This window comes from Flavobacterium hungaricum (genome assembly GCF_015182285.1).
Lineage (GTDB): Bacteria > Bacteroidota > Bacteroidia > Flavobacteriales > Flavobacteriaceae > Flavobacterium > Flavobacterium hungaricum.
On sequence record NZ_PRDM01000002.1, the window covers coordinates 634,385 to 865,070 of the forward strand.

General features: G+C 34.5%; 198 protein-coding genes, 2 tRNA genes and 1 riboswitch (2 of these 201 cut by a window edge). Of the genes, 113 read left to right on the plus strand and 87 right to left on the minus strand.

The window, feature by feature from the left end; all coding sequences use genetic code 11:
• On the plus strand, positions 1-592 hold the final stretch of the coding sequence (pbpC, locus tag C4F50_RS10485) for a penicillin-binding protein 1C (protein ID WP_193846667.1). Its footprint begins 1,784 nt before the window's first position; only the last 592 of its 2,376 coding nucleotides appear in the window; its start codon lies off the left edge, out of view; its stop codon occupies positions 590-592.
• Positions 593-961: 369 nt separating this feature from the next.
• Here pbpC and C4F50_RS10490 read toward each other — a convergent pair whose 3' ends face one another.
• Together C4F50_RS10490 and C4F50_RS10495 are read right to left on the minus strand one after the other, a co-directional pair.
• Positions 962-2,506: an Rne/Rng family ribonuclease gene (locus C4F50_RS10490; RefSeq protein ID WP_193846669.1), complete on the minus strand. Its 1,545-nt coding sequence runs from the start codon at positions 2,504-2,506 to the stop codon at positions 962-964.
• A 383-nt stretch (positions 2,507-2,889) separates the two neighbouring features.
• Positions 2,890-3,180 (minus strand): HU family DNA-binding protein, encoded by a 291-nt coding sequence (locus tag C4F50_RS10495; RefSeq protein ID WP_193846671.1) that lies wholly within the window; start codon positions 3,178-3,180, stop codon positions 2,890-2,892.
• 139 nt (positions 3,181-3,319) lie between these two features.
• Here C4F50_RS10495 and mutY point away from each other — a divergent pair, with 139 nt between their 5' ends.
• From mutY to gldD, 4 genes are all read left to right on the plus strand, one after another.
• Positions 3,320-4,366 carry an A/G-specific adenine glycosylase gene (mutY, locus tag C4F50_RS10500; RefSeq protein ID WP_193846673.1) on the plus strand — a complete coding sequence of 349 codons (1,047 nt, stop codon included), beginning with the start codon at positions 3,320-3,322 and terminating at the stop codon, positions 4,364-4,366.
• 282 nt (positions 4,367-4,648) lie between these two features.
• Positions 4,649-5,089 (plus strand): single-stranded DNA-binding protein, encoded by a 441-nt coding sequence (locus C4F50_RS10505; RefSeq protein WP_193846675.1) that lies wholly within the window; start codon positions 4,649-4,651, stop codon positions 5,087-5,089.
• A 25-nt stretch (positions 5,090-5,114) separates the two neighbouring features.
• Positions 5,115-6,410 (plus strand): gliding motility-associated protein GldE, encoded by a 1,296-nt coding sequence (locus tag C4F50_RS10510; protein WP_193846677.1) that lies wholly within the window; start codon positions 5,115-5,117, stop codon positions 6,408-6,410.
• 2 nt (positions 6,411-6,412) lie between these two features.
• Positions 6,413-6,973 carry a gliding motility lipoprotein GldD gene (gene gldD, locus C4F50_RS10515; protein WP_193846679.1) on the plus strand — a complete coding sequence of 187 codons (561 nt, stop codon included), beginning with the start codon at positions 6,413-6,415 and terminating at the stop codon, positions 6,971-6,973.
• Positions 6,974-7,127: 154 nt separating this feature from the next.
• Here the strand turns inward: gldD and C4F50_RS10520 are convergent, their stop codons facing one another.
• The 3 genes from C4F50_RS10520 to C4F50_RS10535 all read right to left on the minus strand — a co-directional run bounded on the left by C4F50_RS10520 (position 7,128) and on the right by C4F50_RS10535 (position 8,845).
• Positions 7,128-7,706, minus strand: a complete 579-nt coding sequence (locus C4F50_RS10520) for a hypothetical protein (protein WP_193846681.1) — start codon at positions 7,704-7,706, stop codon at positions 7,128-7,130.
• A 369-nt stretch (positions 7,707-8,075) separates the two neighbouring features.
• Positions 8,076-8,336, minus strand: coding sequence for a hypothetical protein (locus tag C4F50_RS10530; RefSeq protein WP_193846683.1), 261 nt, complete (start codon positions 8,334-8,336; stop codon positions 8,076-8,078).
• 131 nt (positions 8,337-8,467) lie between these two features.
• Positions 8,468-8,845 (minus strand): heavy-metal-associated domain-containing protein, encoded by a 378-nt coding sequence (locus tag C4F50_RS10535; RefSeq protein WP_193846685.1) that lies wholly within the window; start codon positions 8,843-8,845, stop codon positions 8,468-8,470.
• Positions 8,846-8,946: 101 nt separating this feature from the next.
• On the opposite strand from C4F50_RS10535, the gene C4F50_RS10540 reads away from it, so the two are divergent.
• Positions 8,947-9,813, plus strand: a complete 867-nt coding sequence (locus C4F50_RS10540) for a DMT family transporter (RefSeq protein ID WP_193846687.1) — start codon at positions 8,947-8,949, stop codon at positions 9,811-9,813.
• 332 nt (positions 9,814-10,145) lie between these two features.
• Here the strand turns inward: C4F50_RS10540 and C4F50_RS10545 are convergent, their stop codons facing one another.
• Positions 10,146-12,194: a M16 family metallopeptidase gene (locus tag C4F50_RS10545; RefSeq protein ID WP_193846695.1), complete on the minus strand. Its 2,049-nt coding sequence runs from the start codon at positions 12,192-12,194 to the stop codon at positions 10,146-10,148.
• Between the two features lie 13 nt (positions 12,195-12,207).
• On the minus strand, positions 12,208-13,530 hold the full coding sequence (locus tag C4F50_RS10550; RefSeq protein WP_193846697.1) for a M16 family metallopeptidase: 1,323 nt from the start codon (positions 13,528-13,530) through the stop codon (positions 12,208-12,210).
• A 276-nt stretch (positions 13,531-13,806) separates the two neighbouring features.
• On the opposite strand from C4F50_RS10550, the gene rplU reads away from it, so the two are divergent.
• The 3 genes from rplU (at position 13,807) to C4F50_RS10565 (ending at position 16,091) form a co-directional block, all read left to right on the plus strand.
• Positions 13,807-14,244, plus strand: coding sequence for a 50S ribosomal protein L21 (gene rplU, locus C4F50_RS10555; protein WP_193846699.1), 438 nt, complete (start codon positions 13,807-13,809; stop codon positions 14,242-14,244).
• A 24-nt stretch (positions 14,245-14,268) separates the two neighbouring features.
• Complete coding sequence (rpmA, locus tag C4F50_RS10560) at positions 14,269-14,529, plus strand: 50S ribosomal protein L27 (protein WP_095952625.1); 261 nt, start codon at positions 14,269-14,271, stop codon at positions 14,527-14,529.
• A 272-nt stretch (positions 14,530-14,801) separates the two neighbouring features.
• Positions 14,802-16,091 (plus strand): hypothetical protein, encoded by a 1,290-nt coding sequence (locus C4F50_RS10565; protein WP_228012000.1) that lies wholly within the window; start codon positions 14,802-14,804, stop codon positions 16,089-16,091.
• Between the two features lie 76 nt (positions 16,092-16,167).
• Here the strand turns inward: C4F50_RS10565 and C4F50_RS10570 are convergent, their stop codons facing one another.
• Both C4F50_RS10570 and C4F50_RS10575 read right to left on the minus strand, forming a co-directional pair.
• Positions 16,168-18,876, minus strand: coding sequence for an AsmA family protein (locus C4F50_RS10570; RefSeq protein WP_193846705.1), 2,709 nt, complete (start codon positions 18,874-18,876; stop codon positions 16,168-16,170).
• 75 nt (positions 18,877-18,951) lie between these two features.
• Positions 18,952-19,533, minus strand: coding sequence for a MiaE family protein (locus C4F50_RS10575; RefSeq protein ID WP_194138629.1), 582 nt, complete (start codon positions 19,531-19,533; stop codon positions 18,952-18,954).
• A gap of 114 nt (positions 19,534-19,647) precedes the next feature.
• Between C4F50_RS10575 and C4F50_RS10580 the strand changes: the two genes are divergently transcribed.
• Complete coding sequence (locus tag C4F50_RS10580; protein WP_194139143.1) at positions 19,648-20,892, plus strand: glycosyltransferase; 1,245 nt, start codon at positions 19,648-19,650, stop codon at positions 20,890-20,892.
• Here C4F50_RS10580 and C4F50_RS10585 read toward each other — a convergent pair.
• The 9 genes from C4F50_RS10585 to porU all read right to left on the minus strand — a co-directional run bounded on the left by C4F50_RS10585 (position 20,889) and on the right by porU (position 33,553).
• Positions 20,889-21,767 carry a helix-turn-helix domain-containing protein gene (locus C4F50_RS10585; RefSeq protein WP_194138630.1) on the minus strand — a complete coding sequence of 293 codons (879 nt, stop codon included), beginning with the start codon at positions 21,765-21,767 and terminating at the stop codon, positions 20,889-20,891. The two genes, C4F50_RS10580 and C4F50_RS10585, sit on opposite strands and share 4 nt — an antisense overlap.
• Positions 21,768-21,864: 97 nt before the next feature.
• Positions 21,865-22,395, minus strand: a complete 531-nt coding sequence (locus C4F50_RS10590; RefSeq protein WP_194138631.1) for a carboxymuconolactone decarboxylase family protein — start codon at positions 22,393-22,395, stop codon at positions 21,865-21,867.
• A gap of 21 nt (positions 22,396-22,416) precedes the next feature.
• Positions 22,417-22,680, minus strand: a complete 264-nt coding sequence (locus tag C4F50_RS10595; protein ID WP_194138632.1) for a hypothetical protein — start codon at positions 22,678-22,680, stop codon at positions 22,417-22,419.
• A gap of 429 nt (positions 22,681-23,109) precedes the next feature.
• Complete coding sequence (locus tag C4F50_RS10600; RefSeq protein ID WP_194138633.1) at positions 23,110-24,957, minus strand: hydrolase/aminopeptidase; 1,848 nt, start codon at positions 24,955-24,957, stop codon at positions 23,110-23,112.
• A gap of 126 nt (positions 24,958-25,083) precedes the next feature.
• Positions 25,084-26,751 carry a dihydrolipoamide acetyltransferase family protein gene (locus tag C4F50_RS10605; protein WP_194138634.1) on the minus strand — a complete coding sequence of 556 codons (1,668 nt, stop codon included), beginning with the start codon at positions 26,749-26,751 and terminating at the stop codon, positions 25,084-25,086.
• Positions 26,752-26,755: 4 nt separating this feature from the next.
• Complete coding sequence (gene pdhA, locus C4F50_RS10610) at positions 26,756-27,754, minus strand: pyruvate dehydrogenase (acetyl-transferring) E1 component subunit alpha (RefSeq protein ID WP_194138635.1); 999 nt, start codon at positions 27,752-27,754, stop codon at positions 26,756-26,758.
• A 156-nt stretch (positions 27,755-27,910) separates the two neighbouring features.
• On the minus strand, positions 27,911-28,393 hold the full coding sequence (cdd, locus tag C4F50_RS10615) for a cytidine deaminase (protein WP_194138636.1): 483 nt from the start codon (positions 28,391-28,393) through the stop codon (positions 27,911-27,913).
• A 78-nt stretch (positions 28,394-28,471) separates the two neighbouring features.
• Positions 28,472-29,677 carry a type IX secretion system outer membrane channel protein PorV gene (gene porV / locus C4F50_RS10620; protein ID WP_194138637.1) on the minus strand — a complete coding sequence of 402 codons (1,206 nt, stop codon included), beginning with the start codon at positions 29,675-29,677 and terminating at the stop codon, positions 28,472-28,474.
• 39 nt (positions 29,678-29,716) lie between these two features.
• Complete coding sequence (gene porU, locus C4F50_RS10625; RefSeq protein WP_194138638.1) at positions 29,717-33,553, minus strand: type IX secretion system sortase PorU; 3,837 nt, start codon at positions 33,551-33,553, stop codon at positions 29,717-29,719.
• Between the two features lie 213 nt (positions 33,554-33,766).
• Between porU and gldJ the strand changes: the two genes are divergently transcribed.
• Together gldJ and C4F50_RS10635 are read left to right on the plus strand one after the other, a co-directional pair.
• Complete coding sequence (gene gldJ / locus C4F50_RS10630; protein WP_194138639.1) at positions 33,767-35,452, plus strand: gliding motility lipoprotein GldJ; 1,686 nt, start codon at positions 33,767-33,769, stop codon at positions 35,450-35,452.
• 117 nt (positions 35,453-35,569) lie between these two features.
• Complete coding sequence (locus tag C4F50_RS10635) at positions 35,570-36,853, plus strand: UDP-N-acetylmuramoyl-tripeptide--D-alanyl-D-alanine ligase (protein WP_194138640.1); 1,284 nt, start codon at positions 35,570-35,572, stop codon at positions 36,851-36,853.
• A 39-nt stretch (positions 36,854-36,892) separates the two neighbouring features.
• On the opposite strand, the gene C4F50_RS10640 is transcribed toward C4F50_RS10635, so the two are convergent.
• Positions 36,893-39,763 carry a triple tyrosine motif-containing protein gene (locus C4F50_RS10640; RefSeq protein ID WP_194138641.1) on the minus strand — a complete coding sequence of 957 codons (2,871 nt, stop codon included), beginning with the start codon at positions 39,761-39,763 and terminating at the stop codon, positions 36,893-36,895.
• 345 nt (positions 39,764-40,108) lie between these two features.
• Here C4F50_RS10640 and C4F50_RS10645 point away from each other — a divergent pair, with 345 nt between their 5' ends.
• The 8 genes from C4F50_RS10645 to bglX all read left to right on the plus strand — a co-directional run bounded on the left by C4F50_RS10645 (position 40,109) and on the right by bglX (position 54,143).
• On the plus strand, positions 40,109-43,225 hold the full coding sequence (locus C4F50_RS10645; RefSeq protein ID WP_194138642.1) for a SusC/RagA family TonB-linked outer membrane protein: 3,117 nt from the start codon (positions 40,109-40,111) through the stop codon (positions 43,223-43,225).
• A 14-nt stretch (positions 43,226-43,239) separates the two neighbouring features.
• A complete protein-coding gene (locus C4F50_RS10650) occupies positions 43,240-44,748 on the plus strand; it encodes a RagB/SusD family nutrient uptake outer membrane protein (RefSeq protein WP_194138643.1) in 1,509 nt (502 codons plus the stop codon).
• Between the two features lie 186 nt (positions 44,749-44,934).
• Complete coding sequence (locus tag C4F50_RS10655; RefSeq protein ID WP_194138644.1) at positions 44,935-46,386, plus strand: glycoside hydrolase family 30 protein; 1,452 nt, start codon at positions 44,935-44,937, stop codon at positions 46,384-46,386.
• A gap of 93 nt (positions 46,387-46,479) precedes the next feature.
• Positions 46,480-47,946 (plus strand): glycoside hydrolase family 30 protein, encoded by a 1,467-nt coding sequence (locus C4F50_RS10660; RefSeq protein WP_194138645.1) that lies wholly within the window; start codon positions 46,480-46,482, stop codon positions 47,944-47,946.
• 16 nt (positions 47,947-47,962) lie between these two features.
• The gene (locus C4F50_RS10665) at positions 47,963-49,420 is read left to right on the plus strand and encodes a glycoside hydrolase family 30 protein (RefSeq protein WP_194138646.1); all 1,458 of its coding nucleotides are present in this window, start codon (positions 47,963-47,965) and stop codon (positions 49,418-49,420) included.
• A 213-nt stretch (positions 49,421-49,633) separates the two neighbouring features.
• A complete protein-coding gene (locus tag C4F50_RS10670) occupies positions 49,634-50,473 on the plus strand; it encodes an endonuclease/exonuclease/phosphatase family protein (protein ID WP_194138647.1) in 840 nt (279 codons plus the stop codon).
• A gap of 2 nt (positions 50,474-50,475) precedes the next feature.
• Complete coding sequence (locus C4F50_RS10675; protein WP_194138648.1) at positions 50,476-51,900, plus strand: glycoside hydrolase family 30 protein; 1,425 nt, start codon at positions 50,476-50,478, stop codon at positions 51,898-51,900.
• A gap of 14 nt (positions 51,901-51,914) precedes the next feature.
• Complete coding sequence (gene bglX, locus C4F50_RS10680) at positions 51,915-54,143, plus strand: beta-glucosidase BglX (protein ID WP_194138649.1); 2,229 nt, start codon at positions 51,915-51,917, stop codon at positions 54,141-54,143.
• Between the two features lie 42 nt (positions 54,144-54,185).
• Here the strand turns inward: bglX and C4F50_RS10685 are convergent, their stop codons facing one another.
• The gene (locus C4F50_RS10685) at positions 54,186-56,207 is read right to left on the minus strand and encodes a DUF3857 domain-containing protein (protein WP_194138650.1); all 2,022 of its coding nucleotides are present in this window, start codon (positions 56,205-56,207) and stop codon (positions 54,186-54,188) included.
• A gap of 150 nt (positions 56,208-56,357) precedes the next feature.
• Entirely contained in the window at positions 56,358-56,615 is a 258-nt protein-coding gene (locus C4F50_RS10690) for a hypothetical protein (RefSeq protein ID WP_194138651.1), read from the minus strand.
• Between the two features lie 248 nt (positions 56,616-56,863).
• On the opposite strand from C4F50_RS10690, the gene C4F50_RS10695 reads away from it, so the two are divergent.
• Positions 56,864-57,619, plus strand: a complete 756-nt coding sequence (locus C4F50_RS10695; RefSeq protein ID WP_194138652.1) for an NUDIX hydrolase — start codon at positions 56,864-56,866, stop codon at positions 57,617-57,619.
• Positions 57,620-57,646: 27 nt separating this feature from the next.
• Positions 57,647-57,967 carry an MmcQ/YjbR family DNA-binding protein gene (locus C4F50_RS10700; RefSeq protein WP_194138653.1) on the plus strand — a complete coding sequence of 107 codons (321 nt, stop codon included), beginning with the start codon at positions 57,647-57,649 and terminating at the stop codon, positions 57,965-57,967.
• A gap of 74 nt (positions 57,968-58,041) precedes the next feature.
• Here the strand turns inward: C4F50_RS10700 and C4F50_RS10705 are convergent, their stop codons facing one another.
• The 11 genes from C4F50_RS10705 to ahcY all read right to left on the minus strand — a co-directional run bounded on the left by C4F50_RS10705 (position 58,042) and on the right by ahcY (position 65,918).
• A complete protein-coding gene (locus C4F50_RS10705) occupies positions 58,042-58,650 on the minus strand; it encodes an alpha-ketoglutarate-dependent dioxygenase AlkB family protein (protein WP_194138654.1) in 609 nt (202 codons plus the stop codon).
• Positions 58,637-58,882 (minus strand): Ada metal-binding domain-containing protein, encoded by a 246-nt coding sequence (locus C4F50_RS10710; protein WP_194138655.1) that lies wholly within the window; start codon positions 58,880-58,882, stop codon positions 58,637-58,639. Before C4F50_RS10710 ends, C4F50_RS10705 begins: the two co-directional genes overlap by 14 nt.
• 176 nt (positions 58,883-59,058) lie before the next feature.
• Positions 59,059-59,772: a 2OG-Fe(II) oxygenase gene (locus tag C4F50_RS10715; protein WP_194138656.1), complete on the minus strand. Its 714-nt coding sequence runs from the start codon at positions 59,770-59,772 to the stop codon at positions 59,059-59,061.
• Between the two features lie 203 nt (positions 59,773-59,975).
• The gene (locus C4F50_RS10720; protein WP_194138657.1) at positions 59,976-60,818 is read right to left on the minus strand and encodes a bifunctional helix-turn-helix domain-containing protein/methylated-DNA--[protein]-cysteine S-methyltransferase; all 843 of its coding nucleotides are present in this window, start codon (positions 60,816-60,818) and stop codon (positions 59,976-59,978) included.
• 194 nt (positions 60,819-61,012) lie between these two features.
• Positions 61,013-61,345, minus strand: a complete 333-nt coding sequence (locus tag C4F50_RS10725) for a DMT family transporter (protein ID WP_194138658.1) — start codon at positions 61,343-61,345, stop codon at positions 61,013-61,015.
• A 19-nt stretch (positions 61,346-61,364) separates the two neighbouring features.
• Entirely contained in the window at positions 61,365-61,823 is a 459-nt protein-coding gene (locus tag C4F50_RS10730; protein WP_194138659.1) for a hypothetical protein, read from the minus strand.
• Between the two features lie 29 nt (positions 61,824-61,852).
• Positions 61,853-62,935: a WG repeat-containing protein gene (locus C4F50_RS10735; protein WP_194138660.1), complete on the minus strand. Its 1,083-nt coding sequence runs from the start codon at positions 62,933-62,935 to the stop codon at positions 61,853-61,855.
• 11 nt (positions 62,936-62,946) lie between these two features.
• The gene (locus C4F50_RS10740) at positions 62,947-63,231 is read right to left on the minus strand and encodes a hypothetical protein (protein WP_194138661.1); all 285 of its coding nucleotides are present in this window, start codon (positions 63,229-63,231) and stop codon (positions 62,947-62,949) included.
• 24 nt (positions 63,232-63,255) lie between these two features.
• A complete protein-coding gene (locus C4F50_RS10745) occupies positions 63,256-63,807 on the minus strand; it encodes a hypothetical protein (RefSeq protein ID WP_194138662.1) in 552 nt (183 codons plus the stop codon).
• Between the two features lie 45 nt (positions 63,808-63,852).
• Positions 63,853-64,419 carry a hypothetical protein gene (locus C4F50_RS10750; RefSeq protein WP_194138663.1) on the minus strand — a complete coding sequence of 189 codons (567 nt, stop codon included), beginning with the start codon at positions 64,417-64,419 and terminating at the stop codon, positions 63,853-63,855.
• Positions 64,420-64,601: 182 nt separating this feature from the next.
• Positions 64,602-65,918: an adenosylhomocysteinase gene (ahcY, locus tag C4F50_RS10755; RefSeq protein WP_194138664.1), complete on the minus strand. Its 1,317-nt coding sequence runs from the start codon at positions 65,916-65,918 to the stop codon at positions 64,602-64,604.
• 307 nt (positions 65,919-66,225) lie between these two features.
• On the opposite strand from ahcY, the gene C4F50_RS10760 reads away from it, so the two are divergent.
• A complete protein-coding gene (locus C4F50_RS10760) occupies positions 66,226-66,858 on the plus strand; it encodes a 4'-phosphopantetheinyl transferase family protein (RefSeq protein ID WP_194138665.1) in 633 nt (210 codons plus the stop codon).
• Positions 66,859-66,983: 125 nt separating this feature from the next.
• On the opposite strand, the gene C4F50_RS10765 is transcribed toward C4F50_RS10760, so the two are convergent.
• From C4F50_RS10765 to C4F50_RS10775, 3 genes are all read right to left on the minus strand, one after another.
• Positions 66,984-67,382, minus strand: a complete 399-nt coding sequence (locus C4F50_RS10765; protein ID WP_194138666.1) for a globin domain-containing protein — start codon at positions 67,380-67,382, stop codon at positions 66,984-66,986.
• Positions 67,379-67,666 carry a hypothetical protein gene (locus C4F50_RS10770; protein ID WP_194138667.1) on the minus strand — a complete coding sequence of 96 codons (288 nt, stop codon included), beginning with the start codon at positions 67,664-67,666 and terminating at the stop codon, positions 67,379-67,381. The genes C4F50_RS10765 and C4F50_RS10770 overlap by 4 nt, the downstream gene beginning before the upstream one ends.
• Before the next feature lie 81 nt (positions 67,667-67,747).
• Complete coding sequence (locus tag C4F50_RS10775; protein WP_194138668.1) at positions 67,748-68,344, minus strand: Crp/Fnr family transcriptional regulator; 597 nt, start codon at positions 68,342-68,344, stop codon at positions 67,748-67,750.
• A 93-nt stretch (positions 68,345-68,437) separates the two neighbouring features.
• Here C4F50_RS10775 and C4F50_RS10780 point away from each other — a divergent pair, with 93 nt between their 5' ends.
• The 5 genes from C4F50_RS10780 (at position 68,438) to C4F50_RS10800 (ending at position 74,765) form a co-directional block, all read left to right on the plus strand.
• Positions 68,438-69,166, plus strand: a complete 729-nt coding sequence (locus C4F50_RS10780; protein WP_194138669.1) for a phosphoglycerol geranylgeranyltransferase — start codon at positions 68,438-68,440, stop codon at positions 69,164-69,166.
• Positions 69,167-69,187: 21 nt separating this feature from the next.
• Positions 69,188-69,811 carry a nicotinamide riboside transporter PnuC gene (gene pnuC, locus C4F50_RS10785; RefSeq protein ID WP_194138670.1) on the plus strand — a complete coding sequence of 208 codons (624 nt, stop codon included), beginning with the start codon at positions 69,188-69,190 and terminating at the stop codon, positions 69,809-69,811.
• Positions 69,772-71,886 (plus strand): DUF4301 family protein, encoded by a 2,115-nt coding sequence (locus tag C4F50_RS10790; RefSeq protein WP_194138671.1) that lies wholly within the window; start codon positions 69,772-69,774, stop codon positions 71,884-71,886. The genes pnuC and C4F50_RS10790 overlap by 40 nt, the downstream gene beginning before the upstream one ends.
• A gap of 2 nt (positions 71,887-71,888) precedes the next feature.
• Positions 71,889-72,293 carry an alternative ribosome rescue aminoacyl-tRNA hydrolase ArfB gene (gene arfB / locus C4F50_RS10795; RefSeq protein ID WP_194138672.1) on the plus strand — a complete coding sequence of 135 codons (405 nt, stop codon included), beginning with the start codon at positions 71,889-71,891 and terminating at the stop codon, positions 72,291-72,293.
• Between the two features lie 312 nt (positions 72,294-72,605).
• Complete coding sequence (locus C4F50_RS10800) at positions 72,606-74,765, plus strand: TonB-dependent receptor (RefSeq protein WP_194138673.1); 2,160 nt, start codon at positions 72,606-72,608, stop codon at positions 74,763-74,765.
• Between the two features lie 43 nt (positions 74,766-74,808).
• On the opposite strand, the gene C4F50_RS10805 is transcribed toward C4F50_RS10800, so the two are convergent.
• Positions 74,809-75,225, minus strand: a complete 417-nt coding sequence (locus tag C4F50_RS10805; RefSeq protein ID WP_194138674.1) for a Rieske (2Fe-2S) protein — start codon at positions 75,223-75,225, stop codon at positions 74,809-74,811.
• A gap of 158 nt (positions 75,226-75,383) precedes the next feature.
• Here C4F50_RS10805 and greA point away from each other — a divergent pair, with 158 nt between their 5' ends.
• Positions 75,384-75,860, plus strand: a complete 477-nt coding sequence (greA, locus tag C4F50_RS10810) for a transcription elongation factor GreA (RefSeq protein WP_194138675.1) — start codon at positions 75,384-75,386, stop codon at positions 75,858-75,860.
• Between the two features lie 66 nt (positions 75,861-75,926).
• The gene (locus tag C4F50_RS10815) at positions 75,927-76,316 is read left to right on the plus strand and encodes an HIT family protein (protein WP_194138676.1); all 390 of its coding nucleotides are present in this window, start codon (positions 75,927-75,929) and stop codon (positions 76,314-76,316) included.
• A gap of 164 nt (positions 76,317-76,480) precedes the next feature.
• Here the strand turns inward: C4F50_RS10815 and C4F50_RS10820 are convergent, their stop codons facing one another.
• Complete coding sequence (locus C4F50_RS10820; protein WP_194138677.1) at positions 76,481-77,632, minus strand: sensor histidine kinase; 1,152 nt, start codon at positions 77,630-77,632, stop codon at positions 76,481-76,483.
• A gap of 159 nt (positions 77,633-77,791) precedes the next feature.
• Between C4F50_RS10820 and C4F50_RS10825 the strand changes: the two genes are divergently transcribed.
• The 4 genes from C4F50_RS10825 (at position 77,792) to C4F50_RS10840 (ending at position 80,762) form a co-directional block, all read left to right on the plus strand.
• Positions 77,792-78,667, plus strand: a complete 876-nt coding sequence (locus tag C4F50_RS10825) for a flavin reductase family protein (RefSeq protein WP_194138678.1) — start codon at positions 77,792-77,794, stop codon at positions 78,665-78,667.
• Positions 78,668-78,699: 32 nt separating this feature from the next.
• Positions 78,700-79,071 carry a DUF3127 domain-containing protein gene (locus C4F50_RS10830; protein WP_194138679.1) on the plus strand — a complete coding sequence of 124 codons (372 nt, stop codon included), beginning with the start codon at positions 78,700-78,702 and terminating at the stop codon, positions 79,069-79,071.
• Between the two features lie 261 nt (positions 79,072-79,332).
• Entirely contained in the window at positions 79,333-79,971 is a 639-nt protein-coding gene (gene aat, locus C4F50_RS10835) for a leucyl/phenylalanyl-tRNA--protein transferase (RefSeq protein ID WP_194138680.1), read from the plus strand.
• A gap of 2 nt (positions 79,972-79,973) precedes the next feature.
• Complete coding sequence (locus C4F50_RS10840) at positions 79,974-80,762, plus strand: MOSC domain-containing protein (protein WP_194138681.1); 789 nt, start codon at positions 79,974-79,976, stop codon at positions 80,760-80,762.
• On the opposite strand, the gene C4F50_RS10845 is transcribed toward C4F50_RS10840, so the two are convergent.
• The 11 genes from C4F50_RS10845 to C4F50_RS10895 all read right to left on the minus strand — a co-directional run bounded on the left by C4F50_RS10845 (position 80,759) and on the right by C4F50_RS10895 (position 90,001).
• Positions 80,759-81,469, minus strand: a complete 711-nt coding sequence (locus C4F50_RS10845) for a HesA/MoeB/ThiF family protein (RefSeq protein ID WP_194138682.1) — start codon at positions 81,467-81,469, stop codon at positions 80,759-80,761. The genes C4F50_RS10840 and C4F50_RS10845 overlap by 4 nt on opposite strands.
• Positions 81,470-81,537: 68 nt before the next feature.
• Complete coding sequence (gene thiH / locus C4F50_RS10850) at positions 81,538-82,665, minus strand: 2-iminoacetate synthase ThiH (protein WP_194138683.1); 1,128 nt, start codon at positions 82,663-82,665, stop codon at positions 81,538-81,540.
• A gap of 186 nt (positions 82,666-82,851) precedes the next feature.
• Positions 82,852-83,229 carry a GxxExxY protein gene (locus C4F50_RS10855; protein ID WP_194138684.1) on the minus strand — a complete coding sequence of 126 codons (378 nt, stop codon included), beginning with the start codon at positions 83,227-83,229 and terminating at the stop codon, positions 82,852-82,854.
• A 148-nt stretch (positions 83,230-83,377) separates the two neighbouring features.
• Positions 83,378-84,154 carry a thiazole synthase gene (locus C4F50_RS10860; protein WP_284438369.1) on the minus strand — a complete coding sequence of 259 codons (777 nt, stop codon included), beginning with the start codon at positions 84,152-84,154 and terminating at the stop codon, positions 83,378-83,380.
• The gene (locus C4F50_RS10865) at positions 84,135-84,773 is read right to left on the minus strand and encodes a thiamine phosphate synthase (RefSeq protein ID WP_194138685.1); all 639 of its coding nucleotides are present in this window, start codon (positions 84,771-84,773) and stop codon (positions 84,135-84,137) included. The genes C4F50_RS10860 and C4F50_RS10865 overlap by 20 nt, the downstream gene beginning before the upstream one ends.
• Entirely contained in the window at positions 84,766-85,518 is a 753-nt protein-coding gene (locus tag C4F50_RS10870; protein WP_194138686.1) for a hydroxymethylpyrimidine/phosphomethylpyrimidine kinase, read from the minus strand. Before C4F50_RS10870 ends, C4F50_RS10865 begins: the two co-directional genes overlap by 8 nt.
• Positions 85,476-86,087, minus strand: a complete 612-nt coding sequence (locus C4F50_RS10875; protein ID WP_194138687.1) for a thiamine phosphate synthase — start codon at positions 86,085-86,087, stop codon at positions 85,476-85,478. The genes C4F50_RS10870 and C4F50_RS10875 overlap by 43 nt, the downstream gene beginning before the upstream one ends.
• Before the next feature lie 128 nt (positions 86,088-86,215).
• Complete coding sequence (thiC, locus tag C4F50_RS10880) at positions 86,216-88,039, minus strand: phosphomethylpyrimidine synthase ThiC (protein WP_194138688.1); 1,824 nt, start codon at positions 88,037-88,039, stop codon at positions 86,216-86,218.
• A gap of 136 nt (positions 88,040-88,175) precedes the next feature.
• Positions 88,176-88,382, minus strand: coding sequence for a sulfur carrier protein ThiS (thiS, locus tag C4F50_RS10885; RefSeq protein WP_194138689.1), 207 nt, complete (start codon positions 88,380-88,382; stop codon positions 88,176-88,178).
• A gap of 65 nt (positions 88,383-88,447) precedes the next feature.
• Positions 88,448-88,544: riboswitch (TPP riboswitch) on the minus strand.
• A 208-nt stretch (positions 88,545-88,752) separates the two neighbouring features.
• Entirely contained in the window at positions 88,753-89,319 is a 567-nt protein-coding gene (locus C4F50_RS10890; protein WP_194138690.1) for a DNA-3-methyladenine glycosylase I, read from the minus strand.
• Entirely contained in the window at positions 89,309-90,001 is a 693-nt protein-coding gene (locus tag C4F50_RS10895; protein WP_194138691.1) for a queuosine precursor transporter, read from the minus strand. Before C4F50_RS10895 ends, C4F50_RS10890 begins: the two co-directional genes overlap by 11 nt.
• A gap of 169 nt (positions 90,002-90,170) precedes the next feature.
• Between C4F50_RS10895 and C4F50_RS10900 the strand changes: the two genes are divergently transcribed.
• The gene (locus C4F50_RS10900; protein WP_194138692.1) at positions 90,171-92,288 is read left to right on the plus strand and encodes a M3 family metallopeptidase; all 2,118 of its coding nucleotides are present in this window, start codon (positions 90,171-90,173) and stop codon (positions 92,286-92,288) included.
• A 154-nt stretch (positions 92,289-92,442) separates the two neighbouring features.
• Here the strand turns inward: C4F50_RS10900 and tsf are convergent, their stop codons facing one another.
• The 6 genes from tsf to C4F50_RS10930 form a co-directional block, all read right to left on the minus strand.
• A complete protein-coding gene (tsf, locus tag C4F50_RS10905; RefSeq protein WP_194138693.1) occupies positions 92,443-93,405 on the minus strand; it encodes a translation elongation factor Ts in 963 nt (320 codons plus the stop codon).
• 137 nt (positions 93,406-93,542) lie between these two features.
• Positions 93,543-94,307: a 30S ribosomal protein S2 gene (gene rpsB / locus C4F50_RS10910; RefSeq protein ID WP_194138694.1), complete on the minus strand. Its 765-nt coding sequence runs from the start codon at positions 94,305-94,307 to the stop codon at positions 93,543-93,545.
• Between the two features lie 176 nt (positions 94,308-94,483).
• A complete protein-coding gene (gene rpsI / locus C4F50_RS10915) occupies positions 94,484-94,870 on the minus strand; it encodes a 30S ribosomal protein S9 (RefSeq protein WP_008466792.1) in 387 nt (128 codons plus the stop codon).
• Positions 94,870-95,325 (minus strand): 50S ribosomal protein L13, encoded by a 456-nt coding sequence (gene rplM / locus C4F50_RS10920; protein ID WP_194138695.1) that lies wholly within the window; start codon positions 95,323-95,325, stop codon positions 94,870-94,872. The genes rpsI and rplM overlap by 1 nt, the downstream gene beginning before the upstream one ends.
• Positions 95,326-95,517: 192 nt before the next feature.
• Positions 95,518-96,330, minus strand: coding sequence for a ferritin-like domain-containing protein (locus tag C4F50_RS10925; RefSeq protein WP_194138696.1), 813 nt, complete (start codon positions 96,328-96,330; stop codon positions 95,518-95,520).
• A gap of 25 nt (positions 96,331-96,355) precedes the next feature.
• Positions 96,356-97,102, minus strand: coding sequence for a ferritin-like domain-containing protein (locus C4F50_RS10930; protein WP_194138697.1), 747 nt, complete (start codon positions 97,100-97,102; stop codon positions 96,356-96,358).
• Positions 97,103-97,302: 200 nt separating this feature from the next.
• Between C4F50_RS10930 and C4F50_RS10935 the strand changes: the two genes are divergently transcribed.
• The gene (locus C4F50_RS10935) at positions 97,303-98,328 is read left to right on the plus strand and encodes a LacI family DNA-binding transcriptional regulator (protein ID WP_194138698.1); all 1,026 of its coding nucleotides are present in this window, start codon (positions 97,303-97,305) and stop codon (positions 98,326-98,328) included.
• Between the two features lie 50 nt (positions 98,329-98,378).
• Here C4F50_RS10935 and C4F50_RS10940 read toward each other — a convergent pair whose 3' ends face one another.
• The 3 genes from C4F50_RS10940 to polA form a co-directional block, all read right to left on the minus strand.
• Positions 98,379-98,753, minus strand: coding sequence for a hypothetical protein (locus tag C4F50_RS10940; RefSeq protein WP_194138699.1), 375 nt, complete (start codon positions 98,751-98,753; stop codon positions 98,379-98,381).
• A gap of 241 nt (positions 98,754-98,994) precedes the next feature.
• Positions 98,995-99,510 carry a hypothetical protein gene (locus tag C4F50_RS10945; protein WP_194138700.1) on the minus strand — a complete coding sequence of 172 codons (516 nt, stop codon included), beginning with the start codon at positions 99,508-99,510 and terminating at the stop codon, positions 98,995-98,997.
• A gap of 66 nt (positions 99,511-99,576) precedes the next feature.
• Positions 99,577-102,417, minus strand: coding sequence for a DNA polymerase I (gene polA, locus C4F50_RS10950; protein ID WP_194138701.1), 2,841 nt, complete (start codon positions 102,415-102,417; stop codon positions 99,577-99,579).
• Positions 102,418-102,779: 362 nt separating this feature from the next.
• On the opposite strand from polA, the gene C4F50_RS10955 reads away from it, so the two are divergent.
• The 6 genes from C4F50_RS10955 to C4F50_RS10980 all read left to right on the plus strand — a co-directional run bounded on the left by C4F50_RS10955 (position 102,780) and on the right by C4F50_RS10980 (position 107,265).
• Positions 102,780-103,004 carry a hypothetical protein gene (locus C4F50_RS10955; RefSeq protein WP_194138702.1) on the plus strand — a complete coding sequence of 75 codons (225 nt, stop codon included), beginning with the start codon at positions 102,780-102,782 and terminating at the stop codon, positions 103,002-103,004.
• A 179-nt stretch (positions 103,005-103,183) separates the two neighbouring features.
• Positions 103,184-103,858, plus strand: coding sequence for a response regulator transcription factor (locus C4F50_RS10960; RefSeq protein WP_194138703.1), 675 nt, complete (start codon positions 103,184-103,186; stop codon positions 103,856-103,858).
• 8 nt (positions 103,859-103,866) lie between these two features.
• A complete protein-coding gene (locus tag C4F50_RS10965; protein ID WP_348536999.1) occupies positions 103,867-105,195 on the plus strand; it encodes a sensor histidine kinase in 1,329 nt (442 codons plus the stop codon).
• Between the two features lie 106 nt (positions 105,196-105,301).
• Entirely contained in the window at positions 105,302-105,490 is a 189-nt protein-coding gene (locus C4F50_RS10970) for a hypothetical protein (protein WP_194138704.1), read from the plus strand.
• Positions 105,491-105,652: 162 nt separating this feature from the next.
• A complete protein-coding gene (locus tag C4F50_RS10975; RefSeq protein WP_194138705.1) occupies positions 105,653-106,888 on the plus strand; it encodes a metallophosphoesterase in 1,236 nt (411 codons plus the stop codon).
• Positions 106,889-106,920: 32 nt separating this feature from the next.
• Positions 106,921-107,265, plus strand: coding sequence for a thioredoxin family protein (locus C4F50_RS10980; protein ID WP_348537005.1), 345 nt, complete (start codon positions 106,921-106,923; stop codon positions 107,263-107,265).
• A gap of 24 nt (positions 107,266-107,289) precedes the next feature.
• Here C4F50_RS10980 and C4F50_RS10985 read toward each other — a convergent pair whose 3' ends face one another.
• Both C4F50_RS10985 and C4F50_RS10990 read right to left on the minus strand, forming a co-directional pair.
• Entirely contained in the window at positions 107,290-107,931 is a 642-nt protein-coding gene (locus C4F50_RS10985; protein WP_194138706.1) for a polysaccharide deacetylase family protein, read from the minus strand.
• 94 nt (positions 107,932-108,025) lie between these two features.
• On the minus strand, positions 108,026-111,307 hold the full coding sequence (locus C4F50_RS10990; RefSeq protein WP_194138707.1) for a glycosyltransferase family 117 protein: 3,282 nt from the start codon (positions 111,305-111,307) through the stop codon (positions 108,026-108,028).
• A 245-nt stretch (positions 111,308-111,552) separates the two neighbouring features.
• Here C4F50_RS10990 and C4F50_RS10995 point away from each other — a divergent pair.
• The 3 genes from C4F50_RS10995 to C4F50_RS11005 all read left to right on the plus strand — a co-directional run bounded on the left by C4F50_RS10995 (position 111,553) and on the right by C4F50_RS11005 (position 115,644).
• Positions 111,553-111,623, plus strand: a tRNA-Gln gene (locus C4F50_RS10995).
• Between the two features lie 107 nt (positions 111,624-111,730).
• Positions 111,731-111,801: transfer RNA gene (locus C4F50_RS11000), tRNA-Gln, on the plus strand.
• Positions 111,802-111,996: 195 nt separating this feature from the next.
• A complete protein-coding gene (locus tag C4F50_RS11005; protein WP_194138708.1) occupies positions 111,997-115,644 on the plus strand; it encodes a DUF2339 domain-containing protein in 3,648 nt (1,215 codons plus the stop codon).
• 71 nt (positions 115,645-115,715) lie between these two features.
• Here C4F50_RS11005 and C4F50_RS11010 read toward each other — a convergent pair whose 3' ends face one another.
• From C4F50_RS11010 to C4F50_RS11020, 3 genes are all read right to left on the minus strand, one after another.
• Positions 115,716-116,519 (minus strand): helix-turn-helix domain-containing protein, encoded by an 804-nt coding sequence (locus C4F50_RS11010; protein ID WP_194138709.1) that lies wholly within the window; start codon positions 116,517-116,519, stop codon positions 115,716-115,718.
• A gap of 65 nt (positions 116,520-116,584) precedes the next feature.
• On the minus strand, positions 116,585-118,000 hold the full coding sequence (locus C4F50_RS11015; protein ID WP_194138710.1) for an aldehyde dehydrogenase family protein: 1,416 nt from the start codon (positions 117,998-118,000) through the stop codon (positions 116,585-116,587).
• Between the two features lie 172 nt (positions 118,001-118,172).
• Positions 118,173-118,997, minus strand: coding sequence for a universal stress protein (locus tag C4F50_RS11020; protein ID WP_194138711.1), 825 nt, complete (start codon positions 118,995-118,997; stop codon positions 118,173-118,175).
• Positions 118,998-119,170: 173 nt separating this feature from the next.
• Between C4F50_RS11020 and rimP the strand changes: the two genes are divergently transcribed.
• From rimP to C4F50_RS11045, 5 genes are all read left to right on the plus strand, one after another.
• Positions 119,171-119,635 carry a ribosome assembly cofactor RimP gene (rimP, locus tag C4F50_RS11025; protein ID WP_194138712.1) on the plus strand — a complete coding sequence of 155 codons (465 nt, stop codon included), beginning with the start codon at positions 119,171-119,173 and terminating at the stop codon, positions 119,633-119,635.
• A 14-nt stretch (positions 119,636-119,649) separates the two neighbouring features.
• Positions 119,650-120,903 (plus strand): transcription termination factor NusA, encoded by a 1,254-nt coding sequence (nusA, locus tag C4F50_RS11030; RefSeq protein ID WP_194138713.1) that lies wholly within the window; start codon positions 119,650-119,652, stop codon positions 120,901-120,903.
• A 48-nt stretch (positions 120,904-120,951) separates the two neighbouring features.
• Positions 120,952-123,825, plus strand: a complete 2,874-nt coding sequence (gene infB / locus C4F50_RS11035) for a translation initiation factor IF-2 (protein ID WP_194138714.1) — start codon at positions 120,952-120,954, stop codon at positions 123,823-123,825.
• Between the two features lie 274 nt (positions 123,826-124,099).
• Positions 124,100-124,876: an acid phosphatase gene (locus tag C4F50_RS11040; RefSeq protein WP_194138715.1), complete on the plus strand. Its 777-nt coding sequence runs from the start codon at positions 124,100-124,102 to the stop codon at positions 124,874-124,876.
• A 79-nt stretch (positions 124,877-124,955) separates the two neighbouring features.
• Positions 124,956-125,465: a DUF4920 domain-containing protein gene (locus C4F50_RS11045; protein ID WP_194138716.1), complete on the plus strand. Its 510-nt coding sequence runs from the start codon at positions 124,956-124,958 to the stop codon at positions 125,463-125,465.
• 101 nt (positions 125,466-125,566) lie between these two features.
• On the opposite strand, the gene C4F50_RS11050 is transcribed toward C4F50_RS11045, so the two are convergent.
• Complete coding sequence (locus C4F50_RS11050) at positions 125,567-125,956, minus strand: SPOR domain-containing protein (protein WP_194138717.1); 390 nt, start codon at positions 125,954-125,956, stop codon at positions 125,567-125,569.
• 219 nt (positions 125,957-126,175) lie between these two features.
• On the opposite strand from C4F50_RS11050, the gene C4F50_RS11055 reads away from it, so the two are divergent.
• From C4F50_RS11055 to C4F50_RS11200, 30 genes are all read left to right on the plus strand, one after another.
• A complete protein-coding gene (locus tag C4F50_RS11055) occupies positions 126,176-127,507 on the plus strand; it encodes a c-type cytochrome (protein WP_194138718.1) in 1,332 nt (443 codons plus the stop codon).
• A 32-nt stretch (positions 127,508-127,539) separates the two neighbouring features.
• A complete protein-coding gene (locus tag C4F50_RS11060; protein ID WP_194138719.1) occupies positions 127,540-130,611 on the plus strand; it encodes a TAT-variant-translocated molybdopterin oxidoreductase in 3,072 nt (1,023 codons plus the stop codon).
• Between the two features lie 34 nt (positions 130,612-130,645).
• The gene (nrfD, locus tag C4F50_RS11065) at positions 130,646-132,046 is read left to right on the plus strand and encodes an NrfD/PsrC family molybdoenzyme membrane anchor subunit (protein WP_194138720.1); all 1,401 of its coding nucleotides are present in this window, start codon (positions 130,646-130,648) and stop codon (positions 132,044-132,046) included.
• On the plus strand, positions 132,039-132,563 hold the full coding sequence (locus C4F50_RS11070) for a DUF3341 domain-containing protein (protein ID WP_127337706.1): 525 nt from the start codon (positions 132,039-132,041) through the stop codon (positions 132,561-132,563). The genes nrfD and C4F50_RS11070 overlap by 8 nt, the downstream gene beginning before the upstream one ends.
• Positions 132,564-132,571: 8 nt before the next feature.
• Entirely contained in the window at positions 132,572-133,117 is a 546-nt protein-coding gene (locus C4F50_RS11075; protein ID WP_057117453.1) for a c-type cytochrome, read from the plus strand.
• Positions 133,118-133,144: 27 nt separating this feature from the next.
• On the plus strand, positions 133,145-134,542 hold the full coding sequence (locus C4F50_RS11080) for a cation-translocating P-type ATPase (RefSeq protein WP_194138721.1): 1,398 nt from the start codon (positions 133,145-133,147) through the stop codon (positions 134,540-134,542).
• Positions 134,543-134,561: 19 nt separating this feature from the next.
• Entirely contained in the window at positions 134,562-135,752 is a 1,191-nt protein-coding gene (locus C4F50_RS11085) for a cytochrome c oxidase subunit II (protein ID WP_194138722.1), read from the plus strand.
• A gap of 29 nt (positions 135,753-135,781) precedes the next feature.
• Positions 135,782-137,584, plus strand: a complete 1,803-nt coding sequence (locus C4F50_RS11090; RefSeq protein ID WP_194138723.1) for a cytochrome c oxidase subunit I — start codon at positions 135,782-135,784, stop codon at positions 137,582-137,584.
• Between the two features lie 167 nt (positions 137,585-137,751).
• Positions 137,752-138,774, plus strand: a complete 1,023-nt coding sequence (ruvB, locus tag C4F50_RS11095; protein WP_194138724.1) for a Holliday junction branch migration DNA helicase RuvB — start codon at positions 137,752-137,754, stop codon at positions 138,772-138,774.
• A gap of 5 nt (positions 138,775-138,779) precedes the next feature.
• Complete coding sequence (locus C4F50_RS11100) at positions 138,780-140,126, plus strand: cytochrome P450 (RefSeq protein WP_194138725.1); 1,347 nt, start codon at positions 138,780-138,782, stop codon at positions 140,124-140,126.
• Positions 140,123-141,049, plus strand: a complete 927-nt coding sequence (queG, locus tag C4F50_RS11105; RefSeq protein ID WP_194138726.1) for a tRNA epoxyqueuosine(34) reductase QueG — start codon at positions 140,123-140,125, stop codon at positions 141,047-141,049. The genes C4F50_RS11100 and queG overlap by 4 nt, the downstream gene beginning before the upstream one ends.
• A gap of 496 nt (positions 141,050-141,545) precedes the next feature.
• Positions 141,546-148,988, plus strand: coding sequence for an HYR domain-containing protein (locus C4F50_RS11110; protein WP_194138727.1), 7,443 nt, complete (start codon positions 141,546-141,548; stop codon positions 148,986-148,988).
• Between the two features lie 50 nt (positions 148,989-149,038).
• The gene (locus C4F50_RS11115; RefSeq protein WP_194138728.1) at positions 149,039-149,950 is read left to right on the plus strand and encodes a PorP/SprF family type IX secretion system membrane protein; all 912 of its coding nucleotides are present in this window, start codon (positions 149,039-149,041) and stop codon (positions 149,948-149,950) included.
• 8 nt (positions 149,951-149,958) lie between these two features.
• Positions 149,959-151,971: an OmpA family protein gene (locus tag C4F50_RS11120; RefSeq protein ID WP_194138729.1), complete on the plus strand. Its 2,013-nt coding sequence runs from the start codon at positions 149,959-149,961 to the stop codon at positions 151,969-151,971.
• Positions 151,972-152,761: 790 nt separating this feature from the next.
• A complete protein-coding gene (locus C4F50_RS11125; RefSeq protein ID WP_194138730.1) occupies positions 152,762-153,187 on the plus strand; it encodes a CBS domain-containing protein in 426 nt (141 codons plus the stop codon).
• Positions 153,188-153,344: 157 nt separating this feature from the next.
• Complete coding sequence (locus tag C4F50_RS11130; protein WP_194138731.1) at positions 153,345-155,636, plus strand: NADP-dependent malic enzyme; 2,292 nt, start codon at positions 153,345-153,347, stop codon at positions 155,634-155,636.
• A 79-nt stretch (positions 155,637-155,715) separates the two neighbouring features.
• The gene (gene ruvA, locus C4F50_RS11135; RefSeq protein ID WP_194138732.1) at positions 155,716-156,297 is read left to right on the plus strand and encodes a Holliday junction branch migration protein RuvA; all 582 of its coding nucleotides are present in this window, start codon (positions 155,716-155,718) and stop codon (positions 156,295-156,297) included.
• Positions 156,298-156,321: 24 nt separating this feature from the next.
• Entirely contained in the window at positions 156,322-163,572 is a 7,251-nt protein-coding gene (gene sov / locus C4F50_RS11140; protein WP_194138733.1) for a T9SS outer membrane translocon Sov/SprA, read from the plus strand.
• Between the two features lie 85 nt (positions 163,573-163,657).
• Positions 163,658-164,038 carry a glycine cleavage system protein GcvH gene (gene gcvH / locus C4F50_RS11145; RefSeq protein ID WP_091492358.1) on the plus strand — a complete coding sequence of 127 codons (381 nt, stop codon included), beginning with the start codon at positions 163,658-163,660 and terminating at the stop codon, positions 164,036-164,038.
• Positions 164,031-164,414 (plus strand): VanZ family protein, encoded by a 384-nt coding sequence (locus C4F50_RS11150; RefSeq protein WP_194138734.1) that lies wholly within the window; start codon positions 164,031-164,033, stop codon positions 164,412-164,414. The genes gcvH and C4F50_RS11150 overlap by 8 nt, the downstream gene beginning before the upstream one ends.
• Positions 164,415-164,526: 112 nt before the next feature.
• Positions 164,527-165,270 (plus strand): deoxyribose-phosphate aldolase, encoded by a 744-nt coding sequence (deoC, locus tag C4F50_RS11155; protein WP_194138735.1) that lies wholly within the window; start codon positions 164,527-164,529, stop codon positions 165,268-165,270.
• 18 nt (positions 165,271-165,288) lie between these two features.
• Entirely contained in the window at positions 165,289-167,412 is a 2,124-nt protein-coding gene (locus C4F50_RS11160) for an energy transducer TonB (protein ID WP_194138736.1), read from the plus strand.
• Positions 167,413-167,568: 156 nt separating this feature from the next.
• Positions 167,569-168,471, plus strand: coding sequence for a heme o synthase (cyoE, locus tag C4F50_RS11165; RefSeq protein ID WP_194139146.1), 903 nt, complete (start codon positions 167,569-167,571; stop codon positions 168,469-168,471).
• 2 nt (positions 168,472-168,473) lie between these two features.
• On the plus strand, positions 168,474-169,061 hold the full coding sequence (locus tag C4F50_RS11170) for a cytochrome c oxidase subunit 3 (RefSeq protein WP_194138737.1): 588 nt from the start codon (positions 168,474-168,476) through the stop codon (positions 169,059-169,061).
• A 42-nt stretch (positions 169,062-169,103) separates the two neighbouring features.
• Positions 169,104-170,090, plus strand: coding sequence for a cytochrome c oxidase subunit 3 (locus C4F50_RS11175; protein ID WP_194138738.1), 987 nt, complete (start codon positions 169,104-169,106; stop codon positions 170,088-170,090).
• A 19-nt stretch (positions 170,091-170,109) separates the two neighbouring features.
• The gene (locus C4F50_RS11180) at positions 170,110-170,460 is read left to right on the plus strand and encodes a cytochrome C oxidase subunit IV family protein (protein ID WP_194138739.1); all 351 of its coding nucleotides are present in this window, start codon (positions 170,110-170,112) and stop codon (positions 170,458-170,460) included.
• Positions 170,461-170,538: 78 nt separating this feature from the next.
• A complete protein-coding gene (locus tag C4F50_RS11185; RefSeq protein ID WP_194138740.1) occupies positions 170,539-171,180 on the plus strand; it encodes a hypothetical protein in 642 nt (213 codons plus the stop codon).
• 11 nt (positions 171,181-171,191) lie between these two features.
• On the plus strand, positions 171,192-171,878 hold the full coding sequence (locus tag C4F50_RS11190) for an SCO family protein (protein WP_194138741.1): 687 nt from the start codon (positions 171,192-171,194) through the stop codon (positions 171,876-171,878).
• 2 nt (positions 171,879-171,880) lie between these two features.
• Positions 171,881-172,465, plus strand: a complete 585-nt coding sequence (locus C4F50_RS11195; RefSeq protein ID WP_194138742.1) for a DUF420 domain-containing protein — start codon at positions 171,881-171,883, stop codon at positions 172,463-172,465.
• Positions 172,455-172,721, plus strand: a complete 267-nt coding sequence (locus C4F50_RS11200; RefSeq protein ID WP_194138743.1) for a hypothetical protein — start codon at positions 172,455-172,457, stop codon at positions 172,719-172,721. The genes C4F50_RS11195 and C4F50_RS11200 overlap by 11 nt, the downstream gene beginning before the upstream one ends.
• A gap of 20 nt (positions 172,722-172,741) precedes the next feature.
• On the opposite strand, the gene C4F50_RS11205 is transcribed toward C4F50_RS11200, so the two are convergent.
• Positions 172,742-174,148 (minus strand): DUF4403 family protein, encoded by a 1,407-nt coding sequence (locus C4F50_RS11205; RefSeq protein WP_194138744.1) that lies wholly within the window; start codon positions 174,146-174,148, stop codon positions 172,742-172,744.
• 177 nt (positions 174,149-174,325) lie between these two features.
• On the opposite strand from C4F50_RS11205, the gene C4F50_RS11210 reads away from it, so the two are divergent.
• The 8 genes from C4F50_RS11210 to tsaB all read left to right on the plus strand — a co-directional run bounded on the left by C4F50_RS11210 (position 174,326) and on the right by tsaB (position 182,409).
• Complete coding sequence (locus C4F50_RS11210; protein ID WP_194138745.1) at positions 174,326-175,027, plus strand: ABC transporter ATP-binding protein; 702 nt, start codon at positions 174,326-174,328, stop codon at positions 175,025-175,027.
• A complete protein-coding gene (locus tag C4F50_RS11215; protein ID WP_194138746.1) occupies positions 175,020-176,264 on the plus strand; it encodes an ABC transporter permease in 1,245 nt (414 codons plus the stop codon). The genes C4F50_RS11210 and C4F50_RS11215 overlap by 8 nt, the downstream gene beginning before the upstream one ends.
• Positions 176,265-176,267: 3 nt before the next feature.
• Positions 176,268-177,533 (plus strand): ABC transporter permease, encoded by a 1,266-nt coding sequence (locus tag C4F50_RS11220; RefSeq protein ID WP_194138747.1) that lies wholly within the window; start codon positions 176,268-176,270, stop codon positions 177,531-177,533.
• Positions 177,534-177,571: 38 nt separating this feature from the next.
• Positions 177,572-178,687, plus strand: a complete 1,116-nt coding sequence (locus tag C4F50_RS11225; protein WP_194138748.1) for an efflux RND transporter periplasmic adaptor subunit — start codon at positions 177,572-177,574, stop codon at positions 178,685-178,687.
• An 81-nt stretch (positions 178,688-178,768) separates the two neighbouring features.
• Positions 178,769-180,151 carry a TolC family protein gene (locus C4F50_RS11230; RefSeq protein WP_194138749.1) on the plus strand — a complete coding sequence of 461 codons (1,383 nt, stop codon included), beginning with the start codon at positions 178,769-178,771 and terminating at the stop codon, positions 180,149-180,151.
• A gap of 6 nt (positions 180,152-180,157) precedes the next feature.
• Positions 180,158-181,447: an efflux RND transporter periplasmic adaptor subunit gene (locus tag C4F50_RS11235; RefSeq protein ID WP_194138750.1), complete on the plus strand. Its 1,290-nt coding sequence runs from the start codon at positions 180,158-180,160 to the stop codon at positions 181,445-181,447.
• Between the two features lie 9 nt (positions 181,448-181,456).
• Positions 181,457-181,714, plus strand: coding sequence for a hypothetical protein (locus C4F50_RS11240; RefSeq protein WP_194138751.1), 258 nt, complete (start codon positions 181,457-181,459; stop codon positions 181,712-181,714).
• Between the two features lie 23 nt (positions 181,715-181,737).
• Complete coding sequence (gene tsaB / locus C4F50_RS11245; RefSeq protein ID WP_194138752.1) at positions 181,738-182,409, plus strand: tRNA (adenosine(37)-N6)-threonylcarbamoyltransferase complex dimerization subunit type 1 TsaB; 672 nt, start codon at positions 181,738-181,740, stop codon at positions 182,407-182,409.
• 7 nt (positions 182,410-182,416) lie between these two features.
• Here tsaB and C4F50_RS11250 read toward each other — a convergent pair whose 3' ends face one another.
• The 3 genes from C4F50_RS11250 to C4F50_RS11260 form a co-directional block, all read right to left on the minus strand.
• Complete coding sequence (locus tag C4F50_RS11250) at positions 182,417-183,229, minus strand: mechanosensitive ion channel family protein (RefSeq protein WP_194138753.1); 813 nt, start codon at positions 183,227-183,229, stop codon at positions 182,417-182,419.
• A 95-nt stretch (positions 183,230-183,324) separates the two neighbouring features.
• Complete coding sequence (locus C4F50_RS11255) at positions 183,325-183,672, minus strand: YtxH domain-containing protein (protein ID WP_194138754.1); 348 nt, start codon at positions 183,670-183,672, stop codon at positions 183,325-183,327.
• Positions 183,673-183,818: 146 nt separating this feature from the next.
• On the minus strand, positions 183,819-184,718 hold the full coding sequence (locus C4F50_RS11260) for a NifU family protein (RefSeq protein WP_194138755.1): 900 nt from the start codon (positions 184,716-184,718) through the stop codon (positions 183,819-183,821).
• 143 nt (positions 184,719-184,861) lie between these two features.
• Here C4F50_RS11260 and C4F50_RS11265 point away from each other — a divergent pair, with 143 nt between their 5' ends.
• A complete protein-coding gene (locus C4F50_RS11265) occupies positions 184,862-185,851 on the plus strand; it encodes a PorP/SprF family type IX secretion system membrane protein (protein ID WP_194138756.1) in 990 nt (329 codons plus the stop codon).
• A 15-nt stretch (positions 185,852-185,866) separates the two neighbouring features.
• Positions 185,867-186,385: a gamma carbonic anhydrase family protein gene (locus C4F50_RS11270; RefSeq protein WP_194138757.1), complete on the plus strand. Its 519-nt coding sequence runs from the start codon at positions 185,867-185,869 to the stop codon at positions 186,383-186,385.
• An 84-nt stretch (positions 186,386-186,469) separates the two neighbouring features.
• On the opposite strand, the gene C4F50_RS11275 is transcribed toward C4F50_RS11270, so the two are convergent.
• The 6 genes from C4F50_RS11275 to C4F50_RS11300 form a co-directional block, all read right to left on the minus strand.
• Positions 186,470-187,189 (minus strand): LytR/AlgR family response regulator transcription factor, encoded by a 720-nt coding sequence (locus C4F50_RS11275; protein WP_194138758.1) that lies wholly within the window; start codon positions 187,187-187,189, stop codon positions 186,470-186,472.
• 104 nt (positions 187,190-187,293) lie between these two features.
• A complete protein-coding gene (locus C4F50_RS11280) occupies positions 187,294-188,004 on the minus strand; it encodes a dioxygenase family protein (RefSeq protein ID WP_194138759.1) in 711 nt (236 codons plus the stop codon).
• A 12-nt stretch (positions 188,005-188,016) separates the two neighbouring features.
• Positions 188,017-189,129, minus strand: coding sequence for a sensor histidine kinase (locus C4F50_RS11285; protein ID WP_194138760.1), 1,113 nt, complete (start codon positions 189,127-189,129; stop codon positions 188,017-188,019).
• A gap of 1 nt (position 189,130) precedes the next feature.
• Complete coding sequence (locus C4F50_RS11290) at positions 189,131-189,466, minus strand: DUF4907 domain-containing protein (RefSeq protein ID WP_348537000.1); 336 nt, start codon at positions 189,464-189,466, stop codon at positions 189,131-189,133.
• Positions 189,450-190,457 (minus strand): Kelch repeat-containing protein, encoded by a 1,008-nt coding sequence (locus C4F50_RS11295; protein WP_194138762.1) that lies wholly within the window; start codon positions 190,455-190,457, stop codon positions 189,450-189,452. Before C4F50_RS11295 ends, C4F50_RS11290 begins: the two co-directional genes overlap by 17 nt.
• Positions 190,458-190,473: 16 nt before the next feature.
• Positions 190,474-191,316 carry a DUF6268 family outer membrane beta-barrel protein gene (locus C4F50_RS11300; protein ID WP_194138763.1) on the minus strand — a complete coding sequence of 281 codons (843 nt, stop codon included), beginning with the start codon at positions 191,314-191,316 and terminating at the stop codon, positions 190,474-190,476.
• Between the two features lie 231 nt (positions 191,317-191,547).
• On the opposite strand from C4F50_RS11300, the gene C4F50_RS11305 reads away from it, so the two are divergent.
• Positions 191,548-192,876 carry a DUF4270 family protein gene (locus tag C4F50_RS11305; RefSeq protein WP_194138764.1) on the plus strand — a complete coding sequence of 443 codons (1,329 nt, stop codon included), beginning with the start codon at positions 191,548-191,550 and terminating at the stop codon, positions 192,874-192,876.
• The gene (gene bamG, locus C4F50_RS11310; protein ID WP_194138765.1) at positions 192,877-194,112 is read left to right on the plus strand and encodes a BamG family beta-barrel-assembly machinery protein; all 1,236 of its coding nucleotides are present in this window, start codon (positions 192,877-192,879) and stop codon (positions 194,110-194,112) included. It abuts the gene before it with no gap.
• 1 nt (position 194,113) lies between these two features.
• Here bamG and murI read toward each other — a convergent pair whose 3' ends face one another.
• The 8 genes from murI to C4F50_RS11350 form a co-directional block, all read right to left on the minus strand.
• Positions 194,114-194,890: a glutamate racemase gene (gene murI / locus C4F50_RS11315; protein WP_194138766.1), complete on the minus strand. Its 777-nt coding sequence runs from the start codon at positions 194,888-194,890 to the stop codon at positions 194,114-194,116.
• Between the two features lie 149 nt (positions 194,891-195,039).
• Positions 195,040-195,543, minus strand: coding sequence for an OmpH/Skp family outer membrane protein (locus tag C4F50_RS11320; RefSeq protein ID WP_172426837.1), 504 nt, complete (start codon positions 195,541-195,543; stop codon positions 195,040-195,042).
• A gap of 14 nt (positions 195,544-195,557) precedes the next feature.
• A complete protein-coding gene (locus C4F50_RS11325; RefSeq protein WP_194138767.1) occupies positions 195,558-196,613 on the minus strand; it encodes an OmpH/Skp family outer membrane protein in 1,056 nt (351 codons plus the stop codon).
• A 42-nt stretch (positions 196,614-196,655) separates the two neighbouring features.
• Complete coding sequence (gene bamA / locus C4F50_RS11330; RefSeq protein ID WP_194138768.1) at positions 196,656-199,376, minus strand: outer membrane protein assembly factor BamA; 2,721 nt, start codon at positions 199,374-199,376, stop codon at positions 196,656-196,658.
• On the minus strand, positions 199,309-200,049 hold the full coding sequence (uppS, locus tag C4F50_RS11335; protein ID WP_194138769.1) for an undecaprenyl pyrophosphate synthase: 741 nt from the start codon (positions 200,047-200,049) through the stop codon (positions 199,309-199,311). The genes bamA and uppS overlap by 68 nt, the downstream gene beginning before the upstream one ends.
• Before the next feature lies 1 nt (position 200,050).
• Positions 200,051-200,740, minus strand: a complete 690-nt coding sequence (gene porG, locus C4F50_RS11340) for a type IX secretion system protein PorG (RefSeq protein ID WP_194138770.1) — start codon at positions 200,738-200,740, stop codon at positions 200,051-200,053.
• A 173-nt stretch (positions 200,741-200,913) separates the two neighbouring features.
• On the minus strand, positions 200,914-201,798 hold the full coding sequence (locus C4F50_RS11345) for an NAD kinase (protein WP_194138771.1): 885 nt from the start codon (positions 201,796-201,798) through the stop codon (positions 200,914-200,916).
• A 98-nt stretch (positions 201,799-201,896) separates the two neighbouring features.
• Entirely contained in the window at positions 201,897-202,556 is a 660-nt protein-coding gene (locus tag C4F50_RS11350; protein ID WP_194138772.1) for a CBS domain-containing protein, read from the minus strand.
• Positions 202,557-202,672: 116 nt separating this feature from the next.
• On the opposite strand from C4F50_RS11350, the gene C4F50_RS11355 reads away from it, so the two are divergent.
• From C4F50_RS11355 to C4F50_RS11370, 4 genes are all read left to right on the plus strand, one after another.
• Complete coding sequence (locus C4F50_RS11355) at positions 202,673-203,386, plus strand: pyridoxine 5'-phosphate synthase (protein ID WP_194138773.1); 714 nt, start codon at positions 202,673-202,675, stop codon at positions 203,384-203,386.
• Positions 203,387-203,395: 9 nt separating this feature from the next.
• Positions 203,396-204,379 (plus strand): PDDEXK nuclease domain-containing protein, encoded by a 984-nt coding sequence (locus C4F50_RS11360; protein WP_194138774.1) that lies wholly within the window; start codon positions 203,396-203,398, stop codon positions 204,377-204,379.
• Between the two features lie 155 nt (positions 204,380-204,534).
• Positions 204,535-206,736: a TonB-dependent receptor gene (locus C4F50_RS11365; RefSeq protein ID WP_348537002.1), complete on the plus strand. Its 2,202-nt coding sequence runs from the start codon at positions 204,535-204,537 to the stop codon at positions 206,734-206,736.
• Positions 206,737-206,741: 5 nt separating this feature from the next.
• A complete protein-coding gene (locus C4F50_RS11370; RefSeq protein WP_194138776.1) occupies positions 206,742-207,596 on the plus strand; it encodes a DUF4249 domain-containing protein in 855 nt (284 codons plus the stop codon).
• A 50-nt stretch (positions 207,597-207,646) separates the two neighbouring features.
• On the opposite strand, the gene C4F50_RS11375 is transcribed toward C4F50_RS11370, so the two are convergent.
• Positions 207,647-208,981 carry a hypothetical protein gene (locus tag C4F50_RS11375; protein ID WP_194138777.1) on the minus strand — a complete coding sequence of 445 codons (1,335 nt, stop codon included), beginning with the start codon at positions 208,979-208,981 and terminating at the stop codon, positions 207,647-207,649.
• Positions 208,982-209,191: 210 nt separating this feature from the next.
• Between C4F50_RS11375 and C4F50_RS11380 the strand changes: the two genes are divergently transcribed.
• The 8 genes from C4F50_RS11380 to C4F50_RS11415 all read left to right on the plus strand — a co-directional run bounded on the left by C4F50_RS11380 (position 209,192) and on the right by C4F50_RS11415 (position 217,172).
• Positions 209,192-209,956 carry an alpha/beta fold hydrolase gene (locus tag C4F50_RS11380; protein WP_194138778.1) on the plus strand — a complete coding sequence of 255 codons (765 nt, stop codon included), beginning with the start codon at positions 209,192-209,194 and terminating at the stop codon, positions 209,954-209,956.
• Between the two features lie 52 nt (positions 209,957-210,008).
• Positions 210,009-210,353 (plus strand): phage holin family protein, encoded by a 345-nt coding sequence (locus C4F50_RS11385; RefSeq protein ID WP_194138779.1) that lies wholly within the window; start codon positions 210,009-210,011, stop codon positions 210,351-210,353.
• A 114-nt stretch (positions 210,354-210,467) separates the two neighbouring features.
• The gene (locus C4F50_RS11390; protein WP_194138780.1) at positions 210,468-211,790 is read left to right on the plus strand and encodes a trigger factor; all 1,323 of its coding nucleotides are present in this window, start codon (positions 210,468-210,470) and stop codon (positions 211,788-211,790) included.
• Between the two features lie 316 nt (positions 211,791-212,106).
• Positions 212,107-212,781: an ATP-dependent Clp endopeptidase proteolytic subunit ClpP gene (clpP, locus tag C4F50_RS11395; protein ID WP_194138781.1), complete on the plus strand. Its 675-nt coding sequence runs from the start codon at positions 212,107-212,109 to the stop codon at positions 212,779-212,781.
• Positions 212,782-212,955: 174 nt separating this feature from the next.
• Entirely contained in the window at positions 212,956-214,188 is a 1,233-nt protein-coding gene (clpX, locus tag C4F50_RS11400) for an ATP-dependent Clp protease ATP-binding subunit ClpX (RefSeq protein WP_194138782.1), read from the plus strand.
• A 186-nt stretch (positions 214,189-214,374) separates the two neighbouring features.
• On the plus strand, positions 214,375-215,538 hold the full coding sequence (locus C4F50_RS11405) for a hypothetical protein (protein ID WP_194138783.1): 1,164 nt from the start codon (positions 214,375-214,377) through the stop codon (positions 215,536-215,538).
• A gap of 75 nt (positions 215,539-215,613) precedes the next feature.
• A complete protein-coding gene (locus C4F50_RS11410; RefSeq protein WP_194138784.1) occupies positions 215,614-216,192 on the plus strand; it encodes a hypothetical protein in 579 nt (192 codons plus the stop codon).
• A gap of 326 nt (positions 216,193-216,518) precedes the next feature.
• On the plus strand, positions 216,519-217,172 hold the full coding sequence (locus C4F50_RS11415) for a murein L,D-transpeptidase catalytic domain-containing protein (RefSeq protein WP_194138785.1): 654 nt from the start codon (positions 216,519-216,521) through the stop codon (positions 217,170-217,172).
• A gap of 14 nt (positions 217,173-217,186) precedes the next feature.
• On the opposite strand, the gene C4F50_RS11420 is transcribed toward C4F50_RS11415, so the two are convergent.
• The gene (locus tag C4F50_RS11420) at positions 217,187-218,152 is read right to left on the minus strand and encodes a GlxA family transcriptional regulator (RefSeq protein WP_194138786.1); all 966 of its coding nucleotides are present in this window, start codon (positions 218,150-218,152) and stop codon (positions 217,187-217,189) included.
• A gap of 141 nt (positions 218,153-218,293) precedes the next feature.
• Between C4F50_RS11420 and C4F50_RS11425 the strand changes: the two genes are divergently transcribed.
• From C4F50_RS11425 to serB, 7 genes are all read left to right on the plus strand, one after another.
• A complete protein-coding gene (locus C4F50_RS11425; RefSeq protein WP_194138787.1) occupies positions 218,294-218,707 on the plus strand; it encodes a VOC family protein in 414 nt (137 codons plus the stop codon).
• Complete coding sequence (locus C4F50_RS11430) at positions 218,704-219,126, plus strand: SRPBCC domain-containing protein (protein WP_194138788.1); 423 nt, start codon at positions 218,704-218,706, stop codon at positions 219,124-219,126. Before C4F50_RS11425 ends, C4F50_RS11430 begins: the two co-directional genes overlap by 4 nt.
• Positions 219,127-219,137: 11 nt before the next feature.
• The gene (locus tag C4F50_RS11435; protein ID WP_194138789.1) at positions 219,138-219,542 is read left to right on the plus strand and encodes an SRPBCC family protein; all 405 of its coding nucleotides are present in this window, start codon (positions 219,138-219,140) and stop codon (positions 219,540-219,542) included.
• Between the two features lie 327 nt (positions 219,543-219,869).
• Complete coding sequence (locus C4F50_RS11440; RefSeq protein ID WP_194138790.1) at positions 219,870-220,280, plus strand: VOC family protein; 411 nt, start codon at positions 219,870-219,872, stop codon at positions 220,278-220,280.
• Position 220,281: 1 nt separating this feature from the next.
• A complete protein-coding gene (locus C4F50_RS11445; protein WP_194138791.1) occupies positions 220,282-220,719 on the plus strand; it encodes an SRPBCC domain-containing protein in 438 nt (145 codons plus the stop codon).
• A gap of 30 nt (positions 220,720-220,749) precedes the next feature.
• Positions 220,750-221,184, plus strand: coding sequence for a VOC family protein (locus tag C4F50_RS11450; protein WP_194138792.1), 435 nt, complete (start codon positions 220,750-220,752; stop codon positions 221,182-221,184).
• A gap of 156 nt (positions 221,185-221,340) precedes the next feature.
• Positions 221,341-222,570 (plus strand): phosphoserine phosphatase SerB, encoded by a 1,230-nt coding sequence (gene serB / locus C4F50_RS11455; protein WP_194138793.1) that lies wholly within the window; start codon positions 221,341-221,343, stop codon positions 222,568-222,570.
• Positions 222,571-223,068: 498 nt separating this feature from the next.
• On the opposite strand, the gene C4F50_RS11460 is transcribed toward serB, so the two are convergent.
• Together C4F50_RS11460 and C4F50_RS11465 are read right to left on the minus strand one after the other, a co-directional pair.
• Positions 223,069-223,320, minus strand: coding sequence for a redox-active disulfide protein 2 (locus C4F50_RS11460; protein ID WP_194138794.1), 252 nt, complete (start codon positions 223,318-223,320; stop codon positions 223,069-223,071).
• Positions 223,321-223,323: 3 nt separating this feature from the next.
• Entirely contained in the window at positions 223,324-224,850 is a 1,527-nt protein-coding gene (locus tag C4F50_RS11465) for a GH3 auxin-responsive promoter family protein (protein WP_194138795.1), read from the minus strand.
• A 252-nt stretch (positions 224,851-225,102) separates the two neighbouring features.
• Here C4F50_RS11465 and C4F50_RS11470 point away from each other — a divergent pair, with 252 nt between their 5' ends.
• Together C4F50_RS11470 and C4F50_RS11475 are read left to right on the plus strand one after the other, a co-directional pair.
• Positions 225,103-225,897, plus strand: coding sequence for a DUF2797 domain-containing protein (locus C4F50_RS11470; protein WP_194138796.1), 795 nt, complete (start codon positions 225,103-225,105; stop codon positions 225,895-225,897).
• A 246-nt stretch (positions 225,898-226,143) separates the two neighbouring features.
• Positions 226,144-227,187 (plus strand): glycosyltransferase family 9 protein, encoded by a 1,044-nt coding sequence (locus C4F50_RS11475; protein WP_194138797.1) that lies wholly within the window; start codon positions 226,144-226,146, stop codon positions 227,185-227,187.
• 292 nt (positions 227,188-227,479) lie between these two features.
• On the opposite strand, the gene C4F50_RS11480 is transcribed toward C4F50_RS11475, so the two are convergent.
• A complete protein-coding gene (locus tag C4F50_RS11480) occupies positions 227,480-230,104 on the minus strand; it encodes an AsmA-like C-terminal region-containing protein (protein WP_194138798.1) in 2,625 nt (874 codons plus the stop codon).
• A gap of 174 nt (positions 230,105-230,278) precedes the next feature.
• Positions 230,279-230,686 carry the 3' end of an alpha/beta hydrolase family protein gene (locus tag C4F50_RS11485; RefSeq protein WP_194138799.1) on the minus strand. The gene runs 540 nt beyond the window's last position, so only the last 408 of its 948 coding nucleotides appear in the window; the start codon falls outside the window, past its right edge; the stop codon is at positions 230,279-230,281.

Below are 230,686 nucleotides of genomic sequence, written 5' to 3' on the forward strand. Positions count from 1 at the left end.
AAGATGGTTTGATACGCCTTATAAAGATCTGGCAGAAGTTGAAGTTTGCCGTTTAAGCGGTTACTTAGCAAAAGACAATTGTCCGAAAATTAAACAATGGGTTTCTAAAAAAGGGAAATCGACAAAAGTTTGTCCGTATCACAAAACGATTCATTTAGATCAAACACAACAATTTCAGGTAAACAGCAGCTGTGAAAATGTCGAAAATATAGTGGCTAAAAATTGGTTTATTCTGCCTCCGGTAATGGCTTGGTATTACAAAAGCCAGCATATTGAATATCTGCCTTTACCTCCGTTTAAAGAGGGGTGCGAAGGAACGCAAGCCACCACAATGGATTTTATTTACCCAAAAGCAAACAGCAAAATTTATTTGACTAAAAACTTCAACAGTGAAGTACAGCCGGTAATATTGAAAGTTGCTTATGCAGAACGTGATAAAGAACTATTTTGGTATGTTGATGATGTGTATAAAGCCACCACCAAAACGTTTCATGAACTGCCCATTACGCCAACAGCAGGAATACATTATATTACAGTTGTAGATGCTTCTGGGAATGAAATTAGAAGAAGAATTGAGATTGTGAGGGAATAAATTTTTTTGAAATTCCAAATTGCAATTCCAAATTCCAAATTCCAAATTCCAAAAATTGGTTAGTTTCTTATTTTTTGTCTGGCTGATCGGAGTCGAAGCCCTTTGACAAAGATGTCGCATGGTCTTGTGATTTCTCCTTTCGGTCGAAATGGTAAAATAAAAAAAAACTTATTGTGAAAACGAGTGCCTAGCCCAGATAGGAGCGGTATCCTTTTTCTGGCTTCTTTAGCCAGGAAAAGATACAAGCGGATAGCTGGAAATTGCTTCTAAATAAAATAAATTACAAGTTTAAAATTCCAAACGAGATTGCTGCGTTCCTCACAATAATGCATAAAAAAACCGCCCCGATGCATCGGGGCGGTTTTTAATTTATTCTGAAATAACATTTCCTTTTTTGTCATAGAAATGGTATTCTAAGTACGTGTAAGCGTCACGAGGTATGATTTTCACCCATTTCTTATGTTCAAAAAACCATTTTGAACGTAATGATGGAAAACCTTTGCTGAGGTATGCAGCCACAAACGGATGTGTGTTTAGGACAACCTTATTGTGGGTTTTTAAAATTCTTTCTAAATCAGAGGTGATTTTGTCGATAATTAAAATTGGCGCTTCAATTTCGCCATTAACTTTATTAGGATCTTCCTCTCTGGTTTTGATATTAACTTCTGGTCTTACGCGCTGTCTGGTAATCTGGACTAAACCAAATTTACTTGGCGGTAATATTTTATGCTTTGCTTTATCGTCGCTCATTTCTTCTCGCAAGAAGTCGAACAAAACTTTCCTGTTTTCAGGATTAGACATATCGATAAAATCAACTACGATTATTCCGCCCATATCTCGCAGACGAAGTTGTCTTGCGATTTCTGCAGCGGCAATCATATTTACTTCCATGGCGGTGTCTTCTTGATTGGTTGCCTTATTCGAACGGTTGCCGCTGTTTACGTCTATAACGTGCAGGGCTTCTGTATGTTCGATGATAAGGTAAGCACCTTTGCTCATAGAAACAGTTCTTCCAAAAGAAGTTTTGATTTGTCTCTCTATATTGTATTTCTCAAAAATGGGAGTGTCATTTGATTGATAAAACTTTACAATCGATTGTTTTGAAGGTGCAATTTCTTGCAGATATTCCTTCGTTTGGTGGAACAACTCTTCATCATCTATTTGTATACCGCTAAAGGTATCATTAAAAACATCTCTTAATATCGAAGAAGCTCTGTTGAGCTCTCCTAATACTTTCGACGGATGATGAGCAGTTGGTAATTTTTTACACATTGCAGTCCATCTGCCTAGCAGGTTCTGCAAATCTTTTTCTAATTCGGCTACGTTTTTGCCTTCGGCTACTGTACGAACAATAACACCAAATCCTTTAGGTTTGATCGATAGAACAAGTTTTTTTAGACGATCCTTTTCTTTTTTGTCTTCTATTTTCTGAGAAATAGAAACACGATCAGAAAAAGGAACTAGAACGATAAATCTTCCGGCAAGAGAAAGCTCAGCACTTATTCTTGGGCCTTTGGTAGATATAGGTTCTTTAACTACTTGAACTAAAACAGATTGATTGGCACTTAAAATATCAGTAATGATGCCATCTTTGTCAATCTCTTTTTCAAACTGAAAGGTTTTTAGGGAGAAATCTTTTATTTTACCTGCGCTTACAAGTTTTATGAATTTCAGTTGAGAAGCTAAGTTTGGTCCTAAATCGTGATAATGTAAAAAAGCATCTTTTTCGAAGCCTACATTTACAAAAGCGGCATTTAGTCCGGCAACTGGTTTTCTGATTTTGGCAATAAAAATATCACCAACCTGAAAGTTGCTTTTCTCTTCTTCTTTGTGTAATTCAATTAGTTTTCCATCTTTTAATAAGGCAAAATCTACGGCTTCAGAACTAGATCTAATGATTAATTCTTTATTCACACTGTAAATTTTTATCTGTTTTTTTCAGAAAATAGAGGGAAGAGAGAAGAGTATAGATAATGAAATCTAAAATCTTAAGTCTAAAATCTAAAATCTTATTCTACAGATGGATTAAACAATATTTTAAACAGGTATTATACCCGGGGAAAACTAGCTGGCAGTTTGCAGCTCTAAGTAATCAGCAGACTGAATGCTAAAAACTGATGACTGAATACTAATTTTCAATTTCAATGAACTTTTAAAAAGAAAAAAGTAGTTTAAAACTACTTTTTCTTTTTGTGGCGGTTAGCTCTCGCTCTTTTTTTACGTTTGTGAGTAGCTACCTTATGTCTCTTTCTTTTTTTACCACTTGGCATATTGTGTCAGATTTATGTTAATTAATATTATTTTGCTTCGTTGTTTGTTTTAACGCCTTCTACAAATACTTTTGCAGGTTTAAATGCAGGAATGTTGTGTGCAGGAATTTTAATAGTTGTGTTTTTTGAAATGTTTCTTCCTGTTTTTTCAGCTCTAGTTTTTACGATGAAACTTCCGAAACCTCTTAGGTAAACATTGTCCCCAGTTTCTAATGAAATTTTAACTTCTTCCATAAAAGACTCTACTGTTGCTTGAACATCTCCTTTTTCAAGACCTAATTTCTCTGAAATTTTCGCTACGATATCTGCTTTCGTCATTTTCTTTCCAATTTTATTTATAAATGGTGTACTATTTTTTTGAGTTTGCAAATATAGGAATTAAAAAAATAATTAATCAAGCTAATTCGTTAAATTTTAATTACATAAACATTTACTTTTGTAATCTAAGTATTTTACGATGGAATTTTCTAACATATTGATAAAATGGTATTTACAGAATAAGCGCGACTTACCTTGGCGAAAAACCACTAATCCGTACCAAATTTGGCTCTCAGAAATTATGCTGCAGCAGACTCGAGTAGCGCAGGGAATGCCTTACTTTTTCGAATTTACAAAGGAATTTCCTACAGTGAAACATTTGGCTGATGCATCTGAAGAAAAGGTTTTAAAGCTGTGGCAGGGATTAGGATACTACTCCCGGGCGCGAAATCTTCATAAAACGGCTCAGTTTATTGCTTACGAATTAAATGGTTTGTTTCCAGATTCTTATAAAGAGCTTTTAAAACTCAAAGGTGTTGGGGAATATACTGCGGCTGCAATTGCTTCTTTTTCTTATAATGAAGCGGTGCCGGTTGTAGACGGAAATGTGTTTAGGGTTTTGTCCCGATATTTTGATGTTGAAACCGATATTGCGCTTCCTGCTGCTAAAAAAGAATTTTCTTCTTTGGCACAAGAGTTAATGCCGTCTGATAATCCAGCTGTTTTTAATCAGGCAATAATGGAGTTTGGTGCTTTGCAGTGTGTTCCTAAAAATCCAGATTGTACAATTTGTGTTTTTAATGACAGCTGTGCGGCTCTTCAAAAGAAAAAAGTGAACCAGCTGCCTTTTAAATCCAAAAAAGTAAAAGTGACCAATCGGTTTTTTAATTATTTAATATTAGAAGATGTTTTAGGGAACACTTTAATTGAGAAAAGAACAACGAAAGGGATTTGGTATAATTTGTATGAATTCCCATTGCTGGAAACCGATCATATTTCCGATTTCGATTTTGTTGCCAGTAAGATAAAAGAAGATTTTTTTCCGCAATATACTATAATAGGTATAGAAGAATGTTCAGGAACTGCTGTCAAGCATAAATTATCGCACCAGCATCTTCATATTCAGTTTTGGAAAATCAAGATAAAAGAAATAATTAAAGACGGGATAGATGCTGAAAAATTAAAGACCTTTCCTTTTCCAATAGTGATTTATAATTTTATAGAAAATATGGAAGTTAAATTATAAGGATGCTAATTTGAGCGATTGGAGTACACTGAGCTATAATCATGCATTTTTCGAATATGTTTACCGCTTTTTTAAACGTTATGATTGAGGGTTTAAAAATAATCTTTGTATTTATAATTAGGATTAGAATTGGAGTAAAAGATCTGTTAATCAATTATTAAGAATGGAAATTTAAGATTATATAAAAGCATCAGATTATAATAAATGGTTAATAATTTTATAGAAAAGCAAGAATTAAATTGCTAAAAAAATGTATCTTTGGTAGAAATACCACCAAAAACTATGAACGGAACATTAAATAAAGTGATGCTAATCGGCCATTTAGGCGATGATGTCAAGATGCACTATTTTGATGGAGGCAATTGTATTGGACGTTTTCAGCTGGCTACAAATGAGGTTTATATAAACAAAACGACCAACGAAAAAATAACTTCAACAGAATGGCATAATTTGGTCGTGCGTAATAAAGCGGCTGAGATCTGCGAAAAATACCTTTCAAAAGGAGATAAAATTTATGTTGAAGGACGTATAAAATCGCGTCAATGGCAGGCAGAAGACGGGACGACAAAATATACTACAGAAATTCAGGTGACAGAGTTTACTTTTCTGACAACTAAAAAAGAAACTGCAAATCATAAGCAGAATCAAGAGACTGAACCAGCAAAAAATACTAACTTTGATGCTGCAAACGAAGGGCTTCCAATAAATGATCTGCCTTTCTAAATATGTTTAATTAATCTTTTTTGATTTGGACTCGGAGCCCAGTTTATTTTTAACTTCAGATTTTGACAGCAATTTAATAATTGGAACTGTCGCAATATTTATTCTGCTGTTTTTATCAGCTATAGTTTCAGGTGCCGAAGTGGCACTTTTTTCTTTGTCTCAAAAAGAAATTGATGAAACAATTCAGGGCAATCTGGCAAAAGGTAAAATCATTTCAAATCTTCTTGACAGGCCCAAAAAACTGCTGGCTACATTATTGGTCGCGAATAATTTTTTTAATATTGGCGTGATCATCTTATTTGATTTTATAGGACAGAATATTTTTTCTAGTGTTAATTCGCTGCTCTTTAAGTTTGTCTTAGAGGTTGTTTTGGTAACTTTTTTGATTCTTTTGTTTGGAGAAGTGCTTCCCAAAGTTTATGCCAGCAGAAACAGCATTTTATTTGCCCAGCGTGTTGCTTATCCAATTGCTTTTTTAGATAAATTGCTTTCGCCTATAAGCTTGCCAATGCGCAGCGTTACCTTATATTTGCAGCGTAAACTTGGAAGACAGAAAAATAATTTCTCTATAAATCAACTTTCGCAAGCTTTAGAATTAACAGATTCTGAGGGGACTTCGACAGAAGAACAAAAGATTTTAGAAGGAATTGTTTCCTTTGGTAATACCGATACGAAGCAGGTGATGAGTCCGAGAATTGATATTTTTGCTTTAGAAATATCCGAACCTTTTTCGGTTATCTATCCTAAAATAATTGATAAAGGATTTTCTAGAATTCCCGTTTATAGAGATAATATCGATCAAATTGAAGGCGTCTTGTTTGTAAAAGACCTGCTTCCTCATATTGACAAAGAAGATTTTGACTGGTCGTCTATTATAAGAGAGGCGTTTTTTGTTCCAGAGAACAAAAAGCTGGATAACTTACTGAAGGACTTTCAGAGTTTAAAAAGCCACTTAGCGATAGTGGTTGACGAGTATGGAGGCACTTCTGGACTGGTTTCTTTAGAAGATGTCATAGAAGAAATTGTCGGTGATATTAGTGATGAATTTGATGATGAGAACGTAAATTATTCTCAGATAGACGATAAAAATTTCCTTTTTGAAGGGAAAATTAATTTAAAAGACTTTTATCGAATTGTAGATGTTGACGAAGAAGTTTTTGAATCGCATAAAGGAGAAGCCGAAACGCTTGCAGGATTTATTCTGGAGATTTTAGGAAACTTTCCGAAAAAAGATCAAAAAGTTTCTTTTGAAAATTGTGTATTCACAATAGAAACAGTTGATAAAAAAAGGGTTAAACAAATAAAAGTTACATTAGAATAAAAATGCTGAAAAAAATAATTTTTGCGTCAACGATGATTTTGGCGATCATGATGGTAAGCTGTAAAAATGATGTGGTGCCAAAACCAGTTAGCTTTTTGCGTCTGGACTATCCAGAAGCTGCGTATATGAATTTTGAAAACAGCTGTCCGTTTGCTTTCGAAATGAATGAAGATGCGATTATTAAGGGTGAAAAAGAATGCGGTTTTACGATTACGTATCCTAAAATGAAAGCAACGATTTATTTGACCTATAAACCTGTAAATGGCAATATTGATAAACTTTTAAGAGACGCTCAAAAACTGACTTACGAACACGTAATTAAAGCAGATGATATTTTGGAGCAACCTTACATTAATCCTTCAAAAAAAGTATACGGAATGTTTTATCAAGTTGATGGAAATGCAGCGACAAACTCTCAATTTTACGTTACAGACAGTACTAGGCATTTTTTAACAGGTTCTGTTTATTTTTATGCAAAACCTAACTTCGATTCGATTATGCCTGCAGCAAGTTATATTAAAAACGATATGCAGCGTTTGATGGAAACGTTGAAGTGGAAATAGAGAAATAAATCCATATTTTGTTCTGTAGTGTGCTAAAAAGATAAAGGGCTTTTTTGAAAATACTTGATAAGCAGAATTTAGATGCCTGTTATGTGTCCAAAAGCTTTATCAACGATTAGTTTAAGATTTGTATTATATAAAAAACTGCGCAAAGTCAGAGATGTTTACGCAGCTTTTCATTGGAACTCTTCGGAGAGCTGGGCTCAATTATTAAGATTTTTTGTTCTAAAAAACTTAAAATTTTTTCAACTTCTATTAGAAATTTTTTATCAATTGTAAAATCTGTTTTAGAATGATTATTCCATATGAAATTATTATTATAAATTTCTAAAAAAATCTCTAACGATGCATTCTCTAAGTACTCATTATTAATATATAATAAGTCACTATAAAATTCAATAAGAATTGATAAATTATGCCATATTTGAATATTTTTTTCGTTAAGTTCTTTTTCATTTTTTAATTTACTTAAGATATCGAAATCAATTATTTTAACATTACTTATGTCTTTAAAAGAATTAACCCAATCATTCAATTCACTCATATTTATCTCATTATTGACATAATTTTTTAAAGTGATAAAATCAGGAAATATAAGAATTCTATCATTTTTATCTCTAAGAATAAATTCTTCATCTGTTTCTAAATAGGCACCCCAAACTAAAAAGTAACTTTCCTTTTTATAAAGTACTTTAAATAAATATTTGCGAAATTTTTCTGAAATATCTTCCATGATTATCTTCCTTCTTACATCTCTGAACCATTTTTTAACTTTACCCAAACTAGCGCAAGCATCTCGCTTGTGCATTCAGGCAGTTTCTTAACAAATATAAATTAAAAAGGCGTTCAAATTTGAACGCCTTTTTAATATCTAAATTTGAAAACTTAAGACTTAAAATTTGAAACTTTATAAGTTTTTCCGTCTCCAGTTTCCTGAACGACTTTAGTCAAAGATTCTGGATTTTTAAATTTGTTAAACCATTTTAAATTATTCATTTGGATAGAATTTTACTATGATATTGTTCCAAGTGCAAAATTATGAGGCGTTTATATGGCTGGTGCTATTAGGTTTTATTTTTTTTAAAGACTCGTAACTTCACTTTTATTTTTCATTAAAGTTTAAATAATCTTCCTCATTTTTTAATGCTCGAGGTAAAAATTCATTTGCTGCAGAAAGAATATGTTTCCACTCATCAACATTCATTAAAACATCAGTTTTAGACGTATAAAATTTGAAAACTAATTCTTTCTCTTCCGAAATTCCAATTTCTAAAAAGGGTTTTTGACCATCTTTTAAGAAAACTTCCAAATAGGGATAATCAAAATTTATATCCCCTACTTCGTCAATTCTTATGTTTATCATAAATATATTATTATGAAAAGCCCCAAGCCAGCGAGAGCGTCTCGCTCGTGCATTAAAGCAGTTTCTTAACAAATATAAATTAAAAAGGCGTTCAAATTTGAACGCCTTTTTAATATCTTAATTTGAAAAACTTAAGACTTAAAATTTGAAACTTTATAAGTTTTTCCGTCTCCAGTTTCCTGAACGACTTTAGTTAAAGATTCTGGATTTTGAACCGTTTTATCAAAGCTTACAGTGGCAGTTTTTTTGTCAAAATCTACGGTTGCTTTTTCAACTCCATCAAGATTTGCTAATTCTTCTTCTATAGTTTTTGCACATCCAACAGCACAAGTCATTCCGTCTATTGTGAAACTTGCAGTTTGTAGATTTTCTGCAGCAATTGCTTTGTGTTCTTTAGCGGTATTTTTTTCTGCATTTACAACTTGCAGGCTTTTATCTTCTTCTTTTTTACAGCTGGTAAGGGTTAGACCAACGATTGTTGCGGCAATTAAAATTTTTGAAATCTTCATTATATATAGATTTAAATGACTAAATAACTTTTGTGCAAAATTAATAAAAACCGAGAGGTCAGTCCATAAAATTATTACAAATTTGCAGTAAAAGACGATTTATGGAAACAAAACAGTTAAAGTGGATTTATTTAACTATTCTTTCTCTTATTTGGGGGAGTTCTTTTATTTTAATAAAAAAAGGATTGATCGGCTTAACGGCGATTCAGGTTGGGTCGTTTAGAATCATTTTTGCAGCCTTGTTTCTGTTACTTATAGGTTTTAAAAGTCTTAAAAAAATCTCCCGCCGACAGTGGAAGTTTGTTGCTGTAACTTCTCTATTTGGAACTTTTATGCCGGCTTATCTTTTTGCCATTGCCGAAACGCAGGTTGACAGCTCTATTGTGGCTATTTTAAATTCACTGACACCTTTAAATACTTTAGTTTTGGGAACTGTAGCTTTTGGGATTCAGTTTCAAAAACGACAGATTTTGGGTGTTTTTGTTGGACTTGTGGGGTGTTTGCTTTTGGTTTTAAGCGGTGATGCTGCGGGGGGAGGTCAAAATTACCTTTATGTTTCGCTGGTTGTTATCGCTACGCTTAGTTATGCTATAAATGTGAATTTAATTAAGAAATATTTACACGATTTAAATTCGCTGAGTATTACAACGGGAAATTTTACCGTATTGTTGCTGCCAGCACTTTTAATATTGAGCACAACAGATATCAGTCAGAAAATACATCTTGAAACGGCGCAAACCTCCATCTTCTTCGTGATGATTTTAGGTGTCTTAGGAACTGGAATTGCCAACATAGTTTTCTTTAGATTAATTCAAATGTCGTCTCCAGTATTTGCAACTTCAGTAACGTATTTGATTCCGATCGTCGCTTTTTTCTGGGGATTATTAGATAACGAAATGCTGACTCCGATTCAGTTTTTCGGTGCATTTATTATTTTAATTGGCGTTTATTTGTCGGCTAAGAAGTGATAGGAGGTTAGTAGTTGTAAGTTAGTAGCTGGGAGTTAGTAGTTAGGAGTTAAGGGTTAAGGGTTAAGGGTTAAGGGTTATAAGTTAAGAGTTAGGGGTTAAAGGTTAAGAGTTAAGGGTTGAGGGTTAAGAGTTAAGAGTTAGGAGTTAGGAGTTAAGAGTTATAAGTTAAGAGTTTGGCTTTACTTCGCTCGGTCTGATAAAATGATTTCATAAAAAAAGCTTTGTCAAAGTTTTAAACTTTGACAAAGCCCTTAAAAAATCTTAAAACCTAAGTAACTTAGTAGCTCAAACCTTTGTTCCTTTGAGCCTTTTGCAGCGTTGAATCTCTACTACAAGAAATCTTTTTCAGAAACTCCTTCGTTAATTTTAATGTCGGCCATTTTGATGTCCAATTCAAAACCAATATTCTGAACTAAGTTAAAAGGCACTTTTACACCTTTTACTTCTCTGTAATCATTAAAGTTAGTGATTTGAGTTACTGATTTTCCGGCTTGTTCACGAAGTTTAGATTCGGCTGTTTTTAAGCCTGATTTAATATCGTAATAATAAGTAGTTTTGCCGTCTTTAATAACATAAGCATCACTTCCGTTAATAGGTTCAATTCCTTCAACTTTTAAATCAGTTCTTTTTACAAGCTGTAATTCTTCAAAAGGAGCGGCGTTTGCTTTCATTTCAACTAAATCCTCGCCTTCCAGGTTTTTTCTCTGACCTTGCTGTTCGATGTAAGCACCTTTTTCGTTTACAACCTGCTTCATTAAATTCATTGTTCCCATTGATAAGGAAACCATCATTTTTCCTTTAGAATCTAATTTTGATATAAAAGTAAGCGGAGTCGGGGCTTGCGGGATTGTTGTAGAGCCATTCATAAAAAGAGTTTTTACACTTGTAACCGCTTTTTCGCCGCCAATTGCTTTAATATAATCTTCAAAAACAGTTTTGGCAGAAATGTCTTTTGGAGCTTCTTTTTTAACAGCAGGTTTTTCAACCGGATTTCCGTATTTATCAAAATAAGAAATCGGAATTTGCAGTTTTTCCAGACCTGTCAGTACATCAGAACCTTTTCCGACAATAACAATGCGCATATTATCTAATAAAAAATATTTGTTAGCCACACGATAGATATCGTCTGCCGTTACATTATTAATGGTCTGAATGTATTTTTCATAGAAATCTGCGGGAAGTTTTTCTGTTTCAATGTTTAAAGCATAACGTGCAACAGCCTGTGGTTTTTCGACCTGCATTACAAATCTTCCAATATAACCTGCTTTTACGTTTCTTAAAACCTCTGGATCCACTCTTTCGGTTCTGATTCTTTTAATTTCTTTAATAAATTGAACTACTGCGCTATCGGTAACGGTGTTTCTAACAGCAGACGAAGCTTTAAATTTACTTACATATTTACTGCTTCCAATGTTCGAACTTGCGCCGTAAGTCCACGCATGCTGTTCGCGTAAATTCATATTTAAGTAACTATTGAAATCGCCTCCTAAAATTTGATTGGCAATTACAGCAGGAAAGAAATCTGGATCGCTCATTCTTAAATTTACGGTATTAATAAGCGAAATTTCAGATTGTACCGCATTTGGAACATCTACAAAATCAATTTGAAGTTTGGAAACATTTACAGGATCTGGATAACTGTTTTTTGGTGCAGTTTGTTTTTTCCAGCCTCCAAACAATTTCTCTACAGACGATTTTGTTTCTTTAAATTTTACATCACCAATTACTACTAAATAAGCGTTTTCTGGAACAAAGTAAGTATTGTAATTGTTCTGAACGTCTGTAAGAGTTACGTTTTTTACGGTTTGCTCAGAAAGATATTCGCCGCTTGGATGATTTTTTCCAAAAGCCAGAACGTCTACAACACGATTGGCAATTGCAGGAACGCTTTTCTCGTCTGCTTTAAGACCTTCAAGAAGTTTAGCTTTTTCTTTATCAAATTCGGATTGAGTAAAATTCGGCTGTAATGCTCCTTCGGCCAAAAGTTCTAATACTCTTCCTGAATATTTAGACAAAGAACTTGCATAAGCGCCTTGAGAATTAAAGTTGATATTGGCTCCGTAGAAATCAATTTCTTCATTAAAAGCTTCTTTGGTAGTTTTTTTGGTTCCGTTTCCGATCAAACTGCTTGTTAGTTCATCTACGCCCTTTTTGTTTCCTTCAATAAATGGCGCATTATCAAGAGTAAGGTTAAAACTTACTCGAGGCAGTTTGTGATTTTCAACCACTAAAACCTTCATTCCGTTTGCCAAGACAAAAGTCTGCGGTTTTTTGATGTTGACTACTGGCGAACTGCCTGGCTTTGGTTGTGGACGATCTTGTGCTTGCATAATTCCAGATAGGAATAAAAGGATTAAAAATGTATGTATTTTTTTCATGATTCGAGGCTTCTTAATTTTGCGATTTTGTTGAAGGGATATAATCTAAAACCAAACGTTGATTAGGGTTTAGATACTTTTTGGCTACTTCTCTAATTTCTTCTCTTGTAATAGAATGGTAAATATCAATTTCGGTATTGATTAGATTGACATCTCCATACAATAAATAATAAGAAGCCAGATTTTCGGCAATTCCTTCTACGCTTGCATTGGCATTCACGTAATTATTATCGAATTTATTTTGTAGTTTTTCGTAGTCTTTCTCAGAAATCAAATCAGTTTGGATTTTTACGATTTCTTCGTCCATTTCTTTTAGAATATCGGCCGTTGTGTTTGGTGCCATTGGCAGACCGTACAAAATATACATTCCGTAGTCTTCCTGACTAAAACCTACAGCTCCGATCTGCAGCGCCATTTTTTTGTCGTCAACTATTTTTTTGTACAATTTGGAACTTTTTCCATCACTTAAATAAGAAGAGATCAAATCTAAAACTCTTGCGTCTCTCGTTTTCATCGAAGGTGTTCTGTAAGAAGCAACCACCATTGGAATCTGAATGTTCGGATCTTCGTAAGTTGCTTTTATAGTTTGAGTAATAGGTTGTTCTGTATAAGTCTGTTTTTTAACCTCTTCGCCTCTTGGAATTGAGCCAAAGTATTTCTGAATCCATTCTTTTGTTTTGGTTTTTTCAAAATCCCCGGCTACAACCAAAACGGCATTATTTGGCGTATAGAATTTTTTATTAAAAGCCTGAAATTCCTCCAGAGTTGCCGCATCTAGATCTTTCATAGAGCCTATAGTCGTCCAGCGATACGGGTGATTTTTGAACATGTTTTTCTTTACCTCCGGAAGAATATTTCCGTATGGCTGATTGTCGTAACGCATTCTTTTCTCTTCCTTAACTACTTCATTTTGGGTTTCAACACCAATTTTATTGATAATTGGATGCATTAATCTTTCAGATTCCATCCACAAACCAAGCTCTAAGCTGTTTGACGGAAAAACTTCGTAGTAATAAGTTCTGTCATCGTTAGTGTTAGCATTGTTTACGCCTCCATTTGCGGTAACAATTTTCATCCATTCGCCTCGTTTGATATTTTGAGTTCCTTCAAATAATAAATGTTCAAAAAAGTGAGCAAATCCTGTTCGGTCAGGGCGTTCGTCTTTTGATCCAACATGATACATTACAGAAGTGATAACAACAGGTGCAGAAGGATCGTTATGCAGGATAACATGAAGACCGTTGTCTAAATTGTATTCTTCAAAAGCTACTTTTTGAGCATGAGCCACTCCGCCGAGCATTAATGCAGCACTTAACATCATTATTGATTTTTTCATAAAGATTAATAATTTTATATACCTATTATAATGTGTAGGTAGACAATAGTTGATTATAGTTACATCAAAAATAGTTTATTTTAATTATCAATCGATGATTTGTTTGTAATAGAATGTTATTTTAACAATCTTTTACTTAGAAAGTATTTCGATTTTTGTTTTAAAGTCATTGAAAAACAGCATATTTAATGATAAAAATATTTTTAATCGTATAGATTGCACAATAAATTTTTAATTGTATATTTGCAACCTTAAAAATCAATAAATCAATTTGGTATGTATGCAATCGTAGAGATAGCAGGGCAACAATTTAAAGTAAGCAAAGACTTAAAGGTTTATGTTAACCGTTTGGCTAACGAAGAAGGTTCAAAAATTTCTTTTGACAAAGTTCTTTTATTAGACGATAACGGAAGCGTAACTTTAGGCGCCCCAGCTATAGAAGGTGCTTCAGTAGAAGCTAAAGTGTTACAACACTTAAAAGGTGATAAAGTTATCGTTTTCAAAAAGAAAAGAAGAAAAGGATACAAAAAAAGAAATGGTCACAGACAATATCTTACACAAATTGTAATTGAAGGTATTACTGCAGCAGGAGGAACTAAAAAAGCAGCAGCTAAAAAAGCAGTTGTAGCAGAAGAAGCTCCAGCTACTGAAGAAGCTCCAAAGGCTAAAAAAGCAGCAGCTCCAAAAGCAAAAAAAGAGACTACTAAAGAATAATAACAATATTTAAACTTATACGTCATGGCTCACAAGAAAGGTGTCGGTAGTTCGAAGAATGGTAGAGAATCAGAATCAAAACGTTTAGGCGTTAAGATTTTTGGTGGTCAAGCTGCTATTGCTGGAAACATCATCGTTAGACAAAGAGGTTCAAAACATAATCCAGGTGAAAACGTTTACATTAGTAAAGATCACACTCTTCATGCAAGAGTTGCTGGAGTTGTTAAGTTCCAAAAGAAAAGAGATAACAAATCTTATGTATCTATTATTCCTTTCGAGGCTTAATATTCATAAAGATTACTTTTTACAAAACCCGTTCAGAAATGAACGGGTTTTTTGTTTCGTTCTTTTAAAGACTTTACGCTAATAAATACTATAAATATTGGTTAGAAGCAGAAACCGCAAAGCTTTGTGAACTTTGTGTAATTCTTAGCGTACTTTGCGTTAAAATAATCAGCCTGTAAAAATATTTTCCCGCAAGATTTAATCTTATTTCCTTTAAAACTTATATTTGTCTTAAAGGATTTTAATCCTTGATTATTTTAAAAATTTAAAAGTTGAGGAAAATAATAATAGTTATACTGCTGATGGGTTTCAGTATGTATGGTAAAACAAGTTCAGATAGTATCAACAGTCATTTGGTTTTGCTTAGTACAGAACAGAAAAATGTTTTGTATGAACTAGCTGTTCTGAAAAAGAATGGTGTAAATACGGCCAATTTTTGGCTGCAACATAAAAGCCAATTTCCTCAATTAGACGATAATCTTAGAGATGAATTAGCATTGCAGGTTTTTGCAAATTCAGAAATCCAGTATACTGCACCAAAAAATTCTCCAGTTCAGTTTTGGATGCAGACCCAGCTGCTTACGAATTGGATGTTTTATTTATCGGCCTTTATTGCCATTTGCGCTATTATTGCATTATTCAAAAAGTATTGGAACCTGCTGATAGATTTTTTGATTAAACATCTAGCCCCTTTATTCCGGTTTTTATTTTCTCCTGTTTTGCTGACGTATGAATTATTAGTAATAAGTATTGTTTGTATATTTTACGGCTGTAAAATTGAAGAATTTGTACTTCGTACAGTCATTGTGCATGTAGGTTTATGTTTGTTGTGGAGTCAGTCTACGGCAATTTTTGCCCAAGAATACCTGCTGAAAAGATACGTTTTTAAAATTGAGAATAACTTTTGGGACGCTGATCCTTGGCAAGCTGTAAAAACGATTTGTCTTCCTGCTTTGGCGCTTACCCTGGCTCTTTTGTATGTGTTGTGCAATGTTCCTCAGGATATTTTTTATAATTATGAAATAGTTTTATCAGGAATTGCGGCAATTTATGCTTTGCCTTTCTGGCGATTTTTAGAGAAATATTTATATCCTGTTTTGTTTCCTTTTACAAGTGATCGCAGAGACAGAAGTATTAATTCTCTTGGCGGATGCACGGTTATAGCCATTGTTATCACAGTAGTGCTTATTTTGCAGTGTAATCCTCTTTTTTATAATAGTATTGCGGCTTTGATAAGTTTGCTGACATTATCTTTTTTAATTCTTTCTTTAAAATCGAATTACAGGATTCATTTTGGAAATTATTATTACCTGCAGTTTGTAACCATTATTTTTTTGACGGCAGTTTTTGTATTTGGGTTTTACTTCCGTTTAAACGAAATTATATGGTTTTCATTAATCGGAACAAGTGTTTACCTTGTGATCAAATACTTTGAAATTCTAAGCTTTTTTTCTGATTGGAGACGAAGTGTCTGGGCATGGAAATTACTTGGTGTCGCAGTCTTATTGTGGCTGCTGGCAAAAGGAATTTTATATGTTTCTAAAATTGTATTTATAAAGTAATGAAAAAACCTTTGCTAAAGTTTAAAACTTTGACAAAGGTTTTTTTATTCATTGGAGTTTAAACGATTCTGTGTTTTTACGGCTCTTCCGTTTTGCTTCCAACTTTTATTTTCGGATTATCTTGCGTACCGGTTATAGTCATAGGAATTCCGAATATTCCTAAAGGAGGAAGTCCCAAACGCATTTTTAAGTTTAGTTTTCCATCTAGACTGGTTGTGCCTTCAATTCGAGGTCTAAAGCCTGCAAACTTAAATTTAAATCGGTCTATGGTCATAATGTTGTTCTTAACTGTAGTGGTTATGTCTACTTTAGAAACATCTGGGTTCTTCATTGATTCTGAACCAGTTTTTTTGCTTACAGCTCCAAACATTTTTAAACCTCTAACTTTTACATCTTTTACAGAAAGCGTTCCTCCGCCGGTAAGAGAAGGATAAACGGGATTCATATTGCCATTTAATCTGCCTCTTAATTGATAGTTAAGTGAAACAATTCCCTGTGCTTTCTGGGCAGCACTTGCCATTTTTTTGAATACATCAATTTCATTGTACGCTCTCTTAATATCAAAATCAGATGCTTTAATCGTGTAATCAAAATTAGCATTCTGAGTGTCAACAGCCTGATAACTTCCGTTCATGGCAACATGGCAGCCAATTAAGTTAAAGCCGGTTTGCTGCATCATCAGTTTACCGTTGTTCATATTTAGGTTTCCTCCTGCATTCTCAAGTGTCAATTTATCAAAATAAACTTTCTGTGCATTCGCGATAAGCTCCAGATCAAAATTCTTGGGAATTATAATCACTCCAGATTGGTTACTTTCATTCTTTGCTTCGTGAGTTTTTGGAGTATTATTAAACATAAATTCGTCTACATTAATATATTTCGAAGAAACAGTAAACGAGCCTTTTAAAACTCCGTTTTTTCTAGTAGCATAATTTATTGCATTTTGTAGATAGCCGTTCATTTTAAAATCCGATTGTCCGTAGGATGCAAGGAAATTGTTAAACAGGATTTTGTCTTGATTGATTGTAAAAAGACCGTCTCTTATAATAAACTTTTGAGGCAGAAATTCTGAGGCTATCCCAATATTTCTGATTTCTAGAGTTCCTTTGTTGTTTAATTTTTCATAATTTCCTTTTATGGCATCACTTTGTTTTCCTTTTAAGGCCAGATCTGCTTTTATAAAACCATCTAAATCCAATCCTTTATAAGAGAAAACTTTGTATATTTTTTTTACATCAAGTTCACCTTTTGCGGTAACATCATAATTTAAATCGTCAAAATTGTGCAACAATGCCTGAACAAAGACAGGGTTTCCTTCAAAGGTTAATTGAGCAGGTTTAAGGTTGATTTTTAAATCTTGAAATGTTCCTTTTTTGTCCTCTATTGTAGTTTTAAATTCAATATTGGTAATAGGGTTAGGATAATAACTCGTTTGTACAAAGCCTTTTTTAAGATCTATTGTACCGTTTGCAATCGGAAAAAGTTTATTTTTTCGGTCAAATTTACCTTTTGCCTGAACATCTCCAGTCAAAATCCCTCTTAAGGTCAAACCAGGAACTCCCAGTCCTTTGTTTAGTTTTTCAAGATCAATTTTAGCTTTAAAGGCGGCGTCTACAGTTGGCGCATTCAATCCTTCTAAATAAAATTTCGATTTTAAATAATCGTCGCCTACATTTAAAGATAGATTTGCAGCGTCTACAATTAGTAGATTTGGCTTTAAGGAAGGGACTTTGGTTTTAATTTCAAAATTTAAATCTGAAACTGGAAAATCACTATTGTCATAATTTATAAAACCATCTTCTATTTTTAAATCAAAGTTTAAATCTGGTGCGATGTTTTGTGATGCAATGTATTTCCCCTTCAATGTTAGAAGCAGATTGGTATTTCCTTTCAGTTCGGTTTTAGAGAGCCAGGTAATGTATTTTGGCGGGAAAGCTGTAAATACATCATACAACTCGCTGTCGTCAGATTTAATAACAAAATCCATGTTATAACCATCTTTTAAGAAATCAAATTTTCCTTTAAAATCAACAGACAGCTGATTGATTTTTAAATTGTTCTGCTGAAAAAAGAATGACAAAGAGTTTACGTTGACCTGAGTAATCAGATCAGCATCTACTTTTTTATTCATTAAATAAGGTTCGTTATCGTAGATAATATTCAGCTTCTCTATTTTTGCTCTTGAATGAAGATCAAATACAGCTTTGCTTAAATCTCCTTTTCCTAAATAATCAAAGCCAATCGCGTCAAAATGTACTTTTGTTGATTGGTCGTCATAAATAATTTTACTATTTAAGATTTGTATTCTTTCGAGTGTTATCGCCGTGTCAGTGCTGTCTTTAGGCTTAGTGTCTTTCGCTGTAGATTTGTAAATATTGTAGTTTGCCTCTCCGTTTGGACTTACTTTTACATTGATAAAAGCATCGGATAAATAGATCTGATCAATTTTTGCTGATTCACTAAAAATTAAACTTACCACATCAATACCAAAAGAAACTTCTTTTGCGGTGATAAATTTTTCATTCTTATACGGCGCTGAACCATTTAAGTGCAGATCGGTCAAGGTTAATGTCAGGGACGGAAAATGGTGAAAAAACGAAACAGAAACATCCGAATAATTAAGTTCGGCACTTAAACTTTCGTTGGCTGTTTTCTTAATTTTTTCTTTAATCTGATCTGCAAAAATAATAGGTGTTACAAATAGTAATGCTAAGATTACGGCAAGTGTAATTACGGTATATTTAGCTGTTTTTAATAAGAACGGTTTTGATGTAATTTTAGACATATAGGCTTAGATGCGGTATTTTAATTGATCGTGGGGTGGGGGTAATGGGGGTAATGAAAATAAAAAAACATTAGATTATCCGTGAACGGTTTCATTTTTACCATAATTGGTAATGATAGAACCTTCGTATTCAATCCATTCTTTCCAGCGTTTGTCAATATCAATATTGTCTTGATATTTTCTGGCAAATCCTAAAAAAGTGGTGTAATGCCCCGCTTCAGAAATCATTAAATCACGATAGAATTTGGCTAATTCTTCATCTTTAATATTTTCAGAAAGGACTTTAAAGCGTTCACAGCTTCTTGCTTCGATCATTGCCGAAAATAATAAACGGTCACAAAGTGCATCTCTGCGGCTTCCATCTTTCTTCATAAACTTAAAAAGTTCATTTACATAATGATCTTTTCGCTCACGTCCTAAAGTAAGTCCTCGTTTCTTAATTACTTCATGCACCATTTGCAAGTGTTCCAGCTCTTCTCTGGCGATCACTAGCATTTCGGTTACAAGTTCTTCTAATTCAGAATTGTATGTAACAATACTGATCGCGTTAGAAGCAGCTTTTTGTTCGCACCAAGCATGATCCGTTAAAATTTCTTCAATATTTGACTCAACGATATTGACCCAGCGCGGGTCTGTAGCTAATTTTAATCCTAACATAATGCAGCGGAGATTTATTGCTGCAAAATTAGTGTTTTTTTACGACCAAAAGTCAGTAAAAATGGTGCAAAAACGTTCGGAAATGTATTATTTTGTAAAATGAAACCAATTAAAATGGAACAGCCCAAAAAACTCTTAATTATTGGCTTTGTCTGGCCAGAACCAAACTCATCTGCTGCGGGGAGCAGAATGATGCAGTTGATTTCTATCTTTCAGGAGCATAGCTTCGAAATAACCTTTGCAAGTCCAGCATTGGATAGCAATTTTATGGTAGATTTAAGTCAGTTTGGCGTTCATAAAAAGGCGATCGAATTAAACAGTCCTACTTTTGATATTTTTATAAAAGAGCTCAATCCAGCTGTTGTTTTGTTTGATCGTTTTATGATTGAAGAACAGTTTGGATGGCGCGTTTCAGAAAACTGCCCCAATGCCATTCGTATTTTAGATACAGAAGATCTGCATTGTTTAAGAACCGCAAGGCAAAAGGCTTTTAAAGAAAAAAGAACTTTTGAGCTCACAGATCTGCTTTCAGAAGAAGTTGCAAAACGTGAAATTGCCAGTATCTTAAGATGCGATTTAAGTTATATTATTTCTGAAGTTGAAATAGAAATCTTAAAAAACGTTTTTAAAATCGATTCCAGTTTGCTGCAATATCTGCCATTTTTGGTTGATGAAATGAATGAGGAAGATTTAAGAAAACTTCCTTCTTTTAACGAAAGAAATAATTTTATTTTCATCGGAAACTTTCTCCACGAACCCAATTGGAATACCGTTCAATATTTAAATGAAGAAATCTGGCCTGCAATCAGGGCGCAATTTCCAGAAGCGGTTTTAGAAGTTTACGGGGCATATCCGTCTCAAAAAGCATTACAGCTGCATCAGCCTAAAAACGGCTTTTTGATTAAAGGAAGGGCAGAGGATGCTAATGAAGTAGTGAAAAAAGCAAGAGTTGTTTTGGCTCCCATTCGTTTTGGTGCCGGTTTAAAAGGAAAATTATTAGAAGCCATGCAATGCGGCACCCCAAGTGCAACCACAACTATTGGTTCTGAGGCAATGCATCCTAATCTGCCTTGGAATGGTTTTGTTGAAAATGATCCGCATGAATTTGCAAAAAAAGCAATTGAGCTTTATCAAAATGAAAATCTTTGGAAGAATTCTCAAAAAAGCGGTATTGCGATTATAAATCAATGTTATCAAAAAAATAAATATGCAGTTGAATTAATTGAAGCGATAAACAACCTGCTTCAAAATTCAGAAACGCATCGCCTCCATAATTTCATGGGAAGTCTGCTGCAGCATCATACTTTAAAAAGTACCAAATACATGTCTAAATGGATAGAAGCCAAGAATAAAAATTAAACGTCCATTTTGCCAAAACCTACTGTTTCACGATAAATTTGAGGCGAAACATCGGCATTGGTTTTAAAGAAACGGCTGAAATAATGTTCGTCGTCATAACCCAATTCGTATGCGATTTCTTTAACCGTTTTATTGGTTAAGTACAATTCTCTTTTGGCTTCAATAATTATTCGTTCCGAAATTAAATCGGTCAAAGTTTTATTGAAATAATTCTTAGATAATTTAGCCAGAGCTTTTGGAGAAATATTCAGTAAATCGGCATAATTTCCAGCCGAATGTTTGGTTTTGAAATTCAATTCGATCGCAACCTTCAGATTTTGAAGTATAAAAGGTTCTTTAGAATCTGGAACCGATTTCATTTCTTCTAATTGTTCTGTCTTTAACCTTGAGGCGGTTATTAGAAAAATCTTCAAATAAGAAATCAACAATTCGTATTGCGCCAATTCTGCATTTTGAATTTCGGCTTTCATTTGCTCAATAACCATTTTAAAAGTCAGTGCAGCCTGATCTGTAATCGTAACATATGGCGGCTGATAAATATTATTGAATAAAACACCATTGCAGGAAACCTCTTTCTGGTGCATATGGATACAATAAAAATCGGGATGAAAGTGAATCGCAATTCCTTCAATTGGTTCATTCACACAAAGCATAAAAGGCTGGTAAGGAGAAAAGGCGAGAAGTGAGTTTTCTTCAAATTGATGTTCTGCAAAATCGGCTTTAACCTTGCCTTTTCCTTTGGTTACCCAAATTAAAGAATAATAATTATTGCGCTGCAAATGATCAAAATAGCTGTTATCATCAAAAGAAAGTATTTTGAACGCCAGATTGCCGGTCTGCGGGTTTATTAAAGTAGAAACATTTTGAGAACTCATGATCTAGTGGTTTTTGGAAATATAAAGATAGCTCCGAAATAAATTCACAGCTATCTTTATACATTGTTTTTTGTTATTGCGACAGTAAAATATCGAATTATACTGTTGGAAAATCAATTTCAGTATTTGCAAGATTGTTGGAATAGTTTGTTAAAACATTCAAAGCTGTATGCGCAACAGTTTCGGCAATTTCGGCATCAGAAACTCCTGCGTTTTTAGCTTTATTTACATCTTCGTCGTTTACTAAACCATTTTTGCTGATTAAAGTTTTTGCCAATTGTAAAACAGCCTCTGTTTTAGCGTCAGTTGAGTTTCCTGTTCGCGCGGCTTTTAAAACTTCTGGATCTGCTTTTACCAATTTTTCTCCGATAAAAGTATGAGCTGCTAAACAGTAATCACAAGAGTTGCTTTCTGAAACTGCCAAAGCAATTAATTCCCCTGTTTTTGCACTCAATTTTCCGTGGCTCAAAGCGCCGCTTAAGTTTAAATATCCTTCAAGAACCGCAGGAGAATTTCCCATTGTTCTCATCATGTTAGGTACAGAACCTAATTTTGCTTGTACAGCGTTGAATAAGTCTTTAGTTTTTCCTGTTACTTCTTCTGGGTTTAATGCTGTTAATCGTGTCATTTTATTTAATTTTTAAAGTTGTTATTTGTTATTGTCTTTTGACATTACAAAGTTGCGACGATTACAGATTTTAGAACATAGAGGATTTACGCTATGTGATGGATAATTTTCCCTCTTGTTTTTTTCAGCAGCTAATCCAGCTTTCCGCTCCAAGTCCTCACTCAAAAGCCTGATTTTTCTAAGCCATAAAACGAGCTTCCGTTGGTCGCTGTTTTCTGGCAAGAAAATCAGGCTTTTCAGCTCCGGGCTTTCCGCTGCAATCTGGGCTAGGACATTCGTTTTCATAATATGGTTAGCGGGAATCGACATTTCGGAGGAATGAAATGTTTATAGAAATAATAATATATGGCAATTCAAAAGAGCTCCAGCGGAGCGACATATTTTTAATTAGATGTACCGCTCCGCTGGAGCTATTTTAAAATGAAATTAATTGTTCTATAAATATTTCGTCCCGCTGGGACTTATCGAAAAAAAATATTAGGCATCTTAATTAAATGTTCTATAAACATTTCGTCCCGCTGGGACATATCGAAAAAAATATTAGGCATCTTAATTAATTGTTCTATAAACATTTCGTTCCGCTGGGACTTATCGGGAACAAAAAAGAGGTTGTCTTTTTGTAGACAACCTCTTTTAAAAATTATATTTTAAAAATAGTAGAGATAGTTTTAGTTACCGCTTACTGCTGAATACTAAAAAACTGAACACTGAACACTATTTCAAAACACCTTCAACAGCTTGAATAGTAGTAGCATGATAACCCGATTTTGCTTTTTCAAAAACTTGTTTTGCCCACACTTTGCCTTCTGGAGTTTTAACCATTTCTTTATACAGCATCATTACAGATCCAGTTCTGCTGATTCCAATCAAAAATTGTTCAATAGACGGATAAGCAGGTTTGTATTGGTGAATTAATGCCTGAACAAACCATTGACGTTTGATTATGAAATTACCTCCTTTTGTAAAGTTGAACTCTTTATCAATTGCTTCCATTTCTTTTACAGTGATATCAGCTGGAAGATGGTCAATAAAGTGTTGTTTTTCGGCAGTTGTTGTGATTTTTTTACTTAAACCTGCAACGCCTGTTTCTCTCCAGCTTTTTTGAATGGCATCAATTGCGTCAAAATCTGCAGAACTTACCGGAAGTATATTTGCCGGAATTCCCGGTTTGTAAATCCAGTCTTCTAATTTTATTTTATCGGCTAAAGCTTTGTCGCCTTTGATTAGATTTTCATTTAGATACTTTACAAAATCTTCTGTTGTAATGGATTGAAAAGCGTGTGAATCAAAATAGTTTTTGATAAACGGATCAAATTTCTCGCGCCCGACAGCATTTTCAATAACTCTTAAAAAAGCATATCCTTTTACATACGGAATTTGGCTGATTCCATCATCTGGATTTCTATTCGTAAGGCTTACTTTTAATCTTGTATCAGGATTTGTATTCCCGTATTCAGCTACGTTATCGGTTAATTCTTTGTTTGTGATAACATTTTGCATTTCAAATTCTTTCTTTCCAAAGATTGCTTCGCCGATTCTGTGTTCCACATAAGTGGTAAAACCTTCGTTTAACCAAATATCATCCCAAGTTGCATTGGTAACTAAGTTACCGCTCCAGCTGTGACCTAATTCGTGAGCCAATAAACTCGTTAACGAACGATCTCCTGCAATTACGCCTGGAGTTAAGAAAGTCAAGTTTGGATTTTCCATTCCGCCGTAAGGAAAGCTTGGAGGTAAAACCAAAACGTCATAACGTCCCCAACGGTAAGGTCCGTATAATTTTTCTGCTGCAACAACCATTTTTCCTAGTTCGGCAAATTCCCAAGCCGATTTTTTTAGCATTGATGGTTCTGCGTAAACTCCTGTTCTGTTGTCAATCGCTTGAAATTCGATGTCTCCAACAGCAATTGCCATTAAATAAGACGGAATGGCTTTGTCTTGTTTGAAAGTGTAAACACCTGTATCATTTTTTTTCTGCGGATTTACAGCACTCATTACCGCTAACAAATCTTTAGGAACTGTAACTTTTGCATTATAAGTAAAACGAACTCCTGGCGAATCCTGACACGGAATCCAAGTTCTGGACCAAACACTTTCTCCTTGAGAAAACACAAATGGTTTCTTTTTGTCAGCAGTTTGTTCTGGCTTTAACCATTGCAACGCCACAGCATCTTTTGTAGTGCTGTAGTAAATGTTTACTTTGGTAGTATTGGGTTCAATTGTAATATGAAGTGGTTTCCCATGAAATTCAGTGTCTTTTCCCAGTTCAAATTTTGTTTCTTTTTCCTCGTCGCCTAAAGTAACTTTTGTGATTTCTAACGTGTTTTCGTCGAAGATGATTTCATTTCCTTTGCTAACATTGTCAATTAACCAAGAAGCTTTTCCTGAAATGGTCTGCGTATCAAAATCTACTTTAATGTCTAAATCAAGATGTTTTACAACGGCTAGTTCTGGTTTAGAATAGCTGTGTTCGTCTGCAACGACAGTGTTTTTTTCAGTTTGTTCTTTTTTCTGGCAGGCAATTGCTGTCAGGAATAAAGTGACGAGGATTAGTTTCTTCATTTTATGAGGTTTTGAAATTGAGAAGGAAAATTAAACAAAAAATCCCGTCCCGAAAAACTTCGGGACGGGATTTTATTATGAATAACCTTCTCCCGAAGTTTCGGGACGCTCAGGTTGACAAGTCAATTATGCCAACATTGTAACTGGGCTTTCGATGTATTGTTTTAATGTTTGCAAGAACTGAGCTCCAGTTGCACCGTCAATTGTTCTGTGGTCGCAAGCTAATGATAACATCATCGTGTTTCCAACAACAATTTGTCCGTTTTTAACAACAGGTTTCTCAACAATTGCACCAACAGAAAGGATTGCAGAGTTTGGCTGATTGATAATTGAATTAAATTCAGTAATACCAAACATTCCAAGGTTAGATACTGTAAAAGTACTTCCTTCCATTTCTTGTGGTCCTAATTTTTTGTTTTTAGCTCTTCCTGCAAGATCTCTTACGCTTCCTCCAATTTGAGATAAGCTCATAGCATCTGTAAATTTCAATACAGGAACTACTAATCCGTCTTCAACAGCAACAGCAACCCCAATATTTACGTGGTGATTGATGATGATAGCATCTTCTTTCCACTGAGAATTGATTTTTGGGTGTTTTTTCAATGCTAAAGCACAAGCTTTGATTACCATATCGTTGAAAGATACTTTTGTATCTGGAACGCTATTGATAGCAGCTCTTGCCTGCATTGCTTCGTCCATGCTTACTTCGATCACTAAGTTGTAGTGAGGCGCAGTAAATAATGATTCAGCAAGACGCTTAGCGATAATTTTACGCATTTGAGAGTTTTTGATCTCTTCTGTGTAAACTTCTCCAGCAGGAACAAATACTTTTGGAGCAGCAGCTTTTGTCTCTTCCGCTTTTGCAGCAGGTGCAGCAGTATTTGACGATGAAGCAGCTTGTGTAGATGGAGTAAAGTTTTCGATATCGCTTTTTACGATACGTCCGTTTTCTCCAGAACCTTTAACCTGAGATAATTGAATTCCTTTATCAGAAGCAATTTTCTTAGCTAATGGCGAAGCCAAAACTCTTCCGTTAGAAGAATCAGCAGTAGTTTCTACAGCTTTTTCAGCAGCAGGTGCAGCTTTTGTTTCTTCAGCAGGAGCGCTTACAGGTGCAGCACCTCCGGCAGTATAGTTTTCTGCAATTCCAGAAATGTCAGTTCCTGCAGGTCCGATGATCGCTAATAAGCTGTCAACAGGAGCAGTGTTTCCTTCTTGAATTCCAATGTATAATAATGTTCCAGCATTGAATGACTCAAACTCCATAGTCGCTTTGTCTGTTTCAATTTCTGCTAAAATATCTCCTTCAGCCACAGCATCGCCAACTTTTTTCAACCAAGTTGCTACTGTACCTTCTGTCATTGTATCACTCAAACGTGGCATAGTTACAACTACAACACCTTTTGGTAATTCAGTAGCTGCTTTTGCAGGAGCAGCAGTTTCAGTTTTTGCTTCTGCAGCAGGAGCATCTTCTTTAGCTTCTGCTTTTGGTCCCGAAGCTTCGGGATCAGCAGCAGGAGCGTCACCACCAGCAAGAAGAGCAGAAATATCTTCACCTTCTTTACCAATGATTGCTAATAATGAATCAACTGGAGCAGTTTCTCCAGCCTGAATTCCGATATGTAAAAGAGTTCCTTCGTTAAAAGATTCAAACTCCATTGTTGCTTTGTCTGTTTCAATTTCAGCAAGGATATCTCCTTCGCTGATTTTGTCGCCTACTTTTTTTAACCAAGTCGCTACAGTTCCTTCCGTCATAGTATCGCTCAAACGGGGCATTGTTACTTTAATCGCCATGATGTTATAATTTATGAGGTGTAAATGGATAGTCTTCTTGTGCGTATACTACATCGTATAATTGTTGCAAGTCTGGGTATGGAGATTCTTCGGCGAATTTCTGACATTCTTCTACTAAATCTTTAACTCTTTGGTCAATTACTTCAATTTCTTCTTCTGTAGCATATTTTTGATCCATAATTACATCAAGAACCTGAGTAATTGGGTCAATTTTTTTGTACTCTTCTACCTCTTCTTTAGAACGGTATAATTGAGCATCAGACATTGAGTGTCCTCTGTAACGGTACGTTTTCATTTCAAGAAAAGTTGGTCCGTCTCCACGTCGCGCTCTTTCGATAGCTTCGTGCATTGCTTCGGCAACTTTCACAGGATTCATTCCGTCAACTGGTCCGCAAGGCATTTCGTATCCTAAACCAAGTTTCCAGATATCAGTGTGGTTTGCAGTTCTTTCTACAGAAGTTCCCATTGCGTATCCGTTGTTTTCAACGATAAACACAACTGGTAATTTCCACAACATAGCCATATTAAAAGCTTCGTGAAGAGAACCTTGTCTAGCAGCACCATCACCAAAGTAAGTCATAGTAACACCTCCAGTATTGAAATACTTGTCAGCAAAAGCCAAACCAGCTCCTACAGGAATTTGACCTCCTACGATTCCGTGTCCTCCGTAAAAACGGTGTTCTTTAGAGAAAATGTGCATAGAACCTCCCATACCTTTAGAAGTTCCTGTTGCTTTTCCTAAAAGTTCAGCCATTACGTTTCTAGGATCAACTCCCATACCAATTGGCTGTACGTGGTTTCTGTAAGCAGTAATCATTTTGTCTTTGGTCAAGTCCATAGCGTGCAGTGCACCAGCTAATACAGCTTCTTGACCATTATATAGGTGTAGAAAACCTCTAACTTTTTGTTGAATGTATAATGCTGCAAGTTTGTCTTCAAACTTTCTCCAAAGCAGCATGTCCTCATACCACTTTAAATATACCTCTTTTGTAACTTCTTTCATCTGAATTCTTTCTTTTGCTAAAGTTGTTTGTGTTATCGATATTGTGCCTGTAACGCAAAATAGTTTCCTCCCACAAATTTGCGCCCGAAAGCTCGGGATGCAAAAATAAGACATTACATTTAAGAACTAAAATTTAAAAGGTACTTTTTGCTTTTTTTACAAGAACTTTTTGTCAAACATCAACGGAAGTAGATTTTTTAGAGATTCGGATTTGTAAATCTCTCCTATTTCTCCCATAAAATAAATTTCGATTGGGCTTTCTTGTTTGATTTCATATTCTGCAATAGATTGGCGGCAAGAACCGCAAGGTGGAATTGGCGCTTGGGTCTGATTGTTGTCTGAAGCAGCTGTAATAGCCATTTTTAAAATTTTTGCTTCTGGATATGCGCTTCCGGCATAAAAAATGGCTGTTCGTTCTGCACAAAGCCCAGAAGGGTAAGCGGCGTTTTCCTGATTGGAGCCTGTTATTATTTTTCCGTTATCTAAAAGTAAAGCGGCACCGACTCTAAAATGCGAATAGGGAGCGTAGGCTTTTTTTCTAATTTCAACAGCTTGATTCATTAAGTTTTGAATGTCTTCTGGAAGTTCTTTTAAATTGTCAAATATTGTAAATGATGTTGTTACGTTTATTTCTTTCATTCGGATATATGGGAAAAAAAATCCAAATTCCTGAAATGCCGGAATTTGGATTGTATGTTTTTATTTCTGTTTTACTCTTTAATAAGTTTCGTATTTGTCTCCAAAGTTAAACGTTAATGAGAAACGAAGTGTATTTTCTAACGGATTTTTAACTTTAGATGCCGAGAATAAGTACGAAACATCAATTTTCATGATGCTGTATTTAAAACCTGCTCCTAAAGAAAAGAATTGTTTGGCACCTTTTTCAGGACTTTCGTGGTAATATCCTAAACGCATAGCAAAAGCATCCTGATACGTATATTCTCCAGCAACGCTATAAGTGATTTCTTTCATCTCTTCGCTGAATCCGCCTGGAGCATCACCAAATGATTTAAAAATTCCAGATACCCATCCAATTTTTTTGTAATCATTATACGCGATATTATTTGCTTCGCTTTGCGAAATATCTCCAACGTCGTCATAGTCACCGTCTCCATTCGAATCAAAAGGAGTTCCCGCGCCGGGAGGTGTCGGAACCATTAGTTTTGTAAGTTCGGCACTTATGGCTACTTTATTGTAGTCGTCTAAAATAAAATCAAAGCCAGCTCCGATTCTTAAATTTGCAGGCAGGAAATTAGAGCTTAAGTCGTCGTTATCATAACTTATTTTTGGTCCCATATTCTGCAGATTAATTCCGGCTCTCCATCTTCCGTTAAAATCAGAATATGCTATTTCTTCCGATTGATAAAAGGCGGCAATATCTACAGCAAAAGAACTTGCAGCTTTGGCATCTACATTTTCTGAAGCTACTTTTAAGTTAGAATTGATGAATCTCGCTGCTACTGCCATCGAGAATTCTTCACTTAATTTTAATGAATAAGATCCGTCTAAGGCAAATTCGTTTGGCGTTACTTCTCTTACAGGTTCTGTTGGGTCGCCTGTTTGTCTCAGTTCAATTCCTCCAAATCCAAAATAACGGAAACTTCCTGCAAAAGCACTTCGGTCGTTAATTTTGTTGTAATAGGTTAATTGTCCCAATGAAATATCATTGGCTAAATCTGTTAAATAAGGAGTGTAACTTATAGAAAGACCTTGGGCTTCTTCTGCAAAAGCATATTTTGCAGGATTCCATTGCTGTGAATAAGCGTCGGTAGAAGTGGCTACACCCTGATCCCCTAAACCTGCCGCTCTAGCATCTGCTGCGACTAATAAAAAAGGGACTCCTGTAGTGATTGGTTTTGATTCCTGCGCTTGGGAATTATAAAATACAAAAAAACAAAGTAATAAAAGTGATATTTTTTTCATTTATGGGACTGGTAAGTTTAGATGCAAATATATATAATATTATAAAATGACAAGCTTTTCGTATTTTTCTGCTTTTTTATTTGTTAAATTTGATTTAACAGTAAGTTTGTAAATATACACTCCTTTTCCGATTTTGTCACCAAAATCGTCTTTTCCGTCCCAAGTTATTTCTCTCGATAAAAAACCTTCTGTAGTAACAATCTGGTTTTTGGTCCAGACCACTTTTCCGGTAATCGTCATTACTTGTACCTGTACGTCTAGGGGTTCGTAAGGTCTGTTATGCGAAAACCAAAATTGCGTATAGGTAGAAAATGGATTAGGATAATTAAGAACGTGCGATAATGTTAATGAATCATCTCCGACAACAGTAAACTGAATTTCACTAGTTACAGGATTGTTGTAAACATCCCAGGCAGTAAAACTTATCGTATGCAGTCCGGGAGCTAAATTTCTAAATGGAAAACGTAAATTTCCGTTCGTATAATCATCTAATTTTGTTTGATAATAATCATTCAAAATATAAGGGTTACTCACATCTCCGTCTAAAACTGCAATGATGTCGTGCCCGATACCGCTTGCTGTATTGATTCCGTTTTCGTCTTCCAGAAAGGCCAAAAGAAATGGGGATTCGTTTGTAATTCCTCCAGAAACAAAAGTTTCGTCATTCATATATAACTTAACTTTCGGACTTATATTGTCCTGAGGTGCATTTTCATTTATTCCTCCAATTTTTATAGCAGTATTATAGCCATTTTGGTTTTCTAAGGCTTGATTTTTCTTGGCATAAAAACTTATTCGGCCATTATCAACAGGAATCCTAATGTCTCTCGGAACCACAAAACTAAATTCAAATTGGCCGTTGTTTACCGATGCATTTCCTCTAAAAATGGTTTCTCCTAAAGTTTTAAACGGCATCGACGGACTGTAGCCATCATTGTTTAAAGTTGCAGAGGTAATCATTTTATCAAAAATGGCTGTGGCTAATTCTCCATTGTAGCTGGTTAACAGATTATTGTTTTCGTCTGTAATTTCGCCGGAGATTTTGATTTTTGCCAGAGATTTAAAATCGGGGAGAGGCTGGCTTACCAAAATATCATTAACTTTTGTAAGGTTGATTCTGGGTTTTGGTATTGCAAGCATCAAAGCTGGATCGCCGATATAAAAAATGACATTGCTCGAAGAGCTCGGGTTTTCATTTTTAGAAATTCTAAGCGTTTCTGCGATAGTGTTGTATTGGTTTGAACCGTAAGACAATAAATTTTTGCTCAAACTATCATTGAAGTTTTCGGCATTAAACTGACCAATTGAGCGTATCGTTGTTAACATTGAGATGGCGCCTCCTTTAGGATTCCAATATGTGTATTCTCCTGCCGTTGGTCTGGTAGGGTCATCAAAACGAGAGAATTCGCAGGTAATTGTAATAAATAAAGGGTATTTGTATTGGTTGTTTAAATTTTGCCCGTCTGATTTTTCCCAAATTCTTTCGCTGGCCAATCCGTCTTCGCCGCCGTGTCCTAAATAATTAAAGACCAATGCACCTTTCTCGAATGCATCAAAAAAGTCTGTTCTCGCTTTCGGATATCGAGAGCCTCCAGCAGAAGCTTCTTGGGTATAAGAGTCTAAAAGTATTTTCTCTATATTAAAGAAAGGTTTTTCGGTGGCAATAACATCGGCAAGATTATTTTGACGTGCCTGTAGTGAAGCGTCCGAACTTTGATCGGAGTCATCGCTTACCAATACAAAATTATTACGCCAGTTTCCGTAGGACTTCGTGTCGTGATATTCTAAAACTTTATTGACCATTTCAGAGGCTTGAGCGTTATCTGAAACCAGCATTCGTCCTACGGCAATATCAATGCCACCAAAAAACGAAATGATATTTCCTTCGTCGGCATCCATTAGTGCGTAAAAATCATCAGAAGCAAAAGAAGATTCGCCGGTGGTGTTGCTGTTTAAGGAATGATATATAGGTACAATATTGGTGTTGTTCGAGATTCGGTCTTTGTAATCGTAAGAAGCATCTCCAAATAAATTAACGTATCGAATTCTTTTTTCTGGTGATGAAGCGTTCTCATATATATAACGAATGCAGTTGCGAATTGCGGCTATATCCTGTTTTCCTGAAGAGAATTCCTGAAAGATATTTTCGAGCGTAATTACTTTGACATTTAAATTCGAGTAATTTCTATGGAAAACGGCCAGTTTCTCTGCTTGAGAAGTCAATGATTTTGGACTTATGATGATATAGTCTAAATCCTGAAAGCTGTTTTGATTGTTTTTTAATAAAGTGCCCTTTAGATTTTGATTGGCTATTTTGGGCTGATTGTCTTTTAATGGGGTGTAATAATCCGATGGCTCAACAGCGATGTATTTTCGAACTTCGCCAAGTGCAGCTTTGAAGGTTATAGTGTTCTGATTTGTGTTTTCTATTTTGGTTATATTATATAGGTCTGTAATATCCCAAATCTGCGAAATGCTGGAGGCGTTTCCGATGGTATAATTTACTACTCCTATGCTGGATGCTGCAGCATCGTATCGAAATTTAAATTGTTTGCCTGTGCCAAGAAGTTTTCTTTTTGCAATAATGTTTATATAATCCAGATAGCCTTTGGAGCCTGGCACACCATTATTATTATAGGTAAGTTTAATTTTTGTGTTTTCTGTTCCGGTAAAAGTCGTGTTTGACTGAAGTTTACCATTATAATATTTGGTTTCAGAACTTGTTGGTAAAGCATTGAAATTAATGGTTCCGATATTTTGTCCATTAGCGGCGATGCTGAATGAAGTAGGGGTATATGCGGCGGCGGCGGTATTTATTTCTATCTTAACAGGAACAGATGCTTCAATATTAGGGAAAGAAAAACTAAATTCTTGTTCTTGATTAATGTCAAAAGATTCTCCAAGCCATTGTCTGCCTAAATGAGCAATATTGGTTTGGTCAATTTCGTGATACTGATAGTCATCAAACGTGTTGAGCTCTAATGTTGTGTTGGCTGAAGGCTGATTAAAGTTCGCAATTCGTTTTCCGTCACCTCCAGAAGCGGTGATATAATAATAGGATTTTGTGTCGTATAGATTGATGTTGGTCTGGCTTTCAGTGTTCCAATTTTCAATTCCTTCAGCATAAAAAAGGATGTAGTCTTCATTATTAAAGGTGCCGTCATTTTCTCCGATAATTTGAACAGCGTTTTCTGTTAAATCTTCGGGATAGTATGTGTCATTTGCTAATGGCAGCATTCTGCCCCCGTTTCCGTATATTTTTATTCTTCTTGGATCAACTTTAGATGGATCAAAACCAAGACTTTGCAGGAAAGATCTCGATATTTTATAAACTCCTGATTTTTCGACATAAAAACGATACCAGTCACCCGATGCTAAAACAGAATTAGAGATTGCGGCGGTTTTTTGAAAACTTGTCGACCCGCTGGTTCTTGCTGTTAAATTATTTACAGAATAGGTAAAAGATTTAATTCTTTTAAAGTTGTTTCCTTCTTTGATTATGGGGTTAAGCAGTAGAAAAATTTGCCTTTGACCACGTGATGAAGCAGTTTTTAGAGTTTCATCTGGCTTTTCAGGGATGCTTTTTTGGGACAAATCGCCAAGATCTGCGGCTGAGATCGATTCGTAAATTACATTAGAAATTTGCACTGACGCACCTCCGCTGGCGTTGGTTTGATCCAAATGGAGCATAAGGGTGATGCTTTTTTTGCTGGAATCAAAGCGGAAAGTATTTCCAGAAAAGTACGGAATTATCATTTTTGACTCGCCGAAATTCATCTCTTTTTTCTCTTTCCAATCTATTGTGAAGCTCCCATTTATCTGGGAAAAGGAGATAATGGGAAGTAGAAAAAAATATAGAATTAAAGCTTGTTTCATAGGTCAAAAAAAGTGGGTTTAAATTAAAAATAATTTAGAAAGTAAAAATATGGTATTTCATGTTATAGTAATAATAAAAAGTATATTTTTGCGTTCGTAACTATAGGTTATTTTCTGGTAAAAAACAGTGAAATAAAATTATTAGAACAGATGTTGCTAATTAAATGTTAATTATTATATTGCAGCACCTAAATTTATCACCTAAGAATGAGTATGAAAGTAAACAAAATTGTAGTCTTGCAATTAATGATGTCAATGGTATTGATGTTGGGCACGGCTAGTTGTAGCAAAAAATCGAGTTCAAGCCACGCTTCTAGAGCAACAGGTTGGGATGTAGATAGTCAGAATGGAACTGCTGCTAGAAATGCAGGTAAAAAACAACAGGCAGGACCTGGTTTGGTTTTTGTTGAAGGAGGTACGTTTACAATGGGTAAAGTACAGGATGATGTTATGCACGATTGGAATAACACACCGACTCAGCAACACGTTCAATCATTCTACATGGATGAAACCGAAGTTACAAATGGTATGTACTTAGAATACCTAGAGTGGTTAAAGAAAGTTTTCCCGCCGACAGAAGAAAATTACAAAAATATTTACGAAGGAGCATCTCCTGATACTTTAGTTTGGAGAAATCGTTTAGGATATAACGAAACGATGACTAATAACTATTTAAGACACCCATCTTATGCTAATTACCCTGTAGTTGGTGTGAACTGGATTCAAGCTGTTGAATTTAGTAAATGGAGAACAGACCGTGTAAACGAAGCTGTTTTAGAAAAAAGCGGTTATCTTAAAAAAGGTGCTAAAACAAATGATGTAAGTGCAGAAAGTTTGTTTAATACGGAAGCTTACCTTGCTTCTCCATCTACTACTTATGGTGGAAATGAAGAATTGGTATTAAAGAAAAACCCTAGCGGAAGAAGACCAAAAGCTGGTAAAGACGGTGTAGTTCCAGAAGAAAAGAATGTTTACGCACAACGTTCTTCAGGAGTTATTCTTCCAGAATACAGACTTCCAACTGAAGCAGAATGGGAATACGCAGCAGCTGCTGATGTAGGACAAAGAGAATATAACATCTATAAAGGACAAAAGAAATATCCTTGGTCTGGAGATTATACACGTTCTAGTAAACGTAAAAACAGAGGAGATCAATTGGCAAACTTTAAACAAGGAAACGGTGATTACGGTGGAATTGCAGGTTGGTCAGATGACGGAGCAGATATTACAAATGCTGTGAAGAGCTACGCTCCAAACGATTTCGGTTTGTATGATATGGCCGGAAACGTTGCAGAATGGGTTGCCGATGTTTACAGACCTATTATTGATAATGAAGCAAATGATTTCAACTACTTTAGAGGTAATCAATATGCTAAAAACAAAATTGGTAAAGACGGAAAACTTGAAATCGTTACGACTTCTAACATTAAATACGATACTTTAAGCAATGGTAAAGTTGTAGCAAGAAACCTTCCAGGAGAAATTGCTCAAGTACCAGTTGATGAGCAGGAAACTTATTTGAGACAAAATTTCAGTACAAGTGATAATATCAACTACAGAGATGGTGATAAACAATCTTCTAGATATTTTGACTTTGGAGATTCTGAATCAGGACCAAAAGCGGATCAAACAATGTACAACTCTCCTAAACATAATGTAACAGTTGACAGTTTAGGAAAAATGACTAGAAAGTATGACAGCTCTAGTAAACGTACTACTTTAATCGATGATAAAGTAAGAGTTTATAAAGGAGGTTCTTGGAGAGATAGAGCATACTGGTTAGATCCAGCTCAAAGAAGATATTTCCCTCAAGATATGGCTACAGACTATTTAGGTTTTAGATGTGCAATGTCTAGAGTAGGTGCAAAAACTGAAAGAAGAAAATCACCAAGGAATTAAGATTTAGAAATTCCAATATAAAAAATTCCAAATTCCAAAAGCTGCATAATCAGTCTGGAATTTGGAATTTTTTTATTCTTTTTTTTCTAATTTTATGATCTATTAAAATAAAATAAAATGGATATTCAAGACATTCATAGCTTGTTTTTAGAATGCAGCTCTCTTTCAATTGATACTCGAAAAATTGAAAAAGATTCTATTTTTTTTGCTATTAAAGGCGATAATTTTGATGCCAATACTTTTGCAAAAGAAGCCCTGGATCTAGGAGCTCTATTTGTGATTATTGACAACGAAAACTATTATATAGACAATAGAACAATTTTGGTTCAGAACAGCTTAGAGACACTTCAGGAGCTGGCTAAATTTCATCGTGCTTATTTAGGGCTTCCAATTGTGGCTTTAACAGGCAGTAATGGCAAAACCACTACTAAGGAACTTATTAATGCGGTGTTGTCAAAAAAGTTTATAACCAAAGCAACTATTGGAAATTTAAATAATCATATCGGTGTGCCATTAACTTTGCTTTCTTTTACCAAAGAAACTGAAATCGGTATTGTAGAAATGGGAGCCAATCATCAAAAAGAAATTGAATTTTTGTGTGAAATTGCACAACCTGACTTTGGTTACATTACTAATTTCGGGAAAGCACACTTAGAGGGATTTGGCGGTGTAGAAGGTGTGATTGCAGGTAAAAGTGAAATGTATCATTATTTGCGCGCCAAAGAAAAAATGGCTTTTGTGAATCTGGAAGATCCTATCCAAATCGAAAAATCTAGTGGAATTAAAGCGTTTACTTTTGGTATAAAGCGCGATAATGCGGATCTTGATATTATTACTGTTCAAGCGAATCCTTTTGTAGAAATAGACTTTAAAGAGTTCTCAGTAAAATCGCATCTGATAGGTCTTTATAATGCTAATAATATCAATGCTGCAGCTGCTATTGGGCGTTATTTTGAAGTTAATGATCTTGATATTAAAGAGGCTTTAGAAAACTATATTCCGGCCAATAACAGATCGCAGTTGATGCATAAAGGGTCTAACGAAATTATTTTAGATGCCTATAATGCAAATCCAAGCAGTATGGCTGTGGCGATTACAAACTTTGTGCAGTTAGATAAAGAAAATAAAATTATGATTCTGGGCGATATGTTTGAACTGGGGGCGGAAAGTGCCCAGGAACATAAAGCGATAGTTGATTCTGTTTTGAAAGAGAGTAATGTTCGTTCTTATTTTGTTGGAAAAGCATTCTATGAAAATAAGATTTCAAGCAGTGAAATTCTATTTTTTGAAACTTTTGATTTCTTTAAAGATTTTCTGCAGACTGCAAAATTTGAAAACAATACAATTTTAATTAAAGGATCCAGAGGTATGGCCTTAGAAAGAGCCTTAGATTTTCTTTAAAAAATAGCAAAAGCCATTCACAACGAATGGCTTTTGTTTTTAGATGCTCATCAAGAAGCCGATTAGGTTTTCTTTTTTGTTTAAGCCCAGTTTTTTTCGTAAACGGTAACGTGCCAATTCGACACCGCCTGTAGAGATGTTCATGATTTCGGCAATTTCTTTAGTTGACATGTTCATTAATAAGTAAGTGGACAAATCAAGTTCTCGTGGTGAAATTGTAGGATATTTTTCTTTTAAACGCTTTAGGAATTCAAAGTGAACATTTTTAATGTGTTTTTCCAAATCCTTCCAGCTTTTATCTGTATTTACTTCTTTGACGATACTTTTGTTTAATTTGCTGACTTGGAATTTTGTAGAATCATCCAAAGCTTCAATATCAATTTCTTTTAGTTTGTGTATAATGCCGTTTAGAACTTTGTTTTTCTTTACAACCTGAAGCGAGTTATTGACCAATTCTTTGTCTTTTGCTAAGATTTTGATTTGAAGTTTATCATTTTTAAGCTTTTCGATTTCTTTTTCCAGATCGTATTGGTCTTGTCTGATTTTAGATTCTTTTTCAAGATAAAGTCTTCTTTGTTCGATCGTTTCGTAGTATTTGTTTTTTCGGATTTTCATCTGAATTCGATTCGATATGATGTAAATGGTGATGACGATTAATACAAAATAAAGCATAAATGCCAGAAAATGGCGGTACCAAGGCGGCGAAACGGTAAAGACAATCGTGTAAGGCTCCGATTGAATTCCGTAGCTGTTGCGTACTTTAACGTTCATTTTGTATTCGCCTTCTCGCAAGTTCGTGTACTCTTTTATCGAAATGTTGGACCAATTACTCCATGTGTCGTCAAAAGGTTCTAATTGATATGAAAATTCGACATTTTCTAAATTTTCATAGGTTGGAGAAGAGAACGTAAAACGAACATGATTGGCGCTGTATGGAATTCTTATGTTTTCGATTTTGGTTTGATTGTTTCCTAAAGTGATAGTGTCTCCCGGAAAAGAAAAGGTTCTGATAAAGGCTTTCGGCTTTGTTACAAAGTTTTTTAGGATTTCAGAATCGTAATGTGCAAGGCCGTCTGTTAAGCCGATAAATATGTTTTTGGAGTCTATGGTATTTACAGATAGATAATTGTTTACAAGATTTCCTGTTAAGTTTGAGAATGGGGCAACAATATTAGTGTATCGGTTGTTTTGTTTCATTAAAACACCTAGAGATTCGTTAAATGCGTACCACAGATTAGACTGCGAATCTTCCTGTAAGGCGTTAATTGTTGGAATATTTTTGAATAATGTACTTAAGGCTTTGTCTTCATAGAATAAATCTTGTTCTTCTGAGTATTTGTAAAAATGATTATGAGTTTGGAAATATATTTTACCGTCTATTTTTTGCAGACTTCCAATGTTGGTGTAGGCATTTGTTAAGCGATCTATTTTTTTAATTGTAGAAAATCTTTTTAAGTCTTCACTAAGAGTCATTTTATAGATCGATTCATCTTTTTTCAGCCACAGATACAAATTGTCAAGTTCAAAGCTGTTAGAAGATTTGTCAAAGCCGGCCACTTGATTTTTAAAAGTCAGGCCATTTGCTGTTTTTTCAAATATGGCAAACCCATCATAGTTGGAGCCGATAAAAAATCTCGGATGATTTGGAATTTCCTTAAAACCAAAATAACCTTTAGTTTCGATAATTTTGGTTACTTTTCCACCATTAATTACCAATGCACCTCTGTTATTGGCGCAGATCAATTCGTTGTCAATAACTTGAACATTCCAAGATTGTGCAGTAGTTCCCTCAACAAGTTTAAAAACGTCTTCTTTAAAACTGCTGTTCCAAGCATGGTAAAATACCCCTTGATTGGTTGCAACGTACAGATTTCCGCCATAAACAACCGATGCGTAAACCGTACTAATATCATAACTAAAGCCGAAGTAAGTAAAAGGAGAACTTTCGTTTACAAAAGCAATTCCGTTATCCAGACCCAGCCATAAATTGTTTTTATTGTCTATGAAAGAAGTCAGAACAGTATTGTTCTGTAGCCCTTTTTTGCGATTGATGTGCTGAATTATTTTGCCGTTAAAATCACAGATAATGATTCCGTCTAGTACAGAATTCAATACAATAAATTTATTGTTTATTATAACGCCTCCTAAGGAGTTGTTTTTAAGTAAAAAGCTGTTTGCTTCGGTATTCCACGGCTTAACAGTATTGTTTTCGTAAATAAACAAGCCTTTTTCAAGAGTAATGATTAGAGTTCTGTCTGACGCTAAAGCGTACATTCCCCAGATTTCAGTATTGTTCAGTGAAGTGGTGTTTGGCAGTGCGTATAATTTTCCATTTTTATACTCAACAATGCCTTTTTCGATGTCCTGCAAATACAGTTTTTGATTGACTACAAAAGAAAACTGAAATCTTTTGGGTGCTTTTATAATAGATAGTTTGCCATTTTTATAAATGTACGTCCTAGCAAAAGATTGAAAAATTATCTCATTCTTAAGAGCGTGTATTTTCCATATAAAATCTATGATTTTGATTTTGTTCTTATCTACAAGTTTAGCTAATGATGTATAGGTTAATTTTCCTTTAGGATCCGGTTGAAAATAGCCGAATTCATTATAACCCCCTACATAAATTTTTCCTGAATCATCCGTTTTTAAACATCGTACAGAGGTTCTGTTGGGCAATGCGTATTTGCGCCAAGTAGAACCATCAAACTGTAGCAGACCATTGTTGTTTGCAAAATAGAGATTTCCGTTTCTGTCTTGTCCAATGTTCCAGTTTTGAGTACCGCCTTTATAATCATTTCGTCTGTAATTTCTGATATCAGGAAGTCCAATGTCTTTAACTTGTCCAAAAAATGTAATTGTGAATAATGTAAAAAAAGTAATATAAAAATATGATTTTATCAATTTCATAAAATTAATACGTTGGTTTTTTTTTTGAGATCTAATTTGTTTGTTTATAGTGGTTTAAGGTCTTAATTTGAATACTATCACGTTGTAGTTTGTCCTTTTTTTTATAAAAATAAGCATAATAATAGAAGTGTAGTGTTTATTTTTACAATTAACATTTCACTAACATCGTTAATTTTTATTATAAATTATTAAAAATCAAATATTTGTAAATATTTTGATGTGTTTTTGTAATGTAGTAAAATTTAACTTGATGTGTTTTTGTAGGGAAATTTAATTGCTGATAGTAAAATATTAACATTATTATTGCATCAAATTACTAATTAATTAACCAAAATTTTTAGAAAAATGAAATTAACAAAATTACTTGTTTTTTGTATTTCATCTTTGTTATTCTCGGTTATAGCGGTGGCTCAGGATGTCACAGTAAACGGAGTGATAAATGATGAAAGTGGGATGCCTGTTCCAGGCGCAACAGTTTTAGTAAAAGGTACTAATAAATCGACAGCGTCTGATTTTGATGGTAAGTTTCAAATTGCTGTACCTTCAAACGCAACTTTAACAGTTACTTTTATCGGTTATACTACAGTAAACGAAGCTGTAAATGGGAGAACAAAAATTTCAATTCAGTTAAAACCTGAATCACAAGCTTTGAATGAAGTTGTGGTAGTAGGATATGGTACTCAAAAAAAATCTGTGGTTACGGGAGCAATCTCTAGTGTAAAAGCGGCAGATCTTGAAAAAGTACCAAACGGACGTGTTGAGCAGACTTTGCAAGGTAGAGTAGCAGGGGTTTCTGTTGCCGCTACTTCTGGACAGCCAGGTTCAGCTTCAAAAGTTCGTATTAGAGGTATAACTACTTTTAGAGAAGGTGGTAACGATCCGCTATGGGTTGTTGACGGTATTGCTGTAGATGCTGGTGCGATCGGTTTTATTAATCAAAGTGATATTGAGTCTGTAGAGGTTCTTAAAGATGCTGCTTCTGCGGCTATCTACGGTACTCGTGCCGCTACTGGGGTTATTTTGGTTACGACTAAAAAAGGTAAATCTGGAAAAATTTCTGTAAACTATACTGGTTTTGCAGGTATCTCTGGACCAGCTAAAAGATTAAACTTGTTGAATTCTCAGGAGTATGCAACAGCAATGAATGAGAAATCTGTGAATGACGGCGGAGCAATAAAATATACTCCTACACAAATCAGCGCAATGGGTAAAGGTACAGACTGGCAGGATGCAATCTTCAATGATTCGGCTTTCAGATATACACACGAATTGAGCTTTAGCGGCGGGGGAGAAAAATCTACTTTTTATGCTTCTTTTGGTGTACAAGATCAGGAGGGTATTGTTACAACGGATATTTCAAATTACACAAAGAAAAATTTCCGTTTAAACTCTACTCATAAAATCTCTAATTATTTTACGTTTGGACAGACTTTTGGTTACACACACCAAAAATCTAAAAGTTTAGGAAATACAAACAGTGAATTTGGAGGACCTTTAAGTTCTGCAATCAACTTAGATCCGCTTACTCCATTAGTGGTAACAGATCCAGCAGAAGCGAGCACAGGTTTTTATACAAACCCAAATGTGGTTAGAGATGCTAGCGGAAGACCTTACGGAATTTCTTCATTAGTGCAGCAAGAAATGACAAATCCTCTGGCGTATACCCAAACAAGATTAGGAGCATACAACTGGTCTGATGATTTTGTTGGTAATGCTTATTTAGAGGCTAATATTACAAGCCATTTAAAATTTAGAACTACACTTGGAGGTAAGTTAGCATATTGGGGAAGTGAAGCTTTTACACCTGTTTTCTTCTTAAATCCAAACATGAAAGCGGACAAAAATAACTTCAACCAAAACAATGAAAAATCATTTGCTTGGACTCTTGAAAATATTTTGACTTACAGTAACAAATTTGGAAATCATAGTGTAAATGTTTTAGCAGGACAAGGTGCTTATGTTGAAAATATTGGTACAGTTGTTAATACTACAATGTTCGGACTTCCGATAACAAGTTACAAAGATGCTTCTTGGAACTTTAACATTCCTCAAACGGACAGATCAACTAATACAGAGGATAAAACGCAGCACAAATTGGCTTCTTTGTTCTTACGTGGAAACTATGATTACATGGAGAAATATCTTTTCACTGGAATTATTCGTCGTGATGGATCAACACGTTTTGGTGAAAATAAAAAATGGGGAGTTTTCCCGTCATTCTCTTTAGGATGGGTAATTTCAAAAGAAGGTTTCTGGAAAGAAAACACTGCAGTTAACAGTTTGAAACTGCGCGGAGGTTATGGAGTTGTAGGGAATGACAATATCGATGACTTTAAATACAGAGGTTTAGTTGTTGGAGGATACAATTATTCAGTTGGAAATAATGGAGATATTACAACTGGTTATGGTAACTCAACTTTACCAAACGCAGATTTAGGATGGGAAGAAACATCACAAACAACCGTTGGTCTTGATGCTAGACTTTTCAATGATTTTACTCTTGCTCTTGACTACTACAAGAAAAGAACTACTGGAATTTTAAGAAATGTTGTTATTCCTGGATATGTTGGAGTTGTTGATGCACCTTCTGCAAATATCGCTGATATGGACAACAGTGGTTTTGAGATTGAAGTAGGCTACAAAAAAAGACTTGGAGATTTTAATTTAGGGGTTAATGCTAATATGGCTTACTTGAAAAATGAAATCACTTATGTAGGTTCGTCTACTAATTACATTGTTGGAGATGCTACTTTCCAATCTATGGGACCTGTTACAAGAACTCAGGTAGGGCATTCTTTCAATGAGTTTTATGGTTTCAAAACTGCTGGAATTTTCCAAAATGCAGCCGAAGTTGCAGCTTACAAAAATGCGGCAGGAAACTTAATCCAGCCAAATGCAAGACCTGGAGATTTCCGTTGGGTAGACGCAAATGGTGATGGCGCTATTTCAGATGACGATAAACAATTTTTAGGAACTAATATCCCTAAATACACTTTTGGTCTTACGATCAACTTAGATTACAAAAACTTTGATTTTATGGCATTTGCTCAAGGAGCTGCAGGAAGTAAAATTTTCCAAGGTTTAAGAAGACTTGATGTATTAAATGCAAATTACCAAACAAGTGCTTTAGATCGCTGGCATGGAGAAGGAACATCAAATGATTATCCTAGATTGACAAACAATGACCCGAACAAGAACTACACAAATATGTCTGATTTTTATCTTGAAAGCGGTAACTACGCACGTTTAAAAATTGTTCAAATTGGTTATACACTGCCGGCAAGCTTATCATCAAAAATTGGTTCAGATAAAATTCGTTTTTACTTGACAGGAGAAAACTTAATCACTTTTACCAAATACACAGGATACGATCCTGAAATTGGAGGTCAGGTTTTTGGTGTAGACAAAGGAGTTTATCCGCAAGCTAGATCTTTCTTGTTAGGAGCTAACATTCAATTTTAATAAATTAAAGAATTATGAAAACTACAAAATTTAAATATATATACGCAGCTGTGGCAGTGGCTATGATGGGATCTTGTTCTGAAGATTTCGTTACCATTAATCCAGAAGGAAAATTTGACTCGAGTACCTACTTTTCTAATGAGCAGCAGTGTTATGCAGCTTTAATTGGTACTTACGATCCGTTAAGAAAAAACACTGGAGGTTTTGAAAATTTAGTAGCAATGCTAAACGCAGGTTCTGATGATTTTTATGCTGGAGGCGGTAGTTCTACAGACGGAAATGGAATTCAAAATTTCTCAACGCACTCGCTTACCTCAATTAGTATTCCAGGAAGTTTCTGGAACGATCACTATCAAGGTGTTGGAAGAGCAAACTTGCTGATCTCAAAAATTCCTGCAGCGGCAATGAGTGATGCTGTAAAAGTTAGATTTACAGCTGAGGCTAAAACACTTCGTGCATTTTACTACTTCAACTTAGTAAGATTGTTCAAAAATATTCCTTTGGTATTAGATCCTTTAACAACTCAGACTATTTATACTCCTGAGCAGGTTACACCAGATGTGATTTATGCACAAATCGAAAAAGATTTATTAGAAGCTATTCCAGCGCTTCCAAACACTGTTGACGCAGCAACTGAATCAGGAAGATTTAATAAAGGCGCTGCACAGGCATTACTTGGAAAAGTGTATTTGTTTGAAGGAAAAAATTCTCAGGCAGCAGCAGTTTTAGCTGAAGTAAATGGTACGCCGGGAGCAACTAACCAATACGGAAATAAATTGCTTACAAAATTTAGTGATCTATGGGTGACTTCTAACAAATTTAATGCAGAGTCTCTTATCGAAGTATCTCACAGTAGTGCTGGTAATACAGATTGGAGTTTCTGGGGACAAGGTAAAGATGAAGGAAACTCGCTAAACCAAATGGTTGGGCCAAGAGGATATTCTAGACCAACAGGTTCTGATGCGGCAGACCTTCCTTCAGGATGGGCTTTCAATCCGGTGACGCAAGGTTTATATGATGTCATGAAGAATGACCCAAGATTTGAAGCTACTATTTATGATTTAAAAGCTTTAAAAGCAGCTGGAAAAGCAGACTATATTCCAGCTTATCAGGATACAGGTTATTTCTTGAATAAATACCTTCCAAGACAGTCAGATGTACGTACAGGCGGTGGTAACCAAGAGTTGAACTACAAACAAAACTCTTACATTATCAGACTGGCAGATACATATTTAATGGAAGCAGAAGCTTTAGGATCTGGTGCAAGAGCGCAAGCTTTACTAGATGCTGTTAGAGCTAGAGTTGGATTGACTCCTGTTCCTGTAACATTAGCGGCTATTAAGCTTGAAAGAAGAATGGAATTAGCTGGTGAAGGACACAGATTCTTTGATTTAGTAAGATGGGGAGATGCTGCAACAGCATTGGCAGACAGAGGCTTTAATGCAGGTACAGATGAAATTTTCCCAATTCCTTACACAGAGTTGAATGGTACTAAATTGAAACAAAATCCTAATTATCAATAAGAAAAATTAACTAATCTGAGCGATTAAGTTAATAAGAAAATAAAGAGTTAAGTTAAGTTTAAGTTTGGTTGTAAATAGCCCATAATCATTATGAGTATGGGCTATTTTTTAAATCATCGAACGCGACATTTTTGATTATTGTCTGAGTAAAAGCTTCAATTTTAAATTTATAATAATGGGGAACGAATGAAAAAAAACAGTTTAAAAGTTCTTTGTCTTTTGTTTGCTGCAACAGCATTTGCACAACAGCCAAAAGCAAAAGAGTTTAGAACCAATGGTAAAAAAATTACAGTTTATACAACTGCAGAAAACTCCAAGTTACGATTAACAACAACAGATCATTTAACGTTTTCTGAATCAAAACAGCCTTTAGAAACCGAAACTTCTGTTTTTGTACAGCCCTCAAAAAAGTTTCAGACTTTTATGGGAATTGGAGGTGCGATAACAGATGCAAGTGCCGAAATATTTGCTAAACTGTCAAAAGAAAAACAAACAGAATTTTTAAATGCTTACTACGATCAACAAAAAGGTATTGGCTATTCTTTGCTAAGAACAACGATTCAGAGTTCTGATTTTAGCAGTGGAAGCTATTCTTATATCGAAGAAGGAGATAAAGATTTAAAAACATTTTCTATTGATCATGACAGGCAGTATCGTATTCCGCTGCTAAAAAGAGCTATCCAGACTGCAGGAGGAAAACTGACTACTTATGTAGCGCCTTGGTCACCGAATGCTTTTATGAAAAGCAATAAAAATGTCCTGAAAGGAGGTACTTTACTTCCTGAATATTATCAGACATGGGCCAACTTTTACGTAAAATTTATTAAAGCTTACGAAAAAGAAGGAATCCCGATTTGGGGAACTTCAACCCAAAACGAGCCAATGGCAGTGCAGACTTGGGAATCTTGTATTTATACTGCCGAAGCAGAAAGAGATTTTATTAAAAACTTTCTTGGACCAACGCTGAAAAAAGAAAACTTAGGGGACAAAAAAATCATTGTCTGGGATCATAATCGTGATTTGATGAATTACAGAGCCAATGTGATTTATTCTGATCCTGAAGCGTCAAAATATGTCTGGGGAATGGGATTTCATTGGTACGAAAACTGGTCTGGAGGAGCATCAATGTTTGACAATGTAGGCAAAGTAAACGAAGCGTATCCAAACAAAAAATTATTGTTTACAGAAGGCTGCGTAGAGAAATTTGATGCTGCAAAGTACCAATATTGGCCAAATGGCGAACGTTACGGAATCTCTATGATTAATGATTTTAATAACGGAACAGTGGGCTGGACGGATTGGAATATTCTTCTGGATCAAAACGGAGGTCCAAATCATGTTGGTAATTTCTGCTTTGCACCAATTCATGCCGATACCACGACAGGAGAATTAATCTATACACCTTCTTATTATTACATAGGACATTTTTCAAAATTCATTCGCTTAAATGCAGTCAGAGTTAGTACAGCAGTAAGCAGAAGCGCTTTGTTAAGTACTTCTTTCTTAAATACAGACGGTACTATGGCTACTGTTGTGATGAATCAATCGGGAAATGAACTGACTTATAACTTGATAATAGGCGCTGCAAAAACGGTAGTTAAAATTCCAGCGCACGCGATACAAACTCTTGTGTACTAATTATTTTGTAGGTAGAGTAAAGACGAAGACTAATTTGAGCATTCATTTTAGTTTTCGCTTTACTTTAAATTTTAAACGATTTTTTTAAGTAATATGAAGGCCACAAATAAAATTTTAGCAGCTTTAGTAGTATTAGCGCAATTAAGTTGTTATTCTCAAAAGAATACCGATAAAAAAGGTTCTCTATCAAAGTCAAAATCAAAAATACAGGTCTACACGACCGCCGAAAATACTAATTTGAAATTGTCGTTATCAAATGATTTTATTTCAAATACCACTACACCACAAACAAAACCAACAGTTTCAATTTCTTTGAATACTGAAAAAACAGATCAGACTTTTTTAGGAATCGGCGGTGCTGTTACAGATGCAAGTTCCGAGGTTTTTGCTAAACTTTCTCCGAAAAAGCAAAAAGAATTTCTAACGGCCTATTACGATAAAAATAAAGGAATCGGGTATTCTTTGGCAAGAACCAATATTCACAGCTGCGATTTTAGCAGCGGCAGCTATACTTATATTCAAGAAGGAGATAAAGATTTAAAAACTTTCAATATAGATCACGATCGAAAATATCGTATCCCATTACTAAAAAAAGCAATTGAAACAGCCGGCGGGAAACTAACTTTATTTGTCAGTCCTTGGAGTCCCCCAGCTTTTATGAAAGACAATAATGATATTTTGCACGGCGGCGTTTTATTGCCTGAGTTTGCACAATCCTGGGCAGACTATTATACCAAATTCATTAAAGCTTATGAGAAAGAAGGAATCCCGATTTGGGGTTTAACTATTCAGAATGAGCCAATGGCAAAACAACGCTGGGAATCTTGTATTTACACTCCAGAAGCAGAACGTGATTTTCTTAAAAAATTTCTTGGGCCGACTTTAGAAAGAGAAGGACTCGGGGCTAAAAAGGTAATCATCTGGGATCACAATCGCGGCGATATGCTGACCAAAAGAGCCAATCTGGTATTCTCAGATCCTGAGGTTTCAAAATACGCTTGGGGAATCGGATTTCATTGGTATGAAACATGGAATGGCGGTACTCCAAAATTTGAATCGGTGGGAGAAGTGCATGCCGCTTTTCCAAACAAAAATCTCATTTTTACAGAAGGATGCATAGAAAAGTTTGATCCTAAAAACTTTCAATTCTGGGGAAATGCAGAACGATACGGACTTAATATGATCAACGATTTTAATAACGGAACCGTTGGATGGACCGATTGGAATGTACTTTTAGATCAAAACGGAGGGCCAAATCATGTAGGCAATTTTTGTTTTGCGCCCATTCATGCCGATACCGCCAAAGACGAATTAATCTATACGCCGATGTATTATTATATAGGGCATTTTTCAAAGTTCATTCGTCCCAACGCCAAAAGAATCATTCAAAACATAAGCGATAAAAACTTAATAAGCACTTCTTTTAAAAACACTGACGGCAAGATAGTAACTATTGTCATGAACCAATCAGATGCAGAAGTTGTTTATACTATCGCAAACCGCAATTTGCAGCATACCATAACAATTCCAAAGCATGCGATGCAGACCATTGTTTTCTAACTAAAAAACTATTCAAATGAAATTCAATTTTAAAAACCACATAAAGACCTTATTCTTTGTTGCTGCAGTATTTGCTCAGATCAAATGCTCCTCTTCAAATGATACAGTAGATCCAGGGCCGGTAACGCCGCCCGTTGTCATTACAAATGATATCGATGTCTGGATCACAAAAGGGGACCAAAGTGTTTTATTGGCCAAGCAATCTGGAATTTTAGGATTCAATAATACTGTAAATACCTATACCAATATAGAAGTAGATGCGGCTCAAAAATACCAGACAATAGACGGTTTTGGGTATACGCTGACCAGCGGAAGTGTTGATGTAATTAATCAATTAAATGCTTCAAAAAAATCGGCTCTTTTACAAGAATTATTTGGTTCTGCAGATAATTCTATCGGGGTAAGTTATTTAAGAATTAGTATTGGCGCATCAGATCTAAGCGCAGATACTTACACTTATGATGATGTTGCAACGGGCGAAACAGACTTGAATCTGACTAAATTTAGTTTAGAAAAAGACAAAAATTTAATTGCACTTTTAAAAGAAATTCTAGCAATCAATCCGAAGATCTTAATTCTGGGGACTCCTTGGTCAGCACCGCTTTGGATGAAAGATCAAAACAGTTTTGTCGGCGGAAAATTAAACACACAATATTATGATGCTTACGCGAAATATTTTGTGAAATATATTCAGCAGATGAAAGCAGAAGGAATTACGATCGATGCTGTAACTCCTCAAAATGAGCCTTTGCATGACAAAAATAATCCCAGTATGTACATGTCGGCTTTAGAACAGACAAACTTTATTAAAAATAATTTAGGACCTGCTTTTAAAACTGCTGGCATTACCACAAAAATTATTGCGTACGATCATAATTGTGATAAACCAGACTATCCCAAAGCGATCTTGGCCGACGCGGCCGCTTTTCCTTTTGTTGACGGTTCGGCTTTTCATTTGTATGCAGGAGACATCAGCGCGTTGTCAGATGTTTATAATGCCTATCCAACAAAAAACATTTATTTTACAGAACAATGGACTTCTTCGACAGGTGAGTTTGGAGGAGATTTAAAGTGGCATTTAAAAAATGTAATTGTTGGCGCAATGCGTAATTACAGTAAAAATGCTTTAGAATGGAATTTGGCCAATAACACTTCTTTTGGACCTCACACATCTGGCGGTTGTAATAGCTGTAAAGGCGCGTTAACAATAACTTCTGGTGACAATTTTCAACGCAATGTGGCTTATTACATCATCGCTCATGCTTCAAAATTTGTTCCTGCGGGTTCTGTCAGAATCGGTAGTAATATAAGCGGGAATTTACAAAACGTGGCTTTCCTGACACCTACTGGATCAAAAGTTTTGATTGTAGAAAATGACGGATCGGCAGCAGAAACTTTCAATATTAAATTTAATGGTAAATGGGCAGCAGTTACGCTTGACGCAGGAGCTGTTGGAACTTTTATTTGGAAATAAAGCAGGATAGAAATAAACTAATTTTCGGATGCTAAAAATCCTAATAAAGTAATTTTTGATAAAGGAAATTGCAACCTTAATTAATTAGAATTTTTTGACACAAAAAGAGCATTTCTATTAAAAAATCAGAAAGTTAATTAACATAACTTTTAACTAAGTTTTTTTCTTTAAGCCTTTGGAAACACTAGCTTTACAGATTAAAATTTTTTAAGCATGAAAAAAATAAATAAAATTAGTTTAGTAGTATTCTTACTTTTTGTAAGTGTTTCATTTTATGGTCAAAATCTAAAAATTATGACCTACAATATTCGTTTGGATGTGGTTTCTGACGGAGAAAACGCATGGCCGAACCGAAAGGATTATTTTACGTCTCAAATACAATTTTATAGTCCGGATATTTTTGGAGTTCAAGAAGCAACACCAAATCAGGTAATCGATATTGCTTCGGCCTTATCAGATTACAGCAAATTTGGCTTAGGAAGAGAAGAAGGAGGACTAGGAGAAGCCTGCACGATTTATTATAAAAAAGAACGTTTTAAAATATTGGATTCCAATACGTTTTGGCTGTCAGAAACACCAAATGTGGTTTCAAGAGGCTGGGACGCTGCCTGCAACAGAGTTTGTACCTATGGCCTTTTTAAAGATTTAAAAACAAAAAAATCCTTTTACGTTTTTAACATTCATCTCGATCATATGGGAGAAGTGGCCAGAATAAAAGGAGTGCAGCTCGTGCTGTCAAAAATAAAAGAATTGAATGCTGCAAATTATCCTGTTTTTCTAATGGGCGATTTTAATTCAGAACCTGAAACAAAACAGATTGTCGAGATTAAAAAAGTAATGAATGATACCAAAGACGTTTCTAAAGAAAAGCCATTTGGTCCATCGGGAACATTTAATGATTTTAAACACAATGAGCCTGTTACATTACTGCTGGATTATATTTTTATTTCAAAAAACAGTGGACTCAAAATTCAAAAACATGCAGTGTTGAGTGATTCTAAAGATTTAAAATATCCGTCGGATCATTTACCTGTTTTAATAGAAGTAGATTAAATATGAAAAACATCAACAAAAAACTTCAAATCTTACTGTTGCTGCCTCTTATTGCAATGCAGTTCAATTGCGGATCTTCAAAAAATGCGGCAGTCGATTCTGGAAAAGCAGCATCTTGGATTACAACAGCAGACGAAACTTCAAAACTAAAAAAGCAGCCCGATTTAGTTTTTACATCAGAAACTAATTCTAATCAAACTATTGAGATTGATCCTTCTCAAACATTTCAAACCATTGAAGGGTTCGGATTTTCGTTAACCGGAGGAAGTGCTCAGGCAATTTTAAAACTGGATAAAGCCAAAAAGGAAGCGGTGCTTCAGGAATTATTTTCCAGAAAAGAAGATGCCATTGGTTTGAGTTACCTGCGAATTAGTATTGGAGCATCTGATTTGAATGAAAAAGTTTTTTCGTATGATGATATGCCGGAAGGGCAGACTGATTTAAAATTAGAACACTTTAATCTGGGGCCTGATTTGAATGATGTAGTTCCGGTTTTAAAAGAAATTTTAAAAATAAATCCTAAGATTAAAATAATGGGATCTCCTTGGTCGCCTCCCGTTTGGATGAAAGACAACGGAAGTTCTAAAGGAGGAAGTTTACAACCAAAATATTATGCCGTATACGCCCAGTATTTTGTAAAATACATTGAGGCAATGAAATCGCACGGAATTGTTATTGATGCTATTACACCTCAAAACGAACCTCTGCATCCCGGCAATAACCCGAGTTTGCTAATGCTGGCCGAACAACAGGCAGATTTTATAGGAAATCATTTAGGGCCGGCTTTTAAAGCAGCAGGAATTAAAACCAAAATTGTGGTTTACGATCACAATTGCAACAAGCCAGAATATCCTTTGACGATTTTAAAAGATGCAAAAGCGAATCCTTTTGTAGCGGGTTCTGCTTTTCATTTGTACGAAGGAGATATCAGCGCATTGTCTACTGTTCATGATGCTTTTCCGAACAAAGATTTATATTTTACAGAGCAATACACAGGCTCAGGAAGCAGTTTTGAAAACGATTTGAAATGGAGTGTAAAAAATGTTGTGATCGGTTCTATGCGCAATTGGAGTAAAAATGCCCTTTCTTGGGGATTGGCAAACGACGAGTATTACAAACCTTTTACACCAGGCGGGTGTTCAACCTGCAAAGGAGCATTGATGATTGATCAAAATCAGAATATAAAAAGAGAAGTAGGATATTATATTATTGGGCATGCTTCTAAATTTGTTCCAGAAGGTTCTGTAAGAATAGGAAGTAATATTGTAGGAAATATACACAATGTTTCTTTTAAAACTCCGTTAGGACAAATTGTTCTGATTGTAGAAAATGATGGAGCTTCGGCAGAAACATTCAATATAAAGTACAATCAAAAACAAATTTCAACATCATTAAATGCAGGTGCAGTAGCCACTTACGTTTGGTAACCAATACTTAATTCATGAAAAAAATAACCACATTTGCCTTGCTGATGGTTTCGCTTTTTACAGTGGCACAGCAGCAGACAATAGATCAAAAAGTAAATGATCTGTTGAAAAAAATGACAATAGAAGAAAAAATTGGCCAGCTTAATCAATACACAGGCGACAATCAGGCGACGGGACCAGTAACCATTAATCCTAATAAACAAGCTGAGATAAAAGCAGGTTTAATAGGATCGATGCTTAATATTATCGGGACAAATTATACCCGAAAATATCAAGAACTGGCGATGCAGTCTAGACTTAAAATTCCGTTATTATTTGGTCAGGATGTCATTCACGGATACAAAACAACTTTCCCGCTTCCGTTAGCCGAAGCAGCGAGCTGGGATCTGGAAGCAATCGAATTAGCAGCGAGAGTTGCTGCTACAGAAGCTGCAGCAAGCGGTATTCATTGGACTTTTGCACCAATGGTAGACATTAGCCGTGATCCTCGCTGGGGCCGCGTAATGGAAGGTGCAGGAGAAGATACTTATTTAGGATCTAAAATTGCCTATGCTAGAGTAAAAGGTTTTCAAGGAAATAAATTGGGTGATTTAAACTCAGTAATGGCCTGCGTAAAACACTTTGCAGCTTATGGAGCAGGAGTCGGCGGAAGAGATTACAATTCTGTAGACATGAGCGAAAGAATGCTCTGGGAAACCTATCTGCCTCCTTTTAAAGCGGCTTTAGATGCTGGTGCCGCAACATTCATGAATTCATTTAATGATATAAACGGAATTCCTGCAACGGGAAATGCACATTTGCAAAGAGATATTTTAAAAGGAAAATGGAACTTTCAAGGATTTGTAGTTTCAGATTGGGGATCTATTGGAGAAATGGTAGCACACGGTTACTCAAAAGATCTAAAAGAAGCCGCTTATGCAGCAATTACAGCAGGAAGTGACATGGATATGGAAAGTAATGCCTATCGTTATAATCTGGCACAATTAGTAAAAGAAGGCAGAGTTTCTATTGATTTAATTGATGATGCTGTAAAACGCATTCTTCGTAAGAAATTTGAATTAGGATTATTTGATGATCCTTATAAATATTCTGACCAGAAACGTGCTGAAAAAGCATTAAATAATCCAGAACATAGAAAAGCGGCCCTAGAAGTAGCGCAAAAAAGTATTGTTTTATTAAAGAATGAAAAACAGACTTTACCAATTTCTAAAGACACTAAAACCATTGCTTTTATTGGCCCCATGGTAAAAGAATATAAAGAAAATATGGGATTCTGGTCTGTCGAGCTTCCAGAAGTAGATTACAATAAATGGATTGTTTCGCAATGGGACGGCCTGAAGAATAAAGCAGGCAAAAACACGAAACTGCTTTATGCAAAAGGATGCGAAATAGAAGGAACTAATAAAGATGGTTTTGAAGAAGCAGTTGCCACAGCAAAACAAGCAGATGTTGTAATCTTAAGTATAGGCGAAAGACGCGACATGAGCGGTGAAGCAAAAAGCAGAAGCGATCTTCACCTGCCTGGCGTTCAGGAAGATTTAGTAAAAGCAATTCAGGCAACAGGAAAACCAGTTGTAGTATTGATAAATGCCGGAAGACCTTTGGTGTTTAACTGGACTGCAGACAATGTTCCGGCTATTGTGTACACTTGGTGGTTAGGAACAGAAGCTGGAAATGCTATTGCAAATCTTTTATTTGGAGATTACAATCCGTCTGGGAAACTGCCAATGACTTTTCCGAGAGAAGTAGGGCAGGTGCCAATTTATTACAATCACTACAGCACAGGCAGGCCGGCAAAAGATGAAAATTCGAACAATTATGTTTCTGCATATATTGATCTGAAAAATTCTCCAAAATTCCCTTTTGGTTATGGACTGAGTTATACAACTTTTGATTATTCTGCTTTAAAATTATCTTCGACAAAAATCAAAAGCAGTGAAAATATTAAAGTTTCTTTTCAACTAAAAAACAGCGGAAAAGTAACAGGAGAAGAAGTGGTACAATTGTACTTAAAAGATAAATTTGGATCTGTTGTTCGACCAGTTTTAGAATTAAAAGATTTTCAAAAAGTAAAATTAAATGCTGGAGAATCTAAAACAATAGAATTTACGATTGATAAAGAAAAGCTTTCTTTTTATAATGATAAATTAGAATGGACAGCTGAACTGGGAGATTTTGAAGTAATGATCGGAGCTTCATCGGCTGACATTAAATTAAAATCTGATTTTGAATTGGTAAAATAATAAATAAAAACGGGGCTTTGTAAGCCCCGTTTTTTTATCTCCTTATTTAAGACGTTTTTTGAAACTGTATTTCAGCATATTTAAAAGACCTTGTTCTATAATATCAATTCCAATCCCATAATTACTGTCCGCAATTTCATGATGCGCATTTCTAAATTCTTCAAACTCATCCTGCGGAATTTCAAGATTGACCAAAGGTTTGTAATCGATATACATAGAAGCGCCGTTTTTAGATACTTTTTTACGGCTCGTAAAATCAAAATACGGATTCTTAATCGTACTTTCCTGAATCGTATATTTTTCCTGAACGTCGATTTTTTGATCTGTCGTTAAGTTAATTTCATATTTTTCATTATCGAAATTATGCCAAAACGGAACATCATTGTGTATAAAATCTCTTGCGTTGTTTTTAACCATATTTCTATCAAAAAACATTAAGAAACGGTTGTTGTCGGCATCCTTAAAATAAGCATTTTCAATGGTGCTTTTATATTGAATCGTCACTTCGTTGAGCTTTTTGTCATCGCTTATCACTTCAATAACAGCATCTTTAAAAATAGTTCTAATGTCGGTTCCGTTCCTGTCATTTGCGTAGTTCAAAGTATAGAACAAGAAATTATTCCAGCTGTCGATTATTTCTCTCTTATTCGTATTCTTAAAATATTTTCGCATATAATTGGCGCGATTTCCTTTGTAACTGCTTACTAGTCTTAGCTGGCCTACATTGTTGACAACATCAAAATCTGCTTTTTCATTAATACCATAATAATCGAATCTATAAGGCTCTTTAATCTGTAAATCCTGATTTGGTTTTACCTCAAGATAATGTTTGAAATAAATAAAACCGCGATTTTCAATCAATCCAAATTCATCTCTTGCCGTTGCATCAACAAAATAAGTCTTGCCTTTGTAATTGATTTTTACAATAACATGATTAAAAGTCAATAACGAAGGAAGGTAATATTTGATGTAGTGATCAGAATTAAAATTGACCAGCACCACCGAAGAATCTACCTTAATATAGTCTAAAACCACTTTTAATAAAACCGATTTTGCTTTGCAGTCACCTTGTTTGTTTTCGTACGTAACCGCCGGTTCTTGCGGTTTATGACCGTTCATCTCATCTGCATTAAAAATATAATAAACATGGTTTTGAACATAGTCAATAGCAAACTGTAATTTTTCGTCCAGATCTGCAATGGCATCTAGTTTTTCAACCAGTTTTGGAGCAAATTCCACCAAAGAAGCTTTGCTGTAAATATCCTCGTAAAGAGGTGAAATGTAATTCGAAAGATCTTTCCAATTACTATCGGTTGCAAAATCAATAAAAGGTGCAATCTCTCTATTTGTATCTACAAAATTGATATAGTTCTCTTTTTCGATAACAAATCGTTCCCCTTTTTTTAGATGGCTGATTTCTGGTTCCAGCACATTTCCTTCTTCATCCCTAAAGAAAGTTTTTTTATACGCGATGGCATCTTTTCTATCGTTAATAAAAGTAAACTTATAATTTCCGTAAGCCCAATAACTGCTTGGTGTTACATAAACATATTTTAAAAATTCTTTGCGTAAGAAGTCACGATCAGAAAATACTTTTACTCGAGAATCTTCAATAATCAAAACATCATAAAGGCGCAGATCTTTTATGGTAATGTTTACCTTTTTATTACTGCTTAAAATACCACCTTCGCTTTGGTTCTCGCTGTCAAGCACTTTGATCTTAGTGTCTGGAATTTTATCAACCAAAACGCCTTCTCTTACAACACTAATTCTGTGTATGATATACGTTTCATTTTCTTCAACAATAATATCTTTTACAGAAGCACTCTCTAGATTGGAAGGTTCATTTAAAGTGTAAGCAACGCAGGCATATTCGCTGTTTTCAGTATCAGAAGTATAATAAATTTTATCTAGAAAATAGCAGAAATCCCGTCCCTCGTCAACCTGATTATTAGAAAAATCCGATTCTTTTATATAGGCAATAAGCTGGTCATCATTAATTTTGGGAGCCCAGTTTTCGGGCTGCTTAATTTTGTAATTCTCTACTTCAATTGTATTTTCCATGCTTGTAATAATATATTAGGTGTATAAACTTTATTGTAGCAAAAATAGGTGTTTATTGTACAATTTTGTCAGTTATATTTTAAAAAATAAACAACAAAAAACCTCACATAAAGTGAGGCAAGTTGAAAAAATATAAATTATTGGTACAGATTATTTTAGAACAGTATTAATAAAATCCATAGCGCCAATTCCTTTGTACGAGGCGTATAAAGCCTTGTCAAAAGCTTCACGTTTGGCTTTTTTGTTTTTTACCTCTGTCTCTGTGATCATTTCGTTGAAAATTCTTTCCTGTTCTGCACTATATTTCAGCGAAGCTTCGAGTAAATAAGTTTTAGAAACAAATCCGAAAGAAGTCCAGATTTTGGTTCTAATTTTTTCATTGATATTTTTTAATGAATTGGAAATCATACTCCTGCATTTAACTTTCAACATTGGCTAAAAAACACATAGAGTGTTTTCTTAGCTTAAAATCAAATATTTAACCTTAATGTGTTATAATGACGCAATGTAATTATTTTTTTTAAATTTGATTTTAAATTTTAGTTAAAATTGTGATTTGCACACTTAATATTTTAAATATATCAAAGCTTGCAGAATCCGCTATATTCTAAAAATGCATTAAATTGCGAAGTATTGGACCAACGAAATTAAAACGGATGCTAAAAGACATAATTGAGAATAGTGAAAATTACCAGCCGGGACTTTCTATAGACTGCGTAATCTTTGGGTTTCATGACAATCAGTTGAAAGTTTTATTGATAAAAGTCGATAAAAGCCAGAAATGGTCTTTACCCGGCGGATTTATTCCTGTTGATCAGGATATTGATACAGCTGCAATTACCGTTTTAAACAGCAGAACAGGTGTAGAAGGCGTATTCCTCAGGCAATTTGCGACCTTTGGAAAAGTAAATCGAAACGAACAGCACTTCGATAAAAAGATTTTAGAATATCTAAAAATCGAAGAAGAGAAAGGCAAATGGCTGCTGCGCCGTTTTGTAACAATTGGGTATTATGCTTTGGTAGATTTTTTAAAAATCATCCCCAATTCGATGAATCGGAATGAAACAGTAGAATGGATTGATCATAAAGAGGTTCCAGAACTTATTTTAGATCATAAAGAAATTTTGGACAAAGCGTTGGATACATTGAGAATGGAGTTGAATTTAATGCCAATTGGATACAATCTGCTTCCAGAAAAATTTACAATTCCAGAACTTCAAAAGTTGTATGAAACAATTCTAGACAAAAAACTTGACAGAAGAAATTTTCTTAGAAAAATAACCAACATTGGAATCCTTTCCAAATTAGACGAGAAAAAAAGCAACGTTGCCCATAAAGCGCCAAATTTATATTCGTTTGATAAAGAAAAATATGAGGAAGTTTTAAAAATTGGATTGAATCAAGGCTGGTAGAAATTGGTTTTCTTTAAAATTAAAATTATGGTCTCAATTGAAACATTTAGAAAATTAGCTTTGTCTTTTCCTAATGCCAAAGAAGAACCGCATTTTGAAAAAACATCGTTCCGGATTAACAAAAAGATTTTTGCCACTTTTGATGAAAAGAATAATCGGGCTGTTTTAAAGCTAAATGAAATCGATCAATCCGTTTTTTGTGCGTCAAGCGAAAAGATTTTCTATCCAATCCCAAATAAATGGGGAGCACAAGGCTGGACCATTGCAGAACTTGCTAAAGTAAGGCCGGAAATGTTTGAAGATGCATTGATACGCTCTTATGAAAATGTGATGGCGAAGAAAAAGTGAGAGTTGAATTAAAAAGTGATGCCTAACATTCTAACGTAATTTTCGTAAGCTCTTAATGTTGAATTTTTTTTATGTTATTTAATAATAGTTCTAAAAGTCAAATTTACCCTCGGTTTTGAGGTTGTTTTTGTTGGAGGGAGTCTGTGAAGCCAATGGGTCTGCGTTTCGTCTTTCATAACCAATAAACTGCCGTGTTGCAGAATTAATGAAACCGTTTCTTTAGTTTCTTTATGTTTGAAAGCAAATTTACGTTCGGCGCCAAAACTCACCGAACCAATTGCACCATTTTTCTTTAAATCCTTTTCAGCATCACTGTGCCATGCCATTCCTTCTTCACCAGAATGATATAAATTAAGCAGGCAGGAATTAAAAGTTTCTCCTGTTTTCTCCTCGATTACTTTTTTTAATTCTAACAATTCTTTTGTCCACGGAAGCGCTTTTTTTGTGGTGTTAGAGTAGGTATATTCAAATTGCTGGTCGCCGTACCAAGCTACTTTTCTTTTGGTTAAAATTAATTTTCCAAAAATAATTGCTTCGTCGTTTTTCCATTCAATGGTATTTAAAAGGTTGTCGCGATAAAAATCGGCTTCATTTCTAGAAAAAACAGTTCCGTAATAATTAACCGTTCCGTCTTTCGGAAGCAGGTTAGTAGTTTCGTTTATTTCAGGATTAAATAAGTCCATTTTTCCATTTTTGATATTCGGTTTTCATGCAATGCCCGCAAGGTCTGAAACCATTTTGTCTGGCTTCATTTTCAGAAAAAAAGAAAACCCGGTTTTCGCGTTTCATTCTTTTTCCTGATGTACATTTTAAGGTTCCGTAGATTTTTAGTTTTCGGTTGCCGCCGAAACAAATTTCCGCATTTTTAATTTTATTTCGGAGATCACGGTCGAGAATTTTATCATGTAGTATCATTTGTTTATGCGTTTGTTTTATTATAGAGACACACAGCAGTGCAACTAATATGTTGCGTGAATTTTTGCCACTGATTAAAGGATTAAAAAGATTAAAAAATCTTCTAGATCTGCTAAATCTGCGTGAAATTTTTACGATGGGATCTTTGTGCCTTTGCACCTTTGAGCCTTTGCACCTTAATTTAACGCATCATGAAAAATAATTCCCAACGTATGTCGTTCACCCGAATGAATTTCGCTTACACCGTGTTTCATGTTTACCCGATAATATCCTTTTGAACCTTTTACAGGTCTGAAATTGGTTGTAAAAACCAAAACGTCACCTTTTTTAGGTTTTAAAACAATAGCTTTAGATTGTGCTCTGGGCGTTTGCTGTGTCAAAACAAATTCACCGCCTGTAAAATCTTCATCAGGTTCGTTGAGAAAAAGCACAATTTGAATGGGAAAATAAACATCTCCGTACAAGTCCTGATGTAAAGTATTGAAGCCGCTTTTACCGTATTTTAAAATTAAAACAGTCGCTTTGAATTGATTATTATCGTGGCATTGTTGTAATAATTCTTTGTGCGTCTCTGGAAAAATGGTGTTGATATTCAGTGCTTTCATCCAGGTATTTGCGATCGGCGCCAATTTAGGATACATGTTAGTCCGGATTGTTTGAATCAAATCAGGCAACGGATAATTAAAATATTTGTATTCTCCCAAACCAAACCGATAACGTTCCATAACAACTGTCTTTCGATATAAATTAGGATTGTCATAATCGAATTTTAAATCCTCGCATTCTTCATTAGTGAGGATTTTTGGAATAATAGCAAAGCCATTTTGATGCATAGATTCGGTGATGCTTTCCCAGTCTTGAGAAGCAATTTTTGATTGTATATTTTGCATAATAATTTTTGGGTTGAATTTATAATGACAATCATTAAAATACACACAGCAGATCTGTAGAGGTGCACAGCAGTGCGTCTACGCAAAGATTGTCGACAAAGATTCTCCACGGAAATACGTGACGTTAGACGCAAAGCAGTGCATCTCTACAAATATGTTTGTGTTGATAATATGTATCAATCGAATAATTGATAATTTTATTACTATGGATTAACCTGTGCGCCCTCCCAGCCAATAATCGCCGTCTTTCTTGTATTTCCCCACATATAACCGCCAAATATTCCAGAAGATTGAATCACGCGATGGCACGGAATTAAAAAAGCAACAGGATTACTGCCAATTGCTGTTCCCACGGCTCGCGAAGCATTTGGTTTCTCAATTTGATGAGCAATAGAGCCGTAAGTAGAAAGTTGCCCCATTGGGATTTTAAGTAAGGCTTCCCAAACTTTCAATTGAAAATCGGTACCTTTTAAATGCAGTTTAATTTCGGATAATCTGCTCCAATCGTTTTGAAAAATAAACAAGGCATTTTGTTGTGCTAAATCCAGTTTTTTTGAAAAATGAGCATTTGGGAATTTATCTTTTAATGAAAGAAATCCATTTGCTTCATCTTCGGCGAAAGCCATAAAACAAACACCTTTGGGAGTAGAAGCCACAATAATATTCCCAAACGGACTTTCTGCAAAACTGTAATTTATTTCTAGGTTTTTGCCTCCGTTTTTATATTCCGCCGGAGTCATTCCTTCTATGTTTACAAATAAATCATGAAGTCGGCTTGTTCCTGAAAGTCCTGTTTCATAAGCCGTTTCAGAAATAGTTGCCTGATTTTCTTTTAGTAATTTTTTAGCATGTTCGATACTTGTATATTGCAAAAACTTCTTCGGACTCGTACCTGCCCATTCGCTGAAAAGTCTCTGAAAGTGAAACGGACTCAAATGTACTTTTTCAGCTACTTCATCAAGATTTGGCTGGTCTTTAAAATTAGCTTTGATATAATCTATAGCTTCGGCGATACGATTATAATTGATGTTTTCCTGTGTGTTCATCTTCATTCAATTTTATAATACAAATATCGATTGGTTTTGAGAGGTATAAAATCCGAAACTTGCGGAAATAGGTTTTTGTTTGTTTTGTTTCAAGTTTCAGGTTTCACGTTCTAACACAACCTGAAACTTGAAACCTGAAACTTGAAACCTGAAACTTAAAACTTGAAACCTGAAACCTGAAACCTGAAACCAACTTAATGCGCCGTAGTTTTAGAAAACACATTAATTACCACAACACCAATTACAATTAAACTCAACCCGATTATGGCTGGTAAATCAGGAATTTCTTTGAAGAATATGGCACCAATAATTGTAATTAAAACAATACCGACTCCAGACCAAATGGCATAAGCAAAACCAACAGGAATGGTTCTAATAGCAAAACTCAAAAAGTAAAATGCACCGCAATACCCAATAATTGTAATTATGCTGGGAATTAATTTTGTGAATTCTTCAGACTTTTTTAATGCCGAAGTGGCAATGATTTCGAAGATTATGGCAACAAATAGAAATAGAAAATTCTTCATGATGTAGTTTTTTACAAAGTTAATCTTTGTTTATTTCATTTAGATCTATTTTATGAAGAAGCTTTTCATTAACGGGATCAAAATAGCGGTATGGTATAGAAGGCCCTGAAGCTCTAAAAGGCCCATCTTTATGGTTTAAAAAAGCCGAATACCTGCCGCAGCATTCTAATGTTATGTAACTGAAATTATCATCACAACGGCTAACCTGAACATTAATCCATTGAGGCACTTTTCCATTTCGCCATAAATAATCAAGCACAGTTAACTCCGAGGCAGGATTTATGGAGCTCGCTGCATCAATTTTATCATGAGGGAAAATTTCTTCATCATTTTCTAATTCGTTTCCGTCATAAGAACAATTTATCTTAATTATAAACTTATATTGGTGAGGCAGTTTGTTAATCACCATTTCCTGCGTAAACTCAATAAGCCCATCGAGAGCTTTTTCTAAATTTTCTTTAAAATGTTCTTTTGTCATAATTATTTGGAAAAGCAGAATACATTTAATTATTTAATTAGATTATCCTTTGCAAAAGAAACACTTATCAATTTATAACCGTTTTCAGTCCTTAAAAACTCAAAGTGATCTTGTCCTAAATCGGTTTTGTTTTTTGGATTTATTACAACATCCATTGTAGGATACATCCAATCTTTAGATTCGTGGCAATTATTAAAATAAATATCATATTCTTCCGATTCATAAATAAACTGATTTAATCCATCAGAAGAAATAAAATAATCGGTTTTAGGTGAATTTAACTGCTGTAATTTTAATTTTAGGAGATTGTAATTCTGATGAATAAACTTCGTTTTAGATTCACTTATCCAGCCGTTTGGCTCTTTCCAATACGTTATTTTATCAAAAGAATTTTTCTCTAGACTAGTTTTAGTCAAATTGGGTAAAAAAGAATTTTTCAGCCAATATTTAAATTCTTTATCATAATTGATAAACGAATAATACATTCCGTCAACGCCAAGAAAACTTTCTCGTGTTTCGTCTTTACTAGATTCTTTCGTTTTTTTTAGTGAATAAAAATTTAAATCATCTGTATATGGAAAATTCTCAATCAAGATTTTATTATTGAGGTCAATAAGAAATTCTTTTCCGCCTTTCCAGAAAGAATGTTCTCCATGTGTTTCTTTTGTGGCATCTTTTAAAACAATTACTAATCCGTTACGGGATTTGGTAAGACTGCTGTAATGGGCTGGAATTACAATTTTTCCTTGGCTGTCAAACATTCCCGTTTTGTCTGTTTTACGATCTGTGAACCTTATGAAACCTTCGTTTTCGCAATCAGGACCATTATCATAACTGAATAAACTGTCGCGTCCGACTATTTTTGCTTGTTTAGTTAAATAGTAATTTTTCCATTTTCCATTTTCTTCTTCAGAAACTGCCATGATGTTTTCAAATTTACGAGCAATTGTAAAACCTGTAAACTTTGGCTCTATTTTAATGATGCCGCTTTTGTCCTTAAAACCTACAAGAGTTGTGTCTTTATTTGGGAACGATGTCCAAATGTCATTGCTTTGAGCAAAGACCGGAACATTTAAAAATGCAAGTGAAAAAAGGATAACAATCTTTTTCATTGAGAACGTATTTATCGGAGATGAATCTCTACTTCGTTATTTTTTGCTTCTTCAAAACAATCGGAGCATAACATTTTAAAATCTGCTAAAGCTTGAAATTGTTCCGTCCATTCTTCACCATTATCGAGAAGATATTGTTCGCACGAATTACACCAAGCAATCTGCGGCAGCTCTTCTTCGGCTTCTGAATAGTAAAAACCAACCTGCTCTTTGGAGTCTATTGCCAATGCAAGATGAATACAGGTAAAAGACATTTCTTTAGAGCCGTGTGTTTCACATAAAACTTGTTCGATCATATTTTTATTGTTCTGAATTAAAAATCAGGCTTTATTTTTCTTTTCCTGTTTTTCCTTCTCTTTTTGTGCTTTTTCCTCTTCCTTTATTCTTTTTTCTTCTTCGTGTTTTTTAGCAAGCTCTTCTTTTTTAATTTTATCAGCTTCTATTTTCTTTTGTAAATTCTGAATTTTAGCCGTGCTCGTTTCAATATCTTTTTTTGATTCGTTCACTTTTTCTTCCGATTTTGCAATTCTCTTTTTAGATTTTTCGATATTTTTTTGAACGTCTGATTTATTTTCTGAAGTATTTTCTAAAGAAGCTAATGCTGCTTTTTCAGTATTTAATTCGGTTTCTCTTTCGGCTGCTTTCTTTTCGAATTTTTTTAACCTTCTTTCTTCATTAGCTAGTTTATCTTCCGTTGTTTGAATGTTATTCATCATACGGCTCATATCGCGTTGCTGTTGCTGCTGCTGCAAGAACATTTGGTTTTGTTGTCTGACCATTGCATTAGAAGCTTGCATTTGCCTTTGAAAACTGGCTTGAGCTTTGCCAAGAATAGGTAAAAGTAACAGTATTAAAATTATAATTTTTTTCATGATTTGGGATAATAATGGAATTATGAGTGCAGGGAAAAAGCGTTTTTATTTTTTCTTTTCCTGCTTTTCTTTTTCTTTTTTTGCCTTTTCTTCCTCTTTTAATTTTTTCTCTTCTTCCTCCTTTTTTTCTAATTTTTCTTTTTCGGCTTTAGAGGTTTCTAATTCGTTTTTAAAGTCGGCAACTTTTTTAGAACTGTTTTCTAAATTCGTTTTGCTTTTGTTGAGTTTTTTTTCTGATTTCGCGGTTTTATTTTCGGCTTTTTCGATATTTTTTTGAAGATCCGGATTGTTTTCCTGTGATTGGTTTTTAAGAGCATTTAATTCCTCTTGATTCGTTTTTAAATCAGCTTCCAACTTGGCCGTTTTTTCTGCAAGTTTTTTATTGTTCTTTTCTTCTTTGGCTAATTTATGTTCTGCAGATTGAATTTTATTAGTTTGATTAGCCATCATGTGTTTCATTTGCCATTGCTGATTTGCCATCGAACGCTCACGAGACCATTTTTCGTTTTGGGCATTCATCTGCTGGTGCATCATTCTGGCTTGATTATTAAATTGTGCAGAGGCAAAAAAAGGAAGTATAATTAATACTAATAAAATAAGGCGTGTTCTCATGTTTTGTTTTTAAATCAGTTTTTTTGTTCTTCAAATATAGATTTATATTTTATAAAATTTACCAAAAAATATCTGATTAATTACTGATTTTAAAAGCAAAAACCCGACAGATTTTTAAAATCTGTCGGGTTTGATATGAAATTTGAAGAAATCTGAAATCTAAACTCAGAAATCTAAAATTATTAATATCTGTAGTATTCTGGTTTGAATGGACCTTGAACGTCAACACCAATGTAAGCAGCTTGATCTTCACGAAGAACTTCTAGTTCAACGCCTAATTTAGCTAAGTGAAGAGCAGCAACTTTTTCGTCTAAATGTTTTGGTAACATATAAACTTCATTTTTGTAAGCTGCAGCATTGTTCCATAATTCGATTTGAGCCAAAGTCTGGTTTGTAAATGAGTTACTCATTACAAAACTTGGGTGACCTGTAGCACAACCTAAGTTTACTAAACGACCTTCAGCCAAGATGATGATATCTTTACCAGCGATGTTGTATTTGTCAACTTGTGGTTTGATTTCGATTTTAGACGCACCGTGGTTTTTGTTTAACCAAGCCATGTCGATTTCGTTATCAAAGTGTCCGATGTTACAAACAACAGTTTTGTCTTTCATTTGCTCGAAATGACGTCCAAGAACGATATCTTTATTTCCTGTAGTGGTAATGATGATATCAGCATTAGCAATTACAGTATCTAATTTTTTAACTTCGTAACCGTCCATTGCAGCTTGTAAAGCACAAATTGGATCGATTTCAGTAACAGTTACAATAGAACCAGCACCTCTAAAAGAAGCAGCAGTTCCTTTTCCTACGTCACCGTATCCACAAACGATTACTCTTTTTCCAGCTAACATTAAGTCAGTTGCACGACGTACAGCATCTACAGCAGATTCTTTACATCCGTATTTGTTATCAAATTTAGATTTAGTAACAGAATCGTTAATGTTAATTGCAGGCATTGGAAGAGTTCCAGCTTTTACTCTTTCGTAAAGTCTGTGTACACCAGTTGTAGTTTCTTCAGAAAGACCTTTGATTCCAGGAACTAATTCTGGGTAACGATCGATAACCATGTTAGTTAAATCTCCACCGTCATCTAAGATCATGTTCAATGGTTTTCTGTCTTCACCAAAGAATAAAGTCTGCTCAATACACCAGTCAAATGAAGCTTCATCAAGACCTTTCCAAGCATAAACCGAGATTCCAGCAGCAGCAATTGCAGCAGCAGCCTGATCCTGAGTAGAGAAAATGTTACAAGAAGACCAAGTAACTTCTGCACCAAGAGCAATTAAAGTTTCGATCAAAACTGCCGTTTGGATAGTCATGTGAAGACATCCAGCGATACGAGCACCTTTAAGAGGCTGTTCGTCTTTATATTCAGCACGAAGTGCCATTAAACCTGGCATTTCAGCCTCAGCCAATTCAATTTCTTTTCTTCCCCAAGCTGCTAGAGAGATATCTTTTACTTTGAAAGCCACATATGGCGTAGTTGTAGTACTCATTTATAGTATATTTGTATAATTGTAAAATTTTTGCAAATTTACATAATAGCTTTTTATTTTTACTACTTTCTGTAAGATTTGTGAAATCTTTAATTTCTTAATCTCTAGAATGTTAGTTTAAGAATGTTTTTTAACTATATAAGTGATATAAGTTCATTTAAAAAAGATTCTTAAATGTATCTTTGCTTTTCTTAAAGTGCAGATTTAGTACAGATACTTAAATTTACTTGATAAATATTTTAGACCCAAAATTATATTCTCTTATATAACTTATATGGTTTAATAAAAAAACAACAAACAGTTCAAAATGCCTCTATTTCAAACGATACAATGCAACGAAAATACCAAAATTTTAATTTGGAAGATTACCGAATCTTTTGACGAATTGTACAGTCAGGTAACTTTAAAAGAAAAAACACAGCGCAGATTGGACGGAATGAAATCTGAAATGCACCAGCGTGCTTTTTTAAGTGTTCGGATGCTTATTCAGGAAATGGGCTTTACGGATAAAGATTTGCATTATGATGAGTTTGGGAAACCTTATTTTGATTGTCACAATTATATTTCGATAACACATTCTTATAATTATGCTGCGATAATTATTAGCGAAGAAGCGGTTGGAATTGACATGGAATTGCAGCGCGAAAAAATCATCAGAATTGCTGATAAGTTTACAGATTATGAATGTATTTACTTAGAGCCGGATTTTACAGAAGAATATATTAAAAAACTGACCGTAATCTGGGGCGCAAAAGAAGCTATTTTTAAAATCAGAAACGAAAAAGGAATAAGTTTTAAGGATCATATTCGCGTAGAAGATTTTTCGCTTTCTGAAACACAGACAGCAGCCAGTTTATATTTTGATGATCTAATAAAAGATTTTTATGTGCATTATCTCGAAATTGAGAATTTCACATTGGTTTATGCCTTTGAGAAGTAAAATTTAAGCAATAGTTTTCGTCACAGTTGTCATTTAAAGAAATGAGAAATCACACTAGAAATTCGATAACAGTGCGTAAATCCCGAGTGTGATTTCTCGTTTGTAGAAATTGAAACTAAACTTATTCAAACTTCGCTTTCTTTTTGGCGATGTTTAAACATGCTCATAAATAAGAAAGTGCTCATTTTTCTGGCACGTCTTTTTAAAGTATCAGCATTTTCGCCTTCAAAATACTCATCTATAGTTTGAAACCAATGATTTAACCAGATTCCGAACTCATTTGAAGTTATTTTTTCGTCAAAGTGTGCATCGACTTCATTATGAACAGCATGCGGATTTCCTTTGTATTTGCGAACACCAAAAAGATTGGTTTCCCAAAAATCAGTTAGTTTTTCGAGATGTGCCTCCCAATCAGAAATCATTTCATTAAAATAAAAGCCGATTTCTTCATCGGCTCTTATTTTATCGTAGAAATGATTTACTAAAAAAGCGACATCAGTTCTATTTTCTATTTGTTTTTTCACAGAAGTAATGTGTTTACTAAAATAAATGCTACACTTAAAATTGAGCTAAGAATTAAAAGATTAAAAACCACTTTGTGTTTCATTTGAGCCAAAATTGAAGTATTGACAAAGATACAAGCTAAAACAATAATTGCCAGCTGCACCATTTGAAGAAGAGAAGTTCCGTTTGCTAAAACATACATTGCAGCGGCGCCTCCTAAACAGCTTTGTCCAATTACAGCCATTGCTGCAGAACCCATATAATTTCTATTGAAAATGTCGAATGTTGTTTGGTATAGTGTCATGATATTCAGATTTTTATATGACAAAGATACGCCTGTAATACAGCTGCGTTTTATGATTAAAATCATAAAATGAGAATTTTTTTATCGGTATACTTTTCGGTTAATAATCTTCAATTCTCCTTTTTTTTCCAAAGCCTTAATTGCTCTAATAACCGTTTCTACACGCAGACCAGTTAAATCTCCAATCTGCTGTCTCGTAAAATTGATGAGGTATCCGTTTTGATCTTTTTGAAAATTGAAATAAGCAATTCCGTGATCGATTAATTTTAAAACCCGATGTTCTGGTTCGTGTGTCGAAATTTCGGCTGCCATAACCGACTTATAATACAATCGCTGCGCTAAATTTTCAATAATCTGAATGCTTATTTTGGGATTTTGTTCTAGAAGTTTCATGAAGTTATCTTTTGAAAGAATAAAAATCACGGTATTATCTACAGCAATAGCATTGGCAGGATATTTTTGATTTAGAAATAACGGCGGTTCTCCAAACGACTGTCCTCCATAAAATATACCTTGAATAAATTCTCTTCCATCATCATTGTAATTGCTCATTTTTACTTCACCAGAAATGATTTGGTAGTAGTTTAATGGTAGATTTCCTTCTTCAAAAATAATATCATTTTTATCGAACGATTTTTTTATGACGTCATATTTTTCTAATAATTCGACTGCAATCATAAGGTAGTATTTAAGTGGTCAAAGGCATTAGGCAAATATAATTTATTCGAAATAGTTCTTCTGCATAAAAAAACTTTTACTTTTACAGCCATTATGCAAGAACAAATACCTACGATTCTACAACAAATTTTAAAGGCTAAAAGTAACGGTCAAAAATTGCTGGCAGTCTTATTGGATCCGGATAAAATTATATTGGAAAATTTAGATCATTTAATTGATAAAATTAATAAGTCGCCCGCCACGCATATTTTTGTTGGAGGAAGTATTGTTCAAAATAATATTTTAGAAGAATTAATTGCTTCATTAAAGCAAAAAACAAATCTGCCGGTTATTTTATTCCCTGGAGATCCTTCGCAGATTTCTCCACATGCAGATGGTATTTTGTTTTTATCATTATTGTCTGGCCGCAATCCGGATTATCTAATAGAATATCAGGTTCAGGCAGCACCGATTTTAAAAAAGACAAACCTTGAAGTAATTTCTACAGGCTATATTTTGATAGAAAGCGGTAACGAAACTGCTGTTGCCCGTGTAAGTAAAACAAAACCTTTAAGCCGTGAAAATCTAAATTTGGTTTTGGCAACAGCTCTGGCAGGAGAAATGCTTGGCAATAGACTGATTTACTTGGAAGCAGGAAGCGGGGCTCAAAAACCAGTACCGCTAAAAATGATTGAAACGATTTCTCAAAATGTTGAAATTCCTGTAATTGTTGGTGGAGGAATTGTAGATTTGCACGGAATTCAGAATGCATACCAAGCTGGAGCGGATTTAGTTGTTATAGGAACAGCCTTTGAAAATAACAGCCGCTTTTTTGAGTTATAATTACAAACCAAAAACTTCCAAATGATAGATTTTTTTCTCAACAGTTATAAAAATGCTCCGTTATGGCATATTGCTTTAGAGTTTATAACTTTTGTCTGTGGCATTTTGAGTGTTTGGTTTGCAAAAAAAGAAAATATCTGGGCTTATCCAACAGGATTAATCGCTACCGCAATATCAGTTTATTTGCTTTATATAGCAGGTTACATGGGCGATATGATTATTAATTTCTATTTCTCAATAATGAGTATTTACGGCTGGTATGTGTGGGCAAAAGGAGGAACAGCGACAGAAAATTTGCCCATTACCCGTACAACTGATAATGAAAAAATAATCGGAATCTTACTATTTATTGTAACCGTTTTTGTAGTTTTCGGTATTTATAAATACTTTGGACGTAAAATAGAACTGGATAATTATGTTGATATGATTTCGTCTGGAATATTTTTTGCAGGAATGTGGTATATGGCCAGAAAAAAAATAGAAAACTGGACACTTTGGATTATGGGTGATATTATTGTTGTGCCTCTTTATGCTTATCGCGGTTTAGGGATGCTGTCACTTCAATATATAATTTTTACAATTTTGGCTATTACAGCTTATTTAGAATGGAGAAAAATCTTAGACAGCAAAAAACAACAATCATAAAAATTGCCTTGTTTGGTCCCGAAAGTACGGGAAAAACAACTTTAGCAAAACAGCTTGCCGCATATTATGAAACCGAATGGGTTCCAGAATTTGCGCGCAATTACCTGCAGGAGAAATGGGAAGAAAACCAGCATGTTTGTGCGGCAGAAGATATGATGCCGATTGCTTACGGACAGACTGCCCTTGAAAATGAAAAACTAGAAACAGCTGTAAAATATTTGTTTTGTGATACCAATTTGATGGTAACTAAAGTTTTCTCTGAGATGTATTACGGATTTTGTGATCCATTGCTGCATGAGGCTGCGCTGAAACATGAGTATGATTTATTCTTTTTGACAGATATTGATGTTCCTTGGGAAAAAGATGACATTAGAGATACCCCAAACGGACGAGAAACAGTGTTTTCTAAATTTAAACAAACGTTAATAGATACTAATAAGCCTTTTGTAACCTTATCTGGAGATAAAGAATGTCGATTAGCAAAGGCTGTCAGCATTATCAAAAATTTGACTTTAGCAAAAGAGAAAGGTTTCTCATCAAATGATTTTGTAGAAATTTATAATCACGGAACTGATTTTGACAATGTTTTTAAACAACTAGAAATTTTTGAAAACGGAATTCCAAAAAGTTATCTGCTAAGTCCAGCAACAGTTAATGATGGAATTTTAAGTCTTTCTGAAGCTCAGTTTCAAGAAAAAGCCGCTTTTTACGATAGTCAAAAATCAAAAATTAAACTTAAAAAATTCGTTCCAGCCTCTGGTGCTGCGAGCAGAATGTTCAAATTTTTAATAGCATTTTTAAACGATTTTGATCTCAATAAAGAAACTATAAATGCTTATATAAATAGAAAAAAAGACAGTGAACTCCCGATTTTTATAGTCGCAATGGAGAAGTTTCCTTTCTTTAAAGCTGTAGATAAAAAGCTCAGAGAAATATACCTAGATTTTGATTCTTTGGACAGAGATCAGAAGAATTATTATTTTATAAAATTACTGCTTTCTTCAGATTATTTCGATTTTGCAAATAAACCAAAGGCAGTTCTGCCATTTCACGAATATAAATCACATATTGCGATTCCGATAGAGGAGCACTTGAACGAATGTGTTCATTATGCCGCTTCTGGAGAGATTTCTAATCTTCATTTTACGATTTCTGAGGCACATCAGGATTTGTTCGAAAATGCGATTTCGCAGCTTAAACAAAAAATTGAAAATGAGTCCCAAATAGAAATAAATGTTTCTTACTCTTATCAAAGTAAAAGAACAGATTCGGTTACGGTAGATTTAAAAAACAAATTAGTCAGAGATAAAAACGACAAAATAGTTTTTAGACCGGGAGGACATGGAGCATTAATTGAGAACTTGAATAGGTTAGATGCCGATGTTATTTTTATAAAAAATATAGACAATGTAATCCAAAATCATATTGATAAAACTACATTGTATAAAAAGGGATTAGCAGGAATTTTGATTACTGTTCAGCAGCGCATTTTTGAATATCTAAAGGCTATCGAAAAGAATGAATTTAGAAAAGAGGATATTGCTGTTATTTCTTTATTTCTAAAAGAAAAGCTGAATACAGAGGTGCCAAGAGATTTTAATAAATTTACGTTAGAGAATCAAATTGAGAAAATCAAAGAACTTCTAAATAGACCAATTCGTGTTTGCGGTATGGTGAAAAATGAAGGAGAACCTGGCGGAGGTCCGTTTTGGGTGATGAATGATAAAGGAGTTACTTCGCTTCAGATTGTAGAAAGTTCTCAGGTTGATTTGACCAATAAAAAGCAACAGGAAATTTTAGCCGAAGCAACCCATTTTAACCCTGTGGATTTGGTCTGCGGGATTAAAAATTATAAAGGAGAACGATTTAACCTGCAGGAATTCGTAGACGAAAAAGCAGGTTTTATTGTAGAAAAAAGTGTAGACGGAAAGATCGTGAAAAGTTACGAATTACCAGGTTTATGGAATGGATCTATGGCAAACTGGCTGACAGTTTTTGTGGCTGTGCCTTTGATTACTTTTAACCCTGTAAAAACTGTAAATGATTTATTAAAACCGGCACATCAGCCGCAATAAATATGGATGCAGAAAAAATCATATCAGAGCTAAGTTTTAAAGCCGTGCGAAGCAGTGGCGCGGGCGGACAAAACGTGAACAAAGTTTCATCAAAAGTTGTTTTGTCTTTTGATTTGAATGCTTCTCAATCTTTATCTGATGAAGAGAAACAGCTTTTACAGCATAACATTGCCGCAAGATTAACAACCGAAAACATTCTGATTTTAAACTGCGACGAAGATCGAAGTCAGCTTAAAAACAAAGATATCGTTATAAAGCGATTTTTAGAAATTATAAAAAAAGGATTGTTTGTTCCTAAAGTTCGTAAGGCAACCAAAATTCCAAAATCAGTAATCAAAAAAAGAATTAAAGAGAAAAAGAATCTTTCTGAGATTAAACAATCTCGTAGAAAACCAGATTTAGAGTAAATCTTAATTTTTAAATTCCATAAGCAATTAAAGAAATGCTGTTATGGAATTTGGAATATCTGTTTTGGATCTTAGATATAAATGTTTTGGAATTTGGAGTTTGATTTTTGAAATTTTTAACATTACCTTTGCACTGTCTCAAAGGGGTGCTCTAAATAACGAGCTGAGATCATACCCAAAGAACCTGAGCGAGTAATGTTGCTAAGGGAAAAAACGACAATTGTTAGCGTGCACACTATATCTTGTCTTAAGAAACACATTTATTAATTTAACAAAAGAATAATTCCCCCTTTTATTCGTATTTATTTACGAATGAAAAATTTATTTAAAGGTACTTTCAAAGGTACAAAGGCACAGAGCTGCGAAGGTTCTAAGTTGAACCAATCTGTTTTCTTTCTTCTATTTTCTATTTTCTTTACCGTATTCTCTTTTGGACAAGTACAAGATTCTACAAAAGTCAATCAGCTGGATGATGTTTTAGTTTCTGCTGTTCGTGTTACTTCCAAAACGCCGGTTAGTTTTAGTAATATGGACAAAAAGGAAATTAAATACCGAAACCTGGGTCAGGATATTCCTGTTCTGATGAATTATCTTCCGTCTGTTGTAACTACTTCTGATGCAGGGAACGGAATGGGTTACACGGGAATTCGCGTTCGCGGAATCGATGCAACACGTGTAAACGTAACCATAAACGGAATTCCGTATAACGATGCCGAAAGTCAAGGAACATTTTGGGTAAACATGCCGGATTTTGCCTCTTCTGTAGAAAGCCTGCAATTGCAGCGCGGTGTTGGAACTTCAACAAATGGAGCAGGGGCTTTTGGAGCGAGTTTAAACATGCTTACAGACAGTTACGCTAATAAAGCAACGGGAGAAATCTCTAGTTCTGCAGGATCATTCAATAGTTTAAAAAACACAGTAAAATTCAGTACGGGTTTATTAAACGATCATTTTGAAATCGCTGGACGTTTGTCTGCTATGAAATCGGATGGTTATGTAGACCGCGCAAGTTCTGATTTAAAATCCTATTTTCTGCAGGGAACTTATGTTGGTAAAACAACTTTGATTAAAGCTTTGGTTTTTGGAGGAACTCAGAAAACCTATCAATCTTGGAACGGAATTGATGGCGAGACCTTAAATTCAGATCGTACCTATAACTCTGCTGGTAAGTTTACCGATGAATTTGGTAATACCCGATTTTATGATAATGAAACCGACAACTACGATCAGGATCATTATCAACTGCATTGGAGTGAATCTATTTCTGATAAATGGAGTACAAACGTCGCACTTCATTACACAAAAGGAAAAGGATATTATGAGAATTATAAAGAAGATGCTGCTATGGCAGAGTACAATTTAATTCCGGTTGGAGCAGTTACGACGACAGATTTAGTACGCCAGAAATGGTTAGATAATGATTTCTACGGAACTACATTTTCGGCCAAATACAAAACAGAAAAGCTTGATGTTATTCTAGGCGGCGGATGGAATAAGTACGAAGGAGACCATTACGGAAAAGTTATTTGGGCTAGATATGCTTCGCAGTCAGAATTAGGGGATCATTACTACGATGATTTTTCGACCAAAACAGATGGAAATATTTTCGCAAAAGCCAATTATCAATTCACAGAAAAAATAAGTTTTTACGGCGATTTGCAATACAGAAGAGTTACTTACAAAGCGAACAGTGCAGAGACTGGTTTGGTAGACGACGATTTTAATTTCTTTAATCCAAAAGCAGGTTTGAATTTCGAAATCAATCAAAAAAATACGATATACTTTTCGTATGCACGCGCCAATCGTGAGCCGAACAGAACCGACTATGAAGGCGGTAATGTAAAACCAGAAAAACTAAATGACTTTGAATTAGGATGGAGATTTAATTCGGAAAAATTCCAATTGAATTCTAACTTTTACTATATGGGATATAAAGACCAATTGATTTTAACGGGAAGGTTGGATGATGTAGGTTCTCCAATTCGCGCCAATACCGAAAAAAGTTACCGTTTAGGTTTCGAGCTTGATGCGACAATTGCGCTCTCGGACAAATTTATTATCAGACCAAATTTTACTTTGAGCAGCAATAAAAATGTTGATTTAGCGGTTGCAGGGCAATATTACGGGACAACCGACATTGCTTATTCTCCAGAGGTTATAGCAGGAAATATTTTTGTTTACAAACCCGTTCAAGGACTGTATCTTTCGCTGTTGCAAAAATATGTGGGCGAGCAGTACATGAATAATATCGAACTTCCAGAGGCAAAACTGGCAGATTATTTTGTAAACGATTTCAATGCTTCTTACGAAATCAAACCAAACACGATTTTTAAATCGATTACGATTACGGCATTGGTAAATAATATTTTTGATAAAAAATATGTTTCAAACGGAGCGATGTGGGACATTTACCCGTATTATTATCCGCAGGCTGGAATCAATTTCTTGATTGGTCTTAGTTTGAAATTCTAAAAAATTAAAAAGCCTGAAATCTAAATTTCAGGCTTTTTAATTTTTAATTATAAACGTGAACCACAGTTCCCGAAACTTCGACACGATATTGTTTCATCGGATATTCTTTTTCGCCTAATCCGGTGTATAAGTTGTATTTACTCTTGTCGCAAGAACACACAGCATAAATTCCATCAATTGTCATTGCTGTACACGAATTCACAGTTTGATTTGGGCACGCGGCATCAAAGGCATTATAAGTTCCTTCGCCGGTTTTCATCACAATAATTCCTTTAGCTCCATAATTGGCAACAAAAACAGGGTTGCTTACATATCTCAGATTATTGTACGTAGGAAGGTTATAATCTAAATAAGCACTTATAGTATAATTTGGAATATTCGGATTGTTATTACTCCTGTTATTGTCACTGCAAGAAAATAAGACAGCAGTAAAAGCGATAAAGAACCAGATTTTTTTCATTATTTGAATAAAGATTAGTGAAACAAAAATAATTTATTTAGATTTGAATTTTACATATGATTAACATATAATTATGTACTATAAAAAATTATAGTATATTTGTGGTAAGAAAATCCCGTCGCGATGGGATTTTTTGTATTTATATAAACGATGAAGTTATGAGTAAAGTATCTTATTACACAGCAGAAGGATTAAAAAAATTAAAAGATGAATTGGAGCACCTAAAAAGTGTAATGCGTCCAAAGGCATCTCAGGATATTGCAGATGCCAGAGATAAAGGAGATTTGTCTGAAAACGCAGAATATGATGCAGCAAAAGAAGCACAGGGTTTATTAGAAATGAGAATTGCTAAACTAGAAGAAGTTTATTCAAATGCTAGATTAATTGACGAATCTCAATTGGATGTTTCTAAGGTTTTGGTTTTATCAAATGTAAAAATCAAAAACCAAAGTAACGGAATGGAGATGAAATATACATTGGTTGCTGAAAGTGAAGCAGATCTAAAAACAGGAAAAATCTCTGTAACTTCACCAATTGGTAAAGGTTTATTAGGGAAATCTGTTGGAGAAGTAGCAGAAATTACAGTTCCGAACGGAGTCTTGAAATTTGAAATTCTTGAAATTTCAAGAGACTAAACTTTTTATTGTTAATCGGTTAATTGCTTAATCGGTTAAACATATAAACGATTAAACAAATCAATAATGAGTTCTATATTTACCAAAATAGTAAACGGAGAAATCCCTTGTTACAAAATTGCCGAAGATGATAATTATCTGGCATTTTTAGACGTAAATCCAAACGCAAAAGGACATACACTCTGCATTCCGAAACAAGAAATTGACAAGATCTTTGATATGGAGGAAGAACTGTATTTAGGACTGATGAAATTTTCTAAAAAAGTTGCCGCAGCTTTAGAAAAAACGGTTCCTTGCAAAAGAGTCGGAATAGCAGTGGTTGGTTTAGAAGTACCGCATGCACACGTACACTTGATTCCGTTAAATGAAATGGATGAAATGCGCTTTATAAATAAAGTATCGCTTTCTAAAGAAGAATTTGAGGCATTGGCCAAAAGTATTCAGGCGAATTTGTAATACATTTTACTGAGAATAGTTTGGATGTCAGGCTGAGCGGAGTTGAAGCTTAGTTTTAATTTTAAATAAATGGGCTTCGACTCCGCTCAGCCTGACAAAAAAATCGCTCAGCCTGACAAAAAATCGCTCAGAAATAAAAAAAATAAAAGTGCAGTAGAATTATTTTACTGCACTTTTTTATTTAATTGAATCTGAAAAGTAGTTCCCTTTCCTATTTCAGAATGTAAAACTTTTATTTTACCGCCATGATATTCTACGACAATTCTTTTAGTTAAAGAAAGCCCAAGTCCCCAGCCGCGTTTTTTGGTCGTAAATCCAGGTTCAAATATCATTTTAAATTGTTTTTTTGGAATTCCAGTTCCAGAATCTTTCACATTGATTTTAATATGCTGTGAATCCTGCTCAATCTGAAGGTCTAATGTTCCTTTTCCTTTCATGGCGTCAATGGCATTTTTTACCAAATTTTCTATAGTCCAACTGTGCAAAATTGGATTGATCATGCCAAAAAGAGGTTCTTGTGGTGCTTTATAAGAAAAAATAACTTGAGCAGAGAAACGCGATTGAAGATATTCGTACGTTTTTTTAGTCTCTTGCACTATATCACGAAGTTCTAAAACAGGGACCGAACCAATTTTAGAAAAACGGTCTGTAATGGTCTGCAGTCGTTCTATATCTTTTTCTATTTCAACCGTAATCGATTGGTCGATTTCTTCTGTTTTCAAAATTTCTACCCATCCAATCAGTGATGATAAAGGCGTTCCAATTTGATGAGCAGTTTCTTTTGCCATTCCAGCCCAAAGTTTGTTCTGCGTCGCCATTTTAGTGCTTTTGTAAAAATTATAGATTAAGGCAATGCATAAAAATACAATCAAAAGCAGTGCGATAGGATAATATTTCAGTTTGTTAAGCAATGCCGAATTTCCATAATACAGAGTTTGATATTTGCCTGGAGCATACTCAAAAGTAATAGGCTCGTTTTCGCTTCTTAGAATCCTTAAAAAACGATCTCTCTTTTTCTTATTGTTGATGATTTCTTCGGGAACATTTTTAGCACTTACCACTTTATCATATAATATTACAATAGCAGGAATTGAAGTATTGTTATTGATAATCTGAAGAGGCAGTTCTACATCGGTGTTTTCGTCTGCATTTACAATGTTAATTTGTGCATTAACAAAAAGGTTCATTTTTAGGCGTTCTTCATTTTTAAAGATTTGGAAGAAGGTATACGTATTCCAAAGAATCAGAGAAATGATTAAAAAGCAGACGGAAATTATAATCCAGCGAATTGTATTTGTTCTTTCAGAAAAAGACATATCAGTTTTTTTGAGGTATAAATATAACGAAATATATACATTTTATATTTTGAAGCAGGAGAAAGATTTTTGGTTTTTATCTGCTCAAGAATTTTTTCGAATTAAACCATTTCTCTACTTTTGCAGGTACTAAATCAGATTCGGTTTAAATCCAAAAATATGATAAGCATTAACCCAAAAGAGATTCCTACAGCCAAACTACAAGGCTACCTGCAGAGTGCCGTAGGGCCGAGACCTATAGCTTTTGCCAGTACCATCAGCGAAAAAGGGATTCCGAATTTATCTCCTTTTAGTTTCTTTAATGTTTTTAGTGCCAATCCGCCTGTTTTAGTTTTTTCACCGTCTAGACGAGTTCGGGACAACACCATAAAACACACTCTGATTAATGCAGAAGCAACCCGCGAGGTAGTAATTAATGTTGTAAACTTTGATTTAGTACAGCAGACTTCTCTAGCCAGTACAGAATATGGCGACGGAGTAAATGAATTTGTCAAAGCAGGATTAACACAGATTCCGTCCGATTTAGTAAAACCTTATCGTGTAAAAGAATCTCCAGTGCAGTTTGAGTGCAAAGTCACACAGATAATTCCGTTAGGAACAGAAGGCGGAGCAGGAAATTTGATTTTATGTGAAGTAGTAAAAATTCATATTCACGAATCCATTTTAGACGAAAACGGCGCCATCGACCAGCACAAAATTGATCTAGTTTCAAGGTTAGGAAATAACTGGTATTCAAGATCGAATCAAGGGCTTTTTGAAGTGGCTAAACCCTTGACAACATTAGGGGTAGGAGTAGATGTTATTCCGAATTTTGTAAAAGAAAGCCCTGTCTTTAATGGTAATGATTTAGGTAAATTAGGAAATATTGAAGCCTTGCCTACAAAGGAAGAAGTTAGTATATTTGTGAAGGAAAATTTTTCTGTCAAAGGAGTTTTAAGCTCAGACGACCAGCAAAAAGTACACTTAGAAGCTAAAAAATACCTGGATAATAACGATGTAGAATCGGCTTGGAAAGTGCTTTTAGCTAAAAAATAAGAAATAGAAACAATAATAAATAAAGAAAGAAGATGGAAGTTACAGGAAAAGTAAAAGTGGTAAACCCAGAACAGCAAGTTAGTGCAGCATTCAAAAAAAGAGAATTAGTTGTTACTACTGAGGAGCAATATCCACAACATATTTTAATCGAATTTACACAAGATAAATGCGATTTGTTGAGTAGCTATAAACAAGGAGAGGCAGTAAAAGTTTCTATCAATTTAAGAGGAAGAGAATGGGTTAATCCACAAGGAGAAACTCGTTATTTCAATAGTATTCAAGGTTGGAGAATCGAAAGATTAGCACCAGAAGGAGCTTCACAAGCACCTCCAATGCCAACAGCTGAAACTTTTGCTCCAGCGACAAACCTTAACGAAGACGAACCAGACGATTTGCCTTTCTAAAAGGTAAATTCCAAAATTAACAAAATTCCAAATTCCAAATCATCAGAATCTGATGCTGGATTTGGAATTTTTTTGTATAAGAGTTTAACCAGAGAGTCTGTCCATTTTGGCCAAACGAAAAACCGCACTCGTAACCACATTGATTACCTGTTATCGTTGCGGAATTTCTAGTTTGATTTGCTTCACCTTTTCCCTAAAGTCTTGTTAGCCAATCTGACAAGATTGTATAGAAATTGGAATTTTAATATTTAGAATTAAAACATGTATTTCTTATTTGATAATTTATATTTCCCCCCAGTTTCAGAAGCTGATCAAGAAGGAATTCTGGCAGTAGGGGGAGATTTGAGTCCAGAACGTTTAAAATTGGCTTACGAGAGAGGTATTTTTCCTTGGTTTAACGAAGGAGAGCCGATACTTTGGTGGGCGCCGGATCCTAGAATGGTTTTATTTTTAGACGAGCTGGTTGTCTCTAAAAGTATGCGTAACGTATTGAATAGAAAACTGTTTGCAATTACCTTTAATAAAAGTTTTAGAGAGGTAATTTTGAATTGCCAGAATATCCAGCGCGATGGTCAGGACGGAACGTGGATTTCTGATGAAATTGTAGCTTCGTATTGTGAACTTAACAAGCAGGGACTTGCTAAATCCGTTGAGGTTTGGCAGGATGGTATTTTGGTAGGCGGTCTGTACGGAATGGATTTGGGACATGTTTTTTGTGGAGAAAGTATGTTTTCTAAAGTTTCAAATGCTTCAAAAGCAGCTTTTATCGCGTTGGTGCAGCGCTTGCGAGAAGAAAATTACAAACTTTTAGACTGTCAGGTTTACAATCCGCATTTGGACAGTTTAGGATGCCGCGAAATTGATCGAGAGGATTTTATGTCTATTTTAATGAATAAATAAAAATGAGTGTTATTGTAAAAGAAATTTATATATATCCTGTAAAAAGCCTTGCGGGCATTAGTTTGAAGAGTGCTAAGGCAGAAGAAATGGGTTTTGAAAATGACAGAAGATGGATGTTGATCAATGCTGATAATGTGCATGTAACCCAAAGAGAATATCCGATCATGAGCCAATTTTATCCTGAAATTTCTGGGGATAAAATCAGCATTACTTTTCAAGACCAAAAACATGAATTTTTTATTAGTGAACATTTGCAAAACACTATTGAAAGTAATGTTTGGGAAGATAAAAGCGATGTTTTCGAAGTAAATAAAAACACTTCAAAATGGTTTAGCGAAAAGTTGGGTTTTGACTGTAAATTGGTCAAAATTTTAGGAAAAGGTGATCGAAAACATGAAAGTTCCAAAACTAAAGAAACTTATAATGTCAGCCTTGCAGATGCTTACCCTTATTTGTTGATTGGTACCGAAAGCCTTGATTTTTTGAATGAAAAATTAGAAAAGAAAGTTTCTATTTTAAGATTTCGTCCTAACATTGTAGTGAGTACTCAAAATGCTCATGAAGAAGATGATTTTGATACTTTTACAATTGGAGAGGTTTCATTTAAAAATATAAAACCCTGCGGAAGATGCATTATGGTAAACAATGATCCGCAGAAAGGAATTGTAAAAAAAGAACCTCTTAAAACGTTGAGTAAATACAGAAATGTTAATAATTCTGTTTTGTTTGGGACCAATATCGTCAGTTTAAACAACGGAACAATCAATGTTGGCGATGAAGTTGTTTTCTAAAAATTTAGTTTTGAAAAATTCCAGTTTAGCGTATTAAAAATTATAAGTTCATTTTTTAAAGAAGGCAATTCTAAAATTAGTTTTAATGTTTCGTGCGCCATCATATTGCCTATAATTCCCGGAAGCGTTCCTAAAACTCCGTTTAAATTACAATTGGGAACATCTTTAGGATCCGGCATTTCGGGAAATAAATCGCGAAGGTTTTTGCTCCCTTTATGATTAAAAACAGCGATCTGGCCTTCAAATCTCAAAATGCTTCCGTGGACTAAAGGTTTGTTTAATAGAACGCAGCTGTCATTAACCAAATAACGTGTTGTGAAATTATCTGAACCATCGACAATAATATCATATTGACTGATAATTTCTGATGCATTTTCGGCAGTCAATTTTTCTGTAATCGAGGCAACTTCAATAAGCGGATTTAATTTTGAAACCACCTCTTTTGCTGCAATCGCTTTTTGGTGACCAATTTCATTTTCAGTGTATAAAATTTGTCTGTGCAGATTGTGAATTTCAATCGTGTCAAAATCCATGATTCCGATAAAACCGACTCCGGCTGTAGCAATATATTGTAAAATCGGACAGCCTAAACCGCCTGCGCCAATTACTAAAACTCGTGCTTTTTTTAATTTTTCCTGACCTTCATCTCCAATTTCCGGAAGAATGGTTTGTCTGTTGTAACGAAGAAATTCTTTGATAATACTCATTTTAATTAATTTTAGATTTCTGATTTTAGATTTTTGATTGATGAAATGAAGAATAAAAAATCTGAAATTTAAACGCTAAAATCTGAAATATAACTTCTATCCCAATCTTTCCAAACGGGTTCATAGCCTTTGTTTTTTATGATTTTTGCAATTTCATCAGCAGAGCGTTCATCGCTGATTTCGAATTGTTCTAAAGACTGTGGATCAACCACATAACCACCTGGATTGGTTTTTGATCCTGCGCTCATACTCGTAACACCAATTGGGATTATATTATTCCTGAATTTTTCGTTTTCTCGTGTCGAAATCGAAATTTCGAGATCTTCATTCCACAAACGATAAGCACAGATTAATTGCGTCAGGTCTTTATCATCCATAATAAAATTGGGTTCGATAATACCTTCAGCAGGGCGGAGGCGGGGAAACGAAACGGAATATTTAGTCTGCCAGTATTTCTTTTGAAGATAATCTAAATGCAAAGCGTTGAAAAAACTATCTGTCCGCCAGTCTTCTAAACCTAATAAAACGCCTAAACCTATTTTATGAATTCCAGCAGTTCCAATTCGGTCTGGAGTTTCTAATCTATAGTCAAAATTTGATTTTTTGCCTTTGGTATGATACTTTTTGTAAACCTCCTGATGATACGTTTCCTGATATACCAAAACCGAATACACGCCCGCATCGTGCAAACGCTCATAATCTTCTGTAGAAAGCGGCTGTACTTCAACAGAAATAATCGAAAATTGTTTGCGTATTAATGCAATTGCGTTCAGGAAATAATTAATGTTTACGGTATAATTTGCCTCGCCTGTAACCAATAAGACATGATCGAACCCCGTTTCCTTTAAAGCTTCAACTTCGAGTTTAATTTCCGCATCAGAAAGTGTTTTTCTTTTGATTTTATTGTCTAAACTAAATCCGCAATAGGTACAAATGTTTTGGCATTCATTGCTCAAATATAAAGGGGCATACATTTGAATCGTTTTGCCGAAACGTTTCTTTGTGATCTCATGGCATTTCTGCGCCATTTCTTCTAAATAATTCTGGGCAATAGGAGAGATCAAAACCAAAAAATCATCGAGATTGTATTTGGTTTTTGCCAAAGTTCTTTCGACATCTTTTGCTGTGGTTTTATATATTTTGGATTGAATGGAATCCCAATTATATTGTTCAAAAATAGATTTGAATGTGTTCATAGTTTTTTAACCGCAAAGCACGCGGAGATTTACGCAAGGTTGGCAAAGCTTTGCGTTCTTAGCGCTTTTCTTTGCGAACTTTGCGGTTATTATTTAGTCATAATGTAATCCCAATTATATTGCTTAAAAATAGATTTGAATGTGTTCATTGGATTGTTTTTATTTCACGCAGATTTTGTACTCTGGTTAGATTTTATTTGCGACTCGATGTATGTTATCTAGAATATTTATACAATTAAAATTGATTAATAACCCAAGCTTTTTATTTGTTAGTTTTAAATAAGTATTTAATTGCTTAAAATGTATGGATTTCAATTCATCTACAGATTTTAGTTCAATAATTACTTTATTTTCTACTAATAAGTCTAATCGAAAAGTGATATCTAATTCTACATTGTCATATTTAACTGGTAGATTAATTTGTTTGATAGTATTTAAACCATCCTTATTTAATTGATAATATAAAGCACTTTCGTAAACGGATTCTAATAATCCAGGGCCTAGAGTATTGTATACCTTGAAAACAGCACCTCTTACTTTATATGAAATTTCATTTTCTGACATAATTGTGATTTTAATTGCAAATCAAATTTAATGAAATTTCTTACTTTTTATTTTTCTTCTCGCAGATTTTGCAGATTGAGCAGATTTTTTTTCATATTTTAATTAAATAGATCTGCTCAATCTGCAAAATCTGCGAGAGATTAAAAACTTAGTCATAAAGAAAAGAAGTCAAAGGACTAGACGCCACAGCATAATTTTGCTGGTTTGCAATTCTCGCTTCAAAGGCTTTTCTTCCAGCGATTACCGCTTCTTTAAAAGCCTCGGCCATTAATTTTGGATTTCCGGCTACTGCAATAGCAGTATTTACCAAGACCGCATCGGCACCAATTTCCATTGCTTTTGCAGCATCAGATGGAGCGCCAATTCCAGCATCGACAATAACCGGAACATTGCTTTGTTCGATTATAATTTCCAGAAAATCAATGGTTTTTAGACCTTTGTTACTTCCTATTGGAGATCCTAATGGCATCACGGCAGTTGTGCCGACACTTTCCAAATGTTTGCACAAAACAGGATCGGCGTGAATATAAGGCAGTACTAAAAAGCCAAGTTTAGCCAGATCTTCTGTGGCTTTTAAAGTCTCGATTGGATCCGGCATTAAATATTTCGGGTCCGGATGAATTTCCAGTTTTACCCAATTGGTTTCTAAAGCTTCGCGGGCCAATTGTGCAGCAAAAACGGCCTCTTTAGCATTTCTTGCACCAGAAGTATTAGGCAGTAAATTGATATTCGGATGATTCAGATGTGATAAAATTGCATCCGTATCTGTTTCTAAATCAATTCGTTTAAGAGCAACTGTAACCAATTCGCTTTCAGAAGCTAAAATCGCTTCTTCCATTTCTTTGTTCGATCCAAATTTTCCTGTTCCTAGAAACAAACGCGATTTGAAGCTTTTGTCTCCAATATTAAACAATGACGTTTGCATATAATTTTTCGTTTAGTTGTGTGATTAATTTTTCTTTTTCGTAGCTGTCGGTAATGATTCCAGAAACCGCAATTCCGAAAATTCCAGTTTCCATTAACGGATTCACATCTCTCAAAGTAATGCCTCCAATAGCATAAACAGGAATATCAATTTTGTTTTTTTTGAGTTTTTGAAGAATATCAAAATAACCGGACAAACCCAAAATCGGACTTAGTTTTTCTTTTGTTGCCGTGAATCTAAAAGGCCCCAAACCAATATAATCACATCCGTTTTTTACATGATTTTGAATATCTTCCAAAGTATTAGCTGTTCCGCCAATTATTTTTGAAGATCCTAATAAAGCTCTGGCTTCGTCAATTTTAGTGTCTGTTAATCCTAAATGGACACCATCGGCATCAATCAGTTTTGCGAGAGATAAATCATCGTTTACAATAAAATTGGCGGTATATTTTTCACATAAAGGTTTTACCGCTTCTGCTAAAGTAAAAGTGTCTTTTGAAGTCTGGTTTTTAAATCGCATTTGAACCCAATTGCATCCAGCATCTAGAGCTTGATGAATATTGCGTAATTGTTCTTCGATAGTTTCGCCTTGTGAAATGTATTGCAGTTTATTATACATAATGGTATCCAATTAATGATGAGGTTGAACTGAGATAATTTTCGATATAGATTTTAGCATTTTTACAAGCTTCTTTTATAGTTTGGTTTAAAGCTAAATTCGAAGCAATTGCCGATGAAAGCACACAGCCGGAACCGTGTTTTTCATAACATTCTTTGTCTGATGGAAGAAAATCTAAAACTTCATTTTTTAAGAATAAACGATCATTTCCAAGAGCATTTTTGTTGTGCCCGCCTTTTAGAAGGATTTGTGTTGGAATTTGATTAGGAATGCCAATACCATCCGAAATAAAATCAGGAAACAGTATTGCGGCTTCTTGATAGTTGGGTGTTATCAAATCGATTTTCGATAATATTTTATTTAGATCCAAATGATTTTCGATCTGTAGAAAATCAAATTTGGTTGTTGATTTTAAAACAGGATCCCAAACAATTTGAGTTGCTTGTGAGTGTAATTTTATAGTTGAAATAATTCGGTTTAAATCATATAAAGAAGGCACAATTCCTATTTTTACTACACTAATAGTATAATTTAAAAACAGGGTTTCGATAGAGCGGATAATAAAACTCAAATCGGTCCACTGAATCTCATAAAATTGATTTTCAGTTTGAATGGTATTTGCGGTCGAAATAGCAAATCCCGTAACTTTGTGCTGTTCAAAAGTCTTGATATCAGCCAGGATACCAGCACCTCCAGAGGGATCTAAACCGGCGATTGTAAGTACGAAAGGGCGATCTTTTGACATAATTTAAATTGTTTTATCGGGTTTTCACTATTCCAAATGCTTCCTAAAAGAGCAAAATCATCAAAGCCGTTTTTTAATGTATTATAAATGTTTTCAGAACGAATGCCGCCTAAAGCGATCATTTTTGTGTTGTAATTTGTCCGTGATTTTATTTCTTCAAAAAGATCTTTTTTTGGGTGATAATTTTCTTTAGAAATACTTTTAAAAACTGGGCTTAGAAAGGCGTAATCAAAATCATTTTCTAAGGAATTAAAATCTTGGATAGAATGTGTTGACGTTGAATGAAACCTGCAAGCTTTTGAAAACCTTGCAGGAAATTCACGGCTATAGTTTCTATCTTTTTCAGAAAAATGTATTCGATTGATTCCAAAGTCTTCTGCCAAATCGTGATGGCTGTGTAAAATCAAATTACTTCTAAATTTTAATTCTATTTGATGAATGAACTTTGCCATTTCCAACTCAGAAAAATCAGGTTTTCTAATATGAAGCAAAGGCATGCCTTCTTTAAATAATGAATGAATTATTTTGATTTCATCTGCAACAGCAAAAGGATTTGTAATTATCATCATTTTTGTGAGATGTTAGAAGTGAAATGTTGTTTTGTAAAATGTATTTAGTAAAAAGTGAGAGGTGAAAAAGTTAAAAAAACATAGGTCTTTGCATTTACATCTCACTTTTTACAATTCACATCTCACACTTATATATAGATTTCTTTCCCTTGTTCAATAAACTCTTCTGATTTCTCCTGCATTCCTTTTTCTGCAGCCGCAACATCTCTGATTTCCTGAGATATTTTCATAGAACAGAATTTTGGGCCGCACATCGAACAGAAATGCGCCACCTTTGCTCCGTCTGCGGGAAGTGTTTCATCGTGAAATTCTCTTGCTGTATCAGGATCTAAAGCCAGATTGAACTGATCTTCCCAACGGAATTCAAAACGTGCTTTACTCAAAGCATTGTCACGGTATTGCGCACCCGGATGACCTTTTGCCAAATCTGCAGCATGTGCCGAAATTTTATAGGTAATCACACCATCTTTTACGTCTTTCTTGTTGGGTAGACCAAGATGCTCTTTTGGTGTTACATAGCACAACATGGCGCATCCGTACCAGCCAATCATTGCCGCCCCAATTGCAGAGGTAATATGATCGTAACCCGGCGCAATATCTGTGGTTAAAGGGCCAAGAGTATAAAATGGCGCTTCATGGCAATGTTCTAATTGTTTGTCCATGTTTTCTTTAATCATGTGCATTGGCACGTGCCCTGGGCCTTCAATAAAAACCTGAACGTCATGTTTCCAGGCAATTTTGGTCAATTCGCCTAAAGTTTCTAATTCGGCAAATTGAGCTGCGTCGTTAGCGTCTGCAATCGAACCTGGACGTAAACCATCTCCCAGAGAAAACGCGACATCATATTGTTTCATGATTTCGCAGATTTCTTCAAAATGAGTGTACAAGAAGTTTTCTTTGTGATGAAACAAACACCATTTTGCCATAATCGAGCCTCCGCGCGAAACGATTCCGGTAACACGATTGGCGGTTAAATGGATGTAGCGAAGTAAAACTCCGGCGTGAATTGTAAAATATGAAACGCCTTGTTCTGCCTGTTCGATTAAGGTATCACGGAAAATTTCCCAAGTTAAATCTTCGGCAATTCCTTTTACTTTTTCCAAAGCCTGATAAATAGGAACGGTGCCGATTGGAACTGGAGAATTACGAATAATCCATTCTCTGGTTTCGTGAATGTTTTTTCCGGTAGATAAATCCATGATCGTATCAGCTCCCCAACGGCACGCCCACACGGCTTTTTCAACTTCTTCTTCAATACTCGAAGTCACGGCGCTGTTTCCGATATTGGCATTTATTTTAACCAAGAAATTGCGTCCCACAATCATAGGTTCGCTTTCCGGATGGTTGATGTTGTTTGGAATAATGGCTCTTCCGCACGCAACTTCAGAACGAACAAATTCGGGAGTGATTTTACTCTTAGGCGTATTGGCTCCAAAACTATGACCGCCGTGCTGACATTGCATTGCTTTGGTTTGTTCGTTTAAAAGTTCGATGCGTTGGTTTTCGCGAATGGCGATATATTCCATTTCTGGAGTAATAATGCCCTGTTTAGCGTAATATAATTGTGTTACGTTTGCGCCTTTTTTGGCACGTTTTGGCTGGTGCAAGTATTCAAAACGCAGATGATTCAGACTTTCATCACGCAGTCGGCTCTGGCCGTAATCGGATGTGATCTCGTTTAATATTTCGACATCATTTCGGTCTAGAATCCAGCTTTCGCGTAAGCGCGGTAATCCTTTTCTAATATCAATTTCAACGTTTGGATCTGTATAAGGTCCAGAAGTATCGTAAACGGTTACAGGCGGATTTTTTTCAACACCGCCGTTTGAAAGTTTAGTATCGCTGAGATGAATCTCGCGCATCGCTACTTTTATCGGATGAATTTCTCCATCAATATATACTTTTTTAGAATTTGGAAACGGGGTTCTGGATATTTGTTCTTCGTTTGTCATGATATTTTTGTTTCAAGTTTGAAGTTTCAGGTTTCAGGTTTCAGGTTGATGTAGATTGTGTATGTAGAGGCGCACTGCAGTGCGTCTACGTCCAGTATAAATTGGAATTTGGGTTTTTAAAATTTTGAATTTATTTCTAACCTCCCTGCGTAGCAGAAATAATTAGAATTTCATCGGTTTCGGATACGAAGAATTCGCTCCAATTAGATTTTGGAACAACAGTATTGTTGATAGCAATGGCGATTCCGTTTTGTTTGTGCGGAATTTCGAGATCGAGCAATGATTGAACGCTGAGCGATTCAACATTGAATTGTTTGATTTGGTGATTGATTTTTAGTTCCATTCCTTTTAGTTTAGTGTATAGTTACACGATAGGAATGGCTGCAAAATACACGCAGACGCGCGCATAGAAGTCATCTTACTTTTCCCTACGCTAGTATGAACTAGATCAGGTTCAGAGGGTAAAATCTCAGCCTGCATGTTGCAGACACCCCTAAAGTGTGAAGCAAATATAAGGAATTTTGTTTAAAAAGTTTATATTTCTCACAAAGTCTAGAATCAAGTTCAAAATTAGCTCCTATTGCGTCACGGAAAACTTGAAACTTGAAACTTGAAACTTGAAACTTGAAACTTGAAACTTGAAACTTGAAACTTGAAACTTGAAACTTGAAACTTGAAACTTGAAACTTGAAACTTGAAACTTGAAACAACTCTTAAGTCGTTCTGGTCCAGCAATCTTCGGCGTGATCGTTGACCATTCCAGTTGCCTGCATGTGTGCGTAGATTACAGTTGAGCCAACAAATTTGAAACCTCTTTTCTTCAAGTCTTTGCTGATTTCGTCTGAAAGCGGGGTAGTTGCAGGAACTTCTTTTGATGTTTTAGGATTGTTTATAATGGGTTTTCCGTTGGTGTACTTCCAAATGTAATCTGAGAAAGTTCCAAATTCTTCCTGAACTTTTATAAAGGCTTGAGCATTAGAAACAGCAGCTTTAATTTTAAGTTTATTTCTAATTATTCCGGTGTTCTGCATTAAATCTTCGATTTTATCTTCAGAATAACGGGCAATTTTTTTATAATCAAATTGATCAAAAGCATTTCTAAAATTTTCTCTTTTGTTCAAAATAGTAATCCAGCTTAAACCCGCTTGAAAAGTTTCTAAGATTAGAAATTCGAAAAGTGTCGGATCGTCATAAACAGGAACACCCCATTCTTCGTCGTGGTATTTTTTGTATAAATCGCTTGAAGTACACCAGCTGCATCTTATAATATTATTTTCCATGAATATCAATTTGCGTTTGATTGTTTTCTGGATGCGGATCTTCACTCAAATATTTTTTTATCAAATGATGTCCAGCATAAATTAGCGGCGTTAAGACAATAGCTAATGTAAGTTTAACAAGATATCCTGTTAATCCAGAAGTGATGTAGGTTTTGAAATCAATTTTTCCAGGCAGCCAGAAAGCAATTCCGAGCACAATAAACGAGTCAAACAACTGCGAAATTACGGTCGATCCCGTAGCTCTCAACCATATTTTTTTCTCGCCGGTTCTTCTTTTAAAAAACCAAAAAATCCAGACATCAATAAGTTGTGAAATTATAAAGGCAACTAAACTTCCAAAAATAATCCACATACTTTGTCCAAAAACAGCTTGAAACTGCTCGTCGTTAACAGGACTGATTCCTTTTGCTGCAGGAACTATGATTGCCATAAACAGCAGTAAAAAGGCGTAAGCGATCAGGCAGGCAGTAATAAAAGAAAGTTTTTTGACACCTTTTTCTCCAAAGTATTCATTAATTAAATCTGTGGTTAAAAAAACGACAGGCCAAGGTAAAATCCCGATGCTCATTACAAATGGCCCCATTTGAATCAATTTTCCTCCTATAAGTTCTGCAACTACGGCATTCGTAATAAAAATTCCGGAAAGGACAACAAAAACAATTTCTTTTCTAGTTTTAAACATATTTGATTTGGTAATTTATCTTCCAAATTTAAACTTTTTATACTGAATTGGGAATTTCTTCTTGATATTGGTTCAATTGCTTTTGCAGTTAAAAGTTAAAAATTTCTTCTTTGGTTTTGATTTCGTTACTTTTGAAACGATAACATGTTTTTTAATCAAATTTAGAGTAATGAAAAAAATACTAACATTTTTTCTCATGGGTACAACCTTTTTTGCGGCTAACGCACAAACAAATCAAAGTAATCCTTTGCTTAAACCATGGACAGGGCCTTATGGCGGTGTTCCTGCTTTTAATGAGTACAAGGTTGCAGATTTTAAACCAGCCATTGAATTTGCGATTCAAGAAAAATTGAATGAAGTAGAAGCAATCGCTAACAATCCAAAAGCACCGACTTTTGATAATACTATTGCAGCTCTAGAGCGTTCTGGAGAAACTATGGATAGAATTGCTACTGTTTACGGAATTTATAGATCGAATTTGAGCAGTCCAGAATTTAATGTTGTGGATAGAGAAATGTCGCCAAAGTTTTCTGAATTCAGCGATAAAATCAATCAAAACAAAAAATTATTTACAAGAATTGAGACACTTTACAATTCTAAGGATAGTAAAAAATTAACAAGCGAACAACAGCGTTTAATCTGGCTGTATTACACCAACTTTGTTCGTCAAGGTGCAAAATTAAATGATGCTGACAAAGCAAAAGTGGCGGCTATAAACAAACAGCTTGCAACATTGTTTACGACTTTCAGCCAGAATTTATTGGCAGAAGAGCACAATCAATACGTGGCGTTAAAAACAGAAAGTGATTTTGAGGGTCTTCCTTTAGAAGTAAAAAATGCAGCTATTGCAGAAGCAAAAGAAAGAAAACTGGATGTTATGGGATGTATTGCCAATACACGTTCTTCTATTGAGCCATTTTTGACTTTCTCAACTCGCAGAGATTTAAGAGAAAAAGCATTTGATATTTTTGTAAAAAGAGGAGACAATGGCAATGCAAATGATAACAATTCTACTTTAGTGACTATTTTAGAATTAAGAACTCAAAAAGCAAATATACTTGGTTTCAAGACTTTTGCGCATTGGAGTTTGTCTAACAAAATGGCAAAAGACCCTCAGAAAACATTAGATTTAATGCTGTCGGTTTGGGAACCTGCTGTTGGAAAAGTAAATCAAGATGTAGCTGAAATGCAGAAAATTGTTGATGCTGAAGGCGGAAAATTTAAAATCGCTCCTTGGGATTATCGTTTTTATGCAGAAAAAGTTAGAAAAGCAAAATACGATTTAGATCAAAATGAGGTTAAACCGTATTTGCAATTAGAAAAGCTTCGTGAAGGAATGTTCTGGGTTGCAGGTGAATTATTTAATCTGCAGTTCAAACAAATTACAAACGTTCCGGTTTATCACCCAGATGTGCGTGTGTGGGAAGTAAGTAACAAGCTGACAGGAAAAGCAGTTGGTTTATGGTATTTTGATCCTTATGCGCGTGCAGGCAAACGTTCTGGAGCTTGGATGAATGCTTATCGCAATCAAGAAAGAATGGATAAAGAGGTGTTGACAATTGTGTCAAACAACTGTAACTTTATAAAAGGTGCAACAGATGAACCAATTTTAATTTCTTGGGAAGATGCCAGCACTTTGTTTCATGAATTCGGACATGCATTACACGGTTTATGTTCGAATGTGACGTATCCAAGTCTTGCGGGAACTTCGGTTGCTAGAGATTATGTTGAATTCCCTTCACAATTGTTAGAGCACTGGCTTGGTACTCCAGAAGTATTAAACAAATTTGCGCTGCATTATAAAACAGGAGAGCCTCTTCCTAAGGCTATGGTAGATAGAATAGAAAGAGCAGGTACTTTTGGAGAAGGATTCTCAACCGTAGAAACCATTTCAAGTTCGTTAGTAGACATGAAGCTTCATTTGGAAACTAAAAAAATAGATCCGAAGAAATTTGAGAAAGAAACTTTAGATGCGCTTCATATGCCTTCAGAAATTGTAATGCGTCATAGAATTCCTCAGTTTGGGCATATTTTCTCAAGTGATGGTTATGCTGCCGGATATTACAGCTATTTATGGGCAGATGTTATCAATGCAGATGCTTGGGAAGCTTTCTTAGAAGGAAAAGGTGCTTATGATAAAGCAGTGGCGAAAAAACTATATGATAATGTATTTAGTGTAGGAAATACTATTGATCAAGAAAAAGCATACGAAAACTTTAGAGGAAGAGCTCCAAAGTCTGATGCTTTGATGAGAGCAAGAAATTTTCCTATTACAGCCAAAAAGTAAATTAGGTAATCGTTAGAATCAAAAAAGCCCGAATATTAAGTTATTCGGGCTTTTTACTGAGTTGTATTTTGTTGATTAAAAGCTGCAATTCTATTACTAAAAAAGTCCCGAATAACTTAATATTCGGGACTTTTTATATTGAAATAATAATATATTAACCTAAAGTAACTCTTTTGAAACCTGTAATTTCAACATTGAATCCTTTAACATAATCACCTACTTTTTTACTGTCATCTTTGATGAAGTTTTGATCTAATAAAGCTTTTTCTTGATCTAAAGTAGTGTTGTCAGAGATGAAACGTTGCACTTTTCCAGGAATAATTTTATCCCAGATTTGTTCTGGTTTACCTTCAGCTTTTAATTCAGCTTTAGCATCTTCTTCAGCTTGTTTTAAAACTTCAGGAGTTAATTGAGAGAAAGAAATATATTTAGGAACATTTTTTAAAGTTTTTCCTAAACGTTTAGCTTCTTCATTATCTTTTTCGATTACAGCAATACGAGCAGCAAGTTCAGATTCAACAAAAGCAGGATCAAAATCTTTGTAAGATAATGTGTCAGCTCCCATAGAAGCAACTTGCATAGAAATGTCTTTAGTTAAAACGTCACCATTAGCAATTGGAGCAGAAATTGCAGTTAATGCAGCAATTTTGTTAACGTGAACATAAGATCCAACAAAAGCACCTTCTAAGATTTCAAAACCACCGATTTCGATTTTTTCACCAATAACTCCAGTTTGCTCGATTAATTTTTCAGCAACAGTAATTCCGTTGAAATCTGAAGCTAATAATTCTTCTTTAGAAGAGAAATTGATAGCTCTTTCAACTAAATCTTTAGCTAAAGCTACGAAAGCCTCATTTTTACCTACGAAATCAGTTTCGCAGTTTAAAGTAATGATAGCTCCTTTAGTTTTGTCAGCATTAACAAAAGAAACAGCAGCTCCTTCAGAAGACTCACGGTCAGAACGGTTAGCAGCAACTTTTTGTCCTTTTTCTCTAAGGTTTTGGATAGCTTTATCGAAATCTCCTTCAGCTTCAACTAAAGCTTTTTTACAGTCCATCATTCCGGCACCTGTAACTTGTCTTAATTTATTTACGTCTGCAGCAGTAATTGTTGCCATAATATTTTGAATTTTAATGTTAAAAGTAAAAATTCCAGCTTTTAAATCCCAAACTCCAATTTTAATAAATTATCAACATAACGTTTTTAATTCAATCTTGGATTTTGGAATTTAAAATTTGGAATTTAAAATTTGATTTATTCTTCAGTTGCAGGAGCAGCTTCAGCCTCAACAGCAGGAGCTTCTTCAGCAGCTTCAACTTCTTTTTCTGCACCTCTGTCAGATAGACCTTCGATTACAGCAGTAGTTACTAAAGATAAAATTTTGTCAATTGATTTAGAAGCGTCATCATTTGCTGGAATCACGTAATCAACCTCTCTTGGGTCAGAATTCGTATCAACCATTGCAAAAACTGGAATGTTTAATTTTTGAGCTTCTTTTATTGCGATGTGTTCAGCTTTGATATCTACTACGAACAATGCTGCAGGTAGTCTAGACATATCAGCAATTGAACCTAAGTTTTTCTCTAATTTAGCACGTAGACGATCAACTTGCAAACGCTCTTTTTTAGAAAGAGTCATGAAAGTACCATCTTTCTTCATTTTATCAATAGAAGACATTTTTTTAACTGCCTTTCTGATAGTTACGAAGTTAGTCAGCATTCCACCTGGCCATCTTTCAGTGATGTAAGGCATGTTTGCAGCTTTTGCTTTTTCAGCAACGATGTCTTTAGCTTGTTTTTTGGTAGCTACGAATAAAATTTTTCTACCTGATGCAGCGATTTTTTTCAAAGCTTCGTTAGCTTCTTCAATTTTTGCTGCAGTTTTATATAGATTGATAATGTGAATACCATTACGCTCCATATAAATGTAAGGGGCCATATTTGGGTCCCATTTTCTAGTCATGTGTCCAAAGTGAACACCTGCTTCTAGTAAGTCTTTTACTTCTATTTTGTTTGCCATTTTTGTACTAGTTTACGTTCTGTTGATTAGCAATGTATAAATGGCGGTTTCCCAGGCTTTATACATTTAGATGCTAAACTATATCCTACCTCGATAGGAGAGCAACAATAACTGTGTTTTTTAATTTCAATAAATAATTGATAATGTCTTGTCCGATCTGAACAAGACAGGTAATATTAACGTTTAGAGAATTGGAATCTCTTACGAGCTTTCTTCTGACCGAATTTCTTACGTTCAACCATTCTTGGGTCTCTTGTTAATAAACCTTCTGGCTTAAGGATTGCTCTGTTTTCAGCGTTAACTTCACACATTACGCGTGCTAATGCCATTCTTACAGCTTCTGCTTGACCAGTTGTACCACCTCCGTAAACGTTTACTTTTACATCAAAGTTACTAGCGTTTTCTGTCATAGAAAGCGGTTGTAATACTTTGTATTGTAAAGTTGCAGTTGGAAAGTAAGTTGCGAATTCTTTTTTGTTTACTGTGATGTTTCCAGTTCCTTCAGAAACATATACACGAGCAACAGCGGTTTTTCTTCTACCGATTTTGTGAATAACTCCCATTACTTAAGATCATTTAGGTTAACAGTTCTAGGTTTTTGAGCTCCGTGAGTATGCTCAGCACCTACAACAACATTTAGATTTCTAAAAAGTTCAGCTCCTAATTTGTTTTTAGGTAACATTCCTTTTACCGCTTTTTCTACTAATAATGCAGGGTTTTTAGATTGCAATACTTTAGCAGTTAAAGTTCTTTGTCCTCCTGGGTAACCTGTATGACGCATGTAAATTTTGTCATTCAATTTTGTACCTGTAAGGTTAATTTTTTCTGAGTTGATAACAATTACGTTATCTCCACAGTCAACGTGCGGTGTGTAACTTGGTTTGTACTTACCTCTTAAGATCATAGCGACCTTTGAAGCAAGACGTCCTAAGTTATGACCTTCAGCGTCAACAACAATCCACTCTTTAGTTACAGTGCCTTTGTTTGCCGAAACTGTTTTGTAGCTTAATGCGTCCATAATATTATTTTAATTAAACATTCCATCCCCAATAAAGGGGATGCAAAAGTACAATTAATTATTTTAAAACCAAATACCTTAAAGAATATTTTATTCGCTGAAAATCAGGCATTCAGTTTTTGAAATAAATAGCCATAAAAAAACCGTCTCTACTTTATAGTAAAGACGGTTCAATATTTCAGTCAAAATATATTATACAATAAATATATTGGCAATATCAACAACCTGCTGCGTGGTAAGCGGCTCATCATAAGCTTCTGAGCCTGCTGCTGCTCCAAATGCTGCGGCAGTATTAAAACCAGCCTGAACTGTTACTCCTTCGCCATCATAGACTGCTTGTGTCGCCGCAGGCATTCCTGCGCCTCTCTCGGCATTCGAAATCCAGCCTTTTAATCCTCTTAATCTTCTAACTTCGGATGCGTGGCGAGCTTCTACGGAGTGAATCTGCAATGCGGCAGTTAATAAATCTGGTGTCGTGATTAAATTAGCAGCCTGTCCTTTATAAGCTCTTACACCTGTGTCTTCAAATGCTTGCGCCAGGGCCAGAAAAGTCGGGTAATCTCCAAAAGGATTAAATGCGCCTCCTACTGTAAAATCAAAAGTGGGTTTGGGAACAAAGTTGGCACTGGCTGTTCCGCCCAATCCTGCAATTAAAAATTTAACGTGATCCGATTCGTGAGCCGCAATCTGCTGGAATACTTTTAGATCGCGTCCGCCGTTTTCAGAAGCTGGTATTACACCAGAATCCAAAGCCATCGCATAAAATTCGTTTTCAAGATATTCTAAGGTTAAAGCAAACTGCAATGCTCCAATAGGAGTTGCAGGAGTTGCAGTTATATCTTTAGCCATTGCTTTATTTGCTAAAGCCGATAAACCAAACGGGATCGATGCCAAGGCTAAATTTTTTCCGATATTTCCAAACTGAGAAAAACTGTCTCTGCGTGAGCCCGTACTATTCATTAAATGATCATCAGTAAAGGATTCTATAAATTTTAAGATATTCATAATTTCTACATTTTAGCGGGTTAGATTAAGGTAAGTATTTGGCTGTAAATTTTGTAGTGATAAAATTGGCAGCAATAGGCAGGATTTTAGACGGATCTTTTGCGTCGTCCAATCCTGTTGACATGTTTACGATATCATCTCCGGCAAAATCTTTAGAATTCGGATTGATTAAACTTCTTATTGCAGATGCGTGTCTTGCTTCTACCGAAACAATTTTTCCAGCTAACAATAAGTAATCGGCTGTTTTAATTAATTTTCCTGCACCATTATAGGCAGCAACTCCAGTATCTTCTAATGCTTTTGCAGTAGCCAGAACTTCTGTGCGGCTGTTAAAATTTAAAGAGCCGTAATTAAAGGTGAGGCTAGGAAGTAATTGTGAACTCGGATCTGGAAGTGCTCCAGTCAAAGCGGCTTTGAAAAAATCTCTGTGAACAACTTCGTGATGGTATAAATCGGTTAATACCTGACGTTCTACAGAACTAAACACAGAATTGAAGCTGCTTGCATTTACTACTTTGGTATAAAAATCGGCTTCCAGCTGTTCGAGAGCATAGGCATAAGTCAAAACTCCGAAATCGCCGGAGCCTAAATCAAAAACACCATTTCGAACTCCTGGAAGAGAGGTGTCGTCCATTTTATCATCATTATCATTGTCGCTGCAGCCAGCTAAGACCAAACCTGTGGTCACTAATGTTAATCCGCTGAGCTTAAGAAAGCTCCTTCTGCTATTCAATGAAGGGTCAACTTCATGAATTTTAACTTCGTTTTTCATAATTAAAGGTTTTTTAATAAGGTTAATAACATTGGTCTTGTATTATTAACGAAATTTTTAGAGATACGGTTTTAAACTTTAACATTTTTTATTTTTCTTTTAAAAAAATTTCAGTGTTTTGAAGATCAACTGCTTGTTTTTTGTTTTATTATCGGTAATTCTACTATATTTGTATCAATTACGTGATAAATTATTTTTAAATGAAAGCTAAAGCAACTCTAAAACAAATTGCGAAAGAACTTGGTGTTTCTGTATCGACAGTTTCAAAGGCGTTAAACGACAGCCCTGAAATTAGTGAACAAACGAAGGTGAAGATTAAGGAGTATGCCAAACTCAAAAACTATAAGCCGAATGTTATTGGTTTGAATTTAAAAAACCGTAAAACCAAGACAATTGGTGTAATTATTCCTAATATTCTAAATTCTTTCTTTGCGAAAGTATTTAGCGGTATCGAGAAAGTAGCCGATAAAAAAGGATACAATGTGATTACCTGTATTTCTAACGAATCTCTGGAAAAAGAAGTTCATACTCTTGAAATGCTGAGTAACGGAACTATTGACGGGTTTATCTTGTCGGTTTCTGAGGAAGCTCAAAAACTACACGATTACAATCATTTTACTGAAATTATAAATGATGGAACTCCAATTGTTATGTTTGACCGAATTGCAGACGAAGTAGATTGTGATAAAGTAGTAGTAGACGATTTTGATTCGGCTCTAAATTCTACACAGCATTTAATCGATTTAGGATGTAAAAACATTGCCTTAATCTCTTCTGTAGATAATTTAAGTATTGGAAAATTGAGAGCAGATGGATATTTGAAAGCTCTAAAAGATAATAATATTCCGGTAAACGAAAAAATTATTCTTCGTACTGATTCCGAAGAAGATATGAAAAGCAAAATTGAAGGGATTTTGGATGAAAAAGTAGACGGAATTTTTGCATTAGATGAAAATGATTCAGTTGCTGCATTAAGAGTAAGTTTGAAAAAAGGTTACAGAGTTCCAGAAGATATATCAATTATAGGTTTTGCAGACGGAATTTTAGCTTCAAGACGTTTATCGCCAAGTCTGACTACTATAAGTCAGCATGGTGTTGAAATTGGAGAAACTGCTGCTAAAAGGTTAATCGAAAGATTAGAAGAACCAGAAGGAACGGTTTCGGAATATGAAACCATCGTAATTAAGACAAAATTGAAAGAAAGAGAGTCTACGAGAAAGAAATAAAAGCAAAAGTAAAAGAAAAACCATCAGCAGAAACTGATGGTTTTTTTATTTTAAATAAGAAGTAAGACAATGGCAATTAGAAAAAATAATACTATTCTAAATTTCTTTTGTTGTTCAGCTTTTCGCAGATATCCTTCTTTTTCTAAATTCCAAGCAAATATGATTTCAATAAGTGTTCCTCCAAAATTGAATAGAAAGTCAAAAAGGCTATAACTTTCTTTTGCTATTTTTAAAACTTGAAGATTTTCTTTTTTCTTTTCTAGATATTTAGATTGGTCAATTAATTTTGAATCAACTTTTCGATTGTAAAGTTCATCTATTGCTAATTTATAAGCTCTTGAATTCCATTTTTTTGGAGCTCCTGCTATCGCCAGTAATTCTTTTGTTGTCCTGCTTTTAATAGGAGGCTTAAAATCGTCTGTCATATAAAAGTCAATTCAAAATCTAAAATCAACAATCTGAAATCTAAAATTAGATTAATGCGCTGCTAACCAATCCTGACCCAAGCCAATTTCAACCTCCAACGGGACAGACATTTTAAAAGCATTTTCCATTTCATGTTTCATGATCGGTTTGATTTTTTCTAGTTTGGCGTTGTACTCTACATAAGTACTTGTAGTATTATTCTTGATTTCCAGTTTGCTTCTTTTATTTTCTACGAACTAATTAATCTCCTTCAAAAGTGAATGAATCTCCATAACCATTTTTACATTCTGTGAAGATTGTTATTGGTAATCCATTCTTTAAACTGACTTTCGAAATAATTCTTTTGTTACATTCTGGATCTGTATTTCTAAATATTAAAATTCCGTTTTTTAATTCTGTTGGTAAATTAGTTTCTGTTGTTACATAGTAATTTCCAATATATTGATTTTTGCCATTAAATATTAAAATTCTATTTGTTGCACGGCATGATAATCCCCATATCCAAACGGAATTCATTATTTTATATGTTTTTCCCTTTTGGGTTTTTACACTTCCAAGATAAGTTAAGTGTGTTTCTGTACCTTCAATTTTATCCCACTTTCTTTCATCCCATTTTCCAAAAACAAATTCTTTTCCTATACTATTTTTGCGAAGAACTTTTAATCTAATATCTTCATCTTTCGTTTGAGCTGTGCCAATTTTTGGCATTCCAAATAGAAGGATAAAAAATAATTTAAGAAAGATAGTTTTACTCATTTAGGCACATTTGGCTACAGATTTATCAAAAAATCTAAAATCAACAATCTGAAATCTAAAATCGAATCAATGCGCTGCTAACCAATCCTGACCCAAGCCAATTTCAACCTCCAACGGAACAGACATTTTAAATGCATTTTCCATTTCGTGTTTAATCATTGGCTGGATTTTCTCGAGTTCGTCGTTGTGAACATCGAACACAAGCTCATCATGAACTTGAAGCAGCATTCTTGATTTCCAGTTTTCTTCCTTTAATTTTTTATGAATGTTGATCATTGCAATTTTGATCACATCGGCAGCGCTTCCCTGAATTGGAGCGTTTACTGCATTTCGTTCCGCAGCGCCTCTAACAACGGCATTTGCTGAATTGATGTCTTTAAGGTAACGACGACGTCCTAAAATAGTTTGAACATATCCGTTTTCGCGTGCAAATTCGATTTGTTCATTAATATAAGAACGTAATCTTGGATAAGTTTTGTAATAAGCTTCAATTAAAGCGGCGCTTTCACCTCGAGATAATGATGTTTGATTACTTAAACCAAAAGCCGAAACGCCATAAATGATTCCGAAGTTTACGGTTTTGGCATTGCTTCTTTGTTCACGTGACACTTCTTCAAGAGCGACGTCAAAAACTTTTGCAGCAGTCGCTCTGTGAATGTCCTCTCCGTTTTGGAAAGCAGCAATCATGTTTTCTTCTCCGCTTAAAGCGGCAATAATTCTAAGTTCGATCTGCGAGTAATCGGCAGAAATTAAAGTATAGTTTTCGTCACGAGCCACAAACGCTTTACGAATCTGACGACCTCTTTCGGTACGAATCGGGATATTCTGTAAGTTCGGGTTGTTAGAACTCAAACGTCCTGTTGCTGCAACAGTCTGCATATAATCGGTGTGAACGCGTAACGTCTTTTTATCAACTTGTTCCGGTAAAGCTAAAATGTAAGTGCTTTGCAGTTTTACCATTTGACGCCAATCCAGAATTTCTTTTACAATCGGGTTGTCGTTGGCCAAATAAGTCAAAACCTCTTCGCCAGTTGCGTACTGACCCGTTTTAGTTTTCTTTTGTTTAGCACCGCCGATTTTCATTTTATCAAACAAAATATCTCCTAACTGTTTTGGGGAAGCAAGGTTGAAAGTTTCTCCAGCAGTTTCGTATATTTTTTGTTCTAAAGATTTGATTTCGACTTCCATTTCTTTCGACATCGCGCTTAAGAAATCTACATCCAGGCGAATTCCTTCTGTTTCCATATCGGCCAAAACGCTTACTAATGGAATTTCGATTTCATCAAAAAGCTTTTTGGTTTCGGTTTTGTCTAATTCGGTTGTAAAGATTTCTTTTAATTGCAGTGTAATATCCGCATCTTCGGCCGCATATTCTTTGATATCTTCTAAAGGAACATCGCGCATAGAAAGCTGATTTTTCCCTTTTTTGCCAATTAAAGTTTCTATAGATTTTGGAGAATATTTTAAATAGGTTTCTGCTAAAATATCCATATTATGACGCATATCCGGATTAATCAGATAATGTGCAATCATGGTATCAAAAAGTTTTCCTTTTACCGTAACACCGTAATTAGAAAGGATTTTTAAATCATATTTTAAATTTTGACCTATTTTTTCAATGTTTTCATTTTCAAAAAACGGAACCAATTTATTCACTAAAACCTGTGCTTCTTCCTGACTTTCTGGAAACGGAACGTAAAAAGCTTTTCCTTTTTCGTAAGCAAAAGACATTCCGACCAATTCTGCATGCAAAGCATCGATTCCAGTTGTTTCAGTATCAAAGCAAACAGCAGTCTGTTTTTCTAAATTCTGCAATAGTAATTTAATACCCAAATCACCTTGAACAGTTTGATATGAATGTTCTGTATTTTCTAAAGTATTGTAGAAAGAAGTTCTGGTTTCAGCACTTTCATCTTCGGTATTTCCACCGCCTCCAAACAAATCAAACTGATCTTCGTTTTTAGGTTGTGGTTTTTTGTATAATTTGGCATCTGCAGGTGCATTTGCAGTTTGTGTTCCGTCAGTTTTAAATAAATTATCAAACTGTTCTGCCATTCTTCTAAATTCTAATTCCTGAAAAATAGCATCTGTTTTTTCGATATCAGGACGAGAAAGTTCATAATCTTCTTCATTAAAAGTAACCTCGCAGTCGCATATAATCGTTGCCAGCTTTTTAGATAGAATTCCTTTCTCTTTATTCGCTTCGATATTCTCTTTCATTTTGCCTTTTAGTAAATGTGTGTTTTCCAAAAGGTTTTCCATTGTGCCAAATTCTTTTAAGAACTTTTTAGCCGTAACTTCACCAACACCAGGTAATCCCGGGATATTATCTACAGCATCACCCATCATTCCAAGAAAATCGATAACCTGTTCTGGTCTTTCAATTTCAAATTTTGCCAAAACCTCTGGAATTCCCCAAATTTCGATTCCGTTACCCATACGTGCAGGTTTGTACATAAAGATATTTTCAGAAACTAATTGCGCAAAATCCTTATCGGGCGTTACCATAAAAACCTTGTAATTTTGTTTTTCGGCTTGTTTGGCAATTGTTCCAATTAAATCATCGGCTTCACAGCCTTCGATTTCGATAATCGGAATATGCATGGCTTTTAATAATTCCTGAATGTACGGAATAGCAATTTTAATGGCCTCAGGTGTTGCGTCACGATTGGCTTTATATTCGACGAACATTTCGGTTCTTACATGACTTCCGCCTTTATCAAAAGCAACAGCCAAATGATCTGGTTTTTCTCTTTTAATAACATCCAAAAGAGAATTCATAAAACCCATAATGGCAGAGGTGTCCATTCCTTTAGAGTTAATTCTCGGGTTTTTTATAAAAGCATAATAACCACGAAATATCAATGCATAGGCATCTAAAAGAAAAAGGCGTTTTTGAGTCGACATATAAAAAAAATTAGTCCGTAAAAATAATCAATTGGGTTTTAAAAACGATTTAGTTTTTGAAAATTAATTTTTGTTTGAACCATATAAGTGATATAAGTTCATTTAAAATACTTGTCAAAATTATGCCGCAAAGAAACAAAGACGCAAAGTCCTATAATTTGCTTGGCGACTTTGTGTCTTTGCGGGAATTAGCAATAAAACTTAAAATGAACTTATATCACTTATATGGTTAGAAAAACACCTAAGCGTTAATATCAAGTTAAAATCTTTTTGTGAAGACATTTCTTCATTTTTTCTTCATTTTCCAGAGGTAATTTTGATCTGTAAAATAAAAGATATTATTAATTCAAATAATTAGAGTCATGAGAAATTTATTGATGTTACTAGTAGCAGTTTTAGGAACAAGTGCAATGGTGCAGGCATTTCCAGCTAAAACCAAAACAGAACCTGCAAAAGAAGTAAAAGCGCCTGGGAAACAAAAAGCTAAAGCAGACAAAAAAGTAAAATCTGAGAAAAAAGAAGCACCTCAGAAAGAAACTTCTAAAAAAGAAGCACCTAAAACAGAAGCTGCAAAAGCGAAAAAATAAGCAGTCTTTTGTTTTGTTTTCGAAGCAGTATTAGGAAACAAAACAGAAGAATATTTTTGGGATTGCAGGTGGTAAAAGCTGATGAAGAAATTTGTCAGCTTTTTTCGTTAATGTTTTAATAATGTGCAGCTCGATTTTTTGGAATTGACTACTTTTAATTGCGCTTAATACCTTGGTTTATGAATATTTTGATTGTTGAAGATAATAAAGAACTCGCTGTAGAAGTTTACGACTTTTTGTGTAACGCAGGTTATATTTGTAAAATTGCAAATAATTGCAGTGATGCGCTCGAAGAAGCAGAAAGTAATGATTATGATGCCATGCTGCTCGATCTCGGTCTGCCGGATGGCGATGGTTTTGATGTTTTGAAAACCGTTAGGAAAACCAAATCAAAAATGGCGGTAATTGTTCTTACTGCAAGAGGTGAATTAGACGACAGAATTAACGGCCTTCATTTAGGAGCCGATGATTATCTAACGAAACCTTTTGCTTTGACAGAACTCAGTGCAAGATTGTTTGCTGTTATCAGGAGAATTCATGGTTTTACTTTGAATAATCTTACCATTCATAATTTTGTATTGCAGTTGCAAGATTATAAAGTGAGTTTTAATGATATTCCGATCAATCTGACCAAAAAAGAATTTGATATTTTTCAATATTTGGTTTTGAATAAAAACCGAGTGATAACACGTTTACAGCTTACAGAACATATTTGGGGAGATATTCTAGAGGTAAACTCAGATTCTAATTTTATTGATGTTCATGTTCGAAATCTTAGAAAAAAACTCGACAAGCATGCTCCTATAGATTGGTTTGAAACGGTTCGAAATGTGGGTTATCGTATAAACGAATAAATAGTATTGTGAAGATCAAACACCAATTGTCTATTTTTAACGCATTAACAAGACTGCTTGTTATTGCTGTTTTGTGGTTTATGCTTCCTGTTTTGGTTCAAAATGTAGTCTATCATCACATTAATAATGGTTTATTAGAAAAAAAGAAAAAGTTTATTGATCATTTAAACAAAGAAGAAATAAATGATTTTATAGAAAATGCCGACGACTCGACCGAAACGTATTCGCAGTTTTCTACACTTCACAATGAGTTTTTGGTGCTTTCTAAAGTCCCGATGAAGGCACATCAAAAGAAAACAACTTTTGAGAATGATTATAGAACCATTGAAGGAGAAGAAAATGAATATAGAATACTGCAGCATCATTTTAGGTACGAAGGAGAAGATTATCAATTAGAAATCGGAAGCAGTCTCAGCGAAGTAAAAGATCTGACTTTTGTGATCCGATTTTTTATCATCATCGTTTTTGTTGTGATTCTCTTTATTACTTTTTTGGCCGATACTTTTTACATCGAATACCTCCTAAAACCTTTTTATAAAATTATAGATACCAAAATCAGGCGTGTCAACGAACCCGAGGCATTTGACCATACTCCGATAAAAGCCGCTTCCAGAGATTTTAGAGAACTTGATTTTGTTTTAAATCAAATGATGGATCGTATTGCGGGACTTTTTAAAAAAGAAAAACAATTTATTTCGAATGTCTCACATGAACTTCTTACGCCAATTGCGCTTCTTAAAAATAAGCTTGAAAATTTACTACAAAACGATTCTTTAGATGATAACGCAGTTGATAAAATTGCGGGATCACTGAAGACTCTCGATATGCTTAAAAAAATCATCAACAATTTACTATTGATTTCTAGAATCGATAATCATCAGTACGAAGCCAACGAAGAGATTCATTTAAGGGAAATAGTATCTGATTTGCACGAAGATCTGCAGGATCGTATTGAAGATAGAGAAATCCAATTTACAAATTTGATCAAACACGATTTTATTTTTACAGGAAATAAGACTTTAATTCATATTTTGATTTATAATTTGGTTACAAATGCTATAAAATACAATAAGCCAAACGGATTTATTATTGCAGAAGATGGTTTTGTTGACGGATATTACTTTATCTCAATAAAAGACTCTGGAATTGGAATGGACGAATCGCAGACAGAAAAAATATTCAGCAGATTTGCGCGTATTAGCTCCGATCAGGAAGGGCAGGGATTAGGGCTTGCTATTGCAGAAAGTATTGCGGTATTTCATCATATTCAAATTAAAGTAAAATCGATAGTAAATGAAGGATCGACTTTTACTTTGTGGTTTGAAAAAGCCAATTAAAATTTAAAGTTTCTTGTAAGACTTTTTCTTCATTTTGTCTTCATCTTGTGGTTGTAATTTTGACTTATAAATAATGAAATAATAATAATCATAAAATTTAAAAGTCATGAAAAAATTAGCAATCTTAGCAGTAGCGGTTTTAGGAACATTCTCAATGGTAAATGCTCAAACAACTCCAGCAGCGACTCCAACAACAAAAGAAGCAAAAGCAACAAAACACGAGAAAAAACACAAAAAAGCAAAAGGTGAGAAAAAAGCTGAAACTGCAAAGCCAGAAGCAGCAAAAGCAAAATAATTGTCTGTCAAAAAAAAGATATTTTTTTAATAGTTTAAAAAAAATTGTTACTAAAGCCGAAAGAGTTCTCTTTTGGCTTTTTTACTTTAAGAGCGTTAAATTTTTTATAATAAAAAGCAATAGAATTTTCATTCTTTGTTACTTTGTTTAAAACTATAACAAATGATCATTCGCTTTGTAATTCTATGCGCTCTTTTACTATTTATTGAGTTCTATTCCTATCAATCCTTTCGTACTTTAATTAAACAAAGATGGGTTTTAGTGAGTTACCAGGTTATAAGCCTGCTTATTCTAATTTTTATTATTTATTCATTTTCTAAAGTAGATCGTTCGGTAGGGCAGACCAAACAGTTTATGTTTACTACAGGATTAATGCTGCTGGTATATGTCCCTAAAATTGTTCTTACGTTAGTAATGTTTGGAGAAGATATTATTAGAGTAGGAGCAAGTATTTTGAATTATTTTGTTTACAATACACCTCGAAAAGAAATGATGCCCGACAGGCGAAAATTCATCAGTCAGATTGCATTGGGTTTGGCTGCGGTACCGTTTCTGTCTTTGATTTACGGAATTTTTGAAGGGAAATATAATTTTAAGGTATTTAAGCAGACGATTTATTTTCCAGATCTTCCAGATGCTTTCGACGGTTTTAAGATCACGCAGATTTCAGACGTCCACAGCGGAAGTTTTGACAATCATGAGAAAATAAATTACGCGATCGATTTGATAAATGAACAAGAATCAGATTTGATTTTGTTTACGGGAGATATTGTAAATACACATGCTAAAGAAATGCATCCGTGGCTGGAAACTTTTAATCGTATTAAAAGCTATAAATATGGAAAATTTGCTGTTTTAGGAAATCATGATTATGGTGAATACGTGACCTGGCCTTCTGAAAAAGAAAAAGATGAAAACTTTCAGCAGATTAAAAAATTATACGATCAGATTGGTTTTAAATTAATGTTGAATGAGCATACTTACATTCAAAAGGGCGATGATAAGATTGCTTTGATTGGTGTAGAAAACTGGGGTGTCAATTTTAAAAAAGCCGGTGATCTAAACAAAGCATCTCAAGGTGTGGATCAAAAAGATTTTAAGGTCTTAATGAGCCACGATCCAAGCCATTGGGATGCCGAGATTAAAGATCATCCTCAAAACTTTCATTTAACATTTGCAGGCCACACACACGGGATGCAGTTCGGGATTGAAATTCCCGGATATTTTAAATGGAGTCTGGCACAATATATTTATAAACAATGGGCAGGCTTGTACGAAAACGTTGGAAGATACGTTTATGTTAATCGAGGATTTGGTTTTCATGCCTATCCGGGACGCGTCGGAATTATGCCCGAAATAACGGTTATCGAACTAAAAAAGGGCCGTAATGTCGCTTAATTCGTTAAAAATGCTAAATTTGTATTATATTTATTTCTTTTTATAGATTTAAAAAACTTAAAATTTTTGGTTTTATGTCAAAATTTGGAGAACTAATAAATGCTCAAGTCCCTGTGTTAATTGATTTTTACACAGATTGGAATGAATCGTCTGTTTCTATGCATCCTGTTATTAAGGATGTTGCAGCTGCGCTTGGCGATAAGGCCAAAGTGATCAAAATTGATGTAGATAAAAATCAAGAGCTGGCAGAAGCACTTCGTATAAAAGGACTTCCGACTTTAATGATTTATAAAGAAGGGCAGATGATTTGGAGACAGTCTGGAGAGCTTGATGCTAATACTATTATTGGAATTGTTCAAGATCAATTCAGCGTTTAAAATAACTTCTTTTGTTTGATATTATTAATGAATAATGTCAAATTGATATCCGTTTTCTTTTAAAAAATGCAGTGTTCTTGGTAAAGCAAATCTCAAATTTGGAGAAGCTTTAATACTGTCATGAAAAACAATTACACTGCCGGATTTTACATTCTTGGTTACGTTTTCCAAACATTTTTCGGGAGTAATACTTTGATCGAAGTCGGCACTTAAAACGTCCCACATTACAATTTTATAGCCTAATTTTCTAAGCACCTTAGATTGTGCTTTTTTGATTTTTCCGTACGGAGGACGGAATAATAAGCCTTGCGGTGTTTTTTCTTGTTTTTCTAAAATTGCAGCGCAGTTTTTTACATTTTCGATATAATCATCTGTATGGATTTTCCATCCATTTACATGATTCATCGTGTGGTTTCCTATTGAATGTCCGTCGGTAATTAGTTTTTCGAATAAAGCGAGATTGGCTTTAATGTTTTTTCCGATGCAGAAAAAGGTAGCTTTTGCATCAAATTTTTTCAATTCAGATAAAACCCAGTCTGTAATTTCTGGAGTAGGGCCGTCATCAAAAGTGAGGTATATTTTCTTTTCATTATTAGGAATGTCCCAACAATATTTAGAAAATACCCTTTTTATAAATGAATTCGTTTTTACCCAATAAAAGCCCATTTTGAATTGATTTATCTTGTTATGTAAAAATAAAAAATGCGGCGCTATTTATCAAAAAGCGCCGCATTTTTTTAATCATTAAAAATTTCGTATATTATTCTTTTTCACGTCCAAAACGCTCAAAAACATTTACATAAGTATTAAAAGTTTTTTTATGCTGGTCGTAAAACGCTTTGTCATTGTTTTTCTGCATTACCTGCAATAAACTTCTGTAACGTTCAATGTCTGTAATAATGTCCATTGCCAGATCAGTTTGGTCAGTTGGAGGAAGAGTGCTGTAATAATTTAAGTTTTGCTTGTACTTCTCAACCAGCTTATTCAATAAATCATGAGCTTTAGCAGTTTCTCCAACCTTGTAATATCCGTTAGCAAAAGGCTCAACTAAAGAATAGTAACCAAATTTGTCTAAAGGCAGTTTAGTAACAGCCAGGTTAATTACATTTTTAGCTTTATCGATTTTGCCTTCCGCAATAAGTTGATCCATTAATCGAGAAAGATTAGTACGGTACGTAATGCTGTTACGTCTGGTTTCTGGATCGTGGTATATTTTATCGCTTTCGCTGTTACCCCAATCCCATTTCATTACAATGTCGTACATTTTATCAGCATCAATCTGCCCCATATCCATTGGTCCTCCATCTTTTGAAGGAACATTTTTAACAGGAACCAATTTGTACACCATTCCATCTAACTGCAGGTAATTTTTCAACCATAAATAATCTTCATCGTCAAAGGCACCTCCGCTAAAATAAATTGGTCTTTTCCAATTGTTATTAGCTAAAATATCCAGCATCATTAAGCGGTTTTTGTACAATGCGCCTCCCTTAATGTCAATGTCTAAGTACGGAACAATAGAATCATTGTATTTAGGATTTACAACCTTATTCTTAATGATCGTATTTTTGTCAATGTTCACTCTGATTTTATTTGTTGGATAAAAATGAATAGTTTGTCCATTTTGTAAACCAACTGTTGATTTAGGATTTTTAATAAAATCAATAAAATCATTGATATTCCAACGAGTATCAATTTTCTGGATATATACTACATAATCCAATTTATCTCCTACAAATTGATCGTGTGTAAACGAAATAGGAAGCGGGTTAGACTCATAAGATTTGGCTTTCATTTGATCAATGTACCAATCCGTCATGAATAAACTCGTATTTACGATTTTAACATCTGTTCTAAAATGCTCAATTTCTTGTGCGTACCAAAGCGGGAAGGTGTCGTTGTCCCCGATGGTGAATAAAATGGCATCTTTATCACAAGAACTTAAATACGCTTTTGCCATTGCAACAGCAGTGTATCTTCCAGATCTATCGTGGTCGTCCCAGTTTTGTGAAGCCATTAAAATAGGAGCAGCCAATAAACTTCCGGCAATAATAACCGGTCCGGCAATTTTTGGCGCAACATATTTTTGAAAACTTTCATATAAAGAGTATACTCCAAAACCAATCCAAATTGCAAAGACATAGAAAGAACCCACAAGCGCATAATCTCTTTCACGAGGTTCAAAAGGTCTTTCGTTTAAATATATTTTCAAAGCAATTCCGGTAAACAAGAATAAAGCAAGCAGTACATAAAAGCTTTTTAAATCTTTGTTTGCATGATACATTATCCCGATTAAACCTAAAATAAACGGAAGGAAATAGTAAACATTACGTCCTTTATTGTTTAAGACATCATCAGGTAAATTATCCTGAGATCCTAAATGAATAGAATCTAAAGGCTTGATACCGCTGATCCAGTTTCCGTCAAGATTGTCGTATTTACCTTGAACATCACTTTGACGACCAACAAAGTTCCACATTAAATACCTCCAATACATATATCCGAATTGATATTCAAACATAAAAGCGAAGTTATCAATTGTAGCAGGCTTTTCGATAATTAAATAATCACCGTAGCTTTTCAAGAATTTCATGTAGCCTTCGTTGTCAATTTGTTTTTGAGCAAAAGCTTTTCTGAATTCAGAAACAGTCTTTTCAACCTCATTACGTAATTGTGCTGTTGCTTTATTGTACTCCTCTTCATTTAACTGGCTCGGATCAATTCCGTATTTAGCCAAATCATCTTCATAATTATAGTTCGGATTAATTCTGAATTTTGGAGGATTTGTAAAGTTGATATAGTTTTGAATATGGCCGTTTTCGGTACTCCACATTCTTGGCAAAAACGCTTTCTGATTGTCGTCAGAGTTTTGTTCTGCATTTTTGTAATTATTGGTAATGATGTATTTACCAGTTTTATAATCTCTTTCGTAGTTTGGTTTTTTGTCTAAATAAGGTGTTTTAGCATCAAGTCCAGCAAAATACTCTGTATACTGAGGTCCGTACAATAAAGGGTTTGCGCCGTATTGTTCACGATTATAATAGGCTAAAACCTCGGTCGCGTCAGACGGTTTATTTTCGTTAATAACAGTATTGGCATTTGCACGAACAGGTAACATCATCCAGGTTGAGAAACCAATAAGGATAAACAAAATACAAAGGATAATGGTATTGTAAAATATTAAACCTTTTTGTTTGGTGTATTTTAATCCAAAATAAAAGAAAGCAATAAACAACAAAGCCACAAAGATAGTTCCTGAATTAAAAGGAAGTCCCATGTTGTTTACCATAAAAATTTCGGTTTTACCAAAGAACGCCATCGTTAATGGTAATAGCAATATGAAAATAAATAAAAGAATACCAACAACTACCAAATTGGCAATAATGAAGTTTTTAATGGTAACTTTTTCATAGTGTTTGAAGTAATATAAAAATCCGATAGAAGGGATCGTTAAAAGAGCCATGAAGTGTACTCCAAAAGAAAGTCCGATTACCAATGAAATAATCAAAAGCCATTTGTTTCCTTTTGGTTTGTCCATGTCTTGTTCCCAACGCAGTCCAAGCCAGAAAAGTAATGCGATTAATAAAGAAGCCATTGCATAAACTTCGGCTTCAACAGCATTAAACCAGAAACTATCAGAAAAAGTATAAGCTAAGGCGCCTACAAAAGAGCTTCCTAAAATAACAATAGAGTTGTTTTGATCAATTTCAGAAAAACGGCCTACAATCTTTTTTAAGATCATAGAAGACGACCAAAACATAAATAATATGGTAAATGCGCTAGAAAAAACAGACATCATATTAACCATCAGCGCTACATGTTGTGCGTCTATCGCAAACATTGCAAAGAATGCTCCCATCATCTGGTAGAGCGGTGCTCCCGGAGGGTGTCCTACTTCTAGTTTAGCTGCTGTGGCGATATATTCGCCGCAATCCCAAAAGCTCATTGTAGGTTCAACAGTTAATGTATAAGTGATTAAAGCGATTGCAAATGCAAACCAACCAATAATTGTATTCCATTTATTGAAATTGAATTGTGCCATATTTAGGTGTTAAAAATTTGAATATTTTCGATTCTACAAAGAAAATGTTTTTTTATGTAAAGAAACGACCATTAACATAAAATTCTAAAAAACTATCTGCAAAAAGTAATGTGTTGTTTATGAGGTGTTTTGGTTGATAGCGGAGTTTTTTAAGTAAAAAAGAACAAAAAAAATGTTTTTTTTTGGCCAAAAAGTTTGCACAAACTAAATAAAGCTTTAAATTTGCACTCGCTTAACAGCACTGCTGGTCTATGGTGTAATGGTAACACAACTGTTTTTGGTGCAGTCTTTCTAGGTTCGAGTCCTAGTAGACCAACATAAAGCCTCTCAGAAATGAGAGGCTTTTTTTATGCAAAAAACTTTCCTTAAAAATTTGCATAACTAAAATAAAGTTCTAATTTTGCACCCGCTTAACAGCACTGCTGGTCTATGGTGTAATGGTAACACAACTGTTTTTGGTGCAGTCTTTCTAGGTTCGAGTCCTAGTAGACCAACATAAAGCCTCTCAGAAATGAGAGGCTTTTTTTATGGCTGAACTTTTTAAATTCCAAACTTAGGAATTCTAAATTCAAATTCTTTTAGCATCAACAGTTGCTGATGTCTCTCAAACTTAATCATAAGGCGTAAAGTTTTATTTACTCGTTTATATTAACTCAGAATTCTTACATTAGCCGTTCAAAAAATAAACTATGGAGAATTTTTTCCTTTTTGGAATGCTGATAGGTATTGTTGTTTTGTTTAATAATTTTTCGAAATTAAAACATGAAAATGAGTATCTAGAATCGCTTTTTAAAAAAAATAAAGCTGATTTTGATTCTTTGAAAAAAGAAATTGAGGAAATCAAAAAACAAATAGCACAACCCGATTTTGCTGCAGAAAAGATCATTTCTCAAATTGATCAAATTGGAATCGTCTCAGAATCCATAGAAGAAGCTGTTCCAATTGTTCCGCCAGCTGTAAGTGTTGTTGATTATTCTGTACAGGAAGAAAAAAATACGATCGAGGAACCTGTTGAGAAATCTGTTTTTAGTTTTGAAGCACAAACAAATCCTGTATTAGAGAAGGGAAATGTCGAAGAAAAAGAAGCAGAAGAGGTGGCTGCTTATGTTGAAAAAGAACCTGTTCGTGAAGAAGTAGTAATTTCTGAGCCTGTAGTTAAGGAAGAAGAAGTGTTCATAGAAAGTGCTTTTTCTATTTTAATGAAAAAGCTGGAACAGCAGTTTATTGAAAATTGGACTGGAATTTTAGGAACTGCCATCATGGTTTTAGGAATTGGTTACTTGAGTATTTATACTGCATTGAAGGTTTCGCCGATGTTCAGAATATTGATTCTATGGCTTTATGCTGGGATTTTAGGAGGTTCGTATTTTTTCTTGAAGAAAAAAGAAAAATGGTTTAAAACCGGGCTTTGGCTTCGCAGTGCTGGCGCGAGTTTGTTTTTGTTTGGCTGTTTTGGCGCTTCGCAGATTCCGGCGCTCACCTTTATCAATAATATTCCTCTTGCTTATTCGCTCATCGGAGTCGGAATTGCGATCAATTTATATGTGGGTTATATCATCAAACAGCAAACCTTTTTATCGCTTCACGTCATTTTAAGTTTCTTGATTTTGTGCGTGATTCCAGAAAAACTTTTAATTACATTTTTACTTGCGTCATTAACAGCTACGGCCGGAATTGTATTGTCTTATAAAGAAAAGTGGGAATATCATTTATTGATCGTAATTACGAGTTTTATCATATTTGATATTTGGTTTACGCAGGGAAGCAGTGTTTTGAGTCTTTCTCAAAATATTTTTGCCATACTAGGTATTGTTTTGGTTTCTCTAAGCTGTATGGTTATGCAGTATAGAAATATTTATGCTAATACTCATTTTGACCGAATTGCTTTTGCAACGCATCTGATTAACTGGGTTTTATTTGCGTCGGGTTTAATTTTGCATTCTACTGGAAGCAAAATCAAAATATTTGTTTTGTTTACTGCAGGAATTCTTTGTCTTTTTGCGGCTCTTTTTGCGAGAAAGAAAAAGATTTTCTGGCTTTATAATCTTGACGGAATGGTTTCGTTTTTGCTTTTTGCATTAAGTATCGTTATGCTTAATGATTGGAAAGTGGGTTATGATATAATTGTTTGTGCATTGTACTCTTTGGTTCTGGTTTGTTTGTTTATTGTTTACAAAGGCGGTGAAACCTTACTGCATAAAATATTTTTAGGGATTAATCATATTTCGTCTTTGTTTGCTTTTGTCTTTTTTGCGTCTCATATCAATCCTTTTTTAGAACAGACTTATATCACAAACTCTTTTGCGACTTTGCTTGTAATGGTATTTATGACGTTGTTTATTCCTGTTTTTTGTTCTGTAAAAAAAGAGTTTTCGGAGATTGATGCTTTGGTTATCAAAAAAGATTTAAGCTTGAACGGAATTTTCTCGATCCTGTTTACAATATTGTTTTTTGTAAGCTGGTATCATGTCATCATCGTTTCGTTTTATTTTCCTCTTTTGTTTTTTGCTTTATTGTGGTGTGCTTTACGATTCAAATTCAAAACAAATACTTTTGATTTTGGAAGATTCGTTTTTTTACTCCTGACTATTGTAGCAGGGGTAATCTTGGTGCTTACAGAGCCAAAATCCAATTTAGATATCGCCCTGGCTATCGGAATTGTTTCTGTAATTGCGTTAAACTGGTTTGTGAAATTATTTTATACAAATGATTCTATTGTCAAAACTATTGGTATTGTTGGTGTAAATGCGCTTTTAGTGTCTCTTTTATATAAATATGTAACGCCTTATGCAATTATTCAGATTTTCGGATTGTTTGCGACAGCTTTATTTAATCATGAATTTTTATGGATTCAGTTTAAACGAAAAGCACTTACTGTTGAAAACCAGGTTTTACTCTATGTTTTTTACTTCGCTTTTGTGTTGTCTGGAAGTTTGCTGTTTTTATACAACGTCCAATTTTTAAGTAATATAGAAATAGCATTTGTTGCTGTTGGGATTTCTGTGATCGAAGCGTATGTTTTATTTGCGGATAAAATCAGAAACAAATCAAATGAGGCAATTTCTGGATGGAAGAATTTCAGTGTTTTAAATTCTGATTTTATTCTCTTTAATGCCTTGGTGTTTGGATTTTCATGTATTCAAATTGAATATATTCCGGTTTATTTAGGAGTTTTAGCAATAATGACTTTTTGGATCTTTGAAAAAATTGAAAGAATCAAACGTTACAATATTTATTCTTTTGTTTTGTTAATGGGGACATTGGTTCTAACGATTTATCTAGCAGTTTACGGGCTCGATACGGTTAATGATAATGTGCTTTACGCTACGCAGGTATTGAGTATTTTATTGTCTTTTGTTTACGGCTATCTTCAAAACAAAAGCAAAAGAGAGGGAGGGGATATGTTTAGTACTGTTTTGCCGGTTAATCAGAACTTGTGGGTTATTGTCTTGTTATTTGTTCAAGTAGAATTAATGTATTTAGCGCCGGTATTTATGCTTCTGGCTGTCCTAAATTTTGTTTTGATTTTGTATAAAAAGATAAAACTTCCAGAAGAATCGGTATTGGCAATTAGCCTTCTGTCAATTTTGATCTCTGTTTTTTATAGTTTAAAAGGAATGAATGATTTTGCTGTACTAGACTGGATTCTGCAGCTTTCTAGTATAGTTTTTTTAATTGTTTTAGTGCTTCTGATTAATAAAAAAGAGTTTGTCAAATCAATAAATATTGACTATCAGATTGTAATAAACATTTGGCTTTCGATCATTATGTTTTCGCAGTTAGAGCACAAATGGCTTCCAGTATTTTGGGCTGTTACCGCTATACTAAATCTTTGTCTGTATTGTAAAAAAATCGGGAATAAGAAAGAGATCAGTATTGTGTATTATCTGCTGGCCAATTTTCATTTAGCTTTTATCAGCTTTACTTATTACGAATCTAAATTTGAATTTGTTTATCTGATTATTTTCGCCTTGCTGGCCTTGTATATTTTTATCATTTACAAATACATCGAAGACTTTAAATTAAAAAACAGTATTATCATTTACCCTGCTACTTTTAGTATCGGATTGTTTTTATATCTCTCATTTGATAAAGGTATCTTAACCTTCTTTTGGATTTTAGAATCTCTGGGGTTACTGATACTCGGAATTGTTTTAAAAGAAAAATATTTCCGTTATGTTTCCTTATCGTTAGTAGGTGTCTGTGTAATACGTTTAATGTTCTTCGATTTGTCAAACGCAGATTTCTTAATCAGGGCTATGGTTTTATTAGGTGTGGGAGTAGTTCTTTTGGTAATGAATACTTTGTTCAAAAAGTACAAGGAAAGATTTGATTAAAAAAAATAGATTTTTCATCCAAAAAAAGCTCAATTCATTATTTTGAATTGAGCTTTTTTTAAAATTTAAATTCAAAGTGAAGAAGGAACGATTCCGAATTTCTTTTTGAATGAAAATGAAAAGTGTGATAAATCTTCGAATCCGACATCGATATAAACTTCAGACGGTGTTTTTCCTTTTTCTTTAATTAAATAATAAGCTTCCTGAAGTCTTTTGTTTAAAAGCCAATGTCCTGGCGATTCCTGAAAAATTTTCTGAAAATCCCTCTTAAATGTAGCAAGACTTCTTCCTGTTAAATAAGCAAAACGATTTAGGTGTACGTTAAAATGAAAATTCTTGTTCATAAAAGCTTCTAGGTCAATTTTCCCGGGATCATTAAAGTCAAATAAAATATCTTTTAGTTCTGGATTGACTTTAAGTAATAAGAGTACAGCTTCTTTTATTTTTAAATTAAAAAGAACTTCGTTGTCTTTTTGCTCTACTTCAAGATAAGATTGTAGTGAAGTCATAAAAGAATGGTATAATGGATGGGGTTTTAAGCTGAACATGGCGTCACCCTGAATTTTCTTTTCGCTTACAATATTGTATTCGTTGCTTATTTCCCGAAGGATTTCCTGATCCAAAAACAAAGAAATGGTTTTGAATTCGCCTCCTTCAGGTGGAATTTTTACAAATTTTGCTAAATGATTTCTTCGGCTGAAACGGTATTCACCTGCTTTTAAGGTTTTTGTCGTTCTGCCGTCAGAGACGATCATTTCTCCTGCTATTTGATAGCTGAAAACATGTTCGGGAATAAAGTTTTCTCCTTCACGGCTTCTAGCGTAATAGCAGGAATATAATATTTGTGGTTTCGAATTGGTTTTTGCTGCTGCCATATGGGTAAAATTACAAAAAGATGCAGAAAGTTTTATGTGTAAACTTTCTGCACCTCTTATTTTTATTATCTGATAAGTGCTCTGGGTTCTAGGTAAGCTTCAAAACCTAAAATTCCAAATTCACGTCCGATTCCAGATTGTTTAAAACCTCCAAACGGCGCTAAAGGATCATGGTTTATAGTGTTGATTTGAACGCGTCCGGCATTGATTTGTGAGGCAATTTTGTGGGCTCTGTCTTCGTTTGCGGAACTTACATAAGCCTGAAGTCCGTATGTTGTATCGTTTGCAATTGCAACAGCTTCTTCCTCTGATTTGTAGGTTATAATGCTTAAAACAGGGCCAAATATTTCTTCACGGGCAATTTTCATTTGATTGTGTACATTTGTAAAAATGGTAGGTTTTACAAAATTTCCATTTTCTAAGCCTTCAGGTTTTCCTAGTCCGCCGACTAGAATTGCCGCGCCTTCATTAATTCCTGATTGAATGTAGTTTTGAACACGATCGTATTGTTTTTGACTGACCAACGGACCGACCACAGTATTTTTGTTTTTCGGATCACCGACAGTAAAATTTGGAGCAATATTTAAAATTAGATTTTTTACTTCCTTTAATTTGTTTTCTGGGACCAACAATCTTGTTCCGGCAATGCAGGCTTGTCCGTTGTTCATAAACGCCGCGCTAAGTGCCATCGGAATTGCTTTAGATAAATCAGCATCATCAAGAATAATATTTGGAGATTTTCCGCCCAATTCAAGAGTCACTCTTTTCATTGTATCGACCGCTTTTTTTGCGATCATTTTTCCAACGGCAGTTGAACCTGTAAACGAAATCTTGGCTATATGGGGGTTACTGCTGATTTCTGCTCCAACCACATCTCCCAAACCATTGACAATATTGTAAACGCCTTTAGGCAGACCTGCTTCGTGAAAACATGCTGCGATGAGCTCTGTTTGCTGTGCGCTCATTTCGCTTGGTTTTATTACAGCCGTACAGCCTGCTGCGATAACATTCGCTAGTTTGCCGCAGATAAAGCCATTGCTGGAATTCCACGGAATTATAATTCCGACCACTCCAACCGGTGCCATTTGAACCTCAGAAATCCCCATTGTTTTGGTGAAAGAGTACTCGTGAAGAATTTGAATTGCTGAATCAAAACTTTTCAGCATGTATTCAAAACTTGTTGCAGCAAACAGGTAGGTTCCTCCGTATTCTTCTATCATAATGTCAATAAAGTCTTGTTTTCTTTTTTCGATAGAAGTTTTTAAATTTTGCAAGTACACAATTCTTTCTTCTGTGCTCGTTTGAGAGAAACTTTTGAAAGCTTCTTTCGCTGCTTCGATCGCATCAACCGCGTCTTCGGTATTTCCTAAACGAACCTGTCCCAGCTTTTGGTTTGTTGTTGGGCTTATTAAATCAAAGTATTCCGTTCCTTTTGGTGTTACAAATGCTCCGTTAATGTAAATTTTGTCAATTGTTTTCATGATTTTTTTTATTATGAATTTTATTTGACAAAGTTCAGGATTAAGTACGGTGTCGACTTTGTTAGAAAGCTCAACTTAACTTTGTTTAAGAGCTCATAAAAAAAGTGTTTTGTAATAAAAAAGCCTTTCCGAAGAAAGGCTTTTTAGATCTCAATATGATTTTTGGTTTGTTTTAAATTTTGAAAGTCAAAACAGGTTTTACAGAATGATTTACCAATCCTTCGCTGATGCTTCCGTTAAAGAAATGAGCAAAACCAGTTCGGCCGTGCGTGCACATTGCAATTAGATCTGTGTTGACGCTGTTAGAGAAGTTAATAATACCTTTTTCAATATTAGTGTCATTATAGATGTAGGTTTCGTAATTCGTTAGACCGAATTCAGAAACAAATTTTTTAATGGTATGTTCTGCTTCGTGGGTTGGTTTAAAACTGTTAGGAGTGCAGATGTTAACTAAGTGTAGTTTTGAATCGAATAATTTTACAAATTTTAATAGTTTTTCAAATGGCTGTTTGGTTTCTTCAGAAAAATCAGAAGCAAAAACAATATTAGAGGCACTAAAGTTAGGGATGTCATTTTTGATAACTAAAACCGGGATTTCAGAATTTCTTACAACTTTTTCTGTGTTTGATCCAATCAATAATTCTTCTATTCCAGAAGAACCGTGCGATCCCATTATAATTAAATCAATATTATATTCTTTGCTTATTTGTGTAATTCCGTGAATAGGCTTATCCATTTTAACGATTTCCAAAACTTCAATTTCGTCTAGATAAGGTCTGTTTGAAATTTCGTCAAGAGTTTCGTTTGCTTTTTTCATAAAAAGCATAGTTTCTGGTATGCTCGCACCTCCGGTAATGGCGTCGCTCATTTGGTTTGGGAGCTCAAGCATGTGTAAAAGAATGATTTCAGAATTGTTCTTTTTTGCAATTTGTGCGGCAACTTTTAAAGCGTCTTCGGCGTGTTGTGAAAAGTCAGTAGGGACTAAAATTCGTTTCATGTTTTTAAGGTTAAGTGATAAGGGTTGACTTGCAATTTAATGCTTTATAAAAGTACTAATTTTTTTTAGAGTGGTGTAATTTTTTGATTTACAAAAAAATCACTATATTTGCATCGTTATTTATTAAAATCTAAATAATGAGGGGACTAAGTGTCCCCTCTTTTTATAAAATTATGACATTCAAAGAAAAAGTAAACGAACTAATTAATGAGGCTCTTTTAGAGAAGCCGTCCATCTTTTTGATTGACTTGGCGATATCAGATTCTTTTAAAATTAGTGTAGGTTTAGATGGAGATAATGGTGTGGCGTTGCAGGATTGTATTGATATCAGTCGTGCAATAGAGAATAATTTAGATCGTGAAGAACAAGATTTTTCTTTAGAAGTGGCCTCAGTAGGCGTTGGGTCTCCGTTAAAATTTATAAGACAATACAAGAAAAATATTGGTAGAACATTGATTGTTACTACAAATACTGAAAAAATTGAAGCAGAATTGATTGAAGCTAACGATGTTTTCATAATTTTGTCGTGGAAAGCAAGAGAACCAAAAAAAGTAGGAAAAGGAAAAGAAACAGTTCAAAAGGAGCAACAAATACCTTATACAGAAATTAAAGAGGCAATTGTTACAGTAACATTTTAATTTAAAGAATTCGCATGGAAAATTTAGCATTAATCGATTCATTCTCAGAGTTTAAAGACAATAAACTTATTGATCGTGTAACGCTTATGGCAATTTTAGAGGACGTGTTTAGAAATGCATTGAAGAAAAAATACGGTTCAGATGATAACTTTGATATCATTATAAATCCTGATAAAGGAGATATGGAGATATGGAGAAGAAGAGTAATTGTTGCTGATGAGGATCTTGATTTTGAAAATGAGGAAATTACGCTAACAGAAGCAAGAAAAATTGAAGCGGATTTTGAAATTGGTGAAGAGGTTTCTGAAGAGGTAAAATTGATTGATTTAGGAAGAAGAGCTATTTTAGCGCTTCGTCAAAACTTAATATCTAAAATACACGAACACGATAATACAAATCTTTATAAACAATTTAAAGATATTATTGGTGATATTTATACGGCAGAAGTGCACCATGTAAGACCAAGAGTTGTAATTTTGGTGGACGATGAAGGAAATGAAATTGTGCTTCCAAAAGAAAAACAAATTCCATCAGATTTTTTCCGTAAAGGAGATAATGTACGTGGAATTATTGAAAGCGTTGAATTAAAAGGAAATAAACCTCAAATTATTATGTCTAGAACTTCAGAGAAGTTTTTAGAAAAATTATTTGAGCAGGAAATTCCAGAAGTTTTCGACGGATTAATTACAGTTAAAAATGTAGTTCGTATTCCTGGTGAAAAAGCAAAAGTAGCGGTTGATTCTTATGATGACAGAATTGATCCGGTTGGAGCTTGTGTTGGTATGAAAGGTTCTCGTATTCACGGAATTGTTCGTGAGTTAGGAAACGAAAATATCGACGTTATCAACTATACAAATAATATTCAATTGTTTATCACAAGAGCGTTAAGCCCTGCAAAAGTTTCTTCAATCAAAATTGATGAAGATAATAAAAGAGCTGAAGTTTTCTTGAAATTGGAAGAGGTTTCTAAAGCGATTGGTAGAGGAGGACATAATATTAAATTAGCTGGTCAGCTTACAGGTTATGAGCTTGATGTGATCAGAGAAGGAGATATTGCTGGTGCTACTGCAGACGAGGACGATGTTGAATTAACAGAGTTTTCTGATGAAATCGAAGGATGGGTTATTGAGGAATTTGCAAAAATTGGTCTGGATACAGCAAAAAGTATTTTAAGACAAGAGGTAGAAGATTTAGTAAGAAGAACAGATCTAGAAGAAGAGACTATTCTGGATGTTATGAAAATACTAAAAGAAGAGTTTGATAATTAATATCCGACTCTAACAACACAACGAAAAAGGTAATAATAAAAAGGTTATATGTCTGAAGAGAGAGTAATAAGAATAAACAAGGTTTTAAGGGAATTAAATATTTCATTAGAAAGAGCTGTTGATTATCTAAAAGATAAGGGAATTGCTATTGATGCAAATCCAAATGCTAAAATTTCTGATGCTGAATTTAATATCCTGCAAAGCCAATTTGCGGGCGATAAGGGGAACAAAGAGGCTTCTAAAGAGGTTGGAGAAGAAAAAAGAAAAGAAAAAGAAGCGTTGCGTGTTGAGCGTGAGAAAGAGATTGAAGATAAACGCAGACAAGAAGAGGAACGTCAAAAACAGCAGGAGATTATAAAAGCGAGAGCGGTTGTAAGCGGTCCTGTTCAAGTTGGAAAAATTGATCTAAATCCAAAAAAGCCTGCAATTGTACCTACTCAATCTGAGGAACCTGTAAAAACAGAAGAGCCTAAAGTGGTTCCTCCTGTTCAGGTAGAGAAACCTGTTCAAAAAGAAAATCCTCAAATAGAAGCTCCAGCAGCAGAAAAAGTAGAGGAAAAGAAAGTTGAAAAAGTTATTACTGAAAAGCCTGAGGTGAAAACAGAAGTTTCTAAAACAGCGCAAGAACCAATAATTTCGTTGGATCCTGCTACTTCTGAAGAAACTATTACCACTCAATATCAAAAATTAACGGGGACTACTCTTACAGGACAGACAATTGATTTATCTCAATTTAACAAGCCTAAAAAGAAAAAAGAAGATCCTAAGCAGGTTCAGAATAAGCCGGGTACTCCTGGAGCTGGAAATAATAATAATGCTAATAAAAATAAGCGTAAAAGAATTGCTCCTAAACCTGGAGCTCCTGGAGCTATAAAACCAGCTCAAGGTAATAATACGCCTGGAACTCCGAATCAAAATAGACCTCAAAATTCAGGGGGAGGATTCAATGCTAACAGAAGTGCAAGACCAGGTTTCGTAAAAGGAAACCGTCCGGCAATCGTTGCAAAAGTTGAGCCTACAGAAGAAGAAGTAAAAAACCAAATTAGAGAAACTCTTGAAAAACTGCAAGGTAAAGGAGGAAAATCTAAAGCGGCTAAATATAGAAGAGATAAAAGAGAGACACACCGTCAGAAATCTGATGATGAGCAAAGAGCTCTTGACGAAGGAAGTAAGACTATTAAGGTTACAGAATTCGTTACAGTTGGTGAAGTTGCTATCATGATGGATGTGCCGATTACAAAAGTAATTGGAACTTGTATGTCTCTTGGTATCATGGTAACCATGAATCAGCGTCTTGATGCTGAGACTTTAACTATCGTTGCAGATGAGTTTGGTTACGATGTAGAATTTATTACAGTAGATATCGAAGAAGCGATTGAAGTTGTAGAAGATAGAGAAGAAGATTTAGTAACAAGAGCGCCAATTGTAACTGTAATGGGTCACGTTGACCACGGTAAAACATCTTTACTGGATTATATTCGTAAAGAAAATGTTATTGCTGGAGAGTCTGGAGGTATTACACAGCACATTGGAGCATATGGTGTTACATTGGACAATGGACAAAAAATCGCATTCTTAGATACTCCAGGTCACGAGGCGTTTACAGCGATGCGTGCACGTGGAGCTCAAGTTACAGATATTGCTATTATTGTAGTTGCAGCGGATGATGATATTATGCCGCAAACAAAAGAGGCAATTTCTCATGCACAAGCTGCAGGGGTTCCAATTATTTTCGCAATCAATAAAATTGATAAACCAAATGCAAATGTTGATAAAATCAAAGAGCGTTTGGCTGGTATGAATTTACTTGTTGAAGATTGGGGTGGAAAAATTCAATCACATGATATTTCTGCAAAAGTTGGAACAGGAGTAAAAGAATTACTTGAAAAAGTTTTATTAGAAGCTGAAATTTTAGATTTAAAAGCAAATCCAAATAAGGCAGCTCAAGGAACTGTTGTTGAGGCATTCTTAGATAAAGGAAAAGGATATGTTTCTACGATTTTGGTACAACAGGGTACTTTGAAAATTGGAGATTATATGCTGGCTGGTAAACACCACGGTAAAGTAAAAGCAATGCACGATGAAAGAGGACATGTAGTTTTAGAAGCGGGTCCTTCTACTCCGGTATCTGTTTTAGGTTTAGATGGTGCAGCTACTGCGGGTGATAAATTCAATGTATTTGAAGATGAAAAAGAAGCGAAACAAATTGCTTCAAAACGTTCTCAATTAATGCGTGAACAATCAGTTCGTACACAAAGACATATTACACTTGATGAAATTGGCCGTCGTATTGCACTTGGTCAGTTTAAAGAATTAAATGTAATTCTTAAAGGAGACGTTGATGGATCTGTGGAAGCATTATCAGATTCGTTCTCTAAATTGTCTACAGAAGAAGTACAAATCAATATTATACATAAAGGAGTTGGAGCAATTACAGAGACAGATGTTATGCTGGCTTCTGCATCTGATGCAATTATTATCGGATTTAATGTTCGTCCTGCTGGAAATGCAAGACAGCTTGCTGATAAGGAAGAAATTGACATCCGTTACTACTCAATTATCTACGCAGCTATCGATGACTTGAAAGATGCGATGGAAGGAATGTTGGCGCCAGAGATGAAAGAAGAAGTCTTGGGAACTGCTGAAATTCGTGAGATTTTCAAAATTTCTAAAGTTGGATCTATTGCTGGATGTATGGTTACTGATGGTAAAATATTGCGTACTTCTAAAATTAGAGTTATTAGAGATGGAGTAGTCGTGCATACAGGTGATCTGATTGCATTAAAACGATTCAAAGATGATGTTAAAGAAGTAACAAAAGGTTATGATTGTGGTATCCAAATTAAAGGATTTAATGATATCGAAATTAATGATGTGATTGAAGCGTACCATGAAGTAGCGATCAAAAAGAAATTGAAATAATAGTTCAATGTTTTATACAAAGCCCCAATGAAAATTGGGGCTTTTTTTGTTTCGTATATTTTATGATCATACAAATAAATATGTTGCAATTTATAATTTGAAACATGATATTGAAAAGCAGATAGTTTTGATTCTCTAAAAATTTATTTCTTTGTTGTAAGTTTTTTTGCACCGAATGCATTTTTAGTAATAAGTACAAAGTTTATTTGATGAAAAATGTTTTGTTGTTATTGATTGTAATTTATCGATAACGGGTATTAGATGAAAGTTGGATATGGGATTAAAAATAATTGAGATTATTAATTCGCTTGTTTATAAATGTTTTAAGCGTAATAATGTTGTTTCTAAATTCACGACAGTTGAACAGCTGAGGGCAGTGATACCGGACTTGTTGCACGGGTATTTGACAGAGGAAGAAATGCCGAATAGTTTAGTGTTGCTGTCTCCGCCTCCAGAAATAGCTTCTCCAGCTTATGAAATTGATTTGGAACATGCAAAAAGAGCTGTTGAATCTGAGAATGAGATTCGATTTATAAAAGCAGCCAGCGATGCAGATTTATCCTTTCCTGCCGCGGCCAAATGTTTTGGAACTGTTTTGGAAATTGAAATTAATGAACATAAAACACCAAAGCTTTATGTCTTTATGAGAAGAGTAATGACAGATGCGGGATTGTCGACATATGCAGCGAAAAATCATTACAATCGTGTGCGTCCTTTTGTTGTGAATAACAAAAAAACCTGTACCCCTGATCAGGAAGAAGTGTTGAAAAAAGTGGGTTCCTTTCCATCTGGGCATGCGGCTGTCGGTATGGCATGGGCCTTAATTTTGATAGAAATCTTTCCAAAACATAGAGAGGTTATCCTAAAACGCGGGCATGATTTTGGGGAAAGCCGTATAATTTGTAATGCACATTGGCATAGTGATGTTGAGATGGGAAGAATTATGGGCAAAGCAACTGTTGAAACTCTTTTTGCTAACCCAGCATTTCTTGCAGATCTCAAGGAAGTTAAAAAAGAACTACTTGGAATTGTTCTTATTACTCCTGAATAGGGCGTCGGATTTTGTTGTTAGAAATATACTTTTATTCTAGATTTTAATCTTATTTTTGAATAAACTAAATTAATAGAATATGAAAATAGGAATGTACACTCTTGTTTTGTTTTTAAGTTTTTCTACAATATGTTTTTCTCAAGAAGATGTAGAGAAACCTGCGCCGCCAGCTGGTAATGCATTAGTGGGGGATTTTTATGGTTCGGATATTTCGGGTACTTCAGTTAATAATGCCATTTCGGTTGAAAAACTGGATGATAAATTAAAAACAACTACTAAAGTAGAAAATGTTGTGGTCAAAGGAGAAGTTACGGGAGTTTGTCCAAAAAGAGGTTGTTGGATAAGTTTGAAAACCGAAGATGGAACCTCATTTTTTGTTAAAATGAAAGATTACGCATTTTTTGTTCCAACAGCATTAAAGGGTAAAAATGTAGTTTTAGAAGGCGAAGCAGAGAAGAAAGTAACCTCAGTAGAAGAACTAAAACACTATGCAAAAGATGCTAAAAAAACTAAGGCAGAAATAGCTGCTATTGCAAAGCCAAAAGAAGAAATACGTTTTATGGCAGCCGGGATCAAGGTAATTGACTGATAAGTTACAGAATAAAAAGCTCCTTAGTTATAGAATTTTTAGGTTTATATTAACTTTTGGAGATAAAAAAAGCGAGATTAAAATCTCGCTTTTTTTTGTTTTTATTTCCCCGGTTTAAGTAAAAAAACAGATTTATATCTTTTCTTAATTTCAATTAAGTTCTTCTCAGCTTCGATTCGGGTTTTAAAATTACCAACTAGGACTTTATAGTTTGGTGTGCTGAAAATGATTGTTCCGTCTATGTTTGAGTTTTCTCTTTTAAAATCTGATAACGTTTTTTTTGCTTCATCACTTTTACCGCTAAAGATTTGAATTCTATAAGTATCGTTTGTACTTAATGACGTGTTAATTTTACGTTTCTCGTTAAGTAGTTGCTCAAATTTAGGGTCTTGATTCAGTGTTAAATTTTGGTCTTGTGCGTTAATATTGTGCGCGAAAGCAATCGTTGTAATTGTCAGTAAAAGACATTTTGATGGGCTTAAAATTCTCATAATGTGATGGTTTTTATGCAAAAATACTATTTAAAGTTTGAATGTAAAATTTCAATATTATTTAGAATTGATATAAATTGATATTTAAGACTATTTTAAGGTTTTGAGAATAGTTCATAAGTCGTATTTTTGTGCAAGTTTTAAAAGAGGGTATAGATTTTTCGTGATTTAACACAGAAAAAATCATACCAAAAATTAGTAGACAATTATTTATACTATATGAAAAAGGTGGGTAACCATAATTCGATCTCAAGAAAATTGCTGTTTGGCTTATCGCTGACGTTAATTTTCTCCCTAACTTCATTTGCTCAAGAAGCTGCTGCTCCGGCGGCGCCTGAAGCTGCGGCTGCTGCTCCAGCTGCAGGAGGCGGTGATCCAGTAAAAGGGAAGGAACTTTTTAATGCAAATTGCGCTGCATGTCACAAATTAGATGCTAAATCAACAGGGCCTGCTTTACGAGGCGTTGCTGCAAAGCATGATATGGCTTGGATTTACAAGTGGGTGCATAACAGTTCTGACATGATTAAGTCAGGTGATGCTGTTGCTGTTAAACTTTTTGAGGAAAATAACAAAGCAGTAATGACTTCGTTTCCTCAATTGTCTGAAGGAGATATTGATAATATTATAGCTTATACTTCTGAAGAGAAAGCTGCGCCTCCTGCTGGAACTACTGCTACATTGCCAACTGGTCCTCAGGCAGAAGGAAGTGGAATTTCAAACAATATTATTTTAGGAGCTCTTGCTCTTGTAATGGCTATCTTGGTTGTTATGTTGTTCATGGTGAACAAAGTATTAACTAAAGTGGCAAACAAAAACGGTATTGAAGTAGCGCCAAAAGAAGCTAGACTTCCAATTTGGAAAGCTTTTGCTAGAAATCAATTTTTAGTTTTAGTTACTGCAATATTTTTGCTTTTGGCAAGTGGTTATTTTGTTTATGGATACTTAATGCAAGTAGGTGTAGATCAGAATTATGAGCCAATTCAGCCAATTCATTATTCGCACAAAATTCACGCTGGTGATAACGAAATCAATTGTAAATATTGCCACTCTGCTGCACGTGTAAGTAAAACTGCTGGTATTCCTTCTTTAAATGTTTGTATGAACTGTCATAAAAACATTTCAGAAGTTGCAGAAACTACTGCTACTGCTGAATACAGCAAAGCATTCTACGATGCGCAGATTCAAAAATTATATGATGCTGTTGGATGGGATAAGACTAAACAAGCTTATACTGGAAAAACACAGCCTGTAAAATGGGTTCGTATTCACAACTTACCTGACTTTGTTTACTTCAATCACTCACAACACGTTTCTGTTGCTGGAATTGAATGTCAAACTTGTCACGGTCCAGTGCAGGAATTTGAAATCATGAAGCAGTACTCTAAATTAACAATGGGATGGTGTGTTGATTGCCATAGAAAAACTGATGTTAAGATGGAGGGTAATGCTTACTATGACAAAATTCATGCTGAACTTTCTAAAAAATACGGTGTAGAGAAATTAACTGCAGCGCAAATGGGAGGTTTAGAATGCGGTAAATGCCACTATTAATCGAATTATTAAGATTTTAATATTTATATACAATGTCATCAAACAAAAAATACTGGAAAAGTGTTGAAGAGCTAGAAAATAGCTCTATTGTTGAGGCGCTTAGAAATAACGAATTCGTTGAAGAAATTCCAACTGATGAGTTTTTAGGTAATGCTGATGCTTTAGCTACATCTGGAACTTCACGTCGTGACTTTTTAAAGTACGTAGGGTTTAGTACTGCAGCTGTTACTTTAGCTGCCTGCGAAGGTCCTGTTCACAAGTCTATCCCTTATGTATTACAACCAGAACAAATCATTCCTGGTGTTGCAGATTATTATGCAACTACAGTATTTGATGGTTTTGATTTTGCTAATCTTTTGGTTAAAACTCGTGAGGGTCGTCCAATTAAAATTGAAAACAATACAATCGCTGGAGCTAAATTCTCTGCGAACGCTAGAATTCATGCATCTATTTTAGGATTATATGATAGTGGTCGTTTGAAAGAACCTAAAGTTGATGGAAAAGACAGCAGCTGGTCAGCTGTTGATTTGAAAATCAAATCAAGTTTAGCAGATGCAAAAGCAAAAGGAGAACAAGTGGTATTATTAACTAATACATTGGCTAGTCCTTCTACAGAAAAATTAATAGCAGAATTCATTGCTAAAAATCCAAATGCTAAGCACGTTGTGTATGATGCAGTTTCTTCATCTGAAGCGTTAGATGCTTTTGAAGCTGCTTACGGAGAAAGAGCTTTAGTGGATTATGATTTTTCTAAATCTTCTTTAATTGTATCTGTAGGTGCTGATTTCTTAGGAGATTGGCAAGGTGGTGGATACGATGCTGGATATGCAAAAGGTAGAATTCCTTCTGGGCCTCAAGGTTCAAAAGTAATATCTCGTCATATTCAATTTGAATCAAATATGACTTTATCTGGAGCAGGTGCTGATAAGCGTGTTCCAATGACTACAGCAGATCAAAAACAAGCTTTAGTTCAAATATATAACATTGTAGTAGGTGCTTCTGTTCCTGTAACTTTGGATGCTAAGTTTAAAGACGAAGCTGTAAAAGCTGCTCAACAATTAAAACTTGCTGGTTCAAAAGCAGTTTTAGTATCTGGAATTGAAGATAAAAATGCTCAATTATTAGTTTTAGCGATCAACCAAGCATTGGCTAGTGAAGCTTTTACTACTGCAGGAGCAAGACAAATTAGAAAAGGTTCTAATGCGGCTGTTACTCAATTAATAAAAGATTTAAACGCTGGAAGTGTTCATACATTAATTATGAGCGGTGTTAACCCGGTTTATACTTTAGCTGATTCAGCTGCTTTCGTATCTGGATTGAAAAAAGTTAAAACTTCTGTTACTTTTGCGTTAAAAGAAGATGAAACAGCTTCTATTTCTACAGTTGCTGCGCCAGCTCCTCATTATTTAGAGTCTTGGGGTGATGTAGAAATTACAAAAGGAACTTACAGTTTAACACAGCCAACTATTCGTCCTATTTTCAATACAAAACAATTTCAAGATGTTTTATTATCATTAAATGGTGCTGCTGGTACTTTTTATGATTATTTAAAAGCTAATTCAGCTGTATTCACAGTAGGATCTTCTTGGAACAAAGTATTACACGACGGTGTTTTCGTAGTGGGATCAACTGCTTTAGCTGGAGGATCTATTGATGCTGCAAGTGCTGCAAATGCGCTTTCAAAATCTAAATCTACAGGAGAATTTGAATTAGTATTGTATACTAAAACAGGTATGGGTGACGGACAACAAGCAAACAATCCTTGGCTGCAAGAGTTTCCAGATCCAATTACAAGAGTTTCTTGGGATAATTACGTTACAGTTTCGAATGCTGATGCTAAGAAATTAGGTCTTTCTAATGAAATTGTTGCAAACGGAGGTTTAAATGGTAGCTATGCTACTATTACTATCGCTGATGGAACTAAATTGGAAAATGTTCCAGTTATTGTTCAGCCAGGTCAAGCTGTAGGAACTATTGGTTTAGCAGTTGGTTATGGTCGTAAAGCGGCTTTAAAAGAAGAAATGCAGGTAGGTTTAAACGCTTACGCTTTATATAAAGGTTTCAATGGAGTTCAATCTGTTTCTATAGCGAAAGCTGCAGGAGAGCATGAGTTTGCTTGTGTTCAAGGTCAGAAAACGTTAATGGGTAGAGGTGATATCATCAAAGAAACTACTTTAAAAGTATTCAATTCTGAGGATGCTGAACATTGGAACGAAAAACCAATGGTATCTTTAGATCACCAAGAAGTTGAAGCTACAACTGTAGATTTATGGGAATCATTTGATCGTTCAACTGGTCACCACTTCAACCTTTCAATCGACTTAAATGCTTGTACAGGATGTGGAGCTTGTGTTATTGCGTGTCACGCAGAAAATAACGTTCCTGTTGTTGGTAAAGCAGAGGTAAGAAGAAGCCGTGATATGCACTGGCTGCGTATCGACAGATACTATTCTTCTGAAAGTACTTTTGAAGGTGATAACGAAAGAAAAGAAGGAATCGCAGGTTTATCAAGTTCATTATCTACATTTAATGAAATGGAAAAACCAGGAGATAATCCACAAGTAGCATTCCAGCCGGTAATGTGTCAACACTGTAACCACGCACCATGTGAAACAGTTTGTCCTGTAGCAGCTACATCTCACGGTCGTCAAGGTCAAAACCATATGGCTTACAACAGATGTGTTGGTACTCGTTACTGTGCAAACAACTGTCCTTACAAAGTTCGTCGTTTCAACTGGTTCTTGTACAACAAAAACAGTGAATTCGATTATCATATGAATGACGATTTAGGTCGTATGGTATTAAACCCAGACGTAAACGTTCGTTCTCGTGGTGTTATGGAAAAATGTTCTTTCTGTATCCAAAGTACTCAAGCTGTTATCCTTCAGGCTAAACGTGAAGGCAGAGTAGTAGCAAAAGATGAGTTTAACAATGCTGTTGCTTGTTCTGCTGCTTGTTCTTCTGGAGCTATGATCTTTGGAGACGTAAATGATAAAGAAAGTGAAGTTGCTAAACTTGCTGAAAGCGATAGAGCTTATCACTTATTAGAGCATGTGGGTACAAAACCAAATGTTTTCTATCATGTAAAAGTTAGAAATACTTAGAAAAATTATTAATTAAGAAACAATATAAAGGATTATGTCGTCTCATTACGAAGCACCCATTAGAAAACCTTTAGTTATAGGTGATAAAACTTATCACGATGTAACTGTAGATGTGGCAGCGCCTGTTGAAGGACCTGCAAATAAACAATGGTGGATTGTATTTACAATCGCATTAGTAGCCTTCCTTTGGGGGTTAGGTTGTATAATTTACACCGTATCTACCGGTATCGGAACATGGGGATTAAATAAAACAGTTGGTTGGGCTTGGGATATCACTAACTTCGTTTGGTGGGTAGGTATTGGTCACGCCGGAACATTAATTTCTGCCGTATTATTACTTTTCCGTCAGCGTTGGAGAATGGCTATTAACCGTTCTGCGGAAGCTATGACCATTTTCTCTGTAGTACAAGCGGGTTTATTTCCAATTATTCACATGGGTCGTCCATGGTTAGCATACTGGGTATTACCTATTCCAAATCAATTTGGATCTTTATGGGTAAACTTTAACTCACCATTGCTTTGGGACGTATTCGCGATTTCTACTTATCTTTCAGTATCATTGGTTTTCTGGTGGACTGGTTTATTACCTGACTTTGCAATGCTTCGTGATAGAGCTATAACTCCATTTAACAAAAGAGTTTATTCTATCTTAAGTTTTGGATGGAGTGGTAGAGCAAAAGACTGGCAGCGATTTGAAGAGGTATCTTTAGTATTAGCTGGTTTAGCTACTCCTCTTGTACTTTCTGTACACACAATTGTATCTATGGACTTTGCAACTTCTGTAATTCCAGGATGGCATACAACAATTTTCCCTCCATACTTCGTTGCTGGAGCGGTATTCTCAGGATTTGCGATGGTAAATACATTGTTGATCGTTATGAGAAAAGTTTCTAATCTTGAAGCATACATTACATTACAACATATTGAGTTAATGAATATCATTATCATGATCACTGGATCTATTGTTGGTGTAGCTTACATCACTGAGTTATTCGTAGCTTGGTATTCTGGTGTAGAGTATGAGCAGTATGCATTCTTAAATAGAGCAACAGGACCTTACTGGTGGGCTTACTGGTCTATGATGACTTGTAACGTGTTCTCTCCACAGTTTATGTGGTTCAAAAAATTAAGAACTAGTATTATGTTCTCATTTATCATTTCGATTGTGGTAAACATCGGTATGTGGTTTGAAAGATTCGTAATTATTGTTACTTCTTTACATAGAGATTACCTTCCATCTTCTTGGACAATGTTCTCACCAACATTTGTTGATATTGGAATTTTCATCGGAACAATTGGTTTCTTCTTCGTATTGTTTTTATTGTATTCAAGAACTTTCCCTGTAATTGCTCAGGCAGAGGTTAAAACAATTTTGAAAGGAACAGGAGATAATTACATTAGAGAAAGAGCAAATAAAGATTCACATCATGAGTAATAAAGTTATATACGCCATTTATAATGACGATGACATTTTGATGGATGCAGTAAAGAAAACTAGAGCTGCACATCATCATATTGAAGAGGTTTTTACTCCATTCCCAGTTCACGGATTGGATAAAGCTATGGGATTAGCGCCAACTAGATTAGCAATATGTGCTTTCTTATATGGATGTGTGGGTATCTCTGTTGCTACGACAATGATGAGTTACATCATGATTCACGACTGGCCTCAAGATATTGGCGGTAAACCAAGCTTCAGTTTCATTCAGAATATGCCTTCTTTTGTGCCGATTATGTTTGAAATGACAGTATTTTTTGCAGCTCACTTAATGGTAATTACTTTCTATATGAGAAGTAGATTATGGCCTTTTAAAGAAGCAGAAAATCCAGATGTAAGAACAACTGATGATCACTTCTTAATGGAAGTTGCGGTAAATGATAACGAAGCAGAGTTAGTTTCTTTCTTTGAAGGAACAGGAGCTGTTGAAGTTAAAGTAATAGAAAAGAATTAATTGTAGCTATGAAAAGGATATATAAAATAACACTTTTAGTTGGTATAACTATTTTAGTTTCATCTTGCCACAATAATTCGGCGCCAAACTATCAGTATTTTCCAAATATGTATGAATCTGTGGCTTATGAGCCTTATACAGAAGCAAAAATATTTAAAGGAGGAAAAGAGGGACAGCTTCCTGTTGCAGGAACTATCAATAGAGGTTTTGAACCTTATGAGTATGAAAATTCAACTGCAGGTTACGAATTGGCAAAAGCTAATTTAAAATCTCCTTTGGATTCTATCGAAAGAAATTCTGGAAAAGGAAAAGAACTTTTCGAAATTTACTGTATTAGCTGCCATGGTGCTACTGGTAACGGTAAAGGTAAATTGGTTGAAAGAGAAAAATTTCTTGGAGTACCTAGCTATAAAGACAGAGAAATCACTGAAGGAAGTATCTTTCACGTTGAGACTTATGGTTTAAATGCAATGGGTTCACATGCAAATCAATTAAGTGCTCACGAACGTTGGTTGGTTGCTGACTATGTTCTGAAACTAAAAAGCCAATTATAATTGTTGAACAAACTGATCGTAATAGATATGTATACATTTTCAAGTAAATTAAAAACTTTTTCTATCATCTTAATGGCCGTTGGGTTATTAGGAATTGGGTATGGTTTTTTAAGTGCACCAAAAGATATTCAAGAAGTTGAAAAAATACTAGCTGCAGACGCACATGGTTCGCATGGTGCTGCACATGAAGAAAAAGCGGAGGCATCTCATAAAGAAGCAGGTCATCACGAAGCTGCGGCTGAAGCTTCACATGATTCACACAAAGGTGGTGAACACGAAAAGGTTTCTGGTGCAGATGAGCATGAAAAACATTTAGAGCATGTATTGCACCAATTGCAAAATAAGCCTTGGTCGGCGGTATATGTTGCTTGTATTTTCTTCTTGCTGCTTTCTATGGGAGTTTTAGCATTTTATGCTATCCAACAAGTAGCTCAGGCTGGATGGTCTCCAGTTTTATTTAGAGTAATGCAAGGTATAACAGCTTACTTACCTGTGGGGTCTGTTATCTTTTTTGTACTTTTAGTTTTATGCGGTTTACACTTTAATCATATTTTTGTTTGGTTGGCAGAAGGTGTTACCGATCCTAAACATCCAAATTATGATGCAATCATTGCTGGTAAACACGGATATTTAAACTTTCCTTTTTGGATCGTTAGAGCTGCTATCTTTTTATTAGGATGGAACTTATACCGTCATTTTTCTAGAAAAAACTGTTTAGCTCAAGATGAAGCTAATGATGATTTAAACTATAAAAAGAATTTCAAACAATCAGCAGGATTTTTAGTATTCTTTATTGTTTCTGAGTCTATTATGTCTTGGGACTGGATTATGTCTTTTGATCCTCACTGGTTTAGTACTTTGTTTGCATGGTATGTATTTGCTTCTTTCTTTGTAAGTGGAATTACAACAATTGCTTTAGTAACAATTTACCTTAAATCTAAAGGTTATTTAGAATATGTGAATACTAGTCACATTCATGATTTAGCTAAATTTATGTTTGGTATTAGTGTTTTCTGGACTTACTTATGGTTTTCTCAATTTATGTTGATCTGGTATGCTAATATTCCTGAAGAGGTAACTTATTTTGTTACTAGAATTCAGTTATATAATTTACCATTCTTCGGAGCTGTAGTTATGAACTTTGTTTTCCCATTATTAATCTTAATTAATACAGATTTCAAACGTCTTAATTGGGTAGTAGTAATGGCTGGTATTGTAATTTTATTAGGTCATTATGTAGATTTCTTTAATATGATTATGCCTGCTACGGTTGGAGATAAATGGTTTATTGGAGTTCCTGAAATTGCATCTATTCTTTTCTTCTTAGGTTTATTTATATTTGCCGTGTTTACAGCACTTACTAAAGCTCCTCTGTTAGCAAAAAGAAATCCTTTCATTGAAGAGAGTAAACATTTTCATTATTAATATTTAAAGAAGTAAACAGATGACAAGTTTGTTGGTAATTATAGTTTTAGTTTTATTAGCAATTGCATTGTGGCAATTGACGAAGATATTTGATCTTACGCAGGTAGGAGCATCTTCGGACGATTCACAAGTTGCATCAGATAATGATAATAATGTTCAGGGATATGTTATGTTTGGCTTTTTGGCTTTCATATATATATTTACAATTTACGGTTTACTAAAATGGGGTGGTTTAGCACTTCATACTCCAGCTTCTGAGCATGGACTTTTGGTAGACAACTTAATGAATATTACTTGGGTTTTAATTTTTATTGTTCAGTTTATCACACAAGGTTTATTATATTGGTTTTCATTTAAAAATAGAGGACATAAAGATAGAAAAGCGTTATTTTTTGCTGATAGTAATAAATTAGAAGCAATCTGGAGTATTATTCCTTCTGTTGTTTTGGCTTGTTTAATTCTTTACGGATTGTATGCTTGGAATAACATTATGTTTGTTGACAAGGATGAGGATGTAATCGAAATTGAATTATATGCACAGCAATTTAAATGGACAGCTAGATACGCTGGTGCTGATAATACTTTAGGAAAAGCTAACGTAAGATTAATCGAAGGTGTCAATACTTTAGGTGTTGATATGTCAGATAAAAACTCTCAAGACGATATTGTAGTTTCTGAATTGCACATTCCTAAAGGAAAAAAAGTACACTTCAAAATGCGTTCTCAAGACGTTTTGCACTCTGCTTATTTTCCTCATTTTAGAGCACAGATGAACTGTGTTCCAGGTATGGTAACGGAGTTTGCTTTTGTTCCAACTTACACTACTGCTGAGTATAGAGAATTACCATTTATGGTTGAAAAAGTTGCACATATCAACAAACTAAGAGCAGAAAAAAGTGCTGAGTTAGTTGCTAAAGGCGGTACAGCTTTAGATCCGTATACATTTGATTATTTATTATTATGTAATAAAATCTGTGGAGCTTCACACTACAATATGCAAATGAAAGTAGTTGTTGATAGTCCAGAAGATTACAAAAAATGGTTAAGCGAAAAAACTACTTTAGCTCAAGATATTAAAGCGGCTGCGGCTGCTGAAAAACCAGCTGAAGGAGCTGCACCAACTGCAGACTCTGCTGCAAAAGTAATCGATACTGTAAAAGCAGTAGTGGATACTGTAAAAGCAGCTGTAGCTAAAGTTGCGATGAAATAATTAATTTAGAAAATTTAAAGTACACATATATGTCAGCAGAAGCGCACGATCACGATCACGGACACGATCACGAGCACGAACATCATCATAAAGACACGTTTATTACTAAATATATTTTTAGTATAGACCACAAAATGATTGCTAAACAATACTTGATTACTGGTATTATTATGGGAATCATTGGTATTGCGATGTCTTTATTATTTAGAATGCAGTTAGCGTGGCCGGAAGAGTCTTTCAAGATATTTAATGTTTTATTAGGAGATAAATTTGCACCTGATGGTGTAATGGCAAACGATATTTATCTGGCTTTAGTTACAATTCACGGTACTATCATGGTATTCTTTGTACTAACGGCTGGTTTAAGTGGAACTTTTAGTAACTTACTTATTCCACTTCAAATTGGAGCGAGAGATATGGCTTCTGGATTTATGAATATGATTTCATACTGGTTGTTTTTCTTATCAGCTGTAATAATGTTATGTTCTTTATTTGTTGAAGCAGGTCCTGCTTCTGCTGGATGGACAATTTATCCTCCATTAAGTGCTTTGCCTCAAGCGATCCCTGGATCTGGTACAGGTATGACTTTATGGTTAGTATCTATGGCAATATTCATCGCATCATCTTTGATGGGATCTTTAAATTATATTGTTACAGTTCTTAACTTAAGAACAAAAGGAATGTCTATGACTAGACTTCCTCTTACAATCTGGACTTTCTTTGTAACAGCTATTATTGGTGTTATTTCGTTCCCAGTTTTATTATCTGCAGCTTTATTATTGATCTTTGATAGAAGTTTTGGTACTTCATTCTTCTTATCTGATATCTATATTGCTGGAGAAGTTTTACACTACCAAGGAGGTTCTCCTGTATTGTTCGAGCACTTATTCTGGTTTTTAGGTCACCCTGAGGTTTACATCGTAATCTTACCAGCGATGGGTCTTGTTTCTGAAATTATGGCTACAAACTCTCGTAAACCAATCTTTGGATATAGAGCGATGATTATGTCAGTTCTTGCAATTGCATTCTTGTCAACTATCGTTTGGGGTCACCACATGTTTATTTCAGGAATGAATCCATTCTTAGGTTCTGTATTTACATTTACAACTTTATTGATTGCGATTCCATCTGCTGTAAAGGCATTTAACTGGATCACAACTTTATGGAAAGGTAACTTACAGTTTAACCCAGCTATGTTGTTCTCTATCGGAATGGTTTCTACTTTCATCACTGGAGGTTTAACAGGGATCATTTTAGGAGATAGTACTTTAGATATTAACGTTCACGATACTTATTTTGTAATTGCTCACTTTCACTTAGTAATGGGTATCTCTGCACTTTATGGAATGTTTGCTGGTATCTACCACTGGTTCCCTAAAATGTACGGAAGAATGTTGAATAAAAACTTAGGTTATATTCACTTCTGGATTACAGCGGTTTGTGCTTATGGAGTTTTCTTCCCAATGCACTTCATCGGATTAGCAGGTTTACCAAGACGTTATTATACAAACACGAACTTCCCATTATTTGATGATTTACAAAATGTGAATGTTTTAATTACAACATTCGCTCTTGTAGGAGGTGCATTCCAATTAGTATTCTTATACAACTTCTTTAGCAGTATTTTCTACGGTAAAAAAGCAGTTCAGAATCCTTGGAGATCTACAACTCTAGAATGGACTACACCAGTAGAACATATTCATGGAAACTGGCCAGGTGAAATTCCTCACGTATATCGTTGGCCGTATGACTATAGTAACCCAAATCATGATGTAGATTTTGTTCCTCAAAATGTACCAATGAAAGAAGGTGAAGAAGTTTTACACCACTAAAATAATATTACAAAGACCATCTGAAAAGATGGTCTTTTTTGTTTTAGAAAAATTACAAATGAGAAATAAAAAGGTCAATATATTTTCTAAGTATTGAATTTGTTATTTGGATTTTAATTTAAAATTTATCTGTTTTACAAACTGATTAGTTTCTATATCTTTGTAAAATGAATGAGAATTTAGATCCCACTACAAAAGGTTACAATTCTGAAGAATTTGATCTTGAGAAGAAATTACGTCCGCTGTCCTTTGATGACTTTGCAGGACAAGATCAGGTTTTAGAAAATTTAAAAGTATTTGTTGCGGCGGCTAACCAAAGAGGTGAAGCTCTTGACCATGCCTTATTTCATGGACCTCCTGGTCTTGGTAAAACAACACTTGCAAATATTTTGGCTAATGAACTTGAAGTGGGTATTAAAATTACTTCTGGTCCTGTTTTGGATAAACCGGGTGATTTAGCCGGATTGCTTACAAATCTTGATGAAAGAGATGTTTTGTTTATTGATGAGATTCACCGTTTAAGCCCTGTTGTTGAAGAGTACTTATATTCGGCAATGGAGGATTTTAAAATCGATATTATGATCGAATCGGGACCAAATGCAAGAACAGTTCAGATTAATTTAAATCCTTTTACATTGATTGGAGCCACAACTCGGTCGGGACTTTTAACTGCTCCGATGCGTGCTCGTTTTGGTATTTCTTCCAGACTCCAATATTATACTACAGAACTTTTGACAACAATTGTCGAACGAAGTGCTTCTATTTTAAAAATGCCAATTGATTTGGAAGCCGCAATTGAAATTGCAGGAAGAAGTCGTGGAACACCGCGTATTGCGAATGCTCTTTTACGAAGAGTTCGTGATTTTGCCCAGATCAAAGGAAACGGAAGAATTGATATTGAAATTTCAAGATATGCACTCAAAGCATTAAATGTTGACGCACATGGTTTGGATGAAATGGATAATAAAATCTTGCTGACCATTATTAATAAGTTCAAAGGAGGTCCAGTCGGGCTGTCTACTTTAGCGACTGCAGTTTCTGAAAGCAGCGAAACGATTGAAGAAGTTTACGAGCCATTTTTAATTCAGGAAGGATTTATTATGCGTACTCCAAGAGGACGTGAAGTTACCGATAAAGCTTATAAACATTTAGGAAAGATAAACACTAATATTCAAGGAGGTTTATTTTAATTGTTATGTCCAATAATGTAAAATATACTTACCCTGATAAATTATCGATAATCCGATTTTTTAGGGATGCCGAAGGTGTTCGTAGAAATCCGATTCCGTTTCATAAAAGATATTTTGAAAAACTAGGAGATTCTTTTTCTATTCGAATTGGTCTTTCAAAATATATTATTTTGTCCAGAGACAACGAAATTGCGCAGTACATTTTGGTTAAAAATCAAAAGAACTATAATAAGTCAAAATTCCAATCGATTTATCTTTCTAAATATTTGGGTAATGGACTCTTGACTAGTGATGGCGATTTCTGGCTTAAGCAGCGACGTCTTATTCAGCCTGCTTTTCATAAACAAAAAATGAATTTGCTGGTAGCAAACATTAATAAAACAATTACTGCTGAAATTGATAATTTGGAAGTAGGAAAAACGCTGGATGTTTTTCCAGCCATGAGTCAATTGGCTTTTAATGTAGTAGCAAAATCGTTATTTGAACTCTCTATTTCGGAAGAGAAATTAAATAGAATAAAATTTATTATTGAAGAAGTCCAGAGGTTTTTGGTTAAAGAAATCAGGCTTCCGCATAAAGCATTATGGTTTTCTGTTAGCGGTCAGGTAAAAAAACACTTAAAATTAGCAGCAGAAAATGACTCCATTATTCAGGAAATAATTGAAGATAGAAATTCGTCGAAAGAAGAATTTAATGATTTACTGAACATGCTTATGGAAACTCGTTATGAGGATACCGGTGAAGGCATGTCAATAAAACAATTAATAGATGAAATTAAAGTTTTGTTTATTGCAGGCCATGAAACTACGGCAAATGCATTGACTTTTACACTTCATCTATTAGGTCGAAATCAAGATGTTCAACAAAAAATTTACGAAGAGATAACTGCAGCAGAAGCAGCAACAGATGATATTGTAGAACAGCTTCAAAGAATGATTTATATGACAGCTGTTTTGAATGAATCGATGCGTTTATATCCTCCGGCATGGATTACAGACAGGCAGAATGTTGAAGACGATTCTTTGTCTCAATTTAATATTAAAAAAGGAACATTGATCGGAATTTCATTTTTTGAATTGCATCGAAATCCTAAATATTGGAGTAATCCTGATGAATTTATTCCAGAACGATTTTTAGGCGATCAAAAAAAACTCTCAATGCCTTATTTTTACCCTTTTGGTGCTGGGCCAAGAATGTGTATTGGTGCCGGCTTTGCTATGTACGAAATGTGTCTGGCTATTTCTCAGATTGTAAAACGATACCAAATTAAAGCCGAAAATTCGGTAATTGATTTCAATCCTTTGGTGACATTAAAACCCGTGAATGTAGAAGTTTCATTTTCTAAGAGATGAGTATCAATTCAAAAGAAATATATTCTAAGTTTATAAAAGAAGAAGCTAAAAGACTTGGTTTTTTATCTTGCGGCATTTCTAAAGCTGGTTTTCTGGAACAAGAAGCACCTCGGCTGGAAAAGTGGTTAAAGAATAATCGTAACGGTCAAATGACCTATATGGAAAACCATTTTGATAAACGATTAGATCCTACATTATTGGTTGAAGATAGTAAAAGTGTAGTGTCACTTTTATTGAATTATTATCCGGACTCGTTTCAAAATGAAGAAAGTTTTAAGATATCTAAATATGCTTACGGCCAGGATTATCATTTTGTAATTAAAGATAAATTAAAAGAATTACTGCACTCAATTCAAGAAAATATTGGGGATGTTTCGGGCCGGGCTTTTGTTGACTCTGCGCCAGTTTTGGATAAAGCATGGGCGGCTAAAAGCGGTTTGGGCTGGATTGGTAAAAACAGCAACCTAATAACTCAAAAAGTAGGTTCATTTTATTTTATAGCCGAGTTAATAATCGATTTAGATTTAGAATATGATTATGCAGTTACAGATCATTGCGGTTCTTGTACTGCCTGTCTAGATGCTTGTCCCACACAAGCAATAGTTGCTCCGTATGTTGTTGACGGAAGCAAATGTATTTCTTATTATACCATTGAATTAAAAGAGAATATTCCTTTAGACATGCAGGGAAAATTTGATGAATGGATGTTTGGCTGTGATACCTGCCAAGATGTTTGTCCGTGGAATCGATTTTCGAAACCGCATGCAGAGCCATTATTTAGTCCTAATTCTGAATTATTATCTTTTTCAAAAAAAGATTGGGACGAAATTACTGAAGAAACTTTTAAAGTTGTTTTTAAAAATTCACCCATAAAAAGAACAAAATTTGAAGGGCTCAAAAGAAATATTGCTTTTCTAAAATAGGCTTGTTATTGTTTTGTTTATTAGATACTTATGTGTTTTGGCATAGGAAATACCTTAAATTTTAATTTCTCTTTTATTGATGTTTTTGTAGCTAAATACATAATTTATCGTATTTTGATTAATATCTAAGCTATTTCTTACTGTTTTATCGCGTATTATTTAAAATTTTAACTATTCGTATTTCTTTAACAATAGTTAAAGTGTGTTGTTTAACGTTTTTCTGTGTAGTTTATCGACTAATGTATTTAGTAATGAGGGCTTTGCATACTTTCGCTGCTCCAAAACTACATTAATTTAACCTTGAGACAACATTGTGTCTTTGAACCTAACATGACTATGGTCCAAACGCTTCGTACTTTTTGTAAAAAGTTTACCGAGAAAACTTTTGCAATAAAAAAATCCAATCATTTAAATTTTTCGTATTTCATCATTATGACAAAAATCGTTGCGGTTTTTTGCTCATATGGCATTTCTGTTCCACAAATTCAAGCTGTCTATGACAAACTTTACTCTTAAGGTGACTAAATTTTTTAGTCAAATTTTTTTAATTCTATTTTTACTGTTTTCGTCAGTTAGTGCTTCTGCTCAATTTTATAGCAGACATTATATTGCTCCGGCTCCATGGCAGTATTTTAATGATGCTAATGAAATTGTTATAGCAACAAATTCTGTAAGCAGTGTTACTATTAGTGTATCAAAAAGTGACGGAACTTTAGTAACTAACTTAACGGCGGTTAAAGGTACTCCAGCAGTATACAGATTTGCAGGAACACCAAGTACAACTAAGGCATATGCTTTAAATACGGTTCTAAATGGAGCGGGATTGATTGTAAATGCCAGTGCTCCGATATCAATTAATTTACGAAACGTTGCTTCTGATGCTTTGTCGGGTACTGATGTAGATAAAGATATTAAAGGAAATGCGGCGTTGACCAGTTTTGGAGACGCAGGATTGGGAGTGCGTTTCAGGGTAGGATATTATAGAGACGGTTCCTTAGGGAATTTTGGAAGTTATGGAGATCAGCGTCCTATTTATACTATTTTGGCAACTGCTGATAATACAACAATAAAAATTAACAATGTAGTTACAACCACATTAAACACTGGGCAGAGCTATTTGTTTAAAGCACCAATAGGCAGCTTGGTAGAATCTTCAAATCCGATTGTGATGAATACGTCGGCTGCGATTGATACTCCAGGTGGGTGTGGTGATAGTGCGTACAATCAAATTCCACCCGAAGCGGTTTTAGGAACAGAATATTTTCTAGAAAGAGGAACAGGAAATAGTACAGCAGAACAGACTACTGTCGTAGCGACAAAAGACAACACGGCTGTTACTGTCAAAAGTTATTCTACTAGTGGAGCAGAGATGACTTCAAACACAGTAACTTTAGCTAAGGCGGGAGACTTTTATACTTTTGTGAATGGTTATAATAATACTAATTTCACGGCATCCCGTATTGTTGCAGATAAAAGAGTGGCTGTTTATTCAGGAACAGCGCAAGGTTGTGAGGTTGATATTTCGACCATTGCACCAGTATCGGAATGCGGTGGATCTAATTTTATAGAAACTGCAAAATTTAAGAGCTATAATTCAGGAACGTTAGATTATTTTGGATACATACTTCTAAGAAGTGCCACAGAAACGGTAACTGTAAACGGAAACAATATTGCAAATATATCTGGAGTTTCGGCTCGTTATCAAATAGGTTCAACAGGATGGTATATAATTAACTTTAACAGTGTACAGATAGGAAGTCCAAATTTTCTTTCTATCGCCAGTAATGCTAAATTAACAGTTTCGATTGTACAACAGTCTGGAGGATTCTCAATGGCTGGCTTTTTCTCTAATTTTGCGGCACAGCCAGAAGATCCAACTTTAACCTATATTTCGGCGGGAGGCTGTACCAATAGCAGTGCGACACTTACAACACCATCGGGTTTTTTACCTTATCAATGGTACTATAACGGAACAGCTATCACTGGTGCTAACTCATCAACTTATACTGCAACGAAAACCGGAGCTTATTCGGTATCTTCTACTTTGGCGTGTGGAAGTCAAACTCAGTCAAAACCTGTTAATGTAACTTTATGTACAGATTTAGGAATTACTAAAACGGTAAATATTGCAAGCCCTTGCGTAAATTCAAATGTAGAATTCACAATAACAGCAAGCAATTTAGGAGGCAATAATGCTACTGGGGTTTCTGTAAATGATTTACTGCCGTCTGGTTATACTTATGTAAGTTCAACTGCTTCTACAGGAACTTACAATTCGACAACCGGGGTGTGGAGTATTGGAGATTTAGAACCTGCAGCAGCAGTAACATTAAAAGTTGTTGCAACAGTAAAAGCTACAGGATCATATAACAATACAGCCGCTTTTTCAAGTTCTTTTGTTGATAGTAATGCAGCAAATAATTCGGCTAGTGTTTCTACCACACCAAAAACGTTACCAGCTGCGCTTTCTTTGTCAGGAAGTACAATCTGTCCTCCAGCTTCTGGTGGAACAATTACATCTACAACCTCAGTTAGCGGTGTAAGTTATCAGTTATATAATTCGAGTAACGCTGTAGTACAAACTGCAAAAAGCGGAAATGGTTCTGGACTTACTTGGTCAAATGTTCCAGCAGGAACTGGATATTATGTTGTAGCAACTAATTCAGGTCCGTGTTCTATCACGAGTAATATTGTTTCGGTTGTAACTGATACTCAAAAACCAACAATTACCTGTCCGTCCAATATTAGTAAAACAACAGATGCGAATTCCTGTACGGCTACAGGAGTTGTTTTAGGAACTCCCGTTACAGCAGACAACTGCGGTGTTGCTTCGGTAACTAATAATGCACCGAGCAGTTACCCGATTGGAGTTACAACGGTTACTTGGACAGTTACAGATAATTCTGGAAATACTGCAACTTGTACTCAGACTGTAACAATCACAGATACTCAGAAACCGACGATTACTTGTCCGTCAAATATTAGTAAAACAACAGATGCCAATTCGTGTATCGCTACAGGAGTTGTTTTAGGAACGCCTGTTACAGCAGACAACTGCGGTGTCGCTTCGGTAACCAATAATGCGCCGAGCACTTATCCGATTGGAGTTACAACGGTTACTTGGACAGTAACGGATAATTCTGGAAATACCCAGACATGCACACAAACAGTAACAATTACAGATACTCAGAAACCGACGATTACTTGTCCGTCCAATATTAGCAAAACAACAGATGCCAATTCGTGTACCGCTACAGGAGTTGTTTTAGGGACACCTGTTACGGCAGACAACTGCGGTGTTGCTTCGGTAAACAATAATGCGCCGAGCAGTTACCCGATTGGAGTTACAACGGTTACTTGGACAGTAACGGATAATTCTGGAAATACCCAGACATGCACACAAACAGTAACAATTACAGATACTCAGAAACCGACGATTACTTGTCCGTCAAATGTCAGCAAAACAACAGATGCCAATTCGTGTACCGCTACAGGAGTTGTTTTAGGAACGCCTATCACAGCAGACAACTGCGGCGTTGCTTCGGTAACCAACAATGCACCGAGCACTTATCCGATTGGAGTTACAACGGTTACTTGGACAGTAACGGATAATTCTGGAAATACCCAGACATGCACACAAACAGTAACAATTACAGATACTCAAAAACCGACAATTAGCTGTCCTTCTAATATTACTAAAACAACAGATGCCAATTCGTGTACCGCTACAGGAGTTGTTTTAGGAACACCTGTTACAGCAGACAACTGCGGTGTTGCTTCGGTAACCAATAATGCGCCGAGCAGTTACCCGATTGGAGTTACAACGGTTACTTGGACAGTAACGGATAATTCTGGAAATACTGCAACTTGTACTCAGACTGTAACAATTGTAGGCCCGATTAAAGCAGAAAATGATTCTGTTTCTTCATTTAATGGTATTGAAGGAGGAATAGCTATTGTAAGTGTTTTAGATAATGATTTTCTAAATTGCAGCAAAGTTTCTAATAATGATATAAATCTTTCATTGTCAACAACTCTTCCTTCAGCATTAAATTTTAATACCACAACAGGAGCAGTTTCAGTTAATCCAGGAACACCAACAGGTACTTATACATTTAATTATTCAATATGTGAAAAAGCTAATACAGCTAACTGTAGTACAGCAGTGGTAACTATTGAAGTAGTAAACGACTTAATAGCTAATGCAGACAATTCTTTTGGAACAAAAACATCAGGAGCTTCGGAAGTAAATGTAGGGAATGTAACAAACAATGATACTTTAAATGGAGTAATTGTTACAACTTCAAATACTGATGTTACTCCTATTATTAAAGGGCCGTTAAGTATTGATGCCGATGGTAAACTTACTCTTGCAGCTAATACTTCATCAGGAACTTATACTATTACCTATGAAATATGTGAAACAGGCGCGAATCCTTCAAACTGTAAAACTGCGACAGCAACAGTCGAAGTCAAAAATATAATTAAAGCTAACGTTGACACCATCACAGCGATCAACGGAAATATCGGAGGTACAACAATATCATTGACTGCCAACGATACTTTAAACGGAAATCCTTTCACAGTAGGGAATGGAGCAGGTCAGGTAACCTTTACTTTAATCAGCACCCTTCCGGCAGGATTGACATTAAATGCAGACAGAACCATTACTGTGGCACCGAATACACCGGCAGGAAACTATGATGTAGAATACAGAATCTGTGATAATAATAATTCAGGAAACTGCGACACAGTAATTTCCACAGTTCCGGTAACAGCGGGTATTTTGGTTGCCAATGCAGATCCGGTTCCATCGGTTACAGGTTCAAATGCTTCTCAGACTTTAGGCACAAACGTTTTTACAAACGACACTAAAAACGGAACAGCATTAAATCCGTCAGACGTAAATCTGACTGTTACAACAGCAGATCCAAAAGGATATTTAAGTTTAGATCCAAACGGAAATGTAGTTTTAGGGGCTAATGCACCGGCAGGAACTTACGAATTAACGTATACCATCTGTGAGAAATTAAATCCTTCAAACTGCAGTTCGAACACGGTAACTGTTACAGTAACAGCGCCGGTTATCGACGCGGTTGTGGACACCATCACAGCGATCAACGGAAATATCGGCGGCACAACAATATCCTTAACTGCCAATGATACTTTAAACGGAAATCCTTTTACAGTTGGAAATGGAGCAGGTCAGGTAACCTTTACTTTAATCAGCACCCTTCCGGCAGGATTAACATTAAATGCAGACAGAACCATTACTGTGGCACCGAATACACCGGCAGGAAACTATGATGTAGAATACAGAATCTGCGATAATAACAACCTTTCAAACTGTGACACGGTAACTTCAACAGTTCCGGTAACAGCGGGTATTTTGGTTGCCAATGCAGATCCGGTTCCATCGATTACAGGTTCAAATGCTTCTCAGACTTTAGGCACAAACGTTTTTACAAACGACACTAAAAACGGAACAGCATTAAATCCGTCAGATGTAAATCTGACTGTTACCACAGCAGATCCAAAAGGATTTTTGAGTTTAGATTCAAACGGAAATGTAGTTTTAGGGGCTAATGCACCGGCAGGAACTTATGAATTAACGTATACCATCTGTGAGAAATTAAATCCTTCAAACTGCAGTTCAAACACGGTAACTGTTACAGTAACAGCGCCGGTTATTGACGCGGTTGTGGACACCATCACAGCTATCAACGGAAATATCGGCGGCACAACAATATCCTTAACTGCCAATGATACTTTAAACGGAAATCCTTTTACAGTTGGAAATGGAGCAGGTCAGGTAACCTTTACTTTAATCAGCACCCTTCCAGCAGGATTAACATTAAATGCAGACAGAACCATTACTGTGGCACCGAATACCCCTGCAGGAAACTACGATGTAGAATACAGAATCTGTGAAAATAATAATTCAGGAAATTGTGATATGGTAATTTCAGTTGTGGTTGTTAATGCAGGAACATTGGTAGCGAATGAAGATGTTGTAACAACAGCAGTTGGTATTAATACACCTCAAACGTTTATTAATATTTTTACAAATGACACAAAAAATGGACAGCCTTTAGTTCCTTCAGATGTAAATCTGACCGTTACAACAGCAGATCCAAAAGGATATTTAAGTTTAGATTCAAACGGAAATGTAGTTTTAGGAGCTAATGCACCGGCAGGAACTTACGAATTAACGTATACCATCTGCGAGAAATTAAATTCTTCAAACTGCAGTTCGAACAATGTAAAAGTAACGGTTACAGAACCAAAAATGACGGTAACTGCAGCTAGTTATTGTGCAAACAATCTTCCATATGTTAATTACAGTGTTACGCCGGATAATTTTACAACAGCCAATTTACTAACCATAAATTGGATTGACAGCGCTAACAATGTTGTAGCGACTCAGACTAATTTACCTTTAAGCGGTACTATTTTATGGCCTGGCGCAGCAGTTGACGGAAACGGAAATGGAACAGACTGGCCAGGATGGGTTTTAAATAACGGACAATGGACAGAAGGTGATGACGGATTTGAATTGACAAGACCTGCAGTTACAATGCAATTTGTATTGAACCCAACAGTAAATGTTTCGGTGTCTTATCCAGATTCTCAAACAGGATGTAATGCACGTCCGCCATTCTCGATCAAAGCCAATGATGATTACGCTGGACCGCTTGATGCGAAAAAAAATGTGAATGCAATGCTTAACATTTTTACAAACGACATTTTGAACGGAATAAAACCAAGCTTAACAGATATCGTTTTAATGACTGTAGTTTCAAATCCAAATTTGACTTTAAATGCTGATGGATCTATTAGTGTTTTACCAAATACAGCAAATGGAGAATATAAATTAACATATCAAATTTGTGAAGCATTAAATACATCAAATTGCAGTCAGGCAGTTGTTACCGTTTTAGTAGTAAATAGTGCAGATCCTGTTGCAACACCTCAATTAACTTTAACAAATGATACCAATAACAGTGTTGACGGAATCAACGGTTCGATAGAATTTGTAAATGTTTTAGAAAATGACCTGCTTAACGGACAGCCGATTAATCCTGCTGACGTTACTGTTTCGCCTGTAACGATCAATCCTAATTTTGAATGGAATGCAGACGGAACCGTAAATGTAAGACCAAATACAGCGGGAGGAAATTATGCCTTAACATATCAAGTTTGCGAAAAAGGAAGTACAACAAATTGTGCCACAGCGGTTTTAAATGTTTTTGTAGAAGTTCCTGCAATTGCAGTGATTAAAACAGCAGTATTTAATGACGAAAATCAAAGCGGTTATGCAAATGCGGGCGAGACCATTACGTACCAATTCACAGTAACCAATACAGGAAATGTTCCATTAACCAATATTACAATAACAGATCCATTAACTGGAGTTGTAGTTTCTGGACAGCCAATCAGCCTTGCTGTAAACGAATCTAACACTACAAATTTTTCTGCTCTTTATAAGATAACGCAGGAAGATATTAATCGAGGAAACGTAAGCAACCAAGCAAGTGTTAAAGGTCAGAGTCAAAGAGGAGTTGTGGTAGAAGATCAGTCAGACGACAGCAGTAACAATGGCGACAATCCAACTGTTTTAGACCTAAACGGATGTATAATTAAAGTATTCAATGCTTTCTCTCCAAACGGGGATGCTAAAAATGCAAGGTTCTATATTCAAGGTTTAGAATGTTATCCTAATAATACAGTTGAGATTTATAACCGTTGGGGAGTTTTGGTTTTCAGTATAGATAAGTACAACAATCAAGATCGTGTTTTTGTTGGATATTCTGACGGACGATCAACGGTTAAACAATCAGAAGGACTTCCGGTTGGAACTTATTTCTACATCTTGAAATACAAAGACAGCGATTCTAAACCACACGAAAAATCAGGATACTTATACATTAATAAATAAAATAAATTTCGGCTTAGTTCCGGCTAAGCCGTTTTTTTAAAACTCAATAAATGAAAAAATTAATTTTAATTTTTATGTTTTTTTCAGTTGTGTGCTCGGCTCAGCAAGATGCTCAGTTTACACAATACATGTACAATACAATAGAAATCAATCCTGCTTATGCTGGTTCTAGAGGTGTTTTGAGTGTCTTTGGTTTATATCGTACACAATGGGTTGGGCTGGATGGTGCTCCAAAAACAGGAACTTTTTCGGTAAATACACCGCTTAACAATAATAAATTGGGACTTGGGGTTTCTTTGGTAAGTGATAAAATCGGACCAACAAATGAAAATACATTGTCAGCAGATTTTTCGTATACAGTACCAACATCAGAAAATTTTAAATTGTCTTTCGGAATAAAAGGAACAGCCAACATGTTTAATCTTGATGTCAATAAGCTGAGTTACGAAGATCAGGATGATCCTCAATTTCAGGATTTAAAAAATAAATTTTCTCCAAACATCGGAGCGGGAATTTATTACCATTCCGATCGTGCGTATATTGGTTTGTCGGTTCCAAACTTTATAGAAACCAATCGTTACGATGATAATGATACAGCAATTTTTAAAGAAAAAATCAACTATTATTTAATTGCAGGATATGTATTCAATCTGGATCGTTTAGAATACGTTAAATTCAAACCCGCTTTGATGACCAAAATGGTAGAAGGAGCGCCTTTGCAGGTCGATGTATCAGGAAATTTTATGTTCAACGATAAATTTGTTCTCGGGCTTGCTTATCGCTGGAGTGCTTCTGTAAGCGCAATGGCAGGATTTCAAATTACCGACGGATTGTATGTAGGCTACGGTTACGATCATGAAACGACACAATTAAGAAAATACAATTCAGGTTCGCACGAAGTTTTCTTAAGATTTGAGTTTTTAAATAATTACAATAAAATGATATCTCCAAGATTCTTTTAATAAAACCTATGGAAGTAAAAAAAATAAGTCTGGTCTTTTTGTTATGGAGTATTTTTTCGACAGTAAGTGCTCAAAATCCTTTTACAAATTTAAGTATAAAAGATGCCGACAAAAAGTATGAAGAATATGCCTATGCAGATGCCATAAAAGCATACGAAAGTTTAGTAAATGCTTCAAAAAACGACGAGAAAATAATACAGCGGCTGGCCAATTCCTATTATTTTAACGGAGATTTGACAGGAGCTTTAAAATGGTACGAGGAACTTTTTAAGATTAATGAAAATCTCGATACAGAATCTTTGTACCGTTATGCACAATGTTTAAAATCGGCAGGAAATTACCGCAAAGCAGATGAAGTTTTGCAGAAATTCAATCAAAAAGCAGTCTTAGAAAAAAGAGCCGATTTGATTCGAAACGATAAAAATTATTTAGAAGAAATCAAAGAAAATTCTGGGCGATACGAAATTGCAGATGCCGGAATAAACTCTAATCTTTCAGATTACGGAAGTGTTGTTATCAACAATAAGATCATTTTTAGTTCTGCGAGAGATACTGGCGGTATTGCAAGAGCCAATTTTAAATGGACCAATACGTCGTTTTCTAAATTATATGCAGCAGATTTAAAACCAGACGGAAGCGTTGGAAAACCAGTGCCTTTTGAAAAAAAGAAAAACGAAAAATTCAATGTTTCAACACCAGTTTTTACTAAAGACGGCAGAACAATGTATTTTACCCGAAATAATTTTACAGACGGTAAAAGAGGAAAAAATGATAAAAATGTAACGCTTTTAAAATTGTACAAAGCAGAGCTTATTGATGCAGAATGGACCAATGTAAAAGAACTTCCGTTTAACAGCGATCAATACAGTACCGCACATCCGGCGTTAAGTACAGATGAAAAAACATTGTATTTTGCATCAGACATGCCGGGAACTTTAGGACAGTCTGATATTTATAAAGTTACAATAAACACCAACGGAAGCTTTGGAACACCAGAAAACCTAGGACCTTCAATTAATACAGAAGGTCGAGAAACATTTCCGTTTATTTCTGCTGAAAACGAATTGTATTTTGCTTCTGACGGACGTCCAGGTCTAGGCGGATTGGATATTTTTGTTACCAGAATTAAAGGTGAAAATGTTTTTGATGAAGTCCTAAATCTTGGCGAGCCTGTAAACAGTAAACAAGACGATTTTGCTTTTACAATTGATACTAAAAACAGAAACGGTTTCTTTTCTTCGAACAGAGAAAATGGTCACGGCCTGGATGATATTTATCGATTTACCGAAACAAAAAGATTGTATTGCGAACAAAATTTATCTGGAAAAATAATAGACGAAGAAACAAAAGAAGTTCTGGCCAACACCTCATTGACTTTATTTAATGATAAATTTGATCCCATAGCAACAATACTTTCAAATGAAACTGGAAACTATATTTTTCCAAATATAAAATGCGGTAAAAAATACACCATTAGAACATCCAAAACAGATTACAATGCAAAAGAAGTTTCGATAAATCTTAAAAAAGAAAACGGAGACACTTCGCTGCCCATTTCGTTAAACAAAGTATTCAAACCTCTTGCAACAAAAGCAATAGAAATTAAAAAAATCGCCATTAGTCCCGTAAAATTGGGATCAATAAAAGTGGGTACAGATTTAGCAAAATTATTAAATCTGCCAATGAACTTTTTTGATTTAGGAAAAGCCACAATCAAAAAGACATCAGAACCGCAATTGCAGAAAGTGGTCGATCTTTTAAACCAATATCCAACCGTTAAATTAGATATTCGTTCGCATACCGACAGCCGTTCATCAGCAGAGAGTAACCAGATTCTTTCAGAAAAAAGAGCGCAGTCAACAAAAAGCTGGCTCGTATCTAAAGGAATAGACGAAAGCCGATTGACAGCAAAAGGTTATGGAGAAACCAGATTGGTAAACAAATGCGCCGACGGAGTGCAGTGTACCGAAAAACAACACATGCAGAACAGACGAAGCGAGTTTATTATTACGACTTTGTAATAATTAAAATATTCATTAAAAGGGTTGTCTAAAAAACAACCCTTTTTTTTGTCTATGAATATGCCGCCCCGCTGGGGCTCAAATTTTGCAGATATTTCCTCATTTTCTATAAATATTTCATCCCTCTGGGATTTTCTGCATATAGCTCTGTAAGAGCGAAATATTTATAGAATAGAAATGAAATACAGTAAAAAGCTCCAGTGGAGCCAAAGGTCGGTAGCTGTACAAGCGAAATATTTATAGAACAGAAATGAAATACATTAAAAAAGCTCCAGCGGAGCTAAAGGTCGGTAGCTGGAAAAGAGGATTTATAGAACAAATATAGACACCGATGAATAGCTCCAGCGGAGCTAAAGGTTGGTAGCTGTACGAGCGAAATATTTATAGAACAGAAATGAAATACATTAAAAAAGCTCCAGCGGAGCCAAAGGTCGGTAGCTGTACGAGCGAAATATTTATAGAACAGAAATGAAATACATTAAAAAAGCTCCAGCGGAGCTAAAGGTCGGTAGCCGAAAGAGCGAAATATTGATAGATAAAATATGCAACAAGAAAGAAAGCTCGGGCCGAGCGATATGTTTTTAAACCTAGACATTTCTATAAAAGTTAAAAAACCTATTTTTTCATAAAAAAGCCATTTAAAAGTTCCTCTCTATTAGAAGATTTTTTTAGAAACAGAAAATATGCTGTATAATGTTTAAAATGAATTGGTTATGATTTTAAAAATACATATTCCCAGTACAGCGTATCTTTTTTTATTATAACTTTATAAATCTAAAATTTTTCGGATATGACTGTAAATCAAATACTAAACACAAAAGGGAGAAATGTGTTTTCGGTACTTTCAACAACAACGGTTTATGAAGCATTGAAAGTAATGGGAGAAAAAAACATTGGTGCAATCCTCGTAATAGATGGAAATGACCTTAAAGGAATATTGTCTGAAAGAGATTATGCAAGAAAAATTGTTTTAAAAGATAAGTCATCCAAAGAAACTTTTGTGCATGAAATTATGGAAAGCAATGTCTTTTCGGTCAGTTTAAGTAATAATATCGAAGACTGCATGGAATTAATGAGCTCAAAAAGAATCAGGCATCTGCCGGTTATAGAAGGAGGAACCGTCGTCGGAATCATCTCAATCAGCGATGTAGTTAAGGCAATTATCGAAATTCAGAAAGACACCATTCATCATTTAAATTCTTATATTTCACAATAAAAGAAATTCAAAAAATACGTTTTTCATAATAGTCCAAGGTATATTGGACTATTTTTTTGAATTATTCGGAATGTATTTTAAGAAAAGAAAACTCTAAAAAGGTGCCTTTTTAAAACAAGACTTATATCTTTGTAAGCTAGAATAAAAGCTAAAAATAATGAACAAAGAGAGTAAAAGAAGAGAAGCGTTACTGTATCATTCAGAACCGACTCCAGGAAAAATTCAGGTAGTTCCAACAAAAAAATACGCAACCCAGAGAGATTTATCATTGGCCTATTCGCCGGGAGTTGCAGAACCTTGTTTAGCAATTGCAGAAAACATTGATGATGTTTATAAATATACTGCAAAAGGAAATTTAGTTGCTGTAATCTCAAATGGTACAGCAGTTTTAGGTCTGGGAGATATAGGACCAGAAGCTGGAAAACCAGTTATGGAAGGAAAAGGTTTGTTGTTCAAAATTTTCTCTGACATCGATGTTTTTGATATCGAAGTAGATACCAAAAATGTTGAAGAATTTATTCAGACCGTTAAAAATATTGCTCCAACCTTTGGAGGAATCAATTTAGAAGATATTAAAGCTCCAGAATCTTTTGAAATCGAAAGAAGATTAGTAGAAGAATTGGATATTCCGGTAATGCACGATGATCAGCACGGAACGGCAATTATTTCTTCTGCCGCTTTGATCAATGCATTAGAATTGGCAGGAAAAAAAGCCGAAGATGTAAAAATGGTAGTTTCGGGAGCAGGTTCGGCTGCAATCGCTTGTACCGATTTATATGTTTCATTAGGTGTAAAAGTAGAGAACATTTTAATGTACAACAGTAAAGGACTTTTAACAAAAGACAATCCTTCACTTTCAGAATTACAATTAAAATATGCTTTTGACGGCGCTAAAATAGAATTAACAGAAGCAGTAAAAGGAGCAGACGTTTTCATCGGATTGTCTTCTGGAGATATTTTATCACCAGCAATGTTGTTAACAATGGCAGACAGCCCAATTGTTTTTGCAATGGCAAATCCAAATCCAGAAATTGATTATAATCTTGCCGTAGAAACAAGAAAAGACGTTATTATGGCTACGGGACGTTCTGATTTTCCTAATCAGGTAAATAACGTTCTTGGTTTTCCATATATTTTTAGAGGAGCTCTAGATGTAAGAGCAACAAAAATTAACGAAGCTATGAAAATGGCAGCTGTAAAAGCGTTGGCTATTTTAGCAAAGGAACCAGTTCCAGAGCAGGTAAATGTAGCGTATGGAGCAACAAAATTAGGTTTCGGACAAGAATATATTATTCCAAAACCATTTGATCCTCGTTTGATTACTGTTGTTGCACCGGCAGTAGCAAAAGCAGCAATGGAATCTGGAGTAGCGAAAAACCCAATTACAGACTGGGCAGCGTATGAAGATGTGCTTCGCGAGCGTATGGGGAATGACAATAAAATGGTACGTTTGATTACAAATCGTGCAAAATCAAACCCTAAACGAATTGTTTTTGCTGAGGCAGATCATTTAAATGTATTAAAAGCAGCACAAATTGTTTATGAAGACGGAATTGGTTTCCCAATTTTGTTAGGTAATAAAGAAGTAATTTTAGAACTAAAAGCAGAATTAGGTTTTGATGCAGATCTTGAAATCATTGATCCAAAAACAGACGAAGAAGCAGAAAGACGCAATCGATTTGCAAATTCATTCTGGGAAACAAGAGAGCGAAGAGGAGTTTCAAAATTAGATGCAGAAAAATTCATGCGCGAAAGAAATTATTTCGCTGCCATGATGGTCAATGAAGGAGAAGCAGATGCTGTTGTTACAGGACATTCAAGAAGTTATCCATCTGTGGTAAAACCAATGATGCAGTTGATTCCAAAAGCACAAAATGCCTCTTTAATTGCAACGGCCAACATGATGATGACTTCACGTGGTCCGATGTTCTTGTCAGATACTGCGATCAATATTAATCCATCTGCACAAGATTTGGTAAATATTGCAATTATGACGGCAAAAACAGCAAAAATGTTTGGAGTTGAGCCAGTTATCGCAATGATTTCTTTTTCAAATTTTGGATCATCGTCAAGCGAAAGTGCCTCAAAAGTGAGAGAAGCTGTAGCATACCTGCATAAAAATCATCCAGAAATGATTGTTGACGGAGAAATTCAAGCAGATTTTGCTTTAAATCCAGAAATGCTTGAAGAAAAATTCCCTTTCTCAAAATTAGCTGGTAAAAAAGTAAACACTTTGATTTTCCCTAACTTAGAGTCTGCAAATATTACGTATAAATTATTGAAAGAATTATACAAAGTAAACTCTATCGGACCGATCATGATGGGTATGGGCAAACCAGTTCACATTTTCCAATTAGGAGCTAGTGTAGAAGAGATGGTAAACATGGCCGCAATTGCAGTTATTGATGCTCAAGAAAAAGAAATCAAAAAAATTAAACAAGCACAATAGTCTTATAGAATAGGATTGAGATAAAATTGTGGTAATTTTATTGCATTTTTGTTATATTTGACGCGAATATTTTATAGTTATGATAGCACATTTGCAGGGAAAACTAGTTGAAAAAAATCCTACAGAAGTAGTGATTGATTGTGGGGGTGTTGGTTATCAGGTAAATATATCGTTGCACACCTTCTCGTTAATCCCAAATTCTGAAAATATAAAATTGTATACGCATCTTCAAATAAAAGAAGATGCGCATACTTTATATGGTTTTGCAGAGAAATCAGAAAGAGAAATCTTTAGAATGCTGCTTTCTGTTTCGGGTATCGGTGCAGGAATAGCGCGCACGATGCTTTCTTCGATAGAACCAAAACAAATTATTAATGCAATAGCTTCTGGAGATGTTGCCGTAATCCAGTCTATAAAGGGGATCGGGAACAAAACAGCACAGAGAGTTATATTGGATTTAAAAGAAAAAGTTCTTAAATTATACGATTTAGACGAAGTTTCCGTTGTACAGAACAATAGAAATAGAGATGAGGCGTTATCTGCTTTAGAAGTTTTAGGATTTGTTCGTAAAGCTTCTGAAAAAGTAGTCGAAAAAATCGTAAAAGATGATCCCGAGGCTACTGTTGAAACCATTATCAAAAGGGCTTTAAAAAACTTATAAATTCATTTTATATAAAAGAATTCTATGCGTAAAATTTGTATTTTGTTGCTGGTCTTATTGTGCGGTAATGCTTTGCGTGCGCAGGTTAATCCGGCAACTCAAGATACAACAAAAACTCAATTTTCTAAAGGAAAAATTGAACTCGAAGATCCTCCGAGTATTTTGTCTGCTTACAGATATGATCCTATTACAGATCGTTATATTTTTACAAATTCTGTTGATGGATTCTCTATCAATTATCCACTGATTTTAACTCCAAAAGAATACGAAGATTTAGTCTTGAAAGAATCCAGAAGAGATTATTTCAGGAAAAAAATGGATGCGATAGACGGTAAAAAACAAGGTGCCGAAGCAGCAAAGAAAGATCTTCTTCCTAGATATTATATTAATTCAAGCCTTTTTGAGAGCATTTTTGGAAGTAATACAATTGACGTAAAGCCCACAGGTTCAGTAGAAATGGACTTAGGTTTGCGTTACACCAAACAAGACAATCCCGCCTTTTCTCCAAGAAACAGATCAAGTCTTACTTTTGACTTTGATCAGAGAATCAGTATGAGTTTGATGGGGAAAATTGGAACACGTTTAGAAGTAAATGCCAATTATGACACCCAGTCTACGTTTGCTTTTCAAAATTTATTTAAGCTGGCCTATACGCCTTCTGAGGATGATATTATTCAGAAAGTAGAAGTGGGTAATGTCAGCATGCCTTTAAACAGTACTTTGATCCGAGGCGCGCAAAGTCTATTTGGAGTTAAAACACAATTGCAATTTGGAAGAACAACCGTTACAGGTGTTTTCTCAGAACAAAAGTCTCAAACCAAAAGTATAGTCGCAGAAGGTGGAGGCACGGTGCAAAACTTTGATTTATTTGCATTGGATTATGATAACGACCGACATTTCTTCTTGTCGCAATATTTTAGAGATAAATATGATCAGGCTTTGGTTAGCTATCCTGTAATTCAAAGTCAGGTTCAGATTACAAGAATAGAAGTTTGGGTAACCAACAAACAAAATAGAATTGCAACCAATAATAACAACTTAAGAAATATTATTGCGCTTCAGGATTTAGGAGAAGGGCAGCTTTCGGGAGTTCCAGATAACGAGTTGGTCGTAATCAGTTCGACCGCGGGATTCTTTAACAGTCCTATAAATTCTCCAACAGATAACGCAAACAATAAATACGACCCTGAAACGATTGGACAAGCAGGCTCGTTTTTAAATTCTAATATTAGAGAGATTGTTACTGCCAAGTCTGGATTTAATAATGCAAATGTAAGCGAGGCAACAGATTATTCTGTTTTAGAAAACGCTAGAAAATTAACTTCAAACGAATATACTTATAACCCGCAATTAGGATACATCTCGCTGCAGCAGCGTCTGGCAAACGATGAGATTCTGGCAGTAGCTTTTGAATATACTGTGGGAGGTAAAGTATATCAAGTCGGAGAATTTGGAAGCGACGGTGTTGATGCTACTGTTGTAACAGGAAACAACAATGCCAATCAGGCCATTATTACACAAAGTTTGGTCTTAAAAATGCTGAAAAGCAGTTTGACTAACGTACAGAATCCAGTTTGGAATCTGATGATGAAAAACGTGTATCAAATTCCACAGGCTTATCAAATCAAACAAGAAGATTTTAGATTAAATATTCTTTACACCGATCCGTCACCATTAAATTATATTACACCGGTTCCAGGAACTACTTTTCCGGCAAATCCGGCTCCGGATATGAAATTGACGGATACACCTTTGTTGAATGTATTTGACATTGATCGATTGAATTATAACAATGACCCTCAAACAGGAGGAGATGGTTTCTTTGATTATGTTCCAGGAATAACAGTAGATGTACAAAATGCCCGAATTATTTTTACCAGAAAAGAGCCGTTTGGAGAACGCCTTTTTGATAAATTAAAGACAGGTGCAGGAGAATCTTATAATGATCCTGCAACCTATAATGACAACCAGAGAAAATATGTATTTAGAACTATGTACCGAAATACACAGGCTGTATCCTTACAAGACAGTGATAAAAACAAGTTCTTGCTGAGAGGAAAGTACAAATCTTCGGGAAGCAGCGGTATTCCGATTGGAGCATTTAATGTTCCTCAAGGTTCGGTAGTAGTAATGACGGCAGGAAGAAGACTTGTAGAAGGAATAGATTATAGTGTCGATTATCAATTAGGAAGAGTACAAATCTTAGATCCTTCACTTCAAGCCTCTAATACACCAATTGAAGTATCATTAGAAAACAATTCTATCTTTGGGCAGCAGACCAGAAGGTTTATGGGCTTTAATATTGAACATAAAATTTCGGATAATTTTGTTGTCGGCGGTACCTACTTAAAAATGACAGAACGCCCTTTTACTCAAAAATCGAGTTATGGGCAAGAATCTGTAAACAACACTATATTTGGTTTCAACGGAAATTATTCAACAGAAGTTCCATTCTTAACCAGATTAGCCAATAAACTTCCAAACATAGATACAGATGTTCCTTCTAATCTTTCTATTAGAGGAGAAATAGCCTTTTTAAAACCAGATGCGCCAAAAGCTAGTGAGTTTGAGGGAGAGGCAACTATTTATATTGATGATTTCGAAGGTTCTCAGACTACAATAGACATGAGATCTGCTTTTGCTTGGAGTTTGTCTTCAACGCCTTTTATAAATTCAGCCAACGACAATACATTTAACGCTGGTGCTAGTACTTTAGAATACGGTTACAAACGTGCCAAATTAGCCTGGTATACTATTGACCCTGTTTTTTATACCTCAAAACCATCCGGTATTTCAAACGACGATTTATCTTTAAATACTACACGACGAATCTACAGTAGAGAGTTGTATCCAAATACAGATATTGCGCAAGGACAGCTTCAAGTTGTTAATACGCTCGATTTAACTTATTTTCCTTCAGATAGAGGGCCGTATAATAACAATCCTAATTTCGGCGCGAGTAATCCGTCAACAAATTTTGGAGGAATTATGCGAGCTTTAAACTCAACCAATTTTGAACAAGGAAACGTCGAATACATTCAGTTTTGGGTATTAGATCCTTATGTTGGAAATGGAGAAGCTCCGGCAAGTAATACAGGAAAAATTTATTTTAACTTAGGTGAAGTTTCTGAGGACGTTTTAAAAGATGGCAGAAAACAATATGAAAACGGATTAGGTCCAGATCAGGTTATGGTGAATCCGCAGCCACTTTGGGGAGATGTTCCTGCTTCTCAATCTTTAATTTATGCCTTTGATACCAATCCTGAAAATCGTAAAAATCAGGACGTTGGTTTAGATGGTCTGCCTGACTCTAAAGAAGCTTTAATTTATAATAATTATGCTGGTGAACCTGATCCGGCCGCAGATAATTATACTTATTATTTAAATACCAGCGGAGGAGTTTTGGACCGCTATAAAAAATACAACGGAACAGAAGGAAACTCTGCCGTAAGTGTTGATGATCCGAATCGTGGTTCTACCACACTTCCAGATGTTGAAGATATTAATCGTGACAATACCATGAGTACGATTAATGCTTATTATGAATATAGTATTGATTTAAGACCTGGAATGCAGGTTGGAGAAAATTACATTACCGATATTCGTGAACCAGAAGATGTTGGAAATGTTGAATTGCCAAACGGAACTACAACCCGCGCAAGATGGATTCAGTTTAAAATTCCAGTTTCGCAGCCAAAAAATACAATTGGAAACATTACCGATTTTAAATCGATTCGTTTCATGCGTATGTTTATGACAGGTTTTAATGATCAAATGACGGTTCGTTTTGGAGCTTTAGATTTAGTAAGAGGGGAATGGAGAAAATATACTGGAACTCTTGACGCCAACGATCAAAACCCTGATGACGACGGAACAGAATTTGACGTAGCAGCAGTTAATATTCAAGAAAATGGAACCAAATGTCCTGTAAACTATGTAATTCCTCCTGGAGTACAAAGAGAGCAGCTGTACAATAATAACACGATTATTAATCAAAACGAACAATCATTAGCGTTGAGAATTGGCGGTAATGGATTGGAGTACCAAGATTCGAGAGCTGTTTTTAAAAATGTAAGCGTTGACATGCGTCAGTACAAAAAATTAAAAATGTTCCTTCACGCAGAATCACTGCCAAGAGAAGTTGCTCTTGCAGACGATGAAATGATTGGTTTTATTCGTTTTGGTAATGATTTTACACAAAACTTTTATCAGATTGAGATCCCGTTAAAAGTGACAAGAACTGGTGGTTCGTGTACGATTAGCCCAGATCAGGTTTGGATGGATGATAACAATATAGATGTTGCTTTGGAGCTGCTGACCAATATGAAAATTAAAGGGATGCAGATAGATCCTACTTCTTCTAAGCGTGACATCAACGGAATTTATTATCCAGATCTTGATCCTGACCAAGCAGGAGGAGATGGAAGCGAAAGACTGCGATTAGGTATAAAAGGAAATCCAAACTTTGGATTGGTTCGAAATTTAATGGTCGGAGTAAAAAGCACAACACTGCACAAAGGTCTTGTCGGAGAAGTTTGGTTTAATGAACTTCGTATGTCTGACATGGAAAATAAAGGCGGTATGGCAGCATTGTTAAATGTTGATACCAATATGGCCGATTTTGCGACACTTTCGGCATCAGGAAAAAAGAGTACAATTGGTTTTGGATCTCTAGAACAAGGTGCCAACGAGAGAGATCGTGAAGACATTCAGCAGTATAATATTGTTACAAATCTTAATTTAGGGAAATTACTTCCTCCAAAATGGGGTATCAACCTGCCTTTTAATTATGCGATCGGAGAAGAGGTAATTACTCCAGAGTACGATCCTTTTAATCAAGATATTAAATTAGACCAATTATTGAGAGAAACTGCAGATTCTAATGAGAGAGACAATATTAGAAGTCGTGCAGTAGATTATACCAAACGTAAGAGTATCAATTTTATTGGAGTTAGAAAAGACAGAGCACCAGAGCAAAAACCTCATGTTTATGATGTTGAGAATTTTACTTTCTCACAATCTTATAATCAGGTAGAACGCCATGATTATGAAGTTGAAGATTATGAAGACGAACAATCGAATACTTCTGTGAATTATGCTTACACTTTTCAGCCAAAAGAAGTAGTGCCATTTAAGAAAACCAAATTCATGAAAACCAGTGAATATTGGAAAATATTGAGTGATATCAACTTTAATTATCTGCCTTCAAATATTTCATTCAATTCAAATATTTTAAGACAAAGCAACCGTCAGCAGTATAGACAAGTTGATAACGTGCCAGGTTTAGAAATTGATCCTCTTTATCGTAGAAACTTTGCGTTTAATTATCAATATGGTTTCGGATTTAATCTGACAAAATCATTAAAATTAAACTACAGCGCGGCATCCAACAATATCGTGAGAAATTTCATGAACGATGATAATACGCCAAAAGAAGACTTTAATATCTGGGACGATTATCTGAACATCGGAACACCTAATCAGCATTTACAGCAGTTGGTTTTAAATTATGAAATTCCACTTTATAAAATTCCAGTTTTAGGTTTTATAAAAGCAAGTTATTCGTATACTGCGGATTACAACTGGCAGCGTTCGTCGACTGCAATGACTGAGTTTGTAGATGCAGATGGTAATCTTCAGAATTTAGGAAACACCATTCAGAATGCGAATTCTAATACTTTTACTTCTACGTTGAATATGAATACATTGTATAAGTATTTAGGATTAGTGCCTGGAGGTAAAAAAACAACAAAAGCCAAGCCTGCTGCACCGCCAAAACCAGGTGAGAAAATTGTAAATACAGCAAAACCTACTGTAAGCAATAGTCCTTTTTATGATGGTTTAATTGGTGTATTGACAAGTGTAAAAAACATACAGGTTAATTACACTAAAAACAGCGGTACAGTTTTACCGGGGTATTTACCAGGAGTTGGATTTTTTGGAACATCAAAGCCGTCTTTAGGATTTGTTTTTGGTAGTCAGGATGACATACGTTACGAAGCTGCTAAAAATGGATGGTTGACCGATTATGATGAGTTTAATCAAAATTTTACACAAGTAACTAATAAAATTTTGAAAATAACAGCCAACGTTGATCTGTTCCCAGATTTAAAAATTGATTTGGCGATGGACCGTTCTTATTCGCAAAATTTTTCAGAACAATACAAGGCAGATCGAAATGCAGAAGATCCATATGAGTCTTTATCCCCTTATACTTATGGAATGTTTTCTATTTCTACCGTTTTGATCAAAACAGCTTTTTCTACAAGTAATGCGACAGAATCTTCCGCTTTTGATGATTTTAGAAGTAACCGTTTAGTAATTGCGAACCGTTTGGCAGAAGATCGTTATGGGGAAGGAGCGGCGATTCCTAGATATGATGCGGCAGCGCTTCCAACTGAAGATCCAACCGCACCTATTGAAAATATTGCAAACCCAAATAATACCGAAAGAAAGTTAATTCAGTCAAACGACGGATATCCTATAGGGTATACTAAAAGTAATCAAGCTGTATTGCTTCCTTCGTTCATGGCAGCTTATACGGGAGCAGATGCTTCGGGTGCTTCGACCAGTATTTTTAGAAATTTCCCAATTCCAAACTGGAGTATTAAATATAACGGATTGATGCGTTATAAATACTTTAAAGATAAATTTAAACGTTTTTCTTTACAGCATAATTACAGAGCATCGTATACGATTAATCAGTTTAGATCTAATTTTGATTATACAGAAAATCCAAGCGGACAAGATGTGAATGGTAATTTCTATAATAAAACGATTATGTCAAATGTCAATTTAGTTGAGCAGTTCAGTCCGCTTATTAGAGTTGATTTTGAGTTGAAAAGTTCGTTGCGACTGCTGACAGAAATCAAAAAAGACCGTGCGCTTTCGATGAGTTTTGATAATAATCTGCTTACCGAAGTTAAGGGAGTTGAATATGTAGTTGGTTTAGGATATCGATTTAAAGACGTGATTTTCTCTTCAAGGCTGGCAGATAATCCAACTGGAATTATTAAAAGTGATATTAATATTAAAGCCGATTTTTCTTTTAGAAACAATGAAACTTTGGTAAGATATTTAGATTACGATAACAATCAGCTTGCTGCAGGACAGAATATCTGGACAGTAAAGTTAACGGCAGATTATGCATTTAGTAAAAACCTAACGGCAATATTTTACTATGATCACTCGTTCTCTAAAGCTGTTATTTCGACATCATTCCCGTTAACCAATATTAGATCAGGCTTTACACTTCGTTATAATTTCGGAAATTAAATTTAGAATTCTAAACAAGATTTCATTAGAAGATTATTACATTTGTGGCTATAATTTTAAATAATCAATTTTCAAACATACTATTATGAGCATACCAGCAAATTTAAAGTACACAAAAGATCACGAATGGGTTAGCATCGAAGGAGATGTTGCGACTGTAGGAATTACTCATTTTGCACAAAAAGAGTTAGGAGATATCGTGTATGTTGAGGTAGAAACTTTAGATCAAACACTTTCAAAAGATGAAGTTTTTGGAACTGTTGAGGCTGTAAAAACAGTTTCGGATTTATTTTTACCATTAACAGGTGAAATTATTGCTTTTAATGAAGATTTAGAAAGTGCTCCAGAAACAGTAAACTCTGATCCTTACGGAGCTGGATGGATGATTAAAATTAAAATTGCTGATGCTTCAGAAATTGATACTTTATTATCTGATCAAGCGTATAAAGATTTAATCGGTGCCTAAACAACTTCTTTTAATTTGGGCAATAATCTGCTCTGGAATCATTACTTATTTTTGTCTAACAGATTCGAGTAACATACCGGCAGTTAATTTTCCAAGTATAGATAAAATTGTTCATTTCTGTTTTCATTTCGGATTTACGGTTTCATGGATTTTATTTTTCAAAAAAGAATTAAAAGGTAGAGAAGCAGATGACTTTAAAGCGTATTTAATCTCATTTATATTTTCTGTTTTTTTTGGAATTACCATCGAAATACTGCAAAGTGTTTTTACAATCACAAGAGCGGCAGATGTAACAGATATACTCGCAAATGCACTTGGTGCTGTTGTGGCAGTTTTTTCGGCTATAGGTTTTAAAAAGCAAATCGATAAGATATAATAGGAACCCACTTCGGTGGGTTTTTTATTACAGGAAAATCAAAATTTAGAAAAAGCTGTTTTTTTCAATATAAAATGTACTTTTGTGCTGGTTTTCTGCAACTTCAATCGTGATGAACATAAAGCAATATCTGGATTCTACTTATTTAAAAACTGCCTCACAAGCTGGTCTTAGTGAAGCAGAAAATACGTTTGTGGTTCAAAATGCGATCAGCGAAGCCATTCAGGAAAGTTTTAAGCTGATTATGATTCGTCCCGAATATGTTTCGATGGCCAAAGCAATGATTCTTGAAGCAAATTCAGTTTTGCTGATTGGCACTGTGATTGATTTTCCAGAAGGAAAATCTACATTAGAAACCAAGCTTAAAGAAGCTAACGAGGCTATTGCAAACGGAGCTGATGATCTCGATTTTGTTTGTAATTATGAAGCTTTTAAAAATGGTGATGCAGATTTAGTCAAACAAGAAATTCTCGTTGGAACGCAGATCGGTCTTGCCAACAATAAAACCGTAAAATGGATTATTGAAGTGGCGGCTTTAAACGATAAAGAAATTATACAACTTTGTGTGTTGATCAAAAATGTGATAATTTCGAATTTTAAAGAAGACGATTTTGCTTCGGTTTTTGTAAAATCTTCAACAGGTTTTTATAAAACAGAAAATGATCTTCCAAACGGAGCGACAATTCCATCTATTATTATAATGCTTGAAAATGCGTCTCCGCTTCCTGTAAAGGCAGCAGGAGGTGTCCGTTCTTTTGATGATGCAGTCGAAATGATTCGTTTAGGAGTTAAACGTATCGGAACTTCGGTGGCAAAAGCAATTGTAAACGGAGAAAATTCCCCAAATCAATATTAAATAAATACCCAAATTTAAGTGAATAAGTTTTTTTTATCCCTTGTTTTTATTTTTTCGTTCTTTACTGTTTTTTCGCAGCAAAATAGAAATTCTTCAATACAGCCGGGTTTTAATACAGAAATGTTTCCCGTTTTTCCAAATTGTGAAAATCTGGAAGGCAAAAAACTAGAAGATTGTTTTTACAAAGAAGTTCAGGATTTTGTTTTTGCTAATTATCAAGTACCGGAAAACCTGAAAAATAACAACTACAAAGGTGTTGTAAAAGTACTTTTTGAAGTAAATGCAGAGGGTGAATTTAAGGTGATTTATGTTTCGGCATCAAACGATGAATTGTCGGAAGAAGCAAAACGTGTTTTCGGAAAATTTCCTAAAATCAAACCTTCAACATTCAGCGGAAAACCAACCTATTCCAAATATACGATTGCTATAGATATTCCTTTAAAAAGTTCGGAGCAATTGGCAGCCGAAGCTTTGGCTGCATCTGAAATTTTGAAACCAGTTGAAAAACCAATGACAGAATTGGACAGTATCGTATACAAAAAATACAATAATCCAGAATTCGAAAGTCACTTAAATATACCCTTTTCTCACAGTTATTACGCGCAGTTTGACGGTGCGATGAATCAAGTGGGAAGTAATAATCATACTGCTTCTAAACCTTATACTTATGAAGAGGTTTCTAAATATTATAATTTAAAAGCAGTAAATCAATCTTTGCAAAAGAATGTTTCAAGTTGGCTGGGGAGAAAATGGTGGAACGAAAACATGGTGCAGATTCAGGGAGAAGATTATTGGTTTTCGTTAAACCCAATAGTAGACCTGCAAATGGGGAAAGCCTCAGATCTTGATGCGTCGTATACTTATGTAAATACAAGGGCATTAAACTTTAGAGGAGGTTTAGGAAAACAAATCAATTTTACCACTACATTTTTTGAAAGTCAGGGAAGATTTGCAGGGTATTTTAATGACTATGCAGAATCTATCAAGCCTTCTGGCGGAAATCCGGCGATTATTCCTGGAGTGGGAATCGCTAAAAGATTTAAAACAGATGCTTATGATTTTCCTTTAGCAGATGCTAATATTACATTTGCTCCAAGTAAAATTTTTGACTTACAGTTGGGTTATGGAAGAAACTTTATTGGAGACGGTTATCGTTCTTTGTTAGAAGGTGACGGAGCAAGTCCATATCCGTATTTTAAAATCAACACCAAATTTTGGAAGATAAAATATACTAATACTTACATGTGGCTGAAAGATGTTCGTCCTGATGTTACAGCAGAAAGAACCTATGCAACCAAATTTATGGCAAACCATTATTTAAGCTGGAATGTTTCTAACAGATTAAATTTAGGTTTTTTCGAGTCGGTAGTTTGGACAGACTCTAATAATAGAGGTTTTGACATCAACTTTGTAAATCCAATTATTTTTTATCGTGCAGTAGAATTTGGTTCGTCTTCTAAAAGCGGAAATGCACTTTTAGGACTTACTGGAAAATATAAATGGAACAATAGTATCAATATTTATACACAGTTTTTGATCGATGAGTTTTCTGTTTCTGAAGTTGGGGCAGGAAATAAAAGCTGGAAAAATAAATTTGGTTTTCAATTAGGGGCCAAATATTTCAATGCCTTTAATGTCAAAGATTTGTTAGTGCAGGTTGAGTTAAATCAAGTTCGTCCTTATGTATATTCGCACAGTGCCGTTATTACCAATTACGGACATAATAATCAGAGCGTAGGCCACCAATGGGGAGGGAATTTTCAAGAATTGATTTTAATCGGACGTTACCATAAAGGGCGTTTGTTTGCAGATGCAAAATTTACAATGGGAACCAGAGGTCTGGATTTTGATACAGCACAGGACTCATATAATTACGGCGGAAATATTTATAAAAGTTACGATGAAAAACGTCCGTATGATACAGGTGTAAAAATCGGGCAGGGAAATAAAACAAGTGTTTTTATTGCAGATGTTCAAGGCGGTTATTTAATTAATCCAATGACAAACTTGAAGTTATTCGGAAGTTTTATTTATAGAAATTTTGATCCAACTCAGGAAACTGCAACGACATTTAAGCAAAATACAAGTTGGTTTAGCATCGGACTTCGTTCTGATATATTTAATTGGTATTTTGATTACTAGTTTTTAATAAGATTTTTCAAAAGAATACTGTTAAAGAATCGTAAGTTCTTATTTTGCGGAGGTTTTATTGAAAAAAATCTAATTTTATTGGTTCAAATTCTACAATCTAATTTGTACATTTGCACCACTCAAAAAAATACACAAACAATCACGGTATTGAACGCTGCAAAAAACACACTATCACTCAAATCAATATTTTTAGATTTTAAAGAGATTACTAAAGCCGGTCTGGCTATTAGTGTTTTGTTTTCTTCTATTGCAGGATATTTATTAGGAGTAGATGCCGAACACCCCTTTAAATGGAGTGTTTTGGTGGTTTTGTCTATTGGAGGTTATTGCATGGTTGGAGCTTCGAATGCTTTTAATCAGGTAATAGAGAAAGATATCGATTCTTTGATGGATCGTACTAAGAATCGTCCCGTTCCTTCAGGGCGTATGTCTCCAAAAATGGCTTTGCTTGTGGCAAGCCTTCTTACTATTACAGGTATAGCATTGCTTTACAGTATAAATGCCAAGTCGGCAATGTTTGCTGCAATTTCGATATTTTTATATACAAGCGTATATACACCTTTAAAAACAGTAACTTCGTTGTCTGTTTTTGTTGGTGCTTTTCCAGGTGCTATTCCGTTTATGTTAGGATGGGTGGCAGCAACAGGAGAATTTGGTATCGAAGCAGGAACTTTATTTTTAATTCAGTTCTTCTGGCAGTTTCCGCATTTCTGGTCAATTGGCTGGTTTTTGTATGAAGATTACGAAAAGGCTGGGATTTTTATGCTGCCGACAGGTAAAAAAGATAACGGAACTGCATTGCAGATTATATTATACACCATTTGGCTGATAATCGCATCTTTATTGCCAATGTTAGGTTTTACAGGTCAATTGTTTATTTCTCCAATTGCGGCCGTTTTAGTATTTCTTTTAGGAATTTGGATGCTTTTTTATGCTGTTAAATTATATCGTTTAAGAACAGCTAAAGCAGCAAGAACATTAATGTTGGTTAGTGTATCTTATATTTCCTTATTGCAGATTGTATTTATAGTAGATAAATTTTTAAGATAGTTATGGAAATGACATTGAAAACAAATGAAGAACAAATACAAAAGTCAAAATCAGCAAAACTGATTCTGCTTTTTGCCATGGTAAGTATGACCATGATGTTCGCTGGGTTGACAAGTGCGTTTGTAGTTAGTAAATCAAGAGCAGACTGGTTGAAGAATTTTGAACTTCCTTCGGCTTTTTATTGGAGTACAGCAGTAATTATTGGATGCAGTGTTACTTTTTACCTTGCGAAAAAAGCAATGCAGAAAGACAATAGAATCGCTGTTACAAGTTTGCTTTTGGCTACATTAGCGCTTGGGATTTTATTTGTGGTTTTGCAGTTTCAAGGATTTGGACAAATCGTTGCGCAAGGCTATTATTTTACAGGAGAAGGTAGTTCTATTACTACAACTTTTCTTTATGTGGTAACGGTTACACACTTATTACACCTTGCTGGTGGGATAATTTCACTTTTAATTATAATTTATAATCATTTTAAACAAAAATACAATTCATCTCAAACTCTTGGGATAGAGCTAGGTGCGATGTATTGGCACTTTTTGGATTTATTATGGGTATATTTATTTTTATTTTTATTTTTCTTTAAATAAGAAAAAAACGTAAATTTGGGAACTTTTTAACGAATATCTTTTATGGGAGCGACAGTTACTACTGCAAACAACGACGAAAAAACCTGGGGAGGCGGTCATGAGATCCAGCCGCTAGGATCAAGTTATGGTAAAATGATGATGTGGTTTTTTATCGTATCAGATGCCTTAACATTCTCTGGATTTCTAGGAGCTTATGGTTTTTCTAGATTTAAATTTATCGAAACTTGGCCATTGGCCGATGAAGTGTTTACTCACTTCCCATTTATGCATGGTGTTCCGGCTCCTATGTATTATGTAGCATTAATGACTTTTATTTTGATCTTTTCATCTGTAACAATGGTTTTGGCTGTTGATGCTGGACACCAATTGAAAAAGACAAAAGTTGCTATTTACATGTTCTTAACTATTATTGGAGGTTTCATTTTCGTTGGTTCTCAAGCTTGGGAATGGAAAAACTTCATTAAAGGAGAATATGGTGCAGTTGAAACTGTAGGAGGCAGCTTACTTCAATTCGTTGATAAAGACGGAAAAAGAGTAGCTCTTGCTGATTTTGCAGTTAAATTGCCAGAACAAAGAGAAGCTTTGACAAGAAGCCACTCAACTTGGTTTATGGAAGAGGCTGAATCACAGCCAAGTTTTACTGTTGCTGAAGTTCAGGCTGGTTTTAAAGCACATCCAGAAGTTTTAATTAGAACAGAAAAACTAGATGCGAACAAGAAAAAAACAATTTTAACAAGAGAAGATTCTGAAAAACATTTAGCAACTGCTAAATATGTTGTAGAAGGAGCTAACTTGATTAGAAACGAATACGGAAATAAATTATTTGCTGATTTCTTCTTCTTTATTACAGGTTTCCACGGATTCCACGTATTCTCTGGAGTTATCATTAATATCATCATTTTCTTTAATGTATTATTAGGTACTTACGAGAAAAGAAGAAGCTACGAAATGGTTGAGAAAGTTGGTTTATACTGGCACTTCGTAGATTTAGTTTGGGTATTTGTATTTACAGTATTCTATCTAGTTTAATCTTTACAATTTAATTATTATGTCACACGAGCACGTATCAAATACAAAAAGAATCTGGTTTGTTTTCGGATTACTTTCAGCAGTAACTATTGTAGAGGTTATTTTAGGTATCTACAAACCTCACGCATTAGAATTTAATCATTTTGTTGGGTTGAATTTGTTAAACTGGATTTTCTATATCCTGACAATTTTCAAAGCATATTATATTGTATGGGCATTTATGCACATGGAAGGTGAAAAAAGCAGCCTTAGATGGTCTGTAGTTTCTCCTGTTATTTTCCTAGTATTATATTTATTGTTTATTCTGTTAACAGAAGGACACTATATTTATGGGGTTTTTAAAGATTCTACTATTAAATGGAATTTTTAACATGATATTAATTCGAAAAGAGTCCCGATAACATCGGGATTTTTTTATTTTTGTACCTCAATTACTTCCATTAATACAATGAAAAAAAATATAGTTCTCTTTGTACTTTTTGTCCTTCCAATTGTAGCGTATTTATTTTTTGCTTCTGGTGTAAATAGTTTTACGACACTTCCGGTAATCACCCCAAAAGTTGCTGACTTTGGCAATTGGGAATCTCTAAACGGAAAGAAAATCTCTTTGAATAAAAAGATTACAGTACTCGGTTTTTCAGGTTCGAATATATTAGAAAATCGCGGTAATTATTTTAATCTTAACGAAAAAATATACAAGCGATATAATGGGTTTGAAGATTTGCAGTTTGTTATTCTATGTCCGGTTGGAACAGAAAATGAAGCGCAGAAAATAGTAAATGCTTTAGCTCCTTTTACAGATGTTAAGAACTGGAATTTTGTTTTTGCATCAAAAGAAGAAATCCAGAAATTTTATGATGGATTGCATTTAGAAGGAAAATTAAATGAAAATCTTGGGACTTCGAATGTTTATATAATAGATAAAGAAAGAAATTTAAGAGGAAGAAAAGATAAAGAGGATTATAAAGAAGGTTATGATACTTTTCATCCGTCTGAGCTGAGTAATGAAATGCTGGATGATTTTAAAATTATCTTGTATGAATACCGGGCAGCACTTAAGAAAAATCATAATGCCACTAAACAACTTTAAAATTACTTATCATGTTTAAAAACAAATCTTATATCGGGATCTCTTTTGTTATTTTGATTTTTGGGATCTATGCAGTTCCTAAAATCGTAGACAGAATAAAAAATGACGACGTCGTAAAAGGAAACCGTTTGGATAATGTTGGAGCAAAAACTTCTAAAGAAGCCAAGCTGATGACAATTGGCCCGGCACCAAAATTTGAATTGACAAATCAGGATAATGTAAAAGTTTCAAACGAGACGTACAAAGGAAAGGTATATGTTTTAGAATTCTTTTTTACAACCTGTCCTTCCATCTGTCCAAAGATGAATATGAGCATGCTGGAAATTGAAAAAACGTTTTTCGGTAATCCTAATTTCGGAATTGTTTCCATAACCATAGACCCAAAACATGATACCCCGCAGGTTTTAAAAGATCATGCAAAACTATTGGGGGTTAAATCGTCAAATTGGAATTTCTTAACTGGAGATAAAAACGTAATCATGGATTTGTCTAATAAAGGTTTTAATCTTTATGCCGGAGAAAATGATAAAGTAAGCGGCGGTTTTGAACATTCTGGTTTATTTGCTTTAATTGACAAAGACGGAAATATTCGCTGCAGAAAAGACGAATTCGGTAATCCTAATATTTATTATGACGGTTTAGATAAAAAAGGAGTTCGTGACATTCAACAAGATATTAAAATTTTATTAGAAGAATAAAAATGGAAGATCATTCATTAGAAAAAAAATACAACAAATGGATCGTTGCTGTTTCAATTGTAATTCCGGTTGTTGTAGCAATTTTATTTGGTGTTAAACTTAAAGATTTTGGTTTTGATGTAGAACCGTTATCATTTTTGCCGCCAATTTACGCCACTACAAATGGTATTACAGCAGTTGTTTTAGTTGCTGCAGTTATGGCTATAAAAAAAGGAAACCAAAAAGTTCACGAACGTTTAATGACTTTTGCTATTGCATTATCGCTGGCTTTTTTGGTAATGTATGTGGCTTATCATATGACTTCTGATTCTACAAAGTTTGGCGATTTAAATCATGATGGTATTCTAGATGCGGTAGAAAGCGCAAAAGTAGGATCATTGCGATTGGTATACTTTGTAATTTTAATAACGCACATTTTACTTTCAATAGCAATTATTCCATTGGTATTGATTACCTATGTTAGAGCTCTTGCAAAGCGTTTTGACAGGCACAGAAAGATTGCTAAAATCACTTTTCCAATTTGGCTTTATGTTGCCGTAACGGGAGTGATAGTATTTTTAATGATTTCTCCTTATTATGCGCACTAACACAAAAAAAAATAAAACTTCAAACTCCAAATTCCAAGCAGTTCTTTTTGGAATTTGTGTTTTTTTAATTGGAATTTCTGCAAATGCGCAATGCGCGATGTGCCGAGCAGCATTATCGGGAGATTCTAATATAAAGAAAGCAGAAGCCGTAAACGACGGAATTGTTTACTTAATGGTAATTCCGTATCTGTTGGTTGTTATTATAGGATACATAATTTACAGAATGTATAGATCTAAAAAAAATAAAGCAGTGTAATTTTACACTGCTTTTATTTTTTACTTAAGTCCGTTTACCGAGACATTAACTGTTCCGTTTATTTTGATGAAAGCAATTATGGCTTGATTCGTCAGCTGAATTTTATCAAATTGAATGTCTTCCATTTTTCCGTTAACAAAAACTCCTGGCATTGGCGAATAGTTTTTAAGATAAGCCGCCATGCTTTTCTTGCCTTCTTCCAAATTCGGCTGAATCGAATAACGACAGCTTTCTTCCATTTTTTTCAAAATATATCCTTGTGCAAGCCAGTTGGCAGTTCGCATCAGTTTGCTTTTGGTGTCCAAAACATAATCTAGTTTGTCAAAATAGATTTCTTTGGTCTGCGGATTGTATTGTGGGAATCCGTTTAAGTAAAGCGTTCCGTTGATATATCCTAAAACATCTAGCGCAATGACCATTTTACCTTCTTTATGCCAGATTGCTACATTTTTTACGGTAATCTTTTTACTTCCTGATCCAAATTCCTGCCCAGCAAAATTTTGAGTCATAATTTTTGATGCATCTACATAACTTGAAATGGCAGCAATATTAGCAGAGATTTGACTCGGAATTTTTGCAACTGGTTTTAAAGCTATTTTATTTGGGCTGAATTTTGATTCTGGTTTTTTGCCTACAATGGTTTCCATATTGCATTTCATTCCCATTTCCAGCAAGAAAGAATCATTTTTAAGTTTGGCATTTGTCGAATAAATTTCGATAGGAACAATTCGAAGCCAGCTTTCGTAAGTATCACTCATTTGGATAGGCGTCGCTATTTTTTCAACAGCTTGAAGAACATTAGGTTTAAAATCCATAGATTGTTCAATGGCCTCATCTATTGTTTTTTCTATTGTTTTTTTGAAAATAGAAATTGCCGGATTTACCAAATACGTAATCGGCATATTTTTTCCAAAAACAGTCATTGTCGGACTTTCTGCCCAATCCAATGATTTAAACTCGGTTTTAGTGGTCAGTTTCCAATTTGAGAGTGTGGTTTCACTAGATAATGTGATCTTTCCATTCAGATTAAACTCTCTGATATCGTAAAGTTCAATGCCCATTTTTTTGGTTCCGATTCTATATTTAATATTCGCTTTTAGCGGTAATATTGTTTTTATCTTTTTATTCGGACTTGCGGGATCATTTTGAATTTGGATAGGGGCCTGTTTCCAGATTTTTATTTGGATATCATCATCTTCGATGTTGTTGTCTTCATAAATTAATCCGGTTAGCAATGCATTGGTTTGATTTTCAATGTCACTTAACTTAATGCTGATAGGAAGGTTGATAAAAGAGGGGCTGCTGTCGTAAACGAGTGGTGATGCATCGTCTGGTTCGGGTTTTAAAGTGTCAATTTTTTGAGTTGAAGAGCAGCCTGTTAGCACCGTGAATGCGGCTGCAAATAAAATAAAAGAGTAAAGTTTCATTAATAGGAAAATTTTTAGATGCGGTAAAATTACAAAAACATTTATATTTTCTTAAAAAAGTGTAACATTTGAAAAAGAATGTAGTCTTATTGAAATAAGTAGGAAAAATTATTAACGTTTTGTTATCATAATTTACTTAATAAAAATGTTATTATTGTTTTAAAATTTAACAATACCATGATCGAAATCAAAGATTTGCATAAATCCTATAAAATGGGAAATTCAGAATTACATGTGTTGAAAGGTATCAATTTTAATATTGAAGAAGGAGAATTGGTTGCGATCATGGGGTCTTCTGGTTCTGGAAAATCGACACTGCTGAATATTTTAGGAATTTTGGATGAAGCCGATTCTGGAAGTTATACTTTAGACAAAACTCCAATTAAAAAGCTGAATGAAACCATTGCTTCAAGATACCGTAATAAATTTTTAGGTTTTGTTTTTCAATCCTTTAACTTGATTAATTATAAGTCCGCTTTGGACAACGTGGCAATGCCTTTGTATTACCAAGGAGTAAAAAGAAAAGAGCGTTACGAGATTGCCATGAAATATTTGGAAAAAGTTGGGCTGGGATCTCATTCACATCACCTCCCAAATGAGCTTTCTGGAGGTCAGAAACAACGTGTTGCTATTGCTAGAGCGTTAGCCTCAAATCCTAAAGTTTTATTGGCAGATGAGCCTACAGGAGCGCTTGACACAAAAACATCTTACGAGGTTATGGAGTTAATTCAAGGAATTAACGATGAAGGAAAAACCATTTTGATTGTAACCCACGAACCTGATATTGCCGCTATGTGCAAAAGAAATGTAGTCCTAAAAGACGGATTAATTATCGATGATAAAATGGTAGAACAAGTTAGAGCATCGTCTTATGTTTAATATTGAACGCTGGCAGGAAATATTTGAAGCCATTTCGAAAAACCGTCTGAGAACATTTCTTACGGGAATTTCTGTTGCTTCTGGAATTTTTATTTTGGTGATTTTACTGGGCGCAGGTAAAGGTCTGCAAAACGGAATTGAAAAGCAGTTTGAACGAGATGCTGCTGGAATTATTGAAGTTTGGTCGGGAACCACTACTAAGGAATTCAAAGGGCTGAATCCAGGAAGACAGATTCAGTTCAGGAACAGTGATTTTAATCAATCGGTTCAGAAATTTGAAGAAAAACTAGACTTGCGTGCCTCAACAAACAACTATTGGGGACAGCCTTTTGCTTATGGAAAAGAATCGGGAAGTTATCAATTTAGAGGTGTTGATCCAGATTATGGAGGTATAGAAAATTTAACGATTGTACAAGGCCGCTATATAAACGCTAAAGATTTACAAAGCAATGCAAAAGTTGCAGTCATTGGAATGAAATTGAAGAATGATCTGCTTAAAGATAAATATGCAATAGGCGAAGAAATCTTAATTAACAAAATTAGTTTTAAGGTTATTGGGGTTTTTACAGATCCAGGAGGAGAAAGAGAAGAGACTCGCGCATATCTGCCGTTGTCTACTGTTCAAAGAACGTTTGGTGGAGGTGATAAAATCAGCAATATATTTTTTACGTTAAAAAAGACAGCCGATTATGATGAGGCATTGGCACAGTCAGAAAAGTTTACGCAAGATTTAAAAAACTTATTGAAGAGTAAAAACATGGTCGCTCCAGAAGACGATAGCGGTGTTGGAGCTTACAATTCGGTTAAAGATGCTAAGCAGTTTTACGATCTGAACTTATATATACGATTGTTTTTCTGGTGGGTTGGAATATGTACCATCATTGCCGGTGTAGTAGGAGTAAGTAATATCATGTTGATTATTGTGAAAGAGAGAACCAAAGAAATAGGAATCAGAAAAGCATTAGGTGCTTCTCCTTTTTCAATCATTTCAATGATTCTTCACGAATCCATTTTTATAACTACAATTGCTGGTTTTGTTGGCTTGCTGGCTAGTTTGCTTTTGCTGGAATTTGTTGGGCCGATGGTGCAGAGCGAATTCTTTAGAAATCCTGAAGTAGATTTTAGCGTGGCATTGACCACTTTAATACTGCTTGTATTTGCTGGTGCTATGGCGGGGTTTTTCCCAGCTTACAGAGCCGCTAAAATTAAACCTATTGTAGCACTTAGAGACGAATAATATATGTTTAGTAAAGATAATTGGGACGAGATTTTACAGGCTTTAACGGCTAATGTTTTCAGAACGATACTGACAGCTTTTGGTGTGTTTTGGGGGATTTTTATTTTGGTCATTTTATTGGCAGCAGGAAAAGGCCTTGAAAATGGTGTGAAAAAAGGCTTTGACGGTATTGCCACCAATACCATGTTTATGTGGAGCCAGACTACCTCAAAAGCCTATAAAGGACTTCCAAAAACAAGAAGATACGATTTTAGAAATAGTGACGTCGCTGCTTTAAGAAATGCGGTTCCAAATTTATTATATGTTTCACCTAGAAATCAACTAGGAGATTTTAACGGAACAAATAATGTGGTGAGAGGAACCAAAACTTCTGCTTTTACCATTTATGGAGATTATCCAGAATTGATTAAACAACAGCCGATGGATATTATCAAAGGCCGTTTTGTAAATCATCAGGATATTCAGGAGAAAAGAAAAGTTTGTGTGATTGGTAAAGGTGTAATCAGCGAATTATACGGAAAAGAAGAAGAATCAGTAGGAACTTACATTAAAATAAACGGAATCAATTTTATGGTTGTAGGGGTTTATTCGTCCAAACAGCAAGGAGGAAATGCCGAACAGGAACAAAAAAATATTTTTATTCCGTTTACCACCTTTCAGCAAGCTTTTAATTACGGAGATAAAGTAGGCTGGATGGCGATTACGGCAACAGACGATGCTTCTATAACAGAATTAAAACCTAAAATTTTAGAGACGATAAAAGCGCTTCACTATATAAATCCAGCAGATGATAGAGCAGTGGGTAATTTTGATTTATACGAACAATTCAATAAAGTACAGAGTTTGTTTAATATATTAAAAATCATTGCTTATTTTGTAGGAACTTTGGTTCTGATTTCTGGTGTTATCGGAATTTCAAATATTATGTTGATTGTAGTTAAAGAACGTACCAAAGAAATTGGGATAAGAAGAGCACTTGGAGCAACACCTGGAGCGATTCGTACACAGATTTTAACAGAATCAATATTTTTAACAATCATTTCAGGGATGTTAGGAATTGCGGTAGCTACCGGAATTATTGCAATTTTAAATATAGCGCTCGATTCTATGCCGCCCAATAGCGGTACCATGTTTGCCAACCCTACTGTAGATTTAAGAGTTGTATTTGTCGCTTTATTAATATTAGTAGGATCAGGTTTGCTTGCAGGGTTTATTCCCGCGCAGACCGCCATAAGTGTAAAGCCGGTAGATGCTTTAAGAACAGAATAAATTATCAATCAAAATAAAATCGATTTAACCCAAAAACAATGAAAAAAGGAGCAACCATAACCATTTTAATTTTTATTGCGATCGTTTTTGTAGGCGCGCTTTATTACTTGTACGCTAAAAATAAACAATCGCCGATTGTTTTTAAAACGGAAAAAGCAGAAATTAAAACAATCGTAAAAAATACAATTGCGACAGGTAATATTCAGCCTGATGAAGAGGTCTTAATCAAACCAAATATTTCAGGAATTATAGAACAAGTATACATTAAAGCCGGAGAAAAAATCAAAGCTGGCGATATGATTGCAAAAATTAGAGTTGTTGCAAACGTTTCTAATGTAAGCAGTACGCAAAATCAGGTGCAGACTGCAAAAATTGCCTTAGACAACCAAGAACGATTATACAAAAGACAAAAAACGTTGTTTGAAAAAGATGTTATTTCTGCCAACGATTTTGATGCTGCAGAAGTAGCTTACAATCAGGCAAAACAAACTTATCTTGCAGCAAAACAAAGTCTGGATATTGTAAAAACAGGAACAACCTCGTCTTTAGGAAATTATGCCAATACTTTAATTCGTTCTACTGTAAACGGAATGGTTCTGGATGTTCCTGTAAAAGTTGGAAACCAAGTAATCGAAAGCAATAACTTTAATGAAGGAACTACAATTGCAAGTGTTGCGGATGTCGGCAGAATGATTTTTGTTGGAAAAATCGATGAATCTGAAGTAGGGAAGATTAAAGAAAGAATGCCTATCGAAATCACTGTTGGAGCAATCGAGAACAAAAAGTTTACTGCGGTTCTAACGTACATCGCGCCAAAAGGAGTTACAGAAAATGGGGCGATTCAGTTTGAGATCAAAGCATCTTTAGAAAATAGAGACGACACTTTTATCAGAGCTGGTTTGAGTGCCAATGCATCTATTATTTTAGAAAAAGCAGATAAAGTTTTGGCGGTAAAAGAATCATTGGTTCAATTTGACAAAAAAACACAAAAACCTTATGTTGAAGTTGAAACGGCTCCACAGAAATTTCAAAGAAGAGATGTGGTGCTGGGAGTAAGCGACGGAATTTATGTTCAAATTAAAAGCGGGATCAAAAAAACAGACAAAATTAAAATTTGGAACCAAGGTTTGATCGACGAAAAAGAAAAAAAATAATTTGAAATTATAGCGGTTTTTTTGAGGTTTTAAAAATGTTAAATTTGCGCAGTATCGTTACTGTGCTTTCATTCAAAATATATGAAAATAAATAAATATAATAGTCTACTTTTTGCCCTGTTATTTGGTTTCGGATTATCAAGTAATGCGCAGTCGAAACAATGGACTTTAGAAGAATGTGTTCGTTATGCATTAGAGAATAACATTACGATTAAATTATCTGAATTGGATGTAAAAAATGCAGTGATTGATAAAAAAGGTGCGCTGGGGAATTATCTTCCGTCTGTTAGCGGAAGTGCATCACACTCTTGGAATATTGGTTTAAATCAGGATCTTACAACTGGTATTTTGCGTAACCAAACTACTCAATATTCATCAGTTGGATTAAGTGCCGGGGTTGATCTTTATAAAGGTCTTCAAAATCAAAATACTTATAGAAGAGCAAAACTTTCTATAATTGCATCACAATACCAATTGGTAAAAATGCAGGAAGATATTTCGTTGAATGTTGCCAGTGCTTTTTTACAGATTTTATCTAATAAAGAAGATTTGAAAATTAAAAAAGAGCAGTTGTTAATCGACGAAAAACGATTTGCACGTTCTGAAGAAATGGTAAATGCAGGGACAATTCCGCGTGGCGATTTATTTGACTTAAAAGCAACAGTGGCTACTGATAAACAAAACATTGCAGTTTCTGAGAACAACTTATTAATCTCAAAATTGAGTTTGGCGCAGCTTTTACAATTAAAAGAATTTGCTGATTTTGATGTGGTAGATGACACCAACGTAAAAGACGAAAACAATATTCTAGCACAGACGCCTGTTGAGATTTATAATAAAGCAAGAGAAACCAGAACAGAGTTAAAGCTAGCACAAACCAATCTTGAAATTGCTCAAAAAAATGTAGCAATTGCAAAGGGAGCTTTTCAGCCAACTCTAAGTGGCTTTTATGGTTTTAATACAAGAGCAAGTTACAGTGATCAAATTAGATTTGATAGTGCTAATAATCCTTATACGGTAGGTCCGGATCCTATATTCCAGCAGTTTAGTGATAATAAAGGACATAACTTTGGTTTACAATTAAATGTGCCTATATTTAATGGTTTCTCTGTTAAGAATAATGTTGAAAGAAGTAAAGTAAGTTTAGAGAAATCTAAAATAGATTTAGAGCAAAAAAGTTTAGATTTGCAGCGTAACGTTTATACGGCTTTTACAGATGCGAAATCCTCATTAAACACTTATGAAGCATCTACAGTAACATTAGAAGCAAGACAGCAGGCATACAATTATGCTAAAGAAAAATACGATGTAGGTTTGATGAATTCATTTGATTTTACACAGGCGCAAACCTTGTTGACAAATGCACAGTCTGATGTTATTAGAACAAAATACGATTACATGTTCAAAATAAAAATACTTGAATTCTACTTCGGAATTCCAATTGTCCCAATTATCACAAAATAATTTATTATGTCAAAAAAAAGAGTTTATTTCTTAGTAGGTGGAGTAGTAGTGCTGATTTTAATTTTAGTACTTCTTAAAAAAGGCAATATAGTAGGAAATAATGAAGAAGGTAAAGAAGTAGAAATTGCAAAAGTTACCGCTTCAACGATCATAGAAACCGTTTCGGCAACAGGAAAAATCCAGCCGGAAATAGAGGTTAAAATTTCGCCGGAAGTTTCTGGAGAAATTATTTTATTGAATGTAAAAGAAGGACAAGTCGTTAAAAAAGGAGATTTATTAGTAAAAATAAATCCAGATTTATATACTTCGAGTTACAACCGCTCGGTATCCAATTTATCTGGATCAAAAGCTGGTTTAACACAATCTGAAGCAAGTTTTAAAGAAGCAAAAGCCAATTATGAGCGTAATAAAACCTTGTACGACAAAGGGGTAATTTCAAAATCGGATTGGGACAAAGCAATCGCTTCTTTTGAAGTGGCAAAAGCAACCAAACAAAATTCTTATTATAATGTTCAAAGTGCTGCTGCTTCTGTAAATGAAGCAAAAGACAATTTAGGACGTACCACCATTTATGCTCCAGCAGACGGAACAATTTCTGTTTTGAATGTTGAATTAGGGGAACGTGTTTTGGGAACGCAGCAAATGGCAGGAACAGAACTTTTACGTGTAGCCAATCTTAACAATATGGAAGTTGAAGTCGATGTTAATGAAAATGATATCGTAAAAATCAAAATTGGAGACGAAGCGAATGTTGAAGTGGATGCATATTTAAAAAAGAAATTTAAAGGTATAGTAACTAGTATTTCAAATTCAGCGAGTACAACTTTGACATCTGATCAGGTTACTAATTTTAAAGTAAAAGTTAGAATTGTAAAAGAGTCGTATCAAGATTTATTAGAAGGAAAACCGGCTGCTTATTCTCCTTTTAGACCTGGAATGACTGCAACAGTTGATATTATCACTACAACAAAAACAAATGTTTTAGCAGTGCCGATTAGTGCTGTGGTGATTAAATCGGATACAGCGGCTGTAAAAGAGATTAAAGTTGAAGATCCTAGTGAAAAGAAAACAGCTCCGAAAAATGATAAGAAATTTGAATGTGTATTTGTAAAATCCGAAGATAAAGCTAAAATCAGAGTCATTAAAACAGGAATTCAAGACGATACCAATATTGAAGTTACTACTGGTTTAAAAGAGGGCGATGTTGTTATTACAGGGCCCTATACAACAGTTTCTAAAGATTTGAATTCTGGAGATAAAGTAAAGCTTAAAAAAGCCGAAGCTGCCAAAAAATAACTTTGGATCATGATTATTGCACTGCATGGCGGTTTTACTTTAGAATTGCTCTATAGTTTAGTGGGCGGTTTTATAGCTGCAATTGCATTTGTGGTGTACGTTCATTATCGGGTTTCCAAAACAGAATATTACAGAGAAGAATATGTTTATTTTTCTGAAGGAAGAAAACTGCTCATATATTTTGGTTTTTTGATTGTAATTTTATGTTTTGCTTATCTGTTATTTTGGATATTTACTTTTATTTTTGCAGGACTGATTTTCAAATAAACTTTAATTAAAAATAAATTATTTTGTCTTTTATCCTAAACATCGAAACTGCTACTAAAAATTGTTCTGTATCAATCGCTGAAAAAGGCAAAACTATTGTTTGCAGCGAACTTGCCGATGAAGGGTATTCTCATGCCGAAAAGCTGCATGTTTTTATAGAAGAAGTTATTGCAAAAGCCGGAATCACAGTTCAGGATTTAGCAGCAATTGCAGTAAGTCAGGGACCAGGTTCTTATACAGGACTCCGAATTGGTGTTTCGGCGGCAAAAGGGTTGTGCTATGCTTTAAATATTCCACTCATTGCAATTGATACCTTACAGACTTTGGCTTCGCAGGCAAACGTTTCAGACGGGAAAATTATTCCGATGTTAGATGCCCGCCGTATGGAAGTGTACAGTGCTGTTTTTAATTCAGATATGACAATTGAAAGAGGTATTGAGGCCGAAATAATAGACGAAAACTCTTTTAAAAACTATACAGATAAAATTTATTTTGTTGGTGATTGTGCCGAAAAATGCAAAACGGTTTTAACAGCCGCTAATTTTGTTTTTTTAGAAGAGGTAAAATATCCATCGGCACAGGCAATGAGTAAAATTAGTTTTGATAAGTATCAAAAAAGCGACACCGTAGATGTCGCCTATTTTGAACCTTATTATTTAAAAGATTTTATGATTGCTCCTTCAAAAAAACAATAAATCTCTTTTATTTTTGTATTGTATACGGCTGTACAGCTATTCCTGCTTCGTCTAATGCCGCTTTGCAGTTTTCTAATGTCTCAGAAAACACAGATCCGTAGTTGGCATTTGCTGCCCAAGGACGAACGGCAAAATCAACAGAACTTGCAGATAGATTTTTAACAAAAACTTCTGGCGCTGGATTTTTTAATACTTTTGGATTTTTATTTAAAACCTCCAATAAAACTTCTTTGGCTTTCTTAATATCAGAATCATAAGAAACGGCAAAAGTCAGATCGGCTCTTCTTTCTCCCTGCATCGAGTAGTTGATGATGGTTCCGTTTGATAAAGCACCATTTGGTACAAATACAGTCTGATTATTTCCTGTCAGCATTTTAGTGACAAAAATCTGGATTTCTAATACAGTTGCAATTACACCCTGTGCCTCAATGGTATCTCCAACTTTGAATGGTTTAAAAACAATAATCAGCATGCCGCCGGCAAAGTTGGACAGCGACCCCTGCAATGATAAACCAACCGCAAGTCCCATTGCTCCAAGAATCGCAACAAAAGAAGAAGTCTCAATTCCTAGTTTAGAAATAAAAGTGACAAACAATAAAATACGTAAAGCCCACAATAAAATATCGGCTAAGAATTTAGTCAGCGTCGGATCTAAATTTCTCTTAACCATTATTCTTCTAATAACTCTATTAATAAGTCTAATGGCATACAAACCAATAAATAATATTAAAAATGCCGAAATTAATCTTGGAGAATAATCTACCAAAATATCAATAAATCTAGTAATGTATCTACTTACTTGTTCTGGATCGAGGTTCATAATTATAGTATTAAAATAAAAAAACCTTCTCAATAGGAGAAGGTGGTATTATGCGCTGCAAATATAGCAGCTATTTATAATTAAAAAAAAATAGTTTAATCTTCTTCAACCGCTATAGGTTTTTCGCTTACATCCACAACCGTTTCAGAGACTGTTTCTTTAGGCTCTTCTGCTAGTACTGCTGTTTTTTGTTTTACTGTCTCTAGAACATCCTCAATGGTATCAACTGCTTTATCGGCATATGCTGCCGCTTTATCAATTATAGGTTCAGAGGCTTCTTTTACTTTTTCAATCGTTTCTTCGGCAAAAGTTTCTGCCTTTTCGATATAAGGAGCTGCGGCTTCTTTTACTTGTTCAAAAGTCTCTTCGGCATTTACTGCCAATTCTGTCACCGACTCTTTTGTCGAGCCGAATACATTTTTTAAAAATGAAGATAATCCCATGGTTGTTAATTGATTGGTTAAGAATACAATATTAATTAAATTATAGGAATGGTCGTTTTTTTTAATGATAAATAATTGTTGTTTAAGGTGCGGTATAAAAAAAACGCCTGATTACTCAGACGTTTTAATATTTTTAAAATTTTTTATTAAGCATTAACAGCTTCTACTTTTATCGCTTCGTCATTAAGCATGCTTTTCAGCATATTTTCGATACCGCTTTTTAAGGTAAATGTTGACGAAGGACAACCGCTGCAAGCACCTTGAAGCAATACTTTTACCGTTTTATCTTCTTCATTATAAGATTCAAAAGCAATATTACCGCCATCAGCAGCAACCGCTGGTTTTACATATTCTTCTAATATATTGATGATTTGCTGAGAAGTAACGTCTAGCTTGTCAAAAGCTTCATCTTTAGTAACGTCATTTTTTGCTGTTGTCTGAATTAGACTTTCGTCAAGAACAGTTCCTCCGCTTTCAATAAACTTTTTAATAAAAGTTCTTAATTCTAAAGTGATTTCAGCCCAATCGTTAATTTCATATTTGGTTACCGAAATATAATTCTCATCAATAAAAACTTCTTTTACATAAGGAAATTTGAATAATTCCTGAGCTAATGGAGAAGAAGCAGTCTGGTCGATGTTTTTATATTCAACGGCATTTCTAGTCAGCATTCTGCTCACAACAAATTTTAAAGCAGACGGGTTTGGAGTTGTTTCTCCGTAAACCGTAATAGGCTGTTTTTTGGCTGTGTTTTCATCTACTTTAATAATCACGCCGCCTTTGTCAACAAATGCTGCAATTTGCTCTGCAACCGCATCTTTTACGTCATCCCAATCAACAATGCTGTAACGTTCTACTGCAATAAAATTTCCTGAAATGTAAACTGTTTTTACAAACGGAAGATAAAACAATTGCTGTGCTAACGGAGAAGATTGTGCTTCGTCTATATTTTTGAATTCAAAATTTTGATTTTGAGTGATAAAGTCCTCAAATTCAAATTTTAAAATCGTTGGATTTTGAGTCTCTTTTATAGTGATTTTTGTCATGGTAGTATATTTTTTGCAAATTTAGTAAAGTTATTTTCTACTAATGGCTATATTTGATTTTTTAATAAAATAATTAAGAGTCTTTACAAAGAAATCGTATTAAATTGCGAGAGTGAAAATTATATGAAACAAAAAATATCTTTATGAAATTAAGAATCAGGGTTTTATTGATTTTTTTGATCACTTCATTTTTTGCTTATTCTCAAGAAGGAATTCCTGTGTATTCGGACTATTTGTCGGATAATTATTATTTAATTCACCCCTCAATGGCGGGAGCCGCCAATTGTGCCAAGATTAGATTAACAGCCAGGAAGCAATGGTTTGGTCAAGAAGATGCGCCTGCGTTACAGACTTTGAGTTTTAACGGCAGGATAGGAGAGCGATCTGGAGCGGGAATTATTTTGTTTAATGATAAAAACGGATATCATTCTCAAAAAGGCGTAAAACTTACTTATGCCCACCATATTATGTTTTCGAGAGACGAAATAGATTTAAATCAGTTGTCTTTTGGAATCAGCGGCGGTGTGATTCAGAATGAGCTAGATGGGACAAAATTTGGACCTACTCTTGATCCGGCTATTTTTCCTGGAATCCAAAGTGATTCTTATTTTAATATGGATGTTGGAGTGTCTTATAATTTTATGGATTTTTATGCACATGCTACTGTGCAGGGATTATTAGAGACCAGAAGACAGCTGTATTCGGATTACGAAAGTGATAATCTTAGAAAATTTTTACTGAGTGCCGGTTACGTTTTTGGTAAAAATGAAAATATTACTTGGGAACCTTCTATCTTGTTTCAATTGTTTGATCAGACAAAAGAAAAAACAATCGATTTGAATATAAAGGCTTACAAAAGCATGGATTTTGGAAGTTTATGGGCTGCATTATCTTATAGAAGAAGTTTTGACGGCGCAGAGTATATTTCGGGAAGCGGCGTTTCTTCTCAAAAATTGCAATACGTTACTCCGATTGTGGGTGTAAATTTCAAAAATTTTATGTTCGCATATACGTACTCACAGGTTATGGGAGATGTTAAATTTGATAACGGAGCGTATCATCAAATTACTTTAGGACTTAATTTGTTCTGCAAAAAAGAACGCTACGATTGTAAATGTCCGGCAGTTAATTAAAGAAAAATATTTATTATGCTGATAAAATCTGTAAACGGAAAATCGCCTCAGATTCCAGAGGATTGTTATGTAGCCGAAAACGCTACTATTGTTGGAGATGTTACTTTTGGTGATTCTTGCAGTGTCTGGTTCAATGCGGTTATACGCGGCGATGTGCATTTTATAAAAATAGGTAACAAAGTAAACATTCAGGATGGTGCGATTATTCATTGTACATATCAAAAACACCCGACAATTATTGGCAATAATGTTTCTATAGGACACAATGCTATTGTACACGGCTGTACGATACACGACAATGTTTTGATCGGTATGGGAGCAATCGTGATGGATAACTGCGTAGTAGAAAGTAATTCGATTATTGCAGCCGGAGCAGTTTTAACGCAAAATACTGTTGTACCTTCGGGAACTATTTTTGCCGGTGTTCCTGCTAAAAAAGTAAAAGACATTGACCAGTCTAATTTTGCAGGAGAAATAGAGCGTATTTCTAATAATTACGTAATGTATTCAAGCTGGTTTAAAGACGAAGAATAACGATAAGAAATTTCAAAAATAAAAATTCCAAATTCCAATGTGATATAAATATTGGAATTGGAATTTTTTACTTTAGAATTTAATTTAAAGGTTGATTTTTTCGAAAAAGGAATTTTTGTAGCTTTCGCTGATGGGAATTCTTTTATCACTAATTAAAACCTTATTTTTCTGAATCGATTTTACGTGTTTTATATTGATGATGTAAGACCTGTGAATTCTAGAAAAACCTTTGCTGGAAAGCAGATTCTCTAATTTTATTAAGCTGATCAAAGTCAAGGTAAACTTGTTGTCGGTCGTATATATTTTTACATAATCTTTTAGTCCTTCGATAAAAAGAATATCAGCAAAATTCAATTTGACATTTTCGTATTCTGCCCTTACGAACATAAAATCCTGATCGATTTCTGGTGCAGGAGTGTTTTCTGCCGGAATTTGATTGACAGATGCACTAGGATTTGAGGCCTGCTGTGCTCTTACAACTGCTTTTAAAAAACGGTGAAATGGAATCGGTTTTACCAGATAATCAACGGCACCCAGATTAAAGCCTTCAACAGCATAATCAGAATATGCGGTTGTAAAGATCACCAAAGGTTTTTTTTCTATAGTGTTCAAAAAATCAATCCCAGAGAAATGCGGCATTTGGATGTCCAGAAAAATCAAATCAATATTGTTCTGATTGATGAATGAAACGGCGTCAATGGCATTATTAAAAGTATTCACCAATTCCAGTGAATCTACTTTTTTGACAAAATCTTCTAATAATTCGACCGCTAAGGGTTCGTCGTCAATGATAACACATTTCATCTTGTAAGGATTAAATTTTGCACAATTTGTTTTGGCAGTCAAAAATAGTTTTAAACCAGTAAATTAAGTTGTAAAATTTTCATAAAATACTGGTTAGTTTTGTTTTATGCATTCACCGTGATGGTTTTGCTTAGAGTATATCCGTCTGTTAGATTTCCTGTCATGGCAGCCAATTCCTGAGACAAACTATCAGAGAAAACAGTATCGCTTGTGTTTGACGTATCGGCCTGACCGTGTGCGGCATAATTGGTACTTGAGTACACCTGACTAGAAATAGTTTCTGGAAAAGCAATTTGTGTTACCAATAAAGAAGAACCACTGGCACTTAAAACTTCTACATGAATATGCGGTGCTCTGCCTTGATACCATCCTGGGTAAATGGAAATAAAAGAAACTTCGCCGTTAGCATTTGTGGTCTGCCTGCCTCTTAAAAAATGCACCGAAGTGTAATCGGTCTGCTGCATTTGAGTACCGCCATATTCCGAATAATTTCCGTCTTTGTCGCAATGCCATACGTCAACCAAAACATTTGCCAAAGGAGAACAGTCTGTTTTTTTGTTTTCGATTTTTAAATTAATCAGCAGAGCAATTCCAACACGATCAGATTTTATGTTTTCTAAAACCAGCTGACTTGGTGTTTTAATCGGAAAAGGCCCTTTGGTTTCTGATGGAGAAATGGCACAGGTTCCGTCTTCTGAATTTTCAGAATCGGTTTGGTCATTATCGCTTTTAGAACAAGACTCTAGAAATTTTGTTGAAGCTGCTAATGAAGCAATGCCTAAAATACCATTTCGAATAAATTTCTTTCTGTCCATAATCATTTGTGTTTACTGAATTGCGGTTTTAATTTCGTCTAATTTTAAATTTAAATGAACGCGGTAATATTGATTATCCTGTGTAATGGTTAGTTCGTGTGCGTTTGGATAAAGAAGATCAAGACGGCTTTGAATATTTACCAAGCCTATTCCAGAATTGTCAGGATCTTTGACATAGTTTTCGATCGTATTTTCGATCCAGAAATCGAGATCATTATCTGAGATTAAAATCTTGATTTTTACATGAGCAGCGCCTTTATAATCTGTCCCGTATTTAAATGCATTTTCGACAAACGAAATCAGCAGTAAGGGTTCGATATATTTGTTTTTGGTGTCACCATGTACATTGATTACAATGTCTTCGATATTATTTAACCGCAGTTTTTGTAATTCAATATAATTTTGAATGTAATTGATTTCTTTCTCTAAAGCCACCGTTTTATTGTCGGTTTCATACAACATATAGCGCATGAGTTCAGACAACGTCACGATGGCATCAGGAACCAAATCAGATTTTTTATGTGCCAAAGAATAAATACTGTTTAAAGAATTGAATAAAAAATGCGGATTGGTTTGTTTGCGCAGATAAATTAATTCGGTATTTGTTCGGTGTGTTTCGGCTATTAATTTGTTTTGCTGATTGTTGTAGAACTCTGTCAAGGTTCTGATAATCGCACTAATAGTAATTACTAAAATGTAGAAAAAGGAAGGGCCTATTTTAAAAAACAACGGCTGTCGCATTTCTAATCGCTGGTGCATTCTGCCTCTTGGAAAAAAATGCGGATCGTGCGGCATCATCCTTTGCTGCATCATGCTTTCGGGTCTTAGATGCCTAAACTCAGGAATAAAATAATTTATTCTGATAAGCATAAACACTGCAATAAGAATAAAAACGAAAGTAAAATAAAGCCAGTACTTTTTCTGCAGTAAAAAGGCAGGTACCAAATAAAAATAGTTCAGGTAAAACAAGACAATTCCCGTAATCCATTGTACATAAAAATCATTGTTAATCTTAAACGGACTTTCGTAAAACTGAATTAAAGAAGTCAGTATGAAGAAAACCCATATAGCACAATGGAATAATATCTTGTTATAGCCGGCATTTTTTAAGGTATCTATCTGCATTTTAAAATTTTATTTTTAATAAAATTAAATCTTTTTTGGTTACCGTTGGCGATGTGTTTTTTTTGATTTTTTGTTTTACCAAATCAGCTGTTTTTAGAGCATCTTCTTCGGTCGCAAAACTTTTGGTATCACTTATGACCGGAATTATAGATTGTTTGATGATAATTTTGTTTTTATAAGCAATCGTATATCCCCAGCCGGATTCTGTTTTAAAAGACGCCGTTTTTAAAACTTCTTTTCGATGACAGCTGTTCAGTATTAAAACAAAAAATAAAAAGACTAAAATCTTCTGAAGATTGCTCCAGAAGATTTTTTTAGGTTTAATTATCGTCGTCACTTTGTTCGTCTTGTGGTTTAAATTCCCAGGCATCATCAAAATAAGTAGATCCGATTCTTCCCAGCATATAAAAACCTCTGTTGTTGATCGTAAATCCTACTGCATCAGTTCTTGTTGCGCCTTCCATTGCGGTTCTTTCTACCCATAAATCGGTGCTTGGATTATATTCCCAAACTGTTTTGATACTTTCGCCTCCTACAATATATCCTAAACCATTCATTGAGAAACTCGAAGCATTAGAACGTACAATAGCGTAATCGTCATTGTAACTGTAATCGTCGTCAGTATCTTTATCGACATCACGTTTTCTTGTCCAACTGTCTGAAGCAGGATCAAATTCCCAGAAATCTTCTTGGTACACGCCATTATTAGTTCCTGTTACCAAATAGGCTTTATCTGAAATTACAAATACTGTTGCATTACGTCTTTTATTACCGCTGAAACCGTTTACAAGTGTCCAAGTATTGGCAGTATCATCATATTGATAGAAATCTTTTAAATAGTTTCCATCATAACCCGTTCCGAAATACGCTTTGCCGCCCGCCTGAAAACCAACTGCAGCGTAACGTGCCGTTCCTGCAAAATCTGTTTTTTGTGTCCAACTGTTACTTGTTGGGTCGTATTGAAAAAAATCTTTTAGTTTATTCGTCCCGTCATAGCCTAATCCGACATAACCTTTGTCGTTTAATGCAAAACTAGAAGCAGAACTTCTTCCAACCCCTGTAAAATCTGCTTTTTGCTCCCAATAATCTCCATTAGAGTTGTAAGCCCATAAATCTTTCAAATAAACATCTCCGGTATAACCCGTTGCTACGTAAGCGTAATCTCCAATAACAAAACTGGTAGCACTAGATCTTGCCGGTCCGTCAAACGCCGATTTTTTAATCCAGTTTCCAACCAATTCATCATCGTCATCATCATTACTGCAGCTTACAAAAAAGAGGCTCGAAAAAAGTACCGTGAATAATATTCCTTTTTTTAGATTAATCATAGTGTATTAAATTTATTTATTGTTTGTATTTGATGCCAATTCCTAAGACATAACCGTTACCAGTTCTAAAATCATAGACTTTGTTATTACTGTCGTTTAAGAGCTCGTATTTTTTATTAAAATCGTATCCAGCTTTAAAATTCAGAAACCAGTTTTTGTCTACATTTCTTTCGTATTCAACTGCTGTAGTCATTTGTGACAAAACAGCTTTTGAAGCCGTGGTATCCCAATTTTTATGGGTGTCTAAATGATAATAACTTCCGTTAAATTGATTCATCAGACTAAAAGCATTTCGAGCATTATTAGAGTAGGAAAATTTAGAATCTGGAAAACCTATTTTTAAATCTAAACTTTCATTTATCCTGTAATCCAAATTGACAATAGGCGTAAATTTTGGAGCACCAAAAATGGTTGTCCGGGCCGCTCCAATTTCTAAAGCGATTGCGGTATTAATTTGTTTTTTGGCGCTAATGCTTCCCAAAACATACCAATCTTTCCAGTCTAAATACTGCTCAAAACCCGCCGTTGGTGTTACAGCTAAAATCCATTTGAATTGATTTGACATCTCATGCGAAAATTCGAGTTTATTCTGAATCAAATTCAGTCGATTTAGAGCTGGAAGAGATTCATATGTATTTGAATCGTAATTCAATTTCAAATTCGAATATTCTACTGTATTTGTAAACTGATTAGTATCGTTTATTTTCTTTTTATAAGTCAATCCAATATTGGTTTCATTGAAGTCTATCTTGTCAGTTGGTTCTGTTTTAATATTCACATTCGCTGAAAAATTTTCCTGCGCATGAAGACCAAAGAACGAAATCGAAAAAACGGAACAAATTATAAACCTTACTCTCATTACTTATTTTATTGGCTCAAAAGTAGGAGGACAGCTGTTTTAAAAAAAAGAATATATATGTATGATGATTTTTGATAGACAAAACAGCCTTTTTCAGGGTCGAATTAAAACTTTAGTTCGATTATCCTATTGTAGATGTTTTTGTCCTGTTTGTAGTCTTAAAAAGCGGGATAGTATATGTTATTAGGTGACGCAGGAAGCACCCTTCTATATTTGTGCAAAAAATGAATTATGCATAAGTTATTATTGGTTTTGTTTTGTATTGCTGCAATAGTTTCCTGCGGAACAGATACAGATGCGGGGGAGTTTGTAGTGGGCTCAGATTATCTGGCTGTAAATAATAAAGTAATTATGATTGATACCGTTACGGTAGAAATGTCAACGATAAATTTTGATTCGCTGGTCACTTCAAGCAAAAACAGGATTTTGGTTGGAAATTACGATGATCCCATTTTCGGGAAAGTAAAGTCAGACAGCTATTTTCAGCTTTCTACAGACACGTATGCGCTGGTAAATTCAGGATCCGATACGCAGGCAGTAAATTATGTTTTTGATTCGATCTCGATGATTTTAAAATATGATAATTATTATTATGGAGATACCACAAAAGTGCAGACTTTTAATATTCATAGACTGACCCAAAAAGTAAAACCCAATACGGACGATAATAATTTTTATAATAACTCTGCTTTAAGCTATGGCAGCGAAAGTCTCGGAACTATTTCGTATAAACCCAGACCGATCCAAAAAGACTCTATTAATATTAAAATGAGTGATGTATTTGGTTCAGAGCTTTTTCAAAAAATCAAAAAAAGAGAAATTACAGATTTTGATAGTTTTACAGAATACTTCAAAGGGCTTGTTCTGGTTCCCGAAAATTCGAATTCCTCTAGTGTAATCGGCTTTAGTGTCGGAAACAGCAAGGTTCGTTTGTATTATTCAAAATATCAGGCAGATACAGATGAGGAGTCTTTTTATATTGATTTTACCATTAAAGATGTTGCCAAACAGTTTAATTCTATTTCATTAGATAAAACAGGAACATTGCTGCAGAACCTTCCTATTTCGAGCAGTAAACTTTCCAGTCTTTTAACCAATAATCAAGGTTTTATTCAGTCCGGAACAGGAGTTGCCTGTAAGATTGACTTTCCCAATATCAAACAGCTCAAATATATCGCAGATAACGGAGCGATAATAGATGCCGAACTGATTTTGAAACCCGTTAATAATTCTTATTCAGAAAACTATCCCCTGGCAGATTCGCTTCAGATTTATGTTGGCGATAATTTAAATCGAATAAGCGGCGTAATGGTAAATTCTGCAGGAACAACCGTTTATGGCTTGCTGAATAAAAAAAGTGATGAATTTAATGAGAATGTTGGTTACACCATTCCTGTTGGAACCTTTCTTCAAAAAGAAATGCTGAAACAATCAGATTCAAGATCATCACTGATTTTAACGATGCCCGGAATCTCAAAGACAGTTAATAGAATTGTTTTAGGAGATCAGAAACATGTGAACAATAAAATCCAATTGAAAATTTATTACCTCTCTTATTAGATGAAAAATAAAATCTTTTTTTTAAGCTGTTTCATTTGCATGTCAATTGGGGCGTTCGCTCAAAGTATTTCCAGTTCTCCATATTCACTATATGGAGTAGGGAGTTTGTATGAGTCCGATTTTGGAGTACTGCCATCTATTGGGTCAGCAGGTATAGCATTGCCTTCAACAACTTTTATCAATAATCTTAATCCTGCCTCTTTAGGGTCTATGGCCCAAAATCATTTTCTATTTGATATTGGAGGTAAAGCCTTGGCAACAACTTATCAAAGCAGTTCGAAAACAGAGAAACGAAATAATTTTCAGTTTTCACATTTGGCTTTTGCATTTCCTGTTACTAAGAATTCGGGTTTTAGCGTTTCATTGCAGCCTTATTCGAGCGCTGCTTTTAAAATTTCTAATTTAAAACTTCCCATTTCAGACAGTCAGGAATCTTACTATTTAACCGCTGCGGGATCTGGAGGACTTAACAATTTGAGTTTCTCTTACGGATATCGATTTGGAAGCAAATTAACAGTAGGTGCCTCTGGAACTGTTTTGTTTGGTAATACGGTAGAAGACAGAGCTTTTTTGGTAAACACAGCTATAACAACTATTCATAAAAAAACCGATTATAACGGACTTAGAGCCAATTTGGGCGCACAGTTTAAAATCGATTCTACTCTTACAATTGGAACTACTTTTAAAGTGCCTTCGCAAATTAAAGCTTCCAAAGTACAATCTGTGGCAGTTATTGCAGATGAAGTAACAACTTCTATTGAAACAGATAAAGCTTCAGATGTAGATGATTATTACATGCCCCTTGAAATTGGTTTTGGAATTAGTAAACGTTTCAAAAACAATGTCAACATGACTTTAGACTATGAAAAAAGTTTTTGGAATGAGACTGGTCAATCAGATATTTATGGAGATTTTGTCAATCAAGATCGTTATGCACTTGGTTTTACCTACAGCGCCAAGAAAAATGTTAGAAAGTACTGGGATCGTATACAATATGCAGCTGGTGTAAATTTTGACACCGGATATCTGGAAGTTGATGGTAAAAGGGTAAATAACGCAGCTTTTACAATCGGACTTTCGCTGCCAATTGAGAATACATTTTCAGCACTTAATATTTCATATTCATATGGACAAAAAGGAAGAATTGCAGATAATTTAATTAAAGAAAATTATCATAAGATTTCACTAAATCTATCTTTAGACGGAATCTGGTTCCTGAAACGAAAAATAGAGTAGTCTAAAAATCTTTTTCTATAACCGGATATTTGTATTCTAAAATAGATTCTAAAACCGCAGGATTCGAATTGACATAAAAAATAGGTTCGCTTTCGGGCTGATCTGTAAATCCTGCTTTTTCGCGAAGCACATTTTGTGTTTGTCTTGCTACGGCTTCTCCAGAATCAATAATTTGAATGTGTTCTGGCAGTATTTTTTTAATCTGCGGAATTAAATATGGATAATGACTGCAGCCTAAAACAAGATAATCAATGTTTGCTTCAATCATTGGCTTTAAATAAGATTCCAATAATTGTGTCATTTCTGGAGAATACAAATTTCCATCTTCAATAAGCTGTACCAATCCATAGCCGACCTGCTCAATGATTTTGGTGTTCTGGAACATTTCAGCAGTTTTATTAAACAATTCACTGTTAAGTGTTCCTTTCGTGGCTAGTATGCCTATTACTTGTGTTTTAGAATTGTTGGCCGCAGGTTTAATCGCAGGTTCTATTCCTATAAACGGAATATCATAATCGGCACGAAGTTCTCTTATGGCATTTGTAGTTGCAGTATTACAAGCTACAACAATTAATTTGCAGTTTTGCTCCAGCAGAAAATCAACATTTTTTTTACTCAATGCAACAATCTCTTCTTTTGTTCTTTGACCATAAGGAGCATTTTTGCTGTCTGCTAAATAAATCGTTTTTTCGTTAGGAAGTAACTCGTGAATGGCATTCCAAATGGAAGTCCCTCCAATTCCAGAATCAAAAACGCCTATAGGATTGTTGTTTGTCATAAAGCAAATTTAATATTTTTTAATCTAATTAGTTGTTCTAATTTAATTCAAATTTGACAATTATAGAATAGAATTTCTTTTAAATTATTGTAAAAAAAAACTGTTCAAAATAGAATTGAACAGTTTTTAAAAATAAGTTTTTTTGTTTCTTAGAAACCTAAATCTTTTTTTACATCAGCAGTGATGTTTGGACCATCAGCTAATAATAAAGTAGAACCGTCTAATACGTATTGGAATCCTTTAGCTTTTCCAACTTTTTGGATAGAAGTTCTTACTTTCTCCATTAAAGGTTTAACGATGTCAGTTTCTTTTTGTTGTAATTCTTTTTGAGCATTGTCTCTGTAATCAACAATTCTTTTTTGCATGTCTTGAACTTCTTTAGAACGCTCTCCGTTTACAGCATCAGTAACAGTTGCAGCTTCAGCTTCGTACTTTTTAATTTTTACTTGATATTCATCAACCATTTTTTTGTATTCAGCATCATATGTACCACTTAATTTTTGCAGTTGGTTTTGAGCATCCAGCATAGCCGGCATTTTCGACATGATTTCGCTTACATCAACATGAGCTACCTTCGCTTGCGCATTCATTGTGTTACTTGCTCCTAAAATAAGTATTGCAGCAATTAGTAAAGTTTTGATTTGTTTCATCATTTTTAAAATATTAATTAATTATTGGTCGTATTAGGTTTTTGTGTTTCAGCCTCCTTCGCCTTTTTGGCTGCTTCTCTTTCTTCTAAAATTTTCTTTCTTCTTTCTTCTAATTCTTTTTTACGCTGCTCGTACAATTGTTGACGCTCTTCTGCTTTTGTCATTCCCGGCTGTTCTGTACTTGTTTCTGTGGCAGGAACGGCTGCAGGTTTTGCAGTTGAGTTGGTGGTTGTAGTTGCAGGCGCAGTTGTTTTTGCAGCTTCTGTCGAGGCAGGTGTGCTGGTTGTCGTTGTTTTAGCTGTTCCAGAAACCGTGCCATTTTTTTTAGCTTCTCTTTCAGCTGCTATAGCATTTCTTCTGTCTTCGTATTCTTTTTTCTTAGCTTCCTGTTCTAATTTTCTATCTTGAATGAGTTTCTCTCTCGCTGCTCTTTTTTCATCCAAAGCTTTTTGGCGGTCTGCCATTGCTGGATTGTTATCAATTGCATTTTCAAGATTCTCTTTAGCATCTTGTTCTTTCAGCTGCTTTTTGGTCAGCTGTTCGCGTTTTTCAGTTCGGTTTAGAACACGTAAAACTTGATCGCTGATATTAAATCTTGTGTTGCTGAAAAGCATGGTCAAATCAGATGATTTATCGAAGATAAAATCATAATTTTTAGCTTCAGCAATATCTTGAACGGCAGTAAAAACTTGATCTTGAATTGGTTTTGCTAATGCTGCTTTTTGACGCATTAAATTACCATCAACTCCAAATTGTTTTTGCTGATAATCCATCATTTCCTGTTCAAGAAACTTAATTTCAGTTTCTCTTTCTTCAATTAATTCTTTCGTCAGCAAAGCTTTTTCAGCTTTTAGATTTTCTTTGAGCGTGTTGATATTTAATTTTTTGGACTCAACTTCTTGTTTCCATTTTTGGGCTTTAAGCTCCAACTGTGCTGTAGCCTCTTTATAATCGGAAACATTTTCTAGAATGTATTCCATATCAATGTAACCAATTCTAGTCGTTTTTCCTTGTGCCTGACTTGTATTCGCTACAATCAAGGCTAAAAATATAAATAAAAACTGTTTTCTCATAACATAACTTTATTTGATGATTTTTAACCAAACGCAATTTGTCTAAAATTGTTGTCCAATGATAAAGTGAGTTTCCCAGCCGTTTGCTTTATTTTGACCAGGAAGTGCATCAAATCCGTAACCAAAATCAATTCCTAATAATCCAAATGCAGGCATGAATACACGTAATCCAGCACCAGCAGAACGATTTAAGTCAAACGGGTTGTAATCTTTAAACGTTGGATAAGAAGAACCTGCTTCTAAAAATGTTAATGCAAAAATAGAAGCCGATGCTTTTAATGTAATCGGATAACGTAACTCCATAGAGAATTTGTTATAAATTGTTGCACCAATCTGCTCTCCATTTGCATTTACCGGCGTCAAAGAGTTGTTTGGGTAACCTCTCAACTGAATAGTTTCTCTACCATCCATTGAGTAGTTGGCCATACCGTCTCCTCCTAAATAAAAACGTTCAAACGGAATTACACCTCTATCTTGGTTATAAGCTCCTAAGAAGCCGAATTCTGTTAATGTTCTTAAGACTAATTTACCATATACTTTAGTATACCAATCTCCTTTAAATTTAATTTTATAGTACTCTAACCAGTTGTATTTTTTCTGGTCAACTTTTGCAGGATCTGCAGCAGCTTCTTGGTAAGTACTTACTTTGTTATTACTTGAATCAACATAATCACCAGGACTTACAACAAGTCCGTTAGTGTCGGTATAGGTTGATGTTGCTTTTAATTTGTATTCTTCCTGGTCGCCCAAAGTTTTGTAATCTACTCCATTAAATAAAGAGTAAGGAGGTGATAATTTGGCAGAAATACTAAACTCTGAACCATAAGTTGGGAATATTGGGTTGACCCCTTTATTACTTCTTGAAAGTCCGATAGTATAAGCCAAGTTTCGTGATGCTCCGTTACCAAAAGTAAACAAACCAGTATTGTAATTATTTAAATCGTAATGCTGATAACTTATCGATTGAGATAATACAAAGTAATCATCCGGCACAGTTAACCTTTTTGCTAAACCAACTTGTACTGTAAAAATATTAAAACTTTTGCTTCTATCAACAGTTCTTGTAATGTAATTATTAAGAAACTGCTTACTATATGAAATTGACGAACTGAATTGAACAGGTTTTTTCCCTCCAAACCAAGGTTCTGAGAACGATAAACTGTACGTTTGGAAATAAGTACTTCCTTGCAGACGCAGTGCTACTTTCTGACCATCTCCCATTGGAAGCGGTTTGTAAGACTCTTTATTAAAGATGTTTCTTGCCGAAAAATTGTTGAACGAAAGTCCTAATGTTCCGATGAAACCGCCACCGCCATAACCTCCTTGAAGCTCAACCTGGCTAGAACCTTTTTCAACTACATGATATTCAATATCAACAGTTCCAGCTCCAGCATCAACATTTTTAAACTGAGGATCGATAGCTTCAGGATCAAAGAATCCTAACTGTCCAATCTCACGAATTGTTCTTACTAATTGCTCTTTACTGTATTTTTCTCCTGGTTTTGTTCTTAGTTCTCGATAAATTACGTGGTCATTTGTCTTGTCATTACCTACAACAGATATTTTGTTGAAATAAGCAATTGGACCTTCTGTAACTCTAATTTCAAAATCGATAGTATCATTTACAGTTTTAACCTCAACAGCATTGATATTTGAAAATAAATATCCGTTGTTTTGGTATAAATTCGTAATGTCTTCAGCATCTGGTTTTGTTTTATCGGCGATTCTTTTTTCTAATAAAACTCCGTTGTAAACTTCTCCTTTTTTGATTCCTAAGTAACGGTGTAATAATTGATCTGAATAAACAGTATTACCTAAAAACTTAATATTTCCGAAGTAATATTTATTTCCTTCTTCTACATTAATTTTGATTGCCAGCATATTTTTATCCTTGTTATATTGAACAGAATCATAAATAATACGTGCATCACGGTATCCTTTTTCTTTGTAGGCTGCGATTACTTTTTCTAAGTCAGATTTGTATTTTTCAGGTATAAATTTTGAAGCTTTAAAAACACGAAGAATATTTTTTTGTTTGGTGTCTTTCATAGCAGCGCGTAATTGACTGCCGCTAAGTTGTTTATTTCCAGTAAAATCTATTTTACTGATTTTTACTTTGTCTCCTTTATCTACCCTGACAAGCATGTTTACCATATTGCCTGCTGTGGTATCTGGGGTAGTGGTAATTATAACTTTTGTAGTATAAAAACCATCTTTTTTGTATTTGTTTTCGATATAGTTTTTGGTCGTCGTAATTAAGTTTTCGTTTACGATCTTATTTTTAGTAAGGCTGTTGTCTTTTATTAAACCTTCGACCTTACTTTTCTTAATTCCGACAAATTTTACCTCATTTAATTTAGGTAATTCTACAATGTCCAGATCCAGATAGATACTGTCATTTTCTACTTTATTAACATAGAATGCGATTTCGTCAAATAGACCAAGTTTACCTAATTTCTTGATTGCGCTGCTGATTTCTTCTCCAGGAACAGTTATTTCCTGACCTTTTTGCAAGCCGGAAAAAGTAACAACAGTCTGCTCATTAAAACTTATTTTACCAACAACAGAGACTTTTGCCAGAATATATTTTTTCCCTTGATCAAAAGGGACTCTTTCTTGTGCTTTTATTTGTGAAAAACTCCCCAATAAAACTAGGGTAAGGACTATTTGTATTTTTTTTTGCAACACTAAAAAATTATTTAATTTGTTCACTGGTTTTTCCAAATCTACGTTCTCTTTTTTGATAACTAATAATAGCCTCATATAAATCTTGGTCTTTAAAGTCTGGCCATAAGACATTAGTAAAATACAATTCTGCGTAAGCGATCTGCCACAACAAGAAATTACTTATTCTATGTTCTCCACTTGTTCGTATTAATAAATCTACGTCAGGTAAATTTTGCGTGTAAAGATGCTCATTTATAATTAAATCGTCAATAGTGTCTATTGAAATTATATTATTTTTAACTTTATCACTTATCGACTTTACGGCGCTGACTAATTCTTCTCTAGAGCCGTAGCTTAAGGCAAGAGTTAAGGTAAGGCGGGTATTGTTTTTTGTCTTTTCAATTACATCTGAAAGTTCTTTCTGAGCAGATTTTGGTAATTTGTCAAGATTACCGATTGCATTAAGTTTAATATTGTTTTCTTGCAAGGTTACAAGCTCTTTTTTTAGAGAATTAATCAATATTTTCATTAATGCTTCAACCTCTAATTTTGGACGATTCCAATTTTCTGTAGAGAAAGCATATAAGGTCAAAAACTCGATGCCTAGTTTGGCACAAGTTTTAATAGTCTGTTTTACAGATTTTGTTCCGTTTTCATGTCCGAATGCTCGTAAAAAACCTTGTTGTTTAGCCCAGCGCCCATTACCATCCATTATAATAGCTAGATGTTGGGGTAAGTTTGTGTGATCTATAGATTCTAGTAAATTCATTTTATTCTGCGCAATAGCAAGGTTTTAGTCCAAAGGTATACGTTAAAGTAATACCTGAAAAAACATACCAGTCATTATTATTTAAGTTTCCGAATTTTAAAATATTCGAATTATTAGTATCGGGATTACTTCCGTCAATATTATCAGTAAATGTGTAGCGTACTCCAGCTTCTATTCCTAAAACAAAATTTGGTGTTACGTTAGATTTTACACCTAATATAATAGGTATAGCAAAAGAGCTTGCGTTTTTAGAATAAACTGTATTAGGACTGGATGTATATCGGTACAGATTGTCATATAGAAAAAAGTTTAGTCCAGAAAACACATAAGGTGTTACTTTGGTATGGTAATCGTGCAGATTAAAGTCAAAGAAATTAAATTCTAGTCCAGCAGAAAGTTCTTTAATATTGTTTTTAAAGCTGTAGCCTCTTTGATTTCTTCCCGTTTCGTCAGATTGGGTATCAAATCCAGCAACTCTGGATTGTGTGTAAGAAAATCTGTAAGAATGCCTTGGACTTCTGTTCCATTTGTACAATACTCCAAAAGCAGGTTTATCAGGAGAAATGTATGTAGTTCTTCCAACATCTCCGACAAAGTTACTTCCGCCTAAAAAAACACCAAGCTCATTTATTTGGGCATTTAGTGTGATAAAGGGGAAAAAACATAACAATAAATTAAAAATTTTCTTCATTTAATTAAAAATTGCGTGCAAATATAATAATTATCAATACCAATCAACGTTCCTTTAGATAAATGTGCTTTTTTTTCAATTTATAATATGATTTCGAGACATTTACTGCTGATTCATTACAAGCAGAACGGCAAAAAGTATAATATTCGTATAAGGATAAACGGTAAAAGAATTTAATTTCTTTTGTCTTCTCCCCAGAGCAATTTATTTCTCAAGGTTTTTAAGAAAGTTTCACCTGGTATTTCGACCATTTTTATTTTATAATCTGTTTTTTTGATTTTCAATATAGATTCGTTTTTTACAGATGAAATTCTGGAATCCAGCGAAACTAAATATTGATCTTCTCTCCCTGTTACACGCAGTGTGATTTCAGTATCGTCAGGAATAACAAGTGGTCTGGCGGTTAAATTATGTGGAGCAATAGGCGTAATGACTAAACTTTTTACATCTGGAGTTAATATAGGTCCTCCGCAGCTGAGAGAATATCCTGTAGAACCAGTTGGAGTAGAGATAATTAATCCGTCTGCCCAATAAGAATTCAGGTATTCATTGTTTAAATAGGTTTCAACAGTAATCATCGAAGTCGTATCTTTACGACTTACAGTAACTTCGTTCATGGCAAAATTCAGTTCTTCAAAAGCGTCGTTTTTAGGGTCTGCGGTTAAACCTAACAACGTTCTTTCAGAAGTGGTATAATTTCTGTCGATAACAAATTGCAGCAGATCGTCAATATTCTCTTTTTGAACTTTCGCTAGAAAACCTAATCTTCCAGCGTTGATCCCTAATAACGGAACTCCTGAATTACGAACAAAGGCAGCGGCTCTTAAAATAGTTCCGTCGCCTCCAATACTTATCAGCATTTCAAAACTAGTATCTAACGCAGTATTTGGGGTAAAAGTTTTGTACTCTTTTTTTACCAGCTGCTTTTCATAAAGCATATTCAGAAAATTTTCTTCAATTACCATTTCAACATTATTGGAATTGAAAAACGAGAAAATGTCTTTTATAATAGGCTCTGTGCTGTTTTGATAATATTGTCCGTAAATGGCTATTTTCATTCGAGTTAAATTAGGTAATTTGTCAATGTGTCAATCAGATAATTTGCAACAGTGAAAATTATCTAATTAACTAATTTTCTCATTGCCACATTAATAATTTATATATTAAGGTATTTGTCTAAATAATCAGAGCGTTCTTTTAAACTGTTGATGTAATTATCTTCCTGATGCTCTGAAATAATTTCATAACCATATCTTCGGTAGGTTTGAATAATTTCATTCATGGCTCCTAAACCAATTTTTACGGTAATCTGAACATTTTCTACATCGGCTTCAGAAATAAAACAGCCCAGGATCTTTCCGTTATTGCTTTCAACAATCTGTGTTACTTCGCTCATAGAATAATCCAAAAGACCTTTTTGAACGATTATGATTCCTCCTTGTTCTTTAAGAAATGGAGTTTCCTGAAAAAAACGCATGATATCTTCCATTTCATAATAACCGACATAGGTATTATTCTCGTCCAAAACCGGAACTGTATTGGTATGGTTTTTTGCAAAAACCTCTAAAACATCCAGCCAGATCATAGAACTTCTGGCAAAAAAACGTTCCAAAGTATATTTGTAATCACTAGCATTCTTGTCAATATCAAAAGTTTCGACATCATCAGATGCAATACTTCCAATAAAAATCCCATTCTCTAAAACCGGAAAATGCGAAAAGTTTAAGTCAGCAAAGAAGTCTTGAACCGAAGCAATAGTTTCTTGGCTGTCAATCGCTCTGAAATCGTTATTGATATAGTTTGTAATTTCCGTCATAAGTCAATTGAAGATATTTGATGCAAAATAATCAAAAAATACCAAAAACTGCTGCGTTTTACTTTGTATTTTTGTCACAACAAATATAGTGTTACTAGAATTAATTATCTATTTATATGACAAAGTTAAGTGTTAATATCAATAAAATTGCTACGCTGCGAAATGCACGAGGCGGAAATGTTCCTGATTTACTAAAAGTTGCTGTCGATATTCAGCGTTTTGGAGGGCAGGGAATTACCATTCATCCGCGTCCGGATGAGCGTCATATTCGCTATCAGGATGCGCGCGATTTAAAAGCAATTGTGACTACAGAATATAATATTGAAGGAAATCCGCAGCATAATTTTATTGATTTAGTTTTAGAATGCAAGCCAGATCAGGTTACTTTGGTTCCAGATGCAATTGGAGCGATTACCTCTTCTGCAGGCTGGGATACGATAAAGAATCAAGAATATTTAACCGAAGTGATTCAGGAGTTTCAAAGAAACGGAATCAGGACTTCGATCTTTGTTGATCCGGTTTTAGAAATTATCGAAGGAGCAAAAAAAACAGGAACAGACAGAATTGAATTGTACACAGAGGCTTTTGCGCATCAATATGATTTGGGAAATAAAAACGGAATCGATCCGTATGTAAAGGCGGCAGAATTAGCAAACGAATTAGGTTTAGGAATTAACGCCGGACACGATTTGAGTTTAGATAATATTCAGTTTTTCAAACAAAATATCCCTAGTTTATTAGAAGTTTCTATTGGACACGCTTTAATTTCAGAGGCACTTTATCTTGGTTTAGATAATGTGGTAAATATGTATTTGAATAAATTGAAATAAGATTTGATAATGATTACGAATCAAACTCCATTGTTTTCAGAGATTAAAGAGATTATTCTCCAGTCCCGCCAGCGTGTCTTTAGAATGGCAAATTCTGTTTTGCTTGAAACTTATTGGGAAATTGGAAGAGTAATTATTGAGGATGAACAAAAAGGGAAGGATCGTGCCGATTATGGAAAAGCTACTTTAAAAAATTTGGCAAATCAGCTCACTTTTGAATTTGGAAAAGGATTTGATGAAAGGAATTTGAATAATATGCGTGCGTTTTATAAAACTTTTCCAATTTGGAACGCATTGCGTACCGAATTGAGTTGGACGCATTATCGATTGTTATCAAGATTAAATTCGGATGAAAAAATAAATTATTATTTAAATGAAAGTGTTCAGAACAATTGGAATAGCAGAACGCTCCAAAGACAAATAAATTCATTGGCGTTTGAGCGTGTTTTAGAACATAAAACTGTTGAAACAAAATCAGAGACAATTCATAATTTAATAAAAGACCCTTATATTTTTGAGTTTTTAGGCCTGTCAGCTGAAACTAAAAATTCGGAACGAAGTATAGAAACCTCTATAATAGACCATTTGCAACAATTTTTATTAGAATTTGGTAAAGGGTTTGCTTTTGTAGCAAGACAACAACATATTGTTACGGATACTTCTGATTTCTATATTGATTTAGTTTTTTATAATTATATTTTGAAATGCTTTGTAATCATTGACTTAAAAACTGGCTCATTGTCTCATCAGGATATTGGACAAATCGATATGTATGTACGTATGTATGATGATTTGAAAAAAGGAGAATCAGATCAACCTACCATAGGAATTTTGCTTTGTTCAGAAAAAGATGAAACAATCGTAAAATATTCTGTTTTAGCAGATAAAAAAAGTGTTTTTGCAAGTCAATATCTGCTTTATATGCCCAAAGAAGAAGATTTGAAAGCATTAATTGAGAATGATATTCAAAGATTTCAACTAGATAATGAATAATAAAGATTTTAAGAAAATTAAACAATTATAACCTGATGTAATTGGGTTATAATTGTTTACTTTCGCACTTTTCTTATTAAAATTACGTGTCAAAATCTATTATTCTCTTTTTTTTAGTATCCTTTTGCGGCCTTTTTGCACAGTCAAATATAAGGGTGTCGGGAAATGTTAAATCTTCTGAAAATCAAAGCCTAATCGGAGTAAATCTCTCTTTTGAGATCAACAAAAAACAGTTTCATGCCACTACAGATACTTTAGGGAATTTTTCAGAAAATATTCCTTCTGGTGATGTAGTAATCAAAATTCATCATTTAGATTTTACTCCTAAAAGCATTTATTTTAATGCGGTAAAAGATACCGTAATTTCTGTTTTTTTAGAAAAAGATATTGCGCAGCTAAAAGAAGTTGTTATTTCTAACGACAAAAAAAGCGGCATCAAAACTTTATCCGGCGGTAAACTATCTTTTAACTTAAAAGAATTATCTGGAGTTCCAACCGTTTTAGGAACTACCGATATTATCAAACTGTTACAATTAACGCCGGGGGTGCAAAATTCTGGTGATGCAAACGGCTATCTTTATGTACGCGGCGGTGATCCGGGACATAATGCCATTTTGTATAATGAAACTCCAATTTATGGAATGTCTCATCTTCTTGGAATTTTTCCTTTTTACAATACCGATCATATTAAGGATGTCGAATTTGATAAATCAAGTTCTAATCCAAAATACGGCGGAAGGTTAAGTTCTAGTACGCTCCTAAATACCAATAAAAAACTTCCGTCAGAGTTTTCGATTCAGGGGAATGCCGGAATTTTGGCTTCGCAATTGACCTTTGCAGTTCCGTTAAGCGATAAAACAGGATTTTATATTTCTGGAAGGAAAACCTATATTGATGAAATTATGGGTCCGATATTAAAATCAGGCTCAAATAATGATGTTCAGGATATGAATTATGGTTTTTCGGATGCGAATTTTACTTTCTTATCTCAAATTTCAAAGAACAATCTATTTTCTCTAGACGCTTTTTTCAGCGGAGATGAATTAAAAGTAAAAGATGAAAATCTGGCATTACGAACCAATTTAAAATGGAAAAATTTTACCGTTTCACCTTCTTTAACCACAATCTTTTCTCCTAAAGTAAATATGATGAATTCGCTTTATTTTAGTCATTATAGTAATGAGTTAAATATGGAACAGGCAACAATTCAATTTTGGGTTTCTTCTTATGTCAAAGATTTTGGGTTTACAAATTCAGTACGATTCTCAATTGCAAACATTCCTATTGAGTCAGGATTGCAATATGTTTATCACAATTTACAGCCTCAAAAAGTAAATGTTGAAAACCTGACAACGTTAGATAACAAATCACAAAGAATAATTAATGCCAATGAAGCGGCCATTTTTGTAAGCGCTAAACCTAAGTTATTCGAAAACGTAACGGCCGATTTAGGGCTTCGTATTAATTATTATACTTCAGGATCAGATTCTTATCTGCATTTTCAGCCTCGTGCGGTATTGAATTATTATGCTAATGAAAATTATTCGTTTTATGCTTCTTATAATAGGCAGTATCAATATTTAAGTTTAATAACTACTTCGAGCGTTGGTATCCCTACTGATTTTTGGATTGCAAGTTCGGACGGTATCAAACCACAGTCTTCGGATGAATTCTCAATTGGTTCCAATCAAAATATCACCAAAAATCTTTCTTCCTCTTTTGGAGGATTTTATCGTTCGATGAAAAATCTGCTTGAATATCCGTATGGGATAACTCAGTTTAATGAAATCACGACGCTTAAAAATGATTTATATGTTGGGGAAGGAAAAGCATACGGATTTGAAATGATGCTGAAAAAAAGCAGCGGAAAATTTAGCGGCTGGCTGAGTTACACCTTAAGCTGGTCTGACCGAAATTTTGATGAATTGAATAACGGGAAAACGTATTTTGCAAAATACGACAGACGCCATAACCTTTCTTTAGTGGGAATGTACGATTTAAACTCAAAGTGGAATTTTGGCGTAACGCAGCTATTTAGTTCCGGAAACCGTTTTACGATGCCAACTTCATGGTATTTTATCAATAACAATCCAGTTAAAGAATATTCAGGATATAATAATGCACAAATGCCGGATTATGTTCGGACAGATCTTTCTGTAAATTATTATTTTATAAAAACAGCAAAGAAAGAAAGTGCTTTAAACTTTTCGATTTACAATACATTTAATATTGCAAATCCAATTTACGTTGTCTTGGATGTAGAGGTAAGTGAAGATAAAAGCAATGTGGTGGTAAAACAAGAAAAGAAAGTATTGTATCGAATGCTTCCTTCTATTAGCTGGAGATTTAAATTTTAAGGAATATGAAAAAGTATCTATTGTTTCTTTTTAGTTTGTTTTTAATGAGTTGTTCTAGTGACAACCTTAGCGAACAAAAAAGCCTGGAATCTAAAATAGTGGTAGAAGGCTGGATCGAAGAAGGAGACTATGCCAATGTTTTATTGTCGAGCAGTATTCCGGTTACCGATGTTATTGATTCGACCAATGTTTTAAATCATGTTATAAGATCAGCAAAAATTACCATTTCTGACGGCACGAATTCTGAAGTTCTAAGGGTCAAAAACGATAAAAACAGAGTACCGCCATTTGTGTATTTTGGTTCAACTTTAATGGGAGAAGCGGGAAAAGAATATTCTATTAAGATCGAATATTTAAATCGTGTTGTCGAAGCTGTGACGTCGATTCCTAAATCTGTGACGCTAAAAAGTGCCGAATATATAAAGAAGAACCCGACAGATACAACAGGTTATGTTTTTGTGAAATTTGATGATCCGATAGCTGAAAAAAACTATTATCAGATCGCAACTAAAATTGATGGCGAAGAACCTATTTTTGTTCCTTCATTTTATGGCAACTTAGACGATAAAAATTTCGAATCGGCTTCAATTTCAGTGCAAATAAACAGGGGAGTAATATTATTTCCAAAAACAAAATTTACACCTTATTTTGCCGATGGAGATTTAATTCATGTGAAATTACGAACTCAAAACAAAGACGCTTTAGATTTCTGGAACAGCTGGCAGAATGAAATTGTAAATGCCAAAAATCCTATTTATCCATCCAACACCAGTTTAAAATCTAATATAAAAGGAGGAATTGGAATTTGGGCAGGATACGGGCAAAGCACCATACTTATTAAAACACCTCCCAAAAAATAAAGCCGATTTGAATAATTTCAAATCGGCTTTATACTGTATTTTAAAAGCTGTTATTTTTCGAAAGCAGCAATAAAATCTTCAAATTTAGCTTCAAATTTACTGAATCCAGCTGAGAAATAAGTTTCCATAGAAACTTCTGTTTTATCATTAAATTTTAAATAATCTACAGCATCATAATATTGTACTGTAATCTCTTTAGTGTTTGTGTATGACCAATAACCTCCGCCAGAATAATTTGCATCAGCAACCCAAGTAGGCTGTATAGTTGTGTAGCTGTAGCCTTTTTCAGAATGTTGAACAATATCAGCGATTTTAGTTCCGTCTTTTTTAGAAACTAAGATTAATTTATTGTTTTTATTGTAATTAGCAACTTTTGCGTCTGCTATTTTTTTGTAATATGCATTTAGATCTTCATAATAAGTTACTGAATTATATTCCGGGTAAGGTACCGTTTTGTCCATAGCGGCTTTATCTGCAGCGGCAGTTGCTAAATCTGTATCTGCAACAACAACAAAATTGTCCATTAATTGGAATAATCCGTTTGCTTTACCTCTGTATTGAATAAGTTCGTCATTGTCGATCAATGCATCAATATTAGCAGAGCTTCCAGCGTTAAAATTAATTAGAGTTTTTCCATTATAAGTAAGAGAGGCTTTTCCTGTATTAGAAGCTCCTTTTTTAGAACTCATTTCCCATGTATACCCATCATTCAAAACCATTTTATAAGCAAACTCATCAGGAACTTGTTTTTTGTTAGAATATGTTGCAGTCTGATTGAAGCTTGCTGCTTCTTTTGAGTCAATTGTCAAGATTGCATCAGCAGTTAAAGGCAAGAAAATGTGATCATTGGTTTCAACACCTGATTCCCAGTCATAACTGTCTGTTATGTCTATTTTAATATCAGAAGAAGTACTTTTTGAAGAGAAAGAAGCATTGTTTGTTGTTTGAGATTTTTTTGCAGGAAAAACAAATTTCAATTCAGTTGAAGAAGCTGTTTTATCCCATTTTTGTCCTGCATTATTCCATGTATAAATTCCGTAAACTCCAGATACATTTAAAATATCTTCTGCCTCGTTATCGTTTTTACCGTTAAAAATATCAACAGAACTTAAATCTAATAGTCTGCTTAAGTTTTCTAATGCCTCAATAGCACCAGAGCTTTTTGTTTTGTCAAGCTGTGTAAGCATTTCATTAGCTTCAGCTTCTAATTTTAATTTTTGCTGGTCTGGGGTTAATTCAGAATACGATTTTTTTGTAAGTTCTGCAATTTGCTCTTCAAGAGATAATTCTGATTCTGGCTTAGTGTTTTCACTGCTGTCATCGCTTGAACATGAAATCATAAGCTGCGATGCAACTAATGATAATAAAATAAATTTTTTAATCATGATTTGACTTTTAATTAATTGAAATTGTTGGTCTTATTTTTGGGCCGCAAGATAGTTTTTTTAATCTTTAAAAGTTTACGGAAAGCCGTAAAAATGTAAACTTTTTTTTATTAATTTTTTTCTGTTGAAAATACTTCGCAGAACATATTCTGTAACAGATTAATAGATAAGTTTTTTACATTTGTAGTAGAATTTTAAAGAAAAAAATAAATGTTATACTCAAAAATAGAAGGCGAAGGAAAACCTTTTGTCATCATGCACGGATTTCTGGGAATGTCTGATAATTGGAAAACTCTGGCAGGACAATATGTAGAAGCCGGTTTTCAAGTTCATATTTTAGATTTAAGAAACCACGGGCGCAGTTTTCATTCAGACGAATGGAGTTATGAAGCCATGGTTCAAGATGTTTATGAATATTGTCAAGAAAATCAATTAACAAATATTGATATTTTAGGACATTCAATGGGTGGAAAAGTGGCAATGCTTTTTGCAGCAACACATCCAGAAATTGTAGATAAACTAATTGTGGCAGATATAGGTCCGAAATTCTACAAACAACATCATCAGGATATTTTGGCTGGTTTAAATGCAGTCGATTTTTCTATAAAACCAAGTCGAACTGACGTTGAAGAAATCGTATCGCAATATGTATCTGATTTTGGAACGAGACAGTTTTTGCTGAAAAATCTATATTGGAAAGAACCAGGACAATTAGCGTTCAGATTTAACTTAGAGGCTTTTAATAACAATTTGGATGCTATTGGAAAACCTTTGTCAGATGGATTAATTTTCGATAAGCCGACATTATTTATTCGTGGTGGAAATTCAGGTTACATTCAAGATGCAGATTTAGAAGACATTCAAAGTCGCTTTCCAGATTTAAAATTAGAAACCATTCCAAACGCTGGACATTGGCTTCATGCCGAAAATCCGAAAATGTTTTTTGAAATTACAAGCGAGTTTTTAAAGCAGTAATTGTTTTATTGAAAAAATGATTACTTTTATTTAAACTTTTAAAATATAAAATATGAAACTATTACTTCGACTTCTTGTTACTGCAGCGCTGGTTTTACTGATTGCTAATCTCTTGTCAGGAGTTCATGTAGCAAGTTTTGCAACCGCTGTAATTGTAGCAGTAGTTTTAGGTTTGCTTAATATATTTATTAAACCAATTCTAGTTCTGTTTACACTGCCTGTAACAATAGTAACTTTAGGATTGTTTTTGTTGGTCATAAATGCCCTCATGATTATATTGTGTACGTATATAGTAGGAGGTTTTGCAGTAGACTCTTTCCTGACAGCGCTTATATTTAGTGTTATCTTGTCTGTACTGCAGTCTATAACCTATAAAATATTAGGAGACGATAAATAAATAAAATGAACAGCGTTGCAAAACGCTTCAAATACAATAAATTAAAAACTTGGCTGGGTTGCAAAAATTTTATAATTTTGCAACCCAATTTTATTATGTAAATTAAAGAAGAAGATGGATATCAAAAGAGTAGCAATAGACGCTGTAAACGAGACAATCGTTATGAACGTTGTTCATATGGATTATAAAGGTCAAGTAGCAAAAAGAATTAACGAAAAAATGCCTTTAGCACAAGTTAAAGGATTTAGAAAAGGCGCCGTGCCTAAAGATCTTGTTGAAAAACAATATGGGAAAGCTATTAAGCAGGAAGAGATCAAAAAAGTAGTTGATTTGGCTTTAGAGCGTTATATTCAATCTGAAAGATTAAATCTATTAGGAACGCCGCTTCCTAAATTCTCAGAAGATTTTAACTGGGATGCAGAAGAATTAACTTTTGAATATGAAATTGGTTTAGTGCCAAACTTCGAAATTGATCTTGAAGCAAAAAATAATATCGTAAAATACATTGTTACTGCAGACGATAAATTAATCGACGGACAAGTAGAGCGTATCCAAAAACAATTTGGAAAAGCAATCCCGCAAGAAGTATCTGATGCAGATTCTGATTTGACAGGAACTTTCTCAAACGAAGCAGAAGGAATCAACAATACAACTACAATTGCAATTAGCGCATTCAGCAAAAAAGCAGGTGAGCAATTCGTAGGTAAAAAAGTTGGAGATGTAGTTAAAGTAAGCACAAAAGGTTTATTTGATGACGATCACCAATTAATGGATTACTTAAAAGTAGGTCACGAAGGTGTTCACGGTTTAGATGTTGATGTTGATTTCACTATCAGCGCTATCAACGGATCTGAGCCGGCAGAATTAAACCAAGAATTGTTTGATAAACTTTTTGGAGAAGGAAAAGTAGCTTCTTTAGACGAGTTAAAATCAAAAATTAAAGAAGACGCAGAAGCTCAATTCGCACAGCAGGCAGATCAAAAATTATTGATGGACGTTCAGGATTTCTTGATCGAAAATACAAAATTCGATTTACCAGCTGAATTCCTTAAAAAATGGCTTCAGACTGTTGGAGAGAAAAAACTTTCTCCTGAAGAAGCTGAGGTTGAATACGCTAGATCTGAAAAAGGACTACGTTTCCAATTAATCGAAGGAAAAGCAATGGCTCAAAGTAATATCCAAATTACATTTGAAGACTTAAAAGCATTTACATCTGGTGCAATCAGACAACAAATGGCTCAATTTGGACAAACAAACCCAACTGACGAAGAAGTAGAAGGAATCGTGGCTAGAGTTTTATCTAACCAAGAAGAAGTAAAAAGACTTTCTGAGCAAGTTGTAGCAGCTAAATTGTTAGATTTATTCAAAGAAAAAGCAAATCCAACTACAAAAGAAGTTACTTACGAAGAATTTATTGCTGCGTCTTACGGAGAATAATTTCTGAAATAATATTCAATTAAGAGCGTCAGGAAGTTTTTTCCTGGCGCTCTTTTGTTTTAATTTATTTTTGATTACTTTTCAGAAGCTAATCCAGCTATCCGTTACAAGTTTTTTTATTGTCTGCTTTTTTGTAAGGTAAAAAAAGAGCTTCCGTTGGTCGCTTTTTTCTACCAACAAAAAATAGCTGCCAATCAAAAAAAGCTTTTCACTGCTATCTGGGCTAGAAATAGGACAAATTGACATTCTTTTCAAAGAGGTACAACCTTTGATGAGATAATAACATCAAATAACGTAAAACTTAGAACACTTAAATATGAACTACGGTAAAGAATTTAAAAAGTTTGCTACAAAGCACCAAGGAGTAAATGCAATGTACTACGATAAAATCGTTGCAGCAATGAATCCAACAAACATGACTCCATATATTATCGAAGAACGTCAGTTGAATGTATCTCAACTGGATGTATTTTCAAGATTAATGATGGACAGAATTATCTTTTTAGGAACAGGTATCGACGACCAAATCGCTAATATCGTTCAGGCACAATTATTATTTTTAGAAAGTGCCGATGCTTCAAAAGACATTCAAATTTACTTAAACTCTCCAGGAGGAAGCGTTTACGCAGGTTTAGGAATTTATGACACCATGCAGTACATCAAACCAGACGTGGCAACAATTTGTACAGGAATGGCAGCTTCTATGGGAGCAGTATTATTATGTGCAGGAGCAGCAGGAAAACGTTCGGCATTACCACATTCAAGAGTAATGATTCACCAGCCATCTGGAGGAGCACAAGGTGTAGCAACAGATATGGAAATCAACTTACGTGAAATGTTGAAATTGAAAGAGGAATTGTATCATATCATTTCACAGCATTCTGGACAAACTTTTGATAAAGTGCACAAAGACAGTGAGCGTGATTACTGGATGAAAGCAGACGAAGCAAAAGAATACGGAATGATCGACGAGGTTTTAAGAAGAGGTTAAAAAAAGTTTCAGATTTCAAGTTTCAAGTTTTGACAGTTGTTGGGAACTTGAAACTTGAAACATTTTAAACTTGAAACAAAAATAAAAAAGTTAAGAGGTTGCTAAGTTTTTGGGTATAAAACCATAAAACTTTAGAAACTTAGTATCTTTGCAGCTTAGAAACTTAAATAAAGAATGGCAAAAGTAGTATTAGAATGTTCGTTTTGTGGAAGAAAGAAGCCAGAAACTAATTTATTAATCGCCGGTATCAATGCACACATTTGTGATAAATGTATTGAGCAGGCACACGGAATTGTGCTAGAAGAATTAAAATCCAGCGGAAGCGCAAAACTAGTTGGAGACTTAATTTTAAAGAAACCAAAAGAAATCAGAGCTTTCTTAGATCAATATGTAATTGGACAGGATCAGACTAAAAAAGTAATGTCGGTTGCGGTTTACAATCACTACAAACGTTTAATGCAGCAACAGCTGGATGACGAAGTAGAGATTGAAAAAAGTAACATCATTATGGTGGGACAAACCGGAACAGGAAAAACATTGGTTGCCAAAACAATCGCAAAAATGCTAGACGTTCCGTTAGCCATTGTTGATGCTACGGTATTAACAGAAGCTGGTTATGTTGGAGAAGACGTCGAAAGTATTTTGACACGTTTGCTTCAAGCGGCCGATTATGATGTAGCAAAAGCCGAGAGAGGAATCGTTTTTATTGACGAAATTGATAAAATTGCCCGTAAGAGCGATAATCCTTCAATTACGCGTGACGTTTCTGGAGAAGGCGTACAGCAGGCATTATTAAAATTACTAGAAGGAACTGTTGTAAACGTACCGCCAAAAGGAGGCCGTAAACATCCAGACCAGAAATTTGTTGAGGTAAATACTCAAAACATCTTGTTTATTGCAGGAGGAGCTTTTGACGGAGTAGAGCGTATTATTTCCAAACGTTTAAACCGTCAGGCAGTTGGATATTCAACTTCAAAAAATGCTGATAATATCGACAAAGATAATTTACTGCAATACATTATTCCGAAAGATATAAAAGACTTCGGATTGATTCCAGAGATTATTGGTCGTCTTCCAGTTCTTACACATATGGATCCGTTAGACCGCGAAACATTACGTGCCATCTTGACGCAGCCTAAAAATGCATTGATAAAACAATATCAGAAATTATTTTTAATGGATGAAGTTGAGTTTACCATTACAGACGAGGCTTTAGATTTTATTGTAGACAAGGCTTTAGAATACAAATTAGGAGCTCGTGGATTACGTTCATTATGCGAAGCAATCTTAACAGATGCCATGTACGAATTACCAAGTTCTAGTGATACTACACTTGTAATTGACAAAGAATACGCAGAACATACTTTGAATAAAAATTTATTGAAGCGTATGGAAATTGCTTCTTAAATATTGAAATACTTTTTCAAAGCTTTAACTTTGATTAAAATCTTTTAAACCTGTTCAATAAATGAACAGGTTTTTTTTGTTTTTGCATGAAAATATTTTTTTTAACTTAAAAAAATATCAAAACTAAGTTTGTAAGAATTTATTTCATATTTTTGTTTGTAATACTAATCATTCAAAGTAAAAATTATGAAGAAAAAAATTAAAAAGATTATTGTTTTAAGCGTAATTGCTTTGACATCTGTTGTTTTTTTGAGATGTCAAAAAGATGATGATTCGTCAAATCAGTTGCGAGAAAAGATTCAGACAGTTACCATTGATGAAGCGAAGGATTTTCTGCAACATTCTAAAACTAATTCTTTTGGAAAATCAACAAATAACAAAATAGACAATCTTGAACTTGATAAAATTACGCAGGAAAAAATAAATGGTAGCAATCAGTTATTAACTGTAGTTCCTGTAGTAGCGGATAATAATCTTAAAATTGATAGGGTTCTGTTACTGAAACTCAACAACGAAATCAAGAGTGTCGTTTTTAGTATGTATCCTGATGAGAGTTCTCGTGAAGGAAGTTTTTCAGGAGAGTTGTTTACTTACTCGATAGATGGTAAATTTATTAGCGGATTCAGAGCAAAAAGTGGTGTAATTGTAAGTCAATTTTTAGAAGATAATAATGTTGTAAAATCTACTTCTAAGAATAGTAAAATACCAAATTCTACAAACTTAACTGCTATAGAATTAGACGGAGTGAGAGTTCAAAACAACTATCGCAATCAATTATATGCATTAGATGTTTTTGGCCCCACCTTATTTGGCAATGATATTTATGACAGTGGCTATTATTATGAAGGAGTTGACTATTATTCTTGGGATGCTGGACGTGGAGGTTATGATGTTCCTGAAGTTAAAGATGATTTGCCTCCTAGTTGTGAAAGTTTTAATTTTACATCAAAAAAAGGGGCTAATTGGCAAGAAGCTGCTGTTAAAAATATTACCTTTCGAATTATTGTTCTTACGCAAAGGAGAACTGAAGTAACAAATACAATGATCTTTCCCCAAGCTGTACTTTTTGGTATGCCAATAAACTATAATAAAGGAAATGGCGATGTTACTTCTGGTGCGGCAGCAACAGTTTCTGCTATGGTTCTTAATGAAACTATGAAAGAGATGGCTAATCTGTATACTCGAACATTAACAAATGAATTAACATTAAGGACTAAATTTCAAGAACTTTTAATAAAAAATTATAGAACTTATACAAATGGCGGGACTGTTAATTTTAATTCTACATCCTCATTACCAGCAACAAATTATAAAACAAACATAAGAGAAACTGGTCTTTGTGATGATTAAATAATTGTATATAAATCGGATGTTTATCAAAAAAAATAAATGATGAAATCGGATTATTAAATCATATTTGAAAAAATGATAGAAGATGTTTTAACAAATTTTATTTACTTATATTATCCAAAGAATATATGTCCTTGGGATAGTAAAGAAAAATATTTAAAGACCTCAGAATATAAAAGATTACAATCTACAATCAATTACTTTGATTCTAATAAAAGTCATGAGATACGAAGTAATATTAAAAAAGCATTTGAAGATGATTTGATTTTAAGAGACTTTGAAGATTTTTCTATCCTAGATAGTAATCAAGATCGATGTTATACTTTTTTTCTGAATGTATTTGAAGAGGGACAATTGTATTCAATTTCTTTGTATTTAAGTTTTTTAATTCCTTATTACACAATCAGGAAACAATGGCATCCAGCCGAGCCTTTTTATTCAAAAGAAAGAATTGAAGAATTAGAAAGAGAAAAATTAGACACAAGAAAAATAGATGAATTAGTTTTTGCTGTCGAAAGTATAGTTGAAAGCAAACTTTTTTATGAAAAATTTCCTCAATTGTTAATGGATGATAAAATTTCAGATGTAAGTTTTGGGGATATTTATCTTGGTAATTTCACGATGTTTAATGCTTTTTTCAATAACAGAAAATAAATGAAAACAATAACTAAATACTATTTAATCTTTTTAGTAATTAACCTTTTTTTTATAATCTATTTTTGTTTTAATGAGCATCTTTATGTTTTTGGAGTATATGATACTTATTTCTGCATAAGTTATTTCTACTTTGCTTTATTATTTCTAATATTAGGGAGTATTATTTATTTTTTGAGATTGTTTCAATTAAAGCAAAGAGGCTTAAAGTAGGAAAAAACGAATTTTAATTAAGAAAACCTGTTCATTTGTTTGAGCAGGTTTTTTTTATTCTTACAGTAATCCTACTTTCTTATATTTGTCCTAAATGATTGTGTAATTAATTTATGAAAATACTCAACGGACTAATTGGTTTATTTTTATTTTGTGCTTGCCTGACGAAGGCAGAAGATAAAACGGATCTGGTTTCTGAAAAAGAAACGCGGAAAATTTTGAATACCGGAATAAAAGCTAAGGAAATAGATTATGATTTTTATTTTAAAGAAGCAAAGCTTTTTACCCAAACCAATAACTACAATCAAGATTTCTTTTTCCTCATTGATTTGGGAAAGCATTCTGGTTTAAAAAGATTTTTTGTTTACGATTTCAAGAAAAGTAAAATTATAAAATCGTATATGGTCAGTCATGGCTGCGGAGACGCACCTTGGGGAAGCACAATAAACAAAGAAAATGCACCTGTTAGTAATGTACCCGATTCACATTGCTCGTCGATTGGGAAATACATGATTTCGAACCGAGGTGCGAGCCAGTGGGGAATCAAGGTTAATTATCTGCTTATGGGTAAAGAAAAAAGCAATTCTAATGCTTTGAGCCGTGCCATTGTACTCCATTCTTGGGATGCTATTCCAGATAATGAAATTTATCCAAACGGAACACCAGAAGGCTGGGGCTGTCCTGCTGTTTCTAATGAAAGCATGAAAGAGATTGACGAACTGCTTAAAACCAACAAAAGGGTTTTAATGTGGATTATTAAATCTTAGAGAATTTCAAAAAATTACTGAACCCTGAATTTCTCCCGATATTCAATAGGCTTCATGCCAACCATTTTATAAAACACTTTTCTAAAAGCTTTTGGATCGTTGTAGCCCGTTTTTTCGATAATTTCTGAAATCGAAAGCTGGGTTTGTTCCAAGTATTTCTTCGAACTTTCGACTCTTATATTTTGCAGGTATTCGATTGGCGGAATTCCGGTAACCTGCTTAAAACGCCTTGTCATATTGCGGGTGCTGGTCGGAATATCTTTTGTAATTTCTTCCAGTTTTTCGATAGAATGATACTGACTTTCGATTTTTTGCTGTAGCATAGCAACCAAAGTATCATTGTGTAAATGATTGGGTCTGAAAGTACTGAAATAGCTCTGTTTGTAACGATTTAAATCGATCGAAAAGATTTTAGCAATTTGTACAGCCATTTCGTTGCCGCAGAATTTCTGAATCAAAAGAATCAATAAATGAAAAGTCGACGTAGAGCCTCCGCTGGTATATAAACTCCCGTCTGCAGTAAGCGTTTCTTCTGGCTTCAGTTTTACCATCGGAAAAGCTTTTGTAAAAGCGCTGCACGCATCGACATGTGTAGTAGCCAGTTTTTCGTTTAATAAACCCGATGCCGCAAAGAGAAATGCTCCCGTACAAAAACTTGCTAATTCGGCTCCGGCTTGATGTTGTTTTTGCAGCCACGGAATAAAACTTTTATTTTTCTTAATCATCTCACTCATATTATCGGTTGTAAAAGCCGGAATCAAAATCAGATCTAAAATAATTTCAGAATGCTCTATCGCGTTAGCTTTGTAGCCAAAAGGATTTTCCTGATTAATTTGATTTTGAGATTGAAAAATCATAATCTCAAACGGTTTTTCGGTGCCCGAAGTAAGTTTGTTAGCCGTTTCAAATACTTCTAAAATGGCTGCAATACTTAGTAACTTATAATCGTGAGGTACGATCAAACCTAATTTCTTGCTCATGATTTTCTGGGTTTTGGAAATTTGACTTCTGTACAAAAATAGTGATTTTGTCTTATTTGCCCCTAAAGTTGACTTTAATTGCTATTTTAAACTAATCTTAATATTTTAAATTTGTTTTAATTAATTCGTAATTTTATAAAGATGAAAACAAAAATATTCTTAAATCTTGCTGTAAAAGATTTAAAAAAGTCTATTGCTTTTTTTACACAGCTGGGTTTTTCGTTTAATGAAAAGTTTACTAACGAAAAAGGGACTTGCTTAGAAATAGGTGAAAATATAAACGCAATGCTTTTGGTTGAAGAATTTTATCAAACCTTCACTAAAAAGCAAATTTGTGATACAGCTACAAGCAGCGAAGTTCTTATTTCCATTTCTATAGAATCTCGTGAAAAAGTAGATCAAATCATGGATAAAGCAATAAACGCTGGAGGAACTGAATACGTAGAAACAAAAGATTATGGCTGGATGTATCAGAGAACTTTTCTGGATATTGACGGACATCATTGGGAAGTCTTTTATATGGATGAAAATAATATTCCAAATAATCCAGAATGATTTCGGTACAAACCATAATAAATGCACCGATTGAGATCGTTTGGAAATTATGGACGCTGCCAGAGCATATTCTAAAATGGAATTCTCCTTCGCTGGAATGGCATACCACTTTGGCAGAAAATGATTTAAAAAACAATGGTCAATTTAAATATACCATGCAGACAAAAGATCAAAGTGCAGGATTCGATTTTGAAGGCGTGTATACAAACATCAACGTTTTTTCGTTGATTGAATACAAGCTGTTTGACAATAGAACAGGCAGTATTCTTTTTGAAGAAAACAATAATGGCGTAAAGATTACAGAGACATTTGAACCTAACAATCAGGATTCAAAAGACATGCAAAAGCAATGGTGTCAGGCTGTTATTGATAATTTTAAAGCCTATGCGGAATTAAATGAAACAACAATTAATAACTAAGAAAATAAAAAATGATAACAGTACAAAACAAAATAATTGCCTCTAAAGAAAAAGTCTGGGAATTTTGGAACACGCCAGAACACATTACAAAATGGAGCTTTGCATCGCCAGATTGGCATACGCCATACGCCGAACTTGATTTAAGAGAAGGCGGGAAATTTAAATCGACAATGGCGGCAAAAGACGGCAGCATGAGTTTTGATTTTGAAGGCGAGTTTACTTTGGTAGAAGAAAATAAAGCATTGCAGTATGTAATGGCAGATGGCAGAAAAGTCGAAATCAGTTTTATTGAAATGCCTGACGGAACAGAAATTATCGAAAGTTTTGATCCTGAAACACAAAATCCGATAGAGATGCAGCGCGCCGGCTGGCAGGCAATCTTGGATAATTTTAAAAAATATGTAGAAAGACATTAGATTTAAATGTACAAAGTAATGTCATAAAGAATTGATAATCTGATAAAAGGTTGAAGGCTTTTATTAGAGAAAAAAGACCGAAGATGACACAGATTATTTTGTAAAGACGAGGATAAAAATGGGTTTTTTATATTGAAAGCAGAGAATCTGTGTTTATCGCGATAGCGAATCGGTTTCATCCGCGTATCCAATTCAATAATAGTACTTTGAATTTGTTTAACCATTTCAAATACGCACTTGACAGTAATAGAATGAAAATAACACTTAAAATGACTTACATAACTTATATGGTTTAAAAAAAAATATCTAACACAAAAAAACAAAAAAATGACAAAACAAATATGGTTAAATCTTCCTGTAAAGGATGTAGCAAAAGCGAAAGATTTTTTCTGGAAAATTGGTTTTTCGTTTAACGAACAACACGATACCCCAAGTTCGACTTGTATGGTAGTTGGCGAAAATCATTTTGTGGTGATGCTTTTTGAAGAAATGCTTTTTTCAAGTTTTTCGCAAAATGGACTTACTGACACCAAATCGAGCTCAGAAATTCTAATTTCGATCGATGCAGAAAGCAAAGAAGAAGTCGACGAGCTGGCTCAGAAAGCAGCAGAAGCGGGCGGTACTGTTTTCTCGCCCCCGGCAGAAAGTCAAGGCTGGATGTATGGCTGCGGATTTGCCGATTTAGACGGTCATCGCTGGAATGTTTTATATATGGACTTTAGTAAATTACCTCATTGATATGGAAAAACTTCAATTTAAAATCAGTATCAAGGCTTCTAGAGAAAAAATCTGGAAAGTCTTATGGGACGACCAAACGTACCGAAAATGGACAAGTGCTTTCTGTGGAGAAAGTTATGCAGAATCGAATTGGAACGAAGGAGATAAAATTTATTTCTATGGGCCAAATGGAGAAGGGATGAACAGCGTTATTGAAACTAAAATTCCGAATGAATATATGGCTTTTAAGCATTTAGGTGAAATGAAGGACTTTAAAGAAGTACCGCCAAACGAAGAAACCGAAAAATGGGCAGGAGCAATGGAAACCTATCGATTAACCCAAAAAGGCGACGAAGTTGAACTCGTTACAGAAGTTGATGTAATCGAAAAACACATCGATTATTTTAAAGAAGCTTTCCCAAAAGGAATGGATGTGATAAAAGAATTGTCGGAAGAATAAAAAAATAGATTAACAATAAAAAATAAAAAAATGGCAGCAGTAAATCCTTATTTAATGTTTAACGGGACTTGTGAAGAAGCATTTCTGTTCTATAAATCAGTTTTTGGCGGCGAATTTCCGTACATCGGAAAATATAAAGACGCACCAGCAGAAGAAGGTGAGCAGCTCTCTGAGGAAGCTCAAAATAGAATTATGCACGTTTCACTCCCAATTGGAAACACGATTTTAATGGGAAGTGACAGTCATCCAAGATATGGAGATGTAAGCTTTGGTGATAATTTCTCCATTTCGATTAATGCAGAAAGTACAGACGAAGCAGATAGAATTTTTAATGGGCTTTCGGCAGGAGGAAAAATAGAAATGCCGATGAACAAAACTTTCTGGGGCGCATATTTCGGAATGTTCAAAGATAAATTTGGCGTGAACTGGATGGTGAATTTTGATGAAAATGAGCCAAACAAATAACTAAAAAGTTACGATATTCTGATACCTAAACAGAATTGTTAAATTATTCAAAAAAGCACATTATTATGTGCTTTTTGTATTTAAAAAAACAAACAATATTCTTTTTTATCACCAATAGATTGTCGATTTTTGTCGCTTCAAATTCATAAGAAAAAAATGGAAGCAGAAGATAAAGAGATCATTTTATTAAAAGTTTCAGGACACGATAAAATTGGGGTAACAGCAGGTTTAACAGCCGTATTGGCAGCATACGATGCTAATATTTTAGATATTGGCCAAGCCGATATTCATGATACACTTTCTTTAGGGATTTTATTCGAAATCGCTGCCGGCTCAAGTTCTGCACCAGTTTTAAAGGATTTGTTGTTTAAAGCATACGAACTTGAAATCAAAGTAAAATTTATTCCAATTTCTATTGAAGATTACGAAACTTGGGTAAAATCGCAGTCAAAACAGCGTTATATCATTAATATTTTGGGCGAAAAACTAGCAGCCTCACAATTAGCTGCAGTCACTAAAATAATGTCAGATCAAAACCTGAATATCGATTCGATCATTAGATTAACAGGAAGAACGTCTATTGTCGAAAAAGAAGAATACCCTCGTTCTTGTATTCAATTGTCTGTAACCGGCGAAATTGTAAACAAGATTATCATGACAGCAAGTTTCATGGAAATTTCCAGAACATTAAACGTCGATATTTCGTTTCAAGAAGACAATATTTACAGAAGAAACCGTCGTTTGGTTTGTTTTGATATGGATTCAACATTAATTCAAACCGAAGTAATCGACGAATTAGCAGAATTAAATGGAGTAGGAGAACAAGTACGTGCTATTACAGAATCTGCCATGAACGGCGAAATAGATTTCAACGAAAGTTTCAAACAGCGTATGGCATTGCTCGAAGGTTTGAGCGAAGAAGTACTGCAAAACGTTGCCATCAATTTGCCAATCACAAAAGGCGCACATCGATTAATGAAAGCCTTGAAATATTACGGATACAAAACCGCTATTCTTTCTGGAGGGTTTACCTATTTTGGTGAATACCTGCAAAAAGAATTGGGGATCGATTACGTCCACGCCAATCAATTAGAAATAAAAGACGGAAAATTAACGGGTAAATATATTGGAGATATCGTAGACGGACAAAAGAAAGCCGAACACCTAAAAGCAATTGCCGAAAAAGAAGGCATACACATCAACCAGACAATTGCAGTCGGAGATGGAGCAAACGATTTGCCAATGCTGAACTTAGCCGGCCTCGGAATCGCTTTTCACGCCAAACCAAAAGTAAAAGAAAGCGCTTCGACTTCCATTTCAAGTTTAGGTCTTGATGGAGTTTTATACCTTTTAGGATACCACGACAGGTATATCGATATGATGTAATTCAAATTATCACCATGAGCGAAGTTGAAGGGCTTTTAGTTCATTTTTTCAATTTCGACAAAAGAGAAGTCACACTCGGAAATCGACAAAGATTGGGTTTTCGTTCCGTAGTTACGAACGAAGATTTCTTTCTCGAAATTTCAGGACAGAAATGATAATATTGAGAAAACCTTAGCAGTTTAGAACCTCAGAACCTCAGAACCTTAATAATGGCATGCCCCTCCGGGTCGGGCTATCCGTTTCAATCTTTTGTGCCTCCCGAAGCCTTGGGACCGGCACAAAAGGATTTCCACTTCTATCCCTCATGCGATTTAGTGGAATCACCGTTTTTTATTCAAAGATAAATTCAAAAGAAAAGATATCAATTGCCTTCAGCTTTAGCTGGAGGTATAGAAAAATAATAGAAAGGGCTTTAGTCAAATACGATAAATATTTGGCTAAAGCCCTCAAAGAGTCTGTATGTAACCACTAGCTAAAGCTAGTAGCAATTGATGTAATTTAGTTCTCTTTACTACGAGAATCCAATTCCTTCTTAATTTCTTTTAAATTATTCAGATTCAGAAAAAGAATAGGGAGCAGTGCAATAGGAATAACATTCATGGCACTGAAACCTTTCATAAAAATGATGAATAAGTTTAGAGCAAATAACATAAACAAAACCACGGCAAAAATAGTATTGACCGTTTTTAATGCCTTCTGATTTTTAATCAGTTCTTCGGTAGTCATTTCGCTGAACTTGGTGTTTTTCATTTTTTAGATAATTTTACTTTGACACATCTCTTTCAACTGCTCCAAATAATCTCTTTGGTTCGAAAGTCTCGGAATTTTATGCTGTCCGCCCAATTTATCTCTTTCCTTTAACCAATCGTAAAATAAATTCTCTCGTGCAACATTAATCACAAGCGGATTCAAAGTCATATTGTTGTAACGTTTCGCTTCGTAATCGGAATTTAACGTCTGTAAAGTTTCATCAAGCACTTTTTGAAAAAGACCAACATCAGCCGGATGTTTTTTAAACTCAATCATCCATTCGTGTGCACCTTTTTCTTTATCCTGCATAAAAATAGGAGCAACCGTATAATCGATCACTTCAGTCTGCGTCACCTGACATGCTTTTGCAATCGCCTGGTCGGTATTTTCTACCATTAATTCTTCACCAAAAACATTAATATGATGTTTGGTTCTACCGGTAACTCTAATGCGATATGGATTTAAAGATGTAAACCGAACTGTATCGCCGATCAAATAACGCCATAAGCCAGAGTTGGTCGTAATTACAATAGCATAATTTTTATTCAATTCTACATCTGCAAGACGAATTACTTTTTGGTCTGGAGTTCCAAAAGTATCCATTGGAATAAATTCGTAAAAAATCCCGTAATCCAGCATCAGCAGTAAATCGCTGGAATTGTTTAAATCCTGAATAGCAAAAAAGCCTTCAGAAGCATTGTAAATTTCGTAGTATTTAAAATCCTTACTCGGCAGAATTTTTTTGTACTGCTCTTTGTACGGAGAAAAACTAACGCCTCCGTGAAAATAAACTTCCAGATTCGGCCAAAGTTCCAAGAGACTTTGTTTGCCTGTATTTTCGAGAACTTTGTTCATTAAAACCAGCATCCAGGACGGAACTCCTGCAAAGCTGGTTACATTTTCGTTTTTCGTTTCATTAATAATAGCTGCAATTTTCGTTTCCCATTCGCTCATAAGCGAAGTTTTACTGCTTGGCGTACTGCTGAATTCTGCCCACATTGGCATATTTTCAATCAAGATGGCCGATAAATCGCCAAAGAATGTATTGTTGTTTTCGTAAATCTGCGAGCTGCCTCCTAAGCGAAGACTTTTTCCCAGAAACAATTCAGAATCTTCATTATTATTTAAGTACAAACAAAGAAGGTCTTTACTGCCTTTATAGTGGCAGTCTTCAAGCGCCTCGTTGCTTACAGGGATAAATTTACTTTTGGCATTAGTAGTGCCGCTTGATTTAGCAAACCATTTTATAGGAGTTTCCCAAAAAACGTTTTGTTCTCCTTGACGTGTACGTTCTATAAGAGGCTGCAATTCTTCATAAGTTGCAATCGGTACTCTTTCTGCAAAAGTCTGATATGAATTTATAGACGAAAACTCATATTTTTTTCCAATCACAGTATTTTCAGAAGCCGTCAATAAGTTGTGCAATAATTCTTCCTGAACTTCATTTGGATATTTTAAAAAGAGCTCAATTTGGTGAATCCTTTGTTTTAGGACCCAAGATGCAAACGAATTAATTATAGATAACGGCATGGGTAATTTTAGATTTTAAATTGTTGATTTTAGATTACGGATTTTACTTATTATGGTAAAAGCAGCAGATATAAAATTTGAATATCAACAGACAAATAGTAACTTTGTCACTGTATCAAAAATAGTGTTTTTTTGTAATAAAATCCACTCCTTTTGCACTAAAGATTTAACTCTAAAGATGATTTTTTAAATGAAAAAAATATTTTTAAAGCAATCTAAAATATAAAAATCTAAAATCTACAATTTTCTCAAATGACATACCAAGGTGTACTTAGCAAAATGCAGACTGAATTAGGAAATCCGATTCAATATTATTTGGTTTTCGAAGACAGTTTTTTAAATGTAAATCAATTATTGAATAAAGAAATTGAAATTAATTTTGCAGGTTATCAATGTCTTAATTGTAATAAAAAGAAAAAAATATTCCGTCAAGGTTTTTGTTACGATTGTTTTTATTCAAGTCCCGCAGTAGGAGACTGGATTATGCGTCCCGAATTGAGTACAGCACATTTAGGAATAGCAGATCGAGATTTGGACTATGAATCAAAAGCGCAGTTACAGCCTCATGTGGTGTATCTGGCTGTTGCCAGCGAAATTAAAGTAGGGGTTACCCGCAAAACTCAGGTGCCAACACGCTGGATAGATCAAGGTGCGGCCCAGGCAATTGCAGTTGTTGAGGTTCCAAATCGTTATTTGGCAGGAATCACCGAGGTTGCCTTAAAAGACCATTATACAGACAAAACCAATTGGCGAAAAATGCTCCAAGAAAACAATCAGGTTTTTGATTTGATTGCCGAAAAAACCAAGATCGAAAATCTTATTCCTGCTGAAGTTAAAGAATATTTTTATGCTCAAAAAAATGATGTCTACGATCTGCAATATCCGGTTTTGAGCTACCCTGCAAAAGTAAACAGCTTAAATTTGGACAAGACACCATCTTACTCAGGCAGACTTACGGGTATTAAAGGCCAATACTTATTATTTGAAGACGGAACGGTTTTTAATGTACGTGGTTCAGAGGGTTATCTGGTTACAATAAACGTCTAGTGTTTTAGCTCACTCGTCTATTTTTAGGGGGATATCGTATAATTATTAATGCAAATGTGCGTTTATCATTGTATTTTAACAACTCCTAAGATAAAGAATGTGAATTTTGATAAATTATTTTACAATTTTGTAATATTTGCTTATTCAAAGAATTTAATTTTAGGAAAAATTTAACTTATATTTGAAAAGATATGTGCAGCAACTTATCAAATAATGTTAAGCTTAATTCGTAAAATAATTTAATGAATGGGTAACTTAAAAAAAGTTAACGAAGTCAGGCGTAAATTAATGCGTAATTTGACTAAAAACATTGGAAATTCGGTTAGTAAAAGCGGACCAATTGATAAAAGTAAAATTAAAAGAGTCTTAATCTGCAGGCCCAACGGCAGGCTGGGAAATCTGCTTTTAATTACACCGCTTATTCAAGAAGTAACCAAAATATTTCCAGATTGTACTATAGATTTATTTGTAAAAGGTACTTTGGCACCAATCGTTTTTGAGAAATACCAAAACGTTGATAAAATCATAGATTTACCCAAAAAACCTTTTAAAGAGCTCGTAAAGTATCTTAAAGTTTGGACCACAATCAAAAAACAGAATTACGACATGGTAATTAATGTGGATCAAAACTCTTCTTCGGGACGTCTTGCTGTTAAATTTTCTAGTGCAAAGTATAAGTTCTTTGGGGATCTTCCAGAAAATGTAAAATTAGAACATCCAGATTACGATCATATCGCAAAATACCCTGTTTATAATTTCAGATATTTTTTAAAACAATCGGGAATTGAAATGACAGAGGAACCTGTTGCACTTTTAGATTTAAGACTTTCTGAAAACGAAATCGAAAACGGTAAAAAAATCTTAGATCAAATTATCGATCCAGCCAAAAAAACAATCGCGGTTTTTACATTTGCAACTGGCGATAAGTGTTACTGCGTTTCCTGGTGGGAGACATTTTATAAAGCATTAAAAGACGAATATCCCGATTATAATATTTTTGAAGTTTTACCTGTAGAAAATGTTTCGCAGATCAATTTTGAAGCACCAAGTTTTTATAGTAAAGATGTTCGCGAGATAGGTTCTGTTCTGGCAAATGTAGACGTGTTTATAGGTGCAGACAGTGGTATTATGCATTTGGCCAGTGCATCAAAAGCCCCAACTGCAGGCTTGTTTTCTGTTTCTAATTTGAAAAAATACGAACCTTACGGAAACGGAAGTGTTGGTTTAGATACCAATGTTTTAGACGTTCCCGATTTTATAAAAGCAATAAATACAATCTTGAAAAAATAAATTGGATATATATTATAAAAATTTAACCGCAAAGATTTTTTAATCTAAATCGCGGTCTTTATAAATTAAAAAAGTTCGCAAAGCTACACAGACAAAGCTTTGCGAACTTTATGTTTATAAATATTTCAAAAAAAACTTCCGCTCTTTGCGGTTAAAATAATCAGCCATTTTAGTCCTCTTAATAATTTTAAATGAAACCAAAATAAAAACCTGTTCGAGAATAAATCTGGAACAGGTTTTTTATAATTAAACTTAGAACCTAAGCATCTTAGCCTCTTAGCAACTTAGTAAATTAATTCTTTTTCTTGAAAAGACCGTTTATTAAGTCACTTGCTTTTTTAGTTGCCTCCTGAGTTTTTTGCTCTTTTTCAGTTTTAGCAGCTTGTGTAGTATCTTTTGCTTTCGTGTTTTTATTAATTAAATCTGTTAAAGCAGAAGTTCCTTTTTGCGTCAATTTCTCTTTTTGCTGGTTTACCAATTGTGTGGTTAAGTTGGTTACAGCAGCTTTCATATCGGTACTGATTTTCGGATTAGAAAAGTTTCCAGTCATCATTGCCGTAATTGGAATATTGTCCAATTTTGCAGCATCTGCAGGAGATAATTTAGCAATCAAATTGTTTGCTTCTGTTCCAAGATATTTAGCAGGAACATCAAATTTGATGTTGTAATTCATCGTTTGATCAAAACCGTGTGTCCCGCCAATGGTAGCTTTTATGTCTTGATATTTAATATCAAAAGGTTTTACATTTACTTTTCCGTCATCAAAAGTAAGCGCCATTTTCAAATCATTCAGATTCAATTTGTTTAAATCTAAGAATTTAGCATTTGAGCTTAATGAATTTAATAGCGTAGAATTCTTAGGATTAACAGTTGTAGATAATAATTGGCCTAATAAATCTCCAGAAATCGATTTTAAATCAGGAGTCAATTCTTTAGCATCCAGATTTCCATTCAATTTAATAGTAGAATTTAATTTACCATTAATGATTCCCGCAATCGGAGCGATTTTTTTCATCATATCCAGCTGCGTAAAAGTCTGAGCAATATCAACTTGATTGAAACCTAAATTCACGTCAAAAGTTGGTACTTTTTCTTTAGTAGAAACCGCACCAGTTAAACCAATTGTTCCTCCAAAAATAGAAGTTTTAAAGTTTTCTAAAGTCGCTTTTTCGTCTTTAATAATCAATTTACCAGAAACATCTTTTAATTTTAAATTATCATACAAAACGGTAGTCGCTTTTGCATTCAAAGTACAATTTAAAAACGCAGGAATCTTCATTGCTTCAGCAGGTTTTGCTTGTGTTTTTGTCTCTGATTTTGATTCTGTATTGGTTTGTGTTTTAGCAGGTTCGCCAGAAGTCATAAAATCATCAACGGCCAATTGATTAGAACTCATATTGAAGTTTCCTCTTAATTCTTGTTTTTTAAACATAAAGCCGTAGAAATTCTCCAAAATTCCGTTAATGCTGATGTCACTTTTTCCTGTAGTAGCATCAAATTGTTTTAAGTTAATTGTGCTGGTGTTAAACTGAACCAATGCCGTGCTAATGTTCATTGATTTGTTGTTCTCATCCGTATATTTAAATCCTGATAAGCTCATAGTTCCAGCATTTTTAATGTTTTGATACTGGCTTTTTTCAACAGAAGCCATATCAAAATTAGTAGTAACATCAGCTTTTAAAATACCTGCCAATGGTTTGTCTAATTTAATTGGATATGCTTTTGAAAGATTAGCTAAATTGATTGTTCCTTTTAAGGCAGCATCAATAATAGGATTAACAGTGATGTTTTTAATATTCGCTTTAGCGCTGAATACGTCCTGATCGATTCTAAAAGTAAGTTTATCCAGATTAACATAAGTATCGTTTAGAATTCCCGTTTCATTGATGATTTTAGTATCAATTACAATATTCTGAACCGATTTAGGCAGATTTGGATATTGGAAAGAAGAGTTGTTTGATGCAATTGCGATATTGAATTTCGGAACTGTTGTGTCTGTTAATTCTCCTTTTGCAAAACCATTTACGGTAAAATCTCCAGTTGTTTTTACTCCCGCTAAACTTGATGAATACGCAGAAGGAATTAAGCCTAAGAAATTGGTAAAAGATGAAGTTGGAGTTTTGAATTTCAAATCGTAAATCTGTGCTTTTTCAGCCATTTGAATAAAACCGTCAAACTCTAAAGGTAATTGGTTGATTAAAGCTTTATTTTCTTTAAAAGTATATTTGCTTTTTTCTAAATCAATTCCAAGAACAGCATCTAAAGTCAGTTTTACATTTTTCATGTAATTCATTTTATCCATGTCTAACGAAACGTTAGCAGTCGTTTTTGTATTTAAATCCAGTACAGAATTGGTAAAATCTCCGGTTCCTTCGTGATTTAAGCTGTCAATAACCATTTTAATTTTAGAACCTTGATCGATATATCTAAAAGTAAAATTCTCGATTTTATAGTTTTGAATTTTTAGCGAAAGCGGCTTGCTTTCCTCTGTTTTAGTCTCTTCTTTTTTATCTTTTAAAGCAATATCAAAGTTTCCGACACCGTCTTTATTAAAAATAATATTGATTAATCCGTTTGTAGAACTAATTCCCTGAATATTTAGAGGTTCATCTTTTCCTTTAAAAAGTTCTTTAATACTCATTTTTAAATTTAATTCTCCCAAAGACACCAGCGTATCTCCTTCAAAAGGCGCTTTGTTGATGATAACCAGTTTTTCAATTCCCACAGTAGCATTTGGGAAATTTTTGAACAAACTTAAATCAGCATCATTAAAGCTTACTTTGGCGTCAACACTTTCGTTAATCGCTTCGGCAATTTTGGCTTTAATTTGATCTTTGAAGAAGTACGGAATAGCAAACAATGCAGCTATAAATACCACTAGAACAATAGCACTTATTTTTAAAACTTTCTTTAGCATATAAATATAGATTTGAGGTTTAACTTAAAATCGACCTTGCAAAAGTAGCTTTTTTTAATAGAGTTCAAAGATAAAGTTTTATTAATTTTGTAAGAATTGTATTGGATTTTGTTAAAATAAAAAATCCGTTCGATCTTTAATATCAAACGGATTTTTTAAGCACTTTATTTTAATTTATTTCTCAATAAAAGAAATTATTTTTGAAACCAAACTTTCAGAAATCGGCAGATTTTCATTATTGTAGCTTTCCATATTCGCCTGCTCGTCGCCTTCTATAACTTTCATGATGTGATTCATCTTGTCTACAATCAGCATTTCGGACTTTGCATTGGCGTGAGATAAATTTTCAGCATCTTTAACCGTTACCTGTAAATCTTTATTTCCTTGTAAGATTAAAACCGGAATCGTTAATTTTTTAATTTCAGCCTGCGGATTGTATCTAAACCATGAAATCAAATAAGGCTGAATACTCGGTCTAAAAAGAGAATTAAGCATTGGGTCTACTTTTTTTACCGTATTGCCATTTTTTAAGCTGTCAATAATCGGGTAAGTCATGTCCTCAAGCTGTTTCATCGATTTTGA

Coding starts and splice junctions, on each gene's coding strand:
- C4F50_RS10495 (WP_193846671.1), bottom strand. CDS start 3,180: ATGACGAAAGCAGATATCGTAGCGAAAATTTCAGAGAAATTAGGTCTT.
- mutY (WP_193846673.1), top strand. CDS start 3,320: ATGGAATTTTCTAACATATTGATAAAATGGTATTTACAGAATAAGCGC.
- C4F50_RS10505 (WP_193846675.1), top strand. CDS start 4,649: ATGAACGGAACATTAAATAAAGTGATGCTAATCGGCCATTTAGGCGAT.
- gldD (WP_193846679.1), top strand. CDS start 6,413: ATGCTGAAAAAAATAATTTTTGCGTCAACGATGATTTTGGCGATCATG.
- C4F50_RS10520 (WP_193846681.1), bottom strand. CDS start 7,706: ATGGAAGATATTTCAGAAAAATTTCGCAAATATTTATTTAAAGTACTT.
- C4F50_RS10530 (WP_193846683.1), bottom strand. CDS start 8,336: ATGATAAACATAAGAATTGACGAAGTAGGGGATATAAATTTTGATTAT.
- C4F50_RS10535 (WP_193846685.1), bottom strand. CDS start 8,845: ATGAAGATTTCAAAAATTTTAATTGCCGCAACAATCGTTGGTCTAACC.
- C4F50_RS10540 (WP_193846687.1), top strand. CDS start 8,947: ATGGAAACAAAACAGTTAAAGTGGATTTATTTAACTATTCTTTCTCTT.
- C4F50_RS10545 (WP_193846695.1), bottom strand. CDS start 12,194: ATGAAAAAAATACATACATTTTTAATCCTTTTATTCCTATCTGGAATT.
- C4F50_RS10550 (WP_193846697.1), bottom strand. CDS start 13,530: ATGAAAAAATCAATAATGATGTTAAGTGCTGCATTAATGCTCGGCGGA.
- rplU (WP_193846699.1), top strand. CDS start 13,807: ATGTATGCAATCGTAGAGATAGCAGGGCAACAATTTAAAGTAAGCAAA.
- rpmA (WP_095952625.1), top strand. CDS start 14,269: ATGGCTCACAAGAAAGGTGTCGGTAGTTCGAAGAATGGTAGAGAATCA.
- C4F50_RS10570 (WP_193846705.1), bottom strand. CDS start 18,876: ATGTCTAAAATTACATCAAAACCGTTCTTATTAAAAACAGCTAAATAT.
- C4F50_RS10575 (WP_194138629.1), bottom strand. CDS start 19,533: ATGTTAGGATTAAAATTAGCTACAGACCCGCGCTGGGTCAATATCGTT.
- C4F50_RS10580 (WP_194139143.1), top strand. CDS start 19,648: ATGGAACAGCCCAAAAAACTCTTAATTATTGGCTTTGTCTGGCCAGAA.
- C4F50_RS10585 (WP_194138630.1), bottom strand. CDS start 21,767: ATGAGTTCTCAAAATGTTTCTACTTTAATAAACCCGCAGACCGGCAAT.
- C4F50_RS10590 (WP_194138631.1), bottom strand. CDS start 22,395: ATGACACGATTAACAGCATTAAACCCAGAAGAAGTAACAGGAAAAACT.
- C4F50_RS10595 (WP_194138632.1), bottom strand. CDS start 22,680: ATGAAAACGAATGTCCTAGCCCAGATTGCAGCGGAAAGCCCGGAGCTG.
- C4F50_RS10600 (WP_194138633.1), bottom strand. CDS start 24,957: ATGAAGAAACTAATCCTCGTCACTTTATTCCTGACAGCAATTGCCTGC.
- C4F50_RS10605 (WP_194138634.1), bottom strand. CDS start 26,751: ATGGCGATTAAAGTAACAATGCCCCGTTTGAGCGATACTATGACGGAA.
- pdhA (WP_194138635.1), bottom strand. CDS start 27,754: ATGAAAGAAGTTACAAAAGAGGTATATTTAAAGTGGTATGAGGACATG.
- cdd (WP_194138636.1), bottom strand. CDS start 28,393: ATGAAAGAAATAAACGTAACAACATCATTTACAATATTTGACAATTTA.
- porV (WP_194138637.1), bottom strand. CDS start 29,677: ATGAAAAAAATATCACTTTTATTACTTTGTTTTTTTGTATTTTATAAT.
- porU (WP_194138638.1), bottom strand. CDS start 33,553: ATGAAACAAGCTTTAATTCTATATTTTTTTCTACTTCCCATTATCTCC.
- gldJ (WP_194138639.1), top strand. CDS start 33,767: ATGAAAGTAAACAAAATTGTAGTCTTGCAATTAATGATGTCAATGGTA.
- C4F50_RS10635 (WP_194138640.1), top strand. CDS start 35,570: ATGGATATTCAAGACATTCATAGCTTGTTTTTAGAATGCAGCTCTCTT.
- C4F50_RS10640 (WP_194138641.1), bottom strand. CDS start 39,763: ATGAAATTGATAAAATCATATTTTTATATTACTTTTTTTACATTATTC.
- C4F50_RS10645 (WP_194138642.1), top strand. CDS start 40,109: ATGAAATTAACAAAATTACTTGTTTTTTGTATTTCATCTTTGTTATTC.
- C4F50_RS10650 (WP_194138643.1), top strand. CDS start 43,240: ATGAAAACTACAAAATTTAAATATATATACGCAGCTGTGGCAGTGGCT.
- C4F50_RS10655 (WP_194138644.1), top strand. CDS start 44,935: ATGAAAAAAAACAGTTTAAAAGTTCTTTGTCTTTTGTTTGCTGCAACA.
- C4F50_RS10660 (WP_194138645.1), top strand. CDS start 46,480: ATGAAGGCCACAAATAAAATTTTAGCAGCTTTAGTAGTATTAGCGCAA.
- C4F50_RS10665 (WP_194138646.1), top strand. CDS start 47,963: ATGAAATTCAATTTTAAAAACCACATAAAGACCTTATTCTTTGTTGCT.
- C4F50_RS10670 (WP_194138647.1), top strand. CDS start 49,634: ATGAAAAAAATAAATAAAATTAGTTTAGTAGTATTCTTACTTTTTGTA.
- C4F50_RS10675 (WP_194138648.1), top strand. CDS start 50,476: ATGAAAAACATCAACAAAAAACTTCAAATCTTACTGTTGCTGCCTCTT.
- bglX (WP_194138649.1), top strand. CDS start 51,915: ATGAAAAAAATAACCACATTTGCCTTGCTGATGGTTTCGCTTTTTACA.
- C4F50_RS10685 (WP_194138650.1), bottom strand. CDS start 56,207: ATGGAAAATACAATTGAAGTAGAGAATTACAAAATTAAGCAGCCCGAA.
- C4F50_RS10690 (WP_194138651.1), bottom strand. CDS start 56,615: ATGATTTCCAATTCATTAAAAAATATCAATGAAAAAATTAGAACCAAA.
- C4F50_RS10695 (WP_194138652.1), top strand. CDS start 56,864: ATGCTAAAAGACATAATTGAGAATAGTGAAAATTACCAGCCGGGACTT.
- C4F50_RS10700 (WP_194138653.1), top strand. CDS start 57,647: ATGGTCTCAATTGAAACATTTAGAAAATTAGCTTTGTCTTTTCCTAAT.
- C4F50_RS10705 (WP_194138654.1), bottom strand. CDS start 58,650: ATGGACTTATTTAATCCTGAAATAAACGAAACTACTAACCTGCTTCCG.
- C4F50_RS10710 (WP_194138655.1), bottom strand. CDS start 58,882: ATGATACTACATGATAAAATTCTCGACCGTGATCTCCGAAATAAAATT.
- C4F50_RS10715 (WP_194138656.1), bottom strand. CDS start 59,772: ATGCAAAATATACAATCAAAAATTGCTTCTCAAGACTGGGAAAGCATC.
- C4F50_RS10720 (WP_194138657.1), bottom strand. CDS start 60,818: ATGAACACACAGGAAAACATCAATTATAATCGTATCGCCGAAGCTATA.
- C4F50_RS10725 (WP_194138658.1), bottom strand. CDS start 61,345: ATGAAGAATTTTCTATTTCTATTTGTTGCCATAATCTTCGAAATCATT.
- C4F50_RS10730 (WP_194138659.1), bottom strand. CDS start 61,823: ATGACAAAAGAACATTTTAAAGAAAATTTAGAAAAAGCTCTCGATGGG.
- C4F50_RS10735 (WP_194138660.1), bottom strand. CDS start 62,935: ATGAAAAAGATTGTTATCCTTTTTTCACTTGCATTTTTAAATGTTCCG.
- C4F50_RS10740 (WP_194138661.1), bottom strand. CDS start 63,231: ATGATCGAACAAGTTTTATGTGAAACACACGGCTCTAAAGAAATGTCT.
- C4F50_RS10745 (WP_194138662.1), bottom strand. CDS start 63,807: ATGAAAAAAATTATAATTTTAATACTGTTACTTTTACCTATTCTTGGC.
- C4F50_RS10750 (WP_194138663.1), bottom strand. CDS start 64,419: ATGAGAACACGCCTTATTTTATTAGTATTAATTATACTTCCTTTTTTT.
- ahcY (WP_194138664.1), bottom strand. CDS start 65,918: ATGAGTACTACAACTACGCCATATGTGGCTTTCAAAGTAAAAGATATC.
- C4F50_RS10760 (WP_194138665.1), top strand. CDS start 66,226: ATGCCTCTATTTCAAACGATACAATGCAACGAAAATACCAAAATTTTA.
- C4F50_RS10770 (WP_194138667.1), bottom strand. CDS start 67,666: ATGACACTATACCAAACAACATTCGACATTTTCAATAGAAATTATATG.
- C4F50_RS10775 (WP_194138668.1), bottom strand. CDS start 68,344: ATGATTGCAGTCGAATTATTAGAAAAATATGACGTCATAAAAAAATCG.
- C4F50_RS10780 (WP_194138669.1), top strand. CDS start 68,438: ATGCAAGAACAAATACCTACGATTCTACAACAAATTTTAAAGGCTAAA.
- pnuC (WP_194138670.1), top strand. CDS start 69,188: ATGATAGATTTTTTTCTCAACAGTTATAAAAATGCTCCGTTATGGCAT.
- C4F50_RS10790 (WP_194138671.1), top strand. CDS start 69,772: ATGGAGAAAAATCTTAGACAGCAAAAAACAACAATCATAAAAATTGCC.
- arfB (WP_194138672.1), top strand. CDS start 71,889: ATGGATGCAGAAAAAATCATATCAGAGCTAAGTTTTAAAGCCGTGCGA.
- C4F50_RS10800 (WP_194138673.1), top strand. CDS start 72,606: ATGAAAAATTTATTTAAAGGTACTTTCAAAGGTACAAAGGCACAGAGC.
- C4F50_RS10805 (WP_194138674.1), bottom strand. CDS start 75,225: ATGAAAAAAATCTGGTTCTTTATCGCTTTTACTGCTGTCTTATTTTCT.
- greA (WP_194138675.1), top strand. CDS start 75,384: ATGAGTAAAGTATCTTATTACACAGCAGAAGGATTAAAAAAATTAAAA.
- C4F50_RS10815 (WP_194138676.1), top strand. CDS start 75,927: ATGAGTTCTATATTTACCAAAATAGTAAACGGAGAAATCCCTTGTTAC.
- C4F50_RS10820 (WP_194138677.1), bottom strand. CDS start 77,632: ATGTCTTTTTCTGAAAGAACAAATACAATTCGCTGGATTATAATTTCC.
- C4F50_RS10825 (WP_194138678.1), top strand. CDS start 77,792: ATGATAAGCATTAACCCAAAAGAGATTCCTACAGCCAAACTACAAGGC.
- C4F50_RS10830 (WP_194138679.1), top strand. CDS start 78,700: ATGGAAGTTACAGGAAAAGTAAAAGTGGTAAACCCAGAACAGCAAGTT.
- aat (WP_194138680.1), top strand. CDS start 79,333: ATGTATTTCTTATTTGATAATTTATATTTCCCCCCAGTTTCAGAAGCT.
- C4F50_RS10840 (WP_194138681.1), top strand. CDS start 79,974: ATGAGTGTTATTGTAAAAGAAATTTATATATATCCTGTAAAAAGCCTT.
- C4F50_RS10845 (WP_194138682.1), bottom strand. CDS start 81,469: ATGAGTATTATCAAAGAATTTCTTCGTTACAACAGACAAACCATTCTT.
- thiH (WP_194138683.1), bottom strand. CDS start 82,665: ATGAACACATTCAAATCTATTTTTGAACAATATAATTGGGATTCCATT.
- C4F50_RS10855 (WP_194138684.1), bottom strand. CDS start 83,229: ATGTCAGAAAATGAAATTTCATATAAAGTAAGAGGTGCTGTTTTCAAG.
- C4F50_RS10860 (WP_284438369.1), bottom strand. CDS start 84,154: ATGCAAACGTCATTGTTTAATATTGGAGACAAAAGCTTCAAATCGCGT.
- C4F50_RS10865 (WP_194138685.1), bottom strand. CDS start 84,773: ATGTATAATAAACTGCAATACATTTCACAAGGCGAAACTATCGAAGAA.
- C4F50_RS10870 (WP_194138686.1), bottom strand. CDS start 85,518: ATGTCAAAAGATCGCCCTTTCGTACTTACAATCGCCGGTTTAGATCCC.
- C4F50_RS10875 (WP_194138687.1), bottom strand. CDS start 86,087: ATGATGATAATTACAAATCCTTTTGCTGTTGCAGATGAAATCAAAATA.
- thiC (WP_194138688.1), bottom strand. CDS start 88,039: ATGACAAACGAAGAACAAATATCCAGAACCCCGTTTCCAAATTCTAAA.
- thiS (WP_194138689.1), bottom strand. CDS start 88,382: ATGGAACTAAAAATCAATCACCAAATCAAACAATTCAATGTTGAATCG.
- C4F50_RS10890 (WP_194138690.1), bottom strand. CDS start 89,319: ATGGAAAATAATATTATAAGATGCAGCTGGTGTACTTCAAGCGATTTA.
- C4F50_RS10895 (WP_194138691.1), bottom strand. CDS start 90,001: ATGTTTAAAACTAGAAAAGAAATTGTTTTTGTTGTCCTTTCCGGAATT.
- C4F50_RS10900 (WP_194138692.1), top strand. CDS start 90,171: ATGAAAAAAATACTAACATTTTTTCTCATGGGTACAACCTTTTTTGCG.
- tsf (WP_194138693.1), bottom strand. CDS start 93,405: ATGGCAACAATTACTGCTGCAGACGTAAATAAATTAAGACAAGTTACA.
- rpsB (WP_194138694.1), bottom strand. CDS start 94,307: ATGGCAAACAAAATAGAAGTAAAAGACTTACTAGAAGCAGGTGTTCAC.
- rpsI (WP_008466792.1), bottom strand. CDS start 94,870: ATGGGAGTTATTCACAAAATCGGTAGAAGAAAAACCGCTGTTGCTCGT.
- rplM (WP_194138695.1), bottom strand. CDS start 95,325: ATGGACGCATTAAGCTACAAAACAGTTTCGGCAAACAAAGGCACTGTA.
- C4F50_RS10925 (WP_194138696.1), bottom strand. CDS start 96,330: ATGAATATCTTAAAATTTATAGAATCCTTTACTGATGATCATTTAATG.
- C4F50_RS10930 (WP_194138697.1), bottom strand. CDS start 97,102: ATGAAAAACGAAGTTAAAATTCATGAAGTTGACCCTTCATTGAATAGC.
- C4F50_RS10935 (WP_194138698.1), top strand. CDS start 97,303: ATGAAAGCTAAAGCAACTCTAAAACAAATTGCGAAAGAACTTGGTGTT.
- C4F50_RS10940 (WP_194138699.1), bottom strand. CDS start 98,753: ATGACAGACGATTTTAAGCCTCCTATTAAAAGCAGGACAACAAAAGAA.
- C4F50_RS10945 (WP_194138700.1), bottom strand. CDS start 99,510: ATGAGTAAAACTATCTTTCTTAAATTATTTTTTATCCTTCTATTTGGA.
- polA (WP_194138701.1), bottom strand. CDS start 102,417: ATGTCGACTCAAAAACGCCTTTTTCTTTTAGATGCCTATGCATTGATA.
- C4F50_RS10955 (WP_194138702.1), top strand. CDS start 102,780: ATGAGAAATTTATTGATGTTACTAGTAGCAGTTTTAGGAACAAGTGCA.
- C4F50_RS10960 (WP_194138703.1), top strand. CDS start 103,184: ATGAATATTTTGATTGTTGAAGATAATAAAGAACTCGCTGTAGAAGTT.
- C4F50_RS10970 (WP_194138704.1), top strand. CDS start 105,302: ATGAAAAAATTAGCAATCTTAGCAGTAGCGGTTTTAGGAACATTCTCA.
- C4F50_RS10975 (WP_194138705.1), top strand. CDS start 105,653: ATGATCATTCGCTTTGTAATTCTATGCGCTCTTTTACTATTTATTGAG.
- C4F50_RS10985 (WP_194138706.1), bottom strand. CDS start 107,931: ATGGGCTTTTATTGGGTAAAAACGAATTCATTTATAAAAAGGGTATTT.
- C4F50_RS10990 (WP_194138707.1), bottom strand. CDS start 111,307: ATGGCACAATTCAATTTCAATAAATGGAATACAATTATTGGTTGGTTT.
- C4F50_RS11005 (WP_194138708.1), top strand. CDS start 111,997: ATGGAGAATTTTTTCCTTTTTGGAATGCTGATAGGTATTGTTGTTTTG.
- C4F50_RS11010 (WP_194138709.1), bottom strand. CDS start 116,519: ATGGCAGCAGCAAAAACCAATTCGAAACCACAAATATTATATTCCTGC.
- C4F50_RS11015 (WP_194138710.1), bottom strand. CDS start 118,000: ATGAAAACAATTGACAAAATTTACATTAACGGAGCATTTGTAACACCA.
- C4F50_RS11020 (WP_194138711.1), bottom strand. CDS start 118,997: ATGAAACGAATTTTAGTCCCTACTGACTTTTCACAACACGCCGAAGAC.
- rimP (WP_194138712.1), top strand. CDS start 119,171: ATGACATTCAAAGAAAAAGTAAACGAACTAATTAATGAGGCTCTTTTA.
- nusA (WP_194138713.1), top strand. CDS start 119,650: ATGGAAAATTTAGCATTAATCGATTCATTCTCAGAGTTTAAAGACAAT.
- infB (WP_194138714.1), top strand. CDS start 120,952: ATGTCTGAAGAGAGAGTAATAAGAATAAACAAGGTTTTAAGGGAATTA.
- C4F50_RS11040 (WP_194138715.1), top strand. CDS start 124,100: ATGGGATTAAAAATAATTGAGATTATTAATTCGCTTGTTTATAAATGT.
- C4F50_RS11045 (WP_194138716.1), top strand. CDS start 124,956: ATGAAAATAGGAATGTACACTCTTGTTTTGTTTTTAAGTTTTTCTACA.
- C4F50_RS11050 (WP_194138717.1), bottom strand. CDS start 125,956: ATGAGAATTTTAAGCCCATCAAAATGTCTTTTACTGACAATTACAACG.
- C4F50_RS11055 (WP_194138718.1), top strand. CDS start 126,176: ATGAAAAAGGTGGGTAACCATAATTCGATCTCAAGAAAATTGCTGTTT.
- C4F50_RS11060 (WP_194138719.1), top strand. CDS start 127,540: ATGTCATCAAACAAAAAATACTGGAAAAGTGTTGAAGAGCTAGAAAAT.
- nrfD (WP_194138720.1), top strand. CDS start 130,646: ATGTCGTCTCATTACGAAGCACCCATTAGAAAACCTTTAGTTATAGGT.
- C4F50_RS11070 (WP_127337706.1), top strand. CDS start 132,039: ATGAGTAATAAAGTTATATACGCCATTTATAATGACGATGACATTTTG.
- C4F50_RS11075 (WP_057117453.1), top strand. CDS start 132,572: ATGAAAAGGATATATAAAATAACACTTTTAGTTGGTATAACTATTTTA.
- C4F50_RS11080 (WP_194138721.1), top strand. CDS start 133,145: ATGTATACATTTTCAAGTAAATTAAAAACTTTTTCTATCATCTTAATG.
- C4F50_RS11085 (WP_194138722.1), top strand. CDS start 134,562: ATGACAAGTTTGTTGGTAATTATAGTTTTAGTTTTATTAGCAATTGCA.
- C4F50_RS11090 (WP_194138723.1), top strand. CDS start 135,782: ATGTCAGCAGAAGCGCACGATCACGATCACGGACACGATCACGAGCAC.
- ruvB (WP_194138724.1), top strand. CDS start 137,752: ATGAATGAGAATTTAGATCCCACTACAAAAGGTTACAATTCTGAAGAA.
- C4F50_RS11100 (WP_194138725.1), top strand. CDS start 138,780: ATGTCCAATAATGTAAAATATACTTACCCTGATAAATTATCGATAATC.
- queG (WP_194138726.1), top strand. CDS start 140,123: ATGAGTATCAATTCAAAAGAAATATATTCTAAGTTTATAAAAGAAGAA.
- C4F50_RS11110 (WP_194138727.1), top strand. CDS start 141,546: ATGACAAACTTTACTCTTAAGGTGACTAAATTTTTTAGTCAAATTTTT.
- C4F50_RS11115 (WP_194138728.1), top strand. CDS start 149,039: ATGAAAAAATTAATTTTAATTTTTATGTTTTTTTCAGTTGTGTGCTCG.
- C4F50_RS11120 (WP_194138729.1), top strand. CDS start 149,959: ATGGAAGTAAAAAAAATAAGTCTGGTCTTTTTGTTATGGAGTATTTTT.
- C4F50_RS11125 (WP_194138730.1), top strand. CDS start 152,762: ATGACTGTAAATCAAATACTAAACACAAAAGGGAGAAATGTGTTTTCG.
- C4F50_RS11130 (WP_194138731.1), top strand. CDS start 153,345: ATGAACAAAGAGAGTAAAAGAAGAGAAGCGTTACTGTATCATTCAGAA.
- ruvA (WP_194138732.1), top strand. CDS start 155,716: ATGATAGCACATTTGCAGGGAAAACTAGTTGAAAAAAATCCTACAGAA.
- sov (WP_194138733.1), top strand. CDS start 156,322: ATGCGTAAAATTTGTATTTTGTTGCTGGTCTTATTGTGCGGTAATGCT.
- gcvH (WP_091492358.1), top strand. CDS start 163,658: ATGAGCATACCAGCAAATTTAAAGTACACAAAAGATCACGAATGGGTT.
- deoC (WP_194138735.1), top strand. CDS start 164,527: ATGAACATAAAGCAATATCTGGATTCTACTTATTTAAAAACTGCCTCA.
- C4F50_RS11170 (WP_194138737.1), top strand. CDS start 168,474: ATGGAAATGACATTGAAAACAAATGAAGAACAAATACAAAAGTCAAAA.
- C4F50_RS11175 (WP_194138738.1), top strand. CDS start 169,104: ATGGGAGCGACAGTTACTACTGCAAACAACGACGAAAAAACCTGGGGA.
- C4F50_RS11180 (WP_194138739.1), top strand. CDS start 170,110: ATGTCACACGAGCACGTATCAAATACAAAAAGAATCTGGTTTGTTTTC.
- C4F50_RS11185 (WP_194138740.1), top strand. CDS start 170,539: ATGAAAAAAAATATAGTTCTCTTTGTACTTTTTGTCCTTCCAATTGTA.
- C4F50_RS11190 (WP_194138741.1), top strand. CDS start 171,192: ATGTTTAAAAACAAATCTTATATCGGGATCTCTTTTGTTATTTTGATT.
- C4F50_RS11195 (WP_194138742.1), top strand. CDS start 171,881: ATGGAAGATCATTCATTAGAAAAAAAATACAACAAATGGATCGTTGCT.
- C4F50_RS11200 (WP_194138743.1), top strand. CDS start 172,455: ATGCGCACTAACACAAAAAAAAATAAAACTTCAAACTCCAAATTCCAA.
- C4F50_RS11205 (WP_194138744.1), bottom strand. CDS start 174,148: ATGAAACTTTACTCTTTTATTTTATTTGCAGCCGCATTCACGGTGCTA.
- C4F50_RS11210 (WP_194138745.1), top strand. CDS start 174,326: ATGATCGAAATCAAAGATTTGCATAAATCCTATAAAATGGGAAATTCA.
- C4F50_RS11215 (WP_194138746.1), top strand. CDS start 175,020: ATGTTTAATATTGAACGCTGGCAGGAAATATTTGAAGCCATTTCGAAA.
- C4F50_RS11220 (WP_194138747.1), top strand. CDS start 176,268: ATGTTTAGTAAAGATAATTGGGACGAGATTTTACAGGCTTTAACGGCT.
- C4F50_RS11225 (WP_194138748.1), top strand. CDS start 177,572: ATGAAAAAAGGAGCAACCATAACCATTTTAATTTTTATTGCGATCGTT.
- C4F50_RS11230 (WP_194138749.1), top strand. CDS start 178,769: ATGAAAATAAATAAATATAATAGTCTACTTTTTGCCCTGTTATTTGGT.
- C4F50_RS11235 (WP_194138750.1), top strand. CDS start 180,158: ATGTCAAAAAAAAGAGTTTATTTCTTAGTAGGTGGAGTAGTAGTGCTG.
- C4F50_RS11240 (WP_194138751.1), top strand. CDS start 181,457: ATGATTATTGCACTGCATGGCGGTTTTACTTTAGAATTGCTCTATAGT.
- C4F50_RS11250 (WP_194138753.1), bottom strand. CDS start 183,229: ATGAACCTCGATCCAGAACAAGTAAGTAGATACATTACTAGATTTATT.
- C4F50_RS11255 (WP_194138754.1), bottom strand. CDS start 183,672: ATGGGATTATCTTCATTTTTAAAAAATGTATTCGGCTCGACAAAAGAG.
- C4F50_RS11260 (WP_194138755.1), bottom strand. CDS start 184,718: ATGACAAAAATCACTATAAAAGAGACTCAAAATCCAACGATTTTAAAA.
- C4F50_RS11265 (WP_194138756.1), top strand. CDS start 184,862: ATGAAATTAAGAATCAGGGTTTTATTGATTTTTTTGATCACTTCATTT.
- C4F50_RS11270 (WP_194138757.1), top strand. CDS start 185,867: ATGCTGATAAAATCTGTAAACGGAAAATCGCCTCAGATTCCAGAGGAT.
- C4F50_RS11275 (WP_194138758.1), bottom strand. CDS start 187,189: ATGAAATGTGTTATCATTGACGACGAACCCTTAGCGGTCGAATTATTA.
- C4F50_RS11280 (WP_194138759.1), bottom strand. CDS start 188,004: ATGGACAGAAAGAAATTTATTCGAAATGGTATTTTAGGCATTGCTTCA.
- C4F50_RS11285 (WP_194138760.1), bottom strand. CDS start 189,129: ATGCAGATAGATACCTTAAAAAATGCCGGCTATAACAAGATATTATTC.
- C4F50_RS11295 (WP_194138762.1), bottom strand. CDS start 190,457: ATGATTAATCTAAAAAAAGGAATATTATTCACGGTACTTTTTTCGAGC.
- C4F50_RS11300 (WP_194138763.1), bottom strand. CDS start 191,316: ATGAGAGTAAGGTTTATAATTTGTTCCGTTTTTTCGATTTCGTTCTTT.
- C4F50_RS11305 (WP_194138764.1), top strand. CDS start 191,548: ATGCATAAGTTATTATTGGTTTTGTTTTGTATTGCTGCAATAGTTTCC.
- bamG (WP_194138765.1), top strand. CDS start 192,877: ATGAAAAATAAAATCTTTTTTTTAAGCTGTTTCATTTGCATGTCAATT.
- murI (WP_194138766.1), bottom strand. CDS start 194,890: ATGACAAACAACAATCCTATAGGCGTTTTTGATTCTGGAATTGGAGGG.
- C4F50_RS11320 (WP_172426837.1), bottom strand. CDS start 195,543: ATGATGAAACAAATCAAAACTTTACTAATTGCTGCAATACTTATTTTA.
- C4F50_RS11325 (WP_194138767.1), bottom strand. CDS start 196,613: ATGAGAAAACAGTTTTTATTTATATTTTTAGCCTTGATTGTAGCGAAT.
- bamA (WP_194138768.1), bottom strand. CDS start 199,376: ATGAGGCTATTATTAGTTATCAAAAAAGAGAACGTAGATTTGGAAAAA.
- uppS (WP_194138769.1), bottom strand. CDS start 200,049: ATGAATTTACTAGAATCTATAGATCACACAAACTTACCCCAACATCTA.
- porG (WP_194138770.1), bottom strand. CDS start 200,740: ATGAAGAAAATTTTTAATTTATTGTTATGTTTTTTCCCCTTTATCACA.
- C4F50_RS11345 (WP_194138771.1), bottom strand. CDS start 201,798: ATGAAAATAGCCATTTACGGACAATATTATCAAAACAGCACAGAGCCT.
- C4F50_RS11350 (WP_194138772.1), bottom strand. CDS start 202,556: ATGACGGAAATTACAAACTATATCAATAACGATTTCAGAGCGATTGAC.
- C4F50_RS11355 (WP_194138773.1), top strand. CDS start 202,673: ATGACAAAGTTAAGTGTTAATATCAATAAAATTGCTACGCTGCGAAAT.
- C4F50_RS11360 (WP_194138774.1), top strand. CDS start 203,396: ATGATTACGAATCAAACTCCATTGTTTTCAGAGATTAAAGAGATTATT.
- C4F50_RS11370 (WP_194138776.1), top strand. CDS start 206,742: ATGAAAAAGTATCTATTGTTTCTTTTTAGTTTGTTTTTAATGAGTTGT.
- C4F50_RS11375 (WP_194138777.1), bottom strand. CDS start 208,981: ATGATTAAAAAATTTATTTTATTATCATTAGTTGCATCGCAGCTTATG.
- C4F50_RS11380 (WP_194138778.1), top strand. CDS start 209,192: ATGTTATACTCAAAAATAGAAGGCGAAGGAAAACCTTTTGTCATCATG.
- C4F50_RS11385 (WP_194138779.1), top strand. CDS start 210,009: ATGAAACTATTACTTCGACTTCTTGTTACTGCAGCGCTGGTTTTACTG.
- C4F50_RS11390 (WP_194138780.1), top strand. CDS start 210,468: ATGGATATCAAAAGAGTAGCAATAGACGCTGTAAACGAGACAATCGTT.
- clpP (WP_194138781.1), top strand. CDS start 212,107: ATGAACTACGGTAAAGAATTTAAAAAGTTTGCTACAAAGCACCAAGGA.
- clpX (WP_194138782.1), top strand. CDS start 212,956: ATGGCAAAAGTAGTATTAGAATGTTCGTTTTGTGGAAGAAAGAAGCCA.
- C4F50_RS11405 (WP_194138783.1), top strand. CDS start 214,375: ATGAAGAAAAAAATTAAAAAGATTATTGTTTTAAGCGTAATTGCTTTG.
- C4F50_RS11410 (WP_194138784.1), top strand. CDS start 215,614: ATGATAGAAGATGTTTTAACAAATTTTATTTACTTATATTATCCAAAG.
- C4F50_RS11415 (WP_194138785.1), top strand. CDS start 216,519: ATGAAAATACTCAACGGACTAATTGGTTTATTTTTATTTTGTGCTTGC.
- C4F50_RS11420 (WP_194138786.1), bottom strand. CDS start 218,152: ATGAGCAAGAAATTAGGTTTGATCGTACCTCACGATTATAAGTTACTA.
- C4F50_RS11425 (WP_194138787.1), top strand. CDS start 218,294: ATGAAAACAAAAATATTCTTAAATCTTGCTGTAAAAGATTTAAAAAAG.
- C4F50_RS11430 (WP_194138788.1), top strand. CDS start 218,704: ATGATTTCGGTACAAACCATAATAAATGCACCGATTGAGATCGTTTGG.
- C4F50_RS11435 (WP_194138789.1), top strand. CDS start 219,138: ATGATAACAGTACAAAACAAAATAATTGCCTCTAAAGAAAAAGTCTGG.
- C4F50_RS11440 (WP_194138790.1), top strand. CDS start 219,870: ATGACAAAACAAATATGGTTAAATCTTCCTGTAAAGGATGTAGCAAAA.
- C4F50_RS11445 (WP_194138791.1), top strand. CDS start 220,282: ATGGAAAAACTTCAATTTAAAATCAGTATCAAGGCTTCTAGAGAAAAA.
- C4F50_RS11450 (WP_194138792.1), top strand. CDS start 220,750: ATGGCAGCAGTAAATCCTTATTTAATGTTTAACGGGACTTGTGAAGAA.
- serB (WP_194138793.1), top strand. CDS start 221,341: ATGGAAGCAGAAGATAAAGAGATCATTTTATTAAAAGTTTCAGGACAC.
- C4F50_RS11460 (WP_194138794.1), bottom strand. CDS start 223,320: ATGAAAAACACCAAGTTCAGCGAAATGACTACCGAAGAACTGATTAAA.
- C4F50_RS11465 (WP_194138795.1), bottom strand. CDS start 224,850: ATGCCGTTATCTATAATTAATTCGTTTGCATCTTGGGTCCTAAAACAA.
- C4F50_RS11470 (WP_194138796.1), top strand. CDS start 225,103: ATGACATACCAAGGTGTACTTAGCAAAATGCAGACTGAATTAGGAAAT.
- C4F50_RS11475 (WP_194138797.1), top strand. CDS start 226,144: ATGGGTAACTTAAAAAAAGTTAACGAAGTCAGGCGTAAATTAATGCGT.
- C4F50_RS11480 (WP_194138798.1), bottom strand. CDS start 230,104: ATGCTAAAGAAAGTTTTAAAAATAAGTGCTATTGTTCTAGTGGTATTT.